This window comes from Paenibacillus sp. MDV22-iso6 (assembly GCF_058408365.1).
On sequence record NZ_JBZVDZ010000004.1, the window covers coordinates 57672 to 288357 of the forward strand.

Annotated in this window: 205 protein-coding genes, 1 other RNA gene and 1 other annotated feature (2 of these 207 only partly in view); of the genes, 31 read left to right on the top strand and 175 right to left on the bottom strand. The window is 46.6% G+C overall.

Annotated elements, in window-relative coordinates; all coding sequences use genetic code 11:
* The 20 genes from murG to AC4PM4_RS12420 all read right to left on the bottom strand — a co-directional run.
* Positions 1-63 carry the 5' end (the start) of an undecaprenyldiphospho-muramoylpentapeptide beta-N-acetylglucosaminyltransferase gene (gene murG / locus AC4PM4_RS12325; protein WP_063566985.1) on the bottom strand. It extends 1047 nt beyond the left edge of the window, so 63 of the gene's 1110 nt are visible here — the first part of the coding sequence; the start codon lies at positions 61-63; the stop codon falls past the left edge of the window.
* Between the two features lie 7 nt (positions 64-70).
* Complete coding sequence (gene spoVE, locus AC4PM4_RS12330) at positions 71-1168, bottom strand: stage V sporulation protein E (RefSeq protein WP_063566986.1); 1098 nt, start codon at positions 1166-1168, stop codon at positions 71-73.
* Between the two features lie 48 nt (positions 1169-1216).
* On the bottom strand, positions 1217-2638 hold the full coding sequence (murD, locus tag AC4PM4_RS12335) for a UDP-N-acetylmuramoyl-L-alanine--D-glutamate ligase (RefSeq protein ID WP_072734483.1): 1422 nt from the start codon (positions 2636-2638) through the stop codon (positions 1217-1219).
* A gap of 3 nt (positions 2639-2641) precedes the next feature.
* The gene (mraY, locus tag AC4PM4_RS12340; RefSeq protein ID WP_063566988.1) at positions 2642-3610 is read right to left on the bottom strand and encodes a phospho-N-acetylmuramoyl-pentapeptide-transferase; all 969 of its coding nucleotides are present in this window, start codon (positions 3608-3610) and stop codon (positions 2642-2644) included.
* A gap of 12 nt (positions 3611-3622) precedes the next feature.
* A complete protein-coding gene (locus AC4PM4_RS12345; RefSeq protein ID WP_491613948.1) occupies positions 3623-5035 on the bottom strand; it encodes a UDP-N-acetylmuramoyl-tripeptide--D-alanyl-D-alanine ligase in 1413 nt (470 codons plus the stop codon).
* Positions 5035-6522 carry a UDP-N-acetylmuramoyl-L-alanyl-D-glutamate--2,6-diaminopimelate ligase gene (locus tag AC4PM4_RS12350; protein ID WP_491613699.1) on the bottom strand — a complete coding sequence of 496 codons (1488 nt, stop codon included), beginning with the start codon at positions 6520-6522 and terminating at the stop codon, positions 5035-5037. The genes AC4PM4_RS12345 and AC4PM4_RS12350 overlap by 1 nt, the downstream gene beginning before the upstream one ends.
* Positions 6523-6652: 130 nt before the next feature.
* The gene (locus AC4PM4_RS12355; protein WP_053781224.1) at positions 6653-8617 is read right to left on the bottom strand and encodes a stage V sporulation protein D; all 1965 of its coding nucleotides are present in this window, start codon (positions 8615-8617) and stop codon (positions 6653-6655) included.
* Positions 8618-8710: 93 nt separating this feature from the next.
* Entirely contained in the window at positions 8711-11041 is a 2331-nt protein-coding gene (locus tag AC4PM4_RS12360; RefSeq protein WP_090809942.1) for a penicillin-binding transpeptidase domain-containing protein, read from the bottom strand.
* Between the two features lie 50 nt (positions 11042-11091).
* A complete protein-coding gene (locus AC4PM4_RS12365; RefSeq protein ID WP_063566991.1) occupies positions 11092-11520 on the bottom strand; it encodes a hypothetical protein in 429 nt (142 codons plus the stop codon).
* A 27-nt stretch (positions 11521-11547) separates the two neighbouring features.
* Positions 11548-12498 (bottom strand): 16S rRNA (cytosine(1402)-N(4))-methyltransferase RsmH, encoded by a 951-nt coding sequence (gene rsmH / locus AC4PM4_RS12370; RefSeq protein WP_063566992.1) that lies wholly within the window; start codon positions 12496-12498, stop codon positions 11548-11550.
* Positions 12499-12516: 18 nt separating this feature from the next.
* Positions 12517-12954, bottom strand: coding sequence for a division/cell wall cluster transcriptional repressor MraZ (gene mraZ / locus AC4PM4_RS12375; RefSeq protein ID WP_017687291.1), 438 nt, complete (start codon positions 12952-12954; stop codon positions 12517-12519).
* Between the two features lie 275 nt (positions 12955-13229).
* Positions 13230-14495 carry an adenosylhomocysteinase gene (locus AC4PM4_RS12380; RefSeq protein ID WP_063566994.1) on the bottom strand — a complete coding sequence of 422 codons (1266 nt, stop codon included), beginning with the start codon at positions 14493-14495 and terminating at the stop codon, positions 13230-13232.
* 45 nt (positions 14496-14540) lie between these two features.
* Entirely contained in the window at positions 14541-16172 is a 1632-nt protein-coding gene (gene bshC, locus AC4PM4_RS12385; RefSeq protein ID WP_491613700.1) for a bacillithiol biosynthesis cysteine-adding enzyme BshC, read from the bottom strand.
* A gap of 155 nt (positions 16173-16327) precedes the next feature.
* Entirely contained in the window at positions 16328-18091 is a 1764-nt protein-coding gene (locus AC4PM4_RS12390; RefSeq protein WP_491613701.1) for an ABC transporter ATP-binding protein, read from the bottom strand.
* A gap of 17 nt (positions 18092-18108) precedes the next feature.
* A complete protein-coding gene (locus tag AC4PM4_RS12395; protein ID WP_491613949.1) occupies positions 18109-18990 on the bottom strand; it encodes an ABC transporter permease in 882 nt (293 codons plus the stop codon).
* Between the two features lie 47 nt (positions 18991-19037).
* Entirely contained in the window at positions 19038-19970 is a 933-nt protein-coding gene (locus AC4PM4_RS12400) for an ABC transporter permease (RefSeq protein ID WP_491613702.1), read from the bottom strand.
* Between the two features lie 189 nt (positions 19971-20159).
* Complete coding sequence (locus AC4PM4_RS12405) at positions 20160-21857, bottom strand: peptide ABC transporter substrate-binding protein (protein WP_491613703.1); 1698 nt, start codon at positions 21855-21857, stop codon at positions 20160-20162.
* A gap of 150 nt (positions 21858-22007) precedes the next feature.
* Positions 22008-22382: a DUF3397 domain-containing protein gene (locus AC4PM4_RS12410; protein ID WP_063567000.1), complete on the bottom strand. Its 375-nt coding sequence runs from the start codon at positions 22380-22382 to the stop codon at positions 22008-22010.
* Positions 22382-23344, bottom strand: coding sequence for a ketopantoate reductase family protein (locus tag AC4PM4_RS12415; RefSeq protein WP_491613704.1), 963 nt, complete (start codon positions 23342-23344; stop codon positions 22382-22384). The genes AC4PM4_RS12410 and AC4PM4_RS12415 overlap by 1 nt, the downstream gene beginning before the upstream one ends.
* A 144-nt stretch (positions 23345-23488) precedes the next feature.
* Positions 23489-24139: an RsfA family transcriptional regulator gene (locus AC4PM4_RS12420; RefSeq protein ID WP_491613705.1), complete on the bottom strand. Its 651-nt coding sequence runs from the start codon at positions 24137-24139 to the stop codon at positions 23489-23491.
* A 314-nt stretch (positions 24140-24453) separates the two neighbouring features.
* Here AC4PM4_RS12420 and AC4PM4_RS12425 point away from each other — a divergent pair, with 314 nt between their 5' ends.
* A complete protein-coding gene (locus tag AC4PM4_RS12425) occupies positions 24454-24690 on the top strand; it encodes a DUF2626 domain-containing protein (RefSeq protein ID WP_053781237.1) in 237 nt (78 codons plus the stop codon).
* Between the two features lie 181 nt (positions 24691-24871).
* Positions 24872-25951: a coiled-coil domain-containing protein gene (locus AC4PM4_RS12430; protein ID WP_491613706.1), complete on the top strand. Its 1080-nt coding sequence runs from the start codon at positions 24872-24874 to the stop codon at positions 25949-25951.
* Here AC4PM4_RS12430 and AC4PM4_RS12435 read toward each other — a convergent pair.
* Positions 25943-27223 (bottom strand): extracellular solute-binding protein, encoded by a 1281-nt coding sequence (locus AC4PM4_RS12435; RefSeq protein WP_491613707.1) that lies wholly within the window; start codon positions 27221-27223, stop codon positions 25943-25945. The two genes, AC4PM4_RS12430 and AC4PM4_RS12435, sit on opposite strands and share 9 nt — an antisense overlap.
* A gap of 222 nt (positions 27224-27445) precedes the next feature.
* Positions 27446-28780, bottom strand: a complete 1335-nt coding sequence (locus tag AC4PM4_RS12440; protein ID WP_024628438.1) for a PhoH family protein — start codon at positions 28778-28780, stop codon at positions 27446-27448.
* A 153-nt stretch (positions 28781-28933) separates the two neighbouring features.
* Here AC4PM4_RS12440 and AC4PM4_RS12445 point away from each other — a divergent pair, with 153 nt between their 5' ends.
* Positions 28934-29629, top strand: a complete 696-nt coding sequence (locus AC4PM4_RS12445; protein ID WP_064636421.1) for a YhcN/YlaJ family sporulation lipoprotein — start codon at positions 28934-28936, stop codon at positions 29627-29629.
* Positions 29630-29636: 7 nt separating this feature from the next.
* Here AC4PM4_RS12445 and AC4PM4_RS12450 read toward each other — a convergent pair whose 3' ends face one another.
* The 6 genes from AC4PM4_RS12450 to AC4PM4_RS12475 all read right to left on the bottom strand — a co-directional run bounded on the left by AC4PM4_RS12450 (position 29637) and on the right by AC4PM4_RS12475 (position 35410).
* Complete coding sequence (locus AC4PM4_RS12450; protein WP_063567005.1) at positions 29637-30089, bottom strand: pyridoxamine 5'-phosphate oxidase family protein; 453 nt, start codon at positions 30087-30089, stop codon at positions 29637-29639.
* Positions 30090-30188: 99 nt separating this feature from the next.
* Positions 30189-31250 (bottom strand): LCP family protein, encoded by a 1062-nt coding sequence (locus tag AC4PM4_RS12455; RefSeq protein WP_063567006.1) that lies wholly within the window; start codon positions 31248-31250, stop codon positions 30189-30191.
* A gap of 90 nt (positions 31251-31340) precedes the next feature.
* Positions 31341-31637 (bottom strand): YlaH-like family protein, encoded by a 297-nt coding sequence (locus AC4PM4_RS12460; protein WP_053781242.1) that lies wholly within the window; start codon positions 31635-31637, stop codon positions 31341-31343.
* 311 nt (positions 31638-31948) lie between these two features.
* Positions 31949-33790 (bottom strand): translational GTPase TypA, encoded by a 1842-nt coding sequence (gene typA / locus AC4PM4_RS12465; RefSeq protein WP_063567007.1) that lies wholly within the window; start codon positions 33788-33790, stop codon positions 31949-31951.
* A gap of 177 nt (positions 33791-33967) precedes the next feature.
* The gene (locus tag AC4PM4_RS12470; RefSeq protein ID WP_491613708.1) at positions 33968-34462 is read right to left on the bottom strand and encodes a hypothetical protein; all 495 of its coding nucleotides are present in this window, start codon (positions 34460-34462) and stop codon (positions 33968-33970) included.
* Positions 34463-34750: 288 nt separating this feature from the next.
* The gene (locus tag AC4PM4_RS12475) at positions 34751-35410 is read right to left on the bottom strand and encodes a TerC family protein (protein WP_063567009.1); all 660 of its coding nucleotides are present in this window, start codon (positions 35408-35410) and stop codon (positions 34751-34753) included.
* Between the two features lie 105 nt (positions 35411-35515).
* Between AC4PM4_RS12475 and AC4PM4_RS12480 the strand changes: the two genes are divergently transcribed.
* On the top strand, positions 35516-36220 hold the full coding sequence (locus AC4PM4_RS12480; protein WP_491613709.1) for a TerC family protein: 705 nt from the start codon (positions 35516-35518) through the stop codon (positions 36218-36220).
* Positions 36221-36342: 122 nt separating this feature from the next.
* Here the strand turns inward: AC4PM4_RS12480 and AC4PM4_RS12485 are convergent, their stop codons facing one another.
* The 12 genes from AC4PM4_RS12485 to AC4PM4_RS12540 form a co-directional block, all read right to left on the bottom strand.
* The gene (locus tag AC4PM4_RS12485; RefSeq protein WP_491613710.1) at positions 36343-37056 is read right to left on the bottom strand and encodes an ATP-binding cassette domain-containing protein; all 714 of its coding nucleotides are present in this window, start codon (positions 37054-37056) and stop codon (positions 36343-36345) included.
* A 13-nt stretch (positions 37057-37069) separates the two neighbouring features.
* Positions 37070-37825 carry a hypothetical protein gene (locus AC4PM4_RS12490; RefSeq protein WP_491613711.1) on the bottom strand — a complete coding sequence of 252 codons (756 nt, stop codon included), beginning with the start codon at positions 37823-37825 and terminating at the stop codon, positions 37070-37072.
* Positions 37826-37845: 20 nt separating this feature from the next.
* Complete coding sequence (locus AC4PM4_RS12495; RefSeq protein ID WP_491613712.1) at positions 37846-38937, bottom strand: YcaO-like family protein; 1092 nt, start codon at positions 38935-38937, stop codon at positions 37846-37848.
* 12 nt (positions 38938-38949) lie between these two features.
* Positions 38950-39996, bottom strand: coding sequence for a YcaO-like family protein (locus AC4PM4_RS12500; protein WP_491613713.1), 1047 nt, complete (start codon positions 39994-39996; stop codon positions 38950-38952).
* A complete protein-coding gene (locus tag AC4PM4_RS12505; protein WP_491613714.1) occupies positions 39993-40802 on the bottom strand; it encodes a nitroreductase family protein in 810 nt (269 codons plus the stop codon). The genes AC4PM4_RS12500 and AC4PM4_RS12505 overlap by 4 nt, the downstream gene beginning before the upstream one ends.
* A complete protein-coding gene (locus AC4PM4_RS12510) occupies positions 40795-41631 on the bottom strand; it encodes an McbB family protein (protein ID WP_491613715.1) in 837 nt (278 codons plus the stop codon). Before AC4PM4_RS12510 ends, AC4PM4_RS12505 begins: the two co-directional genes overlap by 8 nt.
* A gap of 500 nt (positions 41632-42131) precedes the next feature.
* Positions 42132-43373 carry a tRNA uracil 4-sulfurtransferase ThiI gene (gene thiI, locus AC4PM4_RS12515; RefSeq protein WP_491613716.1) on the bottom strand — a complete coding sequence of 414 codons (1242 nt, stop codon included), beginning with the start codon at positions 43371-43373 and terminating at the stop codon, positions 42132-42134.
* A 6-nt stretch (positions 43374-43379) separates the two neighbouring features.
* A complete protein-coding gene (locus AC4PM4_RS12520; protein WP_063567012.1) occupies positions 43380-44528 on the bottom strand; it encodes a cysteine desulfurase family protein in 1149 nt (382 codons plus the stop codon).
* 174 nt (positions 44529-44702) lie between these two features.
* Positions 44703-45464 carry a lytic transglycosylase domain-containing protein gene (locus AC4PM4_RS12525; protein ID WP_491613717.1) on the bottom strand — a complete coding sequence of 254 codons (762 nt, stop codon included), beginning with the start codon at positions 45462-45464 and terminating at the stop codon, positions 44703-44705.
* Positions 45465-45706: 242 nt separating this feature from the next.
* Positions 45707-46126 (bottom strand): hypothetical protein, encoded by a 420-nt coding sequence (locus AC4PM4_RS12530; RefSeq protein WP_491613718.1) that lies wholly within the window; start codon positions 46124-46126, stop codon positions 45707-45709.
* A gap of 34 nt (positions 46127-46160) precedes the next feature.
* Positions 46161-46379, bottom strand: coding sequence for a DUF1540 domain-containing protein (locus AC4PM4_RS12535; protein WP_064636410.1), 219 nt, complete (start codon positions 46377-46379; stop codon positions 46161-46163).
* A 168-nt stretch (positions 46380-46547) separates the two neighbouring features.
* Entirely contained in the window at positions 46548-47054 is a 507-nt protein-coding gene (locus AC4PM4_RS12540; protein ID WP_063567014.1) for a YpuI family protein, read from the bottom strand.
* A 288-nt stretch (positions 47055-47342) separates the two neighbouring features.
* On the opposite strand from AC4PM4_RS12540, the gene AC4PM4_RS12545 reads away from it, so the two are divergent.
* The gene (locus AC4PM4_RS12545; protein WP_491613719.1) at positions 47343-49220 is read left to right on the top strand and encodes a S8 family peptidase; all 1878 of its coding nucleotides are present in this window, start codon (positions 47343-47345) and stop codon (positions 49218-49220) included.
* A 96-nt stretch (positions 49221-49316) separates the two neighbouring features.
* On the opposite strand, the gene AC4PM4_RS12550 is transcribed toward AC4PM4_RS12545, so the two are convergent.
* Positions 49317-49574 (bottom strand): hypothetical protein, encoded by a 258-nt coding sequence (locus AC4PM4_RS12550; RefSeq protein ID WP_064636406.1) that lies wholly within the window; start codon positions 49572-49574, stop codon positions 49317-49319.
* An 84-nt stretch (positions 49575-49658) separates the two neighbouring features.
* Positions 49659-51179, bottom strand: a complete 1521-nt coding sequence (gene pdxR, locus AC4PM4_RS12555; RefSeq protein WP_491613720.1) for a MocR-like pyridoxine biosynthesis transcription factor PdxR — start codon at positions 51177-51179, stop codon at positions 49659-49661.
* A gap of 109 nt (positions 51180-51288) precedes the next feature.
* On the opposite strand from pdxR, the gene AC4PM4_RS12560 reads away from it, so the two are divergent.
* Positions 51289-52518, top strand: a complete 1230-nt coding sequence (locus tag AC4PM4_RS12560; protein ID WP_491613721.1) for an aminotransferase-like domain-containing protein — start codon at positions 51289-51291, stop codon at positions 52516-52518.
* Positions 52519-52755: 237 nt separating this feature from the next.
* Here the strand turns inward: AC4PM4_RS12560 and rnpB are convergent.
* From rnpB to AC4PM4_RS12710, 30 genes are all read right to left on the bottom strand, one after another.
* Positions 52756-53165, bottom strand: an RNA gene (gene rnpB, locus AC4PM4_RS12565) — RNase P RNA component class A.
* 81 nt (positions 53166-53246) lie between these two features.
* On the bottom strand, positions 53247-54362 hold the full coding sequence (locus AC4PM4_RS12570; protein ID WP_072734500.1) for a Nif3-like dinuclear metal center hexameric protein: 1116 nt from the start codon (positions 54360-54362) through the stop codon (positions 53247-53249).
* On the bottom strand, positions 54338-55096 hold the full coding sequence (locus tag AC4PM4_RS12575) for a tRNA (adenine(22)-N(1))-methyltransferase (RefSeq protein WP_063567019.1): 759 nt from the start codon (positions 55094-55096) through the stop codon (positions 54338-54340). Before AC4PM4_RS12575 ends, AC4PM4_RS12570 begins: the two co-directional genes overlap by 25 nt.
* 184 nt (positions 55097-55280) lie before the next feature.
* A complete protein-coding gene (rpoD, locus tag AC4PM4_RS12580; protein WP_053781258.1) occupies positions 55281-56420 on the bottom strand; it encodes an RNA polymerase sigma factor RpoD in 1140 nt (379 codons plus the stop codon).
* Between the two features lie 43 nt (positions 56421-56463).
* Positions 56464-58284, bottom strand: a complete 1821-nt coding sequence (dnaG, locus tag AC4PM4_RS12585) for a DNA primase (RefSeq protein ID WP_488731710.1) — start codon at positions 58282-58284, stop codon at positions 56464-56466.
* A gap of 47 nt (positions 58285-58331) precedes the next feature.
* Positions 58332-58820, bottom strand: coding sequence for a YaiI/YqxD family protein (locus AC4PM4_RS12590; protein ID WP_063567021.1), 489 nt, complete (start codon positions 58818-58820; stop codon positions 58332-58334).
* A gap of 207 nt (positions 58821-59027) precedes the next feature.
* Entirely contained in the window at positions 59028-61103 is a 2076-nt protein-coding gene (glyS, locus tag AC4PM4_RS12595) for a glycine--tRNA ligase subunit beta (protein ID WP_491613722.1), read from the bottom strand.
* Positions 61096-61983, bottom strand: a complete 888-nt coding sequence (gene glyQ, locus AC4PM4_RS12600; RefSeq protein ID WP_063567023.1) for a glycine--tRNA ligase subunit alpha — start codon at positions 61981-61983, stop codon at positions 61096-61098. Before glyQ ends, glyS begins: the two co-directional genes overlap by 8 nt.
* 408 nt (positions 61984-62391) lie before the next feature.
* On the bottom strand, positions 62392-63144 hold the full coding sequence (gene recO / locus AC4PM4_RS12605; RefSeq protein WP_063567024.1) for a DNA repair protein RecO: 753 nt from the start codon (positions 63142-63144) through the stop codon (positions 62392-62394).
* Between the two features lie 33 nt (positions 63145-63177).
* Complete coding sequence (locus AC4PM4_RS12610) at positions 63178-63318, bottom strand: YqzL family protein (protein ID WP_491613723.1); 141 nt, start codon at positions 63316-63318, stop codon at positions 63178-63180.
* 104 nt (positions 63319-63422) lie between these two features.
* Positions 63423-64322: a GTPase Era gene (era, locus tag AC4PM4_RS12615; RefSeq protein ID WP_063567025.1), complete on the bottom strand. Its 900-nt coding sequence runs from the start codon at positions 64320-64322 to the stop codon at positions 63423-63425.
* 41 nt (positions 64323-64363) lie between these two features.
* The gene (locus AC4PM4_RS12620) at positions 64364-64777 is read right to left on the bottom strand and encodes a cytidine deaminase (RefSeq protein ID WP_063567026.1); all 414 of its coding nucleotides are present in this window, start codon (positions 64775-64777) and stop codon (positions 64364-64366) included.
* Between the two features lie 288 nt (positions 64778-65065).
* Entirely contained in the window at positions 65066-65437 is a 372-nt protein-coding gene (locus tag AC4PM4_RS12625; RefSeq protein ID WP_063567027.1) for a diacylglycerol kinase family protein, read from the bottom strand.
* A complete protein-coding gene (ybeY, locus tag AC4PM4_RS12630) occupies positions 65437-65934 on the bottom strand; it encodes an rRNA maturation RNase YbeY (protein ID WP_063567028.1) in 498 nt (165 codons plus the stop codon). The genes AC4PM4_RS12625 and ybeY overlap by 1 nt, the downstream gene beginning before the upstream one ends.
* Positions 65935-65967: 33 nt before the next feature.
* Positions 65968-68217: an HD family phosphohydrolase gene (locus tag AC4PM4_RS12635; protein ID WP_063567029.1), complete on the bottom strand. Its 2250-nt coding sequence runs from the start codon at positions 68215-68217 to the stop codon at positions 65968-65970.
* Between the two features lie 15 nt (positions 68218-68232).
* Positions 68233-69204: a PhoH family protein gene (locus AC4PM4_RS12640; protein ID WP_064636391.1), complete on the bottom strand. Its 972-nt coding sequence runs from the start codon at positions 69202-69204 to the stop codon at positions 68233-68235.
* A gap of 6 nt (positions 69205-69210) precedes the next feature.
* A complete protein-coding gene (gene yqfD / locus AC4PM4_RS12645; RefSeq protein ID WP_064636389.1) occupies positions 69211-70404 on the bottom strand; it encodes a sporulation protein YqfD in 1194 nt (397 codons plus the stop codon).
* Positions 70401-70694: a sporulation protein YqfC gene (gene yqfC, locus AC4PM4_RS12650; protein WP_024628472.1), complete on the bottom strand. Its 294-nt coding sequence runs from the start codon at positions 70692-70694 to the stop codon at positions 70401-70403. The genes yqfD and yqfC overlap by 4 nt, the downstream gene beginning before the upstream one ends.
* Positions 70695-70866: 172 nt before the next feature.
* Positions 70867-71472, bottom strand: coding sequence for a YqfB family membrane protein (locus tag AC4PM4_RS12655; protein ID WP_491613724.1), 606 nt, complete (start codon positions 71470-71472; stop codon positions 70867-70869).
* 13 nt (positions 71473-71485) lie between these two features.
* Positions 71486-72496 carry a flotillin-like protein FloA gene (gene floA / locus AC4PM4_RS12660; protein ID WP_162493573.1) on the bottom strand — a complete coding sequence of 337 codons (1011 nt, stop codon included), beginning with the start codon at positions 72494-72496 and terminating at the stop codon, positions 71486-71488.
* Between the two features lie 162 nt (positions 72497-72658).
* A complete protein-coding gene (locus tag AC4PM4_RS12665) occupies positions 72659-73981 on the bottom strand; it encodes an NfeD family protein (RefSeq protein WP_090810045.1) in 1323 nt (440 codons plus the stop codon).
* 336 nt (positions 73982-74317) lie between these two features.
* A complete protein-coding gene (locus tag AC4PM4_RS12670) occupies positions 74318-74761 on the bottom strand; it encodes a GatB/YqeY domain-containing protein (protein WP_053781272.1) in 444 nt (147 codons plus the stop codon).
* Positions 74762-74776: 15 nt separating this feature from the next.
* Positions 74777-74950: a 30S ribosomal protein S21 gene (rpsU, locus tag AC4PM4_RS12675; protein ID WP_005547957.1), complete on the bottom strand. Its 174-nt coding sequence runs from the start codon at positions 74948-74950 to the stop codon at positions 74777-74779.
* 189 nt (positions 74951-75139) lie between these two features.
* Positions 75140-75499, bottom strand: coding sequence for a histidine triad nucleotide-binding protein (locus AC4PM4_RS12680; RefSeq protein ID WP_024628477.1), 360 nt, complete (start codon positions 75497-75499; stop codon positions 75140-75142).
* 203 nt (positions 75500-75702) lie between these two features.
* Positions 75703-76041 carry a hypothetical protein gene (locus AC4PM4_RS12685; RefSeq protein WP_063567035.1) on the bottom strand — a complete coding sequence of 113 codons (339 nt, stop codon included), beginning with the start codon at positions 76039-76041 and terminating at the stop codon, positions 75703-75705.
* A 423-nt stretch (positions 76042-76464) separates the two neighbouring features.
* Entirely contained in the window at positions 76465-79884 is a 3420-nt protein-coding gene (locus tag AC4PM4_RS12690; protein WP_491613725.1) for an SbcC/MukB-like Walker B domain-containing protein, read from the bottom strand.
* Positions 79881-81065, bottom strand: coding sequence for an exonuclease SbcCD subunit D (locus AC4PM4_RS12695; RefSeq protein ID WP_090998077.1), 1185 nt, complete (start codon positions 81063-81065; stop codon positions 79881-79883). Before AC4PM4_RS12695 ends, AC4PM4_RS12690 begins: the two co-directional genes overlap by 4 nt.
* A 71-nt stretch (positions 81066-81136) precedes the next feature.
* Complete coding sequence (addA, locus tag AC4PM4_RS12700; RefSeq protein ID WP_491613726.1) at positions 81137-85462, bottom strand: helicase-exonuclease AddAB subunit AddA; 4326 nt, start codon at positions 85460-85462, stop codon at positions 81137-81139.
* Positions 85459-88962, bottom strand: a complete 3504-nt coding sequence (gene addB, locus AC4PM4_RS12705; RefSeq protein ID WP_491613727.1) for a helicase-exonuclease AddAB subunit AddB — start codon at positions 88960-88962, stop codon at positions 85459-85461. The genes addA and addB overlap by 4 nt, the downstream gene beginning before the upstream one ends.
* A 194-nt stretch (positions 88963-89156) precedes the next feature.
* On the bottom strand, positions 89157-90533 hold the full coding sequence (locus AC4PM4_RS12710) for a class I SAM-dependent rRNA methyltransferase (protein ID WP_491613728.1): 1377 nt from the start codon (positions 90531-90533) through the stop codon (positions 89157-89159).
* Between the two features lie 367 nt (positions 90534-90900).
* Here AC4PM4_RS12710 and AC4PM4_RS12715 point away from each other — a divergent pair, with 367 nt between their 5' ends.
* The gene (locus AC4PM4_RS12715; RefSeq protein WP_072734509.1) at positions 90901-91902 is read left to right on the top strand and encodes a Na/Pi cotransporter family protein; all 1002 of its coding nucleotides are present in this window, start codon (positions 90901-90903) and stop codon (positions 91900-91902) included.
* Positions 91903-91955: 53 nt separating this feature from the next.
* Here the strand turns inward: AC4PM4_RS12715 and AC4PM4_RS12720 are convergent, their stop codons facing one another.
* The 18 genes from AC4PM4_RS12720 to gpr form a co-directional block, all read right to left on the bottom strand.
* Positions 91956-92390 (bottom strand): NUDIX hydrolase, encoded by a 435-nt coding sequence (locus AC4PM4_RS12720; protein WP_064636374.1) that lies wholly within the window; start codon positions 92388-92390, stop codon positions 91956-91958.
* Between the two features lie 112 nt (positions 92391-92502).
* Complete coding sequence (gene mtaB / locus AC4PM4_RS12725; protein WP_063567295.1) at positions 92503-93849, bottom strand: tRNA (N(6)-L-threonylcarbamoyladenosine(37)-C(2))-methylthiotransferase MtaB; 1347 nt, start codon at positions 93847-93849, stop codon at positions 92503-92505.
* Positions 93850-93851: 2 nt separating this feature from the next.
* Complete coding sequence (locus AC4PM4_RS12730) at positions 93852-94616, bottom strand: 16S rRNA (uracil(1498)-N(3))-methyltransferase (protein ID WP_063567294.1); 765 nt, start codon at positions 94614-94616, stop codon at positions 93852-93854.
* A gap of 138 nt (positions 94617-94754) precedes the next feature.
* Entirely contained in the window at positions 94755-95432 is a 678-nt protein-coding gene (locus AC4PM4_RS12735) for a site-2 protease family protein (protein WP_063567293.1), read from the bottom strand.
* A 3-nt stretch (positions 95433-95435) separates the two neighbouring features.
* Entirely contained in the window at positions 95436-96401 is a 966-nt protein-coding gene (prmA, locus tag AC4PM4_RS12740; protein WP_079696217.1) for a 50S ribosomal protein L11 methyltransferase, read from the bottom strand.
* A gap of 161 nt (positions 96402-96562) precedes the next feature.
* Positions 96563-96955 (bottom strand): hypothetical protein, encoded by a 393-nt coding sequence (locus AC4PM4_RS12745; protein ID WP_072734512.1) that lies wholly within the window; start codon positions 96953-96955, stop codon positions 96563-96565.
* Positions 96948-97127, bottom strand: coding sequence for a YfhD family protein (locus AC4PM4_RS12750; protein WP_024628492.1), 180 nt, complete (start codon positions 97125-97127; stop codon positions 96948-96950). Before AC4PM4_RS12750 ends, AC4PM4_RS12745 begins: the two co-directional genes overlap by 8 nt.
* A gap of 247 nt (positions 97128-97374) precedes the next feature.
* On the bottom strand, positions 97375-97743 hold the full coding sequence (locus AC4PM4_RS12755) for a hypothetical protein (RefSeq protein ID WP_063567301.1): 369 nt from the start codon (positions 97741-97743) through the stop codon (positions 97375-97377).
* 151 nt (positions 97744-97894) lie between these two features.
* A complete protein-coding gene (gene dnaJ / locus AC4PM4_RS12760; RefSeq protein WP_063567290.1) occupies positions 97895-99016 on the bottom strand; it encodes a molecular chaperone DnaJ in 1122 nt (373 codons plus the stop codon).
* A gap of 129 nt (positions 99017-99145) precedes the next feature.
* Positions 99146-100990 (bottom strand): molecular chaperone DnaK, encoded by a 1845-nt coding sequence (gene dnaK / locus AC4PM4_RS12765; RefSeq protein ID WP_063567289.1) that lies wholly within the window; start codon positions 100988-100990, stop codon positions 99146-99148.
* A 157-nt stretch (positions 100991-101147) separates the two neighbouring features.
* A complete protein-coding gene (grpE, locus tag AC4PM4_RS12770) occupies positions 101148-101723 on the bottom strand; it encodes a nucleotide exchange factor GrpE (protein WP_491613729.1) in 576 nt (191 codons plus the stop codon).
* Positions 101724-101762: 39 nt separating this feature from the next.
* Entirely contained in the window at positions 101763-102794 is a 1032-nt protein-coding gene (gene hrcA / locus AC4PM4_RS12775; protein WP_062328691.1) for a heat-inducible transcriptional repressor HrcA, read from the bottom strand.
* A 253-nt stretch (positions 102795-103047) separates the two neighbouring features.
* Positions 103048-103518, bottom strand: a complete 471-nt coding sequence (locus AC4PM4_RS12780) for an N-acetyltransferase (RefSeq protein ID WP_063567287.1) — start codon at positions 103516-103518, stop codon at positions 103048-103050.
* 117 nt (positions 103519-103635) lie between these two features.
* A complete protein-coding gene (hemW, locus tag AC4PM4_RS12785; RefSeq protein WP_024628499.1) occupies positions 103636-104820 on the bottom strand; it encodes a radical SAM family heme chaperone HemW in 1185 nt (394 codons plus the stop codon).
* 323 nt (positions 104821-105143) lie between these two features.
* A complete protein-coding gene (lepA, locus tag AC4PM4_RS12790; protein WP_063567286.1) occupies positions 105144-106958 on the bottom strand; it encodes a translation elongation factor 4 in 1815 nt (604 codons plus the stop codon).
* Positions 106959-107104: 146 nt separating this feature from the next.
* Entirely contained in the window at positions 107105-107464 is a 360-nt protein-coding gene (locus tag AC4PM4_RS12795) for a hypothetical protein (protein WP_491613730.1), read from the bottom strand.
* Positions 107465-107518: 54 nt separating this feature from the next.
* Positions 107519-108814, bottom strand: a complete 1296-nt coding sequence (locus AC4PM4_RS12800) for a stage II sporulation protein P (RefSeq protein ID WP_064636355.1) — start codon at positions 108812-108814, stop codon at positions 107519-107521.
* Positions 108815-108974: 160 nt separating this feature from the next.
* A complete protein-coding gene (gene gpr, locus AC4PM4_RS12805; RefSeq protein WP_063567283.1) occupies positions 108975-109976 on the bottom strand; it encodes a GPR endopeptidase in 1002 nt (333 codons plus the stop codon).
* A 175-nt stretch (positions 109977-110151) separates the two neighbouring features.
* On the opposite strand from gpr, the gene rpsT reads away from it, so the two are divergent.
* Entirely contained in the window at positions 110152-110424 is a 273-nt protein-coding gene (gene rpsT, locus AC4PM4_RS12810; protein ID WP_024628504.1) for a 30S ribosomal protein S20, read from the top strand.
* 166 nt (positions 110425-110590) lie between these two features.
* Here rpsT and holA read toward each other — a convergent pair whose 3' ends face one another.
* The 3 genes from holA to AC4PM4_RS12825 form a co-directional block, all read right to left on the bottom strand.
* Positions 110591-111607 (bottom strand): DNA polymerase III subunit delta, encoded by a 1017-nt coding sequence (gene holA, locus AC4PM4_RS12815; protein ID WP_491613731.1) that lies wholly within the window; start codon positions 111605-111607, stop codon positions 110591-110593.
* 257 nt (positions 111608-111864) lie between these two features.
* Positions 111865-113124: an anti-sigma factor family protein gene (locus tag AC4PM4_RS12820; RefSeq protein ID WP_491613732.1), complete on the bottom strand. Its 1260-nt coding sequence runs from the start codon at positions 113122-113124 to the stop codon at positions 111865-111867.
* The gene (locus AC4PM4_RS12825) at positions 113121-113669 is read right to left on the bottom strand and encodes an RNA polymerase sigma factor (protein ID WP_024628507.1); all 549 of its coding nucleotides are present in this window, start codon (positions 113667-113669) and stop codon (positions 113121-113123) included. Before AC4PM4_RS12825 ends, AC4PM4_RS12820 begins: the two co-directional genes overlap by 4 nt.
* A 349-nt stretch (positions 113670-114018) precedes the next feature.
* Here AC4PM4_RS12825 and AC4PM4_RS12830 point away from each other — a divergent pair, with 349 nt between their 5' ends.
* Positions 114019-114321 (top strand): hypothetical protein, encoded by a 303-nt coding sequence (locus tag AC4PM4_RS12830; RefSeq protein ID WP_053781298.1) that lies wholly within the window; start codon positions 114019-114021, stop codon positions 114319-114321.
* A 618-nt stretch (positions 114322-114939) separates the two neighbouring features.
* Here AC4PM4_RS12830 and AC4PM4_RS12835 read toward each other — a convergent pair.
* From AC4PM4_RS12835 to AC4PM4_RS12845, 3 genes are all read right to left on the bottom strand, one after another.
* Positions 114940-117801, bottom strand: coding sequence for a ComEC/Rec2 family competence protein (locus AC4PM4_RS12835; protein ID WP_491613733.1), 2862 nt, complete (start codon positions 117799-117801; stop codon positions 114940-114942).
* A 104-nt stretch (positions 117802-117905) separates the two neighbouring features.
* Entirely contained in the window at positions 117906-118427 is a 522-nt protein-coding gene (locus AC4PM4_RS12840; RefSeq protein ID WP_063567278.1) for a deoxycytidylate deaminase, read from the bottom strand.
* A gap of 95 nt (positions 118428-118522) precedes the next feature.
* Positions 118523-119110 (bottom strand): ComEA family DNA-binding protein, encoded by a 588-nt coding sequence (locus AC4PM4_RS12845; protein ID WP_256336590.1) that lies wholly within the window; start codon positions 119108-119110, stop codon positions 118523-118525.
* A gap of 187 nt (positions 119111-119297) precedes the next feature.
* Between AC4PM4_RS12845 and comER the strand changes: the two genes are divergently transcribed.
* Positions 119298-120143: a late competence protein ComER gene (comER, locus tag AC4PM4_RS12850; RefSeq protein WP_063567276.1), complete on the top strand. Its 846-nt coding sequence runs from the start codon at positions 119298-119300 to the stop codon at positions 120141-120143.
* Here comER and leuS read toward each other — a convergent pair.
* From leuS to spoVAC, 17 genes are all read right to left on the bottom strand, one after another.
* A complete protein-coding gene (leuS, locus tag AC4PM4_RS12855; RefSeq protein WP_491613734.1) occupies positions 120124-122568 on the bottom strand; it encodes a leucine--tRNA ligase in 2445 nt (814 codons plus the stop codon). The genes comER and leuS overlap by 20 nt on opposite strands.
* A gap of 71 nt (positions 122569-122639) precedes the next feature.
* Positions 122640-122906: a binding site (T-box leader), on the bottom strand.
* A gap of 98 nt (positions 122907-123004) precedes the next feature.
* Positions 123005-123961: a phosphotransferase family protein gene (locus tag AC4PM4_RS12860; RefSeq protein ID WP_491613735.1), complete on the bottom strand. Its 957-nt coding sequence runs from the start codon at positions 123959-123961 to the stop codon at positions 123005-123007.
* 178 nt (positions 123962-124139) lie between these two features.
* Positions 124140-124910, bottom strand: coding sequence for a class I SAM-dependent DNA methyltransferase (locus AC4PM4_RS12865; RefSeq protein WP_491613736.1), 771 nt, complete (start codon positions 124908-124910; stop codon positions 124140-124142).
* Between the two features lie 139 nt (positions 124911-125049).
* Complete coding sequence (locus AC4PM4_RS12870) at positions 125050-125955, bottom strand: CvfB family protein (protein ID WP_491613737.1); 906 nt, start codon at positions 125953-125955, stop codon at positions 125050-125052.
* A complete protein-coding gene (rsfS, locus tag AC4PM4_RS12875; protein ID WP_072734522.1) occupies positions 125952-126299 on the bottom strand; it encodes a ribosome silencing factor in 348 nt (115 codons plus the stop codon). Before rsfS ends, AC4PM4_RS12870 begins: the two co-directional genes overlap by 4 nt.
* Before the next feature lie 22 nt (positions 126300-126321).
* The gene (gene yqeK / locus AC4PM4_RS12880; protein ID WP_090809899.1) at positions 126322-126888 is read right to left on the bottom strand and encodes a bis(5'-nucleosyl)-tetraphosphatase (symmetrical) YqeK; all 567 of its coding nucleotides are present in this window, start codon (positions 126886-126888) and stop codon (positions 126322-126324) included.
* Positions 126872-127462, bottom strand: a complete 591-nt coding sequence (locus AC4PM4_RS12885) for a nicotinate-nucleotide adenylyltransferase (protein WP_491613738.1) — start codon at positions 127460-127462, stop codon at positions 126872-126874. Before AC4PM4_RS12885 ends, yqeK begins: the two co-directional genes overlap by 17 nt.
* Positions 127463-127477: 15 nt before the next feature.
* Complete coding sequence (gene yhbY / locus AC4PM4_RS12890) at positions 127478-127771, bottom strand: ribosome assembly RNA-binding protein YhbY (RefSeq protein ID WP_063567269.1); 294 nt, start codon at positions 127769-127771, stop codon at positions 127478-127480.
* A gap of 89 nt (positions 127772-127860) precedes the next feature.
* Positions 127861-128724, bottom strand: a complete 864-nt coding sequence (gene aroE, locus AC4PM4_RS12895; RefSeq protein ID WP_072734525.1) for a shikimate dehydrogenase — start codon at positions 128722-128724, stop codon at positions 127861-127863.
* Positions 128725-128765: 41 nt separating this feature from the next.
* Positions 128766-129893, bottom strand: a complete 1128-nt coding sequence (yqeH, locus tag AC4PM4_RS12900; protein WP_024628522.1) for a ribosome biogenesis GTPase YqeH — start codon at positions 129891-129893, stop codon at positions 128766-128768.
* The gene (locus tag AC4PM4_RS12905; protein WP_064636329.1) at positions 129890-130417 is read right to left on the bottom strand and encodes a YqeG family HAD IIIA-type phosphatase; all 528 of its coding nucleotides are present in this window, start codon (positions 130415-130417) and stop codon (positions 129890-129892) included. The genes yqeH and AC4PM4_RS12905 overlap by 4 nt, the downstream gene beginning before the upstream one ends.
* A gap of 109 nt (positions 130418-130526) precedes the next feature.
* Positions 130527-132740: a transglutaminase TgpA family protein gene (locus AC4PM4_RS12910; protein WP_274567913.1), complete on the bottom strand. Its 2214-nt coding sequence runs from the start codon at positions 132738-132740 to the stop codon at positions 130527-130529.
* On the bottom strand, positions 132737-133984 hold the full coding sequence (locus AC4PM4_RS12915; protein WP_491613739.1) for a DUF58 domain-containing protein: 1248 nt from the start codon (positions 133982-133984) through the stop codon (positions 132737-132739). Before AC4PM4_RS12915 ends, AC4PM4_RS12910 begins: the two co-directional genes overlap by 4 nt.
* Positions 133985-133987: 3 nt before the next feature.
* A complete protein-coding gene (locus AC4PM4_RS12920) occupies positions 133988-134944 on the bottom strand; it encodes an AAA family ATPase (RefSeq protein ID WP_063567266.1) in 957 nt (318 codons plus the stop codon).
* Positions 134945-135151: 207 nt separating this feature from the next.
* A complete protein-coding gene (spoVAE, locus tag AC4PM4_RS12925; protein WP_053781314.1) occupies positions 135152-135502 on the bottom strand; it encodes a stage V sporulation protein AE in 351 nt (116 codons plus the stop codon).
* A 3-nt stretch (positions 135503-135505) separates the two neighbouring features.
* Positions 135506-136522 (bottom strand): stage V sporulation protein AD, encoded by a 1017-nt coding sequence (gene spoVAD, locus AC4PM4_RS12930; protein WP_063567265.1) that lies wholly within the window; start codon positions 136520-136522, stop codon positions 135506-135508.
* Entirely contained in the window at positions 136519-137022 is a 504-nt protein-coding gene (gene spoVAC, locus AC4PM4_RS12935; RefSeq protein ID WP_063567264.1) for a stage V sporulation protein AC, read from the bottom strand. Before spoVAC ends, spoVAD begins: the two co-directional genes overlap by 4 nt.
* A gap of 616 nt (positions 137023-137638) precedes the next feature.
* Here spoVAC and AC4PM4_RS12940 point away from each other — a divergent pair.
* The gene (locus tag AC4PM4_RS12940; RefSeq protein WP_063567263.1) at positions 137639-138712 is read left to right on the top strand and encodes a M42 family metallopeptidase; all 1074 of its coding nucleotides are present in this window, start codon (positions 137639-137641) and stop codon (positions 138710-138712) included.
* Between the two features lie 150 nt (positions 138713-138862).
* On the opposite strand, the gene AC4PM4_RS12945 is transcribed toward AC4PM4_RS12940, so the two are convergent.
* Entirely contained in the window at positions 138863-139570 is a 708-nt protein-coding gene (locus AC4PM4_RS12945) for a metal-dependent hydrolase (protein ID WP_090997972.1), read from the bottom strand.
* A gap of 251 nt (positions 139571-139821) precedes the next feature.
* On the opposite strand from AC4PM4_RS12945, the gene AC4PM4_RS12950 reads away from it, so the two are divergent.
* Entirely contained in the window at positions 139822-140451 is a 630-nt protein-coding gene (locus AC4PM4_RS12950; RefSeq protein WP_063567261.1) for a YfbR-like 5'-deoxynucleotidase, read from the top strand.
* A gap of 52 nt (positions 140452-140503) precedes the next feature.
* Here the strand turns inward: AC4PM4_RS12950 and AC4PM4_RS12955 are convergent, their stop codons facing one another.
* Together AC4PM4_RS12955 and AC4PM4_RS12960 are read right to left on the bottom strand one after the other, a co-directional pair.
* The gene (locus AC4PM4_RS12955) at positions 140504-141256 is read right to left on the bottom strand and encodes a response regulator transcription factor (RefSeq protein ID WP_256336592.1); all 753 of its coding nucleotides are present in this window, start codon (positions 141254-141256) and stop codon (positions 140504-140506) included.
* Between the two features lie 11 nt (positions 141257-141267).
* Positions 141268-143148 carry a cache domain-containing sensor histidine kinase gene (locus AC4PM4_RS12960; RefSeq protein WP_488731459.1) on the bottom strand — a complete coding sequence of 627 codons (1881 nt, stop codon included), beginning with the start codon at positions 143146-143148 and terminating at the stop codon, positions 141268-141270.
* 176 nt (positions 143149-143324) lie between these two features.
* On the opposite strand from AC4PM4_RS12960, the gene AC4PM4_RS12965 reads away from it, so the two are divergent.
* From AC4PM4_RS12965 to AC4PM4_RS12985, 5 genes are all read left to right on the top strand, one after another.
* Positions 143325-144626 (top strand): ABC transporter substrate-binding protein, encoded by a 1302-nt coding sequence (locus AC4PM4_RS12965; protein WP_491613741.1) that lies wholly within the window; start codon positions 143325-143327, stop codon positions 144624-144626.
* A gap of 113 nt (positions 144627-144739) precedes the next feature.
* Positions 144740-145612 carry a carbohydrate ABC transporter permease gene (locus AC4PM4_RS12970; RefSeq protein ID WP_063567257.1) on the top strand — a complete coding sequence of 291 codons (873 nt, stop codon included), beginning with the start codon at positions 144740-144742 and terminating at the stop codon, positions 145610-145612.
* Positions 145613-146437 (top strand): carbohydrate ABC transporter permease, encoded by an 825-nt coding sequence (locus AC4PM4_RS12975; RefSeq protein WP_491613742.1) that lies wholly within the window; start codon positions 145613-145615, stop codon positions 146435-146437.
* 103 nt (positions 146438-146540) lie between these two features.
* Positions 146541-146966: an Rrf2 family transcriptional regulator gene (locus tag AC4PM4_RS12980; protein ID WP_063567255.1), complete on the top strand. Its 426-nt coding sequence runs from the start codon at positions 146541-146543 to the stop codon at positions 146964-146966.
* A 138-nt stretch (positions 146967-147104) separates the two neighbouring features.
* Positions 147105-147962 carry an SDR family oxidoreductase gene (locus AC4PM4_RS12985; protein WP_491613743.1) on the top strand — a complete coding sequence of 286 codons (858 nt, stop codon included), beginning with the start codon at positions 147105-147107 and terminating at the stop codon, positions 147960-147962.
* A 188-nt stretch (positions 147963-148150) separates the two neighbouring features.
* On the opposite strand, the gene AC4PM4_RS12990 is transcribed toward AC4PM4_RS12985, so the two are convergent.
* The 10 genes from AC4PM4_RS12990 to AC4PM4_RS13035 form a co-directional block, all read right to left on the bottom strand.
* Complete coding sequence (locus AC4PM4_RS12990) at positions 148151-148687, bottom strand: RNA 2'-phosphotransferase (protein WP_491613744.1); 537 nt, start codon at positions 148685-148687, stop codon at positions 148151-148153.
* Positions 148688-148771: 84 nt separating this feature from the next.
* Positions 148772-149215 (bottom strand): Imm48 family immunity protein, encoded by a 444-nt coding sequence (imm48, locus tag AC4PM4_RS12995; RefSeq protein ID WP_064636305.1) that lies wholly within the window; start codon positions 149213-149215, stop codon positions 148772-148774.
* Between the two features lie 141 nt (positions 149216-149356).
* Complete coding sequence (locus AC4PM4_RS13000) at positions 149357-150259, bottom strand: nucleotidyl transferase AbiEii/AbiGii toxin family protein (protein ID WP_231952434.1); 903 nt, start codon at positions 150257-150259, stop codon at positions 149357-149359.
* A 42-nt stretch (positions 150260-150301) separates the two neighbouring features.
* Positions 150302-150883: a hypothetical protein gene (locus tag AC4PM4_RS13005; RefSeq protein WP_491613745.1), complete on the bottom strand. Its 582-nt coding sequence runs from the start codon at positions 150881-150883 to the stop codon at positions 150302-150304.
* A gap of 568 nt (positions 150884-151451) precedes the next feature.
* Positions 151452-151967 (bottom strand): SecY-interacting protein Syd, encoded by a 516-nt coding sequence (locus AC4PM4_RS13010; RefSeq protein WP_491613746.1) that lies wholly within the window; start codon positions 151965-151967, stop codon positions 151452-151454.
* Between the two features lie 29 nt (positions 151968-151996).
* Entirely contained in the window at positions 151997-152521 is a 525-nt protein-coding gene (locus AC4PM4_RS13015) for a hypothetical protein (RefSeq protein WP_491613748.1), read from the bottom strand.
* Complete coding sequence (locus AC4PM4_RS13020) at positions 152478-152816, bottom strand: RHS repeat-associated core domain-containing protein (protein WP_491613749.1); 339 nt, start codon at positions 152814-152816, stop codon at positions 152478-152480. The genes AC4PM4_RS13015 and AC4PM4_RS13020 overlap by 44 nt, the downstream gene beginning before the upstream one ends.
* A gap of 156 nt (positions 152817-152972) precedes the next feature.
* Positions 152973-153116 (bottom strand): hypothetical protein, encoded by a 144-nt coding sequence (locus AC4PM4_RS13025; RefSeq protein WP_491613750.1) that lies wholly within the window; start codon positions 153114-153116, stop codon positions 152973-152975.
* Positions 153117-153305: 189 nt separating this feature from the next.
* Complete coding sequence (locus AC4PM4_RS13030) at positions 153306-153824, bottom strand: SecY-interacting protein Syd (protein ID WP_491613751.1); 519 nt, start codon at positions 153822-153824, stop codon at positions 153306-153308.
* Positions 153825-153915: 91 nt separating this feature from the next.
* Positions 153916-154830: an RHS repeat-associated core domain-containing protein gene (locus AC4PM4_RS13035; protein ID WP_491613950.1), complete on the bottom strand. Its 915-nt coding sequence runs from the start codon at positions 154828-154830 to the stop codon at positions 153916-153918.
* Here AC4PM4_RS13035 and AC4PM4_RS13040 point away from each other — a divergent pair.
* The gene (locus AC4PM4_RS13040; protein WP_491613752.1) at positions 154726-154998 is read left to right on the top strand and encodes a hypothetical protein; all 273 of its coding nucleotides are present in this window, start codon (positions 154726-154728) and stop codon (positions 154996-154998) included. The two genes, AC4PM4_RS13035 and AC4PM4_RS13040, sit on opposite strands and share 105 nt — an antisense overlap.
* Positions 154999-155178: 180 nt before the next feature.
* Here AC4PM4_RS13040 and AC4PM4_RS13045 read toward each other — a convergent pair whose 3' ends face one another.
* The 18 genes from AC4PM4_RS13045 to AC4PM4_RS13130 form a co-directional block, all read right to left on the bottom strand.
* Positions 155179-155775 carry a CbrC family protein gene (locus AC4PM4_RS13045; protein WP_491613753.1) on the bottom strand — a complete coding sequence of 199 codons (597 nt, stop codon included), beginning with the start codon at positions 155773-155775 and terminating at the stop codon, positions 155179-155181.
* 18 nt (positions 155776-155793) lie between these two features.
* Positions 155794-163257 carry a pyocin-S2/colicin E7-DNase domain-containing protein gene (locus tag AC4PM4_RS13050; protein WP_491613951.1) on the bottom strand — a complete coding sequence of 2488 codons (7464 nt, stop codon included), beginning with the start codon at positions 163255-163257 and terminating at the stop codon, positions 155794-155796.
* Between the two features lie 46 nt (positions 163258-163303).
* Positions 163304-163780 carry a DUF4280 domain-containing protein gene (locus AC4PM4_RS13055; protein WP_491613754.1) on the bottom strand — a complete coding sequence of 159 codons (477 nt, stop codon included), beginning with the start codon at positions 163778-163780 and terminating at the stop codon, positions 163304-163306.
* Positions 163777-164313 (bottom strand): hypothetical protein, encoded by a 537-nt coding sequence (locus AC4PM4_RS13060; protein ID WP_452558842.1) that lies wholly within the window; start codon positions 164311-164313, stop codon positions 163777-163779. Before AC4PM4_RS13060 ends, AC4PM4_RS13055 begins: the two co-directional genes overlap by 4 nt.
* Positions 164314-164352: 39 nt before the next feature.
* Positions 164353-165486 carry a pentapeptide repeat-containing protein gene (locus AC4PM4_RS13065; RefSeq protein ID WP_491613756.1) on the bottom strand — a complete coding sequence of 378 codons (1134 nt, stop codon included), beginning with the start codon at positions 165484-165486 and terminating at the stop codon, positions 164353-164355.
* Positions 165487-165534: 48 nt separating this feature from the next.
* Complete coding sequence (locus AC4PM4_RS13070) at positions 165535-167061, bottom strand: contractile injection system protein, VgrG/Pvc8 family (RefSeq protein WP_491613757.1); 1527 nt, start codon at positions 167059-167061, stop codon at positions 165535-165537.
* Positions 167058-167684 carry a hypothetical protein gene (locus AC4PM4_RS13075; RefSeq protein ID WP_491613758.1) on the bottom strand — a complete coding sequence of 209 codons (627 nt, stop codon included), beginning with the start codon at positions 167682-167684 and terminating at the stop codon, positions 167058-167060. The genes AC4PM4_RS13070 and AC4PM4_RS13075 overlap by 4 nt, the downstream gene beginning before the upstream one ends.
* 23 nt (positions 167685-167707) lie before the next feature.
* Entirely contained in the window at positions 167708-168484 is a 777-nt protein-coding gene (locus AC4PM4_RS13080) for a DNA and RNA helicase (protein ID WP_452558835.1), read from the bottom strand.
* A 40-nt stretch (positions 168485-168524) separates the two neighbouring features.
* Complete coding sequence (locus AC4PM4_RS13085; protein WP_491613759.1) at positions 168525-171170, bottom strand: molecular chaperone; 2646 nt, start codon at positions 171168-171170, stop codon at positions 168525-168527.
* Positions 171171-171216: 46 nt separating this feature from the next.
* On the bottom strand, positions 171217-171906 hold the full coding sequence (locus AC4PM4_RS13090) for an iron-dependent peroxidase (protein WP_491613760.1): 690 nt from the start codon (positions 171904-171906) through the stop codon (positions 171217-171219).
* Positions 171903-173216 (bottom strand): normocyte-binding protein, encoded by a 1314-nt coding sequence (locus AC4PM4_RS13095; RefSeq protein ID WP_491613761.1) that lies wholly within the window; start codon positions 173214-173216, stop codon positions 171903-171905. Before AC4PM4_RS13095 ends, AC4PM4_RS13090 begins: the two co-directional genes overlap by 4 nt.
* Positions 173216-175060, bottom strand: coding sequence for a serine/threonine protein phosphatase (locus tag AC4PM4_RS13100; RefSeq protein WP_491613762.1), 1845 nt, complete (start codon positions 175058-175060; stop codon positions 173216-173218). The genes AC4PM4_RS13095 and AC4PM4_RS13100 overlap by 1 nt, the downstream gene beginning before the upstream one ends.
* A 40-nt stretch (positions 175061-175100) precedes the next feature.
* Positions 175101-175958 (bottom strand): protein phosphatase 2C domain-containing protein, encoded by an 858-nt coding sequence (locus tag AC4PM4_RS13105; RefSeq protein WP_063567952.1) that lies wholly within the window; start codon positions 175956-175958, stop codon positions 175101-175103.
* An 8-nt stretch (positions 175959-175966) separates the two neighbouring features.
* Positions 175967-176500, bottom strand: coding sequence for an FHA domain-containing protein (locus tag AC4PM4_RS13110; protein WP_053781358.1), 534 nt, complete (start codon positions 176498-176500; stop codon positions 175967-175969).
* Positions 176501-176542: 42 nt separating this feature from the next.
* A complete protein-coding gene (locus tag AC4PM4_RS13115; protein WP_063567938.1) occupies positions 176543-177094 on the bottom strand; it encodes an FHA domain-containing protein in 552 nt (183 codons plus the stop codon).
* A gap of 42 nt (positions 177095-177136) precedes the next feature.
* Entirely contained in the window at positions 177137-177598 is a 462-nt protein-coding gene (locus AC4PM4_RS13120) for a J domain-containing protein (RefSeq protein WP_063567939.1), read from the bottom strand.
* 126 nt (positions 177599-177724) lie between these two features.
* Positions 177725-178150, bottom strand: coding sequence for a hypothetical protein (locus AC4PM4_RS13125; RefSeq protein ID WP_053781361.1), 426 nt, complete (start codon positions 178148-178150; stop codon positions 177725-177727).
* Positions 178151-178332: 182 nt separating this feature from the next.
* The gene (locus tag AC4PM4_RS13130) at positions 178333-180501 is read right to left on the bottom strand and encodes a hypothetical protein (protein ID WP_064636265.1); all 2169 of its coding nucleotides are present in this window, start codon (positions 180499-180501) and stop codon (positions 178333-178335) included.
* A gap of 578 nt (positions 180502-181079) precedes the next feature.
* On the opposite strand from AC4PM4_RS13130, the gene AC4PM4_RS13135 reads away from it, so the two are divergent.
* The gene (locus tag AC4PM4_RS13135) at positions 181080-183146 is read left to right on the top strand and encodes a VWA domain-containing protein (protein ID WP_491613763.1); all 2067 of its coding nucleotides are present in this window, start codon (positions 181080-181082) and stop codon (positions 183144-183146) included.
* Between the two features lie 182 nt (positions 183147-183328).
* On the opposite strand, the gene AC4PM4_RS13140 is transcribed toward AC4PM4_RS13135, so the two are convergent.
* From AC4PM4_RS13140 to AC4PM4_RS13195, 12 genes are all read right to left on the bottom strand, one after another.
* The gene (locus AC4PM4_RS13140; RefSeq protein ID WP_400346048.1) at positions 183329-184921 is read right to left on the bottom strand and encodes an FAD-dependent oxidoreductase; all 1593 of its coding nucleotides are present in this window, start codon (positions 184919-184921) and stop codon (positions 183329-183331) included.
* Positions 184911-185864: an ROK family protein gene (locus AC4PM4_RS13145; protein WP_491613765.1), complete on the bottom strand. Its 954-nt coding sequence runs from the start codon at positions 185862-185864 to the stop codon at positions 184911-184913. Before AC4PM4_RS13145 ends, AC4PM4_RS13140 begins: the two co-directional genes overlap by 11 nt.
* A 28-nt stretch (positions 185865-185892) precedes the next feature.
* Positions 185893-186720, bottom strand: a complete 828-nt coding sequence (locus AC4PM4_RS13150) for a MurR/RpiR family transcriptional regulator (protein ID WP_491613767.1) — start codon at positions 186718-186720, stop codon at positions 185893-185895.
* Positions 186707-187414 carry an N-acetylmannosamine-6-phosphate 2-epimerase gene (locus AC4PM4_RS13155; RefSeq protein ID WP_274570579.1) on the bottom strand — a complete coding sequence of 236 codons (708 nt, stop codon included), beginning with the start codon at positions 187412-187414 and terminating at the stop codon, positions 186707-186709. The genes AC4PM4_RS13150 and AC4PM4_RS13155 overlap by 14 nt, the downstream gene beginning before the upstream one ends.
* Positions 187415-187431: 17 nt before the next feature.
* Positions 187432-188985, bottom strand: a complete 1554-nt coding sequence (locus AC4PM4_RS13160; protein WP_491613768.1) for a DUF4127 family protein — start codon at positions 188983-188985, stop codon at positions 187432-187434.
* 27 nt (positions 188986-189012) lie between these two features.
* Entirely contained in the window at positions 189013-189831 is an 819-nt protein-coding gene (locus AC4PM4_RS13165; RefSeq protein WP_083584785.1) for a carbohydrate ABC transporter permease, read from the bottom strand.
* 26 nt (positions 189832-189857) lie between these two features.
* Complete coding sequence (locus AC4PM4_RS13170; protein ID WP_063567945.1) at positions 189858-190739, bottom strand: carbohydrate ABC transporter permease; 882 nt, start codon at positions 190737-190739, stop codon at positions 189858-189860.
* 69 nt (positions 190740-190808) lie between these two features.
* Positions 190809-192122 (bottom strand): ABC transporter substrate-binding protein, encoded by a 1314-nt coding sequence (locus AC4PM4_RS13175; RefSeq protein ID WP_491613769.1) that lies wholly within the window; start codon positions 192120-192122, stop codon positions 190809-190811.
* Positions 192123-192374: 252 nt separating this feature from the next.
* Positions 192375-193364, bottom strand: a complete 990-nt coding sequence (locus AC4PM4_RS13180) for a serine/threonine protein kinase (protein WP_400346053.1) — start codon at positions 193362-193364, stop codon at positions 192375-192377.
* Between the two features lie 155 nt (positions 193365-193519).
* Positions 193520-194389 carry an alpha/beta fold hydrolase gene (locus tag AC4PM4_RS13185; RefSeq protein WP_090809839.1) on the bottom strand — a complete coding sequence of 290 codons (870 nt, stop codon included), beginning with the start codon at positions 194387-194389 and terminating at the stop codon, positions 193520-193522.
* Between the two features lie 195 nt (positions 194390-194584).
* Positions 194585-195247: a ribonuclease H gene (rnhA, locus tag AC4PM4_RS13190; RefSeq protein ID WP_090809837.1), complete on the bottom strand. Its 663-nt coding sequence runs from the start codon at positions 195245-195247 to the stop codon at positions 194585-194587.
* An 81-nt stretch (positions 195248-195328) separates the two neighbouring features.
* Entirely contained in the window at positions 195329-195832 is a 504-nt protein-coding gene (locus AC4PM4_RS13195) for a HEAT repeat domain-containing protein (RefSeq protein ID WP_063567949.1), read from the bottom strand.
* A 214-nt stretch (positions 195833-196046) separates the two neighbouring features.
* On the opposite strand from AC4PM4_RS13195, the gene AC4PM4_RS13200 reads away from it, so the two are divergent.
* Positions 196047-196613, top strand: a complete 567-nt coding sequence (locus tag AC4PM4_RS13200) for a DUF421 domain-containing protein (protein ID WP_090809835.1) — start codon at positions 196047-196049, stop codon at positions 196611-196613.
* Between the two features lie 124 nt (positions 196614-196737).
* Here AC4PM4_RS13200 and ssuD read toward each other — a convergent pair whose 3' ends face one another.
* Entirely contained in the window at positions 196738-197898 is a 1161-nt protein-coding gene (gene ssuD, locus AC4PM4_RS13205) for an FMNH2-dependent alkanesulfonate monooxygenase (RefSeq protein WP_090809833.1), read from the bottom strand.
* Between the two features lie 232 nt (positions 197899-198130).
* Between ssuD and AC4PM4_RS13210 the strand changes: the two genes are divergently transcribed.
* Positions 198131-198733 (top strand): TetR/AcrR family transcriptional regulator, encoded by a 603-nt coding sequence (locus AC4PM4_RS13210; protein WP_090809831.1) that lies wholly within the window; start codon positions 198131-198133, stop codon positions 198731-198733.
* 223 nt (positions 198734-198956) lie between these two features.
* Here AC4PM4_RS13210 and AC4PM4_RS13215 read toward each other — a convergent pair whose 3' ends face one another.
* The gene (locus AC4PM4_RS13215) at positions 198957-199724 is read right to left on the bottom strand and encodes an ABC transporter ATP-binding protein (RefSeq protein ID WP_090809829.1); all 768 of its coding nucleotides are present in this window, start codon (positions 199722-199724) and stop codon (positions 198957-198959) included.
* Between the two features lie 2 nt (positions 199725-199726).
* Positions 199727-200803 (bottom strand): FecCD family ABC transporter permease, encoded by a 1077-nt coding sequence (locus AC4PM4_RS13220; RefSeq protein ID WP_177031237.1) that lies wholly within the window; start codon positions 200801-200803, stop codon positions 199727-199729.
* 274 nt (positions 200804-201077) lie between these two features.
* Here AC4PM4_RS13220 and AC4PM4_RS13225 point away from each other — a divergent pair, with 274 nt between their 5' ends.
* Both AC4PM4_RS13225 and AC4PM4_RS13230 read left to right on the top strand, forming a co-directional pair.
* A complete protein-coding gene (locus AC4PM4_RS13225; RefSeq protein ID WP_090810032.1) occupies positions 201078-201500 on the top strand; it encodes a MarR family winged helix-turn-helix transcriptional regulator in 423 nt (140 codons plus the stop codon).
* A 51-nt stretch (positions 201501-201551) separates the two neighbouring features.
* Entirely contained in the window at positions 201552-202385 is an 834-nt protein-coding gene (locus tag AC4PM4_RS13230) for an alpha/beta fold hydrolase (protein WP_491613771.1), read from the top strand.
* A gap of 170 nt (positions 202386-202555) precedes the next feature.
* Here AC4PM4_RS13230 and sigK read toward each other — a convergent pair whose 3' ends face one another.
* From sigK to AC4PM4_RS13255, 5 genes are all read right to left on the bottom strand, one after another.
* Positions 202556-203257 (bottom strand): RNA polymerase sporulation sigma factor SigK, encoded by a 702-nt coding sequence (gene sigK / locus AC4PM4_RS13235; RefSeq protein ID WP_064636235.1) that lies wholly within the window; start codon positions 203255-203257, stop codon positions 202556-202558.
* Between the two features lie 130 nt (positions 203258-203387).
* Positions 203388-203567, bottom strand: coding sequence for a hypothetical protein (locus AC4PM4_RS13240; protein WP_491613772.1), 180 nt, complete (start codon positions 203565-203567; stop codon positions 203388-203390).
* Between the two features lie 407 nt (positions 203568-203974).
* Positions 203975-205141 (bottom strand): DUF3298 and DUF4163 domain-containing protein, encoded by a 1167-nt coding sequence (locus AC4PM4_RS13245; RefSeq protein ID WP_491613773.1) that lies wholly within the window; start codon positions 205139-205141, stop codon positions 203975-203977.
* Positions 205142-205200: 59 nt separating this feature from the next.
* Positions 205201-206451, bottom strand: a complete 1251-nt coding sequence (locus AC4PM4_RS13250; protein ID WP_491613774.1) for an MFS transporter — start codon at positions 206449-206451, stop codon at positions 205201-205203.
* Between the two features lie 25 nt (positions 206452-206476).
* On the bottom strand, positions 206477-207400 hold the full coding sequence (locus tag AC4PM4_RS13255) for an ADP-ribosylglycohydrolase family protein (protein ID WP_491613775.1): 924 nt from the start codon (positions 207398-207400) through the stop codon (positions 206477-206479).
* Between the two features lie 525 nt (positions 207401-207925).
* Here AC4PM4_RS13255 and AC4PM4_RS13260 point away from each other — a divergent pair.
* Positions 207926-208594: an HAD family hydrolase gene (locus AC4PM4_RS13260; protein ID WP_491613776.1), complete on the top strand. Its 669-nt coding sequence runs from the start codon at positions 207926-207928 to the stop codon at positions 208592-208594.
* A gap of 47 nt (positions 208595-208641) precedes the next feature.
* Positions 208642-209814 carry a mannitol-1-phosphate 5-dehydrogenase gene (locus AC4PM4_RS13265; protein ID WP_491613777.1) on the top strand — a complete coding sequence of 391 codons (1173 nt, stop codon included), beginning with the start codon at positions 208642-208644 and terminating at the stop codon, positions 209812-209814.
* Positions 209815-209952: 138 nt separating this feature from the next.
* Here AC4PM4_RS13265 and AC4PM4_RS13270 read toward each other — a convergent pair whose 3' ends face one another.
* The 3 genes from AC4PM4_RS13270 to AC4PM4_RS13280 all read right to left on the bottom strand — a co-directional run bounded on the left by AC4PM4_RS13270 (position 209953) and on the right by AC4PM4_RS13280 (position 212580).
* A complete protein-coding gene (locus AC4PM4_RS13270; protein WP_491613778.1) occupies positions 209953-210840 on the bottom strand; it encodes a DUF8580 domain-containing lipoprotein in 888 nt (295 codons plus the stop codon).
* 142 nt (positions 210841-210982) lie between these two features.
* Positions 210983-211636 carry a YkyA family protein gene (locus AC4PM4_RS13275; RefSeq protein ID WP_063565438.1) on the bottom strand — a complete coding sequence of 218 codons (654 nt, stop codon included), beginning with the start codon at positions 211634-211636 and terminating at the stop codon, positions 210983-210985.
* Between the two features lie 41 nt (positions 211637-211677).
* Positions 211678-212580 (bottom strand): polysaccharide deacetylase family protein, encoded by a 903-nt coding sequence (locus AC4PM4_RS13280; RefSeq protein ID WP_274567954.1) that lies wholly within the window; start codon positions 212578-212580, stop codon positions 211678-211680.
* A gap of 229 nt (positions 212581-212809) precedes the next feature.
* On the opposite strand from AC4PM4_RS13280, the gene AC4PM4_RS13285 reads away from it, so the two are divergent.
* On the top strand, positions 212810-213754 hold the full coding sequence (locus tag AC4PM4_RS13285) for a DMT family transporter (protein WP_491613779.1): 945 nt from the start codon (positions 212810-212812) through the stop codon (positions 213752-213754).
* Positions 213755-213854: 100 nt separating this feature from the next.
* Positions 213855-214691 carry a sulfurtransferase gene (locus AC4PM4_RS13290; protein ID WP_491613780.1) on the top strand — a complete coding sequence of 279 codons (837 nt, stop codon included), beginning with the start codon at positions 213855-213857 and terminating at the stop codon, positions 214689-214691.
* A 56-nt stretch (positions 214692-214747) separates the two neighbouring features.
* On the opposite strand, the gene AC4PM4_RS13295 is transcribed toward AC4PM4_RS13290, so the two are convergent.
* Together AC4PM4_RS13295 and AC4PM4_RS13300 are read right to left on the bottom strand one after the other, a co-directional pair.
* Positions 214748-215335 (bottom strand): imm11 family protein, encoded by a 588-nt coding sequence (locus AC4PM4_RS13295; RefSeq protein WP_491613781.1) that lies wholly within the window; start codon positions 215333-215335, stop codon positions 214748-214750.
* A 229-nt stretch (positions 215336-215564) separates the two neighbouring features.
* Positions 215565-216605 carry an NAD(P)/FAD-dependent oxidoreductase gene (locus AC4PM4_RS13300; RefSeq protein WP_491613783.1) on the bottom strand — a complete coding sequence of 347 codons (1041 nt, stop codon included), beginning with the start codon at positions 216603-216605 and terminating at the stop codon, positions 215565-215567.
* Positions 216606-216907: 302 nt separating this feature from the next.
* On the opposite strand from AC4PM4_RS13300, the gene AC4PM4_RS13305 reads away from it, so the two are divergent.
* Entirely contained in the window at positions 216908-218155 is a 1248-nt protein-coding gene (locus AC4PM4_RS13305) for a hypothetical protein (protein WP_079696267.1), read from the top strand.
* 291 nt (positions 218156-218446) lie between these two features.
* On the opposite strand, the gene AC4PM4_RS13310 is transcribed toward AC4PM4_RS13305, so the two are convergent.
* Entirely contained in the window at positions 218447-219001 is a 555-nt protein-coding gene (locus tag AC4PM4_RS13310) for an NAD(P)H-dependent oxidoreductase (protein ID WP_491613785.1), read from the bottom strand.
* A gap of 199 nt (positions 219002-219200) precedes the next feature.
* Here AC4PM4_RS13310 and AC4PM4_RS13315 point away from each other — a divergent pair, with 199 nt between their 5' ends.
* The 3 genes from AC4PM4_RS13315 (at position 219201) to AC4PM4_RS13325 (ending at position 221481) form a co-directional block, all read left to right on the top strand.
* The gene (locus AC4PM4_RS13315; RefSeq protein ID WP_063565429.1) at positions 219201-219563 is read left to right on the top strand and encodes a winged helix-turn-helix transcriptional regulator; all 363 of its coding nucleotides are present in this window, start codon (positions 219201-219203) and stop codon (positions 219561-219563) included.
* A 44-nt stretch (positions 219564-219607) separates the two neighbouring features.
* A complete protein-coding gene (locus tag AC4PM4_RS13320) occupies positions 219608-220327 on the top strand; it encodes an SDR family NAD(P)-dependent oxidoreductase (protein ID WP_491613788.1) in 720 nt (239 codons plus the stop codon).
* Positions 220328-220623: 296 nt separating this feature from the next.
* A complete protein-coding gene (locus AC4PM4_RS13325; protein WP_491613790.1) occupies positions 220624-221481 on the top strand; it encodes a CPBP family glutamic-type intramembrane protease in 858 nt (285 codons plus the stop codon).
* Between the two features lie 376 nt (positions 221482-221857).
* Here AC4PM4_RS13325 and nagZ read toward each other — a convergent pair whose 3' ends face one another.
* The 5 genes in view from nagZ to AC4PM4_RS13350 are tightly spaced (at most 59 nt apart) and all read right to left on the bottom strand, a layout consistent with a single transcriptional unit that may run on beyond the window.
* Positions 221858-225292 (bottom strand): beta-N-acetylhexosaminidase, encoded by a 3435-nt coding sequence (gene nagZ, locus AC4PM4_RS13330; protein WP_491613792.1) that lies wholly within the window; start codon positions 225290-225292, stop codon positions 221858-221860.
* Positions 225293-225302: 10 nt separating this feature from the next.
* Entirely contained in the window at positions 225303-226466 is a 1164-nt protein-coding gene (locus AC4PM4_RS13335; RefSeq protein ID WP_491613794.1) for an N-acetylglucosamine-6-phosphate deacetylase, read from the bottom strand.
* On the bottom strand, positions 226463-227245 hold the full coding sequence (locus AC4PM4_RS13340) for a glucosamine-6-phosphate deaminase (RefSeq protein WP_090953573.1): 783 nt from the start codon (positions 227243-227245) through the stop codon (positions 226463-226465). The genes AC4PM4_RS13335 and AC4PM4_RS13340 overlap by 4 nt, the downstream gene beginning before the upstream one ends.
* 39 nt (positions 227246-227284) lie before the next feature.
* Positions 227285-229561 carry an Ig-like domain-containing protein gene (locus AC4PM4_RS13345; RefSeq protein ID WP_274567967.1) on the bottom strand — a complete coding sequence of 759 codons (2277 nt, stop codon included), beginning with the start codon at positions 229559-229561 and terminating at the stop codon, positions 227285-227287.
* Positions 229562-229620: 59 nt separating this feature from the next.
* A protein-coding gene (locus tag AC4PM4_RS13350; RefSeq protein WP_491613797.1) for an extracellular solute-binding protein crosses the window boundary here: on the bottom strand, positions 229621-230686 show its 3' portion. The gene runs 494 nt beyond the window's last position; the window shows 1066 of its 1560 coding nt (coding positions 495-1560); the start codon falls outside the window, past its right edge — the gene reads right to left on this strand; it ends in the stop codon at positions 229621-229623.

Consider the following 230686-nt stretch of genomic DNA (forward strand, 5'->3'; position numbering starts at 1 on the left):
TGCTATAGCAACGGCCGGATAGATATGCCCACCGGTACCGCCGCCGCTTAGAACGACTCGCATCGTACATTCACCTCGCATAACGGGATAAGTTCAATAATATGCCTAGCGCTGTCAACATCAAGGTCAGAGATGAACCGCCATAGCTGATGAGCGGGAGCGTAATCCCCGTAACCGGCATAAGCCCGATCACGACACCAATGTTGATAATGACCTGCACAGCCACCATACCCACAATGCCTACACCCAGAAGGCTGCCAAAAGCATCCGGTACCGTCATCGCTACGCGCATCCCTCTCCACACCAGGACCAGAAACAGCAATAATACAATCATTCCACCAATGAAGCCTAGCTCTTCTGCCAAAATGGAAAAAATAAAATCCGTTTGTGGCTCGGGTACGTAGCTGTATTTTTGTCGACTCATACCCAGCCCCAAGCCCGCAAGTCCTCCAGGGCCGATCGCATATAAAGATTGAATAATCTGATATCCGGCACCAAGTGGATCAGACCACGGGTCCAAAAAAGCCGTTATTCGCTGCAATCTGTAGGGAGCTGCCGCAATCAGTCCGGCAAACCCTGCTATACCGCCGAGGGCAAGCAGTGATAGATGTTTCATCCGTGCTCCTGCTGTGAAAATAATCAGCATCGATGCACCCATCATCACGGTGCCTGTCCCCAAATCGGGCTGAAGCATAATAATACCAAAGGCCAAACCAATCAAGCCGAGCGGTGGCAGAAGCCCCGTCGTGAACGTTTTGATTTTGCCAGGTTCCTTGCTTAACCAGTGAGCGAGAAACAGGATCATACCCAGTTTCATGAATTCTGAAGGTTGTATGCCGAACGAGCCAATGCCCAACCAGCTTCGTGCCCCTCCCCGAACCACTCCGATGCCAGGAATCAGCACCGCAATCAGCATTATAAAACAGGCAATCAGTATAGGCTTTGCATACTTTCTCCAGACCCGGTAGTCCACATTTGCCGTAACAAACATGGCAGCAAGTCCAAGTCCGGCGAACAGCAGCTGTCTTTTGACAAAGTAAAATGAATCACCGTAGTCATGAAAAGCAAGCACCGAGCCCGCACTGTATACCATAATAATGCCGATGGCAAGCAATGCCAGAATACAAATTAGGAGCCAGAAATCCGGCGCCGGTCGCGTCTGTTTCATCAGGAGGCCACCCCTTGCATGGAAGTAGGGGCTTTTCCACCCCCCTACTTACAAGTTATGCGCCGCCTCTTTAAAAATGCGTCCCCGCTCTTCATAGGAAGGAAACATGTCCCAGCTTGCACACGCCGGTGATAACAAGACCACATCACCTGGAGCTGCAAACTGTGAAGCTTCCTGCACGGCAGCGGTTAACGTCCGAGCAGCGTCCTCCTCATTATCGACGACCTTAATTTGCTTTAATCCCGCCAGTTCCGCGACCTTGGCAATTTTCTCTCGTGTCTCTCCAAGAGCAACCACAGCTTTCACGCGCTCCTGGAATAATGGCAGCAATTCCATCATGTCTGAACCACGATCCAGTCCTCCGGCAATGAGCACGACCGGTTCCTTGAAGGAGTTCAGCGCCATTACGGTTGCTTTGGAGTTGGTCGCTTTGGAATTGTTGTAATAGCCCGCTCCATTATGTTCAAGTACATATTCAAGACGGTGTTCAACCCCCTTGAAGTCAGCCAGAGGCGCAGCAAGCACAGATGGATCGGCTCCAGCGGATACAGCAATAGCTACTGCTGCCAAGGCATTTCCCACATTAAATCGTCCTGGTATTCCGATGTCTTCCACATCAATAATGACATGATGGTTGCCCTCACCGTCTGCATAGATTACCTGGCGCTTCACATCATCCTCTTCCCCATCCACGTATGGAGGATCGGCATATACCCCTGCTTCAAGCTTCTCTGTCAGCGAGAATGGGAGCAGTCTTGCTTTAATATAAGGAACCAGTCCGCGACATACCGGGTCATCCCAGTTCAGGATAGCTACATCCTCCGGTTGCTGGTTGGAGAACAATTTGGCTTTAGAAGCCACATAATCATCCATGTCCCCATGGTAATCCAAATGAGTCTCCGCCACGTTTAGCAAACTTGCAATGCGTGGACGGAAATCGGATGTGCCTTTCAGTTGGAAACTGCTAAGCTCCACCACCATCCAGTTATCCGCAGAAGCCTGCTCTGCCGCCTCACACAATGGCGTTCCAATATTACCGGCAACGATTGGTTTCAAACCGGCAAGCTCCAACATGTTCCCTACCCACGTTGTTGTGGTTGTTTTCCCGTTAGAGCCCGTGATCCCGATCATAGGCGCAGCGCATAGATGGTAAGCTACCTCCACCTCAGTCACCACTTCTATGCCTAAGGCAAGTGCCTGTTGCACAGGAGGTGCCTGATAAGGAATGCCCGGATTTTTGACTACAAGCTTCACATCACTATGAATCAGATCGTCCGGATGTCCCCCGCATACAACAGAAATTCCCAAAGCCTCCAATTCGGATGCTTCGGGACACTGTTCTCTCTCTTTTTTATCATTAACTGTAACGATTGCGCCGGCACGATCCAGTACTTTGGCGACCTGCACGCCGCTTTTGGCCAGTCCAAGCACGACCACTTGTTGTCCACGATATGATTCAGGATGATTCATTGTTTACAACCCCTTGTTGAGATAAAGTCCGAGAGCGGCCAAAATGGCACCTACCGCCCAAAAAGTAATGACAACTCGCCATTCCGACCAGCCACTCAGTTCAAAGTGATGATGAATCGGGCTCATTTTGAATACACGTTTGCCACGAGTTTTGAAAGATACTACTTGAATGATAACGGACAGGATTTCGATGACGAAAATACCGCCAATGATGACAAAAAGAAGTTCTGTCTTCGTCACAATGGCGACGGCACCAATCGCACCACCAATTCCGAGTGAGCCTGTATCTCCCATAAACACTTTGGCCGGGTGTGCGTTATATACCAGGAATCCAAGTACCGCACCAATCATCGCCGCCGCACATACCGCTGCTGGCATGGATGTTGCCTGCATCGCCACAATGGCAAATGCCCCAAATGCGATGGCGCTCACGCCGGACAGCAAGCCGTCCAGACCATCGGTAAAGTTAACTGCATTCGTGATGGCAAGCATCATGAATACCACAAACGGATAGTAGAACCATCCCGTCCAGTCAAAGGAGACTGATGTACCTGGAATCGATATGGCTGTGCTGTGTCCATTCTGGATAAGCAAATAGCACATCACTGCACTGAAAAACAACTGACCAATCATCTTTTGTCTAGCCGTCAGCCCCAGTGAACGTTTGAATACAATCTTGATGTAGTCATCCAGGAAACCAATCAGACCGAAGCCGAGTGTAGCCACCAGCAGGACGTAAAAGTCCGTATTTTTGACCGCTGAAAATTTCAAAAAGGCCAATGTGAACGCGAGTAAAATAACTACTCCGCCCATTGTAGGTGTTCCGCTTTTTTTCAGATGGCTCTGTGGCCCATCTTCCCGAACCTGCTGTCCGAACTTCATTCGACGCAGCAATGGAATCAAGAGCGGTGCAGCAATCACCGCCAAAATAAATGAAACACCGATTGTTAACAGTAATACCTGAAAATCCATGGGTTCACCCCTCTAGTCTACTCTATTCTGTAATGGAGCTATTTTTAGCGCTTCGACCACATCCTCAAGCTTCATGCCTCGGGAGGCCTTAAACAAGACAACATCTCTGGATTGGAGATTCTCCAGTAGATATCGGGTCAATTCTTCCTTGCTCTCAAAAGTGTGTACGGCTTCTGCTGGCATGTTTTGTCTTGCTCCTTCTGCGATACTCGCAGATAAAGGGCCATAAGCCAGCACCATATTCATTTTGTCGGGTGTAATATATTCACCGATTCCCCGATGGAGCTCATGCTCCTGAGGCCCCAGTTCTAGCATATCACCGAGCACGGCAACTTTGATCCGATACCCCTTAAGGCCCTCCAGCACATCCACAGCGGCTTTCATGGAGGTTGGACTAGCGTTGTAAGCATCATTGAGCATGGTCAAACCACTGACCCCGTTAATAATCTCGATGCGCATGCCGGTTAATTTCAAACGTGACAGTCCTGCTACAATCTGTTCAGCAGCCACTCCAAAATGACGGGCAACCGCTAATGCAGCAAGACAGTTGACCACATTATGTGTCCCCAATAATGGCAGTGTAAGAGCATCCTCTCCAGACTGCTTGGTTGTAAACGCAACCCCACTCTGTGCATTCATAATTCCAGTAGGATAATCATCGTTATCCGTCTGCAAGCCAAATGTATACCGTTGAAGTCCTTCAGGCAGCTTAGTCGCTGGCTCCGCCAGAACCTGCTCAATCAACGGTTCGTCGCCGTTGTATATCAGCAATCCACCTGGTTTCATGCCAGCAGCAATTTCAACTTTTGCCCGAGCAATCTCCAATCGAGATCCCAGTTGAAGTAGATGGGATTCACCAATATTCGTGATGATTGCGACATCCGGCTGGGCAATTAAAGATAATTCTTCAATCTCTCCTCGGCCGCTCATGCCCATCTCCAGAATTACGATCTCAGTGTCTGGTTCCATGCTAAGTACGGTAAGCGGCAAACCAATATGATTATTGAAATTGCCTTGGGTCTTATGCACTTTGAACGTGGTAGACAGAATGGCATCCACAATGTCCTTTGTTGTTGTTTTACCATTGCTGCCTGTAATGCCTACAACGGAGGCCTTGTTTTCTTTTAAATAGGAGGACGCAAGCTCCTGCAATGCAACCAGGGTATCCTCCACAATAATCACAGCACCTTGAGGTGAAGCTCCATGATCCTTTTGCCATAAAGCTCCGGCAGCGCCCTTCTCTACACAGGTTTGCACAAATTCATGTCCGTCAAACCTTTCGCCAACAAGCGGGATAAAGAGACTGCCTTGAACGGGCTTACGCGAATCTGTAAATACACCTTCAACACCAACATCACCATAAGCAGCAATGTCAGTTAGTGTTCCTCCACACATCTCGGCCAATTGTGCCAATGTTCTTTTTATCAATTGGATTTGCCCCTTATCGCTTCTTTCGCTATGATCCGATCGTCAAAGTCCGTCTTGGTTGTGCCGATGATTTGATAGGTCTCATGCCCCTTGCCCGCAATCAATACTACATCGGCAGAGCTTGCCATTTCAATAGCTTCATGAATCGCCTGGCGCCGATCCACAATCATCGTATAACGGTCAGGTTGAATGGCATCTTCAATCAAGCCCTGTTCAATATCCTTGAGAATCAGATCGGGATCTTCTGTCCGCGGATTATCGGAAGTAACAAATACGATATCGCTATACTTCGCTGCAATTTTACCCATTAGAGGCCGCTTCGTACGATCTCGGTCACCACCACATCCAAATACGCAGATCACACGGCCTTCAGCAAATTCCTTCACCGTCCGCAATACGTTCTCCAGGCCATCTGGGGTATGAGCATAGTCAACAATGACTGCAAACGGCTGTCCTTCGTCAACAGCCTCAACACGTCCATCTACGCCAGGTACCGTCTCCAAACTACGTTTGATCTCCTCCAGCGGAATGTCTTCAACCAGAGCAGCAGCGATGGCAGCCATTGCGTTGTACACATTGAATTTGCCTACCATCCGTAAACGAATATCAGTGCTGCCTCTGAATGTGTCTACATGGAAAGAAGTCCCTTGCGAGGTAATTGAAATCTGGGATGCGTGTACATCCGCATTTTCCTCCATGCCGTATGTAATGACTTCAGCTGCCGTTACAGATATAAAGTAAGCTGCAGCGGGATCATCTGCGTTGATTACTGCAAATTTGCGCTTGGAAGCATCCTCGGTATATCCGTTACCCAACCGTGCAAAGAACAGTCCTTTCGCTCCACGATATTCTTCCATGGAATGATGGTAATCCAGATGATCCTGCGTCAAATTGGTAAATACAGCCGTGCGGAATTCCGTCCCCTTCACCCGACCTTGCTCCAAAGCGTGGGATGAAACTTCCATAACACAACAGTCCGTGCCTGCTTGAACCATATCATTCAGACTGCGCTGTAGATCAAGTGCTTCCGGTGTAGTACCTGACATCGGGTATGTGCGCCCGTCATAGCGCATTTGAATGGTCCCGATTAATCCTGTTTTTTGACCAAAGTCACTCATGATTTTTTCAATTAAATAGGTAGTCGTTGTTTTTCCGTTGGTTCCCGTTACACCAATCATATTCATCTTGCGGCTTGGCGAGTCAAAAAAGGAATCTGCCAGTACAGCCATGGCGAAACGGCTGTCTTTTACCAGCAACTGCGGAACAGGCAGATCCAGCTCTCGTTCCACAACCAGAGCGACAGCTCCAGCGTTTACAGCCTTCTCAGCATAGTTATGTCCGTCAACCGTATGTCCTGGAAGACAGATAAACAGATCTCCCGGTTGTACCTGGCGAGAATCTGTCTGTAGGTTTTGACATTCTGTATTTGGTTCGCCAATGACACGGGCGGTTGTTAGCATTGATGAAAGTTGTTTTAAAAGCACATGAATAACCTCACTTTTTCCAAGTTTACTTCAATTTCAACAGTTCTCTGTAATCATTAATATCGTAAACACAGCCAATTAATGAAACGCAACTCAGTGCATTTTGTTGCGGTGGGGATCAAGAGCCCCATCAGGGCTCTTGTCCTTCCTCCTTGGTATGATCATGAATATCATTCAGAACATCACCCATATAGATGCGTATAGTAGAACCCTGATCAACCCGTGCTCCTGGCTTTGGAGCCTGGTTAATGACATATTTCCCACTGCCGGATTTGGCCAGCATAAAGTTCATATTCAGATCCTCATACAGATCTTCGACCGTAGCTCCTGTCAGATCGGGAACCGTCACGATTTTGGTTTCTCCATACTTGTATTCTTTGGCTACCTGATCCTTTCGAACCGGAACATTCATATAATGCAGCGCATCCTCCAGAATGTTCTGTACGATCGGTGCGGCAACCACGCCGCCGAACTGAATCCCTTTCGGGTTATCCACCGCAGTATACACAACAATCTGCGGATCATCCGCTGGAGCAAAACCGATAAAGGATACAATATGCTCGGTAGAGGAGTAACGTCCATTGATTACCTTCTGGGCCGTACCCGTTTTTCCGCCAACCCGGTATCCATCAATAAACGCCGGACGTCCCGTACCCTTGGCGACGACACTCTCAAGTGCTTCACGTACTTGCTTGGACGTATCTTCCGAGATGACTTGACGAACCAGTTCCGGCTTGGCCTCTTCCATCACTTCACCCGTTTCGGGATGAACCCAAGCCTTTGTAACATATGGCTTGTATAGTTTACCACCATTAATAGCTGCTGACACAGCCGCTACTTGCTGAATCGGCGTAACGGATACCCCTTGACCAAAAGCAGTGGTCGCAAGCTCCACAGGACCGACCCGTGACAGTTTGAACAGAATCCCGCTGGCCTCACCACTCAGATCGATGCCTGTTTTGGTGCCAAAACCGAAGTCTTTAATATAGGAGAATAATGATTCTTTGCCCAGCCTCTGACCCAGTGCAACAAATCCAGGGTTGCAGGAGTTCTCCACGACTTGGAGGAAGGTCTGACTTCCATGGCCACCCTTTTTCCAGCAACGCAGGCGAGCGCCTCCAACTTCAACAAATCCGGGATCATAGAACTGATCCTGCGTCAGATTTACTTTTTTCTCTTCAAGTGCTGCTGCGAGCGTAATAATTTTAAACGTTGAACCCGGTTCGTACGTCATCCAGATCGGTAAATTCCGGTTGTATACATCGGCCGGATATTGCTGATAATCGGCTGGTTCGTATCCGGGTCTACTGGCCATGCCAAGGATTTCACCCGTCTTAGGGTTCATGGCAATAGCAAGCGCCGAGTTGGCCTGGAACTTGACCATAGCCTGATCCAGCTCGCGTTCCATGATGGACTGAATCGATTTATCAATAGTCAGCTTCAGGTTCAGACCATCCTTTGGTTCCACATACTTCTCAGATGAGCCCGGCATAAGCCTTCCGGCCGCATCGGACAAGTAGGACACACTGCCATTCAAACCGTTCAGCTTATCATCATACTTTTTCTCTACACCCGTTAAGCCCTGATTATCAATACCCGTAAAACCAAGAATATGAGCCGCCAGATCATCATATGGATAAAAGCGTTTATTATCCTCAGCAACAACGATACCCGGAAGCTTCAAATCACGGATGTGCTGAGCTTTCTCCATCGTAATTTTGCGGCCACCGGGTTGTAGTCGTACAATTAGTTCTCTTTTCTTGATGGTTGCCAGCACTTTCTCTTCGGTCATCCCCAGCAAAGGAGCCAGTGCTCTTGCTGTTGTCTCCGCTTCCTTGACCTGGGCAGGAATCGCCATAATGGTTGGTGTGGTTATATTGTAGGCGAGAGAGGTTCCATTTCGATCCAGGATCTCTCCCCGTTTGGCTGAATAAGGAATATTCCGCCGCCAAGACTCTTCCGCTTTCGCAGAGAGTTCCGGTCCTTTCCCTAACTGTACATAAGCAAGCCTGATTACCAAGGCTGAGAATAACAGAACTAAAATCACTAAACTCCATAACAACCTACGCCGCAGATTTACGCTTGACCCCTTCACGAAAAGATCCCCCCACTCGTCCCAAAATCATGATTGTGTTCAATTCATGAATATTCAGGACAACCGGGGGTTAGAACAAGCTGTCTGTGATCTCTATGGAAGCGAAGCCCCGTCCGAAGTGTTACCAGACGATTTTGTCTCATTTGAAGGTGGATTTGTAGTATCCGTTTTGCCCGTTTCTTCGGTGTTCCCCGTTCCATCAGCTGCTCCCTGATTGTTAGTCTCGTCCCCTAATGCTGGATCAGAAGACTCAGGAGCTTCATCTGCTATACCGGTAACTGCCGCTTTGGCCGTCTGCAGCACAAGCTCAACCGTTCTCTGTTCGCCTGCCACCTGCTCCGTTTGCTTCACCACATATCCTTCACCTTTAACGGTTACGCCCACTTTCATGAGGGAGAGCACTTCAAGTGCATCTCGTAGAGATTCGCCAGTCAGATCAGGGATCTTCATTTTGCTGCTCTCTTCGGTCAAAAGGTAGATTCGTTGGCCAGGATTCATGGCTGCACCCGCCACAGGATACTGGCGAATGACATTTTCACCCTGACCAAGCGTCTCATAGGCAATTCCTGCGTTCAAAAGTTGGCTTCTAGCCTGTTTGGCTGTCTTACCTGACAGATCAGGAGCTTTAGCTTGAACGACCGGCGTTGTTTTTGACTTTTTGTCAGTGGTCTTTACTGTATCTTTGGGAACTCCCATGTATTGAAGGGTCTGGCTCACAATCTTCTTGAATACCGGAGCAGCTGCAGTACCGCCGCCAATATTGGCACCGTCAGGCTGGTCAATCACAATTAACATCGCGATTTTGGGATTATTTACAGGTGCAAATCCGATAAACGAAACGACGTCTTTGGATTTACTGTATGTCCCATTCACAACTTTTCTTGCCGTACCCGTTTTACCAGCCACACGGTATCCTTCGATATAAGCATTGCGCCCTGTACCAATCGTTTGGTCGGCTACAACCTGTTCCAGATACCCACTCACCAGTTTGGAAGATTCCTTGGAAATGACCTGACGAACGACCTTCGGCTTGATTACTTCTGATGTACCGTCATTCGGGTTAATAATTTCCTTTACCAGATGCGGTTCCATAAGTTTGCCACCGTTGGCAATGGCCGAAATGGCTGCTACCTGCTGGATTGGCGTTACCTGTACAAGACCATGACCATATGCTGCTGTGGCAATTTCCGATTTATAAACCAGCGGCTTGATTGGTGAAGCCGATTCACTCGGCAGATCAATGCCCGTCTTTTTACCAAAACCGAATTGGTCTATGTAATGACGCAAACGTTCACCGCCAAGCATGTTATAGCCCAGATTAACGAACGCAATGTTACTTGAACGTTTGACACCTTCCAAGTAGGAAATCCGGCCATAGGCGTGACCGTTATCACTGATTGGGTAGCCACCGATATAGACTCGCTTGGATTCAAACGTAGCATTCGGATCAAACAGCTTCTCTTCAACCGCACCCGCCAGAGTAACAATTTTAAAAGTAGACCCTGGTTCATAGATGGATTGTATCGCATGATTGATAAAATTCTTCTGATCCGGCGTTTCCGCATACGTATTAGGATTAAAGGTCGGCCAATTGGCCATTCCTAAGATTTCCATCGTGTTAGGATCTGCTGCAATGACAGTCATGCTCAGTGGATTGTACTGGGCTACCGCTTCTTTCATTGCATCTTCGATGTAGTACTGAATTGTATCATCAATCGTCAGTTTCAAGTTACTTCCATTCTGCGGTGGAAGGTAGTTGTCCTGGGAATCAGGCAGCTTGTACCCTTTGGCATCCTTCTGATAGTTCAGATAACCATCTGTACCTGTAAGCTGTTCATCATACGAGACCTCAAGTCCGTTAACAGCCTTGCCATCACGGCTCATATAACCCAGCAAATGAGAGGCGAGCGTTTCTTCCGGATAAAATCGCTTCGACTCCTGTGTCATGACAATCGCGTTTTTAGCCTTGTAGTCATCCTGAAGTTTTTCGCGAAATTCGTCTACTTTAGCAGCGAGTTCAGGGCTAATTTTATACCCTTCACTGCGCACTTCACGTTGTTGAAAGAATGTCCCATCTTTCTTTTTGGCTGTTACAAGTGCGCGCATTTCACTCTCGCTTTTACCCAATAAACTAGATAATTTGTTAATAACCACATCTTCAATCCCAAGTTTATTAATCATCTCCGGGTTTACAGATACCGTGTAAGCAGGTGCATCTGTGGCCAGGATGTTACCATTGCGGTCTGTGATTGTCCCGCGACTGGCCTTGATGGTTTGTTCACGTTCGACCAAACCAGCTGCTCGCTCCTGCCAAATACCGCCATTAACAACCTGAATAAAGAATATGCGGGTTATTAATACAAGAAAAAAGAGGGTAATACATCCCCCTATAAGCAGCGTGCGCATCTTTATTCTTTTTACCATCGGTACACCTCTTTTGCTTCAGCACTTTGTATGGATTGATACAAAATGTTCTACTTATTTGCTGTATCCGAGGACGATTCAGTACCTGTCGAGTTCGTTGCACTTGTTGAGCGAGGTACAAAAATGACATCCTTACCGGAAGCCTCAACATAACCAAGTTTGCGAGCATTCTCGATGACCAGATTGTTCAGTTTTTCTTTCTCCACTTGCAGATCTGCAATCGTTTTCTCTGCGTCTCTCACATCAGACAACGTCGTCTGTGCCTGCTTATTCAGATCATAGATGTGAGCGTAACGCGACATCATTACACCACCCACAACAATGACTGCAACCAGAGTAATCAGATACAAAAATTTCTCGCGTGCCGGAAGACCGGTACGACGGGTCACCACTTTGGTAGTTTCCTTGTACCGCTGCTGGGCCACACGTTCTTGGGACGCTTTTTCTTTCACTGCCAGATTACCACGTGTATATGCCATACTCCGACTCTCTCCTCCGCTCTTGATTTACAGTTTCTCGGCTACGCGCAGCTTCGCTGAACGAGCACGGGAGTTTTCGGCCAGTTCCGTTTCCGTTGGAATCAGCGGCTTTCTGTTCACTAAACGCATGGTACCCTTACCGCCGCAAACACACAACGGAAAATCGGGAGGGCATGTACATTTCTCCAGATAACTGCTAAAAATCTGTTTGCAAATTCGGTCCTCAAGTGAGTGAAAAGTAATAACAGATACACGTCCGCCCGGTGCCAAGCACCGAACGGCCTGATGTAACGCTTCTTCGAACGCGCCCAGCTCATCATTAACCGCAATTCGCAATGCCTGGAAGCTGCGTTTTGCAGGATGTCCTCCGGTACGACGAGCCGCCGCCGGAATCCCTTCTTTGATCAATTCCACCAGTTCGCCAGTAGTCTCAATTGTGGATTGCTTCCTCTTTTCAATAATGACACGCGCAATTCGTCTAGAGAATTTCTCTTCACCATAGCGATACAAAATGCGGGCAATCTCCTCTTCCGGCCATTCGTTAACAATCTCTTTGGCGGTAAGGGATGCGTCCTGATCCATACGCATATCCAACGGAGCATCGTGATTGTAGCTAAATCCACGTTCTCCTTCGTCGAATTGCGGCGATGATACCCCCAAATCGTACAAAATGCCATCTACCTGTGGCACGCCATCTTTCATCGGTACATCCAGTTCTTTCAGTACCTGTTCGAGATCACGGAAATTGGTTTTCACCAATGTAATCCGCTCTCCATATGGAGCCAATTTTTCACGCGCGTTATCCAAAGCCCAATCATCCTGATCCAGTGCGATCAGACGTCCCCCTGGACCGAGCTTGGATGCAATCACGGAGCTATGTCCGCCACCGCCTAAAGTGCAGTCCACGTATATACCGTCCTGCTTGATGTTTAATCCCTCTGTTGCCTCTTCTTTGAGTACGGTTATGTGGTGAAACAACCTGCACCCCTCCTGACTTTATAAATCAAAATTAAAATCGACCAGCTTTTCGGCAATGTCGTTGAATGCTTCTTCGGATTGATTGAAATAACTCTCCCATATGCCTTTGCTCCAAATCTCCACCCGGTTCGACACGCCAAGAACAACGCAATCCTTGTCCAGCTTGGCATACTCTCTAAGATTGCCCGGCAAATTTACCCTGCCCTGTTTGTCCAATTCACATTCGGTGGCACCCGAGAAAAAAAACCGGGTAAACGCACGTGCATCGGATTTCATCAACGGCAGTGCTTTGAGCTTCTGTTCCATGACCCCCCACTCCTCCATGGGGTACACGAAAAGACACTGGTCCAAACCCCGTGTGACAACGAAAGACGGTCCCAGAGATTCGCGGAATTTAGCCGGAATAATAACCCGACCCTTGTCATCAATGCTATGTTGGAACTCCCCCATAAACATTGGCCCACTCACTCCTCACCCGTTTCTCCCACTTTGCCCCACTTTCCACCACCTAAGCATAATAGATTCGCACAAAAAAATCAAAACCCTTCTTACGGGCTTTACTTTTTTTTAATTTCCAACCGCAAAAAAACGTCTTTGATCCTGTCACTCAGGATCAAAGACGTTTCCCGTTTACGGGCAATCGCACGTACACCCGCATATGAGCCATATCATTAATAAACCATTTTAAACCCTTTGAAGCACTTAATCAGCTTGTAATTAATGGATGCCTCTTAGAATTTCCAGCTGTCCAGATATTTTTCCTGCTCGGCGGACAAAGAGTCGATGGCAATATTCAAGCTTTCTAGTTTGTAACTGGCAACCTGTTGGTCAATGTCATAAGGTACATTAACAACGGTTTTACCCAGTTCCGCATAGTTCTCGCTCACATAACGCAGACCCAGCGCTTGCAATGCAAACGTTGTATCCATAATCTCAGCAGGGTGTCCATCGGCTGCACCCAGGTTTACGAGGCGTCCTTCAGCCAGCAAATACATCTTACGGCCATCTTTGAAGCGATATTCTTCAATGTTTCGGCGTACGGTACGAATCGAATCGGAACGTTTAGCAAGTTCAGGTTTGTTTACTTCCACGTCAAAGTGACCCGCATTGCTAAGAATTGCTCCATCCTTCATCACATCGTAATGCTCTCCAGTAATCACATCTTTATTGCCGGTAACAGCGATGAAGAAATCACCCAATTTTGCAGCTTCTACCATCGTCATGACACGGAATCCGTCCATATGTGCTTCTACGGCTTTAATAGGATCAATTTCAGTTACGATGACATTTGCTCCGAGCCCTTTGGCACGCATCGCTACACCTTTACCACACCATCCATAACCCACTACAACTACGTTCTTTCCTGCAACGACCAGATTAGTTGTACGGATGATACCATCGAATGCAGACTGACCTGTACCGTAACGGTTATCAAACAAGTATTTGCAATAAGCGTCATTGACTGCAACCATTGGGAAACGCAATTGTCCTTCTTTCGCCAAAGCTTTCAAACGAATGATGCCCGTTGTCGTTTCCTCTGCTCCACCACGAATGGTGGCAGCTAGGTCAGGACGTTCAGATGCAATGATAGTGGCAAAGTCTCCACCGTCATCAATGATCAGATCAGGTTTCACTTCAAGTGCACGAAGTTGCAGTTCTTTGAACTCAACAGGGTCCGGATTATGTTTGGCATACACAGTAACGCCGTCTTCCACCAGAGCAGCACAAACATCGTCCTGTGTTGACAATGGGTTGCTGTGTGTAATCGTCACTTCTGCACCACCAGCTTGAATGACTTTCGCCAGGTAAGCTGTTTTGGCCTCAAGGTGAAGGCAAATGGCTACTTTCAAACCTTTAAACGGAAGATCCTGTTCAAATTGGCGACGAATGCGGTTTAACACCGGCATATGTGCTTCTACCCAATCAATTTTCAGATGACCTTCCGAAGCGAGTCCCATATCCTTAACGATACTGTTTTGCAATGCAGGGGTAGTCATTCCTCATCCTCCTCGATTATCTATTCCTTCTATTATAAAAGGTCACTACAATGTGATCACTTGGTGTTGTCCACGGAATTCGTTCTGACTTTCAATCAGTTGTCCGATCCACTCGGTTCCATAACGGTTCAGGTAAAAGAGTACGTTATGTACTCGTTCCTGTGGTTTGTTCATGGGAAAGAGTGAGTTTTGCATCCCGTTCCAGTGTCTTAGACTCACATTGTGTTTATCTTTGATGGCTTTGTGGGTCTGCTGTTGCAGATATTGCATCTGTTCGCTGATCTTACCTACATTGGTATCTCCAATTCGGTCCAGACCAGGATGGATCTCTGTGATCTGATCAAGTAATGGACGATATAGATCGGCAAATGCTTGCTGAACGCGCTCGAATTGTTCATCGACCTGGAAGGTCTCCTGCTGTGCCAGCCATTGTTCCTTCTTATCTTCCATATGATATTGAACGTCCTGGAAAGAAAGACTGTACTGCTTCATATGCTTGTGATGAACATCTTCCAAAATGGTAAAGGACAGACGTGGAAGCAAGATAGGCATCTGCAGCCCAAACCGGCCAAACGCTTCACGTGTCAATCCCCAGTACGCGATCTCACCTTGACCTAAGATAACAGCCGCTACAGGTAAAATGGAATCTTGCATCAATGGCCGGGTCAATACATTGTTGCTAAACCGCTCGGGATGTTCAGCCAGTTCCTGAAGCAGTCGCTCTTCTGTAAATGAAACCAGACCTTTACGGTCGCTGTACAAGCCGTCTTTCAACATCAGAAGCAACCGTGCCCCTTCATGTATGTAAAACAGATTGGCCCCATCTTCCGCGACTTCAGCTGGCATGGCATATCCGGCTTGTTCCAATGCGGAGGCACCTTGTGCATATGCTTGGCGTAATGTCCCATTTTCACGAATCAAACGCTCAAATACAGGCTGCTCAAGCCTGCGCAAGTCTGGATCTGCAGCATCCATCAGAATAAGTCCACTGCTGCCAAACAATGCTGAGATTAACCGAGCAAACGCATCACTCAGATTCGAACTCGACTGATGAATTTCCGTAACCAGCTTCATCAAACCAGGTTTGTGCACCGTATCTGGTAACAGATGCTCCACCTGCTTCAGCACGGTCATCCATTGTTCTGTTTCCACATGGACATAACTCACAGAATCCCTGCCTGCAAACCGCCCTTGTAACTTGATCTTCGTCATGTCACCGTTGGCGTCAGGCAAGTATGTGTGGTTCACTTCATCCCAGTCATGGTCTTCGCCTGCAATCCAAAAAACGGGAACGACCGGCCGTTGTAGCCTGTTCTCCGCTTCCCGCGCAGCTGCAACTACACTTGCTGCTTTATAAATTACAAACAACGGACCTGTAAGCAGGCCGCTTTGCTGTCCTCCCGTAACAACCAACGCTTCTTGTTCCGCGAGACGTGTGATGGATTCATGGACTGCACCATGATCGTTCACCCGTTTATTATATATACGTAGATACTCTGCCAGATGTTGACGAGGAATACGTGTGTTCTCCGATTGGTCTAGCCACTCGGCACGCGTATGAAGCCCCGATTCCCAGCGAATGTCATATTGGTAAAGGCCACGCGCAGCATCCCTTGAACAGACATAGTCTTCTGCAAGTCGCGTTCCGCTGCGGAGTGCCTCGGTAATACCTTTCATGAGGTCTGCCTCCTATTCTGCTTCAAAGAGCCTTTCTTGATTGTACCGAATGAGAGCCCTCTTCGTCAAAAGAAAGTGCATCAAAAAATAAAAAACCGCCGAACAAAGTCGGCGGTTTGATATTCATGGATAAGTCCAAATGAAAATTGTACTTTTTATACGTAAGGTTCTGCAACCCAGTGACCTTTGGATATCTCAATCAATTGAGCGTTCTGCAGGTTGTATGGATCATTTGCAGGACCACCAGATCCATTCTTAAGTGCTTGTTCTTCCGGCAGCAAAATGCGGCGTTTGCTCGCTTCTACTTCCGGATCAGGTACAGGGATCGCAGACAGCAATGTTTTGGTGTAAGGGTGAATCGGATTAGCATAAAGTTCTTCACTTTCAGCCAACTCCACCACTTTACCCATGTACATTACAGCTACACGGTCACTGATATGTTTAACCATGGACAAGTCATGCGCAATGAACAGGTACGTCAAGCCGAGGCGTTGCTGAAGTTCTTCCAGCAAATTAACAACCTGAGCCTGAATGGACACGTCCAATGCTGACAATGGCTCATCACAGATGATGAATTTAGGGTCTACAGCCAATGCACGGGCAATCCCGATCCGTTGTCTTTGACCACCTGAAAATTCATGTGGATAACGGAGTGCATGGCTGGGATTCAGACCTACAAGATCAAGCAATTCCTCAACGCGTCTCTTCCGCTCTGTCCGACTTGATGCCAGACCATGAATATCAAGAGATTCACCGATGATATCCATAACGTTGAAACGTGGGTTCAAAGATGCATAAGGATCCTGGAAAATCATCTGCATATCTTTACGCATTTCTTTCATCTTGCGCGGAGACAGCTTGTAGATGTCCGTTCCGTTAAAGTTAACATTTCCGCCTGTTGGCTCATAAAGGCGCAGAATTGTGCGGCCAGTTGTGGATTTACCACAGCCCGACTCCCCTACAACTCCAAGTGTTTCGCCTTCAAAAATATCAAAGCTAACATCATTAACCGCTTTGAGAATGTTCCCTTTGCCCAAATTGAAGTATTGTTTCAGGTTCTTCACTTGAACCAGCGGCTTGTTGGCACCTTTGATAATACCAACTGGAGTAGGCTTTTCTTTTTTAGGCTCGTCCAGACGAGGAAGAGCATTCAGCAACTTAATCGTGTATGGATGTTGAGGATTACTGAAGATTTCAGCAGTTGTTCCAGTTTCAACAACTTCGCCTTCCTTCATAACAACAACACGATCACACATTCCTGCGACTACTCCAAGGTCATGCGTGATAAGCATGATCGAAGTTCCAAGCTTTTGCTGCATGTCTTTCATAACATCCAAGATTTGTGCCTGAATCGTTACGTCGAGTGCAGTTGTTGGCTCATCCGCAATCAGAAGGGATGGACGACATGCCAAGGCAATCGCAATCATAGCACGCTGACGCATACCACCGGAAAATTGGTGTGGATAATGGTTCATACGCGATTCTGCATTTTTGATGCCTACAAGTTCGAGCATTTCCAATGCGCTTTTTTCAGCTTCTTTTTTGGACATATTCTGATGCTTGCGCAGTACCTCGGTAATTTGTTTACCAATTTTGATGGTAGGATTCAAAGAAGTCATTGGATCCTGGAAGATCATGCCGATATCTTTACCACGGATGGCTTCCATCTGTTTATCTGTCTTATTCAGCAGGTCCTGCCCGTGAAAAGTAATTTCTCCGCTTTTGACCTTCGAAGGCGGGGAGGGAATCAATTTCATGATGGTTTGGGCAGTAACACTCTTACCACTACCGGATTCACCTACGATCCCCAGCGTCTCTCCTTTGCCAAGTTCAAAACTCACATTTTTAACGGCATCAAACTCACCAGAACGCGTCGTAAATGACACACTCAGGTCTTTGACTGTTAAAATCGGCTCCATAATCCCACCTCCTATTTCTATTTACGTAATTTCGGATCAAGCGCGTCGCGCAAGCCGTCACCAAGCAAGTTAAATGCAAGCATTGTCATAACCATCAAACCTGCAGGGAACCACATCCGCCAAGGATACAGCGTCCAGCCTGTAAGTGCATCATTGATCATAGATCCAAGAGAGGATTTAGGTGCAGATACACCCAATCCGAGGAAGCTCAAAAATGCTTCTGCGAAGATAGCATTTGGGATGGACAACGTCAATGTAACGAGAATTGGTCCGACAGCATTTGGCAACAAATGACGGAAGAGTTGACGCCCAGTGCTTGCGCCCATGGAACGAGCAGCAAGGATAAAGTCTCTGTTTTTGAGTTGCATAATCTCACCACGCACAATCCAGGACATACTGATCCATCCTGTAATGGTGAGTGCAATGATAATCGTTGTCAGACTTGGCTCCAATACAACCAGCAACAGGATAACAACGAGCATGTATGGCAGGGAGTACAAGATCTCGGAGAACTTGTTCATGATGCCGTCAACACGTCCACCGTAGAAGCCCATAATGGCTCCATAAATTACCCCGATGACAAGGTCAATCAAAGCAGCAGCCAAACCTACAGTAAGAGACACACGTGCACCTACCCAGGTTCTTACCCATACATCACGACCTAGTTCATCTGTTCCGAACCAGTGTTCAGCACTCGGTGCAGCATTGGAATTCAACAAATCATTGGAATAATAATTATAGCTTGAGAACAAAGAAGTTGGACCAATCATAGAGAAAATGACAACAAGGACTAGAACAGCCAAACTAATCATAGCGGCCTTGTTGGTTGCAAGTCTGTACATAGCGTCTTTGAATAGCGATACACTCTCTTGCGATTTCAACGCTGCCTGACTATCCAGGCCTGTGTTCGCCGTTTCATTATTGTTGTTATTCGTGCCAGACAACGTTATGCCCCCTTCCGGCTTTCTAGCTTAATTCTAGGATCAATCAACACGTAAGCGATATCCGTCAGGAAACGTGCAAGCATCAAGAGAATACCATAGAAGATTGTAATCCCCATGATCATCGTGTAATCACGATTCGTAATACTCTCTACAAATACTTTACCAATTCCACCAATATTAAAGATTTGCTCAATAACAACGGAACCTGTGATAATATTTGCTGTCATCGGACCAACATAAGTAACGACTGGCAGAATACCGTTCCGTAAAACGTGTTTAAACATGATAGCAGGCCATTTCAAACCTTTGGCTTTGGCTGTTTTGATGTAGTCTGCATGCAACACTTCCAACATGCTTGAACGCGTCAAACGTGCGATAAAGGCAATTGGAGATGCCGACAGTGCGGCAACAGGAAGCACATAATCGAGTGGGCCATCGAAGCCCATAACATTAAACCAGCCTAGTTTGAATGCAAAAACATATTGCACCAGGGATGCGAGCAAGAAACTCGGTACAGCAATCCCGATAACAGCCAGAATCATCGTAATATCATCAATCAACTTGCGGTGGTACACTGCGGCAATAAGCCCCAACAAGACACCCACAACAATCGAGATAATAATCGCAAAAATTCCTAGCTTCAGCGACGCTGTAAACGTTTGAGTGATCATACCAGATACATCTTGGTTCAGGTATTTCATAGAAACCCCGAAATCACCTTTAATGATTCCACCCATATACTTCAGGTATTGTTCATACATCGGCTTGTCCAAACCATACTTCACTTCCAAAAGTGCCCGGATTTCAGGTGATACTTTTTTCTCGGATGTAAAAGGGTCACCCGGAATGGCCTTCATCAGGAAGAAGGTTGCTGATGCGAGTATGAAAAGCGATAGCAGCATAAATAGCAGTTTTTTCAGCACGTACTTAACCAACCCTTGCACACCTCCACAAACAATATTTTGTATACAAATCGATTGTAGAATTAGACAAGAATAATGTCCAATCCATTTATCGGAAATTTCAAGAATTATAAGGAAAATCGGTGCACATACAAAAAAATCGGGATATATATGGAATTCCACATATATATCCCGAAGTAATCATATAGACTTCAGAACAACTTATTTCTCTTCCAGATATGCACGAGTGAAGTCAATCGCTCCACTGAAATCAAGTTGTATGCCTTTCAGGTAAGGCTTAGTCAAAGATACGTTAGTGTAGTAATAGATTGGCAATACTGCCATTTCTTCTTGAATCAGGATTTTCTCTGCATCAGCAAAAGCAGCCATACGTGTAGCAGGATCAGCGGATTTCACAGTTTCTTTAACATCTTTGTCGAACTGTTCGTTGCTGAATTTAGCATCGTTGTTTGTGTTGCCTGTTGTCCACATTTCCAAGAAGTTGTACGGATCGTTATAGTCTGCAGACCAGCCCGCACGAGCAACCTGGAAGTTTTGGTTTTGACGATTCTCAAGGAATACGCCCCATTCTTGGTTTTCCGTTTTCACGTCAACACCAAGGTTTTTCTTCCACATGTCAGCAACAGCAAGAGCAATTTTCGCGTGATTGTCACTAGTATTATAGATCAAAGTTACTGCAGGCAATGTTGTGTAGCCTTCTTCTTTCATTCCTTCAGCAAGCAATTTCTTAGCTTCTTCTACGTTTTCAGTGAAGTAGTCATCTTTGTGCTCATCACGGAATTCGCCGTTTTCACCGCGTATACCTGGAGGTACAAAGCCAAAAGCTGGAATTTGTCCACCTTGTGTTACTTTATCAACAATCAACTGACGCTCAATTGACATTGCAAAAGCCTTACGGATTTTAGCATTGTCGAATGGAGCTTCGTGAACGTTGAATTGGTAGTAGTACGTACTTGCAATACCAGTAGCTTTAAACTCGTCCGGCAATTCTGCTTTAACAGAAGGGATTTGGTCTGTTGGGATCTCACCATTCGGGTGACCAGTGTAGTCCAATTGTCCTGATTTGTAAGCTTGCAGCTCGGAAGCACTGCTGCTTGTGAGAGACATATTGATTTCAGACAATTTGATGTCAGAAGCTGCATGATAGCCTTCGTTTTTCTTCACGACAATTTTTTGACCTTTAGCGTATTGATCCATTGTGAATGCACCGTTAACGATCATGTTTTTGTAGTCTGTGAAGAATTTGTCATTGGTGTCAGCAGATTTGTGTACTGGATAGTACGTGTAGAATGCTGTCAGACCCAAGAAGTAAGGTGTTGGGTTTTCCAACGTTACTTCCAGCGTGTGCTCATCAGTAGCTTTAACACCTACTTGTGAGAAATCTGTGATTTTAGTGCCTTTATATTTTTCGTCTTTGCTCAGGTTATAACCCTCAGCACCTTTAATGTAGTACAATTGGTAAGCATATGGAGAAGCTGTTTCCGGTTTCAAAGCGCGTTCCCAAGAACGTACAAAGTCTTCGGCAGTGATTGCATCACCGTTACTCCATTTAGCATCCGGGTTCAGGTTGAAGACATATTTCAAACCATCTTCGGAGATTGTCCAGTCTTTAGCAACCCCCGGAGCTTCTTTGCCATCAGCATCGATGCGAACAAGACCTTCATACAAGAATTTCAGTACAGTGTTGGTTTGGCTGTCTTTTGCTTGAGCCGGGTCCAACGTAGGAGGTTCAGCTGTCAGGTTAATTTTCAGGACTTGATCTTTAGCAAGACCATTTCCTTCGGTTGCAGAACCAGTATCGGTGTTACCTGTGCCTTCGTTTTTCGATCCGCACGCTGCAAGTACGGTACCGAACGCCAAAATCAGCGTCAAAAGGACTAATAGACTTTTCCTTTTCATCTAACACTTTCCCCCTAAATTGATGTGGTATATGTTTATAGATTATACAACCACCGGTCAAAAAAATCTACATTACTTTTTCAGAAAGTAATGTTTTTTTCAGTTTTCGACAAAATCGACACATTTTTTAGTCTTTTGCGTTATGTATCCTCACATCTGTTTCATGAAGTATCTAAATAATCCAAATATTGTAAACAAAACATACCCAAAACTCATTATGACAAAAGCCATGCGCCAAACGGCCCGGAACATTCTACCCCTATCGACCTTACCTTTGAGCCGATTTTGTGCACCTCCGATGAATCCAAGCGCTATTAGTATGAGTATTAGTGTTAAATAAAATCCAAAATTCGAATCAAATGTTAAGTTGAATAACGCCGATACAGAGAATATAAGGAATAAGGTTGTTACATCCATTGCCGAGCGCAACGCCACACGCTTATCTTTTTTCCATCCATACATGATCCAATACACAAGAAAAAACGGAAAGAACGGCAATATGCTCAGCACAATAAAAAATCCCATTAACTCACTCCTTCCGGTTGCATACCTTCAATTAGATGAAGCAGAACTTCATGCATCGGAGCAGACAGGCCACACCGACACGCCATGCTTACGATTTGCCCGTTAATGGATTGCACCTCCGTTTGTTGTCCATGCAGAACATCCGACAGCATGGAAGATGTATTCGAAGCTGTGGAACGACAGACGGAGAGGATATGTTCCCACACATCCGCATCAAGAAGTATTCCGCTGGCTTTGTATACCGCCAATGCCTCATCGTACAACTGACGCATAAACATGATTCGCTCTTCCTTTGTAATTAACTCCCCGTTAGGAATACGCCATATCGCAGTAAGTGGGTTAATGACAGCATTGATTAACAACTTCCTATAAATCAGCTTATCGATTTCATTCGACACTGTACAGCCAAATCCTGCCTGCTGCAAAAGTCCCTGTAAACGAATGAGTTCATTTTGATCATTTGGCGTTAGAGATGAGATACCCCTATCTGCACTTTTGCCCAACCAAGTCTCTCCAATACCCGCACGAATGACCGCCTCTTGCTGCCGCTTCGCCCCTTCTGTGGTTATAACACTGTATATATTGGAATGCGGCATATTGGATTGCACCTGATCCAGATGCCCAACCCCATTTTGGAAACATGCGATGTTGGGCACTCGCGTCTTCAATGAACCAATTTCACGTATAACATCATGTATCGCTGTCTGTTTCACCATTAATAGTAGCCAATCTCCAGGTGAGTGTTCCCACACTTGGGTTAACTCCGTAATTGGCTTGACCTGGATATGATCAGGTTTAATCTGGATGGTTTTCTCCCGTTCGATGACCTTAAATCCTTCTATACTCAGTTTACTCGCCTGTTCAGCCGTTCTGGTCCAAAATCGAACCTCGTTGCCTGCGTCCTGAAGCTTACCTCCATACAAAAGACCCAGTGACCCTGATCCTACAACGTCAATGATCATGCTGCATCCCTACCTCTGCTCCAATAGTTGCTTTTATCTATAATAGAACAAAAACAGGAAACAAAAAACCCATCATACCCGCCGTTATGTAACGGAGGTGTGACGGGTCTTAATCTAATGCTGATCATCAGACATATTTTGCTTTTATTCAATCCGTTCCAGATTCCCGTTGGCATCCATTTTAAATCTCGTTTTGAGTTCCTCTTCTTCTTCTGTCAGAAATGCGAGTCTGCGAGCACGATCCATAATCTGAATCAGTGCTTTATAATCGTCGTTTACAACACGATAATCAGTCTGTACTTCATTCACTTCCTTAGACAGACGATCATTCTCGCAACGCAGTTCATGAAGTTCATCCTCTTTTTCACGAAGCTCTTTCTCAAGCATCTTGAGCTGGCGACCGTTTTCCTGCACAGTCCCCTTCCATTGCCGCAAGAATCGTATAACTGCATCAATGGATAGAGAGTCTTCCGAAATACCATCCGCCTTGTACAGATTTTCTTCTGTATCCAGGATGGACAAAGCTGCTACTTGTGGTCCAAGCAAAGCCGGTTGTTTGCGAAGATAACTCCGTTTTTGTCGTTGAGCCTTAGCATTGCTAATAGCAGACTCATACTTCTTACGTACACAGCTGTTCCAGCGAAAACCGCAAGCGGCAGAAGTTCTGCCTATTTTTTCGCCAACCTCTTCAAAAGCAGCTAGTTGTGTACTTCCTTCCCGAATATGACGCAAAGTAACCTCAGCCAAAATCAAATCGTCCTCTGTACTCCAAGCATCCTGTCTCACTGCAGTCATGCTATAATACCCTCCTAACAACATCCTAAAATAACCGTCCCCATAACCGATTTCCCGGTATGTGAATTAGGTATAAAAGCTGCTTCATTCATTCTTATGCCTCTCATAGAGTTCATAGAATTGATTTCATACTAAAATGTATTTCCATATTTATGTGTGCTCATACGTTACATATGCAAAACAAACCATACTTTAAATCTTTCAGGCAAAAAAAGAATTCGCTTTCATATCCAATTTTGTTTACACCTTTTTCCTTTCCCGGTATAATGTTGTGTAGACAATCTATGATCGTACATAGGAGAGGAGGACTTACCGTGGCGCGCATGTTTCGGGTACTCGGGTTCTTCACGCTAGCGATTGGCCTGATGGCTTTTGCGGGAGACCTGGTCGAAATGGCTTTGCTTTTTTTCCTGCAGACTGCGTTTTTTGTCATTTTGGGATATCTGAAATTTACCGAACGTACGTACATATTGCTCTTCTGGGGTTATATGATCGTGACATTCACAGGGTTCAGCTACTGGACCGTATTCCAAATGGATTTGCCGCTCTAATCCGCCAGCAGCATCAAAGCGATCCGGCTAATGTCGGATTGCTTTTTTGTCGTTTTCAGATTAAATGACTATTCTTTGTGTTATGTAACCACTACGGATATTTCACGTATCTATTTCATATATTGTCTGGAAGAGATCAGCCTGTTCGCATCATATGTAGATATGGAAAGGAGAATGATGGGTGAAACGTCGATACGGCATTCCTGGCTTAATCGTATGTATTATATTTTTGATCCAGCTACCTTGGACTTATGCCTATGGAGAACCTTCATCTGAGGAAACACGCGAAATACTGCAACAAAGCCTATCCATCGTCGAAATCGATCATGAAATCGAACGTATTGCAGCCAAACTAAAACAGCTGGACGAACAGCGTCAGGCGTTATCCATTCAGCTTCAGGAACAGGAAGACCAGATACATACTCAGCAAGACCGAGCGGGTGCAGTTGTAAGATCCTACTATACCGGAGAGCGTGATAGTCTCTTGATGACGGTACTGGGGGCAAGATCCTTTAAGGACCTGTTCATTTTATACGATTACTATCAGATTATTATCGGCAGGGATCAGGCTGTTCTGGACAAGTATCAGGATCGATATCGCACCATGCAGCAAACGTCTACCCAGATTAATCAGACCTCTGCAGAACTGTCTGAACTCAAAAACAATCTTCAAAATCAACGTGAACGAGTACTAGCATTGCAGAAAGAAGTGGACGGAAAAGTAGCTGCCAGCGGGGATGCTGCAGCCATGCAGAAACTGATGGATGAGTTGACCAGCTATTGGGAGAACATCGGTATATACGAGGTCAAGCGATATTTTAAAGCATTGGCATCAGCTATGCAGAACCTGCCACAGTTTATCCAGGAACAAAACGGAGGAATCTCAACTACCGGAACATCGTACACCATTCGAATCGGACAAGATGAGTTAAATACGTTTCTACGATCACAAAATCCGATCTTTGAGGACTTCGCCTTTCAGTTCGACAAAGATCGAATCACTGCTTCTGGGCAGCGTGATCAGTTGCAATTAAGCATTGAAGGCCATTATACGGTCGAGAATGAACCTCAGAATTCAATTCGATTTCATGTAGATAAACTTGTGTTTAATCAGTTAGAACTGCCCGATACCACACGTCGTATGCTGGAACGAGAATTCGATCTCGGATTTTACCCACAGAAAATTCTGTCGTTTGTCAAAGCCACAGAAGTATCCACAAGTGAAGGCATACTTGAAGTAAAGCTCGCCATTTCATTTTGACGAGCTTTGCAAGGCAATAATGCTTTTGACGTACTGATTAGCCGTGATCTCTCCCGCGAGAAGTTGTTGGATCTTCTTTTGAAAGGCAGAATTTAGTATAGGACTTTCCGTCATAACAGCCTGCGAAGAGTCAGCTGGAAACCAGGATTTTACATCCGTCGTATTATACTTCGTTATTAGTTTCTGTGACTCAAGATCTAGTTCCTGTTGCTTTGCTGGTAAATAGTTAGCCTGTTGGTACCACTCCGATTGCACGGCAGAGGATGTCATCCCTTCAATCCAGCGGCTGGCCTCTTCCGCCTCAAGTGATCCAGCTGCGATAACAAGACTTCTTGATCTCAGCGGTTCTAACGCACTGAGGGCTATCCTCTCCTTTGATCCCTGTTCGCCTGCCACGCCTTGATTTCCACTCATCAAACGAGACAGTAACGTGACCACCATAGAAGCCCCTGTCTGCTCACCAGAAGAAGAGATTGTCGGATTTATGGAATCGACTGTAATATGCGACTGGATCTGATCCAGCAACTGTATGGTCTGTTGGTACGCCTCCGTTTGCGAGGAAGTTTGCGCTTTCTTAATTTTGTCGGGAGCCATGCCTGGTTCAAACTGATTCAACCAAGCACTTACCGCTTGAAGGTCATTTAAGTTTACACTTATCAAATCCGTTTCATCTTGCGTTGCTTGTTGTACAAGTTTGATCCACTGTTCCTTATTTTCGGGTAAACCTGCCAAACCGGCTTCGTCCAGGAATGAAGAGCGAGCTGCGAGTACATAGGCGTCGAGATCAAACGGCATACCCCATTGGTAACCATTCCACTCTGTCATTTCCCGTAAGCCTACCACAGTTTCTCCCAAAGACTTGGACAGTGTTGTACCGTTCAACGGATACAGATGTCCTTTTTTGGCATGATATTGAACTTCCGCGCTATCCAGAAGAATAATATCTCCGCTCTCCCCTACCGAAAATTTATTCTCAAGCACTCGCTTATATGTATCCGGCTCCAAATTCCGAAGACTGATTTCCACATGTTGAGAAGTTGCTACTTCATTAGCCATTCTTTTAAACGATTTAAAGTCTGCCTCTGACATCGAGACTACAATCTCTAGTGGGGCATGTTGGTCCTCGCTGCGCGATGACGTATTGGGAAATGCATCTTTTTCCTGATTTCGTTCCTGATTAAGCTGTGAACCTCTAAAATCAAAGCTGGGAGACAGAATCGTTAACGAAAGCAGCAGCACTGCGAACAAAACAAATTGGTGTCCACGCTTCATTAACTTCCCCTCCTTGCTCCCCTAATTTTTTCCTGCAACACTCATTGTAACAAATAAGTAGTGCTCTTGTCCTATCATGCCAAAAAACAGTTTTCCGATATTTTGCATACTTCGAGCATATCGAGTTCTGTGCAATAACTGATTTTTATTTTTTCAGCAAAAAAACCGGCTCGAAGAGCCGGTTTAATAGAAACATTTTCCGGGAAATAACTTTCCGTTACCTTACAATAAATCTGCTGCAAGCTGAGCCAACTTGGAACGTTCTCCTTTTTCCAGCATAATGTGTCCGCTGATTCCCTCTTGCTTGAATCGCTCCACAATATACGTCAGACCATTACTTGCTGAGTCCAGATAAGGATGATCTATTTGCTCAGGGTCACCCATCAAAATAATTTTACTGCCTTCGCCCACCCTCGAGACAATGGTCTTCACTTCATGTCGAGACAGGTTCTGCGCTTCATCGATAATGATAAACTGTCCTGGTATAGACCTACCACGAATATAAGTGAGTGCCTCAACCTGAATACTGCCAAGACCCATCAAAATTTTATCAATGTCGCCTGCTTTTTTGGTATCAAACAAAAATTCCAAGTTATCATAAATCGGTTGCATCCATGGTCTTAATTTTTCTTCTTTCTCTCCAGGGAGATAACCGATATCTTTCCCCATCGGAACAACCGGACGAGCGATCAGCAGTTTTTTGTACTTATGGTCATCCTCCACTTTAAGCAAACCCGCAGCAAGCGCCAACAAAGTTTTTCCCGTACCCGCCTTTCCTGTAATCGTGACAAGTGGAATATCATCATTCAGGAGCAGTTCTAGGGCCATACGTTGTTGCGCGTTACGTGCACTGATGCCCCATACATTATCATTACTCAGGAACAGTGGTTCCAGCTTCGTTCCCTCTGTATTTACTTTGAGCAAAGCCGATTTATTGGTTCCCATCTCATCCTTAAGAATTACAAATTCATTCGGGTAAAGCGAATAAGACAACTGTAACGGTTTGATCGGTAGAAAGCGATATGTGTAAAACTCATCAATGACCGAAGGATGAACCTTGAGGGCAGTATAGCCTGGATATAATTCACTAAGACCTGCCGTTCGATCTGATAAGTAATCCTGTGTGAAAAGACCGAGTACATCCGCTTTGATACGAACAAGCACATCCTTGCTGACCAGAACCACCTGTCGCTCAACGACCTCTTTCTCATTTTCCTCAATCTGATAATTCAGGGCGACAGCCAAAATCCGATTATCGTTGGACACTTCTCCAAACATTTCCTGTACTTTCACAAAACTACGATGATTCAGTTCCACTTTCAGATTGCCTCCATTAGCTAAAGGGACGCCACTGTGCAGATGTCCCAATTCACGCAACCCATCAAGAAGTCTCGATACATTACGAGCATTACGCCCAATTTCATCGGCATTTCTTTTTTTGGAGTCGATCTCCTCCAGTACAACCGCGGGAATGATTACCTCATGTTCCTCAAAGGCAAATATGGCATTGGGGTCATGCAGAAGCACGTTCGTATCCAATACAAAAATCTTTTTCATTCAATCCCCTCCAAAGCGGCGTCGTTAAAGGCATGGATAAGTTTGATCTTTCAGCAGCGACATGGACAATCATGCTCCCATACATAAATGTATTCGACTAGGACAAAATAATTGTCAACCATTCTGAAAAACTCCAGGAAAGGATGAACATTTATGAAATATTGGGTTTGCACGCTGCTTCTGATCTTTATACTTACAGGCTGCAACAGTTCTACACGTAATGCCTCGCAGCAACAAGGTCAGCATGCCAAAGGTTACGGAGGAAATGTTACAACTCAGCAAGACCAAAGGAAAGGATCTCACATGCTCAATACTCAGGAAGATCGGTTGCACCCTTCAGCTGTGGACCATCTGACCGAAAATACAGGTGAGGTTCATGAAAAAAACGTCATGGACAACACCAAGGCCGATCGGATGCCAAATGAAAAAAGGGTCACCCACCTCAAAACACTTGCCAAGCAAGTGGAAGGTGTCAAAGATGCCAACTGTGTCATTCTTGGAAATACAGCCGTAGTTGGCATTGATGTTGACGGTGAACTGGAACGTGCACGAGTAGGTACAATTAAATACTCAGTAGCCGAAGCCCTCCGCAAAGATCCGGAAGGTGTGGATTCAATTGTTACCGCAGATGCTGATGTCACCGAGCGTATTAAGGAAATCGGTGAACATATTCGTCAAGGTCATCCAATATCCGGTTTCGCTTCAGAACTAGCAGACATGGTGGGCCGGATCATTCCCCAACTACCCAAAGATGTCAAAGTCCGTCAAAATCCGGATGAACATGTTGAACGTGAACAACAAATGCAGCAGCTGCATTCTTCTGACAAAAGACAACAAAAAGCCCAGTGATCTCTCACTAGGCTTTTTTCATTGCAGTAAAAACCTGCTCATCTAATTTCTCAGCAGCACGCTGATCATATATTTTGACAAATTGAGGCACAGAAGATAGCTGGGCTCCATAAAAAAGGGCATTCCTTACCGCTTCAATGGAAATGTCGAAACAGCACATATTAAACGGAACATCCTGTAACGGATTTTGTCGTACGGAAGCACGTCCGTTTACCGCATACACCATCTCTTCTCCAAAAATGGTGACCGTAATAGCCGGATTCTCGATCATATTGTTCACGAGACGTGAACGATGATCAATCGCCACACGAAGGGTAGAAGCATTCTCCGCATAAATCCAGGAGATTGCTGTTGATGTCGGACCTCCAGATTCAATGTCCACGGTGCTCAAGAGCACAAAGGTTTCATTCTTGAATTGCTGTAAAAGAGATTCAGTCAATTGTGTGACGGCTTCGGACATCCAACCAGCCCCCTAATCTTCTTTATGCAATTCTTGATTCGTTGTTGATGATATTATAGCATACCATCAAACTCGCTTCCAATCCCAAAAGAATGAATGTTACTCGGCTGTTGGAGATGCCGTTACTTTACCTGAAAGTGTATCCTGCAACGCCTGTTTGGCATTAGCCAATTCAGTTTCGTTGATATATACATATGGACTTCTCCACTCTCCGGTTACAGGTGTGTAGTGCACATCCGATTTGGAAATATTCCAATAGGTTGAAATGAAGTTCTTCATCTGCTCCGATTCCACGTCTGTTGTCATGTTATCGTCAACAGCGCCTATCACTTTACCAATCTTCGTTACGCCTCCCAGTGATTTCAACTGATCCAACATAGAATTCAACACTTGATTCTGACGTTTATTTCGGTCAAAGTCGTTGGATTCATCTGTCTTCGGCTTACAATTCGATTTACGGTAACGAACAAAATCAAGTGCTTCTTTTCCATCCAAATGCTGTGCACCAGCTACCAGGTTAATATCCGTGCCATCGGCCGTATCTTTGTAACACATGTTTTTATCCACTGTCACATCCACGCCACCTACAGCATTAACCGCATCACGGAACGCTTGAAAATTCAGTACCGTTGTATAATTGATATCCACATTTAGATATTTGCCCATCATTTCTTTCATTTGTTCCTCTGCATTTTTGCCAGAGGTTTTTTCTTGGGCTTTAAATTTAGGATAATAGGAATTTAATTTATTCGCCTTATATCCATCCAACTGAATACGGGTATCCCGAGGTAAAGATACAATGGTTGCCGTCTTGGTCTCCGGATTCAGAGAAGCTACCATAACCACATCCGATAGATACGTACCTGTTTCGGGACGGTTATCCGTACCTAGCAGCAACATCGTAATGGGTTTGGTTTTCGCTGACATTCCAGCCGGTACTGGCTTGTCAATGCCCGTATCAGCTACCTGATTGTATACCCAATAGAGATATCCGCAGCCTACCACAATTGCAATAACCAATAAACTTAAAATCAGTCTGCCAAAGGTTCGCATCTTTTTCTTCTTCTTTGGTTGCTTGCCTTTGCCGTTCTTCGATCCAGAAGCGCCGGATTGAGTCGGTGCCTGTCTCCGTGGAGGCAGTCCGTTCGAATTCGAGTTCATATCTTCAACACCTTTATCACATCTGTTTTGGCCTATATATAAGACAACCGCTTTCCCTAAGGAAAACGGATGGTCTATACTATACAGAATTTATGAGTTTCGAGCGGCAGCTTCCGCTTTTTTCTTTTGACGACCTTCAATAAAATACCGAACTCTCACTAACAGCATCAAACCAACAGCCACCAGCAAACATTGAATAATTGGCAACTTGTCGATTTGAAACACAAGAAGCATGAATGTGCCCATCGCCATCAATATATAGAGAACGATTTCCTTACCAAGTGGCAATTTCTGACGTACCCGAAACACCTTGTTATATACGTAAGTAATCAATACAAAGATGACGATGTAGGCTACGATCGGGTTTGATGCGAACCATGCTTGCATGCACAGCCAGCTCCTTTCGTGTTCATGCTAGATATAAGTTAACTGGTTGATGGAACCCTTCCAACAACATAAATTACAAAACTCTGCATGTGACCGTTTCGGATTCGGATCGTTCTTTCGGTCGCTGTTATCCCCATATTTTTTTGATCCATTTCTCAATGGTAAAATCCGGGGATAAAGGCGAACGCTTCGCTCCTACAGAATCGATTCCGAATCCTCCACTACTTCAGCGGGTTGTAATCGACGTCGATGGTGTATATGTGTTCCATCAAACGTTAACTTATATCATTTATTTTAGTTGTAGTTAGGTGTTATTTTGTAGCCATTTTGCGTTGTTTTTCTGCACGCTCACGCTCGGATTTGTTCAGGATCTTCTTACGGAGACGAATAGATTTTGGTGTAATCTCACAATATTCATCTTCATTCAGATATTCAAGCGCCTGTTCCAACGAGAAGATAATCGGAGTTTTAATTTTAACCGTATCATCTTTACCAGAAGAACGAACGTTAGTCAGTTGTTTTTCTTTGCAGATGTTAACAACGATATCATTGTCACGTGTATGTTCACCAACAATCATACCTTCGTAGATTTCAGTACCCGGCTCCAAGAAGAGCGTACCGCGATCCTCAACGCCCATCATGCCATAGAACGTAGATGTACCAGTTTCAGTTGAGATCAGCACGCCTTGGTGACGTCCACCTACTTGACCGGATACTACTGGAGCGTAGCTGTCAAATGCATGGTTCATTACACCGTAACCACGAGTCAATGTCAGGAAGTTGGTGCTATATCCGATCAAACCACGTGCTGGAATCAGGAACTCCAGACGAACTTGACCACTACCTGTGTTGACCATGTTAACCATCTCTGCTTTACGTGCGCCCAGGCTCTCCATTACGGAACCCATGCTTTCTTCAGGGATATCAATCAACAAGCGCTCTAGAGGTTCCATTTTCTTACCGTCAACTTCTTTAACGATAACTTCTGGTTTGGATACTTGAAGCTCATATCCTTCACGACGCATATTTTCAATCAGGATACCTAAGTGAAGCTCACCACGTCCAGAAACGACAAATGCATCCGGGCTATCCGTTTCGTCAACACGAAGGGATACGTCAGTTTCCAATTCTTTGAACAAACGCTCACGAAGTTTACGGGAAGTTACCCATTTACCTTCACGACCTGCGAATGGACTATTGTTCACGAGGAACGTCATTTGCAGTGTAGGCTCATCAATTTTCAAAACTGGAAGTGCTTCTGGGTTGTTCGGATCAGCGATGGTTTCACCAATGTTGATGTCCTTGATTCCTGCAATCGCAACGATGTCACCTGCTCCTGCTTCTTCCGTCTCAATACGTTTGAGACCCTGGAAACCGAACAGTTTCTCGATACGTGCAGTTTTGCTCTTACCATCACGCATAATAACCGTTACCGATTGTCCTTGACGGATCACACCGCGGTTAACACGACCAATGGCAATACGGCCAAGGTATTCATTGTAGTCCATCAAAGTAACGAGGAATTGAAGTGGTTCTTCAACATTTTCGGTAGGGTGTGGGATATGACTAACGATGGTATTGTAAATCGCCATCATGTTGTCATCCTGTTTTGCAGGATCATTATCCATGCTGGATGTTCCGTTCAATGCGGAAGCATATACAACAGGGAATTCAAGTTGTTGATCGTTGGCACCCAGTTCAATGAACAGGTCCAGTACTTCATCAATAACCTCAGTCGGACGAGCCGCTGGACGGTCAATTTTGTTTACAACAACGATTGGTGTCAGGTTGTGCTCCAAAGCTTTACGAAGTACGAATTTCGTTTGCGGCATACATCCTTCGTAAGCATCAACAACGAGCAAAACGCCGTCAACCATTTTCATGATACGTTCCACTTCACCACCAAAGTCGGCGTGTCCTGGTGTATCCACAATATTGATCAGGTAATCTTTATAGGTAATAGCTGTGTTTTTGGCCAGAATCGTAATACCGCGTTCACGCTCCAAATCGTTGGAGTCCATTGCGCGCTCCTGTACCGTTTCGTGATCACGGAAAGTACCGGATTGCTGGAGCAACTTGTCGACGAGCGTTGTTTTCCCGTGGTCGACGTGGGCAATAATCGCAATATTGCGAATGTGTTCTCTTGAATGCATGGTTTGTATCCATATCCTTTCCAATTTCAATTCTTATCTACTAAACTTCCCGCAAATTCGCAGGTTACTCACCCAAAATAAGCGTCGGTGATATCCCGACGCATGCCTATATCCCTTATATTATAGTTGATCATAGGTAAAAATCAAGATATTTCGCTTGAAAGACCACTGGGAATGTTACCAGCCTCTCCCTTGGCGTCCTCGGCCAAACAGCAACCACATCCCGCCTACAATCAAAATTACCGCCAGCACATAGATAATACCGGTGTGAAGCAGTGTAAATCCGAATAAAATAATTGAAAGGATGCCAACGCCCAATGCCACCGGAAGTACCATTGCGTGTCTTCGATGATCAGCCAGTGCATATTCAAGCAAACCAACGGCAATTCCAAGCAAAAAAGCAGGCCACAGGTTGCTCATCAATCCGCTGCCCCATGTATTCGTGATTCCGAACAACAGACCATAGACGGTTAATGTTCCTGCTGGAACGAGTGACCATGATGGCGTGAGCCTTGCATAATATAATGCATGAAGAGCAAGACCAGGCAACAAGATGAGCAAAGGCCAGAAGTGCCGTCCAATAAAGCCAAACACACCTAGTTTACCGAGTAAAATTATTAAACCTGCAACAAAAATAAATATTCCGATTGCTTTTTCATTTCTCATCCTCATCTACAATCACCTCTTATAACATTTGGCTATGTACCCCGTAAGATAAACTATAAGCACACCATGATGACTGACTGTTCCCAGCCTTCTTCTAGTGTAGCCGATGTGTATGCAAAAAACTACACTTTATGTCGTACTTCGCCTCTCTCCATTATCCTGTATTACCCTAAAATGATCGGTCTATGACTTATTCAAGTTCACCCATTTCTTCTGAACAAATAAATACAGCAAAAAACTGCCCTTTACGGGCAGTTCGCCAGAAAATTCACATTTCCATTTGCTCAAATCAACTTACACGTTTCGACGAACAAACTTGTGCGCTCCTCCAATCGCGATTACAAGACAAGCCATAGCTACAGGCAGCAGTGTATGCGCCTCAGCAGCCAAGCCACCGAGCCACTGTCCCAGCTTCGGATCATTCATCACCATCTCACCTGCTGTGAAGGCCAGAATACCTGAACCGGCAAATACCAGAATCGGAAACCGCTTCAACAAACCGACAATTAATCCGCTGCCCCACACCACAATCGGAATACTTATGGCAATTCCGATGACCGTGAGCGCCAAGTCCCCATCCGCCAGCGCAGCAATCGCGAGAACGTTATCCAGACTCATGACAAAGTCAGCAATCAAAATCGTTTGGATCGCTTTCCAGGTCGTGGACGCCTTACGAATATGTACTTCATCTTCATTCTGAAGCAGCAGCTTGACAGCAATCCAGAGCAACAGCAAACCACCAGCCGCCTGAATAAAAGGAATACCCAACAGCAGCACAGCTGCAAAGGTTAACAAACAACGCAAAACAACAGCGCCGAAAGCCCCCCACCATACCGCCTGCTTGCGCTGTCTCGCCGGCAAATCCTTGCTTGCAAGGGCAATAACAACCGCATTATCTCCACTCAGAACCAGATTAATCATTAATATTTCGGTCAACAGCCATAGCGTATCCATGCTCCTCATCCCCCCACTCTAACTTGTATGTCAAAGTTGTCCATGCTATTCTTAAACGTTGAACAAGCTTTCTCAGGTTTGGATATATAGAAGGAGTGACATCGTATGGAGCTGTTTAGCCCCGCTTTTTGGCTAGCGTTGTTGAACGTTGTATTTATTGATCTAATTCTGGCTGGCGATAATGCCATCGTGATTGGTCTCGCGGCTCGAAATTTGCACCCTTCTGTGCAGAAAAGGGCGATTCTTTACGGAACAGGCGGCGCACTTTTGATTCGCATTGTAGCCACCGTGATTGTGCTCTGGCTGCTTAAAGTGCCATGGCTACTCCTTGTTGGGGGATTACTCCTGATCTGGATTGCGTACAAGCTATTGGCAGATCAAGGGGAAGAGCATTCGGATATCAAGGCTGGCAGTTCTCTCTGGGTAGCCGTGCGAACGATTGTCATCGCAGACGCTGCCATGGGACTGGATAACGTCATCGCCGTTGCTGGTGCAGCACAGCAGCACTTGGTGCTTGTTATACTCGGACTGCTGATCAGTGTACCTATTATCGTGTGGGGCAGTACGTTGTTTATCAAATTAATTAACCATTTCCCTTGGATCATTTATCTTGGAGCTATCGTGCTTGGGTATACGGCTTCCAATATGATTACAGAGGAGCAGCGTCTTGTACCTTTCTTCACTGAGCATCCTGCACTGAGAATCTTATTTATCGTCCTCGTCACTGCTGGTGTCGTGTTTGCAGGATATCGCAAACGTTCAGTTAGCGACAAGGCTGGCCCTCAAGAGCAACAAGGTTCCTATTCATAGACTTAAGACTAAAATTAACCATTCTTATGGCTACTCTTAGTCTGTAGACACCTCATAACTAAATGCCAAAAAAGATGATAACTGTAAGAAACAGTTGCCATCTTTTTTTGGGTTTAACAGTCTCAACTTATAAATAGATCGAATATTTCATCTGGGTTAGTAGTATCAAAACTCGAAATATACTGAGTGTAGTCACCCTGAAATAGAATTTCACCTTTGTGTAAAAATATAATTTTACATTTGATATCCTTAAGTTCATGCAGGTGATGTGTAGAGAAAATAATCGTAGAGTTTTCATGTTCTGTCAATTTTTCTATTCTTTTGTAAATCTTAATCCTTGATGACGGATCTACTCCAGCGGTTGGTTCGTCAAAAATATATAACTTTTTCTTAATTTGCGTCAAAGTTACAATATAGAGCCATTTTCGTTCGCCCACAGACATCTGACCTATCCGTTTGCTCCAAAGCTGACTAAATAAGATAAGTTCTCTTTCATTTTTCAAGTCTATTTCACTTATTATTGCCTCTTTATCATCAACAAATGTTTTTCCGGATATGGAGAATATTAAGCGAACATAGTCTTTACCTGTTACTAAATAAGAAATAAAAGCTCCTTGAAGATGATACAGAATATCTTCGTATTTGGGAAGGTTTACGATCTGACCTTCAGAGGGCTTGTACTGCCCAATTAACAAATCAAAAAGCGTCGTTTTCCCGGCACCATTTAACCCTATAAGTACATTAACAAGGTTCTTTTCAAATTCTATATCCACTCCATTAATGACATTAAATTTAGTTTTAGGATAACTGAAAGAAATATTATTCAAACTGATCATGATTATCTCCGATCTAAGTTCTAACAATTTTAGAGTTAATTTTAAGAAATTTCAATGATAATATACCTATAATTAAATAAACAAAAGTTATCACTAACAAAAGAGATATGTTCTCTTGAGTTTGGCCATAAAAAAAGAAATCTGATATCATGCGACAGATTCGTGATACATATTCAACTGGACTGAGTAAAAATAAGTCGTTCAATTGAGTATAATTATAGTTTCTGAACATAGTCATGAATAGAGCTGGTAACATTACCATGCTTGCAACAGAGTTAAGTGTAGCTGTAGTTACTGGTAGAGCAGCTAACAGTAACATTAGCATTGCCAAAGGAAGACTAACGATTAAGAACGAAACAATTGAAATTTCAACCAGTTCTATCACAGGTAATCTGAATACAAGAGCGGAGATTATGGTAAATACTAAAACAATAATCGAGCCATGAATAATTTGAATCCAGTACAAACTAAAAATAATAGGCTTTTTGTCCCCAGCAACATAAGTAAAAGATCTCAGAAAGCCATTTTCTCGAAAAATTGAAATTCTACTTGCAATACCATAAAGGAAAATACTTACAAAATTATAAGACCAAATCGCACTAAAAGAAGAAATAATTTCATGTATTGGCGGTGTTTTATAGAACCAATTGATATTAATAGATACAAAAATTAGAATAGGCATTAACAATGACCATAAGTAGTTTCCTATTCCTTCTCTTAATATAATTTTATTAAAAAAAATATAAAACTCAAACGTTTTTCTTATCATTAATGCGAACCTCAATTCTTTTAAGCGAATGGTATCATTTTAAATTTATTTGGATAAATATCCGTTGTTAATTTTTTAGATATCTTAAAGTCATTAGGATTGTAGAGCATTGTATTAATATGTGGAAAAGCATCCGGAGAAAATACTTTTGCTATTTTAATTTGATTTTCAGGATAAGGGGATGCCATTTGTGTAACGTATATATCTATATCAAACCTATCTTTAAACATTCTGATCGAATTTAACAGCTTATTGTTATTTGGTGAGACATGTACCTTAGGATAAGAAATCATTACTTTTTTATTATTTAATAAATAACTGATATCATCTAAAAAATCGCTGATATCCATAGAATAAAACATATCAACATACAGATTATTGTATTCATGGCTGGTATCATCCCGATACGCTTTATGACAAACTACACTTTCAAAAATCATTATAAATTCATCCACACTTGATTCCAAAGCTACTTCCAAATTCCAAGATGTTCCTAAACCAACCGAAAACGCCTTATCTCCATAACCTACACACATAATCACATAAATACCCTTTAATATAGAGATGTTATAAAAAGATAAATGTTTTAAAGCTGAGCTAATATGCGTTATTTTAGTTCTTAGTTTTTCATTCTGTATATGATTTAATTCTACCACTTCACCAGGACTCTCACTTAACCAAGAAAAAATCAAAGATTGCCGCTCTATGAATTCCATATACCCTTTCTCAATAACAAAATCACTTCGTACATGCGCAGCATTTCCCGTACTATCTGTAAAATTGATATGTTTCACAGCGGAAAAAATGGGCAGATTATGATTTAATAGTATAGAATCTGCACTTACATTGATTATTTCACCGGAAATGAGATTAAACGCTTCAAAAGTTGGCGATTCATTGCGGGGATTCTTTTTTAAATATTTTGTACCCGCTAACCTTTCTTCGAATTCACCAATTGATGATTTCATTAATTGTTTAACATTATTTTTTCTTGAGAATCCAGTTATTCCAGAATGCAAATATGAATTTATAGTACATCCTTTCGGTCGATGAATAAAAGCAGACTGATAAATATTTATTGATTTTTTAATGAACGGTGCCGCACTATTCATAACTAATCTCCTTTAAATTATCGGACAGTTTGGTAAGGAGTCCAATTCCTCAATTGAAAGCTCTAATGTTCGTTGATTAATCATTACTTTTTGATCTATAAATTTTTTAAAAGGTACATGCGTTAATAATTCTTTAGATGATACCTTGATAGAAATAGAGGGGACATGAATTTTCTGAAGTAAAACCGAAACATACATACCTGTAATCCACTGGGGTAAATTTTCTAGAATCATCATAGTTTTAGATCTACTATTTAAGTTATCATGAATTTCATATATCTCGTTCGAATAAGTAAGATCAAGCAAATCATGGATATGTCCCATTGTTTTGGGGTGATTATATAATTGATCATAAATATTAAGAGTTCGATCTTCGAAGAAATTTTTAAGATCATGGTATCTTCCCAAGAAGTAAGCTTCAGACACCGCTTTATCAACAGCAGAATTCAAATCAATTCCCGAACCGGTCCCAAATTTGTAAGTAATCTTTCCCATTTTATCTTCTAACACACATAGCACAACTAATAAAGGAGAAAAGAAATCTTGTACAAATAAATGAATTCGTAGTCCATCTTTCTCCATTTTATTTGTATAAATTGATTTATACTTCTCAATTTTTAATTTTTTCCCCCATTTTCCATACCAAAATAAAAAAATACAGTTTTTCTCCAACAATTCTACTAAGGCATTATATAACGCATCATGTGGATTATTATGAACAGCTGTCCCAGTAGTATCTACAACAGGATTAAATTCACTATATTTTGTTAACTTTGTGGGGACTTCAACTATTTTCCCACTTAATAAATCATAGGTTTGGCTTGTTTCGCCAACTGATTTTGAACCAAATAACAGAGATCTACGTTCAACTGATTCTGAAAAAGCTTTGATTAATGCATTTCGTTTATCTAAAGATACCGCGCCACACCCTACTGGCCCCATGTATCCTGCTTCATCAACATAATTCCCGATAACGGAGTTAGATGTGTAAACAGGAAAATTAGTAAACGTCTTACTCTTCAGACTAAAATGAATACCTCTACTACGATCAAAAATCATATATATTTACCAAACCATTGAACTAATACAATGGGGGCTAATCGAGGATTTACTCCCAAAATACTGCTAAGAGCATTATCATTGAATCCTGATATTAAACAATCTCCAAAATGATCTTGCTCTTCTACAGCTACTCGGAAACTTTGAGCCATAAGTCCAGCTTCAATTAATGCGTGTCTGTAACCTCTAGTTCGATACTTGGTAATGGCTCTTCTTACATCTAAGGAATAACAAACAAACACATTAGAAGGGCTACCCCCATAGATATTTTTACTAATATTAAATATGTCTTCTTCCGTGAAACTTTTAATCAATAAAAGCTCTGTATTTTGTGAATCAAATGCATATACCCCTGGGAAAAGTTTGTCAACTGCATTTTTTTCTATTATTACTAAAAGAGGTATTATAGGATATAATGCTCCCGCAGAAGGGAAAGGTTTAGTGTGATATCCATCAGCTACTCCGAATGCGGAATGTAATACGTCGCCAATCATACTATAGGCTATCGGAAGTGTTGTATCAAAAACGCGTTTGGAGTTACCCTCGGTTTTTTTTTCTTTTTTTACATCAAATTTATACTTTGCTTGAAAATATTCAGGTAGAATATCATTGTATTGAACTAAATCTAACCATTCGGTTAGACGGGTTTCTATTTCATAATCCCCTACATCCTGCCAAGTAGTACGTTGATGAAATTTCAGAACATTAGACATCACTGTTTTATCTTGTAAATTCTCTTGCAAATATTCCGCTGTAAATGACCGAGCTAGTTCATCTAGTCGGCTTTTTGATTGTTTATCATTCATAGCAATTACACAACTCCCAATGTAGTGAAGTATCCCGAGTTTTTTTAAAATTTTGGAGATCCACAAGCGTACAGGTTGTTATATCCTCTCTGTGTATCTTAGTTACACTAAAGTCACCAATATATTCTCTTATCTTATTTACTAAGTTGCTTGTGATATTCAATTTTTGAACTCCACTTAAAGGAATTTGGATTTCAAAAGCTTCGTTTTCTTTATAAATTAGATCAATCATATTCTGATATGTCATGTCCTGATCCGTGTCCTCTACCAGACCACTAGACTCAATATGACCAATATGGCACAGATGACAAGGAACCTTCCACTCAGGTGAATACAAACAATCCATATAAAAGTTACCATGATAGACATAACTAAAAAACAATTTTGAATTAGATCGTTTATCTTGCCTTAAGACGATTTCCTTCGCTCTTTTTTTGCTATAAGGGCTCATAAAAATTATAGTAAGCTCATTCTGATCAATTGGAGGCAAGGAATCTAAATCATAAACTTCAACAGGGATTTGTGAATGATATTCTTCACTAAGATAGCGATGAATTGTTTGCCCCGTTTCTGTATCATTACTTGCTATTACGATTTTTTCAACTGAAACCGTCTTGTCCTTCCTCGGTATCAAGACATTATAATTCATTAAGAACTCAATGGCTTCTTCCGTAAAGTCTCCAAACAACTCTTCAAGTTCTTCATTATTAACAGTTTCTTTTTGATCAATATCCCACTTAGTTATTACTTGTTTCATTAAATCATCACTAACCGTAAGTATACTTTCTTGATTCTGAATCACAATGTCACCATTTTCAACTTGGAACATGAGATATTTTGAGATTCGATAATCCATTCTTAGCCCTCGATTCAATTAAAATATTGACCCTAATAGCACAATGCTATTAGGGTCACTTTATTTACTGTTGAGATTTTAATTAAGCATTAAACTTAACTTTGTTAGCTGAACCACAACCACATGTAGTACTAGGAGGAGTACACAGTGTTGGGATAGTTGACGCACAGGCCGAACAACCTCCGCAACCATTACCCGGTCCAACTTCGTTTTTGAATCTAATATTATTCATCTTTGCACCTTGTCCAAAACGACTTACGCCTCTGTCATTGTTAAAAATAGTTCTACCTTTAGCTTGATTCCCCATATGATTACCTTCTTTCTAAAATAATTTAAAACCTAAATAAATATATATCCTAAATTTATCCTTGTCAATAATTAACTATACTATAATATTAAAAGTAGACATCACCTATTTATCCCACTTATTTTACATTAAAGGGTATTCGGATATGTTGTATCATAGTTAATCCTCAGAACCACTCTTCTTTCATGTCATTAACTTCATCCTCATTGGTTACCATAAAATTCTCGCCTGCATGAAGCGTAATTGTTTCTGTCTGCTCCACCGCCTGCTCCACCCATTCCGGTAGCTGACTCATGGTCGCTTCAATTTTGTCCACAATGCGAAGATTCGGATTCGTTGTTGGGGATTTCGGTACAAAAAGAGTACAACAATCCTCATATGGCAGTATCGATATATCGTACGTTCCGATCTGTTTGGATAGAGTTATAATTTCCTGTTTGTCCATCATGACAAGTGGTCGCAGCAGCGGCAGATCCGTCGCACGTCCAATGACATTCATGCTTGGCAGGGTCTGGCTTGCTACCTGACCCAGACTATCTCCGGTAATCAGTGCAAGCGCACGTTCACGTTCAGCCAGCTTGGTTGCAATACGTAACATGGAGCGGCGCATCAGTGTGATGATCAAGTTATCCTGTCCCAGTTGGGTAAATGCAGTTTGAATTTCCGTAAAAGGAACCAGATGCAGCTTAATTGTGCCTGCATGATCAGCAAGTGCACGCGCCAAATCAATGACCTTTTCTTTGGCACGCTGGCTTGTGAACGGATAACTGTAAAAGTGTACACATTCCACTTCCAGGCCTCTACGCATCGAAGACCATGCCGCTACAGGGCTGTCTATGCCACCCGATAATAACAGCATCGCTTTTCCATTTGTGCCAAGGGGGAACCCGCCTACGGCCGGAATCACCTCACTGAAGATATACGTACCCTGATCCCGAATTTCCACGCGCAGTTCAATGTCAGGTTGACGCACGTCGACGCTTAACTGCTGGAATTTCCGAAGAATCGGAGAACCTACCAGATGGTTCATTTCATGCGAAGAATTGGGGAACTCTTTCCAAACACGCCGTGCATTAACTTTAAACGTGGTACCGTCTTTGAATTCAGACTCTCTTTCATCCATAAAAGCAACGGCTGTCTCCACGATTTGGTCAGTCTCCGATGGGGTCACTTTAACCGGACTGATCGACATAACGCCGAATACTCGTTTCAGCACAGCGATCAGCTCTGTATGAGATTCGCCACCCAGATCAACATACAACCGTCCAAACTCCTTCCGCAGACTTGCACCTGGATAAGGTTTGAGCAGGGAACGTACCTGGGTGATGATTGTTTTTTCGAACCGGGCACGGTTTTTTCCTTTTAACATAAACTCTCCGAAACGGAGAAGCAGCATATCATATTTCATCTAAAATCACATCCGCCTTTCCAACGGGCGCAGCTGCGCCACCATCTGATGTAAAGCCTGCTCCAGCAGTGCCACATCTTCTTCTGTATGTTCATCTCCAAGACTAATACGCAATCCACCAGCAGCACAAGCATTATCCCTGCCCATGGCAAGCAATACCCTGCTGGGTTCAGCCGATCGCGAAGAGCAGGCAGATTGTGTAGAAACAGTTACTCCAAGTTGTTCAAGGGTATGCAGCGCCACTTCTGCCTTCATTCCAGGATAGGAAAAATGAACAATGTGCGGCGCACCCTCCTTACGACTATTTAACACAAGTCCGGGAATAGTATCTATGACCTCCATGATACGATCTCGCAAAATCGTTGTACGCTGTGCAAAGTCAGCCTGACGTTCCGCAGCGAGACGCATCGCCTTCGCCATACCCACAAGCAAAGGTACATTTTCAGTACCCGCTCTTAGTCCCTGCTCTTGGGAACCCCCTGACAGTAAAGGCGTTAGCTCGACTCCACTTCGTACGTAGAGAAGACCAGCTCCTTTGGGACCACGAATCTTGTGAGCAGACAAGCTGTAAAGATCCGCGCCCCATGCCGCAGGTTTAGCTTCCATCTTGCCAAAACCCTGCACACCATCTACATGAAAAAGCACCTTTGGTGCTTCCTTTTTCAGTCGTACACCGATTTCAGCAATTGGATGTATCGCTCCTGTTTCATTGTTCACATGCATCAGACTCACAAGCACCGTATCCGATCTTATGGCATCCACTACCTGCTGGGCGCTAACCAAACCATCGGAATCGACGGGAAGCCAAGTGACCTCCCATCCCCACTGCTGTAGCTGCACAAAACTCTCGTAAACTGAAGCATGTTCCGTTGCAGTTGTAATGATGTGTTTGCCCCGAGACTGATACTGTAATGCCGCCCCTTTAATGGCAAGATTGTTGCTCTCAGTTGCGCCTGAGGTAAATACGATTTCTTCCGGTTTCACATCAATTGCGGCGGCACAACCAGATCGCGCTCGGCGCAACAATTGATGGGCTCGCTCACCATATCCATGTATCGATGACGGATTCCCATATTGCGCCTCCATAATCTCGGCCATTGTACGAACGACATCCGGATGAGGAGGCGTCGTTGCTGCATAATCAAAATATTTCAAATGAGGTTCCCCTCCTTGTCTCTTCGTTGTGGAATCTACAGTGAGCATTGTAACACGATCCCCGCTCAACACAAAAAGACCAAACAGGAACTAAGCACATTTAAGACTGCTGTTCCCGCGTTTGATCTCTTCCTGGGCGTGCTGTTGTGTTGCCATTTCTTTGGTCTATACCATTTATACCGAATATTTCGACTGTGCTTTCTCCACTTTGGAGATATAAGCCTGTGTTTCCGAAGGGAGGCGGTTAAGTACACTCATTAGTTCAGCGTCACTCGATACACCCAGACTCGAAACCCGTCCCGGTCCGGCATTATAAGCAGCAAGTGCCATCTTCACCTCGCCACCAAAACGCTGGAGCTGGAGAGAAAGGTATTTGGTTCCACCATCTATATTTTGAGCGGGATCGTAAGCGTTGCTTACTCCCAACCCTGCTGCCGTCCCATCCATCAACTGCATCAGTCCTTTGGCACCTGCGGAAGACACTACATTCGGATTGAAACCGGATTCTGTATCAATAACCGCCTTGATCAAAGATTCAGGCACCCCATATTTGGCGCTCGCTGAGGCAATCAAAGATTCAAAATCTGTAGGTACAGATGCACCCGAATCGACTGCTCCAGTATTTAACAGGGAAGATAAAGAAACCTCATTACTGTTCGAGTAAGAAACAGAACTTGCATCCGGGTTATACATGCTGCCCAGTTGCAGCCACAACAGACCGTCACTGGATCGTTTGGAGATCGCAGCAGAATTCACTTCTTCGCCTACGGTACTAGTATTGTTCAAAGTATTTGAATTCGTCCCAAGCAGCCCGTCCATCATACTGGCAAAATCCACTGTTGAAGCGGAGTTTCCATCCGATGCATTTGTTTCGTTGAGACTATTGGACAATTGCAGTTCCAGCAACTGCCGCGACGCGCGCGGATCAATCTGCATGAGTTATATTCACTCCCGTATAATGTAAACGTAGATTATGACTTTATTCTACATTATTTTACAGGCAGGTTCCATTGTTTTCAAAAAAATAGACCGATTTTACAACTTCATTGCGTATATGCGAAAAAACCTTCTGCTATCACCCCTTAAGTAAGGTGGAAGCAGAAGGCTGAAAATAACCAACTCATATCCAGTTCGGTTATCATTTTTTGTACTGATGATCAGATCATGTTTTTGCTTTATTAACGGGCGAATGGAATCATGAAGAAATAGCTAAGTGTTGCCAATGCGCCAAGTCCAATGGACCACGCACCCGCCGTTTTCCGGCCATTCACGTAAGCATAGTAACCAAGTACCGCTGCAGCTGGACCAAGGACAATGGACCACATAAATAAGGATGCGATACCAAAGGCCAGACCCATATATCCGGAGATTCGGCCAGTAGATTTCATGACACCGTCGTCATCTTCACGCTTCACAGGGGTATGATCGGTTCTTTCCGTAGGTTCTGTTCGAATAGAACCTGTTGGGGGCGCTACCTCTGCACCATACTCTTCCCTGTGGCTACGTCTTGGATAGTCTACACGCTGACGCTGCTTTTCATCTAACGGAGTCGTTTTTGGACGTTGCAACGGGTGATCATCTCTACGGTCATTATTCAATGCAAAGCACCTCCATATAAATGGGAATGACTGCTCATTTCGGTTTGAATGTGTGACAGCAAGTTGCAGATGAAGTACGGGCATGATCATGATGATCAGAATCAAAGGTCTCTCCGGCAAATTCCTCATGTAAGCGACGGGTGGCATGTTGGTCAATGTCAATCATGATGGCATCAGCCTGGCAGAAATTGTTTTCTCCCCAAAAGTGGCAGTTAGCAACACTGCATTTGACGATCGGCTTCTCTTGGCTCATTTTTATCACCTCGACATCTATTGTCTCCGCACCGTAAATCGGCTATTCTCCAACGAAATGCCAGATGATGACATGCTCCTTTATACGCGATGCCAGTTGAAAGAACACGCAAAAAAAACCGCCACAAGGGCGGTTTTGTCCAATTCGCATATAAGTTAAAAAATGTATTTACGCGTGATTGCGTTGATTTTGCATCCGACGCTGCGTGAGGTAGTCACTTTCATAAAAGGCCAGATCATCACGCAATTCTTCGTACGTTTTCGATATCTCAAGAATGACATCACGTACTGCACGAATCGGCTTATCACGGAATCGGATCGCATCCTGACCAGTGTAAGCATATCTTCCATCTTCGGAGTAACATTCATTTTTAGGATAAAAAAAGCTGTTTATGCTTTGATGGTATGTGTTATAGAGAGCCTTTTCGGCAAAATCGACATCAAAATTGGCACGACGCAGCACAACGCCAAGTTTTTCGTAAGAAACTTCAGAAAAAACGAGCAAATGACGGAGATCCGAAAGAAATCCTTTGTAGAAGGCTGATGACTCCTCCGTCTGATTCTGATCTAGTTCAGGCAAGGCATTTTCATTCAAAAATTTTTCGATCCGATCGATAGCCGGTTTTAACTTTTCCCTAGTTGACTCACATGTTTTCTGTACATTGGCTGCTGACATAAAGGTAGCTCCCCCTTAAATAAGTCCTTACATATAGATCGGCCAACGAGAGGTTCTCCCCTGACCTTGAATTCTCAGGTACTATCCTACCATAAAAAGATGACGAGCGGTATCCCTTAATCAGGCTTTCCCTTTCTGTCCCTGAACATGCCCATTACACACAGCTCACCTGATGTTCACCTGCATAAAAATAACCGCTTTTCCTAACGATAGATATATCCAGTGACAACGATGAAATCAGAGCACTGTAAGATGATTGTCAAAATAAACGAGGAGGTTCCATCCCCTATGTCCAGACCGAAATGGGTTAACTGGGCCATTGCCGCGGGTGCGGGCGCACTTGCCTTGACGCTTTTGCTTCCGACGTCCAATCGCCCTGTTCCTGCTCCAAGTGCCATGCCCGATTCTCCACACGAAGAGCATGCGAGCAAACAACGTCTTAAAGTTCAGGATGTAAAATCAACCGATCTGCTGACCCGTGCGGATGCCAAACAACATCTTAACATCATGCTTGAGAAGACCTCCAAAATGAACGATGTGCAAATAAGTCAATACGTTAAAGAGCTACAACAAACACATGATCATATACGGTCTATTGATGTAATGAATACCAAGGGATCTCGCAGCCGGCACTTTGACAAAACAGCAGCAAAAGGAAGCAAGATGGAACAGCAAAAGCTGGAACATTCTCTCGCCCTAGCCAAAAAAGCTGTGAGCAAACGTCAAAGCTTCGAATCTTCTTCCTTTCCTCTCGGCAAGGAAAAGTTTTTTGTTATGGCGCAACCTTCCAAGGATGGAGAACGTGCCGTCATCGCTCTGTTTAGCCAAAATGTACTGAATGCCGTGGAACAGCATCAGCGCAAAAATTTGCGCATGATCCCTTATCCGCGTGAAGGTAAATTCAAAATCGAGTCTGTGCACCCCGACACCCTTAAAGAAATCACTGTAAAAACAGGACATGATAATGCCAATGCCAGCCATTTTTACGAAAATGAAATCGTCATCCGTTTTCGTCAGGATCCAGGTGAACGGGATATGCGCATCATTAAATCTGACCTGCGGATGCAATCGGCACGCAAGCTGGGATACACGTATGTTTTTCGGTCGGAGAATATGAATTATCAACAATTACATGCTTATTTCGAACGTAAATGGAATCCGCTGTACATGGAACCCCACTACATGTATTTAACCAATGAAACCGTACCTGAACAAAAAGATGTAACCGTGCCCAATGATATTTTGTTCTCCGACTACCAATGGAACCTGCCCGCCATTGAGACTAACCGTGGCTGGAATATTACGAAGGGCAACAAGGATGTTATCGTTGCCGTGGTAGACACCGGCGTCGATCTGACTCATCCTGATTTGAAGGGCAAGCTGCTGAAAGGTTATAACGTTGTCGATCCAGCGAGCAAACCACTTGATGACGTAGGACATGGTACACATGTAGCAGGCATCATCGGCGCTGTTGTGAATAACAACGAAGGTGTAGCAGGCATGAGCTGGTATAACAAGGTACTACCTGTTAAAGTGCTCGACAATTCGGGGTCAGGCACAACCTATGCTGTGGCAGAAGGCATCATTTGGGCCGCTGATCATGGAGCCAAGGTCATTAACATGAGTCTGGGTAACTACGCCGATGCCCAATTTCTTCATGATGCTATCAAATACGCTTTTGATCGCGACATCGTATTAATTGCAGCGACCGGTAACGATAATACGGAGCGTCCGGGATACCCTGCCGCTTATCCAGAAGTATTTGCGGTATCCGCTACGGATGCCGACATGAACAAAGCTTCCTATTCCAACTACGGGGATTACGTCGATGTGACGGCTCCAGGCTCCAGCATTGCAAGTACGTATCCGAACAACCAATATGCAGCCTTGTCCGGAACGTCGATGGCAAGCCCCCATGTAGCGGCACTTGCAGGCTTGATTCGCTCACTCAATCCTGATCTGACCAACACAGAAGTCATGGATCTCATGCGTCAAAGCGTCATAGATCTCGGAGACCCAGGTCATGACAAGTATTTCGGTTATGGTCAAATCGATGTGTTTAAAGCATTGGAGGCGGCCTCTGGTAACAGTGCCCCACTTCAATTCTGGCCACAACATGTGAGACAGCAAATGGATAATACAATGAAAAAGTACATCAAACAATAACCGTACACTGGATATAAAAAAACAAAAGCAGCTGCGCCCCGGGGCGTATGCTGCTCTTTGGTATGTTTACCTATTTCCCCGGGGCACCCGCTGCGACTAGCGCTTGCGAGAAGTTGTGCGGGATTTGCTTGATTTTTTCACGGATTTTTTCTTACCGTTGTGGCTTGAAACATAACAAGGATCTTCTTCTTTGACCACGACAGGATACATGTGATGATGGATCGGCACACAGTGATGTTTTTTGATGACTTCGATCGGGTGAATTACGGGTACGATTTGTGGGATGTAATAATCTTCAACAACCTGGATTGGATCACAAACAATCGGACAAAGCGGTGGACAGAAATGGTTCATTTCAAACCAACTCCCTTTCAAGTGATACTATAACGTATTGCACTAGGTCCAATGTGGATTGGATGTATGTCCGTGTTCCAAAAATTAAATAAGCGGGAGCCTGTCCGCTTTAGCCCCACCCTGTTGAGGGGTAATGTTCTTAATAACCCTGCATAATACCCGTAGACCTTCACATAACAGCTCCTGATTCGTAACCGTGAAGCAGATCCTCAGAGTCGCCGTATCCGTTTCCCCTACATAACAGGCAGAGCCAGGTAAAAAGGAAACACCTGCGGCAAGCGACTGGCGGTGCAGTTCACGCATATCCAAACCATCAGGCAATTGCAGCCACAAGTTTAGTCCACCATCAGGCAAAGTCCAGTACATCCCGGGAGAACCATGTTCCTCCAGTACCGTTGATGCGGCAAGAAGCCGGGAATATAACTCATCCCTCAATCGCGCTGTATACGCACTGTATTGATGCTGTATGAACGATTGCAAGGCCTTTTGTGTAAGTAGCGGACTCCCGAGATCCGCAGTGGATTTGGCTGCAACAAGTCGGGTGAGCACACTTCCGTCTGCAACCGCACACGCCACACGGCAGCCTGGAGACAGTACTTTGCTGAAGCTTTTGATATATATCACATGCCCCGTCCCATCCATGGATTTAATGGAAGCAGGGGGAGGATCACGGAAATACAGATCGGCGAACGGATCATCCTCCAGGATGAGACAATGATAACTTTGAGCAAGATTAAGCAGTTGCGCACGCCGTTTGGCACTCATCGTAATGCCTGTAGGATTGTGAAACGTAGGAATGGTATATATCAACTTGGGCGGGTATGTATCACATAACCGGGTTAACAGATCTATACGCATACCTTCATCATCCATCGGCACCGTAATAATCTTTGCTCCTCTGCTTGTAAACACATCTATTGCTCCGGTATAGCTTGGTGCTTCCATGTATACGACGTCACCAGGACCAACAAATGTACGCGCGACGAGATCGATTCCCTGCTGAGTACCGCTCGTAATCAGCATCCGTTCGGGCATTACCCGCAAACCTCTTTCCGCAAAATGCCCGGAAAACGTCTGACGCAGTTCGCGATCTCCCTGAAAAGACCCATAGGCAGCCATGCGCTCTGGATGATCCGAGGAAAGCCGGTACGCACTATCGATAATCTCTCGCGTTGGCAACAATTCAGGCTGAATTGCCGACATATGCAGCTCATATCTAACTTGTGGAGATGCATCAAAATGTCTCCAGAGCTGAGCTCGGGGCAAATAATCCACAAGGGCCATCTGCCAGTTCCAAGGTGTGCTGGATTCATTTTTTGCATGAGTGCGGTGAGTCCTCTCCATATCCTCCGTTATCTCCAGCTCATGCTCCCCCCGTACATAACAACCCTTCCCCTGGGAACACGTAATTAGCTGTATGGCTTCAAGCTCGGCATAGGCTTTGGACACAGTGACCAGGCTGACGCCCAGATCATTCGTCATTTTACGAACCGACGGCAGACGGGTTCCAGGCTCGATTAGTCCAGACCTTATTCGGTCAGCAAGTGTAAGGGCAATCTGAACATACAATTTGGTGCTGCTTCCCCGTTTCAATTCAATATGCACACATGCACCCTCCCAACTGTTATGATCAGCATTTTACTGTTATACTGCAGTCCGTCTATTATAGTTTATAATATCAGTATAACAGTGAATAACAGGAGATGAGAATAATATGAATATCCCTTGGTCCAAAATGGCACAAAATACCCCGTCCTCTGTCGTTCGCGACATGTTACAGGCTGCACAGGCGCCTGGAATGATTTCTCTAGCCGGCGGTTTACCTGCCCAGTCATCATTCCCGCTTGAAGCCATCCGTGACGCATACGAAAAGGTATTCATGGGTGGTTCAGCGGCTCTTCAATATGCAGAGACGGAAGGATTCCGACCACTACGTGCCAAAATTGCAGAACGTCTTGAATCCAAGGGCATTCCCGCTTCACCTGATCATATGCTTCTGACTACAGGTTCCCAGCAATCCATTGACCTGGTGTGCCGAATCTTGCTCGATCCAGGCGACAGCGTGCTAGTTGAATCACCAACCTATCTGGCTGCCCTTCAAGTCATTCATTCCTATCAGGCTGAGGCGCACGGTGTTGCCTGTGATGATGACGGAATGTTGCCTGAATCACTGGAGGAACAGCTGCAATTGCATCGTCCAAAGCTCGTTTACATTAACCCTACGTTCTCCAACCCGTCAGGTAAAGTATGGAGTCGCGCCAGACGTCAGCAAGCCGTAGACCTGTGCCGGAAATATGGGGTACTGATCCTGGAAGACGATCCTTATGGTGAAATCCGCTTTAAACCGGAACAACTGGATGCCCCTGCACTGGCGAAACTGGATGCGGAATCCTATGAGGGTCCATCCAATGTCATCTACACCAGCACATTCTCCAAAACAGTTGCTCCTGGCCTCCGCACTGGCTGGATACTGGCTGCTCCGGATGTTATCCAAATAGCTGCCCGCGCCAAACAGGGGGCAGATTTGCATTCCAGCAGCATCGACCAAAGAGCACTTCATGCACTACTGGAATCTTTCGATCTGGACGGCCATATTCGCAATATTTCACAGGATTATGAACAACGGATGAAAAAAATGACCACTCTCATGGCTGCAAAATCGTGGGAAGGTATCTCTTGGAACTCACCGCAAGGCGGAATGTTCCTGTGGCTGCAATTGCCTGAGGGCATGCTGGCCAGCAATCTGTTTACCTATGGAATTCAGGAAAAAGTATGTATTGTACCAGGGGATTCATTCTATGCGGGTACACCGGAACTGAACCGTATGCGGATCAACTTTACTCATACGGATCCAGATCTGCTTCCCGAGGCTGTAGAGCGTATGGATCGTGCCATTCAACGCTGGCATGCATCATTACAGTCAGACATTGTAGTTACACTGTAACGAACTGTCATCCACTGTATCATTAGGAACAATTTCTCATTCCAACGAATAACACAAAAATAAGGCGTCAGACCCGAGAAAGCTCGAAGTCTGACGCCTTATTTATATGACCTGCAAGTGCAGGAATTCTTTTGAAGTTTAATCGCATCCTTCTGATCAGTCAGGCACATCAGGTACAATCGTTCTGTTTGCCCGTGACTGATAGTGGACTGCACTTGTTACTGTTTGTGTTGTAGTTAGGAAAGCTTACCGTAAGCCGGGTTCTGTGCTCTTCGTGGTTCAGACGGGAACTACCCTCCCACCACAAGCGACAATCATCTATCTAGGCCATACATTGCTGCACAGCTCAAGCGACCAACCTAGACACACCTCGGGCTAAGGCTGCCTTCTCCGAAGAGTCGACTGTGTCCCATTAGGTCTTGCTCCAGATGGGGTTTACCAGGAACGAAGTCACCAGCGTTCCTCGGGGTCTCTTACACCTCGGTTCCATCCTTGCCTGTGCCGGAAAATCCGGCCATCGGCGGTCCATTTCTGTGGCACTATCCTTCAACTCGCGCTGACTGGACGTTATCCAGCATCCTGCCCTGTGGAGCCCGGACTTTCCTCTCGTGGCAACGAAGGCCACCAGCGATTGTCTGTCAAGCTTTCCGAACAACATTACATAGTATACAGGCATTTTAGTTTACAAACAAGCTTAATCTTACAGGAAGCATTGAACCCGAGTGCTTTTAGATAAATTGGAATACTTCCGTATTTACCTCCGATGCAGTCACTTGCGTGTCATAACGTTTGTCTTCCAAACGTGAGCGCAGCCAATCCGCAGTTTTCGGTTTCATGATTTTCTCGGCATTATGCCCGGCGTCGATGATACACATACCCGCCATCAGCGCATCGTGAGCCGTATGATAATCAATGTCTCCAGTTACGATGACATCGGCACCTTTGAACCGCGCAGGAAGAGTATAACGGCTACCTGAGCCGCCAAGCACTGCTGCTTTTTTGATCTGCCGATTGAGATCACCTACTACCCGAACGTATGGCACATCCAGTTGGGCCTTAACGACCTCCACCAGCTCACCGAGTGTCTTTGGTTGTTTGAGTGGCCCCAAGCGCCCTAGACCCAGCGTACGGCCTTTTAAATCCATTGCATACAGGTCATAGGCCACTTCCTCATACGGATGCGCCTTAAGCATTGCTTGTACAACCTTGCTGCGCAGACTCTGCGGTACAATGGTCTCAATCCGCATTTCCTCTACACGCTCCATCTGCCCCTCTGTACCGATGAAAGGTTGTGTCCCCTCTCCCGGTACAAAAGTACCTGTGCCCTCCGTATTGAAGCTGCACTTGTTGTACTGCCCAATACTGCCAGCACCCGCTTCGAGAACCGCCTGGAGTACCTGCTCATGATGGGTACGGGGTACAAATACAGCCAGTTTGAACAAATGATCTGTATGTACATCCTCAAGTGATTCCTTGCTCTCAATACCAATGGCCTCGGCCATCCAGTCATTCATGCCGCCTTCAGCCACATCCAGATTGGTATGACTAATGTACACCGCAATATCATGCTTGATTAGCTTCTCATACAGTTTCCCCATGGGTGTATCGGTATTCAATGACTTGACCGGACGGAAAATGATGGCATGGTGCGCAATAATCAGATTGGCTCCAATCCGAATGGCCTCGTCTACAACTTCGTTCGTAACATCAAGTGCGATAAGAACGTGCGTAATTTCCTTTTGCAAACTGCCAAGCTGAAGACCAATCCGATCGTCCGGCACAGCCAGATGTTTGGGAGCAAGCTGCTCCATCAATTGAATTACAGTTTGACCTTTGGCAAACATGAGAGTACCTCCTTCAAGTTCACAATAAGACGCTCCACCTCAGCCGCCTTGTCCCGAGAAGACTCCTGATCAGATTTGGAGATGGACTGCGCGACACTTTGCAGCTTGACGATTTCGCTCTCCCATTTGGCAAAAAACACATCCGTTGGACGGTCTGTTAAATAAGGCCCCATGCGCAGCAGCAAATCTGATGTCAATTCCACTCCGCCTTCAAGCGGACGTGAGCGATACACTTCCTCATTGGCGATCGGACTGAGTTCTTGCGGCATTGCTGTAATAATCTCGTACACTTTGCCATCTTCCTCAAGCAGCTGTTCTGCAACGACCACCCAGTGATGCTCCAACAACCAACGTCTGAGAATATCCTCACCAACATTAGGCTGCAAAATAAGAAGCTTGACCTCATCCAGTTTGGAGAGGCCACGGTCCAGAATGGAGGCAATGAGTGCTCCTCCCATACCGGCAATGGTGATAACGTCCACTTCTCCTGCAGAGATGACATCCAAGCCATCTCCACGACGTACTGTAATTCGTTCCTTCAGGCCTGCATCGCTGACTTGCTTGCGTGCAGCTTCATAAGGGCCTGGGTTGACTTCTCCGGCTACTGCACCTGCTGCTTTCCCGCTGCGTACTGCCGCAACTGGAAGCAAAGCGTGGTCTGAGCCAATGTCAGCCAAGCGGCTGCCTTCGGGAATTTGATCATGTATCCGCTGTAATCGATTCGAAAGTTTCATGAAGCACCTACACCATTCATTTAATTTATTGATTTGCATTGAACAACGAAAAGCGATAAAATGAAATCCAATAAAACATTTCAAGGATGAATTACCAAAACCAAGAAATTTAGATGTTCAATTTAAAAATAAAGGAGACCCCGCCGCCGCTAAAGCGTCTTGCGGAAAGTCTCCCATAGTGATGTTATTCGAGGAAATCTTTAAGCCGTTTACTGCGGCTAGGGTGACGCAATTTGCGAAGAGCTTTGGCTTCAATTTGACGAATACGCTCACGCGTAACACCAAATACCTTGCCCACTTCTTCCAGCGTTCTTGTACGTCCATCGTCCAGACCAAAACGCAGACGAAGCACGTTCTCTTCACGCTCAGTCAATGTATCCAGGACATCTTCGAGCTGTTCTTTTAGCAACTCATAAGCAGCAGCATCCGCCGGAGCCAATGCTTCCTGATCCTCGATGAAATCACCCAGATGGGAATCATCTTCCTCACCAATCGGTGTTTCCAGGGAAACCGGTTCCTGAGCAATCTTCGTAATCTCACGAACTTTTTCCACACTCAGATCCATCTCGGCAGCGATTTCTTCCGGTGTCGGTTCACGCCCAAGTTCCTGCAACAGCTGACGGGATACCCGGATCAGCTTATTAATCGTCTCCACCATGTGCACAGGAATACGAATCGTACGTGCTTGGTCCGCAATCGCACGGGTGATCGCTTGGCGAATCCACCATGTCGCATACGTACTGAATTTATAACCCTTTTTGTGGTCGAATTTCTCAACCGCTTTGATCAGACCCATGTTACCTTCCTGAATCAGATCCAGGAACAACATGCCACGTCCAACATAACGCTTGGCGATACTTACCACGAGACGAAGGTTAGCTTCAGCCAAACGACGTTTCGCTTCTTCATCCCCGTTTTCAATCCGTTTGGCCAACTGCACTTCGTCATCCGCAGACAACAAAGGTACACGACCGATTTCTTTGAGATACATCCGAACAGGGTCGTTGATTTTGATTCCTGGTGGAAGGCTCAGATCATCATCAAAGTGGAATTCATCGTCTCCCTCTCTGGTGTTGTTCTCGGAATCTTCACTAGGGCGAAGGGTTACCTCTTCATCATTTTCGTTCACGACATCAATACCCAGGTCACTCAGTTGTTCATAGAACTCATCCATCTGCTCTGCGTCTTGCTCAAACGGGGAGAGTTTTTCTATAATTTCCTTGTAGTTCAACGAAGCTCTTTTCTTACCTGATTCAATCAATTGATCTTTAACCTGATCCAGCGTCAATTCTGTTTCTAGTTCAGTATGCTGATCATTCGCCATAACTCGACTCCCTCCTCCCTAGAAACATCCAACATTCAGATGTTCACTGTCTCTCTAGGGCAATCATTTCAAGTACAATTTGTGCCGCGCGTACAGAATCACCTGCCCGCTCTGCAGCAATCATTTCTTCTTTTTTCAGATCGTACTCTTTCTTACGCGGATACTTCAGCACTTCCCTGATGCAATCGTCAAGTGCTTGAATACTCCATTCACCTGGACCATCCATCATTGAGATTGAACTGACCGTCTTTTCCAGTCGGTCGTCATGAAGTGAAGACATAAAACGGCTTGTATCCGACGGTTTGCCTTGCGCATAATAGGCATATAGATAAGCAGCAATAGCTGCATGATCATCCAAGTTAAAAGCTTCACCAAGATGCTCATTCACGTAATGGGCAGCCTCATCATCCTGAAGCATCCAGGCGAGAAGTTTGCGTTCAGCAGCGTGATAAGCCGGCAACAGATTGGGTGTAGGCACCTGCCTATTTTGTTGCCTACCATTATTCCACCTTTTCGGGTTATTATCCCCATACTGGAGGTTATTTTTCATGGCCTCCCGTTCTTCATTACACTCCTGCTTCAGTGTTTCATAAGATACGTCCACTTCCGCAGCCAGTTCCCGAAGATATACTTCCCGTTCTGTAGGAGAAGACAATGGAGCAATAAGTTTCACCGCTTCCTTGGAATAAGCGATTTGTCCGCCGCCTTCTAGCAGTATATGGTTTTTTTTAAGGTTTATAAGCTTAAATTTTGTAGTCGTTACGGCGCCATCCACAATTTGGTTTCGGAACCGCTCGCCACCATGCTTTCGGATAAAATCATCCGGGTCGAGTCCATCCGGAATCAGAGCAATTTTGACCTGTAACCCAGCTTCCTCGAGTATAGGGAAGTTTTTGAGCGCCGCAGCCTGTCCAGCTCGATCACCGTCATAACATACAATGACTTCATCACACATGCCTTTAAGCATCAATGCCTGATTCTCAGTGAGCGCGGTACCCATTGCCGCTACACCATTCTGGATATCCTGATCCCAGGCGGAGATAACATCCCCATACCCTTCGAACAATATGGCCTGCCTTTGTTTGCGAATTGCATTTTTGGCATGATGCAGATTGTAGAGAACACGGCTTTTGTTAAATAACCGGGTTTCCGGTGAATTTAGGTACTTCGGTTGCCCGTCTCCCAAAATGCGACCTGCAAATGCAATCGGCTTTCCGCTCCTGCCGTTAATCGGAAACATCACCCTGTCTCGGAAACGGTCCACATAACCCTGACCTTCGTTTCGCTGTGACAGTAAACCACCCTTTTCCATCTCTTCAAGCGGAAATTCGCGCTTTTCCAGAAATTGTACCAAGGTATCCCAGCGATTAGGCGCATAGCCAATCTGGAATTGGTCAATGAGTTTGTCGCTAAACCCACGTGAGCGTAAATATTCCATAGCCACTTTACCGTGCTCTGTATTTTTCAATAAGAAATGATACAGCTTCGCGGTAAGCTCATATGCTTCCAATAAACGTTCGGTTTCTGGATTAACATGAGCCGATTCACGCCCCTGCCAGTCCCCCATTGAAATGTGGCTTTCTTCTGCCATCGTCTTGACGGCCTCGGGAAAGGATAACCCTTCGATTTCCATCCTAAATTTGATGGCATTTCCACCCGTGCCGCAACCGTAGCAATAGAAAATTTGTTTCTCAGGCGTAACTGTAAACGAAGGCGTCTTCTCAGAATGAAAAGGACAGAGGCCTTTCATATATTTCCCCTGTTTGGTCAGATGTACAAATCGGCTCACCGTATCGACGATATCATGCTGCTGTAACACCGATTCAATAATGCTTTCGGGTATACCGCCTTGTCCGGTACTCATCTTGGTCCACCTTCATCTCTTTAACACGTAAATATTATTCGATAAACTTACACATTCTCCTGCAAATCTTTCAAAAGTTTTGTCAGTTTATGTTGAAAAATTTCCCGATCCTGCTCTGTGAAAGGCTTTGGGCCTTTTCCATAATGTCCTCTTTTTCGTGCTTTGGCGGCAGTATGACGGGAATCCAGCATGAAATCAATGTCACGATCATTAAATTCACGACCACGAAATGATAAAACATAACAACGTTTGCCAAGTGCGAGCGCCGCCAGTCCATAATCCTGTGTAATGACCACATCGTATGGCTTGATGTGATTGGCAATGTAAAGGTCTGCACTCTGATCACTTCGATCTACCTGAACGGTGCGCACTCCTTCTCCGCCCTGAAGAAAATGATCAAATGAAGAAACCATCAATACAGGAACTTTGAATTGGAGAGCTGTTTCTGCGATCTCAGCCTTGACCGGGCAAGCATCACCATCCACAACAATGTGGCGTACATTCAACTCACTCAAAGCCAGACCACCCGGTTTCATAAAATAGCTGCATATTGTAATATACGACCCCAGCCAGTCAAAATCCTTCTGACCGGTCTATGGAAATCAAAGGCTAAAATACGGAACGGCTGTAAATATAAATTTTTCACAATCCGTTCCGTATATTTATACCCTCATATATCCTTCTTTAATACTGAATTTATGCTTTGCCGCAGATCTGTCCACTCAGAGCAGAAAAGGACCCGACTACCAGACCAATTTGGAGAAATCAGCAAAAGCTTTCAGATCACGGTCAATGGCTGCAAGCAATGCCAGACGATTCGCACGCACAGCCTCGTCTTCAGCCATAACCATAACCGAATCGAAGAATACGGTGATAGCTTCCTTCCAAGCTGATGCAATCGCGAGCGCTTCAGCAGCAGCATGCTGAGACAATACCTGACGATATTCCTCATTGGTTTTGCTCCATGCTGCATGCAGCTGGCGCTCTCCTTCTTCTGTGAAGAGTTCTGCATGTACCGAAGCATTGGATGCTTTGGCAGCCAGATTACCGACACGGTTGAAGGATTCGACGGTTGTTTTGAAGGCATCTCCCGTTTGGACAGCTGCCATGAGTGCCTCACCTTTTGGAACTACCGCGCTGATATCATCAAATCCGGAAGAAATCACTGCGTCAACAACATCATAACGGACCGTTTCCGACAACAGTTTTTTCACACGAAGACCGAAGAAGTCCTGCAAATCTTTACGCACCTCTTCATCCGCACGTTTCAACAGGTTCATCTGAGCATGCACTTGAAGAGCAACGCCGAATACATCGGACATTGTCAGCGGAAGATTGTGATCCAGCAAAATTTGTACGATCCCTGCTGCCTGACGGCGCAGCGCGTAAGGATCTTGAGATCCTGTAGGAATAATATTGATCGAGAAACAACCTACAATTGTATCCATTTTATCCGCAGCACTTACAATAGCACCAACAAGCGAAGCAGGAGAATGATCTCCAGCGAATCGTGGCTGATAGTGCTCAAATACCGCTTTGGCCACTTCTTCTTTTTCACCAGCTTTACGGGCATAATCCTCACCCATCACACCTTGCAGTTCAGGGAATTCTCCCACCATAAGTGTAACAAGGTCGAATTTGCAGATATCCGCAGAACGATTCACCGCTTCGGCTACATCGGCTGGTACTTGCAGCTTGCTAGCCAGACCATCCGCAATTTTGCGAATACGGCGAACTTTATCTCCAACCGTTCCCAGCTCTTCCTGGAAGACGATACTTTCCAGTTTCGACAATGCATCCTTAATCTCCAGCTTCTGGTCTTCCTCGTAGAAGAACTTGGCATCAGACAGACGTGCACGAAGTACCTTTTCGTTTCCTTTTGCAATGACATCCAGTGAATCGCTACCGCCGTTACGAACCGTAACGAAGTATGGCAGCAATTGTCCATCATTATCAAGCACCGGGAAATAACGTTGATGCTCACGCATCGAAGTAATCAGTACCTCTTGTGGAATATTCAAAAATGAAGATTCGAATGTTCCGAACAGCACTGTTGGTGTCTCAACCAGGAACAGGACCTCTTCCAGCAAATCTTCCTTGATCGCAATATCCCATTTCTTCTCGGCAGCCAGTGCCTGGATCTGGGATACAATCATGTGCTCACGTTCTTTGATATCCGCAATGACATGCTCGGAACGAAGCACTTCCACATACGAAGCGGGATCCGAAATGATCGCCTCTTTTCCGAGGAAACGATGTCCACGTGTTACATTGCCAGACTTTACGCCTGCAACTTCCAATTCAATAACATCGCTGCCCAGCAGAGCAACAATCCAGCGAATCGGACGCACAAATTTGAAATCATACGAAGCCCAACGCATGAATTTCGGGAACGTCATGGCATGCAGTATAGCCAGCAAACCCTGACCAATTACAGATGAGGTTTCAACGCCTTTACTGCTCTTGGTCGCGTAGATATATTCCACGCCGCTCAGTTCCTTGAATGTAAACTGATCCGGTTCAACTCCCTGACTACGGGCAAATCCGAGTGCAGCTTTACTCCAGTTACCACTGTCGTCGAGTGCTATTTTACGGGAAGGTCCTTTAACTTCTTCCTCCACGTCTTCCTGTTTCTCGGCAACATCTTTGATCAAAACAGCCAATCGGCGCGGTGTGGCATAGGCATTCACTTCACCGTAAGAAATGCGGGATGCATCCAGCCATTTCACGACACGATCCTGCAGCTGTTCAATTGCTGCTCGCATGAAGCGTGCAGGCACTTCTTCCAGACCAATTTCAAATAACAGATCCTTAGACATGCTCAGCTCCCCCTTTCTTGATCAGCGGGAAGCCGAGCTTCTCACGCTCTTCCACATATGTTGCAGCCACTTGACGAGCCAGATTACGGACACGGGTAATGTACCCAGTACGCTCCGTTACACTGATTGCTCCGCGCGCATCCAACAGGTTGAACGTATGGGAACATTTCAACACATAGTCATATGCCGGGAAAACCAAATTCTGTGCCATAGCCTTGTTCGCTTCCTCTTCATGCATGTTGAAGAGCGTAAACAACATTTTGACATCAGATACTTCAAACGTATATTTGGAGTGTTCGAATTCAGGCTGACGGAACACATCACCATATGTAATTCCGTCTACCCATTCCAACTCAAACACATTTTCTTTTTCCTGAATGTATGAAGCAAGACGCTCCATACCATACGTAATTTCAACTGCTACCGGATTCGTCTCGATTCCACCGACTTGTTGGAAATACGTAAATTGGGTGATTTCCATACCGTCCAGCCAGACTTCCCAGCCAAGACCAGCACAGCCGAGGGAAGGGTTCTCCCAGTTGTCTTCAACAAACCGAATATCATGTTTGAGCGGATCAATACCCAACTGTTTCAGACTTTCCAGGTAAATCTCCTGAATATTGTCTGGCGAAGGCTTGATAATAACCTGGAATTGATGATGCTGATAGAGACGGTTTGGATTTTCTCCATAACGACCATCCGAAGGACGGCGGGACGGCTCTACATAAGCTACTTTCCAAGGCTCGGGTCCAAGCGAACGCAAAAAGGTCATCGGGTTCATCGTACCTGCCCCTTTTTCCGTATCATATGGTTGAACAATAATACAGTTGTGCGCGGCCCAGAATTGTTGCAGCGTGAGAATCATCTGCTGAAAATTCATAATCATGCTCCTTTTCGATGGTTTGTGATGAACAAGCCTAGAACGGTACAGACAATAAAAAGCCCTCGTCCTACGCCTGTTATACAGACATAGGGACGAGAGCTATTCCCGCGGTTCCACCCTACTTGGCTTAGATATAAACAGAGATCCTGTTCATTCAAGCCCACTTTTCCGTGTCATTCATGCTCCCGAGTGCCGTTTCACAGACCGATTCAACCCGGCTCCCACCATCCCCGGCTCGCTCACACAAGATTAGTAAGGTCAACCGACCTCTTCTGCTCCTGAATGTATAAATCAAGTCTCCTACTTTCTCGTTCAATGCATGTCTCCAAAAGAGAAATTATAGTTCATAATATATAAAAATAAGTACGAAGTCAAGATATATTACTTATTTCACATCAAGACGACTCAAATCCCGTACTTTTCCATTTGATCAAGAAAAGAACGGGATTTTAGATTCAAGCCAAGTTGATGATCCATAAAGGCCCGCATGATCTTTTTGATCTCATCCCGGGTGCCTTCGCTAACAGATATATTACCAAGCCTTTGCAGATCCAGCTGTGCAAACAGACGCAAGAGTTTCAACGCCTTCGGACTCACGGACATCGCCGGAGGATCAAAGTGTTTGCAAGCACGGCATAGAACGCCTCCAAGCCTTGGACTAACAAATAATTGCTCATCCGGACGCTCGTGACCACAAGAAATGCAATCATCAAGCTGAGGTCCGTACCCGGCTGCCTGTAATATTTTCATTTCATACAGGCTTGTGATGACGACCGGATCTTTCTCTTCCTTCAACGCCTGAAGACAGGCTTTCAACTGTTTGAACCAGAACGTACCTGTCTCTTCATCCTGCAACACACGATCCAACAGTTCACAAGCATAAGATGCATAGGAGGCCTTAATCAGATCTTCACGCAGCTCATGATAAGATTCGATGATCTCACCTGCGTTTAGTGTTCCCAGACCGGTGTTACGAAAATATACATATTGACCATACGTAAATGGCTGCACCAGTGCAGCATGTCGGCTTTTGGGTTTTTTGGCACCGCGGACGAGTACCCCTACTTTCCCGCCGCTTTCGGTGCAAAGCGTAATGATTTTGTTTCCCTCGCCGTAGTCCATGCTGCGGATGACAATCCCTTCCACCCTGTATAGCATGCCTCGTCACCTAACCATTCCCGAATTAGCCAATTAACATTCGGCTTCTTCATCTTCAATCACTTCCCTTGCAGGTTCCGACTCCTGTCCCACTGAGCTACATGCCTCGGCATACAACAGATAGGATTCCACATCCCCCGTCATCGCAAAAACCTTCCACGAAAAATCTCGCATCGGAATTTCATCCTCTCTTCGGAAATGACGTCTGCTTCTACCAGATAGGATGGAGTCTTGCAAGGTAAACTATGTGTTGCAATTACTGGATACAATTCCGACGATTAGTCGCGGCCAAAGCCAAGGTCACGCAGAACTCGATCCTGATTTCTCCAGTCTTTTTTCACTTTAACCCACAGATCCATGAAGATTTTGGAACCTAACAGGTTTTGAATATCATGGCGGGCACGTTTCCCCACTTCTTTAAGCAAGGCACCCTGTTTACCGATAATGATCCCTTTTTGCGAATCACGCTCCACAAAAATGACGGCAGAAATATAAACGACGCCGTTGTCCTGTACTTTCATATCCTCAATCGTGACCGCAATGGAGTGCGGCACTTCTTCACGCGTCATTTGCAAAATTTTCTCCCGAATCAACTCAGCACAAACGAACTGCTCCGGATGGTCTGTAACCTGGTCATCTGGATAGTACTGCGGACCTTCCGGCAAATACTTGCCGAGCTGCTCAAGCAAGGTACTTACGTTGCTGCCGAGCATGGCAGAAACAGGTACGATTTCAGCGAAATCATGCAGCTTGCGATATTCCTCAATCAGCGGAAGCAATGCTTCCGGCTCAATTTTATCAATTTTGTTCATGACAAGAATGACAGGCGTCCGTACATTTTTCAATTGTTCTGCAATATAACGGTCACCACCGCCCATGCCTTCCGAGGCATCGATCAGGAACAGAGCAGCTTCGACTTCTCCGAGCGTATTCAAAGCGGTCTGGTTCATGTAATCGCCCAGCTTGGATTGACGTTTGTGAATCCCTGGCGTATCCAGGAAAACGATTTGTTGGTGTTCCGATGTATAAACACCATGAATCTTATTACGAGTCGTTTGTGGCTTGTCCGACATAATCGCAATTTTCTGTCCAATGACTTGGTTCATCAGTGTGGATTTACCTACATTGGGACGTCCAATAATGGCTACAAAGCCGGATTTGAATGCTTGTTTTTTCATATGTTCCTCCTCAGGCGCCTAGGCCTGGAATATATTGGTTTTTACTTTTTAGCAGAGTTCAGATCAGATGGTCCAAAAGCCCATGGCAATAGCTCGGCAACTGTAGTCTCCTGCAGATCACCTTTCATGTTACCCAGAATAACTTTCATATCCGGTTCACACAGTTCATACATCACTTGACGACATACGCCGCATGGAGCAATCGGGCCGTCTGTATCTCCTACAATGGCAATGGCTTTGAAACTGCGTGGTTGCTTACCTCCTGCAATCGCACTGAACATGGCTGTACGCTCAGCACAGTTGCCTGGCGTATAAGCAGCATTCTCAATATTACAACCATGATGCACATGTCCCTCACTGTCAAGCAAAGCTGCACCTACACCAAAATGAGAATAAGGCGTATACGCTTTCGTACGTGCCTTAATTGCTTCTTGCATCAACAAATCATTATCCATAATTAATCTCTCCCTTAGGGTGTATATAAAGTTGCACTCAATGAGTTAAGTTCAACTTAAAAATATTTGCACTGGCCTCTCCGCTGTCAGAACAACCTTACGATCGCTGTTATCCCCGGATTTTATTGATTCCCTTTTCCAAAGTGAAAATCCGGTGATAAAGGCGAACGCTTCGCTTCTACAGGTTATTTCTAACCTCTCCGTTATTGTGCAAACCAGAAGTTCAACTTAAAAATGAGTCCAACTTTATAATTTGTGTGTAATATTAAAATCAAAACAAAAACAAAATCACAGCAAACCCAGCCAGCTCATCACCGGTTTAATGAAAACGATACTCCCGATGATGACGGCGAACACCGCAGCCAGCAAAACTGCACCGGCCGCGGTGTCCTTCGCCGCTTTTGCCAGCGGATGTATATGCGGATGCGCCAGATCTACAGCAGCTTCCACTGCTGTATTCATCAGCTCCGTCACAAGAACCAGAAAAACGGCTGTCAGTACAAACATCCAGTCCGTTCTGGAAATCCCGAAAAAAAAGCCGGCTGCACACATCAAAATGGCGACTCCTGTATGAACTCTTACATTCCGCTGAGTCCGCAGCCCGTATACGATTCCTTCCGCAGCATTGCGGAATACCATCCCCCAGGAGCGCCTTTTCATTATCGTGTCAACCCGGCTTGGGCGAGTACCGCTTCCTGTTTGCCCATCATTTCGGCTTCGCTGGCTTCATCTTGATGATCATATCCAAGCAAGTGCAAGAAGCCATGAACAAACAGGAACCCGAGCTCACGTTCAAATGAATGCCCATATTCTTCACTCTGCAGGATGGTCCGTGGAACAGAAATAATAATATCCCCCAGAACATCCGGCATTTCTTCCATTTCTTCATCTTCGTCCAGTTCGTAGATGATATCCAGTTCCTCATCCACAGTCTCATTCATTGCAAAAGACAATACATCTGTTGGACGATCAATGCCGCGATAGTCACGGTTCAGCTCATGAATCTGCTCATCATCTACGAAAGTCAGGGCCACTTCCCCGTCCGCAACACCCTCTGCTTCCCCTGCAAGGTTCAGCAGCTGCTCCAACATTGCGATCATCGGTTCGGTGATTTCTTTATCCTGTTGTTCATTATTCCATGCTAGGTTAAGACTCATTCTTTCATACTCCTGTCTTCTTATATTAGCGAATCAACCCGCTTCAGGCGAGGTAGGCTTCGGTTTCTTCATTTCTTCCGGATATTCAATCCTGGAGTGGAATATGCCCATGACGGTTTCCTTAAGGGTCTTGGCGACGATATCCAGCTCCCGCATTGTCAGATCACAGTCGTTAAACTGATGATCGTCCAGTCGACCTTTAATAATCTTTTCGATCATGGACTCCACTTGTTCCACAGTAGGCTTCCGCAAGGAACGGACCGCAGCTTCCACACTGTCAGCAATGCCAACAATCGCCGACTCTTTGGACTGAGCCTTGGGACCCGGATAACGGAAATCATCTTCCGTAAAATCAGGTTCTACTCCTGCTTCCTCAGCCTGACGCAGTGCTTTGTGATAGAAGTAATGCAGGAAGGTTGTTCCATGATGCTGCTCAGCAATGTCCCGAATAGGCCTCGGCAGCTTGTAGTCCTTCTGCATTTCCACACCATCGCGTGCGTGAGCCACGATAATGGACTTGCTCAGCTTTGGATCAATCGAATCATGCGGATTTTCCATATTGTTTTGATTTTCAATGAAATAAATCGGTCGCTTGGTCTTGCCAATATCATGGTAATACGAGCCGACCCGACATAACAACCCATTGGCACCGATCGCCTCTGCGGCGGCTTCTGACAGGTTTCCTACCATCACACTGTGGTGATAGGTTCCCGGTGTCTCTGTTAGCAGTTTACGTAGTAGCGGGTGATTGGGATTAGACAGTTCCACCAGCTTCAGCGCAGACAAGATGCCAAATGAGGTTTCGAAAAATGGCATTAGCCCAATAACCAATATGGCGGTCAGTACGCCTCCGGCAAACGCAAATCCAATGCCATAGAGCGTCGTCGTCCGATTCCAGTCACTTGAGTCAATCAGAGCCAGGGTGAAGACTGCGATCGATCCGAACAGACAGACCATAATGGCGCCTTTCAGGATCGTAGACCGCTGACTTGCCCGATGGGTGGCGAAGATCGCAACAAACGATACCAACACCGCGAAGAATCCAAGTTCAAAGTCAAAAATCTGACCCTGATGTGTATTCAAAATAATACTCGACAGCATGCCGATAATAATCGAGCAGACAAAGGCAAGCGATGTATCCAGCAGCAATGCAATTAACATTGCTCCTACGGCAACAGGGGCAAGAAAGCCTACGTATGAATTCTCACTGGTCTGGAGTATCGCCGTAACATGCATAACTACAATCGTAATAATAAATATGAGAACAAGCATCAGCAGTTGAGCATTATTATATTTGAAATGCGTTCCGCTGAATTGCTGAATATACATGAGAATCGCTGCCGACAACAGACAAGACAGCATAAGCAGTCCAAGCTGAGGCCAATAGTTCACTTCGTTTTTCAGCAAATCGTTCTCGCCCAGAAGGGTGTACATCTCCGGGGTAATCATCTCACCCTTGGCAACAAGCGTATCTCCTTGCTTGATAAAGACCGTTTGAGTGTTCTCACGAGCCTGTACTTTAGCTTCTTTTGTACCCTCTTCATCGTAGAAGCGGTTAGACGTTACCACAAGACGAGCAAGCTCCTGTACAACTTCACGCTGCGTACGCTTGCTTAGGGAGCTCACACTCACCATCTCGGCCACTTTGGCACGAGCTGTTGTAGCCTCACTAATCTGGTCGGTCATTAATCTGGAGACGATATCCCGAGCAACGGCCTTCATCTCCTGAATATCATCCGAAGTCAGACGTGAAATTTTGATATATGTCTCTTCCGGGATGCGGTAGCTTTGCTCCTGTACCACATTTCTGATCTCTTCCAACAGAGTTTCGGAGTATGTACCCGCTTTCCGGTTGTTGTTGATGAAATTGGAAACAAAATCTTTCTGACGCTGCGGTATTTCATCACGATAGATGTCAATCTTGTCCTGACTGGAAATCTGATCATCCTGATTCAGTCGATCAATACGATCAAGCAGAGTCGTCATCAGATTTTCGTTCCGCATCTGCACGATCTGAAACATTGGCTGTACACGTTCAGCGGCTTCTTCTTGTGCTTTCAGTGTAGCCTTGGTATTCGGGATCTGCATGGGCGCAGCAATATTCACTTCACTTCGTGTGCCTTCCTGAATATCATACCGCTCTGGGAGTAGCTTGGAAGCAAGACTCACGTAGAAGAGGATCACCAGAAACAAAAACAGAAGATAGCGTGCCCACACGCTATACTTCCATCCTGTAGCTCTATTTTGAAAAGATTTGCCTTTTGACAGTTCCTTCGAGGTCATCGAGACAATCCCTTTCTATTCTTGATTTTCTGCGGCGTGGTTATAGGCGACGATGATTTTCTGGACGAGGGAGTGCCGTACAACATCTTGCTCGGCAAAATAGACAAATCCAATCTCTTCCACTTGGCCCAGTATTGCATTGGCTTCCACAAGCCCTGACTTTTTGCCGCGCGGTAAATCAATTTGTGTCACGTCACCGGTAATAACCATTTTGGAACCAAAACCGAGACGAGTCAGAAACATTTTCATCTGCTCCGGTGTCGTATTCTGAGCTTCATCCAGGATAATAAACGAATCATCCAGTGTACGTCCCCGCATATAGGCAAGAGGTGCAATTTCGATCAAACCGCGCTCCAGTGCCTTCGCAGTCTGCTCTTGTCCCATAACATCGTACAAAGCATCGTACAGCGGCCGTAAATAAGGATCAACTTTTTCCTGAAGATCACCAGGCAAGAAACCAAGACTCTCTCCCGCTTCAACTGCAGGTCTTGTGAGCACGATCCGCTTGACGCTTCCTTCCTTAATTGCTGCCACAGCCAGGACAACAGCAAGATACGTTTTACCTGTACCGGCTGGACCGATACCAAATACAACATCACGTTTTTTTATTGTAGTTACATAGTGTTTCTGTCCAATCGTTTTAACACGGATCGGCTTACCACGGTACGTCGTTGTAATCTCGCCTTTGAACAGATCCAGAAGCTGGTCTGCACGCAGTTCCTTTGCAAGCTCAATAGCATACTTAACGTCCCTTTCGGTTAACACATATCCGTTACGTACCAATTGCAACAACACATCAAATAATTGTTCAAGCGATTCCACATTCTGCATGTTGCCATGGATCACAATCTCCGCTTCACGGGATGCGATCTGGGCGGGAATCTCGGATTCAATCAGTTTCAGAAAAATATCTTGGGGTCCAAAAAGAGATTGACCCTCTCCCGCACTTTGGAGGGAGATTCGTATGCTGCGTGTTTGCTCTGACAAATAGCCTCATTCTCCTTGACTATGGACTAACGGAAGTTCTTCCGCAATGCTTTCTTCCACTTCAAATAATACTTTCATATAAACTTTACCATTCTCTTTCTTCTCATGCAAAATTTTTTCGCTTAAAATTTTCGTTCCTTTGCCGTTTTTGGCGATAATATCGTTTCTTGCTCCTTCCAATCCTTTCGTTCTAGCCCATTCAATCGTGTGCTGCTCCTCTTGTTCCCGAGTTTCCAAATCTTTCTCGGTCAGCCATCCCATGGGAAGTGTGAAGGATCTCCAGGTCAGCGGTTTATGATCACTTTCGGTATCAAATGTGGTAAAAGGCGTATTCCCGTATCCCCAGAGTTGTATCGCCCATTTCCCCAGCACAATGTAAAAACGTTCCTTGCTATCTCCAGTCATCGTATTATGTTTCTGCACAAGAGGGACTTCGACTTGATATTCACGCCACACCAGTCCGCGCACTTCCCCTTTGGCTACAATGGTCTTTGTATTCTCTTCATCTCCCAAAATACCGGATATCAGTACCTGCCCCTTCTTGACACGCATGTCCTTCTGCACGACAGGGCGTCCCTGCTCCGCGTAAATTTGAGTGATTACAGCGTCTGTTTTACTGACCAGATGTCTCGGGTTCAGCAGCGGTTCACGCTTGGGCTGTGCTGACTCCACAACCTGGATGGTGATGGTTGTCCCTTCTTTGCTCACCCCAATCCAGGTTACATCTGGCAGAGCCAGCGCGAGCTGTCTGGAGAGCTTGTCCTGGCTTTGCAGCCGAAATCCCCACTGGAAGGGGTAGATGCCTTCTTTCTTTGCTGCCGCGAGCACTTCATCCGTGGGAATCGTCACATTGCCTTTCACTTCTACATTCCAAACCATTGATGATAACGCAAACAGAGCTGCTACAAAAAATAGCATGCCGCCTAGAAAGAACTTCCTTCTTAACAAACGGGCTGCAAAAAAAGGAAATCCACTCCGGTGTGTCACCTTTACCCGGCAGCCTGTCCGTTTCAGCAAAGGACGCAGCCTGAAAAAATGCGGTAGCAGAATATTCATTTCTGCCTTGCGTCCATCATGGGCACGCAGGTCCCATACTTCCAGTCCCTGCTCTGCCACCGTATTGATTAATGCTTCAATATCCCCCCCAGTGACCGTGATTCGGACTGCTCCGCGCAGTTTGTACAGACTGGGCTGCTTCATCCGTTCCCCTCCGCTCCATTCATATGAATATCCAGAATTGTTCCTTCAACAGCCACTTCATCCGGCAAAATATTGCGAATCATCAGTTCAGTTCCTTTGATCTCCAGCTGACCCTGTGAGAGAGCCAGAACGATGCGATCCGGTGTAAAATGAATGACACCACGATGATTCTCTATATACAATTGCTTTGTGCCGATCAGGGTTAACCGTGGCATATCGTAAAGCACGTCCTGCGGCAGATCCAGAACTTCACTGGTCCATCTGCGCAGCTTGCGGCTGATCCGGGTCATTCGAAGGTCTTCCCCCTTCCTCTACAGTTCAACTTATGCGCAGATTCTTGAAATTATGAAAACTACGGACCGTGTTAGATGTGAAAATAAAAAGAGGCCGAAACAGAAAAAAGCCGTCGTCTGGGATTATGCTCACCAGAGACGGCTTTTCACTTTTTAAAACCATATGAAGTTATAGTTTGCCTCGTGTTCCAAAGGGTTGTTTAGAGCGCGGAGAACCGAGAACCTCTGCCCATAACACACCAGTACGAATGTCTTCCCGGCGAAGCTGGGACGGTCCAGACTCGTTGGATGGAACTTCATCCCAACTGGAGTCAGACACAACCGGTGTATTTGCAGTAGAAATACGATCGAGTCGCTCCCGAATTTCACGTTGTCGTTGCTCCATCACTTTCATTTGTTCTTCGAGGGAGTTTTCCATTCCACCCAGAGAACCCCGTCCTCCAAAGTCGTCATTCACCGGACGGGCAGATGTCGTTGCCGGCTGCGAATAGGTTTGATCATATCGATCATCGTACTGATCGTCATCATACCGCTCGTCGTACTGCTCATCATAGCGTGGATCTGAAGGACCCGATGACTGCTGCGGTGCAGTATTTCCCCGCGAGCGATCATTCCGGTCCGAATCACCACTCCCTCCAAACGTAGGCATCCCGTTATTTGCACGCTTTTTGTTCGGATCAGCCGACTTGGCTGCTTTTCCAAGGAAGGAAAAGAGTGCAAAAGCGATGACTGCTACAATATACAGATTGTTAAAAATCCATTCAAATAGGCCCATATGCACTCACCGCCTATCTTCCGTTTTTGGAATCACCGTGATCGTTGGAGTTTGTATTTTCACCAGGTTTTCCTAATGTGTTGCGCATTTGAGTATCTGCTTCAATGTTTTTCAGGTTCATGTAGTCCATTACACCAATTTTACCGCTACGGAGTGCTTCAGCCATAGCAAGAGGTACTTGGGATTCAGATTCAACTACACGCGCTCTCATTTCCACTACGCGCGCTTTCATCTCTTGTTCTTGGGCTACGGCCATTGCGCGGCGCTCTTCCGCTTTTGCCTGTGCAATACGTTTGTCAGCCTCTGCCTGCTCCGTTTGCAGGAAGGCACCAATGTTTTTACCTACATCCACGTCCGCGATATCAATAGACAGGATTTCAAAAGCGGTACCTGCATCCAGCCCTTTGGACAATACGGTACGGGAGATCAGATCCGGATTTTCCAGGACGTCTTTATGGGAATTCGAGGAACCGTTTGTACTTACGATACCTTCACCGACACGGGCAATAATCGTCTCTTCACCCGCACCACCGACGAGGCGGTCAATATTGGCACGAACCGTAACCCGCGCTCTTACTTTAACTTCGATACCATCTTTGGCTACCGCAGAAACAATCGGCGTTTCAATAACACGTGGGTTTACACTCATCTGTACGGCTTGCAATACGTCACGACCCGCAAGGTCGATCGCAGCAGCACGTTCAAATTCGAGTGGAATGTTCGCACGTTGTGCAGCAATCAGGGCGTTGACCACTCGGTCTACGTTACCACCGGCTAGGAAGTGACTCTCCAGTTGATTCATTGTCAATTGAAGTCCAGCTTTGGTTGCTTTAATCAGTGGATTTACGATCCTGCTAGGTGTTACACGTCTTAGTCTCATCGCTACCAGCGTGATAATCCCCACGCGTACGCCCGATGCAAGGGCTGAGATCCAGAGCATAACCGGGAAAAAGCTGAAGAATACGCTCAATACGATAATCGCAACTACCGCAATAAGCAAAACCGTAATCAAGGTTGGTTCCATAGTCAAAATTCCTCCATTTGCAATTTAATTTTTGTAAGAAACATGATAAAAACAGTGTGGAACTTTGCTGCTGTGCATTGATTTACACCACTCGACTAGCAGCCTCCGTAGAATGGTTATGTACATTGCCGAAGCTTTAATCAACTCCGGCAACAGAGCGGGTTACACCGGTAATGCTTGTTGAACCACAATCCGGGTACCTTCCGCTTTGATCACAATAATTGGTGTATCAATCGGAATGAAATCTCCATCCGACACCACATCGACACGCTCTCCGTTAAGTATCGCTGTTCCCGAGGGACGAAGTGGAGTCAAACTGATGCCCTGCAAACCGATCAACTCTTTGCGTTCTGTCGCCGAAGAGTATCCTTGATCAGCAGACAGCCTGTCACTTAATATGAATCGATTCCATATGCCTCGATCCTTAAACAGAATAACAACGATTGCAATGACTACCAGCGCGGCTCCAAAAGCAATACCTAACGATATAAATGCATCACTTGTATCATAGGCAGCTCGCACGACACCAGCGACAAGCGCAATCGATCCCAAAATCCCCAGAATACCGAAGCTCGGGATAAACATCTCGAGGATCATCATGATGAGTCCGACAGTGAATAACACCCATGTCTCCGCTCCGGCAAAACCGGCAATGTAGTTCCCTGAGAAATAAAGCACAAAGCACACGATACCAACAATACCAGGCACTCCGAACCCAGGTACAATTAACTCAATGATCACACCAGCTATTCCGAGGAATAGCAATACAGTCATGACGACAGGATTGGTGAGAAATGTGGATATGTTCTCTGCAGCTGTTCTCTGAACAGTGAACACATCATCCTGACTGTAACCAAGCCAAGCTGCAGCTTCTTCCGGCGTGTTGCTGATATGGTCCGCATAGCCCACTTTCAGCGCTTCTTCGGCCGAGAGAGCAATAATTTCACCTTTTTGCTTAGTTTTATTAATCTCAGGCATCTCCACGACCATGTTAACATCCGTCATTCCGGCTGCAATTTTGCCGTCACGGCCACTTTTCTCAGCCGCTCCCTGCATCTTGCTCTTCCAGAATGCAACCAGCTTCGGATCATCAACATGTTTACCCGTGCTGTCTACCATCGCTGCCGCACCAATCATACTCCCTGGCGACATTACGATCTTATCTGCATTCAAGGCCAGAAAACTTCCGGCCGAGGCAGCATCTCCACGGACAAATGCAACGGTTTCAACTGGGCTTTCCTTAATTAATGTACCCAGTTCTTCTGCCGTGTCGACACGCCCTCCCGGCGTATTGATATCCAGAACGATCAGGCCAGCATTCATCTCTTCTGCTTCTTTGAACCCGCGTTCCATAAACTTGCCAAGTCCCTGCTCGATTGGTTTATCCACCGGAATGATATATACGGCGCCACTTTTCTCAGCTGCATGCGCTGACGGTGATCCAATCCAGACAGGAAGCAGCAGCGTCAGTAGCATCATGAGCATCAATGGCCCCGTAAGCTTCTTCCGGCGCTTTCCCTTCACAAATAGTCCCCCCTTTTCCATTAATGTTATACTGTCCAGCTTATGGTATTTATTACGTACAATGCAACATTTCGTTTCAAAATCTTAAACTTATATTTGAAACCGGAAGCAATTGCAACATTTTAAATCCATAATCATATATATTATCCATTTAAAAGCAATATTTGTGAATTTCCATGAACAAATGAACGATTACTAATTACGTTTCAAATTTCTTCTGGGAAATGAGTACCGTATCAATGATGTAAAATGGAAAAAACACCCCCTGACAAGTCAGGAGGTGTTTATTGATTTGCTTTATTGCAGAAATTGTTGAACTGCTTGATTTACCAGTTTGCCATCCGCTTTGCCTTTGACTTTCGGCATAAGGGCAGACATGACTTTCCCCATCTCGGCTTTCGAAGAAGCACCGGTTTCCTGGATGGTCTGCTGTACAATAACTTTAATTTCTTCTTCGGTAAGCTGTGCGGGAAGGTACTGACTGAGTAATTCAATTTCCGCTTTTGCATTTGCCGCGAGGTCTTCACGGCCCGCTTTGTCAAATTCTTGGAGGGCATCTTTGCGCTGTTTGATTTCACGACTCAGAATATCAAGCACTTCGTTATCATCCAAATCTCTTTTCAAATCTATTTCAAGATTCTTGATCGTCGAACGAATCAACCGAATGTTGGAGAGCTTGAACTTGTCCTTGCTCTTCATCGCTTGCTTCATATCTTCGTTCAATCGTTCGCTAAGATTCATGTAGTTAAAATCCTCCTAAAACTTTCTCTTACGAGCAGCCTCGGACTTTTTCTTGCGCTTTACGCTTGGCTTCTCATAATGCTTACGTTTCTTCACCTCAGCCAATACGCCATCTTTTGCGATGGAACGTTTAAAGCGACGAAGTGCAGCATCAATAGTCTCGTTTTTGCGAACTTTAGTTTCAGACACCAGTTTTCCCTCCCTCCGACCAGACCGTCCAAGAGCAATAACACGGTTCATCACCTTTCATTATAGGCGAAAGGTAATAAAGGTGTCAACCTTAACGTAATGATCATTTATTTTATGTGAACTTCAGCTCCATATTCATGCCTTTTATGCATATATGAATCAGTCCTGATTTAAAGTAACTTGGATCGTTTATTTGTGTGAGTCTGACAAACTTGTCAACACACCAAGTCGGGTCCCACCAAGCAAATGATAGTGCAGATGATGAACGGTTTGTTCTCCATCCTTGCCGCAGTTATTAATCAGTCGGTAACCTGTTTCTTCCACGCCGAGACGCTTGGCCGCTTCCTGCGCAGCCAAATGAATCTCACCGATCAACGGCAAGTCTTCCGCCGTTACTTCATTCATGGAAGCAATATGTTTCTTGGGAATAACGAGTACATGGGTCGGTGCAGCGGGCTGGATGTCATGAAAGACGATGACATGGTCATTCTCCAGTACCTTATTGGAGGGAATGCTGCCCTCTACAATTTTGCAAAATAAGCAATCCATTGTTCATACCCTCCTTCGAATTAAAAATTATGTATACCCTACTATCATACCGGAACTGAAAACTCACGTCCAATTTAACCTGTTTCAATTCAATAATAATAGCAACAAAAGAACCTCTCACATCTCAGTGAAGTGCAAAGAATACACCGAAGATGTGAAAGGTTCAGTTTTCATTGGTAAAAGATAATGCTTTCAAGGCCCTATTAATAATAAGGTAACAAAGATAATGCAGTCAGGCCGACCAACGGAAGGACCAGCCTGTTAAACCGTCTGCGACCGTAACCATAATAAGGGTATGGGTAGCCATAGCCCGGGAAGAATCCCCGTGCATGAGCGGGATAAGTAACTGGCATCATATTGGGTCCCCAGTTTGCGTTTGCATGATTAACCACAGCTTCATGCCCCACGGGAACAGCCAAATAAATCATGTCATCATCCACATTTTCCACAATGCCATCATAATGGGCACCGTCATGCATCTGTATACATACATAGCGATGCATGTGTTCCTTACACAGTTTCTTCGCTTCTACCTTTTCCACGTTCGATCGCCTCCCGAATCTGTTCTGCTCTTCATCACCCTTTCATCGTATTCAGATCTGGGCGAAATGACACTGTGAATGACAAGAGTTTCAAGATAAGGGCCTATTAAAAAAAGAAGCACCCCGTTGCAGTTTCCATGCGGAAGTCTGCTGTCGCGGACGTCTAACCAGGATTATTCCTGATCAGACGTCCGCCGGGGTGCTTAACATAAGTTTGTCGGCTTAACTGTAGTATAACAACAGGATGAACCTGTATCTGTGAGCTATCTCACTCAACTGTTACAACGAGTATATAAATGAGATTCAAACCAACAAAACTCAATCAATCAGGAGATTTCCCCCTCAGGAACAACCTTGTACGGCCTGTTCCTGAGGGCATCCCAATTGGGGTCATTCATTCGTATGTGTTCTGTGTTCAAGTTCCTATAATGTTTCCAATACTACGCGAGAGCCAGCTCCGGCCTCGCCCGCTGGAATAACTACAAGTTTGCGTGGCAAGCGTGCTCGCAGCTCCGGAACGTGGCTGATAATACCGACGGCAAGACGGTCATCATGCAATTTTTCTAACGATGTAATGACGGTATCCAGCAGTTCAGGGTCCAATGTGCCAAACCCTTCATCCAGGAAGAAGAATTGCAGCGGATACTGACCGCGCAGCTGAATCTGGGCAGACAGAGCCAGGGCCAGTGACAATGAGGTCAGGAACGTCTCTCCACCAGACAAGGTGGACACCGGACGTTTAACTCCACCGTTTGCATCGTCACAGATGACAAAGCCCCCGCCTGAATCCACCTCAAGTGAATAACGTTGTTTGGTCAGGAAGCGCAGACGCTGTGAAGCAGCCTGACTTACCTGCATCAGTTGTTCTTCTGCAATATACTCGACAAATGCATTACCTCTGAAAGCTGCTTGCAGTTTGCTAAGCATCTCACCTTGTCTGCTCACTTCTACCCGTTTGTTCTCCAACTCGGTCCAGCGAACGTGTCGCTGCTGCACATCTTCCAGATCCCGCTCTGCACGCGCCTTGGCTCTAAGAGCTGCTTCATCCTCTGCACGAGACAGTTTCAGTCGCTCTGAGCATGCCAACCATTGTTCCTCGGATACAACGACTCCGCCCAATTTTTGTTCCAGCTCACGCAATTGAGAAATAAGTTCACGATCACGCTCCCGATGCTGCTGAATTTCCGCGGCAAGACGCTCCGCTTCTTGGGAAGGGAGGGCTGCCTCCACAACAGCATTCTCCGAATCAAATGGCGATTGTTCCATCAATTGCTTCCAGCGTTCCTGTGCCTGCTGCAAATGCTCTGCTGCCGAGGCTGCTGCTTGTTGAGCCATGACATCCTTCTTGGCCGATTCCTGTTTCAACACATCCGCTTCCTTGAAACGCTGTGCTGAATCGGCAGCAATTTTCCGTAGTCCATCCAGACGAGTCTGGGCCGCAGCAATCAAATCCTCGACCCGTTGCTCGCCAACCCATTGACGCAGACGTTCTTCCTTCTCGGCAAGCTGTTTGCTATTGCCTTGCCATTCCGTTTGCCATTGAATCAGCTGTTTGTCCAATTCAACCAGCTTCTGCTGAAGGGACTGTACCAACTGTTCCTTTTCTTCAAGGAACGTCACGCTCTTGTTCAGCCGTTCCTTGATGTCTTCTGCGCGCGCGTCTCGCTCCTGCATCGCCTGGTGAAGGGCCATGGCCTGCTCTTGAACGATGCCGGGCAGTTCCGCGGCCCAGCGGCCGTGCAATGCGGCTGCGGCGGCCTCACTCTCGGCCAACCGGCGCTCCGCCTGTGCGAGTCCGGCTTGGCCTGCCTCCTGCGCAGCAGCCGCTTCCATGCGGCGCTGCTGCGCGCCTACAGCCGCCTGCTGCAACGCGGCGGCTTCCGCTTGCAGCGGCGCTGCGTCAGCGGCCAGCGCCCGCGCGGCTTCGCGCAGTGCGGCGGCACGCTCCGCCCAGTCCGCCGGGGAGCGCCCGTGTACGGGCGAACCGGCGGGCTCTGGCTTCGCAGCCGCAGGCGCGGCCTCGGCTGTGGCCTGGGCTTCGCCGGCCGCAGCGCCAAGCTGCGTCAGCAGGCTGCGACGTTCGTGCAGCTGCTGGCGCAGCCCAAAGCGCAGCTCCTGCAGCTCCGCGTGCAGGCTGCGCAGCAGTTCCAGGTCCGCATCGCCTGCGGGCGGACCTTCTCCCGGCGGCGCAGCCGGGAGCGGGTGGTGTGCGGAGCCGCACACCGGGCATGGCTCGCCGTCGCGCAGCTCGGCGCGCAAGGCGGAGGAGAGCCTATGCAGCTCCTGCTCACGCATTGTTCCGCGCAGCTGCTCCTCCGCCCTGGCCAGCAGGCTCTGTTCGCGGCCAATGTCCTGCTCACAGGCAAGCAAGGCCTCAAGGCCCACTGCCGCCTGTTCGATCAGATGCTGACGCTGTTCACTCAGACGGGTCTCTTCCTGGGCAGCCAGCTTCAGCCGATCTGCCCCCTGTTCAGCCGACTGCTTATTGGCTTCCATCTCAGCCTTGTTCTGGCGCAATTGCTCCGTCGCAGTATCCAAACGATGCTTCAATTCCAGTGCAGCCTGCAGCTGTCTGCGTTCTTCGGACTTCACTTCATTCGGCTTCAGACTTTCCTGTAATTCTTCCCGCCGTTTGCGGCCACGCTGCTGTAGTTCTTTTTCCTTCTCCAGCTGCTGTCCGATGACGCTCTGTTCAGCCTGTCCTTTGTCCAAAAGCTGCTTAAGACGGGTACGATCCTCTCGTAGCCCATCCCGTTCCCGTTGCAACTCCTTGGCCTGTTCAAGCTGTTCCAATCGAAGCAGCAGCTTGGGTTCTTCCTCAGCCATCTGTACACGGGCCGTTTCGGCCTTCTCGGCTTCCAGTACAGACAGCCGTTCATGTTCCACCGCTTGCTGGTGAGCAATCCCGGCTGCATCCTCACGTAACTTCTGCTGTGCTGCTGCGTCACGCATCGTCTGCAATGAAGGCAGTATCGCGTCTGCCGCCCCGGCCAGTTTCAGCCGTTGTTCCCCAGCTTCGATCTGTGGTGCACGTGCTTTCAGCTTTTCGTGTTCCTCCATACGAACCTGGCGTTCATGGCTTAACTCACGGACTTTACCGAGTTGCTCGGCTTCCTTCATCGCTTCATCAAGCGTTTTGCGTGACAATTCAGACTGTTTCACAGCAGCTTGAAGAAGAAGCTCCGTTTCTGCCAACGTCTCTTTGCTGGCATTCCCAAGCCCCTGCTGCTCCGCGGCCAATGACTGATGAACCATATCATTGTCCTTCACCCGACGGCTGAGCTTGATGGCAAGCTGATCTCCATACTTCTCCAGATGGAATAAACGTTGCAGCATCTGGCGTCGTTCACTGCCTTTCAGTGACAGAAACTCAGCAAATTTCCCTTGTGGAAGCACAACGGCCCGCGTAAAATCATCCATTTTCAACCCAATGACATCTTCAACGCATCGGTTCACGTCTGCCAGTTTATCAGCCAGCACCTGTTCCTCTCCGTTGACGGTCTCAATGAATTTGCTTATTGTGTTGCTTACCGATACCTCATTGTTTCGTTTGAAGCGTCGTTCCACCCGAAATCTTCTTGTGCCTTCCGCCGATACAAGTTCAAATGTAAAAGCAACGGACAACGAATCCTCAGCGTGGTTCATGATTCCCTGGGTACCATTAACAGCACGTTCCACTTTTCCGTACATGGCCAGCGTAATCGCGTCGAGCAAAGACGATTTCCCACTGCCTGTAGGACCAAAAATACCGAACAGTCCCGTTTCCGTCAATACAGTAAAATCAATCTCCTGAGTCTCCCGATAACTTTGCAGACCTGCGACTTTCAATAAAATCGGCTTCAATTTCCCTCGACCTCCTCACGCACGCCTGGCTCGTCCTCATCTACGAGTTCCAGGAACAGTTGAACCAGACTGTCTTCAGGTAATGCCCCACCTGTCTGACGCTGATAAAATTTGCGGAAAAGCTCATGTACCGGAAGCTCGGATCGTTGCTCCAAAAGCCCTGCGGCTGCCATCTCGGGATACACCGGACGGATATGGATGATCCCGTCATGCGACTTACGGAGCTGCTGAATTTCTTTCAGAGACATGGCGTCATCCAGCCATACTTCCATATCAATAAAAGCCTGAGGATCACGCCCTTCATCCAGCCACCGATAAACCTCAGCCAGACCGCCACGCGCCTTCCAGCGTACAAGTGGACGTCCGGAGGTCAACAGCACTTCTTCCACGTTTGCGGCGCCTCCTGGTGCCACATCAACCATGGTGACGGACTTACTCTGCCCCGCTTCGGAGAAACTGTAGGCCAGTGGAGAGCCACTATAACGAATCACACCTTCTCCTTTAACTGCCTGCGCACGATGGAGATGCCCCAGTGCTGTATATTGCGCACCTGTCGACAATGCAGAAGGGTCAACCGTATAGGCGCCGCCTACCTGAATGGGACGTTCCGAATCACTTTCCACTCCGCCCAGAACATAAATATGACTCATTGCCAAATTCACCGTATCCGGACGAAAAGAAGCAGCCAGACGCTGCATTAACATGCCAACCCGGCGACTGTATGCCTGGCGAAGCACATTCTCATCCCCATCCGTTGTCAGCAGTTCATTCAGTCGCGCTTCCGAGGGGTATGGCAATGCAGCAATCTGCGCTGTCTCCCCAGTTCTCTTCGCATGGATCGTAACTGCTTCTGAAGTAGGCATACCTACAAGTGTAATTCCCTGTCTGTTCACAAGCGGGGTTACCGAAGCCACTCGCTCCGGCTGATCATGGTTTCCCGCGATCACCACAAGAGGTCTCCCTTGTTCCGTCAGACGCGCCGCAGCCTCATAAAAAAGCTGTTCCGCCGATGCAGGCGGATTTACAGAATCATACACGTCACCAGCCATCAATATGGCATCTGCCTGCTGCTCATCCGCGAGTCTAACAAGCTCATCCACAAAATCCTCCTGCTCTCGCAGCCGGCTCCGTCCCTCCAGCGTTTTCCCCAGATGCCAGTCCCCTGTGTGCAAAATACGCATCGTCCGTTCAACCCCTCTCTCATGCAAAATCCAATGATACAAATTCCATCCGGCCATTTTAAAATTTCACTTTATAGTTTCACAGCATGTCCGCCATCAAAAAAGTACAGCCACTTCCGGTCGACTTTCCGACCCAGAATATCTTCAATAGCCCGGCCATACAGCTCCAGCTGGAAACGATAGTTTTCCGTCAGTTTGTCCAGTCCTCCGCGATGTTCCAACACCCGATCTGTCTTATAATCGAGCAAAACAAGCTCGCCATCCACCTCATACAGGCAGTCAATAATCCCCTGTACTAGTACCGTCTCATTTTCTAGTGATGCCTGCATCTTACCGTATTCCTCCAACGTTTGCATACCTGCATCTGGTGACAGACTATGAAGCCATTCGGCAGGAGAATGATGTGCCGGAAGTCCATAAATAAATGGAATCTCCCGTTTCACCCACTCCGCACGCAACACTTCTGTCCCAGGCTCTGTATTGAAGAATTCGGCCAGTTGATCAGACTCAATAACCTCTGCCTGGTGGGGGAGCAAAATCTGGAGCTCAACTAACCGCAAAAGTGTCTGCTCAACGATTTGCGAATCAACGGGTGAACCATCTACAGGAAGATGCTGCATCAACGTATGATACACCGTTCCCCGCTCGGCTCCAGTCAACTGTTTCTCCTCCATGAATTTGGGACGACGCAAATGCAATTTAAAGGACGAGCCTCCATCCTTCATCCCACGGTTCTCAGAATCCACGGACGCCTCAGATTGTTCTTCAACTTCCTCCATTATCTGTAACGACTGGTGGTCCTGCATGGCAAGCAATGTCTTCAGTTCGGTAACCGATGTGCTGGCAGCTACTTGAGTTGCTTCTTGATGAGGATATGTCCATGAAAGCCGTTTATCTACTTCACGAAGCAGCTGTACACCCTCTTGCTCACCTATTGTAAATACACTTTCCTCACTGATGTCTCGTGGTGTTGTATCTTGTGTATCCTCGATCATCTCTTCTTCAGGTGAGGAAGGAAACAGCTCCACAGGCTGAACGGCTTTTAGGGCAGCAATTCGATGTTTCCGCACTTCTGTCATGCCCTCTTCTTCACCAAGCGTCTGATCCACAAATATTTCCCGGGATACTTGATCAGCAGAAATGACGGAAATGCCCCAGCGTGATTCATCATCCACAAGACAGGCAGCATATGAATCAGTGCCTCCCGCAAGTTCACGCAGCAAAGCTGCGTCTGGATGTCTCATCAGGGATGGACCGATCCAGTCCAGATAACTCCGTCCGGCTGCAAGCAGATAGTCAGGCAATACCCGTTCCGGACTGTCCTTAATCTGAGACCAGGCCACTGCCTTTTTAACAACATCTTTTACCGTACCGACCAAAATCATTTTCTCTTTTGGACGGGTTAGAGCCACATAGAGCACCCGCATCTCTTCGGCAAGCAGCTCAAACTGGGCACGACGACGAATCGCCAGATTCGCCAAAGTTGGATAGGCAACCCGATTCTCACGATCTACAAACCTCGGGCCAAACCCCAGCTCCTTATGCATCAGAAACGGCGAGTTCAGATCCTGCTGATTGAACATCTTGGATATACCCCCGACAAAAACAATAGGGAATTCCAAGCCCTTACTCCGGTGAATCGTCATGATGCGTACCGCATTGTCCTGCTCACCAGAACCACTTGCTACGGTGCCAAGATCTCCCCCGTTCTCACGTAGTCTGGATACATAGGTCAGGAAGCGAAACAATCCACGATTGGCCGTTGCCTCCTCATATTGCCGCGCGCGATCATACAAAGCCTTCAAATTACTTTGACGCTGCATGCCTCCCGGTAGGCCGCCAACCCAGTCCAGATAACCCGTTTCCCGGTACATGCGCCAAATGAGTTCACTCAAGCTGCCTTGTCTGGCTTCAAGTCGCCAATGTTCCAACTGACGCATAAATCGAATTAACTTTTGTTGCAACTCTGTGCTAGTACCGTTGTCCCTAACCGCATCGTCGCTTATACGTCCACCCATACTTGCATCTATACCAGCATCCATAATCTCATCTTTACCTGCATGTACAGAGGTTTCATATATACGTTCGATAACGTCTGCTTCGGCGGATACTGCCGACTCCCGCTGCCCCTGTTCCATTTCTGACCAGACTTCGGGCCATTGCAGCTGGATTGCAGATGAATCCGGATTCGAAGCTTTCTCACCATGCTGCCCGAAAACATTCAACGAACTTGAGAATGCTCCTGTAGCTGATATAACAGCATCATAGAAAGACTGTCGCTTGTCCCCAAGGCGAATCTGAGCCAGTTCCTCTTCATCCAGTCCGACAATCGGCGAACGAAGCACGGAAGCAAGCGGTATATCCTGCCTTGGATTATCCACAATCTGCAGCAAGGACAACATCACTTCCACTTCCGTCGCCTGAAAATACCCTTTGCTTTGCTCCCCTCCGGCAGGAATACCCTGCTGTCTGAATTCCTCAATCATGAGTGGAGCCCACATCAGGGCAGAACGCAGCAAAATAACAATGTCTCCATAACGCGCAGGTCGCATGGATTTGAGGGCTTTATCATAAACGTTGAGGGCTGGTTTATCCGTATCTCCGACCATTTCACGAATACGGCGAGCCATGGCCCGAGCCTCCAGCTGAGCGGTTTCAAGCTCGGCACTCTCCAGCTCAGCAGAAGGTAACGCATCCCCATTCTCATCCATGCTTTCCGTCAGATCAGGTCCTCCGCCTTGACGATCGATCAATATGAGTTCAGGTGTGTATGCCTCATCTCCAAGCGTCTCTGCCGGGAAAGTAGCCCCATAAGCGAGCTGAGCTCGTTCATCATAGGCAATCTCGGCTACCCCTTCATTCATGAGCTGCTTGAATAACATGTTGACCGAATGGACTACTTCTGCACGACTACGGAAGTTACGTGCAAGATCAATACGTCTTCCTGCATGCAGTGATTCTCTCTCTCCGTCCATTTCCATATCCATATCCGAATTCGCTGCGTATTGACGGTACTTGTTCAGGAACAGACCGGGTTCAGCCAGACGAAAACGGTAAATACTCTGTTTTACATCACCAACCATGAATCGGTTTCCTGGATTTTCTCTGGAAATCAGTCGGACGATATCTTCCTGCACTGTATTGGTATCCTGATATTCATCCAGCAGAACTTCATCGAAACGTGCCCGGTATTCCATTGCTGCATCCGAAGGCATGGACAGCTCAGGGGTTGAATCTTCATGGCGCAAAATATGAAGACAGTAATGCTCCAGGTCACTAAAATCGACCTGACCGCGCTCCTGCTTGGCCTGTCGGTATCGCTCTCCAAATGCACTGACCAGCTTGGATAGCTCCTGCATTAGTGGTGCCGCCTGCTCCAGCTCCTGCCAGAAAGAAAACGCACTTCTTCCAAACAATGACCCTTTCAGGTCCGTCACGGCTTTTTTCGCAGCCTCACGAAGTTCCTTGACCTGTTCTTGTAACCCCGGGTCTGTCTGGTCCTTTTTGCAAGGCTTCAGCTTGCCAAAAGCTGCTGGCTGAAACACTTCAGGCAATCTTTCCCATGGCATGACCTCAACAGCTGACAGAAGCTCTTCGACCATTGCTAAATCTTCTTTCAATGTATCTGCATAAGGTTTCGGACCTTCCGGCTGCATCGATATGCTGATCCCTTGACGCAGCAGACCAGTCGCACCACTTAGGGCAAGAGCTGCATCACGCAAAATACTCTGAACCCAGGCAGAATGTCCAAGTGCCTCGACACTTTCCACCTGAAAAGCAGATGCCATCTCCGCAAGCCAATGATCCGGCCAAGAATGACTGCGTGAGAAATCATACAAACGCTGCACAAGTCGATGCATGGCATCATCGTTTCGTTCCCCACTGAACCAATCCACCAATTCGCGGAATGTACTGCCTTCGTCTTCTTCCCCATACTTTTCCTCAAACAACTGCTCCAACAATTCCTGCCGCATAATTTCGGCTTCATTTTCATTCAGAATCCGGAAAGCCGGGTTTAGCGGTATTTGCTGATAATAACGACGAATGACTTCCATACAGAATGAATGCAGTGTCGTAATGGATGCTCGCCCGAGCAATGACAGTTGTTTGCGCAGATGTTCTTCGGCAGGTTGCTCTTCAAGTGCACGTTCCAGTGCTTCCCGAATCCGCTGCTTCATCTCAGCAGCAGCAGCTTTCGTAAATGTCGCAACCAGCAAACGATCTACGCTGAATCCACGGGAAGGGTCTGCAATCTTGCGAATAATCCGTTCAACCAATACAGCCGTCTTCCCGGAACCCGCTGCAGCAGCAACCAGAATGTCTTCTCCACTCTGTGAGATGGCACTCCATTGGTCATCACTCCAGAAGCTTCCCTCCGGTTTTGGCATATTCGTCATGATGTTTCCCCTCCTTTGCCATGAGACAGCATGTCCCAGATTTGCTGTTTGCCCGGTTTGGACAACAGATTATATTCATTACCTTCGATATTTTCATCAAATTGACAGACTGGCTTGTACGGACAGAAGGTGCATGCAACCTCCTGCTGGATACGGTAAGGTTCAATCGCGACATCCCCTTCCGTAATCCGGGTGCCAATCTCACGTATATTGCTGCGAACTGAAGCAAGCAATGTATCCCATTGCTCCGGCGTAGCTACAGCAGCGCTACTATAAAAGCTGCCATCCGCCTTAAGCGCAACTGGAATAATAGCTGAGTAGCCTTTGTCAAGGGTATTGTCCATTTGAGCGATCGCATCCCGATCCGCGAGCAGCAAGCCTTTCATTTTGAACCGTTTCAGCAGTTCTTGTCCTGCCTGCTCAGAAGTCATGCCGTTCGCGGATTGAAGCAATGGATTATGCACATGGAAATAGAGTGTTCCTCCAGGCATCGCCGATTCTCCAAGCCAGTCCTCGGCAGCACTAAGCAGCACCTCCAAGTACGTGAGCATCTGTAATGACAGGCCATAATACACCTCATGCAGCTTGAGATCGGTCTGGCTCGATTTGTAATCAATGACCCGCAGCAGTAAGCCGTTCTCTCCCTCAGCCACATCCACGCGGTCGATACGACCCACGATCTCCATCACACAGCCATTTTCCAATTCAAAACGCAGCGGTGGCAGGGGTTTACCTGGTCCAAAATCAAGCTCCAGCCCAATCGGTTCAAAGCTTCCCCGTCTGGACTGTTCACCCAGAATAACCGACGCCCGGCTAACGATATCCTTCAGCTTGCGGAAGATGTAACCATACCGTTTCGTGCTAAGCAAAATCTCTCCCTGCAACTGTGGTGCAATCTGCTCCACGGTGTGCTCCGCTTCCTTCCGACATTCATCCGGTGACAGACTGCCCCAACTGCGATTCTGCTCACGCAAACGCATGGCAAGCTGACTCAAGGCAGCATGGAACAATTGTCCTATATCAGGGGCTTGCAAGCGGTACAACTGGCGCTCTTTCAGCCGCAGTCCATGGGATGCAAAATGGGAGAACGCACACGCCACAAAACGCTCCATTCGAGAGACACTAGTCCTTACCTCTGTACCATATAATCTACGGCTGGTAGCCGTACGCAGAGGTAACGCCCGATTGCGATAAAAGACCGATCCAAGCAATTGTTTCAGCTGAGGTCTGCTTGTCTCCCGAGAGACATGCCAGTTATAGATCGCCCACCACATTTCAGAAATATCTTCTCCACGGCGCCATCTGCGCAACTGTCCGATGAGATAAGAGAGGCTCTGACCAGGATGAATAACATAAGACCAGTGCACCTCTTCAGCATTTGTAACCGGCGGCTGGGCAAGTAATGGCTGCTCATGCAGACCGAACATCTTCCGTACATGTCGTACAATTTCTGAGGGTAGCAATGTTTTCCCTTCATCATCTGCAACGGGATAACTCAGCCATAACTGATTGCTCGCCGCTGTCAGGGCTGTATATATCAGAAAGCGTTCATCCAACATTTGTCTTGTTGCTCCTGGCCCAAGCCCCAAACCTCTCTCCGTCAACAGCAGCCGTTCCTGCTCAGATAATACACCATCATCTTGAGGGACAGCAGGCAGTTCACCCTCTACTGCACCCAGAATAAATACGTACTTGATACCCTGAAGACGTGTACGATCCATCGATCCAATCAACACTTGATCAAGCGCTGGAGGAACAAGTCCCAGCTTCAGTTCGGTTAATCCGGTCTCCATTAGCCCGGCAAATAAATCGATATCCAGCCGTTCGGCCCCCATCATATCAACCATCTGATCTAATAGATCAAGGACGGCACCCCACATTTGACGATGCTCTCTCGAACGTTCCGGATCACCCTGAGCCTTGGCTTCTGCAGACATCTGATCCAGCTTCCAAGGAATCTCGGCATCTTCCAGTAATCTGTAAAGCGCCGCACATTGGTCTTTAGCTGTCTTTGCCTTGCTCATTCGTTTCTCAAAAGCACCCAGTGGATCAACAATCACCGTACGGCATTTTTCCATTAAGGACAGCATTTGTTCCCGGCCCCGGCTGCGGACATCCTGATCGTTGTCTTCCAGGGACAGGCTGGGTACATACTTCCATGGCTTGCCATCTGTCCAGCGGTATCCGTGAATTCCGCAAGCTAATATATAATTTTCGAGCTGGTCCATATCTTCACGTGTAATGGAACCGCCCCGTGGAAGCAGCAGATCCGTTTTCACACAGCGAAATACATCCTCATAACGCCAGCGACGGCGAACGATATCGAGTGCTGAACGAATAAATTCCGATAATGGATGATGTAGTTCATTTCTTCTCCGATCCAGAAAGACAGGCACGCCATAATCCCTGAATAGAGGCTCAGCAATGTCGGCATATGTATCCAACTGACGAACGAGCACTGCCATATCTCGATAACGCGCACCTTCATCTTGCGCCAGACGACGCATCTCACGAAGTGCTCCTTCCATCTCAGCCCGGCGGTTCTCAGCGGCGTAAAGTCGGACACCCGCATCACGCCCCTCACTCTTCCAGCGGACTCTACGATCAAAGCCAGCCTCCAAATGCGCCAGTCCAGGACTGCCTTCATATCTTGGCAAAACTTCCGGTTGAAGCACGGTTGTCTCATTAAGAACACCCAGATCCTCAGCCATGCCTTTGAGACGTGCATATGCACTCGCTGTGGGATGGAACAGCTCCAGTTCTCCTGGAAGTGCGCCGTGGTCGTAAGCACGATCCAACGTCAATGCAATTGTGACGGAAGAAGCTTGCAGCATCAGTCTTCCAATGACACTCATTTCCTGCGGGGTAAATCCCTGAAATCCATCGATCCAGATCTGTGCATCTTGCAGCAACGCGCTCTCCGGCAACCGCTCTGTTAGTTCAGTCAACGTGTCTTCATCATCGATATATAGTTCGGTTAATTCTTTTTCATAATCACGGTATATAAGAAGCAAGTCATGCAGCTTGTCTCCCAGAATCGGTGCAGAAGAGGAAGTATTCCATGCGGAAAGTCCTTCTTCCAGTGAAGTAGGGTCAAGTTCATAACGTTTAAACTCACTGTATAAATCATTTAAGTCTCCTATAAATCCCAGCTGACTGCCTGATGCTCCAAACAGCTTCAATTCTTCCTTACGACGCTGGAGCACTTTGTAGAGCAGCATTTTTTTACCTTCAGCTCCAATGGGAATACGTGCAGAACCACCTGCCTCCTGCATTACCCGATAGGCCAATCGGCGAAAACCAAGCACTTCAGCACGCATGGTACCTTTTATAGCACCTGAAGAAACCAGTGACTGTTCGGTTCGAAACGAACTCTGTTCCGGGACCAGCAGAATCAGTGGTTTACCTTGCGGTTCCTTTTGTAGCAGGGATGTGATTTCCCGGGTAATCAGCGTACTCTTGCCGCTGCCTGCCCGGCCAATAACAAAGCGTACGGACATGTTTAATCCTCCAAACCATCACGAACAGATTTTAATTCCCAGTATAACATATCTGACTTGGTTCGGAACATACGTTTGCCACTATCCGGCAATTCCAGAGATCATATGCACGAGCATAGCAAAAAGCCCGCAGCTTATGAAAACTGTGGACTCTTTGCGTAAATGTATGTGCGACTTAAATGGAAATCGCTCGATTAATTCTTTTTGCTGCGCACTTCGAAGATGGCAAATTTCAGGTAATGACCTTCGTCTACGCCCAGAATTTGCGGGTGATCCTTACCGGCTGCTTTCCAGTCGATCAGACGCAGTACTTTGCCTGCATCTTCGGCTGCATCCGCAATGGTTTCCAGGAAGAGATCCGGACGCATGTGATATGAACAGCTTGCCGTTACCAGATACCCGCCCTCATTCACCAGCTTCATTCCTTGCAGATTGATATCCTTATATCCACGGCATGCGCCTTTGACTGCTGATTTCGTTTTGGCAAAGGCTGGCGGATCGAGGATGACCACATCAAATGTTTTACCACTGGCTGCAAGCGCCTTGGACGTATCCACTTTCTGTTCGCCAGCACGTGCACGTACGTTACGCTCATCGAGGCCTTTCACCTGCTCACGCAAGTATTGGAATGCATCCGCAACGACAAATTCAACCCGGTCAGTGAAACCGTTCAGCTCTACGTTGGTACGTGCACTTTCAATCGCATGCTCTGAGATATCAAGACATGTTACTTTTTTGGCTCCATATTTGCAGGCGTTCAATGTGAAGCTGCCTGTGTGGGAGAAACATTCCAGCACAGTAGCCCCATCCCAATAAGGGAACGTCACAACCTTGCCACTTTTATTCACAGGAAGCAACTGCTGCGTACCATCCTGCTCGATCTGTTGGAGCGTAATGCCACTCTTGTAACCCCAACCCTTCATAAGTGGTTCGATGGCTGCACGATTCTCTCGCTGGTCAAAGAAGTACCCTGTCTTCTGGCCTTCTACGATATCCACCTTAATGAGCAATCCATTCTCCGTTACCGTGACATGACGCGGGCACTCCCCGTACAATGGTCCCTTCGTCTGCTCCAAACCTTCCAGTTCACGAATGGATACATCACTGCGTTCATAGATGCCTTCCGGCTGCATTACTTCAATTAGAGCTTGTACAATTGCTTCGCGGCAACGGTCCATACCCAATGTGAGCAATTGAACTACAAGGATGCTGCCAAAACGGTCAACAATCAGTCCTGGCAGGAAATCAGCTTCCCCATAAACGAGACGGTATGCCTCTCCATCCTGGATAAAACGCTCCCGGTGGCGCAAGCAATCGCGGAAACGCGCTGCAAAAAACGCGGTATCCATCTGTTCAAACTCCAAAGGTTGATAGGCCACGACTCTAACTGTGATTTGAGATGCAGGATTATAGTATCCCGTCGCAAGATAGCGACCTTGATGATTCAATACGTTGACCAGATCTCCCGGCTCGGGTTTTCCTTCAACAGAGGCGATTTCATTGTTATATATCCATGGATGTGCATGTTCAAGCCGCTTTTTGCGGCTGCGTTCCAGTGTAACTGATGGCAAGATAGATCCACTTCTTTCATAGTTAGTTGAAAAGATAGGCTTGGTGCAAGAGAGACCGCTGCGGTGATGGATTGGACTTCGATCGCTGTTATCCCCAGATTTTTCTGATTCCCTTCTCGAAAGGGAAAATCCGGGGATAAAGGCGCACGCTTAGCTTCTACAGTTCCAGTTCCAATTCCATCCCCTTCGCTACGTTTGCAGAGTCTCCGTATCTTTTGAATTGTGGTGGTAATTTGGGTGACCGTTAAGGAAACTTATAGGTCTTTCAAATGCTGTTGACTCCAGAATTCCGTTAGCCTGTCATGGTTGTCCTTATTTACTCATAGGATGAGAATAAGGATATGCACGGAAGGAATGATGTTAACTCATGTTCAGAGATGTTGTGCTGCCCCTGTTATATGGGCTTCTTATCTTTTTTGGTGGGATGAAGCTGATGGAAACAGCCTTACAGCGGATGGCCGGGCCCATGCTGGCTGGATGGCTGGGCCGAGCTACCTCTGCTCCCTGGAAAGGCATGGCTTTTAGCGCAGGCGCTACTGCCCTGCTGCAAAGCAGTACCGCCGTCACCGTACTCACTATTGGACTGGCGAACGCCAGATTAATTACCTACGGACGCACACTTGGCATTATTCTTGGAACCAACATCGGAACGTGCCTGACCACCGAGCTGGTCGGACTGCAGATCGGACGGGTTTCCCTGCCTCTGCTTGCCTTGTCACTGACAGGCTGGGCCGTCTTTGTTGTGCTTGGTGAACGAAATCAGTTCGCTCCTGAACGCACGCGTCGGACGCTGTCTACCATGCAATACAGCTTTCTCGCGTCCGCCGGATTTGCCCTCGTCATGACAGGCATTCAAGTGATGCAATCCATTGCCGTGCCCCTGCGTAGTATGGGCGTATTCCAGTGGTTTCTGGATCGCTCAGCCGACAGCTTGTGGTGGGGCTTTCTGGCAGGCGCCTGTCTGACGGCGCTCATTCATAGCAGCGCAGCCGTAATCAGCATGGCGATTACGCTTGCAGCCACAGGCGTACTGCCTGTGGAGATCGGCATCGCCATTGTGATTGGGTCAAACGTAGGGACCTGTATCACCGCCGTGATTGCAGCCGCTGGAGGAGCATCCGCAGGCAAATTTGTCGCAGCCTCCCATGTCGTATTAAACATTGCGGGGGCGCTGCTATTTATGCCGCTGATCGGCCAGCTGCATGCAGCCTCGGCCTGGCTATCAGCGGATAACGGGGCACAGATTGCGCATGCCCAGACCCTTTTTAACGTCACCAGTTCACTGCTTGCCTTGCCGTTCTGTTACTTGCCAATTTGGCACAAAAAACCACCGGTCTCCACCCCAGTGGCGAAGTCACCCGTGGCCTGATGTTCAAAACGCTCTCAACAAACAGTAGCGTTACGTCATTCAATAGAAAACAGCTATACGTTAATGCCTAATTTGTTCAGCGCCACTCGTAAAATGTCATCGTTATTATCGTATCCACTATGCTGCTGTCTAGACCAAGCTTCTTCCGGAGCGTACCAATCCACACCTTTGATTTCTTCAATCTGAGGCTGCAGGTCACCGCTTTCCGCTTCAACGAGATAATAATGAACTTCCTTGTCCACCGGACCAAACTCTGCATGCTGATACGTATAGGAAATGATATCGACGGGTTCTACTATTCGGCCGACCATGCCTGTCTCTTCCAGAATCTCACGCAGTGCGGTCTGTTCCACCGTTTCTCCATCTTCCATTTTGCCCTTGGCGAGAGTCGTTTTGCCGTAGCGATCTACAATCAGTTGAATTTGAAGCTTTCCGTCTTCTCCCGTGCGGTAGACGACTCCGCCTGCCGAAATTTCTTTTCTGTTCATGTTGCTCTCCCCCATTACGGAATTGTCTTCATCTTTTTTTTGGAAAAAGAAGGACCTCATCTCCACGGGTACGCTCCCCAAGGAAATGAAATCCTTGTTTCTGACGCCTCGATTACATCGCTGCGGACTTGAGATTTTCTTCCAACACACGAACCAGCGTAGCCTGGCTTTCATTCACACCCGCTTCGGTCACTTTGACACGGCATACCTTGCCGACCATATCCATCGAACCATCAAAGACCAGCTGAATGTAGTTGTCACTGTAACCGTGCAGTTTACCACTGCCTTCACGGCCCTTGGCTTCACCTTCAGGAATGACATCCAGTACTTGTCCCACAAACTGCTTGGCGTATGCCAGTTGCATTTGCTCGGATAGATCAATCAGTTCATGCACGCGTGCATTTTTGACTTCTTCATCCACCTGATCTTCCATACGTGCTGCCGGTGTTCCGGTACGCTTGGAATATGGGAATACGTGCATTTCGGAAAAACCAATTTTTTTCATCAACTCGTAGCCATTACGGAACATCTCATCCGTCTCACCCGGGAACCCAACAATAACGTCAGTTGTGATCGCTACATCCGGCATCGCTTCCCGAATGCGAAGCATTTTATTGTAAAACTCTTCGGTCGTATATTTACGGCGCATACGTTTCAGTACGGTATCATCGCCCGCTTGCAGCGGAATGTGGAAGTGGCGTACGAGTTTGTCTGAACGTTTGATCACATCCAGCATCCGATCATCAATCTGACTGGCTTCGATCGAACTGATCCGAATACGCTCCAGGCCTTCCACTTTGTCCAAGTCCCATAGGAGATCCGTCAGATCGTAATTCTCCATGTCATCCCCGTATCCACCAGTATGAATGCCTGTCAGGACAATTTCCTTGTACCCGGCATGCACCAGTTGATGAGCCTGTTGGATGATGCTATTTGCTTCCCGGCTACGGGAAAGTCCACGTGACCACGGAATAATGCAGAACGTACAGAAGTTATTGCAGCCATCCTGAATTTTCAGAAATGCACGGGTACGATCGGCAAAATCCGGTACGTCCATCTCTTCAAATACCCGCGTTTTCATGATGTTGCGCACTGCATTGACGGGCTGACGTGATTCCTGAATTTCATTGACATATGGCAAAATTTTGTCCCGATCCTGTGTACCGATAACAAGATCCACACCAGGGATGTCCAAAATCTCTGCCGGAGAAGTTTGCGCATAACAGCCTGTAACGGCTACAATCGCATCCGGGTTGCGCCGAATGGCACGACGGATAATCTGGCGGCTTTTTTTGTCGCCGGTATTGGTTACTGTACAAGTATTAATCAAGTATACATCCGCTGTCTGTTCGTCAAAGTCTACCTGATCGTATCCTTCGTTTTTGAACAATTGCCAAATCGCCTCTGTATCATAAAAATTAACTTTGCAGCCTAAGGTGTAAAACGCCACGGATGGCATAATTACATTCCCCCCATTTCTCCGGATTCATATAAGACGCAAGTTAGCGCCGCCATTCCAGCTGTCTCGGCCCGCAAGATGCGTTTGCCCAGTCCAACGGATACAGCACCCGCCTGATCGGCTTCAATCGTTTCCCTCTCCGAGAATCCACCCTCAGGTCCAACAACGATCAACACTTCAGCACTCGCACCAGGTGCAAGCTGCTCCACAAACGGCTTCAATGCGTCTCTTAATTGCTTGCCGTTTTCCTTTTCATAACAATAACATACCAGACTGTAGCCCTCAAAAGAAGATAGCAGCCCTTTCCAGGAAAGTGGCTGCTCGACGGATGGAATGCGGTTCCGATGGCTTTGTTCAGCGGCTTCCTTGGCGATTTTCCGCCACCGCTCCAACCGTTTGCCTTCTTTCTTGGCATCATATTGCACAATCGTACGCTCAGACAGGAAAGGAACAAATGAAACTGCTCCGATCTCTGTACATCTTTGGATGACCGTCTCCATCTTATCGCCTTTTGGCAAGCTTTGAGCCACGGTTACACGTATCCGTGCTTCATGGTCCATTTCGAGAGGTTCCACAATATTCGCTGTTACTTGCTGGGCTTCGATGCTTTCAATCTCCACCAAAGCTTCTTTGGAGTTTCCGTCACTGACAATCAGTTTATCTCCAGGTTTACCACGCATCACTTTGCCGATATGGCGCGCATCATCACCCGTGATGACTACGGAATGTTCATTAAACTGTTCTGCAGATACAAAATAACGCTGCATTCGTCTATCCACCCATTCTGTCCTGTTATGACTGGAATTCACCCCGCCTGATGGCAGGCGTGAATCCAATCGCCACAGATGATCATACAACTTTTATGTCTATCTGACCAGTATTTCAGCCCTAGAGGTACGTGTTGCTTATCGATATAATTCAATGATTAGTTTTGCCAGATCCACATACATCGTTTGTGCAAACTCATACAACGGTTGAATCGTCACATTTTGCAGCGGAGGTATAACCAAAATCAGCAGGAAGATAAAAATCGACCATTGCTCCACTCCTTGCAGCTTGCGACTGATAGATGGTGGCAATACGTCTTCAAGAATCCGATAACCATCCAGGGGTGGCAACGGTATAAGGTTAAACAGAAACAAGAAAAAGTTCGTCAGGTTAAAAATAGAGAAAAACATGGATATCGCTGTGAGCAATCGCTCATTTTCTATACTCCCCAGCGCTCCTGAACCAACCAATGAAGCGTAAATAATTGTACCAATAATCGCAAGTAGCAGATTGCTTAGTGGCCCTGCTGCAGAGACGATAACACCCATCAATCTTGGTTTGTCAAAGTTCGCCCGATTAACTGGAACGGGTCGTGCCCAACCGAAGCCAGCAATAACGAGCAATAGCACCCCAAACAAGTCAAAGTGTACGACCGGATTGAGGGTAACCCGGCCTAGCAGCTTGGCTGTTGGATCACCGAATTTGTTGGCAAAATAGGCATGAGAGAATTCATGGACCGTAAAAGCAATCAGGATCGTCAACAGGAAAAACGGCAGTTGATCCAGTGGATAACGAAAAAACGAGTTTAAATCCATCGGTTACCTCTTTCTGGCCACAAACGCGATCCAGTCCTCATCGCGATGAACCGAACTTATTTCGAAGCCGGAAGCAACGAGCGCATCATGGACAAGCTGCTCTTTATTTTTCCAAATGCCTGAAGTAATATAAACACCGCCAGACTCAAGCGCATGATAGACATCATCCACAAATAGCATAATAATTTCGGCCAAAATATTGGCAACAATAACTTTCACCGGAAGCTTCACGCCCAGCGCAGGGTCCTGACTGCCCAGAACAGACAGCAAATCACTCTCTTTCACCGTAATTTGTTGTCCCAGCCCATTCAGTTCCACATTTTCTTTGGCACTTGCTACCGCAACTGGATCGAGGTCCAGCGCCAACACATGTTTTGCACCAAGATGAACAGCTCCAATGGCCAAGATGCCAGAGCCTGTACCTACGTCAATGACTTCCTCGCCACCCTGAATGACCGATTCTAGTGTACGCAGACAAAGCGAAGTGGTTGGATGTGTTCCCGTACCAAACGCCATGCCTGGATCAAGCTCAATAATTTTCTCATTTGGGCTTTCCGGCGTATACTCTTCCCATGTCGGTTTAATGGTTAGACGTTCCGAGACACGTACTGGCTTGAAATATTGTTTCCAGGCGTTCGCCCAGTCATTTTCATCCACTGTTCGAGTCTCAAAACGAACCTCCCCCGTTTGGATATCGAATTCGGAAAGCTGCGCAATGCGTGGACTCACTTCAGATTGCAATGCGTCCATGTCCGTACCTTCGGAGAAGTATCCTTTAATGACCGCAAAGCCTTCAGGAATATCATTCAAAGGAGACTCGTACAATTCGCCATACGTCGTATCCCGTTTTTTATTTAAAGTACCGGACTCTTCAATCGAGACCCCTCCAGCACCCGCTTCATGTAAAAAATTCGAAATCATCTCCACAGCTTCTTCTGTGGTATGTATTGTTAGTTCATGCCATAACATACTTCGTTTTTCCTCCTCATTTTTCAAACATCCCAACTATTGTACTACACAAGCGAGCAGGAGTACAAAACCGCGGCAGTAAAGAAACAACAAAAACAGGATACCCGCAGCCTGACTGCTCGAATACCCTGTTTTAATTATGACTAAACTCGATTAACTTGTTAGCAAAAGCGTCCACCGTTCTGCGTAATCATCTCTGCAGCTTGCGGGAGAGAGTCACTGGATACGGATACGGTCAGCAAGATTTCTTGCTTGGACCTGCCTTCAGAGCCAGCATCCGGATCGTCATACACTTGTCCACCCGACAACACCTCGGTCTCATCGCTAATGAGGGAAAGTACATTCAGCTCACCACTGAATCCCCCAATCACAGCCATAGTCGAATTATCTGTGCTCTCAGGCGCTTCCAGATCCACTGAAGACGATGAGTCATTCAGACTCTCGATACTCAACTGGTTTGGGTGCAGCAATTCCAGAGCTCTGCGTGCAGATTCAGCCTCGGACCAGCTCGTAAACACCGCTTCGATAATCACTGCAGAGCGATCTTCAGTCATGAATCTCCCGACCCTGACGACGATCGGCCGCTTCACTGCGGCGCAAAGCCTCTATATCTTCATGATCCGCAGCTTCGGCACTGAATTCCACATCCTCATTTTTGGCGGACTGCATCCGCTTCATCTTTTCCGTTTTCGTTAAAATCTTTCCTGGACGTTCATGTTCTGCCATCGTTATGTTCCTCCTTCAAATTGTATAAGTTCAACTAAAGAGTATTTACACTGACACTCCGATGACAGAACAACCTTCCGATCGCTGTTATCCCCAGATTTTTTTGATTCCCTTCCTTAAAAGGGAAAATCCAGGGATAAAGGCGAACGCTTCGCTTCTCCAAGTTTTTTCTGTCCTCTCCGTTATCGTGTAAATGTTTAGGTTGAAACTTATATAGATGCTCAGTGAATAGAAATTAATTGAAAAACTAAATCATACCGCCGGCTTGTTCGATAATGGATAGGGCACGGTGATGTACTGCCTCGTCAACGACGACGGTTAGTAGTACATCTCTGCCTGTCGGACCCTCTTGTCCGCCATCGCTCATACCGCTCGCAGAAGGATCTGCTGCAGCCATGATTCCCGCGCTGGCATTTGTGCCTAGAGCACCTGGTACCCAGGAAGAAAAACTGCCGGAAACACCCGGCGTATAGGATGCTCCACTTGGCCCGACACCCGCGTAACGACTGAATCGATTGATAGACAGGTCTTCCACTCGTAATGCCTCCAGTTTTTTGGCTGCCCCTTCCGCTTGCTCCGGGCTATGGAAATAAGCCAAAATATTTTTTTCGGTCATCCGGTTCACCTGCTTCCCTAGTTTCGGCACATCAGTAAACCACTGAATGCTCATGTCTGGTATCTTTCCGCAAGCGTGCCCATATTATGCAAAAAAGGACACCCTGCGGAAAAACCGCTGTGGTGTCCTTTTTTAAATTAATGATTAAGACTCAGTCTCCACGGAAGGCCCGTTTCACCCGGTCAAAGAAGGATTGCTCATGCTCATGAGTTTGTTCTCCATCCAGCGCAGCAATTTGGCGAAGCAGATCTTTCTGCTCGTCATTCAGCTTGCTAGGCGTAACTACAACGACTTTCACATGCTGATCCCCTTGCCCCATACCGCGCAGGCGTGGTACGCCTTTGCCTTTGAGACGGAAATACGTTCCTGTCTGTGTACCGGCAGGTACTTTCAGCTTCACTTTCTCGGACAGCGTCGGAATTTCAATCTCATCTCCCAATGCTGCCTGAGCGAAGGTAAGCGGAATTTCGCAATAGATATCATCGCCTTCACGCTCGAAGAAATCATGTGATTTCACACGGATGACAATATACAGATCTCCTGCTGGTCCTCCGCGCAGACCACCTTCACCTTCACCAGTCATACGCAATTGAGCGCCATCATCTACACCCGCTGGAATGCGAACATGAATTTTGCGTTGTTTACGTACTTTACCGCTGCCGCTGCACGTAGTACATTTTTCCTTGATAATTTGTCCCGAACCATTACAGTTCGAACAAGCACGACGGTTGACCATACGGCCAAACGGTGTATTTTGAACCACTTCCTGTTGACCACTACCTTGGCAGACGGAACAGGTTTCTGGTTTGGTTCCCGGTTTCGCACCTGAGCCATGACAAGTATCACAGCCTTCGGTACGAGGAATGGTAATGTCAGTTTCCTTACCAAATACCGCTTCCTTGAACTCAATCGTCATGGTGTATTGCAGATCGTTTCCCCGTTGCGGAGCATTTGGATCACGTCGTCCACCGCCACCGCCAAAGAACATATCGAAGATGTCGCCAAAGCCGCCGCCGCCAAAATCGCCACCGCCGCCGAATCCGCCCTGATTTGGATCAATATGACCGTATTGATCATACTGCGCCCGCTTCTGGCCGTCACTGACCACATCATAAGCTTCTTTAACTTCCTTAAACTTGGCTTCCGCGTCAGCAGCCTTGTTTACGTCAGGGTGATACTGACGGGCAAGCTTGCGGTATGCCTTTTTGATTTCCTCGTCGCTGGCATTTTTGCCGACGCCGAGTACCTCATAATAATCACGTTTTTCAGCCACTCTTCCACCCCCATATCATTCACCATATCGCACATCGTGACAAAAGGAAAGCCAAAGCACGGGAGCCCCGGCTATGACTTTCCCTTCGATCCGAACGTCACCGATGATTAATTCACTAGAAATCGTGAATTAGTTTTGTTTTTTATCTTCATCCACAACTTCGTAATCAGCGTCTACGACGTTGTCACGTTTTGCAGAACCTTGTTGCTCTTCAGCACCTTGAGCTGCTTGCTCTTGAGCTTGTGCTTGCTCATACAGTTTTACGGACAGTTGTTGAACGATCTCTGTCAATTCTTCTGTAGCGGCTTTGATGTCTTCCAGATTGTCGGAAGCCAGAACGCCTTGCAGTTTTTCTTTTGCAGCATTCGCTTTTTCAACTTCACCAGCGTCCGCTTTTTCGCCAAGATCTTTGATCGTTTTGTCAACAGAGTAGATCAGTTGATCTGCGCTGTTTTTCGCTTCAACGAGTTCTTTGCGTTTTTTGTCTTCTTCAGCATGCAACTCAGCATCTTTCATCATTTGTTCAACTTCAGCATCGCTCAGACCGCTAGAAGAAGTGATGGTGATTTTTTGAGTTTTGTTAGTACCTTTGTCTGTTGCAGATACGTTAACAATACCGTTGGCATCAATATCGAAGCTAACTTCGATTTGTGGAACGCCACGTGGAGCTGGAGGAATATCTCCCAGCATGAAGCGACCGAGGGATTTGTTACCCGCTGCCATCTCACGCTCCCCTTGCAGAACATGAATCTCAACGCTTGGTTGGTTGTCTGCATAAGTGGAGAACACTTGGGATTTGCTTGTAGGGATCGTTGTGTTGCGCTCGATCATTTTAGTGAATACGCCACCCGCAGTTTCAATACCCAGGGACAATGGAGTTACGTCAAGCAATACAACGTCTTTCACGTCACCTGTCAGTACGCCCGCTTGTACAGCAGCACCCAAAGCTACAACTTCATCCGGGTTAACACCTTTGTGAGGGTCTTTACCTGTAAGTTTTTTGATTGCTTCCTGTACTGCAGGAATACGTGTGGAACCACCAACCAAGACGATTTTGTCGATATCGTTAGCTGTCATTCCAGCATCGCTCAGTGCACGACGAGTTGGTTCAAGCGTACGCTCAACCAGACCAGCAGAGATTTCTTCGAATTTAGCGCGGCTAAGGTTCAACTCCAAATGTTGAGGAACGCCATCAGCCACAGTAATGAACGGCAGGGAAATAGTTGTAGTCAATACGCCGGAAAGTTCTTTTTTCGCTTTTTCCGCTGCATCTTTCAAACGTTGAACCGCTGCTTTATCTTTACTCAAGTCAATGCCTTGATCTTTTTTGAACTCACTTACGAGATAATCAATGATCACTTGGTCAAAGTCATCGCCACCCAGTTGGTTATCACCACTAGTTGCTTTAACTTCGAAGAAGCCGTCACCCAGTTCAAGGATGGATACGTCGAATGTACCGCCACCCAAGTCATATACGAGAATCGTTTGGTCTTCGGATTTCTCCATACCGTATGCCAAAGCTGCTGCTGTTGGCTCGTTGACGATACGCAGAACTTCCAGACCTGCGATTTTCCCTGCATCCTTTGTTGCTTGACGCTGGCTGTCATTGAAGTAAGCTGGTACTGTGATAACCGCTTGAGTTACCGTTTGACCCAGATAAGCTTCAGCATCGGATTTCAGTTTTTGCAGGATGATTGCAGAAATCTCTTGTGGTGAGTAGTCTTTGCTATCGATTGTTTCTTTGTGGGATGTACCCATATGACGTTTGATCGAGATGATCGTACGATCCGGATTCGTGATCGCTTGACGTTTAGCCGTTTCACCGACAACGCGTTCTCCATCTTTTTTGAAACCCACTACGGATGGGGTTGTACGTGCGCCTTCCGGATTTGGAATAACGACAGCCTCGCCGCCTTCCATAACCGCTACACATGAGTTTGTTGTTCCTAAGTCAATACCGATTACTTTGCTCATCGGAAAATTTCCTCCCTCGACAATTTAAAATGGATCAGATTGATCCTTATTTGTATTTGTTGTTCCTAATCGTGCTCTATGTGTGTACTAACCTTTATATTAAACTTCGGTGGCATCGTACAATCAAGAGTGAACTCATTTCATTCTTTAATAGAAATTATGAGCTAACTTTAACCATAGCCGGACGAAGTACTTTATCCTTCAGCATATAGCCTTTTTGGACTTCCTCGACAACGGTACCTTCTTCATACTCGTCGCTCTCCACGGACATAATCGCCTGGTGGAATTCGGGATTAAACGGTTGTCCTACCGTATCCATTGACGTCAGACCTTCATTGTTCAGCACAGTTTCCAGCTGACGGAAGATCATTTGGATACCTTTGGAGAAGGACTCGACTTCAGCACCTTCCGGTACAGTAGCCATGGCACGCTCGAAGTTATCAATGACCGGCACCAGTTCTGTGACCAGCTTCATCGAAGCGTATTTCGCCAGTTCTTCTTTTTCTTTTTGTGTACGACGACGGAAGTTATCAAAATCAGCTTGCGCACGGACAAAACGCTGTTGATGTTCCTCAGCTTCCGCCTTCAAACGTGCGATCTCATCTTGCTCCTGATCTGTCATCTCTTCCGCCTGCGCTTCTGCAGCTCCGGCTTCGTTGACAGGCTCCTGCTCCGCTGCTGTAGTTGCTTGCTGTTCCTGTTCTTCTGCTGCGAATGATTGCTCATCTTTCAAGATGTTCACCTCCTTATAAGAATGAAATGGTTCATTCCCTTATTTGAAGCGATGCGTTAGCATGGCCGTCAAATCACGGGATAATGTATTTAAAATATGAATGACACGTGCGTAATCCATTCGCGTAGGTCCCAAAATTCCGATGGAGCCCAAAGCCTCTCCATCCAATGAATAGGATGCCGTTATCAGGCTGCAATTGGCGAAGGCTTCATGATCATTCTCGGTGCCTATTCGCACCTGAATACCAGATCCACCCTGCACGGGCATCATCAATTTCATGAGTGTTGGTGTCTCATCCAGCAGGTCAAGAATATCTTTTACCTTTTCAATATCTTTAAACTCTGGCTGGGTCAACATATTGGTGGCACCACTAAGGAACAGACGATTATCATGCTCGTTGTCAAAGGCACTGTTCAGCACCTGCATGACTTCCTCATAACGTGTAATATGCCGTTCCATCTCTTGCCCAAGCTCGGTGTAGAGACGAGACTTTAATTTGTAAATCGGCACGCCGACCAGCTTGCTGTTTAATAAACGAACTACATTCTCCATCTCCGCTACCGAAATTTCAGGTGGAATCTGAACTGTCTTGTTCTCTACCTGACCCGTGTTCGTTACGATGATGGCTACAGCCTCGCTTTCATTAAGCGGAAGCAGTTGAAAATGACGAAGTGACGTGTGGAAAACTTCCGGTCCAAGCAGGATCGAAGTATAATTCGTCATATGTGACAAAATGACTGAGGCATGCTGAATAACTTGTTCCATCACGTTCAGCTTTTCTGCGAAAAATGATTTCAGGTCGTCCAGCTCTTGCGGCTCCACCTGATTCCAGGGAACCAAATGATCGACATAATATCGATAGCCTTTGTGCGAAGGTATGCGACCAGCCGATGTATGCGGCTGTTCCAGAAAGCCCATATCTTCAAGGTCCGCCATTTCATTACGGATCGTCGCCGGACTGTATCCAACATCTCCCCTTTTGGAAATGCTCCGGGACCCTACGGGCTCAGCTGAACGGATATAGTCATCCACTATAGCGTTCAGAATCATTCGTTGACGCTCTGTTAACATGGTGAGTATTCCCTCCTTCTGACTGTACTGTCCCATGTCGTTAGCACTCCGGTTAGATGAGTGCTAAGCGGTAATACAAAAATACCAAAATGACGTGAGCATTGTCAAGTCAGTTTGATGAGTACGCTCATCTATTTATAGTATAGACCAATGTCTCCAAGACATAACAACTTTACTGTACATCTCATGAATTAAAAAGAACCGCAGGTGAGATAGAGTATACTCGGCTCAATCCATACGGTTCATTCATTTATCAGGCTGAAATATTCAACTCTTTCAATACAGCAATCTCATCACAGCAATCCTGCTTGCTGCAATGAACACAGTCGGTCCATACTTTTTCCGGGAAAATTTCCTTGTTCACAACGGCAAAACCGTTTTTGAGAAAAAAGGACACCTCATATGTCAACGCCATGACCTTGGGAATTTGCTGTTTCTCCGCTTCCTCTACCAGCCGGTCCAGCAGCAGTGAGCCAATGCCCATGCCTTTGTGACCTTCGGAGATGCCGAGCGATCTGACTTCCACCAGATCATTTCCCAAACGGCAGAGAGATCCACAGCCTACAACCTGACCATTCACTTCTGCTACAACAAAGTGCTCCAGCTGCCGTTGCAGTACTTCCCGTGAACGCGGAAGCATGATCCCACGCTCTGCATAGCCCTTAATCATTTCAAATAATGGTTCAACATCTTCCGGTACGGCTTTTCTGCATATGGCCGACATCCAGCTCTCCTCCTATAAGAAGCTTTCCAGAGGAAAGCTGACTTCGTAGTTGTATAAATTACACGCTCTGTAAAATCAATATGAATAAATATACAACAGAGCGTATAGAATTTCAAGCTACGAATTCAGCGATATAGACCCGATAAACTCGGCGAAAACGTCATTTCCGAACAGGATGCCCTGTTCACTAAGCCGGAAGCCGTCTGGCGTCTTCTCCAGCAGTCCTGCATTCAGCATTTTGCCCAAAGGCTTCGCAAACACTTCCTCCATAGGCTCCCCGAACTGATCGCTAAACCGTGAGGATGAAGCACCTTCCAGCATTCTCAATCCAACCATCAGATAATCTTCCATTGCCTCGGCGCGGCTGATCTCAAAATGATCGAGACGCGGCAGACCTCCTTTGGAAGCTTCAACATACGGGTTTATACCTTTTATATTCATATGGCGTTCGCGGCCTACATATCCATGTGCACCTGCACCCAGACCGTAATAGTCCTCATTACGCCAGTACGTGATATTGTGACGGCTCTCGAAGCCGGGTTTGGCAAAGTTACTGATCTCGTATTGTCCGTAACCTGCTTCTTTCATACGCTTCATTAATAGAAGATACATTTGCAACTCGTCGTCTTCATGAGGAAGCGGTAGCTGGTTCTTCTGATACAACGTATGGAAAAGAGTATTCTCTTCCACCTTCAGGCTGTATATGGAGTAATGCGGCAAATCCAGTTCCAGCGCTTTATCAATACTCTCGTTCAGCATCTCGACAGTTTGGTTTGGCAAACCAAACATGAGGTCAATGGACAAGTTATGCAATCCAGCTGCTCGGGCATTTTCCAAACTGCGGTATACATCATCTGTATTATGAATCCGGCCAATACCTGTCAGCAGATCATTTTGAAAAGCCTGTACCCCAAAGCTGACGCGGTTCACTCCGCCTTCTTTCATAACGGCGAGTTTCTCCGCATCGGTCGTGCCCGGATTAGCTTCCATCGAAAACTCAATATCATCTGCCCAATTGGGGAAATAGGTCTTAACGGACTTCAGGAATACGGCCATTTCATCCGGTTTCAGTGCAGTCGGCGTACCGCCGCCCACAAATATGGTTTTGATTTCTCCCGGCGGATTCGCTTTAACCGTATGTTCCATCTCCCGTTCCAGCGCTTCAAGGTACTGCATAACAGGCTGGTCCTTCAATACATAAGAGTTAAAATCGCAGTAGAAACATTTATTTGTGCAAAAGGGAATGTGAAGATACACCGCTTGGGGTGCACCTGTTTTCCGGCTGTGTGCTGCCAATGTCATGGCAAGTCCCCCTCTATTTGAAAAAAGGAAAGCCATCCGGCTTCCCTTTCAGCTTGGTTTATTGGTTATTCTGTGTTGTGCCTAAGTTTGCAAGCAAACGTCTTGCAATTCAATTTTGATACACACACTCAGTGTTGTACCCAAAAATGAATTATTAATCTAATTTGAATACACACATTCTGTGCTGTACCTCAAAAATCCGTTCATCCTTTCATACACAAATTATTGATGTACCGAAAGGGTTCACGTGACGTTTGCAAGCAAACGTCTTTTTAAACGCATTCTCCGATACACAAAATTTGATGTACTCAGAGATTGCGTTCTTAATCATCAATTTTCAGAACCGCCATGAATGCTTCTTGCGGCACCTCTACGTTACCAACCTGCTTCATCCGCTTCTTACCTTCCTTCTGCTTCTCAAGCAGTTTCCGTTTCCGCGAGATGTCACCGCCATAACACTTCGCAAGTACGTTTTTACGCATTGCTTTTACCGTTTCACGAGCTACAACTTTGGTACCTACAGATGCCTGAATTGGCACCTCGAACATTTGCCGTGGAATCAGCTCGCGCAGTTTCTCACAGACAATGCGTCCACGGTTATAGGCACGGTCACGGTGAACGATGAAGGACAGAGCATCCACCTGTTCGCCATTGAGTACAATATCCATTTTCGCCAGATTGGACTGACGGTAACCGGACAGCTCATAATCAAGGGATGCATATCCTTTGGTACCGGATTTCAGCTGGTCGAAGAAGTCATATACAATCTCGGACAACGGAATCTCATAGGTAATGGTAACCCGTGTTGTGTCCAGATATTCCATATTCACATATTCACCACGTTTATTCTGACACAGCTCCATAATGGTACCTACATAATCATTCGGTACGATAATGTCTGCCTTGACATATGGTTCCTCGACGTAATCAATCCGTCCCACCTCAGGATAGTTGGATGGGTTGTCGATTTTCATCACTTCACCATTCGTTAAGGTGACGTGATAGATTACACTTGGTGCCGTTGTGATCAACGGAATATTAAACTCCCGCTCGATCCGCTCCTGGATAACGTCCATGTGAAGCAGTCCAAGGAATCCGCAACGGAATCCAAAACCGAGTGCACTGGATGTTTCCGGTTCAAAGCTCAGAGACGCATCGTTCAACTGCAATTTCTCCAACGCTTCACGCAGATCAACATAGTCCGATGTTTCAATCGGATAGAGACCACAATATACCATTGGGTTAATTTTACGATAACCCGGCAAAGGTTCCGGTGTTGGATTTTTGGCATCCGTTACCGTATCCCCGACTTGTGTATCGCCTACATGCCGAATACCGGCAACAATAAATCCAACATCCCCGACGTTCAGCTCGTCCACGATGGTCATACGAGGTTTGAACGCTCCAACTTCAATGACTTCAAATGATTTACCTGTTGCCATCATTTTGATTTTGGAACCGGATTTGATTTTGCCGTCAACAACACGCACATATACGATTACACCTTTGTACGGGTCGTAGTGCGAGTCAAAAATCAGCGCTTTCAAAGGCTGTTCAGGATCACCAGTTGGTGCCGGAACACTTTTCACCACTTGCTCCAAAATTTCTTTGATTCCGATTCCTGACTTGGCCGAAGCCAAAACCGCATTACTTGTGTCCAAACCAATAACATCTTCCACTTCCTGCTTCACCCGTTCAGGATCAGCGCTCGGAAGGTCAATTTTGTTGATAACCGGTAAAATTTCAAGATTGTTATCCAACGCCAGATACACGTTGGCAAGTGTTTGGGCTTCAATTCCCTGAGCCGCATCCACAACCAGCAGAGCACCTTCACATGCAGCAAGACTGCGTGATACTTCATACGTGAAGTCTACGTGTCCTGGTGTATCAATCAGATTCAATAAATACTCTTCACCGTCATCCGCTTTGTAAGTCAAGGCTACTGCTTGTAGCTTGATCGTTATTCCACGTTCGCGTTCAAGGTCCATTTTATCGAGAACCTGTTCCTGCATTTCACGTGACGTGAGCGCACCTGTGTGCTCCAAGATCCGGTCCGCAAGTGTTGATTTGCCGTGATCTATATGTGCAATAATTGAAAAGTTACGAATTTTACGTTGTCTTGCCCGAATGTCAGTCATTCCTTACCCCCAGAAACAGCCTAGTGTCAATCACATCATTATAACAGTTGATGCAGGGTGCATCAATCCCGCGTTGCCCCAACTTTATAATTATCGTCACAATTGCGAACTCCCAAGGGTATATTTTGCCTATATTTCATAACCTTTTATTCAGCGACTCCGCTAAATAAGGATACTACCCACTTCATTCCGTTATGGGACAGATTTTGAAGAAGACCTGCCGTTTTGTCAGCCAGCACGTCGACCGGTGCTTTGCTCTGCTCTGAGCCAAGCACCTGACTCGGTGACAGAACAGGTACCACTGGGGGTTCTTTGACCTCCTGTTGTACCGCCGAGGTCGGAACAGACTCGGTAGCCGGTGACACCGGCTCAGTTTTCACCACTGCAGGGTTGTCAGTCGAATTATCGCCCCTATTAAAACTGCTGCCTGCCAGCTGCATTCCAAACAGAACACCCAGCAACATTAATACACAGATGGAAAACAATCTTTTGCCGAATCTGGACACGTTCCTCGCCTCCTGTTTTATCTTCGATTCTTCTATTCTTCCATATCAGGAATACTAGCCACCTTGTGATGTCTTTTCCGCACTCGCTTTGTCCACCTTCTGATCATTCCAGTACACCTCTGCAATCATGTCGGCGAGTACTTTGGATGTCCGCTCCAGTTCAGCAGCTGTATTGTCGATGCCGCCAATCTCAATCAATATGCTGTTGGGAGAAAGCGTTTGGTTGTATTCACCATTGTTGGCCCCGCCGCCGTCCTTGCCCCATACGCCCCGAGATACCCCTGGATATTTCGCTTCCAGCTTCTTATGAATTTTGGCCGCAAAGGCCTCATTCTGCTGCCAGTTTGGATTTTCATGTCCTATAATAAAATATACTTTGGCATAACCCAGATTATTAATGGTCGTTGTTGTTTTGTTATGACGTTGTGAGTCACGGTGGATATCGATGAGATACGTAAGATCGTCATTTTGAGCGAGTGCAGTTTTCACCGTCTGACGAGAGTATTTATAGGAATAATTCCAGTTATAATCCTTCACCTTGGTCGGATAATCTTCCTGTGCATGCTCCACCCCAATCCCCAGCTTCTCCAAACTGTCGGATAAGTAGGTTCCCACTTGAAAAACATTGCCCGTCGATTTACCAGAAGAAGGATTGTCACTCTTTGTGCCCAAGAGAGGATTGTATCCTTCACGTGGATGGGAATGGTAGACAAGAATCGCTTTTTTTCCTGTCGTTGGTTTGCTCGGTTCATCTTTACCGCCACTCTTCGGTGGGGGATCACCCTTTACTTCACCATCACCCGGATTCTGCGGATCAGATGGATCGGGGTTATCCTGACCTGGTGGGATATGCTGCTCGCCACCTGATTTCCCTCCGCCTGCCGATGCCGTATCAATGAGTCCAGGACCCGGCTGATAATCTTCTGGAGCTTCAGCTTTTTCATTTCCCGAGCCCGGTCGCAGCAGTACGGGTTGATTGGAACCCATGCCAGGCATTTCTCTAGCGATCAGGCTTTTGGGGTCTTGCGGATTCACATTCGTCAGCAGTTGGAACACAAATGAAGTCAGATTTTCACCAGAAAATGCAGAGGCTTGTTCCTTCTGAGTTAGATGCGGCATTTCCATGCCGAGCATGTCCACAAAAAAGCTGCTTGATACGGCTCCCGCAAACCCTTTCATAGAAGAAACGGGTGAGCTATTCAAACGCTTCTCTGCCATGCCCCCTAGACCGAGTACAACAAAAAACAAAGCAGATATGATCATAAGCAACAACAACGTACGGCCCATGGCCAGCACGTGCAAACATCTCTTTTTCCATTTACCAATATTCCAGGCCAATATTTTGTTCATTGCTTCTGTCTCCTTCCCTGCTGGACAACGCTTATACTTCAACTCTATGAGCCTGCCAGATTTGATAGAACAGGAAAAAGAAGATTGCACAAAAAAAGAAAGTCCGATAGATTCGGACCTTCTTCACAGGAGTCTCAAGCATTTAAATTTCAAATGTTAATTAATGGGTGTAGGCAGCTACATTCTCAGCATTTACCGCATCATGGAGCGCTGCATTTAGACCTGTTGCAATAATATTGGCAATATCTTCGACAAATTCGTCGATTTCTTTGGGGGTAACGATCAGATCATGGCCTAGTGGCTCCAGTACCTCTTTTACCAAACTGAGACGGTCATTTTCGCCAATATCGTCCAGCATGCCCATAATCTGTTTCGTTTGGTCGGTCTCCTGCCGAAAATGAGTACGCATCATTTCGATGACGTTATTCACGATGGTCGACGCATAACATACGGTAGGTACACCGATGGCAATGCAGGGAACACCTAATATTTCACGTGTCAGTCCACGTCGCTTGTTCCCAATTCCTGAGCCAGGATGAATGCCGATGTCTGCCACTTGAATCGTTGTATTAACACGTTCGAGGGAGCGTGAAGCCAGCGCATCAATCGCAATGATTGCATCTGGTTTCGTTCGATCCACGATCGCTTGTACGATGTCACTGGATTCTATACCCGTTGTCCCCAGCACACCTGGCGCAATAGCACTGACTTCTCGATAACCGGGTGCAACCTGATCCGGAACCAGCTCAAAATACTGACGGGTAACCATCAGATTCTCCACTACCAGCGGACCAAGTGAATCAGGCGTGACGTTCAGGTTGCCCAAACCCACAATCAGCACCTTGGAAGTCTTGTTAATTCCCGCTTTGGCCAAAAAATCTTCCATCTCTCGCGTGAATTCTGCCGCCACCCGCTCCTGAAGATCGGTATCCCCGTTACGAAGCGATGGAACCTCCAAAGTGACATAGTGCCCCTTTACACGCCCAATTGCTGTAGCTGCTGCATCATCAAGCACATCAATACGTGTGATTTTGATACCGTCTTTCTCATCCACATCCTCCCGTAGCCCGGGAATCGTCTGTTTCTGCCCCCCCTGAGCCATCTCCTTGGAGTCAATTGCCAAGTCGGTACGAACTGCATAATTTTGCAAATCCAGTGTCATCTGTCCCTGCCTCCCTTACCGCATTTGAGCATATTGTGTGGGAAAATGGTGTGCTTTATGCAGCACCATCGAACATCATAGGAAAATCTGTTGCAATTTGCATGCCAGCGTGCTAGAATATTTTAAGTTGTGAAACGTTTGTATTCATGCAAATGCCTTACAGGAGGTGAATGTAATGCCAAACATCAAATCCGCTGTTAAACGCGTAAAAACGAGCGACAAGCGCCGCGCACTCAACGCTTCCCAGAAATCTGCACTCCGTACAGCTGTTAAAGCTGCTGATGCTGCTCTGGTAAGTAACGAAGTTGATACTGCAAAAGCTGCGATTCAAGCTGCTTCCAAAAAGCTGGACAAGGCTGTAACTAAAGGTCTGGTTCATAAAAATGCTGCAGCCCGCAAAAAGTCTCGCTTGGCGAAAAAACTGAACGCTCTTTCCGCACAAGCGTAAGAAGCGTTACTTATACGATCTAATGGAAAAATCCTGAACAGCACGAGCTTTCAGGATTTTTTAGTATCTGATTCTATAAGCACTCATTCAAACGGGGCGGCCTCTATTCCGATGATCTCACCATCAACGGAATAGAGGCCGCTTTGTGTTACAGTTATATCTAAGTTTAAGCACCGAGCCTTAACAAGAAAAGCTCTAGTCCGAGCACTTTATCCACTGCCCCGGTCTTCATCTGATAATCCAGTTCACTGAGATGACTCAGAATTAGCCTCAAACGTTCTGCCTGAAACTTGCGAGCCTGTTCACCAGCAATTTTGACAGCATACGGATGCAGACCAAGCTGACTGGCAATCTGCTGTTGGGAGTAACTCTGCTGCCCTAACTCCTTTACCTGAATCATAATTCGAAATTGACGGGCAATCAAGGCAGCAATTTTGATTGGTTCTTCACGCTGCTTCAGCAACTCATAAAAAAGACCCAACGCTTTCTCCAGCCTCAAGTTAGCAAGCTCCTCCACCAACGCGAACACATTCTGCTCGGTACTTCGCGCCACCAAAGATTCGATATCTGCGCGTTTAATCGTGCCTCCGTTACCAGCGAACAAACACAACTTGTCCACTTCCGCAGATAACGTCTGCAAGCCTGTTCCTGCATAACTCACAAGCGTGTCAGCTGCTCCAGTCTCAAAAGATACATCCCGTTGCTTCGCCAGCTTTACAATCCAACCCAGCAGCTCTTCACCACTTAGTGGAGCGAACGCAAGGACAACGGCTTGTTTCTTGGCTGCCTTGACTAGTTTTTTACGCTCATCCAGCTTATCCCCTTGGGCCAGAAACACAATAGTACTATAATCTGCCGGATTGTCCATATATGTAAGCAGCCGATCAATCTGGTGATCCATTTTGGAATCCTTGCCTGCTGTAAACAAATTAGCATCGCGAACGATAATGAGTTTACGTGGAACAAGAAAAGGAACCGTCTCCGCTTCTTCAATGACCACCTCCACAGGTGTCTCAGAGAGATCATATGGAATGATCGCAAATTCTCGGTGTTCTTCTTCAATTACCTGTTGTTTTAACATATCCGTAAATTGCTGTATCTGGTACTTCTCCGTTCCGTACAGCACATATACCGGAGCCGTTTCTCCATTACGTATTGCCTTTGTCGCACTCTTTACATCCATCACGGTGCCCCCTTATCCCTCTTATCCTACCAGAAATCGTGACAGACAACAAAGGGGCCTTACATCCGGTTACGGATGAAGGCCCCCTGTCCTACATCTATATAAACGCTGACACCAACAATTCTAGAAAAAGCTGGTGCGCGGTCATACGACGTCAGTTATGCCAACTGAGATAGGACGTTGTTGTTACTTTCAATATATTCTTGATACAACAGAAATGTTCGGCAAGTCTTAAGGCCAAACGTATAATTTACAGCCTATTTACCAGAGGTCCCGCTTGAACCAGTGGACACATTAAACGATTTCTTCACTGTTGTCCCATCTTGATCTGTCTCGTAATTGAATACGGTGCTATCCTTGGACCAGCTCGCAGATTTTAGTGTACCCTCCACACTACGTTGCTCGACCAGATTAAGCACATCCGGGTCAGCGGCAGGTTTAGAGTAAATGCTGATCTGATCGCCGAGCAGCATGACCAGATAGGAGCCATCGGGTGACTTCCATTCTTTTGGAGTCTTCGTGGCAAGTGCACCTGAATCCGTGGCAGCCAATCCCTTATTTCCTCCCGCTGCATCCATGCCTGTCTCGGAATCAGGACTCGTCACGCCCTCCGTCGGCTCTTCTACCTTAACATCAGGCATATCCTGAGAAGTAGTGAATGATTGTGCATCCCCATTTTCAGGCTCCGTTGCTCCACTCTCAGTAGAACCTGCCGAAGATCCGGTAGCAGCTCCTGAATCCTGACTTTTTTGCTGATCTGCACTCTTGGTACTATCAGCAGGATTGGAACTGGAAGGGGCGTTTTTCGTTGCATCACTCTTGTTCAATTCTGACCCAGTATCCGGCTGTTTAGAAGGTTGCTCTTCCTTCAATTCTGGTTCCTGCACCTTTTCTGAACCATTTTCTTCAGGACCAACCTCTTGAGCTTGTTTATCTTCAGCGGATGGCTGACTTTCCGAACTATCGACCCACACACTGTTATCGCTCTGTAGTGAGGTGGAAGAATCTTCATTATCGATCTCTCTGCTCAGTGGATTTTGATCCTCATTCCCACCTTCTTGGGTGCTGCCCGTGCTCATTATCATTTCTGCATTTTCGATCTTCTCTGGCTGATATCCAAAAATGGCAACGCCCAGTACAACAGCGGCTGCTGCTGCGCCCATGGACATCCGGCCCGCCATAGAATTCAACCATTTTTGCTTCGGTTTCCGCTCACTAGAACGCTGTAAATTCTCAAATGCAGCAGGGACAGGACTCATTTCCTGTATTGTACTGCTTTGTTCCCTTTTCGCTTCGTCGATTGCATCCAGTTGCGGCATAATGGCATCAACCAGACTGAATCTCGGGGTTACCTGCGGCAAATCTTCCAGTTCTCTGGAGAGAGCTCTGAGCAAACTAAAATTTTCGGCGCACTCCGCGCATTGGGCCACATGCTGTAGCATCTGCGCAGTTTCCGCCTCGCCCAGATCATGATCCAGATACCGGTGCATCCATTCCACCACCTCTTCGCATTTCATCCTGTCACACCACCTTTCTGATACTCCTGTAGTAGATTCTGTAATTGCTGTCTGGCTCTAAATAAATAAGATTTAACCGTATTCAACGGAAGATCGAGGCAATCCGCAATTTCGTTATAGGATAAGTCCTGCAAATATCTTAGAACAATAACGGTACGATGATGCTCAGGCAGCTTGTTAATGGCATCCTGAATATCCTTTGCCACATACGTGGACATCACTTCGAATTCCACATCCTGATTGTCCTGAAAAACCATATCATGCTCGTCAATGGAGACGGAGGGCTTGGTTCTTCTGAATTTATCAATACAGATATTCGTGACGATGCGCTGAACCCATGTCTTAAACTGGGCCTTTTCCTCATATGAATTAATCTTGGTGTAAATTCGGATCAACGCTTCCTGAGCAGCATCCAAAGCGTCTTGTTCATTATTTAGAATGTAATATGCGGTCCGATAAACATGCTGTTCAATGTCCCGCAATAGGGTAATTAGAGCGTCGCGATCGCCCGATTGAGCGGCTCTGATGAGTTCCGGCTCTACCACAAAGGATCCCCCTCTCCCTGCAACCTTACAGACGTGACCATCAATAAAATTGTTGCAAAGTTAAGTATTTTTTTTATTGCCATAACAAAATAACGGCTTATGTATTGGAGCCGCTGAAATCTTCTCTTAGAATAACAGAAATTGCATAACGAGTCATCAAGCCAGCTCAAAAGTCATTCCAGTACTTACACGACTCAATTTTATTACAATGGCATACATTATAGCTAACAACACTTATAGCATTGAAAATAAAAAAGTTCAAATTTTGTACAAATTTAAGCTCGTTTTAATGTAATTTTCATGAAAACAGTGTATTGTAAATTTACATTCATAACACGAGGTGATGAGCATGCCAGCTCTTGCAAAAATTCAAGCGTTAAAAGAACAAATGCCCAAAGAATATCAAAGCATATCCCATTTTGTGGAACATGCTTTGCAGTCTATTGATACCCTGGTTGAGGAACATCGGAAATACACCGCTGCACAGGCATTATACGGCGATAAAATCGTCGGATCGGAAGAACGCTTGTACAGAGAAACCGTGCTTGATGTACGAGCACAGCTGTTGCTGACGCTTGAGAAAACCGTAGAAGATCTGTTGCACAAAGGCGACAAACATTGGAGTAAACACTTCAAAGATGGCGTTGAATAATTCGTTGTTATAAGTCATTTCAAAATTAGCCCGCTTTCCGGCATTCTCCCCCAGGAGTATACCGGAAAGCGGGCTTTTGGTTTCATTCTTCGAGCAAATGATGTACTTCATACAGAAAATTAATAAATGACAACCAGTTGTAGATTGGGACTGTATAGATTTTATCTTTATTGAGCGAACATGATGAACACAGAAGTATTACGTATCTTTCACGAAATTTTACATTAATTTCACATAACAGCATAATAAATCCCATTTTATAACTTAAAATAGAAAATATAGGCACGTAGAGGAGCGAAATCAGACAACTAACGGAAAACTGGACACTATTTAATAGTAATTCAAGTCGCACAGACGAACTAGAACTCACAACGGCGCAACAAAATTTCTAAGCAGATATGAGGCAGATTAAATGAATTTGAAAATCTTTTTAAAGTACTTCCTGGGATTTTTTCTACTCTGTAGTCTATTATTTATTGTATATAATATGATGATACGCCATAAAACTTGGGATCAAATCGATCACACGATTAACTTATTCAGTGCGACTATAATTAGCTTAATAGTTGGTATTTCAAAAGCAAGAGAGTAATCCATTTTATCCAACTCCCACAAAATTCATGAATCATCCATCGTCAACTTGTAGCGCACATCAATCTTCCCATCTTTGATCTTCATCTGAATCTCCCCCATTTGATCTGTTCGATAGATCTCTGTACCCGAATCTACAAGACGTTCAAGCACCCCAGGATTGGGATGTCCATATGTATTGTTGGCCCCAGCAGATATCACGGATGCAGATGCATTCCAGTACTGTAACCAAGCTTCCGTTGACGATGTTTTGCTACCGTGGTGTGCAACTTTTAATACGTCTATGGTGACAGGAACCTCATGATTCTCCCCCAAATGACGTGTAAACATCTCCTGAATAGTAACATCTACTAACGTAGCATCCGCATCGTACTGTCCAAACGAGGCTGAGAGCGATCCATCTTGAATCATATAGAGCAGATCCTGCTCGGCTGCAGCATCCATATCTCCTGTGAACAATAATGAGGCGCCTGCCATTTCCAGCATAAAGACAACCGAATCATGATTCTGATGTTCCGAGAAGGGCAATCTTTCTTCTGTATCCATCGCTTTCTCCAGATCCGGATATATAAAATGTAGTCTGGTCTCCCCATCCGGAGCGTAGGACATCCCTTGGCGAATGGCATATAACGGAATCTGCTTGTCTATAACGGTATCCAGCAATTTCTCGAAATTGGCTGTACCGCTGGTTGTCCCATTGAACATGAATCGTTCCACTGGAATCTGTTCGAGCACGGCCTGTAATCCACCAGCATGATCCTGATCGGCATGGGTTACGATTACGGCGTCCAGCCGATGAATGCCCCGCTTTTTCAATAAAGGAACGACCACCTTGGCCCCTACTTCGTATGGATCACGCCGTGTCTTCCAGGATTGTTCAGACTTCCCGAACTGGACCGTACCTCCACCATCGACCAAAATATGTTTGCCTTCAGGTGTTGTAATAAGTGTACTGTCCCCTTGTCCGATATCCAAAAACTGCACCACTCCTGTCCCCGCAGGCTGCGGTGTCTGGTATGCCCACCATAATCCCACCACAAAGCTGAGAGCCAGCAGCGCACACATCCATTTGTGGAAGACGTTCATCCGTTCACCAGAGTAAAAACCCGCCCCACGCGCAGCAAATGCACTGGTATATTCCGGCCAGGCAATACTTGCACTTAATGTTGTCATCGAACCCGGGCTAGCCTCACGTCCACCTTTGTTTAATCCTTGTGATGATACATTAGACAACCCAGACAATCCTAGAGCCGCTTTAGGCGTTCCCCCAACAAATCGGCGATCCAGCGGAGCCGTATCCTCTTCTGTGCCCTGAACTACAGGCTGGTCACCTCGACCACGATGAAGGACCCGCAGAAGCGCATAGAGAACGGCATAATATGCTGTTATCCACAGTAGCGATGGGGTAGCCCAGATCAGCACAAATCCAGGCAAACTGTTCATCCACTCCACACTTACAAAGGTCAATTTGTTCAACATAATAGCAATCCACGCCAATGGTTTAGCCAGAGGTATCCAAATGAACGATAAAATCAGGGCAACCGTTCCAAGAGGAAGTACAATGGCACTGATCAAAGATACAAGCAGGAAGTTTGCGATAAATGAAAGCAGTGAAAACTGGTTGAAATACAGAATCGTGACCGGAAAAGAAATGAGCTGTGCTGTTACCGTCACAGAAGCTGTTGCTGCAAGGCCCTTGGGCCAACTGCTAAATATCCGATTAATCAGTGGCATGTAAATCATCAGTCCAGCCGTTACAAGAAAAGATAGCTGAAAGCTCACGCTCAGTAAAAAATACGGGTTCCACCACATCATCAACAACGCTGCTGCACTGATCATCTGCAATCCATCCCTCGCAAGCCCGCGCCGCGCCATATACAAACCAATCATCGACATGATACCCGCACGAATGACTGATGGCGAACCGCCAGACAACAGTACATATGCAGGTATTAGCAGTAACACAATGGTGAGCGAGGTTTCTCGGGTTAACCTAAGCCAGGATAAAAGGAGCAGCAGCGATGCCACATACACCGCGACATGTGTTCCAGAGATCGCCAATATATGAGTTAAACCAAGCTGTGAAAATTGTCCATATGTATCCGGATCGATATCATTAGCCATCCCGATAATCAGGCCTTTCATATACCCCGCATGAGGTTCGGGAAATATCTGTTCTACCGCTGCGCCAAGTTTATGCCTGACGATGTCATTCCACCGGAGGATATTGAGTTCCCCCAGCCCTTCCGGCGGAACGGTGGTTACCGAGCTGGCACCCTTCACTTTAAACAACCAATGGATATGAAGAGTCCTTAAGTAATTTCGATAGTCAAACCCACCAAAATTTCTAGCTTCGCTGGGAAGCGCAAGCGCACCCGTCAACGTGATCGTATCTCCTCGCTTCCACCCTGCTGCTACTTGCTGTTCTTCTTCCTCAGCCAGGCGAACTTGGACCATTAGACGTTCTCTCACGTTAGGCGCAGTTCGCGCTTCCGACGCTGGCGCCGAGGATGCATCGGATAGTGGAAGCATCGACGTGACCTGCATTTCAAAATCGGCCCGATCCCCATCTATGCGTACATCCGACATAAGGGTTCCTTCGAGTGTAGCTGCATAACCGTCCAAATCCTCGGCTGTCGTATGTGTGATATCGGGCAGACTACTCCGATTCCGCGCATCATTCCATTCCCAGTGCACAGCACCGCCAACGAGTGCTCCAATCAGTAACAAGATGGACCAACCGCGTATATCAATCCATCGTAGTAAAAGAGGCAGACAAACGAATGCTCCGATCATTCCCACGATCAAGGACCAACCCGATAATACACATGCCATCCCACTACCGCATAACCAGCAGACGGTAAATACGAGTAAAGGTCTACCTTTCATTTTCTTCCCCTCCTTTGTGTCACCCGTATGAACGCAGAAAAACCCCCGGCAGCTGATACAGCAACCGGAGGTTCTTCCCCGCAAATTTGAATATTATATTGGTTCTAGTCACTTACTGTCATCATCGTCTCCCGCGGAGGCTGGTAATTTTCCAGCTTACGAAACGTAATACCTTTTTGCTTCATCATATTTGTTACCTTGCCTGTGTCCTTGGGATACGGGCGATGAAACACGATTTCTGTAATACCGCTATTCGCGAGCATATTAGAGCAAGTCCAGCAAGGTTCATCCGTGACATATACAGAAGAGCCTTCACGGTCAATTCGATCGGTGAACAAAAGCAAATTCTGCTCCGCATGAATAGTACGAATACAGCGTTGCTTTTTAACCATTTCCTCCTGACCGTCGGTTACCACCAGCTCATATTCTTCTGAGATCATGCATCCTGCTTCAGAGCAGTCCGGAACCCCCATGGGCGCACCATTATAGGCTGTTCCAAGCAGTTTCTTCCCCTGCACAAGTACAGCCCCAACATGACGGCGTGAACAGCGGGAACGGGTAGAGACCATATATGCGATGTCCATGAAATACGTATCCCAGTCTTTGCGTACGTCTGCCGTGCTCATAACCGTTTCCCTCCCATCGGATACAAGTTGAACCCATCCTTCGTTCTTATGTCATTTCCAATTCAACTTATATCCTAATATTTAATATTGCGTGATTACCTGATCTGAACATACGGAGCCATTTTCTCCAGCATCTTCATTCCGATTCCTTTCACTTTGGTCAGATCGCTGACTTTGGTAAACGGACCATGGGAATTACGATAATCAATAATGGCTTGCGCCTTTTTCTCCCCAATTCCAGGAAGGTCCATAAGCTTCGCTGCCGGAGCTGTATTGACATCAATTTTGCCATTGTCGACAGCTTCATTACTAACCAAAGCTTGGTTATTGTCTGGTGAAACAACCGCTGCCTCGGATTTCGTTTGTGTCCCATCAGTAGGAGTATCCGTTTGCTTAACTGCAACTGTCTGATCAGACACTTTCCCTGCTGCGGCATCAACCAGATTAGTCTCTACTGGGGCCTCTGTTGTTGACGATCTCTGTTCTGCATCGGAAGCCTTCGTTTGTTCCTGAACCAAAGTAGCCGACTGTACAGCAGGGGTTTCCTGCTCTATCGTCGGCTTCTCGGTGGCGAGCTGCATAGGTTCCCAGCCCGAAGGCGGCTGTTCACTTTTGCCCGACCATAATATCAGAATACATCCGACCACCGCCGCAGCAATGGTCATCCCCTTGTTCCATCTCATTTTCTTCCACACCTCTCCCTGGATTCAAAATAAATCTATTCTGAACACGGGCGGTGCTTCCGAACCGTTGGATTTGCCTGGTAAACCAAGCTGTACTATTTTCATGTCATGTGAAGCAGGTCCTGACGCATACACTAGAGGGAAAGAACTGCGCCATTACCGTAAAGCATGAAAGGAGGCCTGAACAATGAAGGTTGGATTTATCGGAACCGGCAGCATGGGCAGCCTGCTGATCTATGCCTTGATTCAATCCGGTGCACTTGAGCCACGGCAGATCGCCGCCAGCAATAGAACCCCTTCCAAAGTACGGCAGCTATCCCTCCGTTACCCCGGTCTGCATGAATCACAGAGCAACCGGGAAACCGTCATCCGCAGCAATATCATCTTTTTGTGCGTGAAGCCACTTGAATTCAAACATGTCATTGACGACATCCTGCCTGTCGTGAATCCCAATCATATAATCGTCTCGATCACCAGTCCCGTGCAGCTGCGCCATCTGGAATCTTCACTTCCTTGTAAAGTCTCCAAAGTTATCCCCAGCGTTACGCACCAGGTCGGCAGCGGAGCGTCCCTGTGTATTCACGGTGAGCGAATGACTACCGAAGACCGCGCTGTGCTGGAAGGGCTGCTCAGTCATATCGGCAGACCCTATCAAGTGGATGAAGCCTGCACCCGGATCACATCCGACTTCTCCAGCTGCGGACCTGCATTCATATCGTTCTTTCTGGAGCAATGGATTGAGAGTGCCGTCAAGCTTACAGGCATCAAACGAGCCGACGCCTGCGCTCTTGCCGGCGAGATGCTCCTGGGAACAGGCAAGCTGCTCACCGAAGGAGGATACACCCCGCAAGAACTTCAGGCTCGCGTGGCTGTCCCTGGCGGCATCACCGCACAGGCACTTGCCTTGCTAAAGGTCAGTCTGAATGGGGTTTTTGACAGTCTGATCCAGACGACTCACGACAAATATGATGAAGATTTGTTGAAGCTGGATGAACTATTCAAAGCCGGTGAGATTAACCGGCAACAATATTAACGAGTTTGCCTGGAACGGCAATGACCTTGCGAATGGTCTTGCCTTCCAGTGCCTGTTTCACAGGTGCCAGTTCCATTGTAAAGTCCTGCATACCCTGTGCGTCCAGATCCTTCGCGATCGTAGCACGGGTTACAATTTTGCCATTCACTTGAACAACAATCTCCACTTCGGCGTCCACCGTCATGGACTCATCATACTCAGGCCAAGCTACGTAAGAGATTCCACCTTCATGACCGAGACGGCTCCACAGCTCCTCTGCCATATGCGGTGCCAGCGGTGACAACAGCTGTACAAAGTTCTCCATTGCTTCACGCGGCAGCGTATCTGCTTTGTACGCATCGTTGATGAAGATCATCAACTGGCTGATCGTTGTGTTGAAACGCAGATGTTCCATATCCTCTGTAACCTTTTTGATTGTCTTGTGTGCAGTCCGCTTGAACTCATCGGTTCCACCATCTGCTGTGATCTTGTCATTAATTGCACCTGTATCTTCATTAATGAACAGACGCCATACACGTGACAGGAAGCGGTGCATGCCCTCAACCCCGTTAGCGTTCCACGGTTTTGTCGCCTCCAGAGGCCCCATGAACATTTCGTACAGACGCAATGTATCTGCACCGAATTCATTGACGATCTCATCCGGGTTAATAACATTACCACGGGATTTACTCATCTTCTCATTGTTGGTTCCCAGGATCATACCTTGGTTGACCAGTTTGTGGAACGGCTCTTTGGTATGCACCACACCCAGATCATACAGCACTTTATGCCAGAAACGAGCGTACAGCAAGTGAAGCACCGCGTGCTCTGCTCCCCCGATATACAGATCAACTGGCAGCCATTGCTGCTGTTTCTCCTGAGAGATCAGTTCCTTGTCATTGTGTGGATCAATAAAGCGCAGGTAATACCAGCAGCTACCGGCCCATTGTGGCATTGTGTTCGTCTCGCGACGTGCTTTCATTCCCGTTTCCGGATCTACGGTGTTAACCCATTCCGTAACATTCGCCAGTGGTGACTCTCCAGTGCCCGAGGGTTTAATCTGGTCAATATCCGGCAGCAGCAAAGGCAGTTGATCTTCCGGCACCGTCTTCATCGTTCCGTCTTCCAGATGCAGAATCGGGATTGGTTCACCCCAGTAACGCTGACGGCTGAACAGCCAATCGCGCAGACGATAGGTTACCTTGCCTTGCCCCTTACCATTCTCTTCCAACCAGGCAATCATCTTCGCAATCGCTTCTTCGTTGTTCAATCCGTTCAGGAAATCGGAGTTCACATGCGGTCCGTCTCCGGAATACGCTTCTTGTGTCACGTCGCCACCCTGTACAACCTCGATGATGTCCAGACCAAACTGTTTCGCAAACTCCCAGTCACGAGCGTCATGTCCCGGAACGGCCATGATCGCCCCTGTGCCGTATCCAGCCAGAACATAATCGGCGATCCAGATTGGCACCTTCGCTCCGTTTACCGGATTGATTGCATAAGTTCCTGTGAACACACCCGTTTTGTCTTTAGCCAAATCAGTACGTTCCAGATCACTCTTGCGAGCAGCCTGTTCCTGATATGCCTTGATTGCTTCACGCTGTTCAGCCGTTGTAATGACTTCAACCAGCTCATGCTCAGGTGCCAATACAGCATAACTTGCACCAAACAAAGTATCTGCACGTGTCGTAAACACTTTAATAACTTCTTCATGACCCTCAATGGCAAAAGTAACTTCCGCCCCGGTCGATTTGCCGATCCAGTTGCGCTGCATATCCTTGATACTTTCCGACCAGTCCAGCTCTTCCAAGTCTTCCAGCAAACGCTCTGCATATTCCGTAATTCTCAATACCCATTGGCGCATCGGTTTACGAACGACCGGATGTCCACCACGCTCACTCTTACCGTCGATAACTTCTTCGTTCGCCAGTACCGTTCCCAAAGCTTCGCACCAGTTCACAGGCACTTCATCTACATAAGCCAGGCCTTTATTGTACAACTGGATGAAGATCCATTGCGTCCATTTGTAATAGTCAGGGTCTGTTGTGCTGATCTCCCGATCCCAGTCATATGAGAAACCCAGTGATTTGATCTGACGACGGAAATTGTCAATATTGCGGAATGTAATATCCCGTGGATGCTCACCAGTATCCAATGCATGCTGCTCAGCAGGCAGGCCGAAAGCGTCCCAACCCATTGGATGCAATACATTGAAACCGCGCATACGTTTGAAACGGGATACGATATCCGTTGCCGTATATCCTTCCGGGTGACCTACGTGCAGGCCTGAGCCGGATGGATACGGAAACATATCTAAGGCATAAAACTTCGGTTTAGCGGGGTCTTCACCCGTTTTAAACGTTTTATTGTCATCCCAGTATTGCTGCCAACTTTTCTCCATGTCTTGTGGCTTATAGCCGTGTTTCGGCTGTTGATTCTCACTCATCTATTGTTCCTCCTCTGGTTATTCGCTTTTATTGCAACAAAAAAACCTCAGCATCCCGTAGCGTTTGCAGCGCTAGGGACGAGAGGTTGAATTCCCGTGGTACCACCCTAGTTAGCGGACGATCGTGCTTCGTCATCCACTCCCTTTGGACCTGTAACGGCGGTTAACCGATGCGGATTTCCATTCCTGAACCCGAGTGTTAATCAGTCGGTTACAAGATGGTGTAATCACCGCATTTCTCCAAGGCGAGTTCGTGAAATACTGTCAACCGACTTGCACCAAGCGCCGGCTCTCTGTCATGTACAGGACTCACTACTGATCCTTATCATCGAAATATGTATACGATATGATCGGAAACATTATATAAAAAAGAAGCATTAAAGTCAATATTACACTGTCTGTTGAGTATAAGCAATGCTATGCATCAGTATACACCTTAAGACGACTGGAATCGCTTGATTCCTTCTTCTAGATTATCAATCGACCACTGAATGTGTTCCTTGTTATCGTATTGACGATATGGACACTCGATTCTCAGCGCCAGATCAAAATACAGATCATATAAACTTCTTCTTTTTCGTTCACTGTCTGTTGTAACTGCTCTACCATATCCTTTGAGGAATCCCGGTGTATTATTAAAATGACTGAAATAGTGCTCCATTAAAGGATCTGCCCAAAGGGAACGTTCGAAATCGATAATGGCGGTGATTTTCCCCGCCTCTACAAATACATTCCCATCCCACAAATCCCAATGTACAAGCACAGGCTCTTTGACATCATCCAGCACATCCGATTTCTCTTGAATCAAACGCTCCAGTTCCTCATAACGAATCGAAAATTCCACACCCGCTGCTTTGCTATCTGCAAGCATATCATCCATTAGGCTCATGAAAGCTTCTTTCCACGTTGTATAATGCGATTTCTTTGAAGAAAAGTAACCAAACTTCTCTCCTTTAATTTCATTGATCCGACGATTGTATGCACCCAGCTGCTGCTCTATGGATTCCTGCTCTTCTGCACTGTACTGATCTTTGACTTTGTTATACGGCGTTCCTGGCATGTACTCCATAATAAAATATTCTGCCGGAACCAGGGTGAGCGATGGATCATAGGCCAATACCCGAGGAACGGGTACATCCTGAAGTTCTGCCGCGAGTCGTAGTGCTTCAACCTCAGCAACCATGACATGCTGTTCGCAGCGCATCAGCTTAATGCCATTAGAAGGAGCTATTTTGAGTACAACCTTCTGTCCGTCTTTCTTGGTAATAAAGTAAGCGTGGTTTGCCCACCCGTCAATCATCTCTTTGTATTCTTTGACACCTGTGTTAAAGTGCTGCTGCACAATTCTGTCTAATTGTTCGGAAGTAAGCCTTGTTTTGTATGTACTTTCCATTCTGCATTCCACCCAGAATTTAATTTTTCAGGATTCTACTAATTAGAAAACGTTTTCCATCCAACTATTATGGCTTCCTTTAACCCCACTGGCAATAACTTTTATTACATATAAAAAAACATTCTTATAAACAAAGAACTGCCCTTATACATCATAAGGACAGTTCTTTATCTTAATCCTATTTCACGGCTACATAGAATAGACGCTGTGCGCCTTCTCCTGCCTCTTTCCACTCAAAATCAGCATATACACGTACATCTCTGAAGCCAGCCTTCGTGAGCTCCAGCTTCATCCAGTCCGGATCATACGCACGCTGAACATGAACCTCTTCAAACCGTTGGTACATATCCTTGCCGCTCTCAGCCACACACGAAAAGATACTTAGATGATGCTCAATCTCACACCGTTCATGATCCATATCACAGGTCCAAATATACGATACGGAGCGTTCGTCCAACACAAATGGTTGCTCCTCTTCGTATCGAATAAGGGTATTCGGATGATGTACATCGAACAGGAATGTGCCCTCCGGCTTTAGCATCTCGTAAGTACGCTGAAAGGTACGAACGATATCCTCTTTTTCAAGCAGATAATTCACGCAATCACAGAACGATATCACCGAGTCCACAGGCTCCGGTACTCTCCAGTCCCGCATATCCTGCTGCACCCAGCGGACACTGCCTTCCCGATATAAGCGGTGGCCTTGAGGCGTGGCCTCCATTTTACTGCGTGCAACAGACAGCATGTCCGCTGACAGGTCAATACCTGTAACTTCAAAGCCGGAGTTCACCAGTGGGATCGTAATTGAGCCGGTTCCACAGCCCAGTTCAGCCACACTTTTCGGCATGCCATGCCGTTCCCAAGCCGTTCTCGCAAACCTTATCCAGTCCGGATAAGGCATATCCTCCATTAATTCATCGTACACATAGGCAAATTTCCGGTAAGACATGTCAGGCACCGCACTTTCAATTTCATTTTCGAATCTCTTTTGAACAAAAGAAAAAGCAGGGGCGTCCGGAGTTCACCCAGCCTTGCCCTGCCTTTACTTGTGGATTCAAGCGTATGCTTGATCCATTCTACCCGTTTGTCTACTTGTCCTCGTTCTGATCCTGAGGTACAGACTCTGTCAGATAGGTCCAGTTTTCCTTTTGAGTTACCAGACCGTCCTTCATCAGTTTGCCCAAGGCCCGTTTGAAAGCGGATTTGCTGATACCAAAGCGCTGCTTGATGATGTCCGGCGGGGTTGCATCCGAATACGGCATGCCGCCCGTAGGGCGCTCTTTCATGAAAGCAAGCAGTTTGTCTGCATCTTCGTTGCGACCAACCTCTTTGAGAGGAGACATTGCCAGATTGACACGTCCATCTTCACGGACCATAGTTACCCGGCAGTTTACCTTTTCACCCAGACGCAGCATCCGGTTACGCTCCGAGGAATGGATCATGCCAATGGCTCCAAATCCCAGCACTCCACCTTCAACAAGTACAAACGTACCCATCTGAAGTGTCTTGTACACCGTAGCTTCAACCCATTGATTAACCCATGAGGTTGGCGCATGGAAAGACAATGGTGCAAGCTCACGTTCTCCGGCCAATTTCGCACGCAAACGTCCCTGCTTGTCATGTTCCATAATAACAAAGACTTCATCGCCCACCTGGGGACGCAGCTCTTCCAATTCAGACAGCTCACGAATCGGGAGTAGCAATTGCCGCCCAAGCCCCATCTCGAGGAAACAGCCGAGGCGTGGGTGAATATCAGCCACAACCAGACGTGCCATTTCGCCAAGAGTGAGATATGGTTTTTTCATGGTTGCCGCCAGGCGATCTTCCGTATCAAAGAACACAAAGACCTCCAGCGTTTCTCCAATTTTCACGTCCCGTGTGAGCTCCGTATAGTGAAGCAGTACATCTTCCGATCCTGTCGTCAAAAAGTAGCCAAATGGAGACACTTCACGTGAAACCGGCAAGTTGACGACTGTTCCTGCGATCAAACTCATACCGTTTCCACCACTTTGGCATCAGACCACAGTCGTTCAATGTTGTAATACTCACGCTCGTCACGGTGGAAGATATGAACAACCACATCACCCATATCCATCAATACCCAACGTGCCGAATCCATACCTTCGATGCCTTTGATGTTCACGCCGGCAGCATGCGCCTGTTTACGAATCTCTGTTGCAATCGCCTGTACCTGAGTATCGGAATTCCCGTGACAGATAACAAAATAGTCCGCTACCAGCGAGATACCAATCAGATCCAGTGCTACAATGTTAGATGCTTTTTTATCGTCAGCGGCCGCAACCGCCATATTCATAAGTTCTTTCGATGATACTGTCATGAACCAACCTCCATAATCTAATCTATAAATGTGCAATCAAGTCATTCCGCGACAACATGGTCAAAGGGTAAATGACACGGCGCTGCGAGATCAACAAGCTGATCGTTGAGTCAAAACCGGCAATTAAACCTTCTTCCAGACTGAGCTCAGCCTGTTCGCGAATATGATTTACTCCCGGGAAGTCTCTTCCCGGTTCAATATAATCCGCAAGACATACCACTTTATCCAGCAGGCTCATGCCCACTCGACCCGAGGTATGCCAACGAATAGCATTAATAATTTCGGCATCATCGATGCCGTAGTCACGTTCAGCAACAAAAGCACCCACTTCGGAATGCCAGAGCTGCTTGTCATGCTGCAAAAGTTCTTCGTTCAAACCATTATCACGGATGACCGCTTCCATCTCAGATACGGGCCAATACTTGGCCACATCATGCAAGATTGCTGCCAAATCCGCTTTTACAGGATCAGCACCATATTTTTCAGCCAATAACACTGCCGACTCCATGACACCCAGCGTATGCTTCCAACGCTTCTCCGGCATTTGACCGGAAACTGCGCGGATCAGTTCGTCACGGCTTAGTCCCATATAAACCGCTCCTTACAATGTATTGGTGCACCTCATCAGGAATCATGAAACGTACCGAATGACCTTTGGCAAGACGTCTGCGTACGGCTGTGGATGATATATCCACTAGGGGCATCTCAGCCAACAATACCCGATCCTGCAACGCGTCCGGCAGGTCATCCAGATGTAACTGGAATCCCGGTCTTCCCACACCGATGAAGGTTAAACGTTCGGCGAGTTCTTCGATCTGCTCCCATTTGGGAAGATAGTTCACCATATCCGCTCCAACAATAAAGTAAAATTCATGCTGCGAATAGCGGCGCCAAAGCTCCTTCATGGTATCAATGGTATAGGACACACCGCCAAGTTCCATCTCGATACCCAGCACCTCATATTGCTGCACACCTTTCACAGCCGCTTCCGTCATTTCGAGACGTTGCTGTCCCGAAGCTCCGGCGCCGCGTTTGTGAGGTGGAACATGGGAAGGCATGAACCAGATCTCATCCAGTGCATGCGAATCCCTTGCCGCTTCAGCTGCCAGGAGGTGTCCCATGTGGATCGGATCAAACGTACCACCCATGATACCGATCTTCACCCGCGTCACACTCCCTTATCTAGGTAGTTCGATTTGTTTGTTATCGCGCGATTCTTTGTACAGGATGATTGTGTTACCGATGACTTGTACAAGCTCACTACCCGTTTCACGGGCAACTTCTTCGGCCATCTCTTTTCTGTCCTCGTCATTGTTGTTGAGCACTTGCACTTTCATCAATTCGCGCTTCTCAATCGCATCTTCGATGTGACGGAACAGGTGCTCATTCGTTCCCCCTTTGCCGATTTGAAATACAGGGGTCAGATGATGTGCCTGTGAACGCAAAAAGCGCTTTTGTTTACCGTTTAACATTAATACTCCATACTCCTTATGGTGAGCAAGCCTTAGCAACAGCACAATGTCTGCCCTAGGCCTGACCGTTCAATTATATTTTTACAATATTAAAAACTGTCTAACACTGCGCGCCGCATCGTCTCCACGGGAGCCGGGATGCCGAGCCAGTGCTCGAATGCTACCGCACCTTGGTATATAAACATACCAAGACCACCATGCACAGTACATCCACGCTGCCTTGACTCGCGAAGCAGGCGTGTTTCCAGCGGATTGTAAATAAGGTCGCTTACTGCTGCACCTGCTCGAATGAGTGCAGGGTCAACAGGTACGTCATCTACATGCGGATGCATGCCTGCTGCTGTCGTGTTAATCACGATATCAGCCGAAGCCAGTACCGCAGCAGCCTCTTCCATTCCACTACCTGTGATGTCACCCAGTCCATGAGCGCGCAGATCGGAAGCAAGGGCAACGGCTCTGTCGGCTGTACGGTTAAGAATACTAATCCGTTCAGGCTTCTCCAAAGCAAGAGCGTATATCACACCTCTTGCTGCTCCGCCAGCCCCCAGAACAGCGATACGTTTACCTGCGAGTTCCGGAACAGCTTCTTCCTTCAAGGAACGCACATAACCGATGCCATCCGTATTATACCCTGTCAGCTTGCCTTCTTCATTGACAATGGTGTTCACCGCGCCAATCAGGCGTGCACTTTCATCAATGACATCAAGATACTGCATCACCTGTTCTTTGTGCGGAATGGTTACATTCACACCGCGGTACCCCAGCGCCACAATGCCTCGAATGGCGGATTCCAGCTGCTCGGGACGAACATGCAGCGGCATATACATTCCATTCACTCCTGCAGCCTGCAGAGCCGCATTATGCATAGCAGGCGATTTGGAATGTGCAATGGGATCACCCATAACGCCAAGCAGGACAGGGAGTGAAGGATTTGTTTTTTTCTGTTCCGACATACTTCCGCCTCCGATCTGGTGAAAATGCTGCTGTAATTACATTAGATCAAGGATGGGCGGATCAGTACACGAATACCTTTTGGAGCATGAACAGCTACAAGCGCCCCATTCTCACCGTTAACCTTAATCCAGCCCAGTCCGGAAATGAATACATCCGACTGGCTGCCACGTTTGATACGGAATTCATGTCTGGTCCATTCAGGCATATCCGCTGCATCTTCACGCGTTGGTGGAGACAGCAATTCACCCAGATGGTCACGATACAAGTCGTCTGCACGTTCCAGCTTCGTCCGGTGAATATCAAGCGCAGTGCTGATAAAACAAGTGAAGGACTGACGATCTCCCTCTACAAAGTCAAAACGAGCCATGCCGCCGAAGAACAGCGTCTGACCAGAATTCAATTGATAAACGGCCGGTTTAAGCGGTTTTTCTGGCATAATGGCAGCCAGATCTTTACGGGATACAATCTCACTGAAACGCCAAGGGTATACAATTCCCGGTGTATCAATAATAGCTTTTCCATCGTCGAGTGGAATATTAACCATATCCAGCGTCGTCCCCGGATAACGGGATGTTGTGAGTTCCTGCTCGAGATCACTGTAATCACGAATCAGACGGTTAATCAGTGTGGATTTGCCCACATTAGTACCACCAACCACATATACGTCACGATCTCCGCGATACGTCCCTACAAGCTCAAGCAGTCGGTCGAAGCCCTGATTTTGCTTCGCACTGCACAGAACGACATCTACCGTACGCAAACCTTGTTCTTTGGCCTGTTTTTGCACCCAGTTGCGAACCTTGTTCCAGTTAGTTACTTTTGGAAGCAAGTCCGTTTTGTTCACGGCAAGCAATACAGGATTGTTGCCTACAAAACGCTGCAAACCAGAGATGATACTGCCATCAAAGTCAAACAGATCAACGATATGGATGACAAGTGCATCCTTATCCCCGATTTTGCTGAGCAGGGCCAAGAACTCGTCCTGATCCACTGTAACGGATGATGACTCATTGTAATTTTTAATACGGAAACAACGCTGGCAAATGACGGGTTCACGATCCAACGCTTTTTCGGGGATGAATCCTGGTAATTCCGGGTTTTCCGTTTGCAGATGCACTCCGCATCCGCTGCACCTTACGGCAATATTGCCGTTATGCGGTTCTGTCATTTCTTCTTTTCCTCCTCAAGCCATAAGCCTTTCTTGCGCAAACTCGTTAGAGCAATCCGTTCCACGCGCCGATTGAAGCGGGTCATGAAGCCTTCATCTCCAATGGAGATCGGCAATACCAGAACCGTATAGAGTCCCAGTCGATTCCCTCCATAGACATCTGTAAGCATCTGATCGCCTACCACAATCGTTTTTTCAGGAGTTAACTCCATCATCTTCATTGCTCTACGAAACGGAACATTCGATGGTTTGCGTGCACTATGCACAAACTGGATATCCAGTGGCGTCGCAAACAGGGATACACGATTCAAATTGTTATTGGACACAATCATGAGCTGGAAACCAGCCTCTTTGACACGTGCGAACCACTCAATCAGTTCGGGCGTGGCATCAGGAGCTTTCGCCCCAACGAGTGTATTGTCCAGATCAGTTATAATTCCACGGTAGCCTTGAGCGTATAGCTCTTCCAGATTAATGTCAAAAACCGTGTCTACACGCAGCTTGGGCATTAACATTTCAAACAAAGAAGTCACCTCAGTTTCATACGACACACTATATCACAAATCCGTCTTTCCTGAAAATGCATACAGCGCCTCACGGTATAGGAAAAAAGGAAAAACGGGACGGGAGACATTACGCCCGTTCCGCTTTAAGTTCCTTACGCAGCTTCGAAGCAGTCTGATAGACGGCCTTCCAATCGTCTGCAGTTACAGACGCTGGACTATAGCGAGTCTGTTCAAACTTCGCTAAGAGTTCATGCAATGTCGCTGCTGCAGCTGGTTTCAGCTGGCTCCAGCGGGTTACCGATTCACGAAGTGTCTCATCCCCGCTTCGGGTCAATCCTTTGCGCTTCGCATAACGTATCCAGCGTTCGGTCTCTGCCACTACCTTTTGTTCAGGGGTTAACGGTCCACCTGTCCGCAGACGAAGCACGAAGAATCGAAGCGAGAGGCGATTTCGCCAGAACATATAAGCCACCCACAATACGATGATGGCTCCCGCAACCCAGATTACAAAAGTCGGGATGCTGGATGAAGCCTGCTCAGGCGCAGGAGTCTGCTCTTCCTCTTTTACCGGTTCCTCTTCAGGTTGTTCTTCAGGCTCATCTACCGGCTGTACATCCGGTTGTTCCGTGAGCAACGGCATGTCAAAGCCCGGCGTCGCTTCAACCGGAATCCATCCATACTCGCCAAAATAAACTTCAGCCCAAGAATGCGCGTCTGCATTCGTTACAGTGTAAGTTGTCTCGATCTCAGCTCCAGGTTGGCGGGGAGCCTGCATGTCTGAATTCAGCGAAAGCTGTCCAGGTGCGTACCCTTTCACCCAACGAGCGGGGATTCCTTCGGAGCGCGCCATCATAACCAGTGCAGTCGAGAAATAATCACAATACCCTTCACGAATGTCAAATAAAAACCCTTCAACAAAGTCACTACTTACTTTTCGGGATAAATCCGGATTGTTTGTGTAATCAAAATTTTGTTGTAAATAGTTTTGCAGTAATGCCACTTTTTCATACGGCGTATTTGCCGATGCTGTAATTTCAGTGGCCAGGTCCGTCACCCGATCTGGGAATCTGGATGGCAGCTGCAGGTACATATCATCTGCCGGATTGCTAGTATACAGATCATCAAAAGATTTGGTACGAAGTTCATCTTCCACAATAACTGGCGCTTCCGATACAATCGTATACGTCTTCGGATATTGCGGTTGCTGACGGTCTGTTACGACATGAAGTTCTGCCTGCTCTGGATTCCATAACATCCGGTCCGAATTCGCCTCACCATTGACAGATGTGACTTTCGAGATGGAATAGGCTCCAAAGAGGATCGGATACACGTTATCATTCAACATCGTCACTTTCTGAGTGACTTGCTTGGTGGTTACATTTCCGGGTTCATCATTCTCCAGTGCTTGTCCCGCCTCAACATCCTCTGTTGCACCTCGTCCGCGATCATCCCAGCCTGTTCCCGTATACTCTGCCCGCGTCTCACCACGCCAGTAACTGCGCTCATTGGTAGTGACAGACATGACTGGTGTATAGTCGAAGTTAAACCCTCCGCCAAGCTGGTTGTCTTCCCTGCTGTATCCTGACTCGGTAGCTGTCGGAATGTCCAGTGTGCCGTTGCCTGTCTGACTCCCCGAACTTCCGGTGTAGTTACGCCACGCGGTATAAGGATCCGTCAAGGTAGGAGGAACTTCCGGCATATTCACACTGGCTACGATAATCAAAGAGAATATGATGGCAATGTTGGCCAGAATTTTGTAGGGATGTCGGATAATTCGCTTCCACCCTTGTGGATATTGCAGTTGGAAATTACGGAAGTGCTGACATACCAGCCATCCCATTCCTGCAAACATAACCCAGGCGATTTCAATCCAGAGTGGAAACTGGGTAAAGGAGTCGAGAATTCCCATCGATATAATGTTAATGCCCAGAAAAACGAGAATTCGGCGTGTTGTAGTCACCAGGCGCAGGGCAGCTTCAAGCATCACCCACGCGCACAGGGAGAACCAGATGTAAGGTGCTAGGTGCAGCACAAATTGCTCTGTACGCTCCATTAACGTGCCGTAAGGAATATAAACGGTGTAATCGATTAGTGTCTTATGCAAAATATATACAAGGACAACCGCCTTGATTATAGTTCGAATCATTATTTTGAAAGGCAGAATCACTTCCAGAATACTGACCGCTGCGAGCGTCCACAGCACCAATGAAGTGGTCTCGGTATACCAGGATTCCTGTGTAAATGATATCCACTGCATGCCAATCAGGAAAATCCAGAGCAACGAAGCCGCATGATACCAGGATCTTCTCCCCACTGTCAGCTCTTTGCCTTTAGTACTCATACACTACCTCCCCCCATAACCGTTGGAAGCTCCTGCAAATGGGAAACGGTAAAGGATCTTGTGCCTCTTCCGCGCAGCATCGCATTCCACTCGGAACTCCGGCGGGAATCAGTGGGTTCAATCAGAATATGACAAGGGGTCATCCCCCGTGTGTCAGCCCATCGGAGCAGTTCGAGAACTTTTTCATCTTTCTGGGGAGAAATCACTACAAAATACGCGCCTTGAGGAAACTGACGTGACATCTTCTCGACACCGGGCAGCAGCCGATTCTCTTGGCCGTTATATTGGATATCTACCAGATGATGAATCATCTTCTGCCGCTCCATCGGACTTTCGCTGGGAGCAAAAAATGATGTCTTCTCCGACAGTGTCAGCAGCCCCATACCCATTCGTTCTCTTGTGCCATACTCCAGCAGCGAGGCAGCCGTGGACACAGCCAGTTCAAAGGCCTCACCATGTTCATAGCTGCCTGACAGCGCATCCAGCACCAGAATCGTTTTCGGCACCGACTCATGTTCAAATTCCTTGGACTTCCACGTTCCCGTCTTTGCCGTTGCATTCCAGTGAATGCGGGAAAGTCGGTCGCCATAAACGTAGTCACGCACGCCGTTAATCTGGGTCGTTTCCCTGCGCGAGCGGGTCAAGGCCGTCTGTGGACCGGATAACCGTGATTTGCGATCATATAGCTGCCAGTACGGGATAAATACCGTCCGCGGCAACACCCGGAATTCCCCTTTAGCTTTGAACGTTCCCCGATGTTCGATTAGACCAAAGATGTCCTCGCTGGCACATTCCGTTTCTGAAAAGACATACTTTCCCCGCTCCAGCGGCGGGGTTTGAAAAGACAATTCACCATACCCTCGCATGCTCGGAATGAGGCTTTCTTTGAAAGACCAGGATTCGCCGTTATGCCGATGCAGCATTTCGCGCACAACCACATAAGGAAGTGGCAGAAATCCCGGGATGTTCAGACTTAACTGCACCTGTACCTGGTCACCGGCATGCAGCAGCTCTTCATGATCCTGACCAGAAGAGAGCTTGCGTACGCCGTGAGTACGACGTACACCGCTAAAACCAGCAATCGCAAGGTAAATACAAAGCAGAGTCACCATCGACAGCAGCATCAGGGAGGTCTTCCCGCCCTGGAACAATACATAAGCCAAACAGCACATCCACACCGCCGCGATGCTCCATACGCGGGGGTGGCGTATTCCCCTTCTGACTGTACTCAAAAGCGGCTTCATCAATTATTGCCCCATGGAGACGGGCACTCGAACCTGCTGAAGTACGGATTTTAATACAGCCTCGGAGCTCATGCTGTCCAGTCTCGATTCGGGACGCAGCACGATCCGATGGGAGATGACATAAGGTGCCATCGTTTTCACGTCATCCGGAAGCACGTAGTCACGTTCCTGCAAAAAGGCAAAAGCCTTCACGGCCATCATAAATGAAATGGCTGCCCGCGGGCTGGCGCCCAGCAGTACGGATGGGTGGGAGCGAGTTTTGCGAACCACATCAAGCAGATAATCCATGACCGGATCACCGATGAATACTTCCTTGATTTCCTGTTGAATGGCTGATATCTGATCCATATGGGTTACGGATTCAAGCCGATCAACAGGCTGACCCGACTGATGCTGCTTCAGCAACGTTTTCTCGATATCCTTGTCGGGATAACCCAGACTTATTTTCAACATAAACCGGTCCAATTGCGCTTCCGGCAATGTGTACGTTCCTTCAAAATCGATTGGATTCTGGGTTGCACAGAGCATAAATGGATGAGGCAGATCATACGTATCGCCATCTACCGTTACACTGCGCTCTTCCATGACTTCCAGCAAAGCGGACTGCGTTTTCGTAGTTGCCCGGTTAATCTCATCTGCCAGCAAAATGTTCGTCATGACCGGACCCGGACGGAAGTAAAAGCGCTCGTCACGTGGATGGAACACGGATACCCCCGTGATGTCACTTGGTAAAATATCAGGATTACATTGAATGCGGCGGTACTCTCCGCGCATGGATTTCGATAACGCTTTAACCAACTGCGTCTTGCCTGTTCCTGGTACGTCTTCAATCAGAACGTGTCCGCCTGCAAGCAAAGCTGTGAGCAAAAGTTGAATTTCAAAGGATTTCCCCATTATGCATGATTCCAGATTAGAACGAACTGCTGATATGATTTGGATCGACTCTTTGCGCACAGGCATGTGGTCTAACCTCCTAAAAAAGCATACAGATTTCCTTTTATTGTACATGATCCAAGGGCGCGAGTACACTCGAAGGAACTCATAATTTGTTTCCAGCCGTCAGATTCACCGCAGTTATCGCATGATTACGACAAAAAGAGGCCCGGATAGAAGTTATCCGAAGCCTCTGCTGATTCCATATATAATGGCTAGCTCTGCCATGCTCTGTTACCCTTTCGGCCGAACCACCAATGCCGCGAGAAAAGAAAAGATAATCGCTGAGGAAATACCCGCCGCGGTCAAATCGAATATCCCCGTAATGACACCAATCCATCCCTCTTTCTCCAGTTCCGTCAATGCCCCGTGCACGAGGGAGTTACCAAAACTGGTAATGGGGATGGAAGCTCCTGCCCCTGCAAATTTGACGAGCGGATCATACAGCCCAAACGCATCCGCAACCGCACCAGCCACAACAAGTGTACTCATCGTATGTGCAGGAGTCAGTTTGACACCATCCATCAGAAGTTGTCCCACGACACATATCAACCCGCCAACAATAAATGCCCATAAAAACTGCATCCTTTATCCCTCCTTTTCTATGGCTACGGCATGCGCAATACAAGGAATGCTCTCGCCCTGCTGATATGAAAGTGGAGATAACAATGCACCGGTAGCGACCACTAATACCTTATTGAGTTCACCCTTTTGCATCCGGTTCAAAATGTGACCGTAAGTCACTGTTGCAGAACATCCACAGCCACTGCCTCCAGCGACAACGTAAGGCTGCTTCTCCCGATCATAAATCATCAATCCGCAGTCATTGAAAACCGTCTGTTCCATGGGAATACCCTCTTTTTGCAGCAATTCTTTGGTAATGGGAAGTCCCACGGATGCCAGATCGCCTGTCACAATGAGATCATAATAACCGGGTTCCAACCCTGTATCCCGAAAATGGGAAACGATAGTATCCGCTGCCGCAGGCGCCATCGCGGATCCCATGTTAAACGGATCTTTGATGCCCATATCCATAATTCGGCCAATAGTCGCTTTGGTAACTACAGGACCTTCGCCAGTACGAGAAACCACACCACAGCCAGAACCGGTGACCGTATACTGCGCATATGGAGGCTTCTGGGAACCATATTCCGTTGGATAACGAAATTGCTTTTCCACCGTACAGTTGTGACTCACCGTACCCGCGAGTACATAATCCCCTGCACCCGAGTCCACAATGAGTGAGGCGAGAGCCAACGTTTCCATCGACGTTGAACAGGCACCAAATACCCCTAAATAAGGTACACCCAACTTGCGGGCAGAAAAGGAACTACTAATAATCTGATTCATCAGATCTCCACCAACAAAGAACTGAAGCTCTTCTTTTGTGATATTCGCATTGATTAATGCCATTTGGGAAGCCTGTTCAAGAAGCTTGCGTTCTGCCTTTTCCCAGGTTTTCTCCCCAATTTCCAAATTGTCATATACATAATCAAAATCTGATGTTAGAGGCCCTTTGCCTTCATCCGGTCCTACGACTGCCGATCTGCCGATAATCCGTGGACGGTTCTCAAATTGCCAGGTTTGTTGGCCCAGGCGTTTCATAGATGTCCACCTCCGAAGCCGAGGATGGCATATACAATCCCCACGATGAAGGCAGCAACGACACCAAACACGATAACTGAGCCTGCCAGCTTGAACATGTTGGCACCAACCCCAAGCACCAGTCCCTCGGCGCGATGCTCCAGTGCTGCCGAACACATGGAGTTGGCAAACCCGGTGACAGGGACAGCCGTTCCAGCACCCGCCCATTGTGCCATTTTATCGTAGACACCGAGGCAAGTCAGGATGACTGAAATGAGGATCATGACCGCAACGGTTGGACTGGCAGCTTCTTTCGATGTCATGTCAAACCCGGCCATAAACGCTTCCTGGATAGCCTGTCCAATGACGCAGATGAATCCGCCGACGAAGAATGCCTTAATACAGTTCGTCCAGATTGGACGGGCAGGCTCATGTTTTTTGGCGACTTTTTTATATTCCTGTTCACTGATGGACAGGGATGATGATGATTTTTTACTACTACCCTTAGTTTGAGCTGGCAAGATACAGAACCTCCCTTGAAATGAAAATAAGTCAACAGATGTGACTGCATGTACTGTGTGTAATCCTGTATTCATTGTTTGTTAAGGTTGGGAAAGTTATGTATCCGGCGAAAGACAGCATATGTTTCCAGCACGATTAAGCTGCCGAATGAGATGAGTCGCTCAGCGCCGGATCAGAGGTCTGTGAAATTTATAAATAAAGCAGAATGATCACGAGCAAAATAAAAAGGACGATACAAAGGATGGTTTCATTGCCTTCATCGGGTGGCGTCATCTATTGTCCCAGCTCCTTCCTGTTGTGAGGCAAGTGAAATTAGTGGGTCATTAAATACCTTATGGAATACTGGTTAAGCAAAACGGTTCCTTACTATATGCATATTCAATGCAGCTGCTTGGCGACTGTGCTTGGTGCGGATTTTATGGCCCGATGAAACATTAAACGAGCAACCATTCATGCCTGAGATACGTGACATAACCATGGACAATTACTTGCGCAAGGTTCATACTGTAGTGTGACCAGTGGTTAAATAAAACGTTCTTCTCTTCCGAAGGACAACAGTCCGGCAGCCGTTCTGCTGAGACCTGATCTACATACAAGCAGAGGAGTTGTCGACACATGAATCAAAAAACGTTAGAAATGTTTCGCACGTTAACGGAATTCCCTTCCGTTTCCGGGTTTGAACGCGAGCTTCGCGGATGGATGAAAGAACAAATGTCTCCTTATACGGATGAATTTGTCCAGGATCGCTTGGGTAGCCTTTTTGGCGTATTGCGGGGAGAGGAGTCCGGACCCAAAGTCATGGTTGCAGGTCACTTCGACGAAGTTGGTTTCATGACCACAGGCATTACGGAAACAGGCATGATCAAATTCCGCCCACTCGGTGGATGGTGGAGTCAGGCTGTGCTGTCTCAACGTCTGGAACTCATCACTCCGGATCGCCGGATTACAGGGGTTGTTGGTTCAACACCTACTCATCTACTCGATGAATCCCAGCGTAATAAACCGGTTGATCTTAACCATATGTACTTGGATATTGGTGCGGATAACCGTGCAGAAGCAGAGTCTTGGGGCATTCACCCGGGCATGCAGATCGTGCCGATCTGTGAGTTCACACCGATGGCTAACCCGAAGAAAATCATGGCAAAAGCATGGGATAACCGTTACGGCGTAGGACTTGCACTTGAGCTAGTTGAAGCATTGCATAAAGAAAAATTGCCAAACACCCTCTATTGCGGTGCAACAGTCCAAGAAGAATTGGGACTACGCGGTGCACGCACGGCTGCCAATCTAATTGAACCGGATATTTTCTTTGCACTGGACTGCAGTGCCGCGAATGATATGACAGGAGACAAACAATCATTCGGACATATTGGACAAGGCGCTTTACTGCGTATCTTCGACCCGGGCATGTTTACCCATCGTGGTATTGTTGAATATGTTCAGGACACAGCATCAACAAATCAGATCAAAATGCAATATTTCATCTCTCCTGGCGGTACGGATGCCGGAGCGGTTCATTTGAGCGGTATCGGTGTGCCTTCAACGGTAATTGGCATCTGCGCCCGTTACATTCATACTTCTTCTTCCATCATTCATACGGATGACTATGATGCGGCAAAAGAGTTGCTCGTGAAACTGGTGAAGGGTCTGGATCAGACAACACTGAACACGATTATCGGAAACGCGTAACTTTTTCTATAGAAGATGCCCTGATTTTCAGGGCATCTTTTTTGATGTTCAGAACACGAAATCCGTCCTAAAGATGAAGGGGAGATTAAGATGTAGTGATGAATTGCAAAATGCCAGCCTCTGCATAAGCAGAAGCTGGCATGATTTGGTTTACAGAAATAAAGGGGAGAATGCAATCCAGGCCAAAATAAGAGCCAGCACAATGCACACATTTTCCACAACGGCACCATGTTTCGTGCCCGTACTCATGAGATTGATTCTTATACGCCACTTGAGTGGTGGCAATGGACGAATGCCGCGATTCGTCAACGAATCTGCCAATAGATGCATGACATAGGCTGTGCCTCCAGCTACCCAGATCTCAGGCCCCTGCAAATGAGTTGTACTGTAGAGCAACCCAGTCCATACGGCGGTTCCATATAATGTGTGTGTCAATCCCCTGTGGGTTAAGGTGGTACACAGCATTAACAGACTGCCAGCAATTAGATTCCATGGTGCGAATGCATGCCCATAGAATACAAGTCCCAATCCGATTGCAAACATCAACACTTTGCGCAGGGAACGGGATGGCAGGAAAGATACCATCGCAATCAGAATCGCGAGCAGCAAATTCCATGGTTTCGCCTGAACATAGAAGTACACAAATACGGCGACAGGCAGCAGAATTGTCTGTAACAGCCGAATGAGGCTGTTCGGCAACGCCTTGGATACCAATAGTGAATTGGGCTCATCAATGTCTGGTAGGAGCGAACCGATCAGGGCCACGGTAACCGCCGGTGCAGTCACGGGCATGCCGGCCAATTGCAGAACAGAGAGGGATACAGTGGTCCCGATAATCAGGTGGGATCTTCCCATCATGGTGCAAAAACTTCCTTTCGAAGAAATAGGGAACATAAACTGCCCACTCCAGATTTTACAACGAAAACAATATAAGAACAATAGTTCGCATTTCTTAATTTACTTACTCCACACTGTGTAATTACGATGGGATCTATGGGCAGACTAATATGTGAACTGATTTTACCTTTACCTCATACGGCGTTAATCCTGTGTTAACATCACTGGTGTATAGTCGGTTCATACCCAACCAACAAAGGATGATTACTTATATGGGAATTCATACGTACTTTAGATCACTCAACGATCTCGAACGCATTATTCGTACGCCGGGGAAATTCAAGTTCGAGGAACACAGCGTATCCGCCCACTCCTGGAAAGTCGTGCAGTATGCCAAAACACTGGCCGATATTGAGGAACAGCATGGGGTCGCCATCGATTGGAAGAAGCTTTACGAAATCACCAGCAGTCATGATTATGGTGAAATTTTCATCGGTGATATCAAAACGCCGGTTAAACATTATTCACTGGAGCTTCGTTCGATGCTACAGCAGGTAGAAGAAGGCATGGTTGAGCATTTTATTAACGAAAATATTCCTGAAGAGTTCCAGCCGATTTTCCGTAGACAGCTGCGTGAAGGCAAAGACAATTCTGTCGAAGGACTTATTCTGGAAGTGGCAGACAAAATGGATCAGGTATACGAAGCGTTTGCTGAACTGCAGCGTGGCAATACAGAAAAGGAATTTATCGTGATGTACCGATATGCCCTGATCAAAATCAAAAATATTGACCTCCACTGTGTACACTATTTCCTCGAACATATTCTCCCCGACATCATTGAGGAAGGTAACCGCTCCCCATTTGATATCCGCCAAATCACAGAAGATGCTTTGTTACAATAATCAGCTCCAGTCATCGTGGTTCTTCAAGAGCCATGGACAGGGCTTTTTTTCGTTATTGTAACCTTTGGCGATACTCGCTGGGATACAGTCCTGTCTTGTTTTTAAAGATACGGCTAAAATAATGGGAATCACTATATCCCACCGCTTTACCTACTGTCTTGATATCCATATCTTCAAAGGCCGCGAGCATGCGTTTTGCTTCGTTGATTCGAAGCCCTGTCATGTATTTGAGCGGGGTTTCACCCGTCACCTTTTTGAAACACTTCCCCAGGTAATCTACACTAAAATGCATCTGTCCTGCCATGTCCTGCAACGTAATTTCATGCATATAGTTCTGTTTCAGATACAATTTGACTGCCTCTGCGATGTCCTCCGGCTTCACCTGTTCATCCAAAATTGCACTGACATGTGCCAGCGAATCCTCTGCCTTGCCAAGCTTTAATTCCATCGCATCCAGCAGCGATCGAAGCTGTTCTTCTGCGAGGGGTTTAAGCAGATAATCCTCCACTTTGTAACTGATCGCCTGACGTGCAAACTCAAACTCATGATGGCCGCTCAGGATCACGATCTTGACATGCGGATAGGCAAAATAAAGATGTTTCGCCAGTTCCAGCCCATTCATGACGGGCATCTGAATATCGGTAACGACCAGATCAGGCACCGTATGTTCAATCAGTTCCAATGCTTCCTGTCCATTCCTAGCCTCACCTATAACCTCAAACCGTGTGCCCAGCTCGCTGAATTTCCGGGATACGTTACGGCGAATTAACGCCTCATCCTCCACAATAATAGTTCTATATGTCATCACCATGAGTTTTAACTGTGCTCCTTTCGAATGGAACCTCCAATCGTAATGCTGACGCCGCCAGAAGGTTTATTCGTAATATGCATATGTGCCGCGGAGCCATACCATAATTTGAGTCTGATCCAGATGTTTTTCAATCCCATCCCGTTGATCTCAAGTTCAGGCATACGCTCCCATTCCTGTGATTGTTGTATGTACTGCTGGATGAGCGTAAGCGCCTCGGGTTCCATGCCAGGTCCGTTGTCTTCCACTGTCATTAGCCAGGTTTCCTGCAAGGTGTCCAGCTTTCCAATGATATGCAGCTTCCAGGGTGGAGTATCACGTAGTCCATGTTTCATGACATTTTCCAGCAAAGGCTGAATCAGCAGCATAGGCACCTGAAGGTTTTTCATCGAGTCCGGAACATGGAATTCATAAAGCAGATCATCTTCGAACCGAATTTTCATACACTCCAAATACCGCTCACAGTAGTCGATTTCTTTTTCCAATGCAACACCGCTTTTGTTCGGAGCCGAGATGTAACGCAGCATGGATGCAATGTGACCACAGAACGCAACGATCTGTTCATTCATGCCCTCTTCCGCCATGATGCTGATGTTCGTAATGTTGTTATACAGAAAGTGAGGGTTCATCTGGGACTGCAACGCCAGCAACCTGGCATCCGTTTCCTGAGATTTGATTGCCAGCATGTCCTGAAAAGACTGCACAAGCTGTTGATTCAATTGGATAAAGGTATCATTCAACTCATCCATCTCACGGATGGAACCTGGAACTTCCAACTTGAACAACTGACCAGAGTCCTGACCCGTGGTCAGATCGTGGACGCCAGTTTTCTGAATAATGCGCTGCAAACGATGGAGCGGTAAGGTAACACGTTTGGAGATCAGGTATGAGAGGAGCAGAATAAGCATCAAGGTAGCTAAAGTTGCCCCCATGAACAGAAGAGCCATGCGATTCAAATTCGCAAACAGGGATTGTTTCGACTGCATCACAATAACCGTCCATCCGGTCTCCTGCGAGGTCGTGTAGGTCATCATTTGCTTCGAATTTCCATTGGGATCTACGACTCCTTGCATCGTTCCTGGTGAATATTGATCGTTTCGAATCAAGTTAACCACGTCGGAATGGGTTGCTGTTAACGGATGTTCATTGGACAAAAAAGGATATAAAAGCTCATTACGTTCATTCAATACATAGACGCTCAGATTTTCGTTCCCCGCTTGCACATCGTTTAAATGCTGGAACACGGTTCCTGCATCCTGCAAAATTTCCACTACTCCTTGCGAGACATAATTTCCATCCTTATACACCCGGGTAAGGGAAAGATATGGTTTACCTGACTCCCCCTGCCCTGTTGGCATCGGTAATGCCCCACCATCCAGTAAACTTATGACACGCCAGCCATTGCGCGCCCACGTTTCCTCGTACCACGGTCTTTGGGTCAGATCTACGGACAGCTGGCCATTGAACGCACCGGCACCCAGCATTTTACCGTTCACATCATAAATATTGGCTTGTTTGGCTGTGTTAGAGCTGCTAATGATCGCCAGAATGACATCAATCAGCGTTGTTGTATCCTTGTAAAACGCCGGGTCACTTGTCAGCGTCTGTTCATTGTCCTCCGCTGGAGATAAATAGTGACTGAAGTGCTCCTTGACCAGATTGGAATATACGATGTTCATGGAGAAATTATTCATTTTGACGATTTCCTGATCCAGATTGCCTACCATCGAATTCCCCAACTGTTTCTGCTGTTCGGCACTTCGACTACGAATGTCATTGGCAAGAAAAACATACAAGAGACTGGCCACAATCAATGAAAATACAATAAAGACTGCAGAGTAGTAGGCAAACAGACTTTGCTGAAGCGTTCTGAATCGGTACTTAACCATCTCACACCTCGTTATCGGATGATGTCTTGCAACTTACTCGAAAATGTCCACCCAACAGAACGCTTTTGTCTATTGAGCGCATTCTTCGTTCCGCGTAAAGTTGTTCACATAAGAATACGCTTACATGAAGCGTTTCGGCAAGATCTATTATTCTTTATTCCATGGGAGGTTCATTGATGAGAAAACGATTTCTATTATCCCTCGTAGGTGCGCTGTTGCTGTCCAGCCTGCTTCTTGCCGGGTGCAACTCCGGTGAAAGTTCCGAAGGTTCAGGGAAGGTAACACTAACGTTCGGAACAAGTCAGAGCGGCATTCCACGTACGGGTATCATGCAAACGATGGCTAAAGAATATGAGCAGGAAACGGGTGTGAAAATTGACTTTCAGGTGGTCCCTGATGCCCAGTGGCGTGACCTGATTAAGGTGAAGCTCGCCTCCGGCGAAGCTCCTGATATTTTTAATGTCGATGTGGATCCACTTAGCATGCCTGCCAACGTAAGACCTGAGGAAAATGCAATTGATCTGACCAATGAGGAATTTACAGGACGCATGTCCGAAGAGATTTTACCAACGGTTAGCTATAAAGAGAAGGTGTACGGGGTTTCTTTTGCACCATCGAAAATATGGTATGTGTACTATAACAAACGCATCTTTGAAGAGCTCGGCATCCAGCCGCCAACGTCCTACGCCGAGTTCAAGGCGATCAGCCAGAAAATCAAGGATAAGGACATCATTCCGTTCTATCAGGCTCCTGCCAGCGGATGGTATCAGGTGCTGCCTCTGTTCGAAACCGGTCCAAACTATGAGCAAGCTGCGCCGGGAACGTACGAGAAGCTGAACAACAATGAGATGAAGGTCGCGGATTTGACGCAGCTCAAGATGGTCATTGAACAGTTAAAGGAATTTGCGGAACTGGGTTACTTCGGCAAGGATTTTCTGTCCAACACGGTCGAGGCTGGCATTGAAGCCTTTGGTCAGGAGAAGGCAGCGATGCTGCTTCGAGTTCCGGGCACCGAAAAGGAAGTGTCTGAGGCGTATCCAGACATGAAGGACAATATGGGATTTTTCGTGATGCCATGGGGCGATAATCAGACGATTGGTGTGAATCCGGGTGGTTCGGCTGCGATGTTTGGCAACAAAAACAGCAAGCACCCGGAAGAGGTACTGAAGTTTTTCCGGTGGATTACGGAGCATGATCATCTGCAGCGTGTATTCGATGGGGGTGAAGGCAATCTGACCATCTGCTGGCCTGAAATTGAACCGAAGCTCACACAGGACTATATCGATTATGAGAAAAATCATGAGAAAGGTACGGTCATGCAGGCCGCTGTGAAGTATATTGATCCGCAATGGATGGATATCGGCAAGGATCTTTCCGGCATGTTCGCTGGAGCGATGACCCCGGATCAGATTCTGCAAAATATTGATAAACGCAGGGCTGAACAAGCCAAAGTGCTGAAAGATGATGCGTGGCAATAACAGCGCATATTCTGGGTAAACACATGAGCATGTGGCTAACCACCATTATAATGCAGCGAGGTAAGGCACCATGCACTCATGCATTTTGGCAGGAAGGACAGGTGTAACAGTTTATGAATGTAAATAAGATCTATCCCTGGTATTTCTCATCTGGAGCGATTGTGCTGTATCTGCTGTTCATCGTCGCTCCCGCCCTGCTGGGCATCTATTATTCCTTCACCGATTGGAACAGCTACAGTTCGGAGAAAAACTTTATTGGTCTGGAGCATTTCCGAACCATTCTGGCGGGTGATCCAACGTATTTACTTTTTATTAAGAATACAGTCCTTTTCACTCTGATTACTTCGATCGCCAAGACGGTTCTGGGCCTATTCCTAGCTCTATTGCTGGTCAGCGGTGTGAAGGCCGCCAATCTGCACCGGATGATCATATTTTCACCCCAAGTCCTTTCGTTCCTGATTGTCGGCCTGGTCTTCAAAAGCCTGCTCGATCCCAACAACGGCTTCGTTAACGTGACACTGCGTTCGCTGGGTCTGGACGTTCTGGCCCAGAACTGGCTGGGCTCCCTGACCTGGGCAATGCCATCTATTATGGCGGTGGATACGTGGAAAGGCATGGGGTACATTATGGTGCTGTTCATTGCTGGACTACTCGCCATTCCTCGGGATTATTATGAAGCGGCATCGATTGACGGTGCCGGCTTCTGGCAGAAGCTGTTTCGAATCACGATTCCGATGCTGATGCCCACGATCACCATCGCTACGGTGCTCAATATTACGTATGGGCTGCGGGTATTTGATGCGGTATATGTACTGACCAATGGCGGACCGGGCAACGCGACGGATGTAATTAACACAGCCGTATATTCCTCTTTTGCTAAAGGCTATTGGGGGCTCGGCAGTGCATTATCCACGATTCTGTTTGTCATTATGGCTGTCATCTCCTTCTTCATCATCCGCTTGATGAACCGAAAGGTGGAATACTAGATGCGTGTGAAAAAACGGCTGTTTTCCATCGGATTAAATGTACTCGCTTGGCTTCTTAGCCTGGTGGTCCTGATTCCTTTTGTCGTCATTGTGCTGAATTCATTCAAGTCCGATGCCGAAGCCAAAGTGCTCAAACTGACCCTGCCCGAGAAGTTCATCTTTGAAAATTATAAAATCGTCTATGAGCAGGGACACTTGGGTGGTTCCTTTTTCAACAGTTTGCTGCATTCAACGGCTTCTTCCCTTCTGCTGGTGTTTGTTGTGGCGTTCTCAGCCTTCACCTTATCGCGTAATTATTCGAAGTTAAGCAAGTTCCTATATTTCTTTCTTATTCTGGGCATTACGCTGCCATTGAACTACATTCCACTAATGGAGGTCATGAAGTCGCTGGGCATGATTAATTCGCATGTGGGCATGATTCTGCTCTATACCGCGATGGGTATTCCGATCTCGCTATTCATCACATATGCGTTTGTATCCAATATTCCGAAAGAACTGGATGAAGCAGCGATCATGGACGGATGCAACGGGATCAAGCTGTTTCTCAGAATTATTGTGCCTTTGTTAACCTCTGTCCTGGTTACGGTATTTGTTCTTAATTTCCTGAGTGTCTGGAATGAGTTTACCGCCCCACTGTACATGCTCAATACCGTCGAGATGTGGCCAATGACGCTCGCTGTCTATAACTTCTTCGGACAATTCAGTGCCCAGTGGAATCTGGTTAGTGCGGATATTGTGCTTACTTCCCTGCCAGTGTTGATTGTGTTCCTCATTGGGCAAAAATATATTGTGGGTGGTCTGACTTCCGGGGCGGTTAAGGGTTGAGATGTATCCGAAATGAGAATTCAATACACCGGGCTACTTTGAAATTCATCATTGACATCGTGTTTATTTGTAACTATTATAGTTACAACGGTGGTGATCATGCATGAAACAAATCAGTAGTCGCTTTTCCATTGCGGTTCATACGTTGTCCCTGGTCGCTGTTGTGCCCAATGAGTGCACGGGAGATTTTATCGCCAAAAGCGTGAATACCAATCCCGTCATTATTCGGCGGATTATGTCCAAGCTGAAACAGGCCGGCCTGATCGAGGTCAGACCCGGTGTCGGCGGTGCTTCTTTGTTAAAGGACCCCGCGGACATTACGCTTTTGGATATATATCGTGCACTTGAGGTTGTGGAGGATGGCGAGTTGTTTAACTTCCACAAGCATCCAAACCCAAATTGTCCGGTTGGCAGCATGATCGAACAAACCTTGCGCGCCGAACTTATTGAGGCTCAGTTAGCTATGGAGCAGCGTTTGAAACGTGTAACGATACAACAGATGATGGATCAGGTTCACGTCTCTGAATAAAAAAAGCTCATTACGAGCTTTTTTTAAACCTTTCGTTGTAATCACACCTGTTATAACAAATACGATTACATCCATTCATGTAGATTGACATTTCACATTTGTGTCGACACAAAACATACCTTATAGGAGGAAAATACAATGAAAATTTTAGTTACTGGAGCAACAGGTCACTTGGGTTCACTGGTCGTAGAGGCTCTGTTAAAAACGGTATCTGCTGGGGATTTGGCTGTAAGTGTACGCAACCCGGAGAAAGCGGAAGCATTGCGCGCTCAAGGTGTTGACGTTCGTCACGGTGATTTCGATCAACCGGAAACGCTGGAAAAAGCATTTGCAGGCGTGGATCGGCTGCTGCTGATCTCCACAGACGGTGACAATGAAACGCGTATTCGCCAACATCAAGCTGCCGTGCACGCTGCCAAGAAAGCAGGCGTTGGATTCATCGCTTATACCAGCGTTGTGAATGCGGAGAAAAACACCCTTTCACTTGCTGAAGTACATCGTGCCACAGAACAGGCTATCCGCGAATCCGGCATTGCTTATTCCTTCCTGCGCAACAACTGGTACCTGGAAAATGAAGCAGGTAGCGTTCAAGCAGCTACCCAGGGCGCACCTTGGGTGCATGCAACTAATGCCAGCCAAGTGGGCTGGGCTACTCGCAATGATTATGCGCATGCTGCCGCTGCAGTACTGACAGGTGAGGGACATGAAAATTCAGTATATGAGTTGTCTGGTAAACTTCGTACTCAAGCTGAGCTTGCAGCCATCGTTGGGGAAGTACTTGGACAGGACATCAACGTGCAAAACGTGGACGATGCCGCGTATGCGGACATCATGAAGGGTGCAGGATTGCCTGACTTTGTAGTCTCCATGCTCGTTGATATGCAAAGTGCCATCCGTGAAGGCGCACTGGCTGTAGAGAGTGATACACTGGAGACATTACTTGGCCGTCCGGCTCAACCATTGAGTGAGGGTGTTAAAGCGATTTTGGGCAAGTAAGTTTAAGTAGAAGATAATAGAGTGCGAATCATAAAGGGACACACCAGCGAATGTTGGATGTGTCCCTTTTGGTATAACAGCGATCTATAAAAAGATATAGCAGTTGAACGTACTCTTTATACTAAACTAGTTTAATTGTGACTTGAATTCGATTTAGATATCGGTAATCTCCATCAACGTTACATCGATCATTGCTCGATATATCGTGCCGGAATGTGATCGGCCAGCCAAATATTTTCGTTTCCATGATAGAAGAAAATACCTTCTTTGGCCGCTTGAGCCGCGTTAATTTTCAGTATTATTGGCTGGTCATCACGTCTTCGTCCCACCTGATTGGCGGTGTCCCTATCTGCGGACAGATGAACATACTGCCTCTGCCGAGGCTGCAAACCTTGCTCCATAATGGAAGCAACCGACCGCAGCGGCGTGCCGTGATAGAGTATCTCAGGTGGAGTGGCGGGTGTCTTGAATATCCTTTGCGGAGTCGAATGACCATATAATGCCCGGATGCGGCCAGAACAGATTTCATGTCTCTTTTTCTCAGAAGCTTGAATCATCTGCTCCAGATCCGCTTCCGTGACGTCTTTCCACTGTGGACTTTCATGTAAAGCCACCAGCAATTGCGGAATCTCCACCCAGCCCTCTTCGTCCAGCTCCAGCTCATACTCCCATGGGGCGTGACGCAAGGCGTATGAGAGCTCTTTACTTAACTTCATCAGATCCATTGCGATCATCTCCCAATTAAGTTAACAATTCATTAGACAAATACTGTCTGTACCACTACATGAAAGGGTGAACGCTCTGCTTCTTCAGTTTCTTTCCGGTTGTACTGCCGCCAAAATCTCCTGAATGTTGCGGGCCAACCCTTCATCGTCTTCCTGATTGAATTGGCGGTGTCCATCAATCCCACGTTGGATAATCGTATTCATCACCGGATGAACCTCACGGTCTGAAGCCACCCGGATCAGATCATCGGCAAAATCCACCGCCTGCTGCTCACTATAGTTAAACGGTTTAATCAGCATACGGATGCTCAATGCATGAGCCTGGGGCTCCGCGAGTTGATCCCGATGGGTTATGCCATATACAGCGCCAAACCCAAAAGCAGCAATCACCTGACGCTCCAGCTCTGTTGTCTGTTCCAAAGGCGTGCCGATCAGTTCACATATTTTGTCCACCATCTGCTCCAATTCTGAAGCCGCCGCAGCCAAAATTACGTCATTAATATCGTCAGCATTGATAAATTCAGTCATATTCTATTTCTCCATTTCTGCTCCGTATTTGATCCATTCTCTCAGACTCTATGAGAACATTGTATCGGAGATAGGGTGTTCCTTTCAAATTCATCTACGGTTAGACAAACAATGATTCAGCATACTTGTAAAAGAGAAGCTCTATTTGTGCGTAGTACAACTTGGTAAGTGATCATACGCGTAACCATTAATCCCGGCGTGATTCATTGTTTTGCGGAGCTCCGAAACAAACTCCATAAAGTACACTTCAGGACTGCGACTTCCTGCATAATATTGCAGGTCGTAATCGTAGTTTAACCTCGAATACACATCATGCAGATCGTTAACCAGTACCTTTTTCATATCCTCTCTTGTAATTGCTGGGTCTATATTGCACTCGTTGACCAGGGTCTGTAGTGTCTCCTGCAGAGCCTGTTGATCGTATGACGGGTTAGACAACAGATGCTGCAAATCAAACAAGTCTTTGAATCGGGGCCTCACTATCGTTTGATGCAGCTTCCAAGCGATTTGAATGGAGAGTGGCACGGTGTGAGGAACGACAAAAGCTTCTCCAACCATAGGTTGGTACGATAGAGCAATAGACTTCTCATTCAATTCGAGGTTAAAGGATATATCAAGATGCAGCTCATCCTCATCTTCATACTCATTTTCGCTCCTTGGTTCACTATCAATATAAAAGGCAAGCTCCGTGTTCACCGTAGGAAAATCATCCGCCATCGCGTAGTCTATTCTGCGCCAGAAAGCATTCTCACTAAAGCTTCGGAATACGATACCGTCATTCAGATCCATCTCCGTTACCCGGATCATCCAGTCTGTAAATATTTCATTGGCCTGGTCCTCAGTCTCAATTCGACCTACATACAAAAAGTCGATGTCATCAACATAACGTACATTGGGATTCTCCAAATACTGTCTTGTCAGCAAACTTCCTTTTAATACAAATGGGCTATTCACGAGAGAAGCGCGCTTCAATAGAGCTTCTAATACAACAATGAATCTCTCATCCTCATTCAAGCTATGTAATTTTACATTTTTTCCAGACACCTGTTCTCCTCCTCTATTCATCTCATCGTACTCAACATTCGGTTAGATCCATCCACGATCCAGTTCTTCCCGACTGTCATAGATGCACAGTTCATATTGCTGTTTTAACAGTTCGATTTTGTTCTGCTGTAAGATATTATGTATCTTCTCTACTCTGCTGTAGAATTTTTCAGAACTATTATATTCTCTGACCGTAACAAATCTAATTTTCCCATTCGCATTCAGCGAGTTCCTTGAAATATGCCCACCATCGCCTTCACATAGCTCCTTTAATCTTTCTACATCATCCACCTGTACTTTGCCATGCCATTCAAAATACGGGGTAGAATGCGCAACTATTCGCTGATGAAAATACTTCTCTTCCTTCGCTGGAACCTCTACCTTTGTTCGTACAACTGTAAAGCCGTTACCTTGGAACCTTGTGACCATCTGTTTAATAATGCTGTTCACTTCATCAAAATCAGTACTATGTATTAAGCCTGTAATCATCGGCTGATGGATGTATTCACCCTGATCCAGCACGATCATAACTGGTTTAACTTGCTCCACCTGACACAGTTCAATAAAGCTTTCCTTCTCTTCAAACGTTAAATCATTCACTGTAATATGAAACTCAAATTCCATTTGCTCACTCCCTGTCATTTCTCTATGATGCTATATGTAATCGTTATTGTCATCGAAGTTTCTGAATAACCTTATAAATTATTCATCGGTTTCCTGTTTTATATTGTTCAGCTATTTTCAAAATCTTATTTATATTAAGTTATCACAACATAGAACTTCGTATATTCTTTATTCAAGTGTTGGCACTCCGTAGTATAGAATTTTTGGAGACAAAAACTAACTTGTTAAAATATAAATATATCTTTTTATCATCCCCCTAATCTTAGATTCAGGTAAGCTACTGTACACGGTTATATGATAATAGCCATTATTGACACTGCAGATAGTAATGTCCCGTGAGTCCGTTTTGCATTTCTCCCTTATATTAGAAACGGCTTGCTGTGTTCCTCTCTTACAGACAGCATGTTCCCAAAGGCGTCACACATATACGCGTTCAGAATCTGGCTATATTGTCCCGTCAGGAGGATTATGTCACCATGGATTTACTTTTTCTTATTTGTCCAGAATGGAAAAAGAAAGAACTTAAGAAGTATTATTAATTTACTCCTTAAGTTCATACTAAATATTATTAATTACCAAAACTCAAATTTAAAATTAATTCATCTAATCTTAAACCTAAAGATTCAAACCTTCCTGCTTCAAAGTCCTCTAAACACACTTCTCCTGAGATATTATTCAGCACGACTACTAGACCATTAGATTCTATCCCCATGGGAATATAATTAGTATTACCATTATGTTCCTCTATATAGTTTGAAAGTCTTTGTAAAAAGATTTCCGGTTCACTCTCCGGGATGACAGGATTAAGATTTATATTATACTCCTTAATCCAACCTGCTATTTGAAAGAAATAATACGAGTTATAGTACTGTTCTACTGATTCATTGAATCTTATATTAAACTTTTGTTCAATAGAATGGAAATTTGTAATATCATCTTTTTTGGTTGGCATCCAGCTAATATAACCTTCTTTATCTTTTTCACCAACATACAATCTCTGTCCTTCTTCTCCCCAAGAGGTTTGGGGCAAAGTTCCTTTAAACTCTTTCCAAGTACTGATATACCTATCAAAATAGTTTTCCATTGATCTGATAATCATCTTTTTCAGCCCACCTACTTAATAAATTTTTGTAGTAGTTCAGCATACATAGAATCGTTCCCCCAAATACCAAGTTTCTTCTCCACATTGTGTATCCCCCCTGAACCAGGGTGTATTGGAGTAGGAACAGGTACAGCCTGTCCTCCACCACCTACGTGATGGTGAACTAATCCCTGACCTCTTAATCCTTTCACATCATATTGTGGAAAATATGTTCTAAAAACTTCATCGTTGGTCGGCATTGTAGTAAACGGGTTCTTTCCGTTTATTATTTTTTTGTTGTTGTCACTAAATGCCTCAGGGTATCTGTCCAACAGTTCCTTCCAAAAATACTTATGATCTCTTAAACAACCCTCTGAATTCGTATTAGATCCATCTTTTCCTATAAATGGCATCTCAACCATTAATCTTGGATCAGCCACATATATTGCTTCCACTTTACTAAGATCAGTATTTCTATAAACTCTGATAGGATGGTCCGGATTTGTCTCATAATTAACACCTTGAAGCTGGGGTTCCTCCGCTTGCTGCTTTCGCATACCCACTTGGATCTACGTATCGGATCGGGTTGTTAGCGACATACGCATACAGGTTCAGGCCATCGCCTCGGTACGTGTCTTCCTGCGTGAACCGCGCGATCAGCGGATTATAAAACCTCGAACGCAGATAGTAATGCCCTGTCAGCGCATCTTGCATTTCTCCCGCATAACGGAACGGATTTCCGCGTTGCTCTCTTGCAGACAGCATGTTGCCGAAGGCATCATAGGTGAACGCGTTCAGAATCTGGCCCTGTGATCCGGTCAGATGGGTTACGTCATCGTGGATATTATTCACATAATAAGCCACATCTCCCTAATATTCCAGTTTCCCCAGCCATTCATGACCACGGATATAAGATGACTGCACCCGCTACGTTTCGTCCAGCTCATTGACGACATTCCAGACGTCATGCACGCAATGCCGTACAGTTCCGTTCGTATCCATCCTGCTTCACAAGCCTTCCGGGTCGTAGCCGTGCTGTACCACACCGCCACCTGCATGCTCGACTCGAATCGTACGGTTAAACGCATCATAAGCGTAGTTTGTCTGCAGCACGTTCCAAGTACCGAAGATTAGGTTCAGTTTCTGAACCACAGTTTATAAAAACAGGCCTATCCCCCTAATAGGAATAGACCTTCGAAATAATAAAGTGATTGCTTGAGCAATTAAAATTTTGAGCACATTTTGAGCTTCATACTACAATCCGTCATAAGCAATAAGACAATTATAAACCTTCTCCTATAAAATTTAATCTAAGTATCCGTAATTCCCAAGAAAATCAAACTACATCTCTTTAATTAATGCTGCCAAGTTTTCAGCTATTTTTTCGTGTGTCCCTCTTTCATGATCCTCAATTAATACTTCGCCTGTTTCATTATCTACCAAAATAATAAAGCCATCCGATTCAAATCCAATAGGGATATATTTTGGTTGATTCCCATGACTGTGATAATATTCTTTTAAGTTACGATAAAAATCTCTTAAACCCATTCCTGGTACAACGGGTTCCAGTATGACACTGTAATCTTCATACCTTCCGGTTAATTCAAGAAACCAATACGAATTAAAATATTCTTTGATATCAGGATGTAACTCAATATTATACTCATCCCTAACTTCACTGAATTCATAGATCTCAACTTTTGGAATCGCCTTCCATTGAACATAATTTTCGTTGTTAATTTCTCCTACATACATAAACGAAGGCACTTCCTCATCCCAGCTAATCATAGGGAAAGAATTTTTATACTCCCTCCACCTCGCATATTTTCTTTTGAAATAGTCTTCTAATTCTTGTTTCATATCATATTATCTCCTTTATCATTTAATGAACTGCCCCAAGAGCCTTGCATTTTCAGCATCCGTATCCCATATCCCATATTGTTTTTCAATATTAACCTCCAGACCCAGGATGCAGAGGCTGAGGTAATCCAAATGCTTGACCTCCACCTCCTATATGATGATGAACTAATTTTTTCCCTTTTAAACCTGGGATATCATATTGAGGAAATACATCTCTAAAAGTAACATCATTAACTGGAGCTTTTAAACCATCAGGGTTTCTACCAAAAATAACATCTATATTAAATTCACTGAATGCCTCTGGGTATCTTCCATGTATTTCACGCCAGTAATAGTCACTATTTCTTAACCAGTCTTCGGAATTAGTTTTGGAATGACTTCCTTTGCCTTCAAAAGGCATTTCTACAATTAATCTTGGGTCAGCTAAATATATTTCATCCATCCCACTTAAATTTTTTCCTCTATAACCTCTGATAGGATAGTTTTCTGTAAATACTTTACCTGTCCCCCCAGAAGGAGTAGCATAAGTATCACCCTTTACCTCACACATATGCCCACTCGGGTCTACATATCGGATCGGGTTGTTGGCGACATACGCATACAGATTCAATCCATCGCCACGGTACGTGTCTTCCTGCGTGAACCGAGCAATCAGCGGGTTATAGAACCGGGCGCGCAGATAGTAATGTCCCGTCAGCGCATCCTGCATTTCTCCCGCATAACGGATCGGATTGACACGTTGCTCTCTTGCAGACAATGTGTTCCCGAAGGCATCATAGGTGTACGTGTTTAGAATCTCGCCCTGTTGTCCTGTCAGGTGGATTACGTCACCGTGGATATTATTTGCATAATAAGCCACCTCGCCTTGATCGTCCAGTTCATTAACGACATGCCAGCCGTCATGCACGAAGTGGCGTACGGTTCCGTTCGTGTCCAGCCTACTTCGCAAACCTTCCGGGTCGTAACCGTGCTGTACAATACGCCCGTCTGCTTGCTCAACTCGAATGGTACGGTTGGATGCATCATACGTATAGCTTGCCAGTTGTCCGTTTCAGATGGGGGAAATTCGGTTGCCTACCGCGTCATACGTAAGTTGCTCCGTCCACATCCCGCATACCGGGCTTATACCAGTCGATTAAGCACATATAGCAATATGCAACGCGGATGTAGATAAATTCCCCATCTAAGAGAATAATAATAAGAAAATAAGCCTTGGTATAAAACCAAGGCAAAATAATATTTATGGAAGCATTTAATCTCGCCACGATAAGTAATGTATCATGAATAAAACGTTCATCTTTAACGATTGTGTACAGAGAAATTTAAGCGTAAGATTATAGCCCGACATGTAAACTCAAGTGTTATCCAGATGCAATCTGTACTTCCCTCCCCTTGATAAGGATTCAAACAAATACAGCCCTACATCATCGGTAATTGAATCTGTATTAAAACCATAATTCTCACTGATTTCATCTAACGCTTCCCTAAACAACAATGAGTCATCTTTTATTTCTTCTATTGTTAAGTACTTCACAAAGGCAAGAGGGAAATTGTTTTCTGTTAGCCAGTAGGGTTCTTGCCAAGATACATATCCAGGAGTTCTAAATAATAATTCTTCAATTGCGGGTTCTTCTAATGAGGAAATTTCATCATAACCATGAAAATATAAAAACTTATTTGTAGTATCATCGTACGAAACCGACAGAGATGATCCTCTATATTCCACTCCTCCTTGAAATACTCCATTAAATTCTTTTGAAGCCTTTCCATTGTGGATACAAGCCGGACAGATTCCATTCAAATCTTCAATACTATAAAATGGACCATAGTACATATAGTCGCTGATATTTTTGCAAACAGAACAATGTTTCTTTTCATGATTGACTTCAAAAATACCATTTGTGTATGCATAGGGTTGAAACCTAAAAAATGGTGTTTGTTCTATATTCATGTCTTACTCTCCTAATCGTTATTTTCGTTTGAAACCGTAAAAACCATGGTAATTAACTTCTAAAATTTCTGCATGTGTACGAGGAGCAATAATTAACAAGTTGTCCAAATCAAAAACGGCTCCTCCTTTACTAATAGGAGTTTTGTGGTGAATATTATACACCATTTGAGGCCAAGCCGTTCCGGTTTGCTGAGTTTTATCCGCGAATGGAGCATTTCCGCCCTTCATTCTGGATAAGTTAGCCTTATGGTATGAAGAGAATTCTTGAGCATACTTGGAATTGGATACTGCTTTCCAGAAAGATTTTTGGAAATCACTAAAGTTTTTGTAGGTCTTTCCTTGAATTTGAACAGCGATATCACTTGGTATTCTGCCAACATTACCATGAGTTCCCATAAGAATCTTCTGATAATCTTTTGTGTTGTATCCACCAGTAACCGTCCCTGTAGAATTCCTACGTTGTGTAGCAGTTAGAGGCTTGGATAACGCTCCCCAAACATCCCCCTTCACCTCACACATATACCCACTCGGATCTACGTATCGGATCGGGTTGTTAGCGACATACGCATACAGGTTCAGGCCATCGCCTCGGTACGTGTCTTCCTGCGTGAACCGCGCGATCAGCGGATTATAAAACCTCGAACGCAGATAGTAATGCCCTGTCAGCGCATCTTGCATTTCTCCCGCATAACGGAACGGATTTCCGCGTTGCTCTCTTGCAGACAGCATGTTGCCGAAGGCATCGTAGGTGTACGCGTTCCGAATCTGGCCCTGTGATCCGGTCAGATGGGTCACATCACCGTGGATATTATTTACATAATAAGCCACATCGCCCTGATCGTCTAGTTGTGTTAGCCATTCATGACCACGGATATAGGATGACTGCACTCGCTGCGTTTCGTCCAGTTCATTGACGACATGCCAGCTGTCATGCACGAAGTGGCGTACAGTTCCGTTTGTATCCAGCCTGCTTCGCAAGCCTTCCGGGTCGTAACCGTGCTGTACCACCCCGCCGTCTGCTTGCTCAACTCGAATGGTACGGTTGAATGCATCATAGGCGTAGCTTGTCGTCTGCTCCCCTTGATGCTCTCGAATCAGGTTTCCTTGAGCATCATAAGTGAAGCGAATATTTTTCCCGTTTGCACGCTCAGCGGATACACCTTTCTGCAACGCTTCCTCGATCAAGCTGAGCAGGCGATTTCGGGTATCATACGTATAGCTTGTCTGTTGTCCGTTCCAGATGCGGGAAACTCGGTTTCCTGCGGCGTCATAAGCGAGTTGCTCCGTGCCGTATCCGGCATACTGGGCTTCCACCAGTCGATCTAGTGCATCGTAACGGTATTCCGTGCGATCTTCCGTTCCATAACAGCCAACCGTATTCCCGCTTTGGTCATACGCATATCGGTTGTCGAGCAGTACCGTGCCATCCGCTGTGCGGGTGTGGAGGCGCGATACTTGTCCTTCTGGCGTATACTCATACGCCGTCTGCACACCGTTGCCGTACAGCATGGACGCGATTCGATTGCCTGCTGCATAGGTGTACTGAGCCAGGTCTTTCTCACCTTGTCGGATGGCAACAATCCGCCCCACCGGATCATGCGCGTATTCGACACGCATTCCGCCAGCATCCGTGCGGGCCACCATTTGGCCTTCTGCATCATACTCGTAGCGCAACACTGGACGCGGAGTGGTGTCCTTTGCCTGTTTCGTCAGGTCACCGATTCGGCTCTGATATTTGGCCGTAAGCAGACCGTCTTCATTATAATCGTAGTCATAACGCACTTCGTTATTCGCGGACGAGATCAGCTGGCCGTCTTCGCGGTAGGTGTACGTTTCTTCCTCGCCGCTGGACAGCTCCCGTCTGCGGACGAGTTGGTCATTGAAATTGTAGACCATGTCCAGTACCCGCTGGTTCCGGTCCTGCTTCCTTGCCAGACGGCCTTCCCGGTCATACTGGTACGTCATTGGTAAGCCATCCGGGCCTGTAATCGCGGACACTTCACCCAGGGAATTATACGCATATTGAGTCGCATGTCCCTTCGCATCCGTAGAACGAGTTAGATTACCGGCCACGTCATAGTCATAGTGCTCCGTCGTGCCGTCCGGCCGTGTCAATGCTGTAATGTTACCCCATCCGTCCAGTGTACGGCGCGTCGTCCGCCCTTCGCCATCCCGAATTCCTACGACATGCCCTGCGGCATCGTACTCATATTCCTGTCGCAAGACTGAGATACGATCTGGGCCATTGCCCCACACTTGACTCACTTGGCCAGCCAACGTATAGGCATACCTCGTTTCGACGCCGTATTCCGTCACGGCTTCCTGCTCCCCATAACGGTTAAAGGCATGCCGCTGAATAATCTCGCCCAACGGATTTCGGATTTCGGTTAGACGGTTCTGCACATCATACGTATATTCCGTTCCTGCCCCATCGTCACGGGCTGCATCGTACAGGCCAGGCGTCACCTTTTTGGCGAGTTTCCCTTCGGTATTGTAGAAGAGCCGGGTGATACCACCCCGCTTGCCTACAAAACGGATGGGTCGATTTCGAACATCGTACGCATATTGTATCCCATGCCCCAGCGTATCCGTTTCTTCTGTCACGTTGCCGCTGCGGTCATACTTCAGGTACATGGAACTGGCCTTCGCTCCTGCATGCTCCCGGCGGCTGATCTGTACGATCCGGTCTGTGCTATCATAGCTAATCTCCGTTTCGTACCCTTCGGGCGAACGTATATACGTAATGTTCCCGTTACGATCATACCCATATTTGGTCTCTGCCGAGACCGTTCCCTGGCGTTCATCCCGCAAGTCTTCCCCATCGAGTACGTCTAGCTGGCGCAATAGCCTGCCCGCTTTGTCATATTCGTAACGGATGTATCGCTCCTTGCCTTCACTCAGCTTATAACGTTCGGAGGTCCGCTGATTCAGACAATCGTATGTATATCGAATGTCCGCTCCTGTGTCATCCGTGATGCGAGTTACACGCAAATTACGATCATAGGCATACGTAATACCATGATACGTCGCCGGATATCCCTCCCGTGTAACGAACTCCGACGTTCGCTCTTCCTTCACCAGGTTTCCGGCAAGGTCATATTCGTAACGGGACAAGCGGTACATCACCTGCCCAGATACCGCAGGCTTACTCTCAGAGAATATCTCTTCCTGAACAGGTTCCCGTTTTTCGATCAACCATCCTGCCGTATTGTAACCATACAATGTGCCGAACCGTTCGGCATCTTGGTCACCACTGTCCACTGCCTTGCCGTCCATTTCTTTGACGACCCGCCCTGCGGAATCATAGGCGTACCGCCGTTCGATGTGCCCTTCTGCATTAGTCACCTGAACCAGACGATCCATGGCATCATAAGCATATTCCGTTCCCAGGCCATCATCCGTCGCCGGATCATAATGCTCTGGACCGATGGACTTCACGAGATTCCCGGCGGCATCATATTTAAATCGTTGAATCCCTCCATCGGGCAATATGGTCTGGATGCGGTTTCCACGATGATCATATACATACTCCGTGCCTTGACCATCATCCAATACCGGATCATATTGGTTCGGCTCCACCTCTTTGAGCATATGATCGTACATGTCGTAGTGGTACCTTTGGGTTTGATGAAGCGGATCGGTGATGCGAATGAGATGATCCAACGCATCGTAGCGGTACTCCGTTCCTTTACCGTTATCGATTCGTTCCACGTAATCATTGGGCTGCACCCGCTTGATCATGTTGCCCATCTTGTCATAGAACATCAGCGTAGTATTGCCCTCTGCATCCACAATACGGGTTCTTTTGTTCAGATCGTTGTACTCGAATTCAACGGTTCCATACGCTGTCGTTATGCCGGTGACCCGGCCCGCATCATCCAATGTATATCGATACTCTTGGCCCTCGGCATCCCTAACATAAGATGGTGTATCCGTATGATTGACTTCATAGGCATACGTAGTCACGTGACCCAGCGCATTCTGGCGTGTGAGAGTCCTTCCGTGTGCATCATAGGTATAGGCAGTGACAGCCCGACGCTCCGCATCAATCGCTTGCGTCTCTTCCAGTACGCGTCCGAACGTGTCATAGGCATACGTCTTTTCCACGATATTATTGACTGACACGGAGATACGGTTGAATTGTTCATCATAGACCTGACTATGCTGTGTGCCATCAGCTGCAATCTCCGTCAGTAGCTGCCCATTAATATCATACTCCCACCGAGTAGTCCGGCCACCTGTATCCGTATGTGCACACTTGAATTGATACGCATCATACTCGATAGTTTCGTGTGTCCCATCCTGATAGACGATATCGGTTACAAGGTAATCTGTATTATAGCGATACGTCTCCACGACATTCGTCGCATGGAAAGTAAATGTCGTTTCAGAATCAGCATCATTATAATAGATATCGGTCATTTGATCGTAAGCATCCCTTTGCCGGATTACTCTACCAGCAGCATCATAGATGTTAGTCACATAGGTATTTCCGTTCTGGTCCGTTATGCTCTCAAGATAGTCTTGCTCCGTATACGTATATTGAATGTTCCCCTGATTGGGATAGGTTACCTGCATGAGGAGGTCGCCATCATATTCATAAATCACGGATCTGCCAATATTGTCGGTCATCCGTATTAACAAGCCATCCCGGCACTCCATCAAGACAGTCTTTCCGCCCGGTGCAATCAGACGGCTAATACCGTTATCGTTATACTCCAGTCGCGTCCGATTCCCTGACCGATCCGCAACGCTGCGCAAACGCCCTGTCTCGTCATACTCGTACGTTACCCTGTCCGGTCCGATGAGTGCATACCCCGATGCATCCTCATATTCGATCAGGCGATAGTCCTGCTTACCTCCAATCGCATTGATCCAAGTGCCCTCATGAAACATAAATCTCTCGTAATGGCTATCCGGACAAATGATGTAAATCCGATTCCCCTCTCGCTTGAGGTAGGATTCATATGTAAAAATAAACCCTCGGCCCGTCAGTCCCTTGACTGGATAAAGTGAATTATAGTTCCGTACCATTTCGATCGGAGAACCAATATCAAGCACGATCATGTCTTTGGCAAAATAATGAAAGCCACCTCTCGTGACGTCCACGGGATCACCAGTCTTAACCATAGTAGCAAGGCTGGCAACCGACACTTTCTTTAACGTATCCCATGTCAGAGAATGGTTGACGTTCCCGTTTCGCCATAAATCCTCCGCCATAGCTCCCCCCATGCCGCCTGCTACGGAGGAAACATAATCGGTTAGTCTGTTTTTGCCTGTAAAAGAGAAAAGCCCCCCCACTACATTAGCCGCCAAATTCGACGTGAGGCTTGTGCTTCCCGTGTTCATCATGTCCTGCGTCATGCCGCTGATTGTACCGCCCGCTACCGTTCGGCCATAGATATTGGCAAAATTGCTTAACCCGGTACCGCATTTAATACCAGACATGAATTTACCCATCATGGCACCACTCAAAAATCCGTTCTGAAAGCTCTTCATATAGTGGCCGATTAACGTCTCTCCTGGTTGTAACGCAGGGTCGAAGATTGCAGTGATCGCAACGTTCACTCCTCCACCAATGGATGGAAGAATTAGCGCTGAAGCTCCGCCACCAGTCAATACGGAGAGTCCCCCAACAGAGACAATGACCGATCCATATTTGACCATATCGTATAGTTCGGCATTGCCACCCAACACCGTATCCCGCATAAAATTGTGCGACTGAGACAAGTCGCCTACCCTGGCCTTGGCTATATCCTGGCTGCCTTCTGCCATCTCGCTGGCTGCCACCACCATTGTGGTGGTACCCGCAACCAAAGTTGCTCCCGCGGCAATAACCAGAGGTGTTGCTGCCCCACCCGTAAGAACGACCGCCGCAACGCCTACGGCAGCTGCGCCGATCAGCATGGCGATTTTGCCAAAGCCGATTTTGCTTTTGCCCGCCTCCATTTTGTCAACCAGTGCCTGTCGATATGCAAGAGCATTTCCGTTGATCTCTTTCATCAAATTTTCATCTTGCGCAAGGAGCTCAGAATCGTCAAACGGATCTGCCGGCGGCTTGCCTGGAGTCCCTTCATAATATATGGTAGCTGCCTGTATATCCGTAAGATCAGCGATGTAAATATATTGATCCAGATTGATGCCTTCCATTGGGCTTCTCGAGATGGCCACCATCTCGCCTGCAGTCATTTCAATTTGTTTCGGAGCAGGCATGTCCCCTTTAACGTCGATCAGGAAATCTTCTATAGCAGCAATGGATATATCCGTATTCGCCAAAATTTCGATCGAACCGTCTCCGGCCAGTTTCAATTTGACGGTTTCTGCTGCATCTGCGGCAAATACGATATCTTCGCCCGTCAGCTTCATCTCCTGATCCGAATTGTTCGTTAATGACTTGATGGCAGGATTGGACGACTTTTGGCTGTATTTGCTCTGCTCGACTCCTCGGCGGACCGAACTCGTCGCGATAGCGCTTTTCTCGGATGGGCTGGGAAAATGTAACTTCACTGGCGATCCCGGCTTGGGCATCATGTACGCACTCTGGTTATCCATACCTGTCGAGAATGGGAACCAACAGGCGTTATCCGTTTCGGCTTCCTTATCAATATCCAGATGCAATTGGACCTTATTGCGGGATATTTTCGTGATCTTACCTTCAAGCGATAAACCTTGTATGCCATAAGGCAGGATTTTGGTCAATTTGGCCTCGGCTTCGGATAGTAGCGTGTAGGTATGAATTAGTTCACCGTGGGCCACCGTCGATTCAATCTCATAAACGACAAAAGGCCGTCGCTGAATCTCCATTTGGTTTCCAAGCCGGTACACCTGCCTGCTCTGAATATGATAGCGAATCTCCTGTGTTTCCCGATGCGGAACAAAACGAGACTGCATCGTATACGCCTCAAAGGCCAGCTCGTTCTTCGCCATTTCTTGCGGGATCCCAAGGGCTATGGCAGGCGCATCATCAACTATGGGCACGATTACCGTACCCAAGCGGGAAGCAAGGCGAAGAATGAACTCCCAGTCTGTTTCCTGATATTGCAGCAACATTTGCCCCGTTACCGTAGCCGGTAATGCATTGATTAAGGAAGCACCTGCATATGGATCTATCACCTTATGGATGACCTCGGAGTAAGTCTTTTGCTGATTTTGATACGAACGCTTCCTCCATTCAATATCCATCATGTACGTATGTGATACTGCCACCAATTCCAAATAAAAAATGCCTTGAACATGCTCGACCACCGCCTGTTGAACCATTCCGGCAAACAGGCACGTTTTCTTTTCCCGACCATCTTCAGATGCTATGTATGCCTTCACTTTGTCGTCTGTAGTAAGCTCATGAGCACTGTCGCTTCCCTTCTCATGTAGGACAGCCCTGATCCGCAAGTAAGAATGTTCATTCATTCGATGCATGATCTGTATATCTTCAATTCTGACCAAGTTACAAGGTATTTCAATAATCATACCTGCATGAACCATTTCCACAATTATTTCTCCTCCTTCCTATGACCATCACGGAATCCGACTACTCTCTCTGACCGTTATGAACTATCGTGATATCCCCACGCCCGCAAATACAAAAGTTTTTGCAGGTGTTAAGCAAGGCATCTCCAGTACTCACCTTGACGTCATCTTTGCCGTCCAACCACGGAGCAATAATTTGAGGCGTACACATGGCCACACACTCAGGTGGCGGCAGTTCTTCCAACGGAATATCCTCTTCTTTAGTAAAAAGGGAATTAAACCAACCAATGTCCTGCTTAGGAGGTTGGACCGCATCTACGATTGCCTTCATCTCAGCCTGTACTGCCGGATTGCTAAGGCTTGTACACAAGCCAAACGGTCGGATATTGGTCATCGAAAGGAAATCATTCACGTTTAATTGCGGTTGCTCATGAATGTAATCACCGTGACTGGCAGGGATCACCAATCTCGCCGGTCGTGTCCCGAATGTGCATTGGGCATAAGCCCCATGTACCACATAACTTTTGTCATCACTCATATTTCCTCTTCCTCCTTCGACTCCAGCGGTTCGAGCGATATCCCCCACAAATCTCGCCGCAGTATGCTTTCAGCAATGTCCAAATTAATGACCAGCCGCTGATCGTCAATGCCTGCAATGCGAAACATGGCATGTCCTTTGGCCTTCTTCCGGTCAATGATTATTCGGCTCGGCCTCCCCCAAGGATCATATTCCGTTAGATCAGACAGACATTCCAATCGATCTATCAGCAGCAACCAATAGGTTTGTTGCATTTCTTCCGCAGGATGGGCAAGTACCACACATTTGAAGAGAGCATCGTCATCGTACATTTCAACGACCTTTTTTAAAGGATCGGACATGAGAACAACCGGACGGTCAATCAAATCCGGAATAATCTTGTTCTTTCCTTCGACATACACAACGGTAAAATCTTTGATCTCCTGTGCGCGCTCTTTCGAAACCTCCAACGTTCTAAAGGCAGATCTTAAACCATCAAACATGATCATATGTTCATCGAGCAGTCGATCCTGTGTCATGATAAAATAATCCAATTATATCCTCCTCCCTCATTTTGGTATCCATCCACCGTTTTAGGAGTAAATTTTCAAGCCTTCCCGCTGTTCTGAACTCAATTTTATTGTTTTAAGATCCTTTTCAAGAAAATGAGCCCCATCTAGGCGACACTGCACAAAGCTTGTTCCTTCGAAAACAGCCCCTTTGAAGTCGGCTCCTCTCAGATCAGCATTCACGAATATGGCATTGGTCAGATCCGCTCTTTCAAACCGCGTGGGGCTGAACGCCGGAATATGAAATTCTTCACAGGTTGGTGTGACATAACTTGCCTGAACTTCCTCGAACTGTGCCCCGGACAGGTCAGCCCCACCGAAATCCGCCCCATGAATGAGGCTATGCCCAAAATTAGCGTGGGACAGCTTCGCATTTCGAAAATCGGCTCCAATCAGTGGGCAACCGACGAGTAAACTGCCGCTCAAATTCGTATGAGTAAAGTAGGCATAACAGAGATTCACTAACTTGAAGTACATATCGCTCAAATCGATATTTCTGAAGTTGCCATGCACATACTCATCCAGCTCGTTAGGGATAAGCTTTTGCCTAATATCTTCCGTAACGGGAACGCAAGCATTGTATTTATATATCAATTCATTGAAATCCCTGTGCTCACCTGACCGGATGTACAGTTCTTCTTCCTTATCCAACTGCAGGAATGTCTCTTGCTCTACAGCAACCTTCATGACTTGCCTGAAAAGATTGGTAATATAGTGCATATAGAGCGAAGCTTCCTGTCTCATCAGAAGAAGCAAGTCTGCGTCCAGTATTTTGCCGATGTATTTTTTGCTCTCCTGCAAACTCAACTCATTGAATTTCATTAAGTATCTGAACGCCCAACTTGCATCATATTCGATGAAGCACTCCAATGGATCGGCATAGAGCGCTTGGTCGTACCAATAGATCCTGCACCGAAAATCCTGCCTAATAATACGATTTCTGAAAAATGTGATATGAATGTGTCCGATCTTTCCTTTACGTCCCAACCTTTGCATTTGCAATGCTTTGGAGCAACCCTCTGTAAATACGTGCAAAGCATGCTTGTGCAACTCCTCCAGATGTACTTCCAAGCTCTGATGCAAATCGCCAATACAATTTGCTCTGAATGGCGGAACCCATTGCTGACGAAGTTCATTCAAAGCTTCTGTCCGTTTCATGACATCCATCACCTCCTGCGAACAATAAAAGATGGTCTGATTTTACGCTTAGCTATTGGTGAACACCTCTGTGCCAGCCATTGTTGCGTTACCCGACTCATCCAGTGTGATTTTCCCGCCTTTGTCGCTACTTATTACAATTTGGTCCTGGGCCGTCAAAAGCAGTGTCTTTTCAGCACGGATACGAACATTTTCCTGTGAATGAAGAGAGACTTCCTTTTGTCCCATAATGGTTACTGCACCGTTAGCCTCCAACATTATAATGGATTTACCGTTGTTAGCAGATATTTGAACGTTATCTGGCGTGAGCTTAACTTCCATTCCTGCAGGATTGCGGAAATAACGTACGTTCGGATCGGACATGCGATCACCGGAGGAAGAAGCACTTGATCCGCCACCGCTTCCAGAGGAAAGCATCGTCCCGCCCTGGTTCCCAGTGCTTACAGCAACCGGCTGAGACAGTGCCGTTTCCTCCGAATAGGTATTAACAGAGCTGATGGCATAAGCTTCGGTTTCTCGGGAGCTCGGAAAATGCACCCGGACACTATCCCCCTTCTCTGGCATGCAGTACCATCCACTACCATCTTCTGAAGCGTAAGAAGTAGCATACGGGAAAGAATAGGCCGTACTCTCTTGACCTTGTTCATCAATCTCCAAATGTACTTTGACAGTGTCACGTTGAATGGCAAGAACACGTCCTCCAATGGAAGCGCCGCGCATACTGTCATTGTAGAGAGCAGCTTTATTCATACCTTTGCGGCTCGTTATTGTATAACGGTGCACAAGGAGACCTTTTTCCATGCTAGATGTACATCTTTGAATGCAATAAGGGCGCCCCTTGAACCGGATCACATCACCCAGATTCAAGACGCGATGCGTTGTCACTTCATAATGCACAAAATCGGATTCATGGACGGGGGACTGGCTGTTTCGGGATTGATACAGGTAGGAGGATAGATCTTTTCTGACGACATAGTTATAATTCTCTAGATGCTCATCCGTGTCATCGTCGGGCACACCGAAGTAAATCTTCACGCTGTCCAGATGTGCTGCCGGTAATAGAACCGTATTCATACGGGCAGCCATCCGCTTCAGGAAAGTCCAGTCTGTTTCATAATATTGAAGAACAAACTTGCCGATGCTATCATCACGTCCGACGGCGTATATGACATCATATCCTTTATGGGCTTTTCCGACTTCTTTAGCCAACGCATTATAATTAAGTGAAGGATTCTGAAATGAACGAGTATTGCGTTTGAGATCCAGCATGTACGAATACGTATGGGCTTCTGCTTGTAAATAGTAAACATCCTGTACCTTGCGCATTTCCAACATGGTGATCAATCCACAGAACAACTTTTTGCTGTTACCATTTGACATGACCTGCAACACATTTACCGGAGTAAGAGATTGCACTGACTGCATATACTCATCATGTTGCTCTTTAGTGATCGTTCCGGATAGCGATATCTTGCCATGCTCGTTCACCATTTGTTCGATCGAGAACTGTTCCAACCTCATCTGATCAAACGGAGTAATTTTTATATTTTCGTAAGTCAATGCTTCTGAGCTCATGAACCTGTCACCTCCAGCGAAGATATCATGCCTGTAATCACAGGCTTCCAATGACTCCATCTTTGTAAATTACCATTCACATTAAAAATAAGCTGATGATCGCCTTTTTCAATGAAAGCTTGATAATTGAATACCTGCCCATTGGCCACGGAACTGTTAAACACACAATACCTGGTTTGCAAGGCACACGGAACAACATTCCCGTCCTCCATCCAATTCATGCCCAGTTCCATGGATCGAAACTGTTGCTGCATAATCTCTTTGAATTGCCCCATCGACATGGCTTTTACAGGTTTGACCCATTGCATCATCAAGTTCATTTCAAGTTTCTCGTTACTGTAGACCAGGTGTTCGGACGTTCCCAAGGTCTGCACGAATTCTTGAGGCAACCTCATGCAAATGCCCGTGCGCATAAGGCTTGTTTTTTCAAAAGATACCTCCGCTCCTTCCACTATGAGCGTCCCTTTTAGAATACCTTCCATAATTTCTTGCGGGGATGGAGTTTCCCCCAATTCAGGATGCTCTCTCAAGTTCAGATGAATCGCATTACCTTGTCTTTTCTCCCGCTCTTCCAGTCTTCGCTGCTTTTCAAGCTTGGCTATCTCCTCATCCAGATAAGACAAAACCTCCGCCTCCCTTCCGTAAATTAATCTACAATCATTCTTCCTTTGCGGCCATTGGCCCATGGCACTGCCGTCTTCGTATTACGACCTGACTCATCCAATATCATGGACAGTTGCCTATGCAGCTGAACATTCGAATAATCCTCGCAATTCATTCCGGTTTTGAGATAGATATACTGCTCAACTACTTGTCGGGATACCCTTTCCGAATTCAAGCAGGTGAACGAAAAAACATGATCCTGGACATCTCCTGAACGAAATTGCAACATCTCATAGGCAAAAAAACGCAGGATATCCGGTCTCAGCGTAGGTGTTGAAATTGCGGAGTAAGGAGCATGTAGATCGCACCAAGTATTATATTCGGTATTCATATCCGCAAAATCTTGATAATCAGATCGAAGAATAGCACCCGGCTTTAACTTGAATCTTCCCAATTCCACTTCATCAAGCCCCAATGACTCTTCGCCCTCCAATACAATTTCGGCATGATGTGCCGTAAAATCGGGCCTTCGGGTCGGTTCAAGAAAAATCATTTTCAATACGGCCACCCGGCCAGTAGCCATATATGGAACTAAAAAATCATCTTCAAGCAAGTAAAGGCGCCCGGCATGCTTGAGTATACCTTTACCCACAACAAGAACCTGATCTTCCACGCTCACCTTTAATCCTGTCAATATCCCATCCGAATAATCTTCGAATCGAACATCCAGAAAAGTCCGGGGAAAATCCCTGAGATTCTCTAACATTTCGGTACGTAGAATGCGCCCCTTCTCAAATCGTGGAACGATGTGTACCAGCATAGCCCATCCCCCCTCTCTCTCTTTGCTTCAACCAAGCAAATCACTTTGTGCCATCGAAGAAATCAAGTTCGGATGATTCCAGTTCGAAGGGAAAAAACTTTTTGGGACCTAAGTAGAGCTGCTCTTCATTTCGTGATACGGGGACGACGACAAACCCCCAATGCTGTTCCCCGGCAAAGACAAAAAAACGGGTTTCGCCATTACGAATCGAGTCGGTATCGTCTTGCAGGATAAATCTTCCGAACTTCACTGCGATCTCTTCATAAGACTTGATCTCATATGCGGTTGGTTGATTGTGATATACATAGCGTCCCCGTTGTTTTCCATCGATTGAAGTAAGATAAAATTCGATCTCTGAAGCATGAGAAGGGCGGGATATGAATCCGGAGGTTTTCTTTTCATTCAAGCCCTCAATGAGATTCTTCTCTGATCCCGAATGTGTTAAGGAACTGATCGTATACGGAATTACTGGAGCTTGATGCGTAATCTGTGGATCAATCATCCCCATCTTTTTGGAATTCAGATAGCGAATAGCTCCCTTAAGACATGCCATTTTTAATTCTGGTGTTTTCTGGCTTACTTCAGCCTTTTGCTTAAATTCAATGCTTTTCCCCGGGACGAATTCCTTTAGCGCCTCACGAAACAGATCAATTCGGCAAGACTGTCCTGTAAGCTTGATAATCGAATAATCTTGCAAGCGTCCATTATGATAGAATTCATCCAGAAATTTGCGAACAATATTATAGATATCCGCTTTAAGCAATTGATGAATCTCCCTAATATTGAACACAACTCCTGGAAGATGATGCTCATCCCTGAAACGGCCATTTTCAACAACAGATATCAGCCATCGATCCATTACCTCGATATTTAGATCCGTTTCTGTAGCGGTGCCACGCTCCGCTTCAAATTTGCTGCGCAATATGCCTGTTCGATGAAAAAATTCCTTTTTCATGTTTTCTGCAGCACCCCACAGAAGGTGGAAATTATTCAATACCCTCTGATATTCTTCACGTGTCGCGCTCTCATAGTTCTTATATGCGGTCGGCAGAATTTGTCCAGCCTCTAAATACCGTTTTTCCAATCTTTCGTAAACTGCATCTACTCCGAATTCATCAACATGCCGATACAAATCTCCTCCAGGTATGCTGATTAATGTATCAATATCCGTATCGGAGTAACGTCCCTCCGTTGCATAATAATCTGCAAATACAACTTTCATGAATTGCATGATCCGGTAAGTGAGATTATTACCTCCAAAATTCATATCCCCGTTTTCAAAGTTTGTATGGATATCGAGTTTGTAGGCTATCCTCCCATCCTCAATCCGAAAGCGGCACGAAGATAGATCCGTTGTTCCTCCCCCACAATCCATGACAAGCGCCTGATATTCTTCACCGTCTGCAAAAGCTCCTCGATCCATCTGATCAGCCAGTGTATTATATAGAACAGCCAGACCTTCATCCAAAACCTGATCTTCAACGATTTTGTAATCGGGAAGAACATGTTTGAACATCTCAATGAACTGAACCTGAAGTTTGGCCGGAGCGGTAAAATGAAGATTCTTGAATCGGCATTTGAATTGCTGTTCTGCTGTACCTATCACATAACGGAGGAAGCCTCCGAGAATTTCACTACGATCAACAACGGCTGTATTCCCTACAGAATCAATGATCTCTTCTTTGGCTTCATAGTTATTGATCCATCGCTTTATCCCCCTGAAGACACTCGCCCGCGTTCCTCCAAATTCATGATCTCCTAGTGCTTCTTCACCATAAGAATAGACAACATGTTGCGAACTGGAGCACTCCACAATACGAACTGCCGTTGGTAATACTTCTGCCCATTCCTGTCCCTTTCGCTGCGGAAACGAAACATAGTTGATTGAATTGATTTGGACTGAAGAATGAACGCCTCTCTCCGGCTTCGAAACATATTCATCATCTAAGTATGCTCCAGCTGTTGTATTGGATGTCCCAAAATCAATCGCAAGTACCGCCTCTGTCGTTTCCGTATCCCTTATGACTAATTCGGAGACGGGAATACAGGCAGCCTGAAATTTCAATGGAAGCATGGGCCGATCATTGTAATACGCATGATAGAAATAATCTGAATCCTGTTTTTTCAAAAACAACAAACGATAGTCCCGATTGGATGTTTCCCTTAGATCTGTATCTTCATCGCGCGATAGATAGAAGCATCCTTGGCGATTCTCATCTTTGAGAATATTCATGATGCCGCACAGCTGCCCACTCCCGTTTACCAATAAAACATTGGAATTATTGAGCCACACTTCATCGGATTGGATCAGATAACGATCATTCTGGCCCGTTCGCACGCCCTGATATAAAGTAATTCTGGCGGGAACACGAATCGTCGCTTCCTTCGGCCGTTGGTCCTTCCAATATTGCTGCAGAATGGTTTCGATTCTTTCGAAACCGCCATCGTGATGACGTGTAATTAAAAAGTGTTCCTCGTCACTCCTGAATTTTAAAATTAGGCTAATGAGTGAATTCCGATCCAGACGGTTGGCCAAACCTTCTACAAGACGCTGCTTATGACATATTTCTTTTAACTGGAAAGTTGTCATTTGTTCAAGCTCCACTCTTGCATATCTGGTCGCGAATGGACTGCCTTTATCATCTGTGTCCGGTTGATGCAGCCTATACTTATAAGGTCCGTTCATCATTCACGTTTCCTTTCATTCAACGAGGTACCACTTTTTTTCCCTCTTAGTAGAGCGCTATTCCTTCAATCCTCATGGTGGTTTCCTCTTCTAAAATGCCAAAATGATGACTCCAATAGATCTCGATCGTGAAATCGAGTGGTAAAAATAATCCCATGATCAAATCGACTTTGGAATTGACATCTTCTGTTTTCTTCTGCCCCATATAAATCAGTAATTCATTTTTTTCTTCGCAATTGGCGTAAATAATGGATTTTTTGAAAATCTTGCTCATGGTCTGTTTCAGGAAATGAATTAGTTCTCCTGTCTCGTAAACCATCAACAATCCCTCGCAGATCTTGTCCTGCTCCTCTCTATTCAGATCTTTAAAAGTGGATGCAATTCTGCCTCCATGCACGCCATCACATATATCCCTCTTTAGAAAGCGAATATAATACTCACGCTTGTTCATTCCCTGATGCAAATCAATCGTTCCCAGAAAGTGAAAAAGGATATCAAAAAGATTCTTCCTCAGCTCGTAAACTTCTTCATCATCCGGAAGAAATAGATTCTTGAATATGGAGTAAAATCGATAATAAGGATTCACTTCGATGGTCTGATCGATTTCCCGCATGTTCAGATCTTCCAAACTGAGCTCCATATATGGCGAGTAGTTCTCCGCGGGTACAAACTTTATGCTGCTTGCATCCATGCCCTTCAACTGCGAATTCAACATGACATCCCATATATAGTTCACAGATATGCACCTTCACATCTGTAATCGGGAAAATACCTCTGGATTTCGGCAACAATATAACTTAATACATCCACCTCTAAAAATTTCGGTATTCTTTCCCTGCCGCTTGCCTCCAATCTAAAACCTAGTTTCATGACCGGCTTACCGTGATCGGTTCGTATACCGTCACTCACAAATGAATTTAATGAATAGGTCAAGGAAGATGTATCACCCAACATTTGACCGTTCTTTACTGGATCCAAAATTTGAATTTCGACCAATTCAATTCCTTCAGCTGCTTCAAGAGAACTAACAATTCGCAGAATCTCCGCCTTAGAGCGAATGATTAGTCCCTTGTTTTCGGCTAAACGGACAGTGAACTGTTCCTTACGCCGATTTGAAAATGTGGGATACGGGAAATGAGTCAAATTCGTCAAAGAAGGTTTAATAATTTTCACAAGCCCCCATTCGCCTGATTCATTGCGGGGAGTAACGATAACTAATCGATCCTCGGATCGCAAAATATATCTAACATCCGCTTCGCTGGCATCGACCAAATATCCATGTTCAACGCCTTCTTGCCGTAAAGAAAGTGTATGTTCAAAATTAATTCGATCTATGGCCGGCATCGGGAAACCTGTATTACGTTGACTTATTCGTTCCAAATTCCATAACGGAATAACGCCTGAACGTTTATAGACGTCATACTCCTCCAGTGACACAACAATTTCCTTTACCTCTTCATGTATGGCAGGTTCTCCTTCTCCTCCAACAAGCACACAATCCACAAACTTATAAATATATGGGAGATTAATCGTCCGCCAGTTCATCCCGTTCAACATAAACGATTGATAGAGCTTCTCTATTTCGTTTATGTACGATAGGTTTTGTTTTAACTTAAAAAATAACGGATACTCGCCTGCATTCGTAATCATGGTGCCCTTAAATATCCGTTCACTTGAAAGTAGCTCCCAAATCTGCTGGGTACCCATTTCCAAAAACAAGGAGAATAAAGTGATTTCCCCTCCATTACGTACAAGTTCTGCAACACCACTGATATCTAGAACTTGATTGTTCAAATCGGAACTTAACATCGGTCGGAGAAATTCATGGATGGGATCATAATCTTCCCGGTCAATTAATGTGATGTGGAGTTCATACTTTCCCTCCTGATTCTTCACCTCGTCAAACACCCGTTGCTCGATCTGTTTGTTTAGCGTCTCCTGATACTCGACCAAATTAAGAAAAACGCCTGTCATGAGGTCTTTGAGCATGCGACGTTGTTCCAGATCCTCCATCTTGTTTAGACGGTCACGAATAATATCTTTCATCACGAATCTCCTCCTTCCGTTGCTTCCTGTTCATTCGCTTCAGCCTCGGTGGTGTCGGTGCTTCCTTTAGCCTTTGATGCGGAATTAATGCTAGCATTGCTTGTCGTTTTCCCTGAAGAAGACCCGGAGCCAGAAGCATCCGCAGTCCCACTTCCGGCCGAAGAGGAATTACCCGTGGAAGAAGTGCTTCCCACTGAATTGCCTACACTCATTCCTCCCGCATTCCCGGTCCAATCCGAGTTCAAACCAGACGTATCTGTTGTTCCTAACCCTGCCGCATCCTGAGTAAGATCAACCGCCGGTACAGGTGGATTCAGTTTCTCATCCAGCTTATTTATTTTCCGCTCCATAGCCAGCACCCGTTCCAACATATCGATCTCCTGATAAATTTCCTGTGCCGAAGCATAGGCATCCATGGCGCCACTATAATCTCCGGCTTCATTGAAGCGGTCACCCTTCTGTTCCAGCGTATCGGCCTGAAGTTGTCTGGATTGGCGCTTGATATCCGCTCGTTTCGTTTCGGCCGTCTCCAGTTTGGTGGCAACTTCCTTCAGCGCTTCCTTATATGCTGTTTCCGTAGCCGCTGTTCTGGCCCTTTTATACAAAATGATCGCTCCACTGTAGTCTCCGTTCTGGAGTTTCAGATCCCCCTCGGTGATCCAGTCTTGTACTTGCTGAAAGGTGGTCATCTGTTCCAAACGTTCCTGAATGACTTCACGGTTGAACATATTGTAGGAATCAGACAATTCCAGTGCTTTGGTGTAACTGGCGGTTGCCTTGGGAATATCCCCTTCTTTCAGATGAGCCTCGCCGTCAACCAATGTCTGAGCAGCAGCCATCTTCGAAGTCAGCAACTTTTTGTGCACAGGGTCCTTTATTTTGATCGAATTGTTGCGAGCAAGACTGTAATCTGAGACGGCCTTGGCGTACTCCTGTTCCTTCACGTACTGGTCAGCGTTCTGTTCGTATTGCAGCATATCTACGACCAGCTCGGCTTTTTTGGCTGCGCTTTTCACCGCGTAGAATATGCCGGCTCCGCCAAAAATCAGGAGCATAATCAACATGATGGCAATCCGTTTAATCCACTTCTTACGGTTCTTGGGTTCTTCATGAAAAATCTTGTTCACATAGATGGCTGCCACACTATAATTCTCGATTCGTGAACGTTGCTTGCTGAGCATCACTTCTTCCAACGTGTCGGCCAGCGCCTGCGGGTCATTGGCACCTTCCACCGCATCAATCATCTCGGCATCCTGCACGCCTTCCCATAATCCAGGGGTGCATAGAACAAGCACATCACCATCGGCAAGCTTGACCTTATCGGATACATACGGTTTGATCATGCCAGGTTTGCCCGCGTATTCATTCAGATTGCCGCGTTCATCATGCTGATCCACACGATCCTCTGCAATCTGGCCTTCCGCTGCCAGTTGGGCAGCTACACTATGATCCTTGCTTTTTAGTGCAAGCCTATTTCCCCGGAAATGATACAAGCGGCTATGTCCGGCCGATGCCCACACCATGCGTGTATAATCCGTTACAACAATAACGAATCCCGCTTTGAGTCTGACCCGGCGGCTTTCATACTGCAACCATTCATGTGCGATCTTGATATATTCCGTCAGTCTGCGTTTGGACATGGTTGGCTTTTCCAAAAAGGATTCCAGAATGGTCTGTACTGTGATCTGTGCACTATTCACTTCCGTATCGGTGTCCAGACCATCTGCAATGACATAACAAGCCCAGTCTTCCAGTTCAACGCAGCCGTAGAAATCCCGATTTTTCAGGAAAGACCCCGCCTCTGAGACAAAAGCCGTCTTGAATTCACTGTTCTCCTTCCTCATCCGTCTCCCCATTTCCCGTCCCTGTGCGTTGCCCGATCCGTTACCATCCTTGCTCCAAAATGATAATCGTGGCGTTATCCTGATGCACGAGCTGTTTTTCTTCAATTAAATCAATGATGGCCTGGGCTGCATCAAATGGCGGAATATCTTGCGCCAGAATGGTCTCCAGTTCCATCTCCGTGAGGGAGTTGTATACCCCGTCACTGCATAACACAATCTTGTCCGCCGGCTGCAGTGCAAACGGCTCGTCCGCGATTTCCATTTGTTTAAAATGGTCGTACCCCAAATAGTTGACCAGCCTTTTGCGCTGCGGATTGTCAAGTGCCTCCTGCTCCGAGATCTCTCCAGACATATACTGTTCTTCAAGTTGGCTTTCCAGTGTATGCTTGTGATTGATGGCAAGCAGCTCTCCTTTGCGAAACACGGCCAATATGCTGTCTCCTACCGCACCCCAATACAAATCCCTGCCCTTGATCATGGCAGACACCAATGTTGTCCCTCCGGGAACGCCCAGCAAATTCCGAAGGATGGCCTGATTGGCCGCATGGGAAGAAGCATCCCAAAACTCTTCCGGATCAGGAAACCGCTCCAACTCTTCAAACTCCCGGATAAATGTTTCCACGGCAGTCGTACTCGCCACTTTTCCACCGGACAATCCACTGATTCCATCCGCAAGTACAGCAAGTACACCATGCGGCTGCACGGCACAGGCAAAATAATCGTCCTGTTCATTGCGAGCACCAATGGTCTGTCCATTGCCAATCTGAACTCCAACCGGTCTATCGTCACGCTGCCTTACCGGAATGCGGCTTCGTGCGAATAACAGCAACCAAATCAACAAACAGCCACCCGCAAGAACCCAGTAGGGCGTTAGCTCCTTGTCGTTCCACAAAATCATGAAGGTGTTCACTGTTGCTCCCATTCAAAGTGCACACCGCACAATGGAATGAAAATGAATTTGCTGCGTCCCAATTGAATAACATCGTAGGCAGCCAGTTCCACCGGAGAATAGACTGCTTCATTATTGTGATATGCGAGGCCAGAAGCATCGCCGGGCAGCAAATAGAAATTCCGCTTTTTGGGATCGTACACAATCACCGCGTGATTACGCCGAGAAATGGTGTTATCCCCGAGGATGCGAACATGCATCTCTTCTGAACGTCCAATAAAGTTCTTTTCAGCCATTATTCGATAATCCTGGCCCATCTGCGGACCCTCGATGCACACCATCCATCCCGTTACCGGCTCAATTCCTGTCGTTTCGCCCAGGTATGGCATCGTTCTGTCATCCTCTGCCGTACGAGGTGCGCGTGGGATTGCACCCGCTGCCTCACCATTACTGGTAGCTGGCGATTCAACGGCCAGATTGCAATATGGACACGTATTGCCGTGTCGTCTCGTGCTGAACATATGTCCGTTTCCACATCTAGTCAGACTCATTTCGTTTCATTCCCCCGTAAGCTTGTATGATGTACGCCAACGTTATTTCACCAAAATGCGGGTATTGGCAATATAAATTAAGTCTCCTGCCTCAATCAGGCTGGGTTCTTCGATTTCCAATTTGGATGCTCTGCTTTGATTTCCTTTACGTACACCTACCCCACTGGCCGAGTCGATATCCTCGATAAACCATTGACCCGAGGCTTTGTTCAATACGGCGTGTTGCGAGCTAATGAGAGACGCATAGGGTGTATCGGACAGATCAATGTCAGCCTCGCTGTTCTTCGAACTTTTCCCGATCAAAACACTCGTTTCGCCCTGAATATACCATTCCTTCACACTTGTGCCGTCGTCGTCCAGGAGGACTAGCTTCACGACACGCGAAGACAATTTCTTCTTTTCCACCTTGGTGGCTGGCATGTATTTAAAATACAGGTATGCTCCTCCAGAGAGGACCACGATAATTCCAGTTACCCATTGGGCACTCATATCCCGGTTGATGATAAATATGTAATACAGCACGGCTAACGAAATCATGGCGACGCAAGCGTCAAGCCCCATCGTCAATACCGACCTTCCTCGTTTCACTTCCATAACCTCCGCCTGAACCGGCTTGATCCATAACGAGCTACCGGTCTACTTTTTTCGAATTCCGAAATATCGGTCAAACATGGCGGACATATCCATTCCTTTATTGGGACCGGCTTTGCCACCGTTTGGACTTTCCTTGCCTTTGGGGTGATAGCCAAAAAATTGTTCGAACTGTTCCTGCATCCGCGATGGATCCGACCACACCTTCTCGGCATTTGCACTCCCGGACTTCGCATTGCCTTTACTGGATCTGGCTGTATCGGATGCTGAACCCTTCGCTTGACCTCTATTACGTCCAGTGCGAAGCTGCTGATCATATGCTGCTCTAAGCTCGGAATTTCCGAGTGTACTGTATGCCTCATGTACTTGCTTGAAACGCGCTTCCGCCTGTGCACCTCCCCCATTGACATCCGGGTGAAATTTCTTCGCCAATTGACGATAAGCCTTCTTGATCTGCTCCGGAGAAGCTTCACGTTCTACACCAAGCACGGCATAATAATCTTTCATGGTATTCTTTCCTGCCTCCCTGCCGTATTCGGGCGTAAATAAAGATTAAGGGGCACCAGGGCCCCTTAACATGACAGCGTTGTTCCGGACCAGAACGAACTGGCCCAAGACAACAGTTGTTCCCTTTTATACAGGGAAGCCGCCCTCAATTTTAGTGAATTCAGTTTTGTCTTTTTTCTGTTTGATGAACAGGCTGAATTCACCTACGCCTTCGGTATCACCGAAGCGCTCTGTGTAATCCACAACAAATGCGTTAGGCAAGTAAATTTTGCGTACCACTTGATCTGCTGCAACCACTTCCAGGGTTACTTTGCGGTAGCAATCCGCTTTTTCAGCAGGCACGAGGGACCACAAAGCAAGTTTCATCGTGTCATCTGCATTGTCACCGTCGGTTGCAGTGATAATTTTGCCGCTGATGCGAAGTGTTGCGCCTACATCTGTGGATCTAGCGTTGGAATCATCTGGTGTATCCGTGTCATACACAACTGTACGGATATTATCCATTCCCAATTCGATTGTTTCTGCGCCTTCTACTTTCAATACAAAACCCATTAATAAAAACCTCCTTAAGATTAGGAAAAAATGTGCCCGGTATGCTCCCCATCTCGGGAGAGGTACCGGAATATATGTATAAAGGCAAGACGATGAAGTCTGCCTCTAACACCAAAATAAATGTCTATAATACGTTGTTTGATGAATCATATTTAATAATCAGACTTGTTCCAATGGTATTCTTACACTTTCATCGCACTGGTGCCTTTGGTAATCATGACCTCCAGGTTCTTCACGTTGCCGTTAAATACCAGGTCAATATGGCACATGTTGCTCTTTTCATCGATGATAAAGCTCATGTCGTCGCCTTCCTGAATGATCGAATTGATCGACCCTCGAGTTCCCAACCACCGGCTCTTCTGACTGCTCGGATTGTTGCTGAAGAATTTGACGATATTTTCATGCTTGAAATCACCGGTTTGGAAACGGAGCAAGCGCTCAATGTAAGTACTAACAAGTGTTTTGTACAAGGAATCAAAACCATCTTCGGACATCGCCATGCTTCTCGCTTTATAGACCGTGATCCGTTTGATGTCGCTATCCTGGATTTGGGCATTTTCCGATGAGAAAATAAATCCAAAGTTTTTGCGGTTAATCAAATCCTTGATCGTATTTGTAAATCCGGAAATTTCTTTGGTCATCGTTGTTACAACACGCAAGCTGTTGTCCCCTGCCTCAATGTCAAAACGCACACCTGGATAATCACGGTTGACGTTCTTGAAAGCACCTTTCAGGTATTCCGGACACTGATACGCAGCAACAATCCCTGCAGATACATAGGACGCTCCAACATACACGCCTTCAATCCACAATTTCAGAATGTCTTCCTTCTCCTTGGAAAGTTCCACACCATTCTCCGTCTGAAGCATGCGACTGTCGATAACAACTCCCGATTTCTCCTTGGGAATAATCGTGAAGTTTGGAGCACTCGGAATGGCGAACTCGCTGTATTCCTTACGGGTCAACACTGAACATTTATCGATATACTTATCAATACCTGCGGTAGCCATGCTGCTGAAGGTGGTTTCTTCCCCGGATTCAAAGCTGAAGAACACCTGCACCTTGTAATCCTTAACAACTTGCAGGAGCATTGCCAGAGATTCCATGCTGTTTCCGTCTTGTTTAACCACTTTCTCGTTACCACGGAAACGGGCACGGCTGACTTTAACTTGGCCTGTATTTTCCAGTTCTACGGAAGGAACGATACCGAACCAAATCGTATCGGTAAAATCATTCTTTGCGTTGACAGTGTTGAGATATGTCTCAAGCCGCGGAATATTACTGCTCTTGACGAGCATATCCAGTTTGGCATTGGAGATCAGCATGGAAGGAAGCATACCTTTGTTCTTAATCGCATATTGGTCAAAGAACATTTTGACACCCAATATTTTCTCGACCAGCGGTTTTACCGTTTTCACAAAATCATCCTTGGCGTTTTTGTAAAACTCCAGGTATGTATTGTAATTCTGCACTTCAACAGCAGTATCCACTTCAGACTGTACCGCAGGAAGCGGGCAGAATGTGCGGACCACCAGATCCTGTACGTACGGCGAAGGTGTCTCGGAAAGTGAATCGTAATCTTCGGCAAATACTTGCGTCAAATCAGTGCTTGTCGCTTCATCAAGAAGCATCAGCTCGTTGTTATCACTCTTTGGAGCTTCGATAATTTTCAATTCTCCGCTCTCACCAATCGTAAGTTGCCCTACCTGAATCGCTTCTGAAGAAGTTTCTTCTTGTGCACGGCCCAGCAACAAACGGGTCTTAATATCTTCAATGGCGAGTGGAAGCATGGCCATGACATTGTTATAGTTCCGGCTTGCATCTTCAAACATGACGTTCAGCTTATCTCCGATATCCAGCTTCTTCGGATCGCCGTCATCCAGCTTCTCATGCTGGCCATACATGTAATGGATTTCCTTCCGGACCTGACGAATGTCATCCATTACTTTTTTCGGTGAAATCATATCAAGGAGATTTTCAAACTTGAAATCAACGTTCGTAATACCTTGACTGCGCTTGGTATCAATCAGGGTGAACAGCATTCTCAGAAAGTCGTTACTATGGTCGATCTTGATCTCCGAGATCGCTTCGTCCGGGATACCTTCCGGCTTTTTAAGCGTATACATGACTTTCTGGTTTACCGCATTGAAAAAGGAGTACACGCTAGGTGAGAACTTGTCCAGGAACTCATCGAAGCTGCGAACAAGCAAATGTTCGTTAATCTCCTTGATCTTATCGTCACTCAGACTGTCGATGCCCTTCACATCACCAACAATGGTGATCAAGTCCAACTTCTCGGGATTGATTTCTTCAAAAAGCATCGTTCGGTTCGTTTGATTAATAATGTCCATTCAGGCAACATCCGCCAAGATGATGATCCATTCGGGCGAATGCTTCCCCCCCTCCATCAATTTTTGACACTCCGCACGTCTCTATCAGTCTTCGGTCATGATCCAGGAGAATCACTATTCCCAGCAAACACAAGACCAATAGAACGAGCTGTCAACATACGACTGGAACTTATGTACCAGATTATGCCGTTTGCTTTGGAGATTTATGGAATTCATCTTAATCATCAGCGATATGTTTTGTCAATATTACCCACTATAGGTCTAAAAGCTCATTTTACAACCTTCGATATACCTATAGAACTAATTTTTGGAATTCGCTTCACTTCCTTACGGATCATGCCGATGATATAGAATATCCTATAATTTGGATTAAGTTGAATGATTTAAGACTAGTGGGGTTTTCCCCCTAATCAAGAGTAAAAATACTGAAAGTATGCGGTGTTGCATTATTCTCTATTAATGAAAACTACGCATAACGGCGTTATATCGTGATTAAGAAAAAGTTTTTCAAAAAAATTTAATATTCCCAACAAGTGAACCGAAGTTTTTCAAACCAGAAAGGGGATTCGAAGCCTCACATGATATTAATTAAATGCAAAAAAACACTGCTCTCTCTATTGGTGATTAGCATTTTGATTCCTGGAGGGAACATTGGCAGCATGTACGCGGAATCATCTGTCAAGACCCACGCGTATGAAGGGCTCGATGCCATGTTTGTCCTGGATGTTAGCTACTCTATGAATGAGACCGACAAAGATCGCATCGCCGAAGAAGTTATACATATGTTTATGGATATGAGTAGTGGACCTAAGACCCGATTGGGATTCGTAGCTTATAATGATCAAATCACTTCATCCGTACCTCTAATGGATATATCATCCTCTGGGGCACGAAATAACCTTCGTAGTCGTGTTGATGGCTTAAAACGCTCAGGGTATACAGATCTTGGACTTGGCTTGCGCCGAGGTGCGAGCTTGCTTGAACAGTCCCAGACGGACAAAAGAAAGCCATTTATGATTTTGCTCTCTGATGGGGAAACGGATTTGCGTGGCTCGTCGAGCAGAACACCAGCTGATTCATCCAAAGATGTAGACAAGGTGATTGAGATGGCTCAAAAAGCTAATTATCCAATCTATACCGTCGGACTAAACCGGGATGGTACGGTTAACCCCGCTGAACTGGAGCGGATAGCTCAGGAGACGGGTGGATCTTCCTTTATCACGGGAAGCGCAGACGACTTGCCTGAAATTTTCAACCGGATTTTTGCAGATCAGATTCAATCTGTTCTTGTATCTGTGGCAGCAGTAACAGCAACAGGGGCAATGCAGGAGGTAACTGTGGACATCCCCAATTCAAGCATGGCGGATGCCAACATTATCATGCTCTCTGATCATGCTGTCTCTGAAGCTCAGCTGTATTATCAGTCCAGCAATGTTAGCTTCATCCGATCTGATAAATATGCTCTAATGAAGATCATTCGTCCGGTCAAAGGACAATTCAAGCTGAAATTCAAGGGGCACAGCGGAGATTTAGTGAAGATCAACCTACTTGGTAACTACAACGTGTCTGCGGTTGCACATATGGCAACGAAGCAGCCAGTAAAGGGGAAAAGCATCACATTTGAAGCCTCTCTCTACGATCAGGCTGTGGACCCTAAACCCATTCAGGATTTGAATGTTTACAAGGGACTTGAAGCAGAACTCATTGTCACTCCGTCTGATGGGAAAACAGAGCATATCCCTTTGACCAATACAGGAAGTGGATTTACGGGAAAATACACTTTTCCAAAATCGGATCTATACACATGGGGTCTTCGGATTGATGGTCCTGACTTTTATCGGGAGATCACTCCGGTTGAAGTAGATATTACCAATCAGGCCCCCGTAGCAACTGGGGAGTCCATGGTGTTATCCAAAGACGATAGCAATACAGAGGTTGATCTAAGCAACTATTTTAAGGATGCCAATAATGATCCATTAACGTATGCCTTGGAAGAAGGTGGGAGTGAGCGCAAACTCGGAGACGCTGTCATTGAAGGTAATACACTGCGTTGGTCTTCGCTCCACACCGGTAGTTCATCCATCAAGGTGACCGCAACGGATTCTGAAGGCGCGAGTGTAACCGTAGACATCCAGTTGAAAATTCATTCTTTACGTGAAAAGATACTGCTATATACGGGACTCGGTCTCCTCGCAGCCGGGGGAATCTTCGCCCTGTATTGGTTTGTACTGAAACCAAAACCTGTATTCCGCGGAAGGCTGGAAGGATACTTCTTGGCCACTGCAAACGGAGAAGATATTCCCGTGACGAATTGGCCACTGACTTCATTGGAGCGACGAAAAGTAAGTCTCAGTGAACTATTTGATCGTATGGATATTGGGGTTAAGGTACCGGAGTCAGGACGAATCTGGCTGGAGGCTGGTAAAAAGGAAACGTTATTGGTACGGCATGATACGAACTGCACAGTCGTTCGGGGACGAACACCAGTGAAACCCAGACATACAGAAGCTTTGGAGTATAATGAAAAGTTGTATATTACGTTTGAAGATGGAGTCACGGAGATTGAAATTCGATACAAAGCCATCAAACCAAGTACTAATATCTATGTAGGACAAAAGAAAGACCCACAGCAGACCATGGGATAATCATCGCAGTGTTGATGAGAACGATCATCTGCAATGACACTATTGTAAAAACAGATGCACAAAGAGAGTTAATCGACTTATAGAAAATGATTCCTGTTCAGAACAGGAATCATTTTTTTATCCCTTTGGTATCTCGAGTGCTTATGTGTTCTGAAGATAGCAACGTTCTCTTAAAAGTCTGTCTAACACTCCCCTGCCAGTTCCGCATCTGTCCAATGAAGCTGAACACCCTGGCGAATCAGCTGTGCCTGATAGTCGTGAAGATACTTCGCCGAAGCCCTCACCTCTGAGGGCTCTACTTGCTGTGAAATGGCATAAGCAGCAAGGGTGCCCGCAGCCTCGCCAATATTCCATTCGGTGGGATGCAGACGGTAACAACCGTTCGCAATCTGGGTCATGGAGATATTTTTGCAAGCCGGAAGCAAGTTCTTGACTCGCACCGGGATGAGTGCACCCAGCGGAATCTCATAGGGATGGTTCGGAATATAAAAAGTCCGCTGGCTCACGGTTGTTGGATGGAGATCCAGATGATAACTGCCGACACCCACACTATCCTCGTAACGTTTGGCTCCCTCTGCTCCGCGCAATGCCTTGCTCACATCCTGCTCGGTAATGGTATATACGCCTCGGATTCGCCGTGATTCCCGAATATACGGAGCTTTCGCGAGACCGTCTTCCGTACCGAGCACATCTCCACGCAGCCTTACGCCCGGATAACCCTTTCCGCCGTCCAGGCGGGGAGCTGCTGTCTGAAGCCAGTATACTAAGGAAAGAGTTAGTTGCCTCGCCCCTTCCAGATGCCGCTCTCGTTTCTCCGGCGATACGCCAATGATTGGCCCGGCGTAATAATCGTTCAGTGCCCAGTTGAGCAGCGTGACTTCACCATCATTCAGTGACTCTGTCCATATAGCCGGGTCAACGATCCGCCGATAATCCCACAGGGGGGTTATGCCCTGATCATTCGGGAACATCGTGAACTCTTTCAGCTTGGAAGTATCATTAGCATCCGAAGCGTACCAGCTCAGGATCGGATACAGTGAGAACGAGGGAACATACTGACGCCAGTAATCATAATCCCTCGGACAAGGGATCGTGAAGTCTCCTCCCGGCACATAATCCACTGCCGCCACATGGGTAATCGACTGCATGTCTAGCGGGTTCGCTTCATCCAGGGCATGTGGCTCACCCGTATCCCGCCGGGATTCCGCTCCACTTACATACTCTACTCCCGCAAGGGGAAGCAGATCACCGCATTCTGTAGCATCCAGATAATAGGCACCCTGGAGCTTAATTAATCCCCCATTTCGCTCTTCACGCACAGTCACGCTAGTCACCCGGTCACCTGCTGTATCTACCTGAACTGGCACAGTATGATAGAGCACCTCGATTCGACCGGTGTTGACGTAAGGCGCAAGCATCTCATGCAAAACGGCAAGCGCAACTTTCGGCTCATGCGCCAAGCGACTCACCCAGCCATTACCGGGGTTAAGAACAGGATCGCTCTTGGCGACATCCGTAAGCGGGTAGTTCCGTCTGTAGTAATCTCTGACTCGGCTGCGGAACTCACGATACGATGCTGTACTGCCAGATTGTTCAATCCAGCGGTGCTCATCTGGCGGTACTGCCTGTGAGGTCAATTGACCACCAAGCCAGTCCGTCTCTTCCGTCAAAAGTACCCGTTGCCCTGCCTTGGCTGCAGCCAGTGCAGCTGCAGTCCCGCCAAGACCACCGCCAATAATGACGATATCACTGTGTTTCTCCTGCTCAATCCCCATGCTTTGTCTCCTCCCTGTCACTGCCTTCAGACCAGCCAACGCCGTCCTTACGCAGGTGTTCCAAGGCCAGCTGCGCCGCCCCGAAACAGCCTGCCCAGTTACCGAATTCAGCCACTGCAACCCGGTCTGCCAATCCGACACTGGACAACTTAGCGGTAAGCATCGGCCACCATATAGCCTGATCATGGGTCACACCGCCACCAAGAATAATCAATTCCGGATCTATCGAGGCAGATATATTCGCAATAACCGAGGCCAAATCAGATATGTAACGCTCTAGAATGTACAACGCTATTGCTTCTCCCTGTCTTGCAGCGGTCATAATCTCTCGGCCGTGAGTATACGTGTTGCCCTTCTGTTCCCGCGCCAGCCGCATCAGTGCACTACCGGAAATGTATTGCTCCACGCAGCCGCGTTTGCCACAATTGCAAGGCCGACCGTCAGGCACCAGCACACTGTGCCCCCAGTCCCCACCGCGCCAGTCTACTCCCCGTAACATCCTGCCAATTGCCATATTGGCCCCACCGACCCCAGTTCCGAGTGTCAGCATAACCAGGTTCTGCTTACCGCGGCCGGTACCAAGCCACGCCTCGCCGAGCAGTGCAGCATTGGCATCGTTATCAGCAGTTGAAGGCAGGCCAAATTCCGCTGTTGCCCACTGTGTCAGTGGCATTCCCTGCCAGCCAGGTAAATTGTTCGTTGCGTGGATCACTTCACCCGTTTCCACATTCACCCTTCCTGCCGAGGCAATACCCAGGGCCTTCACTTCTTCACAGCTAGACAACAGTTCACTTACTAACCCGTGCAGCTGGCCAAGTATAGCCTTCCGGCCCAACCGGGCCTCCGTTGCACATGTAGCCTCCACCAGAACGACTCCGGCTTCATTGACTACAAGCCCTTTAATGCCTGTGCCACCTACATCTACGCCAATGACCTGTGGCATTTGCTTTCCCCCTATTCACACAAACCCTTCAATAAATACGGTCGATAACGGCCCTGGCCGTTAATTCCTTCATCTTTTTAGTCTCTTCGCCATGCTCGCGCTCCAGTCCCTGGCAGAGCAAGTCGATAATAAACAGCTGAGAGATTTTAGCTCCTACAGAACCGCCTTCAAGGGGAGACTCCTTCCCCGCGGTCAAGAGCAAGATATCCGCAATAGAAGCAATGGGGGATTTGGCATAGTTCGTCATGGCAATCACCTTAGCCCCGTTTTGTTTGGCCTTCATCAGCATATCGTTGGTATCCAGCGTACTGCCGGACACGCTGATGCCAAAAGCCACGTCACCTTCTCCCATCGTTACCGCCATCATGGACTGAATATGGCTGTCGGAATTCGCTTCCGCACGTCGGCCGATGCGCAGAAAACGGTTCTTGGCATCCATAGCGGTAATGCCTGACGAGCCCACGCCGAAGAATTGCACATGTCGTGCGCTGTCCAGACACTTTACTGCCTGCTCCAACTGATTGCGATCCAGCATACCCAAGCTGGATTGCAGCACACCCACCATCGAGGCATATAAATGGTCGGCGTAATCGTCCTCTCCCTGCTCGCCGTCTGGCTGGTTCTGCCGTTTCGGCAGCCCTTGGGCCAGCATCAGCTTGAAATCCTGATAGCCTTTAAACCCGATTTTACGGCAGAATCTCATCACCGTGGTCTCTCCGGTACCAGCAAAATCAGCCAGCTCAGTCACAGACAAATAGATGATATTATCCGGATTGTCCCGTACGCACCTGGCCACCTTCTGCTCCGACTTGGTCATGGAAGGATAATACGTATTAATTCGGTCATTCATCTCCATTACTCTTCATCCTCGCTTTTCGGGTCACTGCTGCGAACTGTCGGGTAATTAGCTGTGGCCGAGTTATTGCCGAGCCCACCACAACAGCGTATGCCCCCAGATCAAGCGCCTCTTCTACCTGAGAGGGTTTACTAATCCGCCCTTCGGCAATGACCGGAATCTTCAACCGCTGTGCACACATCCCCAGCAGCTCCAAATTTGGACCTTCCTGCTGTCGCGAATACGGTGTATAACCCGATAGTGTAGTCGAAACACAGCTGACTCCAAGTGACTCAGCGTATAAAGCTTCCTCCAGAATGGAGATGTCTGCCATGGAAACCACCCCATTTGCGTTCAGATAGGCGGTGATTTGCTCCAATGTATAATTTTCCGGCCTGGTCTGGCGGGTCGCATCAAATGCAATGATATCTGCTCCGGCCTCCAGCAGCTCGTCAATTTCTCTGAGGGTTGGGGTGATATATACAGCAGAATCCGGGTAATTGCGCTTCACGATGCCAATAACCGGCAATGAGACGGTCTGCTTGATCGCACGTACATCTGCTGCCCCATTCGCACGGATACCCGCGGCCCCTCCTTCCTGAGCAGCAGCTGCCATACGGGCCATCATCGCCGCGCCATGCAGCGGTTCGTTAACCAGCGCCTGGCAGGAAACAATCAGTCCCAAATGCAGTTTCTCCAGCACTACCTTTGTCAGGGTTCTCACCCTCTCTCTTATATTCTGCTTTCCTTACCTGGGTTGGATGGTACGAATCGTACAGACAGGCCCACTTCGAACATCCGGTTCCATGGCATATAACAATCGGTAATCTGGATACTCCCTGCTGCAGTATCGATCCGCACAGCAAGCTCTTGACGCAACCTTTCCTCTACTCGGGCGGCAACAAGGCCACGAGACCCATCCAGCAAGTACTTGCCATAGCCCATCTCCTGCACCGGGCCATTGCTAAGTTCTCCCCGAACGACTGAACAATAGCAGACATCCTCAGCATAGCGGAGAGCGAGGAAATCAAGATGCGATTGTGTACGACCATAGAGCAGGTAGATCATGGCCTGCGAAATGACGGTTCCCAGCGAGTTGGAGCTGGTATTCCAGGCGGCATATCCAGCCAGATCAAATAACATGTCTTTTTGCCGCAGCATCTTGACCAGCTTCTGATCCCCACCATTGGCATATCCCACATCCGCTACAGCCACCGGCTTGTTCTTGCTCCTGAGCAGAAAGTGTCCATATTCCACCAGTTCCATCAGGTTTCGGTATACATCGTAGCTGTAAAAAGAATGCTGCTGCGACACCGCTTCCGCCATCGTCTCTCCGGGTGTGCTAATCAACAGCACCAGATCTGCTTCAGTCGCACTGGATGCAATCAACCCACCTGCAGCCAAAATCTGATATTTGAGCGTCTCATAGAAAAATCGATCCTCGAATAGCGGAGTAACAAACGCCCCCTGAACAGATGATAATCGTGGGTACACCAGCGGCATCCGGCCGCGAGCCTTATTCATCATTCTGGAGAGCAGTACGCAACCAACTTCGTCCGCACCAGGATACATGTAGACTTTAAGTTCCAGATCGAGGGCGGTAATCCGGGCTCGCACTTTCTCCTGATCCTTGGCTGTATGTCCATAAGGCGCCGAATCATCCTGCGGCACAATCATGAAGTCGATAATTCCTTCCTGGACCAGAGCCAGCACTTGCTTGTTAGCTTCAATATTTACGGCCCTGCGTCCCAGGTAATCTTCCAGCACTTCCATTGGTAGACGGTTATCGATATCGGCCAGCTCGCGGATCTCCTCATCCGTCGCAATCCCCAGCTCCATCCGATGGCTGATGAAACCTTTGCGAAAAATCTCTCTTCCCCAGTCGGCGTAATAATCCGGCTCCTCATCGGACAGGGAATATTGCGGGCAGCGCATAATCAGTTGGAATGCATACAGGGTTAGCTGCGGGTACTGCTGCTTGATCCCCCGAAGGCGCTCCAGACGGGCCGTCAGTTCATCCGGCTTCAACTGATGCAGCCGGGAAGGAATAATCCCGCCGTAGAGCAACGTATCCAAGGCAACGATTGCTCCATCTGCCCTTGCACAGCTCTCCTCAAACCAGGTCCATAACTGTTCCACATCGCCCGGACGTTTTTTTAGGCCCATGATTTCAAGTGGGGGACGCTCCACTGTGAATTCCGTTCCCTGTGCCAACAAATAAGGAAACTCATAATTGCAAGGCCGTTCATCTAACGGAACAAAGGTTAACTTATACTGCTTCGGCATGATTGCGTTCACCCTTTCTGTATTTTTTTATCCTTTAATCGCTCCGGCGATGCCTTCCATATAGTATTTTTGGGTGAAAAGGAACACGATGATAATCGGCAGCACCGAGATCATGGTGCCGGCGGCAATCCAGCCGAAGTTATAGGAGAACTGACCGTTCAGATACGTCAGGGCCGCAGCCAATGGATATTTCTGCGGATCATCCAACACCACAATCGGCCACAGGAAATTGTTCCAGAATGCCATGACTTCAAGCAAGCCAATGACGGCAACCCCTGGTTTCACCAATGGCATGACAAGCTGCACGAAGATACGGAACTCGGAGGCTCCATCCATTTTGCCAGAATCCCGAATATCCGTCGGTATGCCCAGAAACGTTTGTCGCATCAGAAAAATGTTAAATACCGACACCGCGGCCGGAAGCACAACCCCAAGAAACGTATTGCCCAAGTGAAAGGCCTGAATCGTTAAATAATGCACAATCATCGCCGTTGCCGAAGGGATAATCATGGTCGAGATTAGCAGCGTGAACACCAGATTACGTCCCCTGAACCGAAAGGTCGCGAGTGGATACGCCGTTAGGCAGGACAAGAAGATGTTAAACACTACCCCAAGGAGCGTAATCACCACCGTATTTATGATGTAGCGTGGAAAATCCATGAACTCCCACACCTGCACGTAGTTATCGAAAGCGATGAAGGTAGGGAGAATTGCTGGTGGATTCGCGAACACATTACGACCAGGCATCAGCGATACGCTGAGCAGCCACAGAAAAGGACCCATCATAAACACGGCAAGCAAAATCAACAGTACATAAATGATCAAATGACGAAGGGCTTTTTTCATTTTTTTAGACGAAAACGTACGCCGAATCAATAGGTATTCACCCCGCCTCTCCGGTTCAGCCGGAACACCAACACACTGAGCGCTGCTACCATCACACTGACGATCAGGCCAAGCGCCGAGGCATACCCGAAATTGAATTGCTCCAGCCCTTTTTGAAAAATATATACGCTCGAGGTCAGCGTGGACGTTCCCGGCCCGCCCTTGGTGAGAATATAGACCTCATCGAATACACGTACGGCCCCCATCACCGAAATTACGGTGCAAAAAAGAATATGCGGCCGCAGCAGCGGAAGCGTCACATGAATAATCAGTCTCAGCGGTCCAGCTCCATCCACTCTGGCGGCTTCATACAGATCTGCCGGAATACTTTGAAGCCCAGCCAGATAGAGCATCATGTAATAGCCGAGACCCTTCCACATGGTGATGAACATCAGCACATACAGCGCAGTACTGCTCGTGGAAAGCCAGGAGACCTGCTCACTGAGAATGCCAACCTTCAGCAGCAGGTAATTGACCACGCCGTTATTGCCCAACAGCCAGCTCCAGATCAGCGCCACTGCGACCATGGAAGTTACAACCGGTATGTAGTAGGCTGCCCTGAACATTTTGACACCTGGAATTCGGCTGTTAACCAGAATGGCCATGAGGATCGAAATGATTTGAATCACCGGTACAACCAGCACATACACCAACGAATTCCACAGCGAAATCAGGAAATTATGATCTTGAAAGGCCCGGGTAAAGTTATCCAAACCAACGAAATGTGTCTCTGTAATGACAGAATAATCGGTTAATGAGAGGGGTATCCCGTAAATAATCGGCCAAAAGGTGAAAACCGCCAGAAACAACAATCCCGGTGCCATAAACGCCCATGCAGCAAAAGATTCGGATCGAATCGCCTTGTACACGGCTACGCCTCCCTCTCTTCTAGGATTGAGGGGGAGTACTCCCCCCTCATCAGACTGTACCGCTTAAGTTCAGGAATCTTGGTTAAGGATTTGGTTAACTTCCTTCTCCACTGCGTTCAAGGTTTCTTTAATATCTGCTCCGTTCATCAAAATTTCCTGCAAGCCCCGTGCCAATGCGGAGTTGATATCTCCTGCATTCGGTACGCCGACCATGTAATCAGTGGCTTTATCTAGACTTTGAGAGGAGGCTACCTTGGCTTCGGCTTCCAGCGATCCGTCGGATTGCGTAAAGAACGGATCTTCAATGGAGGCTTTGCTCGACGGCAGCGTGTTGGCTACCTTGGAGAAGGCAGTCTGGTTCTCTGCATTGGTAATAAAGGCGGCAAATTCCACCGCTTGCTCAGGGTTTTTGGATTTCTGTGGCACGACGAGATCCATGGAATTGGAGAGCCGCAGGTTCGCTTTGCCCGTTGGGAGCGTTACCGCAATCGTATTCTTGTAAACATCCGGTGCAGATTTCTTGATAAAGTTAATAAAGGTTGGACCCGACAATTGAAAAGCGACCTGCTCCCCGGAAAAATACTGGATCTGCTTGCTGAATTCCGCATCCTCCTTCAGCACCACGCCTTCGGCCATCAGATCACGCATTTGAGCGATCATCGCCTCTGCTTCCGGCGTATTGAAAGCGGCGGCCGTTTTGTCCTCATTTAAAATCGGAATGCCGTCGATTGGAAATAGCTTGGAAATAAGCTGCTGCGCATAACCGGCCACTCCGGTCTTTTCATGGACCTGACGGGCCCACTCCACAAGTTCCTCTCGGGTCTGTGGCGGATTTGCCGGATCAAGGCCTGCCTCCTTCACCAGCTTGGTATTCATGAACAGCACTTCGGTACCTGTGTACCAAGGAAGCGCGTAAGCTTTGCCATCCAAAACAGTAGAATTATAAATGCCTTCAAAGTAACTCTTCGCTTCCTCATCTGTCAGGTATTCATTCAGATTCAGCAGCGCTCCCTTACTTCCCAATTGACTGGCAAATTCGGTATTGAGGTTCACCACATCAGGGCTTTTGCCACTGGCCGTACTGGTCAATAAACGCTGTGAAATGGCATCATATGGATAGTCCTTCCACTCGACTTTCACGCCAGGATGACTGCTCTCATACTTGGCAATCAATTCATTGAAGTAATCGTTGAACGTTGGCTGTAAAGCAATCGTCCAAAACTCCAGCGTCACCGACTTTCCAGCTTCCGTACCCGTCTCCCCAGTGCTTCCCGGACTCGGCGTACCAGCCGTATTGTCATTTCCTCCGCAGGCGGCAAGCAGCATAGACATCATAACGACTAGCAGCAAAGATACTGTGAAGCCCTTTCTGTTGGTGGTCACACAACATTCCCCCTCAGTTTGGTATAAGACGGGAGCCGGCGCTTATGTCAGATTTCCTGGCTAATTACTCCATCTTTTCAATGGAGTATATGCAAACCCTGGAGCTAGAATGAAGTATTCTTCCAGAAATAAATTAAAAAAAGAAATAATTTTTCTTTTAGGTTAAAAAAATACACAAAAAAGCCAGTTCGATCCGTGAAAGGACCAAACTGACTTATTTGTTACGACTATATGTATAAGACAAGGCTGCAATCAAGCCGTCTCATGCTGTTTCTTCGGCTCTGCTGCATAGACTTGCGTATGTTCATTCTCAGCTAAAGCCCATTCTACCGTGCCAGGTTTGCGTATTTTCCACATCCAGGCCTGTACTTGAAGTGATCTCTTAACCCATGCGAGGGACGCACAACGTTGCTCGGAACGAACTGATAATCCCCAGTGAATAACGCGTGCGAGCCACCGGTTCACATACTCATTATGAGAACGTACAGATGGCAATTCATCGCGGAACAGCCGCTGTTTTACATCCATAGGGGGCTGCCCGCATGTCCAATAATGAAGCAACGCTGCCAGGCTATATATGTCTGACATCGGTCCCTGACTGGATTTCTCCGAGTAGAACTCAAGCGGCGAATACCCTGCAGAGGTAAAGATCGCCTGTTTTTCCCCGGATTGTACAGGCCAACGAGCTGCTGAACCGAAGTCCAGTAGTTTGGGCGTACCATCTTCCATCACCATAATATTGGATGGCTTCACATCACGATGAAGAATTCCCTGCTTATGAATATAGTCCAGTGTATCTACCAGCGGAAGTAATGTCTCCGTAATAAATGCCGCGTCCAGTGCATGATTTCGCTCAATCAGATATTCGGTTAAGGTTACCCCTGTACAATATTCCATAACAAGATACCCCGTGTCATTTTCTTCGAAATGATCCACATACGACACAATATGAGGATGATTCAACGTCGATAACAGCTCTCCTTCTACCAAAAATGCAGCAAGAAGTTCCTGATACTGACCACTGAACCCTCGTGAAGAACAGAACACACCCCGTTTGTCAGCCTGACGTGCTGCCAGCCTCTGGGGGAAAAACTCCTTGATCGCTACCTTTGCACCTGTATTCCGATCTCTTCCTGCATATACAATAGCCAGCTCACTGCTAGCCATGAGATGTCTTACCTGATATGTATCATTTAAAATTACATTGCGTTGCAATGCCATTTTACAATTATCCTTTTTCATAACAGACCCTCTTTTCAACCTTGTCGATCGGAAGACTTGCCGCATGTTGCATCATTCGGTCCAACCAGACAGGCGTTTCATCGCCAACCATGTATTTAAACCAAATGATGCAATTTGAATCACAACCATGCGGAAATATTGAAAAATTTCTAAATTTAATAATTCTTCTGTAAAAATTGCTGAATTTCTTGGTTCATCTGGATCAACACGTCTTGAGACGGGAAATGACCTGTGTCGTATTTGATTGCTTTGACATTCGGAATAATCTTCTGAGCTCTTTCAATGACCTTAACTGCCGGGAAAAAGACATCCTTTTCTCCCACCAGCAGCAGAGTTGGCGATGTATAATTCACCAATTCGTCCTGCTCCGTAAGCTTGGGCATATCCTGCTCCAGACTGACGTATTTGAAGATTTTCCCGATTATATTTTTATCTATTTCTTTCATACAACTGCATGACATGATATCCGCGATCTTTTGCAAAGAAGTTGGAGAAGAAGTCATTTTGTACGTTACAAGTGGCAACACGATATCCTGAGCCATTTTAATTTTAGATCCTACGGCCAGTCCAGCGGGTGCTACCAGAACAGAACATGCAATTCGGTCCGGAATGTAAGTTGCCAGTCTTAGGATAATTCCGCCTCCAAAGGAAGGACCGATAAACGCACTTTTTTCGATCTTGTAGTGATCCAGCAAATCAGAAATCCACAAAGCCAAACTATCAAACCTTGCCGAAATTCGTGTTTCTTCACTGTAGCCTGGATGACCGATCGTATCCGGCGCGATAATCCGGTAATCTTTGAAAAGAGAAGAGAACCATGACAACGTCATCGGATTCACACAATTTCCGCCCTGGAGAATAAATAGCGGCTTACCGTCTTCTGGACCTGTTAATAAAACATGCGTTTGTCCAAAACGTGTCTCGACGTACTCTCGTGTAAAACCTTCGCCCAATTGCTCAACATACGCTTCGTATTCCTCAAGTATGCTGCTCTTGCCTTCTTCACTTCTATAAATGGAACTCATGTCTGCCTCCTGCAAAGTATACTCTTTCAACATTTTATGGATTTTAAGGTCCATAAATATAAAAGAGCCCGCTGATGACAGGCTCCTTCATATGTGTAACTTATCATAATGAACTGATTATAGAATGGAAACTGGAAATTGTAAACATCGTTTCTCATAGAAAATTAATAATATAGAAATTGTAGAGAAATAGGGCTATTTTCGGCCGTAATCTGCCTTGATTTCGCCCCACTGCTTGGTCTGCCATTTTAGCACTTTATTGCTGTACGTATTCGTCCGCAGCCACTGCTCTGCACGGTCAATCATCAGCCAGATCTCTTCGGTGGAAGCATCCCTTGCGAGCGTGGTGGACACCGCTTTTTGCTTCAACCATTTCATCGCATTGACGGAGTCCGTATAAACCGTCTTACCACTGCCCTCTTTTTTGAGATACGCCAAGGCATGTACGATGGCGAGAAATTCACCCAGATTATTCGTACCTTTGGAGATTGGCCCAACGGAAAAAATAATCTCACCCGTGCGGGTATCTACGCCTTTATATTCCACCGGCCCTGGATTCCCACGCGTACCAACATCAACCGAGATGCTGTCATAGTCAATTTCTGCGGAGGTTTCCATGCCCGCACTTCTTCCGCTACTGCCAGACTTCGTCTTCGAAGAAGCGCCTGAACCACTGGCACCCGTACCCCAGTTTCCTTTCCATCCTGCACGATATGCCTCTTCGGCGGCAGCTTTCGATTCATACGATTTATATTTTGCTCCGGTAAAATGATCCGTTTGTGCTTTGCATTCCGCCCATGTGCTGTATACGCCAGGCTGCTTTCCTGCCCAGACGACATAGTATTTCTGCTTTGCCAATATGACCCGCTCCTTCGTTTGCTGCATTCAATTCCTTATTGTAAACGATAGGGAGGTGAGATTGAAAGAAGCGTGTTTATCTTATTCCTGCACTTGATACCTCCATTTCTTCAACATGTCTAATGCTACTTCCAGAAGCTTGCTTTGGTTATGTGAGATTTGCATTTCAATAATTGTTTGACACCTAAGGTTTTGTAAATCAGATAACTTATCCATCATTTGCTCCAGCAACATGAATGACTGCGCGCTCACTTCCAGACTGGAATCACCGATAAATGGAATAATGTTCTCAATATGTACTATGTAATTCAGGTTTTCAAGAGCGTATAGCAATGTGCCTCTGCTTCCTGATGTCTTGGAGTCTGTGATGACTTCAATTAACGGTTCGACTGCTCGATCATCTCCAATGTCAGATAAAGCGATAGCAATTGTGTTGCGTAGTATGGCGTTGTCCGTAGATTTCAGGAGTTCAATCAAGAAAGCGAATTGAGTTATATCCTTTTTTTCACCAATATATGATATTTGTTTAACAACGCCTTCCATATCTCCTTGGGAAAGATGCTTTTGTATCATGTTTGTATACATTGTACGTTGTATCACTCCTCATTTAGTTAGAAGAAAGCTCTCCATAATAATATCGGTCATTTCCTTATTTTAGGATGTAGTATAATGGTCCTTATCATGCCGGGACTATTTTCCTTATCCACATCTCTTGTCCTAAGCAATTGTATATTTCAACCAGATCAGGAACAGGCTAAGAAATACGACACATGATTTGCTACAGAAAGGAATACAACCAATGGACTGGATATGGAAATCCATCTTGCTTGTACTGATTGGCATGATTCTGCTGCGGATTGCTGGACGTAAATCCATATCGCAAATGAGTGTAGCCACAACGGTCATTATTATCTCAATCGGAACAACGATCGTGCAGCCCATTGCGAATCATGAGTTAGGTAAAGCGATCGGGTCAGCGGCGGTATTTATCATCACACTTCTGATTGTTGAACAATTGCAATTGAAGTTTAATTGGTTTGAAAAACTGATGAGCGGAAAATCGAAGGTTGTTGTGGAAGATGGGAAGTTGAATCTGCCGAATTTGAAACGCATGCGCTTTTCCGTGGACCAATTGGAGATGCAGTTGCGGGAAAAAGGGATTACAAGCATTGCCGATCTGGAAACGGCTACGATGGAACCAAACGGGCAACTCGGTTACGTGCTTAAACGGCACGCACGCCCAGTAACCATAGGCGATTTGGAAGCACTCCTGAAGCAAGGTACGTGGCCCACGGAATCCAAAGAACTTTTCCAAGAGGTCATCCAGGATGGACACTCGCGTCCAATTGACTCCAAGATACAGTAAATGAAATAGTTGAACAGATATAGAGATGGCTGGCCGCAGGTGGCCCCTTTCTACAGCATGTAAAAAAGACACCCGAATGCCTTCAGGTGTCTTTTTTTGCCTTAATCTGCAATCCGTTATGAAATTAGGATTTGGAGGTAACTTCCGTTTTGACCATGTGGTCCGGAATGTTGTTATTGGCAATGATTTCTCCAAATGGACCGACAAAGGAATGATCGCCGCTTTCTCCATGTTGCGAGTACTGAAGCTTTGGAAACAGCAGCTCCGCGGTACGATAACATTCTTCCAGATGCGGATAACCGGATAAAATGAAGGTCTCGATCCCCAGTTCTTTATACTCTCTGATTCTGGCTGCCACCTGATCGGGATCACCGACAAGTGCGGTTCCGGCACCACCTCTGACCAAGCCGATGCCCGCCCACAGATTGGGGCTAATCTCTAGGTTGGAACGATCACCATTATGCAGCTTGGCCATTCTCTGTTGTCCTACGGAATCCATGCGAGCATAGATCTTCTGGGCAGCGGCTATCGTCTCCTCATCCAGGTGGGAGATCAGTTCATTTGCGGCCTTCCATGCTTCATCTGCGGTCGGACGCACAATAACATGCATGCGTATGCCAAAACGAATGCTTCTTCCTTTTTTCGCAGCCAGCTCCCGCATTTGATGAATTTTGGCTTGTACCTGACCCGGAGGCTCACCCCACGTTAAATACACATCGACATGGTCCGCTGCCACTTCCATTGCGGCATCCGAGGAACCTCCAAAATAGAGTGGGGGATGTGGCTTTTGGATGGTCGGATACAGGACGGAGCCACCCTTAACCTTCAGATATTTGCCTTCATAGTCAACCGCCTCTCCCTCCAATTCCTTGCGCCAAATGGTCAGAAATTCATCGGCTAACGCATAGCGCTCATCGTGGTCCAGGAACAGCCCTTCTCCTTCAAGCTCAATTGGATCTCCACCAGCCACCACATTGATCAGCAGTCTTCCTTTGGAGAAACGATCCAGGGTTGCGGCCATACGTGCAGCTGTGGTTGGCATCATGAGACCTGGACGCGCAGCGACAAGAAACTTGAGCCTGTCCGTGGAAGAAATCAGCGATGAAGCAACAATCCAGGCATCTTCACACGACTTTCCCGTAGGTAACAAAACACCGGCATATCCAAGTTCATCCGCGGCTTGTGCCACCTGCTTGCAGTAATGATAACTGACCGCCCGAGCCCCTTCTTTTGTTCCAAGATACCTGCCATCCCCGTGTGTGGGAATAAACCAAAACAGTTCCATAGGTATGACCTCATTCCTATTTTTTTATATTTTATTTTTCCGATTGATTTGGTATGTTTTATTTATTATGATAGCTATTATCCGTTGGATATCAACGATCAATTAGCCAGAATCTGACGGTTAAACAACACAATTGACCGATGTGTTGCGAAATGTCTTGTTATTCTACATTCCCAAACCATTTGAAGGCTCAACAAAGTTGATCAATCCGTTGTTTTCGAGGTGATGAGAAGTGAATGAATCCCGTGGAGTGGATCGAAGAATTTTACGGACCCGTGTGATGATTTCCAAAGCTCTCCTGAAAATTTTGCCACAGAAAGCCTTTACCGAAATTAGTGTCGTAGACATCGCGGAACAAGCGAATATCAATCGCTCTACCTTTTACGCCCACTTTCTAGACAAGGATGATTTATTGGATAGCATGGTGAATGAGAAGTTTCAACTGCTTGAGCAGTTACTAGCGGAAAGGAATTCCCACCTTGGGAGTCTACCTTCATTTAACGAGCCAGATCCCATTTTTGCAGTATTGTTCGAGCATATATTGGAGCATGATGAATTCTATCGGGTGATGGTACTCATTAATCCTGCCGGGAATTTCAACAGCCGGTTGAATGAAGTGATTAGAGAGAGGTTTTTGGATCGGATATCCCAATTAGGTATGGAGCAAAAAGAAGTGCCTCTCGATATTTTGCTGGATCACATCAGCTTCTCCACCATTGGAATTATTCACAAATGGCTTACTGACAATAAGGTAAATTCACCTCATCATATGGCTCTTCAACTAACCCGGATTGCCCTGTTAGGAACATATAAAGCGATGGGAGCATCGGTTTAGAGGGAATAGCCACATCTCCAAAAAGGTGATGCACGACATCTGAATACACGTGACATGTGACACTTGAGACTCTAGAACAAAAAGAACTGTCATTTAAGCATATATTCCGCTTAAAGACAGTTCTTCTTTTGCTACTTAGTCCATAATTGCCTGTGCAACCGGAGTTATAGTGGAAGAGATAATGAGAGAACATGTGTGAGTTTCTGTTAAGACAGTCCTTGTCTCACCGTGTACTCAAATAGGCAATACCCAAGCCACCGGTAACCGGATTTTCATAGATTTCACATTCCACGTCGAATACTTCACCAATCATTTCACGGGTCAAGATATCGGCGGGTTTGCCATGAACCACAATCTGTCCCTGCTTCACAACATAGAGGTAATCACAATACGCTGCAGCGAGTTCGAGATCATGAAGCGCAGCCAATATGCCGATATCCAGACTCCGCACAATGTTGAGGATCTGAAGCTGATATTTGATATCCAGATGATTGGTAGGCTCGTCCAATATCAGAAATTCGGGCTGCTGCGCCAGCACTCGTGCGAGGACCACACGTTGCTTCTCCCCGCCGGACAGGGACACGTAATTGCGGTCCGCATGTCCGGTTAGATGTACCTTTTCCAACGCCTGTTCCACGAGCTCATAATCCCGTTCATTATCCGTCTCCAGCAGCTTCTTGTGAGGAGTGCGACCCATCATAACCATTTCACGCACAGTAAAATCAAAGCTCAATTCGTTAAACTGACCCACAACGCCCATGTGCCTTGAAACGACCTTGGGACTGGATTTCAAAATGTCCGTATCATCGAGAAATACTTTGCCTTGCTGTGGTTTGATCACTTTATAGATGCTCTTGAGCAGCGTTGATTTGCCACAACCATTCGGGCCAATCAGTCCGACGAATTGCTTGCCTTTTACCTGTAAAGAAATGTCCCGGATAATATCCGTGTTCAGCACCGATATGGATACATTTTCTACATTCAGTTTCATGTTTATTTTCCTCCAAAACCGTAGCCTTTTTTGACTAACATATACATAAACATCGGCGCACCAATCATCGCTGTAATAATCCCGATCGGCAATTCAACGCTGGAAATCAGTGATCGTGCAATAACATCCGTCCAGATCAGGAAGATGGCACCGAATAGTACGGATACAGGCATGACTTTACGATGGTCCGATCCAACCAGCCCTCTCACAATATGCGGAATAATCAATCCAACAAAACCGATCATGCCGCAGCTTGCCACCATTACGCCGGTGACGAGAGCCGTTAACAGCATATACAACCTGCGATATACACTGAGATTAATCCCTAGCGTAACCGCGGCTTCGTCACCCAGCAGCATCGTATTAAGGACCCGAGATTGCAATAGGAAGAACAGAATGGCTACGAGCACAACGATGCTAATCAGCGGAAGCTTGTTCCATCCGGATGAGGCAAGACTGCCCATGGTCCAGAATGTTACGGTCTTGATGCCTTCGGCATTGTTAGCAAAATAAATGATAAAGTTCGAAAAGGCACTGCACAGCGCATTAATGACCATTCCGGCAAGCACCAGCTTGACCGATGTCATTTTCCCCCGAATACCTGCCAGAGCCAGGACCAGCAAGGACGCCCCCATGGCACCGGCAAATGCCCAGAAAGCCACCCCGGTCTGACCAAGCCAACCAATTGCGCCGAATCCAATCAGAATGGCAAACGTGGCCCCGAGTGAAGCTCCTGAGGAGATCCCCAGTATATACGGGTCTGCAAGTGGATTCTGCACGGCAGCCTGCATAACTGCACCACATAAAGCTAGCCCGGCACCGATAAACATGGCCATCAGTACACGCGGAAAGCGAATCTGCCAGATAATATCCGTAAAAGACCCCGCCTCAATCGGCGTAGAGCCGAATTGAAATCCGGTTAATTTGTACAACAGAATGCGATAAGACTCAGCGAGTGGAATGCTCACCTGTCCAATGGATACTGCAATTCCAACCGAAATAACCATTACGATGATTAAAGCGGCAATCAATACTGCAAAACCGGATTTGCTGTGAATCAGTGACTCCCTTTTTCCCATACGCTGCTTCTGAATTTGAGCCGTCTGTGCCATCTCTTCCCCCATCAATTCCACTTGAATTTGAATAATAAAAATTTAGCTATTTACAAAGCATTTTCTCGGATTATAATTGAGAATGATTATCTTTGTCAATTTAAAAACATAAAGAAAAGGGACACTCGAATACAACCAAAAGAGCAGGAGATTATTCTAGCTGCTCTTTTTTTATCTCCTTTACACACCAATATTGAAATCCGAGGTTGACATTAGTTTGATAACAAACTATATTACAAATATGAAAACGACAGACGCTATATCACTCATATCCAAAATTAAAGAGAAGGTCAACCGCTTCATTTTATCCGAGATGGCTGAACAGGGAATCCATGATCTGGCCACCTCCCATGGGGATATCATCTACGCCCTGTACAATAATTCCCGAATGACCATGGCTGAAATCGCCAAAAAAATTGGCAAGGATAAATCCACGGTCACAGCGCTTGTCGAAAAATTGGTGCGCAGCGGTTATGTCGCCAAAGAACGTGATGTAACAGATTCACGGATTGTCCATGTGACATTGACTGCAAAAGGAGAACAACTTAAACCAGCCTTTGAAGATATCTCGCAGCGCTTGCTAGACGCGTTTTATGCGGATGTTACTGAAGCGGAGAAAAAGGAACTGCTTCGAATTTTGATGAAAATTCACGGCAACTTCTAATTTTTTTTGGAGTGATAGTTTGATATAAAACTAATTTTGGAGGTTGTCCTAATGATCGATTTTACTCAATTGCTACCTAAACATGAAGTCAAAACGATAGGAAAACATGATTTGTACCTTGAAATATATGAAGGTGATACGGCTCCCCACTCTGTAAATTCAGTAACAAAGCCACCTCTCTTGTTTGTTCATGGCGCATATACAGGCAGCTGGATGTGGAGCAAATATATCCCCCACTTCGTTGAACAAGGCTGGAACTGCTACGTTATGAACCTCAGAAGTCATTACAAAAGCCGGGTAATGGACATGACGAAAATTACGTTTGAGGATTATTTGGAGGATATCCGCGAAGTTCTGGCAGAGTGCACAGCACCTCCTGTTCTCATCGGCTTCAGCATGGGCGGAATACTCAGTCAGAAGATTGCCGAGACGATTGCGTTAGCTGGATTGGTCGTGATTGATTCCAGTTTAAGCCAAGAAGTTCATCAATTGATTCCCTATCCTGAGAATGATCGAATTACACCTGACATTGTCCTCCCTCCCCCGGCCCGTGAAGAACATAGCAGTATCGATGAAACTGCGGAGGACATTGCATTTCAGCGTAAATATCTGCAGATGGAGTCATCGAAGGCATTTCTCACGTTCTCGGCGGCATTTAGGTCAAGCGGCGGTGTATCCATCAACAGCAATTTAATTACATGTCCGAGTCTGGTCATCAAAGCCGTAGAATCCGATGATGAGGAGCGAAGAGGTCAATTGACTGCAGAACAGCTTGGCGCTGAATATGCAGGGCTGTGGGATACAACCCATACCGGATTGCTCGTCGGCCAGCGATATTTGGAAGTTGTGGAGATCATCCTGAAATGGTTAAATCGGAAGAATTAAAATCAATGCAACTGAATATTACGTGCAGAATCCCTGCCACGTCTCCAGTGATAAGCAGTACTCGTACTCGTTGATTTGCGCAGCAACTAAAACAAAAAAGCAACTCATCCGCAGACAAGTCGCTTCCTCTAAACGCTATTGTTATCAGTACTACCTTGTAGCTTATAATCTCACTGCTTCGCCTTATAAAACTCGTGATACAGCTTCATTAGCGCCCTCTTCTCAATCCGTGATACATAGGAGCGTGAGATGCCAAGTTCCTTGGCAATCTCGCGTTGGGTGCGTTCTTCCCCGCCTGCCTCCAAGCCGAATCGGCCAATAACAACTTCCTTCTCCCGATCATCCAAGATGTCGAGATTGCGATAAATCTTACTTTTTTCAATCTTGAGTTGCACCTTATCTACAACGTCGTCGGCTTCTGTTCCGAGAATATCGATTAATGTAATTTCATTGCCCTCTTTGTCCGTTCCGATTGGATCATGTAGAGATACGTCTTTGCGTGTTTTCTTCAGAGAGCGAAGATGCATAAGTATTTCGTTTTCGATACAACGGGCAGCAAACGTAGCGAGTTTGGTCCCTTTGCCTTGTTGAAAACTTTCGATCGCCTTAATCAAACCAATCGTTCCAATTGAAATCAGGTCTTCCTGGTCTTCGCCAGTATTGTCAAATTTCTTGACGATATGCGCGACGAGGCGCAGATTGTGTTCGATAAGCAAATTACGTGAATGTGCGTTGCCTTCAGCCATAAGGCGTAAATGTTTGGCTTCATCATCCTCAGCCAGTGGCTGGGGAAATGCATTATTTTTGACATACGAGACGAGTAACGTTAACTCTTTAATGAACAGGGCAATTGCGGTAAACAATCCGGGCACAGATGACACCTCCTGCAGTTTTACAACGATCTGGCCTGAGCACATGTGGGAACAGGGTCGATTTATTGTATGTAGGCGTGTGCCCAGAAGTGCACGTACACTTGAAAAAGGAAATGTTTCCGCGAAGATTTCATACACTCACTGAAACGATGGAGCCCACCTTTTGAAGGATGAGGAATTCTTTCTCGACACTATCGATAAAATACTTCTTCTCACCAAATATCACGACATCATTCTCGGCTAATTGAAAATCGCTTTTGAAATAAATAAAATTGTCCGTTTCTCTGAACGCACCTTTGTAGTAGTACAAGTTGTCACCTTCTCCTTGGAAAAATGAATGATCTCACCTACTGTAACTACTATTCTTTTCGTTTAAAACACATCTTGTAAAGCATAAGCCCCATACCAGATGAACAAATAAGATATCCAAAGAACAAGAACAGTAAATAAATACCATGAAGATCTTCAGGAATCTGATTTACACCTTCAAACCATGCAGAACGAATAGGATACAGTAGCGCTACCCAAATGATCAGCAAGATCAGAATATAATTAATTATTTTTCTCACAGTAACGATCCTTTCAAGTCCGAGTGGAAACAGGAAATAATATATAGCAACTCCTACAACGAAAGTAAAAAAGCCGCTAGATTAGCGACTTTCTATGGTACAATGTTTCCGCCCCGACACTTGGAGAGTACAAAATCAGCATCTTTTTCTAGTAATGTGAGATTGTTATGCCATGAATGATTCCCTCGGTTGAATTGGAGGCGAAATGGACCCGGGTATCCCCAAAACGATAGGAGAGTAAATATTCTTCTTGAATATCAGGGTTCACACCCTTTTGACCTTTTCCCAATATCTTCTCAATGTCACTGAAGGTTTTCATAGGGAGAGTTTTCCAACTCATATAAACATGGTCAAGACGGTCAGTGTCCCCCTCCCCAAAATTAAAGGAAGCATACTCTACCCCTTCAAATATCCAGAAAAGTCCTCCCATTTCCGGTTCATAATAGGGTTCACGATCTGAACTTTTCAGCGCTTTTGATACTTCTGCTTTCGTTTGTCCAAAACTTATATTTTCAAACCCCGGTATTCTCCCACTCTTCAACTCTTGAATGGAGTTTTTATTTAAATCAAAAAATGGTCTGCTCAGTTCAGACTGAATTTTGGAGAAAGGAACTTTTACCTCTATAAATCCGGCCGCATAAGGCCCAACTTCGTATGGATTAAATACCAAGACAATTCCTGTGTTTTGGTAGTAAAAGCTAGATGTATTCGACAAGGGAAAGTTATAAAAACTTTCCGGGAAAACATTCTCATTACTCTTTAGGTCTGATTCAATACCCTCAGCTAGATTAACAGCTTGTTTATTGGTTTGAACCACCTGGTTCAAGTAGAGGCGTTTTCCTGTTGTTAGATCATAATTATAAGTCGTTACTTCTTCATACCCGTGCGCGCCGCCTCTGAAATTATAATCTGTATATACAATAGATAGTAGGTTGTTTTGATTGTATTTAGTCTGTGCAGTGGTATTCCAGTAAAAGTAATCTTGCTGTTTTTTTAGATATGTATTCTGTATAGCGGCATTTACGGCATGGATTTTGAGTGTTTTATTTATTTTATCAATTACCTTTTGTTCGCCGCCAATAATTTGAACATACTTTTGCCCTTTATACGAGTAAATTTTTGTCGTTACTGTGCTCGACCCGGCTGCATTCGCATCACTTATTGGGATTATAAATAGAAACACTAATAAGAAGCTTATTAACATAGCAAATGTTTTGTTCAAATTGAAATCCTTCCTTCTAATTATTATGATATACCAATAATACTGTAACTTGGCTGGTTTGTCTTTTTCTAGTTGGAACTGTAATTCTTCCATAGAACAGCCTCCATCCCACACGTTAATGCGGAGTGAAGGCTGCATCTACCTGTCTATATTTAATTCACTGGTGCCGGCTCTACAGCATCGGCGATTTCCGGTAACCTCGTTTTGCGTTCCATTGTCACGCTAACGAATAATCCCACAAGTCCAAGTGCTGCAATAACTGCTGCATATAACGGTACCGAGATGAGCCCCGTATGCGTAATTGCAAACCCGCCCAAATAGGCACCACCTGCGTTGCCCAGATTAAAGGCTGAGTGACTCGACGTTGTCGCCAGCAGCGGTGCTTCGCGAGTCATATTCATAATTCGAATTTGTAGGCCTGGCATAATTCCAAAAGCCGCAATGCCCCAGCAGAAGATGGTGATTACCGCGAGATACGGATTATCCAGCGTCAACGTTAAGGCCGCCAACAGAACTGCCAATATACCGAAGTTAACCATCAAGGAAGGCATCAGCTTCCAGTCTGCCAGACGACCACCAAGCATATTACCCAATGTAACGCCGACACCGAACAGCACCAGAATCCAGGTCACGCTCTGCTCAGCAAAACCACTAATATCGACAAGCATTGGTGTTATATAGGTGAACACAGCGAATAGACTTCCACAGCCCAGCGCACCAATCAGCAATATTAATAACACTTGGGGGCGAACCAGATTCCGGAATTGCTGACCCAGGTTTGCTGGTGCTCCCTGCTGAATCACCGGAATGAAACGAATGATACCAATCAATGAGATGATGCCCAGAATGGTAATAGCTCCAAACGATGACCGCCATCCTAGCTGCTGCCCAATGAAGGTACCAAACGGCACACCGATAATATTGGCAATCGTTAATCCAGCCAGGACTACGGATACCGCCCCTGCCCTTCTCTCCGGTGCAACCAATCGTGTTGCCATCAGCGAGCCTACACCCAGAAACGTACCGTGGGCAAATGCCGTTAGAATACGTGCCGAGATGAGCAACCCGTAAGTTGGTGCAATAACAGACAATGCATTACCGATGATAAAAATACACATCAGCAGTACCAGCAGTTTTTTCTGCGGTATCTTGTGCGTGAACACGGTTAGTATAGGCGCACCCACCGCCACACCAAGCGCGTAACCCGTAATTAACTGCCCTGCTTGGGGGATACTCACATTCAGATCCGTCGCTACATTGGGCAGAAGGCCCATAATAATAAACTCTGTCATGCCAATGGCAAAAGCTCCTACCGTCAGGCATAAAATGGATAAAGGAAACGCCCCTCGTTTAGCAGATTTCGTAACTTGCGATTCCGTTTGAGATGACTCTGTCTTACGCATATGATGTTCTCTTCTCCTGTCTCTTCTATCTAGCTTCCGCCTTTGACCACAATGCCTCTGACAATTCGCTCAGCGTATCCTGCATGGCCAGCTTCTCTCGCCAGTGTGCCGGAATGCCGCTTAATCCATAGTACGCCCCGGCAATTTGCCCATATACCGCTCCCGTGGTGTCCGCATCATCACCCAGATTCACTGCCAGCAGCGCCCCCTCTTCGAAGGTCGATGATTGATGGAATGCCCATAACGCTGCTTCAAGTGAACGAACAACATAGCCGCTCCCCTGAATATCAGGCGGTGCTTTATCCCGGTATGATCCCTGGACTATTTCTTCAATCGCTGGTGAAAAAGATTTCTCTTCCCTCCACTGACGGCAGGTAGCAGGCCGTAATATGACATCCTTGTCCGCTCCGCGCAGTCCTGCAACCAATATTGCTGCCAGCACTTCACATGCTTCCACACTTTCAACAGCAGCATGTGTCGTTCTGGAACTCAACCCAGCATACCGCACTGCTTGATCCGGCTGGTTGGCATATGCCATAGCTACAGGTGCGAGCCGCATAATTGATCCATTCCCAGCAGTCATCGGGTTGGTTGAACCACTATACGCTTCACCGGTTGCTGCAAACCGTTCAAGGGCACTGCGAGTAGCCCCGCCAATATCAAAGCAGGTTCCTGTACTGCTCATATAACCCACCTGATACCAATTCGTATATCTGCGCATCTGATCCCCGGGATCAAAGATCTCTTTTCTCACCAAGCTTTCTGCCAGACACAGGGCCATCGACGTATCATCCGTCCACTGTCCAGGCGCCAGATCGAATACCCCGCCGCCCACAATATCGGTAACAGGCTTAAATGTGCCGGGACTGCTGAATTCCACTGTGGTTCCCAGTGCATCTCCCGCGGCAAGCCCAATCAAACAACCTTGGAAACGATCCTTATACAGCATCTTCGATCCCTCCTCCGCGATTTAACTCTCAAATGACTTCTTCCATTCTCCCACATGGCTTGATATGGCGTAAAGAATTTTAATAGGTTAGTTCGATTGCAAATTTATTTTAACCCTATGCTGAGTTGCCTTTCTTCTATTATAAAAGTGTCGAAAGCTGTTGAACGGTTGAATTATCCAAAATTTCTTAAAAAAAGTTTGATACGTTTAAACTGAAAATACAGGTTTTCCAGTACACCGCTTACACGCAAAGGGTATAACGTTTTTCCACTTTTACAATTTTCTGAAAACACATCATCCATGTGCAAATCTTCCATGTGAACAATCATAACGCGCTTGACCCTTTTGTTTGTCCTATGTTACGGTTTTATTAGCTTATACACCTGTTTTTTCCCAAATTAATATTTATAACTTCGCTTTCACGTCAACTAATGTACCGCAAGTTAAAAGATTACGGTGTGTATTTGCAGAGAAATTCATTTAGCTTTATCCCAAAACTAATTCTGAAACAGGAGGAACAAATTTATGATTAAGGCACTGATTTTTGATTTCGATGGAACGATTATTGATACGGAGACAGCATGGTATGTTGCTTTTCGTGATGCCTACAAGGAACACGGCGTAGACTTAACCCTGGAGATGTACTCGCAATGCATCGGTACCAGTCTGAAAACATTTAATCCTTATGAGTACCTCATCACAGATTTGAATCTTCCGATCGATCGGGAAGCGTTCAGGGAATCCGTTCAGTTGCATCATGCAGCATTAATGAACAAAGAACAGGTAAGACCCGGTATCCAGAACTACCTTGAAGCTGCACGCAAAGCTGGATTGAAACTTGCTGTCGCTTCAAGCTCCAAACGAGAGTGGGTTGAACAGCATCTGGAGCAGCTCAAGCTGAAGGATTACTTTGAAGTCATTCGCACCGCAGATGATGTTGCCCATGTGAAGCCTGATCCTGCACTGTACAATCAAACACTTGAAGCCCTTGGAGTAACTGCAGACGAAGCCGTAGCGATTGAGGATTCACCTAACGGCGCGCGTGCAGCTGCTGCGGCTGGTATTCACTGCGTAGTCATCTCGAATACCATTACCGGGACACTTGATTTCGATATGCCTCACCAACGGCTGTCATGCCTGACCGACCTCGAATTTAACGATTTGATTTCGAAACCACTCGTCACTACGGTCTAAAGACTGAACGAATTTCGCATTTCAAACTTTAAAGGGGGAGTTCACACATGAAAGCTGTACATTTTGGTGCGGGCAATATTGGCCGCGGATTTATCGGTCATATGTTGTCCGCTTCCGATTATGAAGTCTGCTTTGTCGCACGTAACCCGAAGAAAATCGCCATGCTTCAAAAGAGGCAGGAGTATCCCATTACCCTCGCAAATGCGGATCAGGATACAACGATTGTAAATAACGTAACCGCCATTAATGTCGGTGAACAGGATCGCGTTGCTGAAGTGATTGCTTCAGCAGATCTGATCACAACAGCCGTCGGTGTATCGGCGCTGGAAGATATCGCTGAACCCATCGCCAAAGGCATCTATCTGCGTATGAAAAATAATAATTCTGCACCACTTCATATTATCGCTTGCGAAAATGCCATCGGAGGCAGCACTCGGCTGAAAAAACGGGTATATCCGTTTCTGGATGTAGAAACCCGTGAAAAAGCAGAACTTTATGTCTCATTCCCCAATGCAGCGGTTGACCGCATCGTCCCCGCTCAGGATCATAAAGACCCGCTGCAAGTTACCGTTGAGCCTTTCTATGAATGGGTGGTTCATCGCCCTGCACTGCTGGAAGGATTTAAGGAAATTGAAGGTGTGCACTACGTGGACTCTCTTGAACCTTATATTGAGCGCAAAATGTTTACGGTAAATACCGGTCACTGCGTTGCCGCATACTTCGGATATCTTGAAGGATTTAAGACGATCCGGCAAGCTATGAGTCATGCACCTCTTCGTGCCAAGGTACGCAAAGTGATGGAAGAAACCGGAGCCATGCTCATCGCCAAGCACGGTTTTAATCCACAGAAACACAGCAAATATATCGATACGATTCTCGAACGTTTTGCCAATCCGAACCTGACGGATCAGGTAACACGGGTCGGACGTTCGCCCCTTCGCAAGTTATCGCCTTACGACCGGCTTGTTCGCCCAGCGATGCAGGCCAGCGAATTCGGAATTGAAATTCCTCATTTAACTTCCGCTATGGCAGCCGCGATGCTGTTCAATCATGAACATGACGAGGAAGCCATAAAGCTCCAACACCTGATTCGCGAAGATGGCGTCTCTGCCTTCATTCGTGAGCGCATGGGAATTCCCGACGAACATCCCGTTCATCAGCATGCCGTTGCCCGTTATGAAGAGCTCAAAGGGCGACAGGAATCAACCATCTTAACCTGATTAACAATAGGTCAATGGGTTTAATCCCGCAAACTGAATAGACATACGAACAAAAAGCCGGGAGGAACCTATGCTTATCGCATCGTTCCTTCCGGCTTTTTCAAATTCACGACATACCTATTTAATATCGAAGCACGCTTACTCGTTCATGATGGAATTGATGGAGGCATAAACCATAGGCAGGAAGCCCTCTGAAGGTTCGCCAACCGGTGCATGGATATGGAAAGCGAAGCCATTGCCATCCAGCTCTTTTACGATGAAATACTCTGTTTTCTTATTGTTTTGAGACATCATGAACAATTTTGCCTCTTTCATCGGGCCGTTGCTAAGCTTTTCCTCACTTAATTGCTTGACCGCTCCGGTTTCTGACAGCTCTTTCTTCGCATCCACTTTCAGTTCCTTCAGGTTATAATCCGAAGGCAGCTTGTCAATCTCTACCTCGTAATCCGGATCAATCTTCATGGTCAATTCATGATCATCCGCATCGTAAACCATTGGTTCAAACACATATAATGAATACCCTTTGCCTTGAGCCAGTGTAACCGGGCGCTTTTCGGTCATGCCTTCCACGGTCACTTCCAGCTCGGATGTTTTGGCACGATCAGATGTAACATTACCACCTGCATTCGTACCGTTACCATCATTGGACTCGACCTTGGCGATTTCCGTAAGCACCAGCTGTTTAATCGTTGTATCGCCTTGAATGGCTTTCTCTACATATTTGAATTGAACGGAATCTTCATCGTCAATGTCATCCAAAGATTTCTGCAGATCTTCACCCACCTGGAAAGACATCGGTTCCTCTTTCACACGAATTTCAACCGTGTGCGGATCTGCCCATCCGGTCAAAATGCCTTCCGCTTCAATCACAGCACTTTCCTCAGGCTGCTTCCCTGGTGCCGGTGTCTGTTCTTCTGTATTATTCGCGGGTGGCTTAGCAGTAGGGCTACTATTGCCGCAGGCCACAAGCGAGAATCCCATAACCAAAACAAGTAATGATGCACTAATATTCATAGTATTTCGCATATGAACACCTCCGTTAGCTTATACGCAATGATGTTTGTCCATGTTGCCTGACTTGTTAACTTGACAGCTTAGTATTACTTACACGGCTGACCCGTCGCTCAATCATCGAAAGTGTTCAATGCTCCTTTGACACCATGAATAGTCAGCCAGCTTGCTCCATTTGCACAAGTTTCGCGTTGGCTCCGTTAAAAGCTTTTGTCTGCTTGTTAAACTGCTGTCTTAACTCGGCAACTTTGGCATATTGGCTGTTCCGTTCCCGAATCGCACGTTTGATTTTGACCAGATTGGGCTCCACACTGCCTCTCATCAATCCATATAACTGCTCGTCCGCATCAAGGCTCTGCCTGTAGGAGGCAACAAACGCTTCAAATGACGCAGCTCTTTGCTCATACTGATCCAATACCGTGTGGGCTTGAGCCAGGTTCTCTTCCTTTTCAAAGGATAATTGATCCAACGAAGTTCGCAGCTCTTCCATCTGTTCTTTAGTCCGGCTCATCACCGCTTCAGCTTGTTCCAGCAGTGTTCTTCGCTCGGCAATATGTCCGTCTGCCTGATCGAGCAAGGCCTCCAGATTACTGTTTTTGTTCTTTCCTTTACTCAGTATCGATCCGTATAATTCCATGTCTTCCCGTTCATGATGAACAAGTTCCTTCAGGCTCTGGTTCATCTCCTGATCGGTAAGAATTAGTTGATTAACTTGATTTGCCGCAGGTTCCTGCGGCTTTCCGCAAGCACTGACAAGCAGAGCCAGCAATATGCTGACCCCGGCCAGAGCTATCTTTTTTCTTCTAAGCACCTCGGGGTGCCTCCTCTCTTGCAACTGCTATGTTGTTATTCTTACAAGCGGGTGTCTGCGCTAAAATTGGATACCCAATGAGCATTCGGATCGTAGACCTCAAACTCATAACCCCGATCTTCAAGCAGCTTCAAAATGCGTGGCAGTGCCTGTACCGTTTGCTCGCGCTCATGCATCAGAATCACTTCCTTATCCCGATGCACACTGCTGCTAACCCGCTCCACGATTTTGTCCGGCTGACCTGGAAGATTCCAGTCGAGGGAGTCGGTGGTCCAATCCCACAGTTTGAATCCGGCCGCAGCAATGTCGCCCCTGAAGTCATCTCCGATCTGTGGGCTACTGCCATACGGAGCACGAATCAGATGCGGCGTAAAACCGATCAGATCCTTGACCATCTTCTGCTCCTTCTTGAACTCCTTCACAAAGTTAGAGGAGCTTCCGCTCTTATACAATTTGTTATAGTTATGTGTCATGCTGTGAAGCCCAGGATAACTGCCCTCTTTGACAAGCCGCTCCACTGCTTCCTTGTGTTGATTCAACTGACGTCCAATCATGAAAAAGGTTGCCTTTGCCTCATGCTGCTTCAAAATATCCAGCAGTTGATCGGTATATACACTTGGTCCATCATCAAACGTTATGTATGCCAGCTTGCGCACCTGACCCTGGAACCGCGCAGGTTCCTCTTTGGACTCCGGTGTCATTTCAATCATGCCAAGCTTGGTTGGCTGTTCAATCGCAGCTACTGGCGGAGGTGCTACATAATCCTTGATCCAGTGCGTCATGCCAATGAATGCATATGTTAAACCGATAATGAGCAGTGCCAGAAGCGCCAGCGCAGCACTCAGTCTCCCATACCGGATTTTTCTTCTTCCATGCGTCTTGGTTCGGCTTGTTCTATGCGGAATGCCGCCACTCTCTCCCGCTCTCTGTTGTTGAACTCTCACTTCCAGGCCACTTCCTTACTTTCATTTTTTCCCGATTATTGGTACATTATATCGTTTCATGTCTCTATATAGAAGATTAATAGAAAAATGGTCCTGGAGAATGACAGAATAGTTACAAGCCCGGTTACAATCTACTTATCTATTTCTTCTCTTATACTTTTCCTGCAGATGCATTCTCCTGTATAATAAATTGATTTACGCCATTTGACTTCAAGAAGGAGCTACATCCATGACTAGCTTGAACCGTGCCGGCAGGTCGATCTATCTGCTATTCTTTGTCGGCATTATTGCCATTTCGTTTTCTTCCATCTTTGTACGTTGGTCCACAGCGGACGTCGCCGTCATTGCGATGTACCGATTGTTCCTCACCAATCTGCTAATGCTGCCTTTTGTCTGGAAATACCGGCATGAGATGATGCGTTTAAACTTCAGACAGTGGGCTTTACTTCTCGCATCCGGCGTGATGCTGGCGCTGCACTTCCTGCTCTGGATGGGATCGCTTAGGCTCACGAGTGTAGCTAGTTCAACGGTCATTCTCGCTTTGGAGCCTATATTAATTCTTGCGGGTTCCGTCTGGCTGTTCAAAGCCAAAATCAACCGTATGATGATCATCGGTATGGGCGTTGCCCTGCTTGGATCGATCGCTATTGGAGCGGGAGATTTCCAGTTGGTAGGCACAGCGCTGCGAGGGGATATTCTTTCTTTACTCGGAACGATCGCTGTGGCGGTACACATGCTGCTAGGACAGTTTTTACGTGCCGGACTGAGTGCATTCTCCTATAACTTCTGGGTATTTTTCGTAGCTGCCTGTACGCTTGCGGTATATAATCTGGTTAATGGTCACCCATTTGGTGGTTATGCGGCTTCCGAGTGGGGAATTTTCCTATTGCTCGCAATCGTGCCAACAATCTTTGGACATTATCTCTTCAACTGGCTGCTTCAGTATATGAATGCTACAACGGTATCGATGGGGGTACTGGGGGAACCTGTATTTTCCTCTCTACTGGCCTGGATGCTACTCGGTGAATCCCTCAATGGGCTTCAGTTGTCTGCCGGGGTTGTCATTATTTTCGGGGTATGGATCTTCATTCGATATGGCAAAACCAAACCACAGCCCATCCCCTCAGATGCTCCTGTAGCTGGAAAAGGACCAGTCGAACCTACAGCGGTGTAACTTGCATTTGTATTCAGATATTTTTAAATAAACAACTGGGACATGCGTCATGCAGATTCCGGTTGAATTCATCCCATTACATATAAGGCGGTGTGTTTTCATGAAAAATATTGTATCCATGCGCTGGCTGCTCGCCAGAATGTATGAACCAGATGTCGTCATTGCTGATTGCCGATTCCTGCTCGGTCAACCGGATGCCGGAAGACAAGCTTACGAGGCTGGACATATTCCAGGTGCCGTTTATCTCGATTTGGAAAAGGATCTGTCCGCTCCTGTATCTACGCACGGAGGGCGTCACCCGCTTCCAGATCCGACTGAACTGGCAAGTCGTCTCTCCAAAGCTGGCATCGGCTCGAATGCACGTATTATTGCCTACGATGACCAAGGTGGTATGAACGCATCGCGGTTGTGGTGGTTACTTCGTTACCTGGGACATGAACAGGTGTATATCATGGACGAAGGCTTCTCTGCCTGGAAGAATGCCAGGTTTCCAGTGACAGCGGATGTGCCGGTTCAGATCCCGGCTTCGTTTGAGGTGAATGTGCAGCCAGAGCTATTGGCGAGTGTTGAGGATGTACAGCAAGCCTCTGCTGACGGCTCAGCTGTACTGATCGACTCCCGCGATGCCCGCCGCTACGCTGGTCTGGAGGAACCCATCGACGCTAAGGCTGGACATATTCCAGGTGCGGTGAATTATTTTTGGAAAGATGTGTTGGATTGGGATGGACGTTGGACAGATACTGGGGTGTTAGAGGAGCGTTTCAGCAAGCTGGACAAGGATGGTGCAATTATCGTGTATTGCGGTTCCGGTGTCTCCGCTTGCCCGAATGTAATTGCGCTGGAAGAAGCGGGATATTCGAATGTGAAGTTGTATTCCGGAAGTTGGTCGGACTGGATTAGTTATGAAGGGAATCCGGTGGCTACCGGGGAAAAATAAAGATTAAGAGCCCACGTCAAACGCGGGCTTCTTTGTGCTTTCATCCATGTAGAATTTTAGATACTTACATTTCCGACTTCTGTAACGTTCAGATTCAGTTTATGTTTTCGGCATACCTCGTAAAAATCTTTTGAAATAATGGGTTTGAAGATATTTATATAATCCAGCATAAAAAATTCATGCTCGCCAATTCGCTCTTCATGAAGGCAGATTCGAGCTACAACTTTGACGATCTTACGTGGAGGCTGTTGTACAGATGCAGCAATGACCGTTTTGCGCCCATATTCCGAACGTTCATAATCGAAAACATCCAAACGATCAAGCTGATGTGCAAGCCATTTTTTTTTTTTAACCGAACGACCGTCGTGGTAACACACACTTGTCGGAATAAACTGTGTGTTTGTTTTAGTTTCCTCCAACAGCGTTTTAAAACGATCTGATACGTGTCTCGTTCCTGTGATCGTCTCAAAATAATCTACATTCAGGTTGCGCACCGTAGACAGTAACTCAACATCTGCCGTTGTCCCCTCTGGCAGCGGATTCTCTATGGCCAAATAATTCATATCTAATTCGGGAGTGAAGGTCGTTCCGCCACTAATAAAACCTCTACGTGGATATTGAGATTCCAGAAAATAATAGTTCATAGAATGATATCTCCTTTCCGAATGAAGTGCTTTTCAATCAACTACAAAGAGGTTAAATGGCAGGGTTTACGAACATGGAGTTGTATTCCGAGAGCTGGAGCGAACGGATTAGTTATGAGGGGGATCCTGTGGCGACGGAGGAGGAATAGCAGAATTAAGCAAATATATAGTATGTAATATAGAGTACATCTGTCATGTGGCGATGTACTCTTTTATTTTTCGTATAGTACTAAAATCGGGAGAGTCGACAAGGGTCTAATTCACTTCTTGATTCCCGATCGATGATTTCACTTGCAGCCAGACGTGCAATCAGTGGCGCCAGCGTAATTGCAGAATGCATCACGGTTAGATAAAGTCCCTTTACGTGATCTTGGAAACCCACAATCGGATAGCCGTCTTCAGGCATTGGTCTCAACCCGACCTTTATGCTTTCCAGTTCCAGTTGATTCCCATCTTTCAGACTGCGACGCAACGTGTCGAACGCTCGCTTACCAACCGCCTCTGGTCCGTTTTCCTCCGACTCGTCGATATAATCTTCCGCAGCCAGCAGCGTATATTCTGTCAGTTGACGCGCTTCAAATTGAGCATTTGAGATTAATGTATGTATCAATTTATTCGTCGATTTCATCCGAATCAGAATGGAAGGCGACGACGTAACCGGCACAGGACAACCTAACGGGTTGCAAAGTTCGGGAACGCCTGCACCTGCGGCCAATACTACGACATCCGACTCCAGAAAACCGTTGGACGTATGCACGCCGACCAAGCGGGAACCTTCTTGCTGAAGCTGTGTAACGTTGGTATCGAACTGAACCTTTGCTCCGTACTCCCTCGCTTTGTTCAACAACAGCTCCGTTATCTCTATGGGGTCTACCGCACCTTCTTCGCTGACATACATCGCTTCGTCCGGATAGTCCAGCAGATTCGGCTCCAATGCCTCAAGCTGCTCCCGGTTTAATTTTTGAAAGTGGGGTTGCTCCCTTAGGGGTGGAGTGTCCCAAGTTAGCGCTCCATGCCAATGAATTTTCAGTTCGGGTAACTCTTGCTGAAGCGTATGATATTCTTCCAAAGATGCATCGTACAAATGCCAGTAATCGGGAGCCACCCTATGAGTAGTATGTATCCAGGCAAACGATTTTTCCGTGACTTCACGCGCCGCTGCAGGATGTCGTTCAATAACGGTTACATCTTGATTTCGTTTGGCCAGATGATAGGCCATGGATGCCCCCACAATCCCTGCGCCAATAATCACAATTTTTTGTTTAATCAATAATGACTCCTCCTTTTTCACCCTATTGTAACATAGGCCTTATGATACTCAGGCGATATAACATGTGAGGGCAACTGGAGTGAATAAATTAGTTATGAGGAGAATCTGGTGTATCTTCTTATAGCTACTGCCTTTCTTTTCAGTTCTCATAATCAGGTTTCCTATTTAAAACTAACTTCACCAGAATCCTTTGATGATTCTTTAGTAATCTACAGAATACACAAAAAATAGTTCATATCCCCCAATAAAATGGTACTATAAGGAAGTTGGAAACAGACTAAAGTCCTAAGGGGAGATAATATTTGTCTATAAACAAATGGTTAAGAAAAATTCTACTAGTTATGTTTTCTGTAGTACTGCTCTCAATACCGATTATTTCGTTATTTCCAGATTATGCAGAAGCCAAATGCACATATGTAAGTGGTTATACAAAGAAGAATGGAACAAGGGTGAGTGGATACTACAGGGGATGCGGAACAGTAGATAGCAATTCAAGTTACAATTCTTACACACCTACATACACTGAAAAAACTGAAACTAAGAATTATTATGGCTTATCAAACACAATCAATTTGTACAAAGGACAGAATTATGCAGGAACTACGGATACAGAAAATTTAGTTTACGTAAACGGATATTATCGAAAAGACGGTACTTATGTCAGACCTCACTACAGAACGCATCCTAACCATTATATCAATGATAACTTCAGTTATCTTGGGATTTCTTCACTGATTCCACATACGAAGTATCCAAGATTCACCTTTAACAGTGATGTAAATATCTCTCTGAAAGAAAACTACTTGCTTTATAGTCTTTCTGACTACAATCTAAATGAAAAACAGCTTAACATGTTAAAAACTTATACATTGAATCTTAAAGAAGCTGAATTGGACAGACAGTTCGAACAGAATGTAGTTACGACTGGTAAGCAACTCTATACTTCTCTCGGGCTTGATGAAATCACTGCTTATAATAAGATTAGGTTTGATCTTACTGGAAATTTATCCTTTGAGGATTACCTATATAACGTAGCCTATAGTTTTAATCCAACTTTCAAAAAATCGTTTGGAGATTTCCCTATTCTCGAGACTTATGCATACCTTTTAAAAGAATCTAAAAGTGATTCAAATATGTTAAAGATCACTAAAAATTATGGTAGCAAGTTTTACAAATTTATTGGTGCAGATGCTTCAAGTATAGAGAGTCAGATAGAGATGGATTTGTTACAAACTTTTGAATCTAACCAATCAGTCCCTTTGATGCCACCCTTTTCTCTATTAAATACGGCTAACGGCGCCTTTACCAAGGGAGCAGTTAGAACCTATTTAATAAATGAAGGAGCACATCTTAACATAACGTTTAATTCACATGTCATTCTCGACGCTACACCTTATCAAGCATCTTTAGAACTTCTTTATAACGGGTCGTATTCATTCTTAAATTCGTCAATCATAGAAGGAATAAAATTTTATACAAAATACGGATTAAGTACGAATGAAGCAACAAATCAAACTATTAAGGACATCAACGTAATTTTAGCAAGTTAAAATATCAGTCCAGAGATTTTCAGATATTATTCAATCACTTCAAACTGGATATAAACTCTGCAAGGCTGTATACCGGAAACTAGAGCGATGGATCACAATCTCATGGCTACTGGAGAAGAATAGCTTTGACCAAAGCCCGCGTACCAAGCGGGCTTTTGGACATACCTATTTATAATATGGCAGTGGTAATCCAAGTAGATATAAAAGCCGTAAATATGCTCATCATCTAGAAGGGGCTAAAAATCTACTTTTCCCCAAATATCAGCAAAGAAGATCCAGGTCATTTGCTGTTTAAATTGATAGATTCCCAACCTCATTCTGATACTCATAGATATATCGGATATAATCTTGTGCACTTTGGTTAATTTCTTCATCGGTTGCTTGGAATGAGGCACCGAAGACTGCAAAATACGGTAAGGCTACGGCGCCAACATGATTTATGCTGGCTTTGAAAGGCGTGACTACCTCATCTACGGTAAAAGATACTGAACCCTCCCTCGTGTAATTTTCCTTCTTATCGCCAATGGACATGGCCAAACCCATCTTTTTCCCATGCAGTTTGTTACCTGTTGATCCATACGCCCATCCATAAGTAAAAACATCATCTAGCCACTTTTTTAGCAAAGGCGGATAGCTGTACCAATATAACGGAAACTGCAAAATAATATGATCATATGCTTCGAGTAACTTCTGTTCTCTGGACACATCGATGTTCCAATCAGGATATGCTTTATAAATCTCATGGATTGTAATCTCGCTCGAGTGTTGCAGCAGCTCCTCTTTCCAGCGTTGATTTACTCTTGAAACCTCTATATTGGGATGCGCCAGAATGACGAGTGTTCTCATATTTACATTCCTTTCTCGGTTCAGTTTCAGACTTCTTTTTCGAATATGGCCATTATCATATAAGCCTGAAAAAAAGAAAATACACACCCGAAAGTAAGATGGTTACTTCAAAGTGTGTATGGACTTCATCAGCCATATTGTGAGAAAATAAATAGTTATAGCACATCAACAAGATGTAACATGAACGAGGTGATATGTCATGAAGCAATATAACCTGGGAATCGAAGCGACACTCGAAATTATTGGCGGCAAATGGAAAGCGCTAATCATATGTTTATTAATGTCTGGCGTGAAAAGGACAGGCGAATTACAGCGCAGTATAGACGGTATCTCGCAAAAGGTCCTGATCCAGCAATTACGTGAGCTTGAGAAGGACGGCCTTGTCAGAAGACATGTTTACCAACAGATGCCGCCCAAAGTCGAATACAGCCTTACAGAGTATGGAGTTACCGCCAACAAGATTGTGGATGTGATGTGCACATGGGGGCGGGAAAATATAGCATTAAGGCAACAACAAGGAGAAGAAATTATACTATTGGAAAATAAAGAGCCTGCTCTTTGAGCTGGTAACCATAGAACTACACTTTGAAAAGAAGGTGACTAGAATTGAAAAACTATCTTGTATTTGGTGCTAGCAAAGGATTAGGAGATGCATTTGTCAGGGGTGTGCCCGAGCAAGGCGATAAAGTCTGGGTCGTGTCTCGCACGAAACCTGACAACTTGAAGCTGGACGATGGCGTAGAACGCATATGGATACAGGCAGATCTGTCTGATCTCCATGCATCCAAACAGATCTGCGATGCGCTTCAGAACGAGACTTTGGATGTTCTCATTTACAATGTGGGCATTTGGGAAAAAGAGGGGTTCGAGGACCACTATACGTTCGATAAGGACACCCCCGCCGACATCAGTAATCTGATTCATGTGAATGTAACATCCACTATTGTGTGCATTCAGGCCTTATTACCCCACCTCAGGAAATCAACAGCAGGCAAAATCATTCTTATTGGCTCGACTGCGGGTCTGAGCAATGCGAACAGTACTCAGGTATCCTTTGTGGCCTCCAAATTTGCCATTCGTGGGGTTACAGAAGCCTTGAGAGAACATACAAGAAAAGACCGAATCGCGGTTACGTGTATCAACCCGGGAGAACTCGCAGCCGAAGTTCCTTATAAAGATGGCATTGACCGCGCTCTTTCCGAATATAATGGTACACGCATCCCTCTTCAGGATATGGTTTCTATCGTAAAATGCATCGTCAGCCTGTCCAATGCAACCTGTGTAAAAGAAATTAATATTCCAGCAATTACGGATTTGAACGCTTAATTAAAATTTCAACGGAATTAAAAAGAATTTCCATGACAACCAGAGAAGAACAAACATAAAGAGCGCGTTGGAAACGTGCTCTTTGTGCTGCCGCAAAGGAAGTTAACATTTTATTAAATGGACTAACAGATGGCTTAAATTCATTTCAATTTTAAAAAAACCTCACTATACTTTAGTCCCGTCCTCCCTGGGCTAGGGTCTTGGACAAAGACTGGGCTTGAGTTTGTTCTGATTAGGATATATCCACTGCTATACTGCAAAGCGATATACATATTTTGATAAAAGGAGCTATCACAATGAGAACAGATTTTAGCACCATGCCCAGCACGAGTTCAGAAGAGGAAAAGGTCCAAAAAGCCAGGCGAGGACTGCTCGTTTTCTTTGCCATGCTCATTCCTCTCTCCATCCTTAGTTATGTACTGATCATGAAAGCACCGATTTTCGGTCTGCTCCTCATGTGGACACCCGGCTTATCCTCCATCTTCGCCCGTATAGTCCTGCATGAAGGCATCTCGGATATTTCCTTGCGGATTGGTGGGAAGCAAACACTGAAATCGTTGCCCTTCATCTTGCTCTTTCCAGTCGTCATTGGTTTATTTGCTTATGGAATCGCATGGATTACGGGGCTGGTTCAGTATGTTACACCAGACTCATTCATTGAAGGCCCATCTGGTGTTGTCCTTGCAGGAACGATACTTTTTCAAATGTTTGCGGGTACAGCAATCGGTATAATCAGCAGTTCAGGAGAGGAGCTCGGCTGGAGGGGCTATATGCTCACTCGACTTATTAACGCACGTGTACCTAGACCCGTGCTAACGAGCGGAATTATTTGGGGGGTATGGCACCTTCCCGTAATGCTTTTTGCAAATTATTATTCCGGTCCATATCCTGCCTTATCGGTTATCCTGTTTATGATTTCAGTGACCTCTTTCAGTTATCTGATCAGCCGCTTGCGCTTAACAACGGGCAGCATATGGCCTGCGATTCTCCTCCATGCATGTTGGAATGCCGTGATTCAGGATGCCTTTGATATATCTTCCAGTGGCAAGAACGTTCTGCTATGGACTGGAGAATCCGGAATATTAGTGGCTCTCGCCTTGCTGATTGCAGCATGGTTGATGTCGAGAAAGCCTCTTGTCATAAGGCAGCTATAAACTATTGCTATAGGTGAGGATATATAAAACTTTTTGAGAAGACGACGTTGTTGTAGTCTAGTTAGCCAACGGGTTATGACCCATTATCCTAATAACGTCTTTGCACAAGAAGCGAGTGACGGAATTCGGAGCTAAGTGAACGTGTTGTCTAGGGAAGAACATCAAAGTCTTAAAATTGACAAAAGCCCGCAAAGTAGCGGGCTTTTCGATTTTACATCCTCTATCTCTGAATTTCAGACTAGATCGCTTGTAAGAATAAAGGTTGGCAAATGCATACGAACTTTTGAACTTTTGAGCTTTTGTGCTTTTGTGCTTTTGTGCTTTTGTGCTTTTGGATATGTTTCATTACCCTATTGAACAGCTCATCATTGAAAAGTCACTTTGATGCTGTCATGCACTCCACCAGTGCCCGCAGTGAGTAATCGGAGGTGGAACACAGCAGAATGCATGCGGCTGTCTGTGGCAGTGCGGTGTCATCATAGGGATTGCGCAGCACCAGATTTAGCAGTGGCTTAACCGCAGCCAAAGCCTCAGCCAGATCCAGCTGGCCTGTGAATAGATGGGCATTAAGGGTGCCCTGGATAACGACATCCGCATCAGCAGCTTGCAGTACCAGGGAGTTTATCTGCTCAGCATCCGGCTTCATTGCGCAGTAGCACGTCTGCACAGCCAAGCCTTCATCCCTCAATAGGGAGGCTAACCTGATCTCCGCAGAACCACTATTATCGGCCTGGGTCAGCTGCTCCTGCAGCGGCAATATAAGCAAATATTTCAGCGAATCCTTGAGTGGCACCAGGCCCTGTGGGTCCCGGCTAACTTTCACGGTCATACGAGCCAGCTTCAGTGCCGCCTCTTCCCACTGCTCTCTAGGAATCGGCTGTGCAGCCGCCTGGTACTGCCGGAATTGGTCATACAGCTGCCGAATACGAAGAACCGACTCGTCGATTTGCTCCTCATTGATTCTCCCATCCCGTACAGCTGACAGAATACCCGCGATGACCTGGCTCTGAAACTCCGGCGTATGGCACATCAGAATCATATCGTTCCCCGCCTGAACGGCCAGAACCCCTACCTCTTCCGGGCTGAAATTTTTGCGAATTGCCCCCATTTCGATATCATCCGTGCAGATCACCCCCGTAAAGCCCAACTGCTTCCGCAGCAGTTCCGTGGCAAAAAAAGGACTGAGTGAGGCCGGAAGTCCGCCCGATTCCGGAATGTTAGGAAACACCAGATGACCCATCATGATTGAATCCACACCGGCTTGAATTGCTTCAACAAAGGGAAGCAACGGACCCTCCATCAACTGTTCAATCGTCAGCTCACACTCGGGCAGGACAATATGCGAGTCTCCGCTCACTTGCCCGTGGCCGGGAAAATGCTTTGCCGTCACGGCTACACCTGCTTCATGCATCCCCTGAATATAGGCGCGGCCGAATTGGGCCACCAGCTGCGGGTCCTCTCCGAAGGAGCGAACACCCACAACCGGATTATCTATATTCGTGTTCACATCTAGCACTGGTGCCCAGTTCATGGGAATACCAAGGGAGTGCAGCTCACTGCCGATGATTTTACCGAGCAAACGGGCGGCTTCCGGATCTTCACTTAACCCCGCTGCCCTGTTGCCAGGGACGTAGGGAAAAAAGGACTTAAACTTGGATAGGGTTCCACCCTCTTCATCTACTGAAACGTAATAAGGCAGAGGACTACCACTCTCTCTAGCTATGTTCTTTACTTCAGCAAGTAGCGCATGTGTCTGCTGCTCGCTCTCAATATTATGGGGGAAGATGCCGATACCCCCAAATCGGTGCTGTGCCATTCTGCCGCGAAACTCCGGCTCGGCCCCAGTCGATGGTGTGCCTACTACGCACATCAGGGCTATTTTGTCTTCCAGACTCAATGCCGTCAGATCAGTTTGTGTATGGATTGCGTTCAGACCCAGTTCTTGATAGAGCGTGCGCTCCAGATAATCATGCAGATAGAACCTCGATTTCACAAAATGCTCCGCCATATCAGAGGGCTGGTAACGCTCCAGCGCAGCCTTCATCCGAGGCAGGACACCCTCACGTCCACGGCGGTTTCTCGTATAATTGTTATGGAGTGAGCGCCACTCCGCATCGTCTCCGGGATACAGCTCCCAGCGGTAGGCATACTTATGGATCGCCCGCGAACGATCTGTCGCCACCTCAAAATTATGCATGATCGCAATCAGTTCCGCTTCTTCCTTGTGCTCGCACACTTCGTCCATCAGCTTCCAGATCACATCATAATAATCCTCCATCCTGTAATTGCCGAGAAGGTTATGTCCGGTAACAGGATCAATGCCATGAAACCGTTCCAGAAATCGGTCGATAAAGGTTGCGGTATCTGCCTTGCGGTTCCAGGCCAAATCCGCATGCAGCAGCATGGGGTACCAGGTGGTTTCGAAAATACCATACGGAACACCAAGGCTGAAAGGCCCCGTCCAGTTGGTAGCAACAACACAGCCAATATCCAGCTTGTCGCCCGTCTCTGCCCACTGAAGCAAGTTGTCTGTCCGGTTCAGCAGTACCGGATAATTCTGATGCTCAGCCCAATCAAAGCTGCGGACTGCTGGCGCCCCCATAACTTCAATGCCGAGCGCCCTGAATTTATTGGCATGCGAAGTAACTTCCGCTTCGATATTGCGCCCGTTGTAGATCCAGATCATGGCGACACTTCGCTGATCCAGCTTAGCCAGTTCCTCTGGCGGGCATTTATCCAGCATGTCATGCCAGAAAATCGGCTGTTTTCCCCGTTCTGCCGTAAATGCAATCAGACGGTTCACAAAGGCGATAAAAGCTCGTTCACGCACGCCTCCAAACTCAATTTTGCAGCGTTCGCACTCGCATAGGCTGTAGACCTCGTCACACCCGAGATGGATATAACGCGAATCTGGATGAGCCTCGATCATCTCCTCAAGTAAGGTGGTTATCAATCCAAAGGTTTCCGGATGCGATGGGCAGATCTCCCCGGTAGACTGCTCTGTCTCACGAAGATGCCGCCAACCTTCGTGGCGTAATACATATTCCAGATGTCCAAAGCTCTGCTGGAGCGGAATAATCTCTATAAAGTGCTCGTGGGCGTTCAGCTTTAGTTCTTCCAGCTGTGAACGACTTAACGCATGCTGTGGATGTGCGAACTCGGGATGCGACTGAAATGGGAACTTATCCTCGTATTCAATCAAAATTGCGTTCGTCTTATAACAGGCGAATTCAGCTAAATAATCCGTCAACAGTTCCGGCTTCGAGAACGTCTGACGCAGGTCAAAGTTCATTGCCCGCATAGGTGTATCCGGCCAGTCGGTTATGGACACCGCCGGGATAACCCCATCGGGTCCATTCAGTTGTACCAATGTCTGCAATCCATAAAATAGACCCGCCGCATCCAGTGCGTAGACTTCAGCCCTTCCGGCCGACACCTCCAGCTTATACCCTTGTGGACGTCCGTCCAACCCAGTCAGATCCGTTCTGTCTTGTTGAGTAAACGAACTGAAACTAGGGATGGTCGGGCTCTTCTGTTGTGTTCCCAGGACTTCATGAATGGCAGGGGCTCCATTTTCCTCATCGACTACCTGCTGCGTTTCCTGCCCTGAGAGACTTTCGATTATTAACAAATAACCCTTTTCTATTCTGGAGCATGTATATTCCATCCCCGGAAATGCCCGGCGACAATGAATTTCCAATCTGGGATCATCCTGTTCCATGAAAAGACCCCATCTTTCCTCGCCATTCAGTCGCAAGGCTTCTCCTTCGCTCGATGCAATTTGCTTCGGTTGTGGTATCAAGCTTGGCATCGCTCTCCTCCTATTCTTGGCTCTGTGGACTGATCCGGCCATTCTTCCAGCACTGCAAGACACTTAACTTTCCACCATCAATGTTGAAGCTAACGATATCCGCAGGTGCTCCGACCTCAAGTCCGGCAGCCTGTTCAAGCCCAAGCAGCCGGGCCGGATGCACCGATGCACAGTCCCAGGCATCGGGAAGCCCGCACAACCCCGCTTCCACAAGATATCCCACCTGATTAGGCAGCATCATCGCCGAGCCAGCCAACAGCTCAGGCTGGCCGGCGAGGTGCAGCCGACCTTCCGCCGTCAATACCACATCACCACCAATATGCAGGTGGTAGGAACCTGGTGGCATACCGCTCAGCGAGACGGCATCACTGACCAGTATGGCGCGGTTCCGTTTCATCCGGAGAATTACTGCTAGCACGGACAGCGGAAGATGATGACCATCCGCTATCATGCACCCATACAGCTCATCGGCCGCCAGCTGTTCCCACAGGTAGTTCGGATGACGCGGAAGCATCAGGTGTGCACCATTACCAAGATGTGTAGACATCACCGCTCCTGCGGAGACCGCTTCCCTGATCTGCTCTGGCGTTGCTGCCGTATGTCCAATCGAGACAAGAATGCCGGATTCGCAGCACCGGGCAATAAATGAAGCTGAACCAGGCCACTCGGGTGAAAGGGTAATAATGCGAATTAATCCATCGGCGGCATCCTGCCAACGGCTGAGCGCCTCCCAATCAGGGTGAACAATATGCTGCTTTGGGTGGGCGCCGCGTGGGCCATCCTCCGGCGAGAGGAATGGACCTTCCAGATGAATGCCCACAATTCCCTCGGCCGCATCCCGGTTCAGCCGAACGGCTTTTGCAATGATGGAAGACGCCTCAGCCAACCTTACGGAACTGTTCGTAATCAACGTCGGGCAAAAGCTTGTAACACCTTGACTTTTCAGCTTCCGGGTCAGCTGCACTACCGTATCTGGACATAGCGGGGCTGTGTTCAGATCCAGCCCCCATCCGCCGTTCACCTGTAAATCCACCAGTCCAGGCGCAAGCCAGGGCAGGCAATCTCCGGGAGGCGACATTTCAAGTTCAGTAACAGCAGTGATACGTCCCTCTCTGATCCCGACCTCAATGGGCAACCCTGTTCTGTAGTGCTTCCCGATCATTGACACGCTCACAGGCCGTAGGCTTCCCGGTCTGTGAACATCGTGATTCCGGGATGGGTACGCAGGATGGTGGCAGGACACGCCGTGCTGATCGGATCATGTAAAGCTGCCGCAAGTGCACGCCGTTTGGATCCCCCTGGCACAATTGCGAACAGATCCCTTCCAGCCATCAACGTTGGCACAGTCAGGGTCAACGCCTCCGCAGGCACATCATCCAGATGGGCAAAGCAGCCATCGTTCACCTGCTGACGGCGACAAGCTTCGTCCAGTTTTACCGCTTTGACGATCCTCGAGTCTTTAAAATCGGCAACAGGCGGATCATTGAAGGCGATATGCCCATTTTCTCCGATCCCGAGGCAGACGATATCAATAGGAGCTGCACGCAGCAGTTCCCCATATCTCTGACACTCCTGCTCCACATCGTGTAGCCCATCCAACAGCTCCACCCGCCCAGGCTGCACCCGATTGAACAGCCGATCCGTTAAATATTGGCCAAACCGCTGGGAAGCCGTATCCGCCAGCCCCATATATTCATCCATATGAAAGGCACAGACCCTTGACCAATCAATACCTTGCTCCCGTACCAGACCTTCATACAATTCGTTTTGCGAAGGAGCAGCAGCGAACACCATGCGTACCTGACGCTCCGAATCCTGAAGCAGCTGTCTTAATCTGGCCCCAACCGCAGCTGCAGCCGCTGCCCCCATCTGATTCCGATCAGCATAAACCTGCACAGACATATGCTCAACGATATGAGTCTTGAGCGGTTCCACCAAGTCATTCACATTCATGTGCTTCCTCCTCCTTCAAGCCATTTCTCGTCTACTTGTTCAGTTGCTGACATTCAACATCAGCAGCGTTGTATGCGGCGAATCATGACCTACTGCGTAGTAATAGCCGTTATAACGGATTCTGCGAGGTTCAAAACCAACCTGTCTGCCCGGTCCCACCGCTTCCGAGACAAGCGTCACGCTCCCATCCACTCCGGTTGTCCCGCTGGTGTAACGCCCCGCAGAATAAGTAAATCTCCCCTCGACTTTCGCCCCCGCAAGTACCGCGCCTGTATCATAATCTCTGACCTTCAGAGTGACAGATACCCCTGATCCCCCATAGACCAGATTCATGTCCGTTACAATCAGTGGCTTCAATGGGGTGCTACCAGTGGTCGCCGACACTTCATCGGTGAGAGGCCCGATATTGCCACGTAGATCACGCGCCGCAATACGATAATAGTATGTCGTATCCGGTAGCAGTCCCTTGTCCTGGTAATTCAGGGCGCGGGCGAGTCCAACGATATCCGCAGCGACAGGCGTGAACCCCTGCACGGTACTTCGGTATATCACATAGCGTTCCACTTCCATGTTATCCGAAGCCATTCCATAATTCAGATGTACAGTCTGATAATCAGTCGCCTCAATGGAAGGAACCCCTGAAAGGGCGGAAGGAGCTTCCTGATCATCCGGCGCTGTCCAAACTACACCGCCCGGCCCCCAATAAGAAGGAAGTGCCCGGTAGGAATCATAGTGATGGACGGCAATACCGCCAAAGGCGCTGCTCTGCCCGTAAGCTGCATATACCTTATCCAGCTCGGCTTCCATGTGGATACGCCCCTCCTCCCAGAAGGTAATGGTCTCCGGGTCTCCGCTATTGGCGATATCCAGCGTTTCCACACCAATCACCACGGAATTCGGCTTGCCGATCTGATCCGCGTAAGCCAGCTCTCCAGCAGCCCCGGCAATAATGCCAGCGGAGCCATCCGCCGTATCCCGGTAATCCATAATGGAGATATAGTCTGATATATCCTGAACATGCTCAGAAAGCCATTTGCTGGAGCCATTCCATGAAATATTCGCTGCTTGATCCGAAGTGTCATACCACTTGGGCACAGCAGGACCGAACGGAAGCCAAATACCTGCGGTATCCCGGCGATCAATCATCTTTTGCAGGCCATCCAGGTATTCCTTCTGCAGGAAATGACTTGGGTCTTTAAAGTCGGGAGAGATATAAGGCTCAATATCCACATTGATGCCGTCAAACTTCTCCGTATCCCCCGCTGCAAGGTTGTAATTGATCACCTGCTCCATTTCCTGCACAGCATGATGGTGATATTTCTCGTAAGCGCCCATATAGGCCGGTGTAGTGCCGCCTGCAATTAACGCATGCACCTGCAAATTTTTGCTGTGCGCCCAACTCACGAAAGAGCGCAACTCCACTTCCTGGGCTTCCAGTGCATCGTATCCGGCATAACCGCCTACTGCAAGATAAAGCGTCTGGACTGGTGTTTGGCCAAATGTCTGCGTATCGGTGATGAATGACTCCAGCACCTGGCGCGATCCAGGGTTCAGCAGCAGCTTATAACTCTCCGGTTCCCAGATCCACATGGCCCGCTCCTGTACAGGAAGAGGAACGGCAGACTCATGCGTCCCGGTTCCAACCTGAGCATACACCGTCGGGCTATAACCGTAACGCTCCGGTGCACTGGCCGCTCTGGCCTCCAGACTGACCGTGCGATCGCCAAGACCCGCCGTGTCCCAGGTGTATACATATGCAGGGCCTTGCTGAACAGCTTCCTCCCATGGCCCGCGGTTCACCCGAACCTCTACCAGCATGATCGGAAGTGGAGAGCTGGTCTCGACAGAGATCTCCACCTGGCCGCTAAGAGAAACGCCCTCAGATGGTCCCGTGATGGTTACTACAGGAACAGCACCTGCCGGGTTATTAACGGTAAGGATGGCAGGCGCTCCCCATACCCCGTAACGGGTGGACGTATCCAGTCCACGAACCACCAGTTCCACAGTCCCGTTATAGGCTGAGGTATCCAGCATATAAGACCATGTGCCGCTGTCATCCCCATCCGGATCATTTAATACCACTTCGAATTGAGCCGTTCCGTCCACAAACAGTCGAATGTCATACAGGTCGGTATAACTGCCCCCAATTTCCACCAGCCCTCCATCCGATACATATCCGCCCGCAGGCGCGTCCAGTGAAATTGAACCCGCCGCTTCTGCCTTGCCAGGGACAGCTATTCCAATCGTCACCATACAGATCAACAGAAACAATCCCAGTTTGAATCCGGAGTACACACGCAGATGCTGCTTTTTCATAAGCGAAGCCTCCTTTTGCCATTCTGTAATGGTCTAGGATTCCTGTGCCGTACATTCGCTCATTTCGCGCTCAGCTGAACATTCTGAACACGGTCATACGCTTCCTTATAGGTGTTCAGCAGCTTATCTACTCCAAGATTGTTGATTTCCTCTACATACTTCTCCCAATCCGCCAGACTCCGGGAACCCGTAACAAATTTGGCAAAGCTCTCGTCACGGTGCTTCTTAATCGCCTGACCGGTAATGGATATGACCTCATTTTCCACTTCTGTAAAAGCAGGTCTTGGCTGCATTGCGGGAGGATCATATTTGACCGCTTCTTCATAGGCATGCTTCAGATCGTCCGAGAACAGCGACAAGTGCGCGTTGAAATCAATCCAGGTATAGGTCCCGCTGGTCTGAAGCCCTGTCTGCTTGCGCATTTCAATGACATCGTTATACTCCGGCTTGAACTTGATCGTATCGCCTTCCTTTATAAAGGTCTCGCCCTCTACCCCCCAGCTGCTGAGTGTACGTCCTTCCTCGGAATAGAAAAAGTCCATGTACTTCATCACATCATCAATGTTCTTGGAGGTCGAGGCCACCGTCAATCCGCCTTCCATATAATGAAAATACGGATTCAGCTGTGTGCCCCCTGAAATGCCTGCCGGAGGGGCCAGAAACTGCATGTTGAATTCCGGATTCTCCTGCTGCATGGCATTATTGAAAAAGTCAATCCGGCTGATATAATCAATGGTCACAAATGATTTTCCAGTCGAGACCATATCCTGCCACTGTTTGGTTTGCAATGATAAGAAATGGGGCGGGACCAACCCTTCATCATAAAAACTTTTCCACATCCCTACCATAGCCTTGTAGTTGTCTTCAGTCGGTCCATAACGCCATTGCTTCTGGTCAAAATCATAATAAGCACCCTCACCCGTTCCGTAGTTCACCGTCATATTGGCATTCATCTCATCCGGGATCTGACCGTAGCGGATCGAGAGCGGATAACTGTCCGGGTATTTCTCCTTCAACGTCTTCAGCGCTGCATGCAACTCTTCATAAGTTGTTGGAGCCTGAATGCCTTCCTTGTCAAAAACATCCTTGCGGTACATCCAGATCATACGATTCGTCTCGCCGAAA

Bases quoted from the DNA above. Each gene is read 5' to 3' on its own strand.
- spoVE (WP_063566986.1), bottom strand. From the start codon at position 1,168: ATGAAACAGACGCGACCGGCGCCGGATTTCTGGCTCCTAATTTGTATT.
- murD (WP_072734483.1), bottom strand. From the start codon at position 2,638: ATGAATCATCCTGAATCATATCGTGGACAACAAGTGGTCGTGCTTGGA.
- mraY (WP_063566988.1), bottom strand. From the start codon at position 3,610: ATGGATTTTCAGGTATTACTGTTAACAATCGGTGTTTCATTTATTTTG.
- AC4PM4_RS12360 (WP_090809942.1), bottom strand. From the start codon at position 11,041: ATGGTAAAAAGAATAAAGATGCGCACGCTGCTTATAGGGGGATGTATT.
- AC4PM4_RS12365 (WP_063566991.1), bottom strand. From the start codon at position 11,520: ATGGCATATACACGTGGTAATCTGGCAGTGAAAGAAAAAGCGTCCCAA.
- mraZ (WP_017687291.1), bottom strand. From the start codon at position 12,954: ATGTTTATGGGGGAGTTCCAACATAGCATTGATGACAAGGGTCGGGTT.
- AC4PM4_RS12380 (WP_063566994.1), bottom strand. From the start codon at position 14,495: ATGACTACCCCTGCATTGCAAAACAGTATCGTTAAGGATATGGGACTC.
- bshC (WP_491613700.1), bottom strand. From the start codon at position 16,172: ATGAAAGGTATTACCGAGGCACTCCGCAGCGGAACGCGACTTGCAGAA.
- AC4PM4_RS12390 (WP_491613701.1), bottom strand. From the start codon at position 18,091: ATGGAGCCGATTTTAACAGTCAAAGACCTGAGTGTGTCATTTACGACG.
- AC4PM4_RS12405 (WP_491613703.1), bottom strand. From the start codon at position 21,857: ATGAAAAGGAAAAGTCTATTAGTCCTTTTGACGCTGATTTTGGCGTTC.
- AC4PM4_RS12410 (WP_063567000.1), bottom strand. From the start codon at position 22,382: ATGGGATTTTTTATTGTGCTGAGCATATTGCCGTTCTTTCCGTTTTTT.
- AC4PM4_RS12415 (WP_491613704.1), bottom strand. From the start codon at position 23,344: ATGATCATTGACGTTGTAGGATCAGGGTCACTGGGTCTTTTGTATGGA.
- AC4PM4_RS12420 (WP_491613705.1), bottom strand. From the start codon at position 24,139: ATGACTGCAGTGAGACAGGATGCTTGGAGTACAGAGGACGATTTGATT.
- AC4PM4_RS12435 (WP_491613707.1), bottom strand. From the start codon at position 27,223: ATGAAGCGTGGACACCAATTTGTTTTGTTCGCAGTGCTGCTGCTTTCG.
- AC4PM4_RS12440 (WP_024628438.1), bottom strand. From the start codon at position 28,780: ATGAAAAAGATTTTTGTATTGGATACGAACGTGCTTCTGCATGACCCC.
- AC4PM4_RS12445 (WP_064636421.1), top strand. From the start codon at position 28,934: ATGAAATATTGGGTTTGCACGCTGCTTCTGATCTTTATACTTACAGGC.
- AC4PM4_RS12450 (WP_063567005.1), bottom strand. From the start codon at position 30,089: ATGTCCGAAGCCGTCACACAATTGACTGAATCTCTTTTACAGCAATTC.
- AC4PM4_RS12455 (WP_063567006.1), bottom strand. From the start codon at position 31,250: ATGAACTCGAATTCGAACGGACTGCCTCCACGGAGACAGGCACCGACT.
- AC4PM4_RS12460 (WP_053781242.1), bottom strand. From the start codon at position 31,637: ATGCAAGCATGGTTCGCATCAAACCCGATCGTAGCCTACATCGTCATC.
- typA (WP_063567007.1), bottom strand. From the start codon at position 33,790: ATGCATTCAAGAGAACACATTCGCAATATTGCGATTATTGCCCACGTC.
- AC4PM4_RS12470 (WP_491613708.1), bottom strand. From the start codon at position 34,462: ATGAGGATGAGAAATGAAAAAGCAATCGGAATATTTATTTTTGTTGCA.
- AC4PM4_RS12475 (WP_063567009.1), bottom strand. From the start codon at position 35,410: ATGGATACGCTATGGCTGTTGACCGAAATATTAATGATTAATCTGGTT.
- AC4PM4_RS12480 (WP_491613709.1), top strand. From the start codon at position 35,516: ATGGAGCTGTTTAGCCCCGCTTTTTGGCTAGCGTTGTTGAACGTTGTA.
- AC4PM4_RS12485 (WP_491613710.1), bottom strand. From the start codon at position 37,056: ATGATCAGTTTGAATAATATTTCTTTCAGTTATCCTAAAACTAAATTT.
- AC4PM4_RS12490 (WP_491613711.1), bottom strand. From the start codon at position 37,825: ATGATAAGAAAAACGTTTGAGTTTTATATTTTTTTTAATAAAATTATA.
- AC4PM4_RS12495 (WP_491613712.1), bottom strand. From the start codon at position 38,937: ATGAATAGTGCGGCACCGTTCATTAAAAAATCAATAAATATTTATCAG.
- AC4PM4_RS12500 (WP_491613713.1), bottom strand. From the start codon at position 39,996: ATGATTTTTGATCGTAGTAGAGGTATTCATTTTAGTCTGAAGAGTAAG.
- AC4PM4_RS12505 (WP_491613714.1), bottom strand. From the start codon at position 40,802: ATGAATGATAAACAATCAAAAAGCCGACTAGATGAACTAGCTCGGTCA.
- AC4PM4_RS12510 (WP_491613715.1), bottom strand. From the start codon at position 41,631: ATGTTCCAAGTTGAAAATGGTGACATTGTGATTCAGAATCAAGAAAGT.
- thiI (WP_491613716.1), bottom strand. From the start codon at position 43,373: ATGAAATATGATATGCTGCTTCTCCGTTTCGGAGAGTTTATGTTAAAA.
- AC4PM4_RS12525 (WP_491613717.1), bottom strand. From the start codon at position 45,464: ATGCAGATTGATCCGCGCGCGTCGCGGCAGTTGCTGGAACTGCAATTG.
- AC4PM4_RS12535 (WP_064636410.1), bottom strand. From the start codon at position 46,379: ATGAGCCAAGAGAAGCCGATCGTCAAATGCAGTGTTGCTAACTGCCAC.
- AC4PM4_RS12540 (WP_063567014.1), bottom strand. From the start codon at position 47,054: ATGTCAGCAGCCAATGTACAGAAAACATGTGAGTCAACTAGGGAAAAG.
- AC4PM4_RS12545 (WP_491613719.1), top strand. From the start codon at position 47,343: ATGTCCAGACCGAAATGGGTTAACTGGGCCATTGCCGCGGGTGCGGGC.
- AC4PM4_RS12550 (WP_064636406.1), bottom strand. From the start codon at position 49,574: ATGAACCATTTCTGTCCACCGCTTTGTCCGATTGTTTGTGATCCAATC.
- AC4PM4_RS12560 (WP_491613721.1), top strand. From the start codon at position 51,289: ATGAATATCCCTTGGTCCAAAATGGCACAAAATACCCCGTCCTCTGTC.
- AC4PM4_RS12570 (WP_072734500.1), bottom strand. From the start codon at position 54,362: ATGTTTGCCAAAGGTCAAACTGTAATTCAATTGATGGAGCAGCTTGCT.
- AC4PM4_RS12575 (WP_063567019.1), bottom strand. From the start codon at position 55,096: ATGAAACTTTCGAATCGATTACAGCGGATACATGATCAAATTCCCGAA.
- rpoD (WP_053781258.1), bottom strand. From the start codon at position 56,420: ATGGCGAATGATCAGCATACTGAACTAGAAACAGAATTGACGCTGGAT.
- dnaG (WP_488731710.1), bottom strand. From the start codon at position 58,284: ATGAGTACCGGACAAGGCGGTATACCCGAAAGCATTATTGAATCGGTG.
- AC4PM4_RS12590 (WP_063567021.1), bottom strand. From the start codon at position 58,820: ATGAAACCGGGTGGTCTGGCTTTGAGTGAGTTGAATGTACGCCACATT.
- glyS (WP_491613722.1), bottom strand. From the start codon at position 61,103: ATGTCTAAGGATCTGTTATTTGAAATTGGTCTGGAAGAAGTGCCTGCA.
- glyQ (WP_063567023.1), bottom strand. From the start codon at position 61,983: ATGAATTTTCAGCAGATGATTCTCACGCTGCAACAATTCTGGGCCGCG.
- recO (WP_063567024.1), bottom strand. From the start codon at position 63,144: ATGCTATACAGGGTGGAAGGGATTGTCATCCGCAGCATGGACTACGGC.
- AC4PM4_RS12610 (WP_491613723.1), bottom strand. From the start codon at position 63,318: ATGCGAGATTTTTCGTGGAAGGTTTTTGCGATGACGGGGGATGTGGAA.
- era (WP_063567025.1), bottom strand. From the start codon at position 64,322: ATGAAAAAACAAGCATTCAAATCCGGCTTTGTAGCCATTATTGGACGT.
- AC4PM4_RS12620 (WP_063567026.1), bottom strand. From the start codon at position 64,777: ATGGATAATGATTTGTTGATGCAAGAAGCAATTAAGGCACGTACGAAA.
- AC4PM4_RS12625 (WP_063567027.1), bottom strand. From the start codon at position 65,437: ATGAAAAGGCGCTCCTGGGGGATGGTATTCCGCAATGCTGCGGAAGGA.
- ybeY (WP_063567028.1), bottom strand. From the start codon at position 65,934: ATGAGTCTTAACCTAGCATGGAATAATGAACAACAGGATAAAGAAATC.
- AC4PM4_RS12635 (WP_063567029.1), bottom strand. From the start codon at position 68,217: ATGACCTCGAAGGAACTGTCAAAAGGCAAATCTTTTCAAAATAGAGCT.
- yqfD (WP_064636389.1), bottom strand. From the start codon at position 70,404: ATGAAGCAGCCCAGTCTGTACAAACTGCGCGGAGCAGTCCGAATCACG.
- yqfC (WP_024628472.1), bottom strand. From the start codon at position 70,694: ATGACCCGGATCAGCCGCAAGCTGCGCAGATGGACCAGTGAAGTTCTG.
- AC4PM4_RS12655 (WP_491613724.1), bottom strand. From the start codon at position 71,472: ATGGGCCTATTTGAATGGATTTTTAACAATCTGTATATTGTAGCAGTC.
- floA (WP_162493573.1), bottom strand. From the start codon at position 72,496: ATGGAACCAACCTTGATTACGGTTTTGCTTATTGCGGTAGTTGCGATT.
- AC4PM4_RS12665 (WP_090810045.1), bottom strand. From the start codon at position 73,981: ATGCTCATGATGCTACTGACGCTGCTGCTTCCTGTCTGGATTGGATCA.
- AC4PM4_RS12670 (WP_053781272.1), bottom strand. From the start codon at position 74,761: ATGAATCTTAGCGAACGATTGAACGAAGATATGAAGCAAGCGATGAAG.
- AC4PM4_RS12680 (WP_024628477.1), bottom strand. From the start codon at position 75,499: ATGGATTGCTTATTTTGCAAAATTGTAGAGGGCAGCATTCCCTCCAAT.
- AC4PM4_RS12695 (WP_090998077.1), bottom strand. From the start codon at position 81,065: ATGCGTATTTTGCACACAGGGGACTGGCATCTGGGGAAAACGCTGGAG.
- addA (WP_491613726.1), bottom strand. From the start codon at position 85,462: ATGACGAATATGCCAAAACCGGAGGGAAGCTTCTGGAGTGATGACCAA.
- addB (WP_491613727.1), bottom strand. From the start codon at position 88,962: ATGTCCGTACGCTTTGTTATTGGCCGGGCAGGCAGCGGCAAGAGTACG.
- AC4PM4_RS12715 (WP_072734509.1), top strand. From the start codon at position 90,901: ATGTTCAGAGATGTTGTGCTGCCCCTGTTATATGGGCTTCTTATCTTT.
- AC4PM4_RS12720 (WP_064636374.1), bottom strand. From the start codon at position 92,390: ATGAACAGAAAAGAAATTTCGGCAGGCGGAGTCGTCTACCGCACGGGA.
- mtaB (WP_063567295.1), bottom strand. From the start codon at position 93,849: ATGCCATCCGTGGCGTTTTACACCTTAGGCTGCAAAGTTAATTTTTAT.
- AC4PM4_RS12730 (WP_063567294.1), bottom strand. From the start codon at position 94,616: ATGCAGCGTTATTTTGTATCTGCAGAACAGTTTAATGAACATTCCGTA.
- AC4PM4_RS12735 (WP_063567293.1), bottom strand. From the start codon at position 95,432: ATGGATTTAAACTCGTTTTTTCGTTATCCACTGGATCAACTGCCGTTT.
- prmA (WP_079696217.1), bottom strand. From the start codon at position 96,401: ATGTTATGGCATGAACTAACAATACATACCACAGAAGAAGCTGTGGAG.
- AC4PM4_RS12745 (WP_072734512.1), bottom strand. From the start codon at position 96,955: ATGACTGAAGATCGCTCTGCAGTGATTATCGAAGCGGTGTTTACGAGC.
- AC4PM4_RS12750 (WP_024628492.1), bottom strand. From the start codon at position 97,127: ATGGCAGAACATGAACGTCCAGGAAAGATTTTAACGAAAACGGAAAAG.
- AC4PM4_RS12755 (WP_063567301.1), bottom strand. From the start codon at position 97,743: ATGACCGAAAAAAATATTTTGGCTTATTTCCATAGCCCGGAGCAAGCG.
- dnaK (WP_063567289.1), bottom strand. From the start codon at position 100,990: ATGAGCAAAGTAATCGGTATTGACTTAGGAACAACAAACTCATGTGTA.
- hrcA (WP_062328691.1), bottom strand. From the start codon at position 102,794: ATGTTAACAGAGCGTCAACGAATGATTCTGAACGCTATAGTGGATGAC.
- AC4PM4_RS12780 (WP_063567287.1), bottom strand. From the start codon at position 103,518: ATGTCGGCCATATGCAGAAAAGCCGTACCGGAAGATGTTGAACCATTA.
- hemW (WP_024628499.1), bottom strand. From the start codon at position 104,820: ATGACATTGGCAGCACACAGCCGGAAAACAGGTGCACCCCAAGCGGTG.
- lepA (WP_063567286.1), bottom strand. From the start codon at position 106,958: ATGACTGACATTCGGGCAAGACAACGTAAAATTCGTAACTTTTCAATT.
- AC4PM4_RS12800 (WP_064636355.1), bottom strand. From the start codon at position 108,814: ATGAACAAAATATTGGCCTGGAATATTGGTAAATGGAAAAAGAGATGT.
- gpr (WP_063567283.1), bottom strand. From the start codon at position 109,976: ATGACACTGGATTTGCAAAATTATGCAGTTCGTACCGACTTGGCAATT.
- rpsT (WP_024628504.1), top strand. From the start codon at position 110,152: ATGCCAAACATCAAATCCGCTGTTAAACGCGTAAAAACGAGCGACAAG.
- holA (WP_491613731.1), bottom strand. From the start codon at position 111,607: ATGGATGTAAAGAGTGCGACAAAGGCAATACGTAATGGAGAAACGGCT.
- AC4PM4_RS12820 (WP_491613732.1), bottom strand. From the start codon at position 113,124: ATGAAATGCGAAGAGGTGGTGGAATGGATGCACCGGTATCTGGATCAT.
- AC4PM4_RS12830 (WP_053781298.1), top strand. From the start codon at position 114,019: ATGCCAGCTCTTGCAAAAATTCAAGCGTTAAAAGAACAAATGCCCAAA.
- AC4PM4_RS12835 (WP_491613733.1), bottom strand. From the start codon at position 117,801: ATGAAAGGTAGACCTTTACTCGTATTTACCGTCTGCTGGTTATGCGGT.
- AC4PM4_RS12840 (WP_063567278.1), bottom strand. From the start codon at position 118,427: ATGAGCACGGCAGACGTACGCAAAGACTGGGATACGTATTTCATGGAC.
- AC4PM4_RS12845 (WP_256336590.1), bottom strand. From the start codon at position 119,110: ATGAGATGGAACAAGGGGATGACCATTGCTGCGGCGGTGGTCGGATGT.
- comER (WP_063567276.1), top strand. From the start codon at position 119,298: ATGAAGGTTGGATTTATCGGAACCGGCAGCATGGGCAGCCTGCTGATC.
- leuS (WP_491613734.1), bottom strand. From the start codon at position 122,568: ATGAGTGAGAATCAACAGCCGAAACACGGCTATAAGCCACAAGACATG.
- AC4PM4_RS12860 (WP_491613735.1), bottom strand. From the start codon at position 123,961: ATGGAAAGTACATACAAAACAAGGCTTACTTCCGAACAATTAGACAGA.
- AC4PM4_RS12865 (WP_491613736.1), bottom strand. From the start codon at position 124,910: ATGTCTTACCGGAAATTTGCCTATGTGTACGATGAATTAATGGAGGAT.
- AC4PM4_RS12870 (WP_491613737.1), bottom strand. From the start codon at position 125,955: ATGAGTTTGATCGCAGGAACAGTCGTCAACTTGCCGGTTTCACGTGAA.
- rsfS (WP_072734522.1), bottom strand. From the start codon at position 126,299: ATGACAGTATCATCGAAAGAACTTATGAATATGGCGGTTGCGGCCGCT.
- yqeK (WP_090809899.1), bottom strand. From the start codon at position 126,888: ATGGGACTAAGCCGTGACGAACTGATCCGCGCAGTTTCCGGTCAAATG.
- yhbY (WP_063567269.1), bottom strand. From the start codon at position 127,771: ATGTTAAACGGTAAACAAAAGCGCTTTTTGCGTTCACAGGCACATCAT.
- aroE (WP_072734525.1), bottom strand. From the start codon at position 128,724: ATGTCGGAACAGAAAAAAACAAATCCTTCACTCCCTGTCCTGCTTGGC.
- yqeH (WP_024628522.1), bottom strand. From the start codon at position 129,893: ATGACAGAACCGCATAACGGCAATATTGCCGTAAGGTGCAGCGGATGC.
- AC4PM4_RS12910 (WP_274567913.1), bottom strand. From the start codon at position 132,740: ATGAGTACTAAAGGCAAAGAGCTGACAGTGGGGAGAAGATCCTGGTAT.
- AC4PM4_RS12915 (WP_491613739.1), bottom strand. From the start codon at position 133,984: ATGAAGCCGCTTTTGAGTACAGTCAGAAGGGGAATACGCCACCCCCGC.
- AC4PM4_RS12920 (WP_063567266.1), bottom strand. From the start codon at position 134,944: ATGCCTGTGCGCAAAGAGTCGATCCAAATCATATCAGCAGTTCGTTCT.
- spoVAE (WP_053781314.1), bottom strand. From the start codon at position 135,502: ATGCAGTTTTTATGGGCATTTATTGTTGGCGGGTTGATATGTGTCGTG.
- spoVAD (WP_063567265.1), bottom strand. From the start codon at position 136,522: ATGAAACGCCTGGGCCAACAAACCTGGCAATTTGAGAACCGTCCACGG.
- AC4PM4_RS12940 (WP_063567263.1), top strand. From the start codon at position 137,639: ATGAATCAAAAAACGTTAGAAATGTTTCGCACGTTAACGGAATTCCCT.
- AC4PM4_RS12945 (WP_090997972.1), bottom strand. From the start codon at position 139,570: ATGATGGGAAGATCCCACCTGATTATCGGGACCACTGTATCCCTCTCT.
- AC4PM4_RS12950 (WP_063567261.1), top strand. From the start codon at position 139,822: ATGGGAATTCATACGTACTTTAGATCACTCAACGATCTCGAACGCATT.
- AC4PM4_RS12955 (WP_256336592.1), bottom strand. From the start codon at position 141,256: ATGACATATAGAACTATTATTGTGGAGGATGAGGCGTTAATTCGCCGT.
- AC4PM4_RS12960 (WP_488731459.1), bottom strand. From the start codon at position 143,148: ATGGTTAAGTACCGATTCAGAACGCTTCAGCAAAGTCTGTTTGCCTAC.
- AC4PM4_RS12965 (WP_491613741.1), top strand. From the start codon at position 143,325: ATGAGAAAACGATTTCTATTATCCCTCGTAGGTGCGCTGTTGCTGTCC.
- AC4PM4_RS12970 (WP_063567257.1), top strand. From the start codon at position 144,740: ATGAATGTAAATAAGATCTATCCCTGGTATTTCTCATCTGGAGCGATT.
- AC4PM4_RS12975 (WP_491613742.1), top strand. From the start codon at position 145,613: ATGCGTGTGAAAAAACGGCTGTTTTCCATCGGATTAAATGTACTCGCT.
- AC4PM4_RS12980 (WP_063567255.1), top strand. From the start codon at position 146,541: ATGAAACAAATCAGTAGTCGCTTTTCCATTGCGGTTCATACGTTGTCC.
- AC4PM4_RS12985 (WP_491613743.1), top strand. From the start codon at position 147,105: ATGAAAATTTTAGTTACTGGAGCAACAGGTCACTTGGGTTCACTGGTC.
- AC4PM4_RS12990 (WP_491613744.1), bottom strand. From the start codon at position 148,687: ATGGATCTGATGAAGTTAAGTAAAGAGCTCTCATACGCCTTGCGTCAC.
- imm48 (WP_064636305.1), bottom strand. From the start codon at position 149,215: ATGACTGAATTTATCAATGCTGACGATATTAATGACGTAATTTTGGCT.
- AC4PM4_RS13005 (WP_491613745.1), bottom strand. From the start codon at position 150,883: ATGGAATTTGAGTTTCATATTACAGTGAATGATTTAACGTTTGAAGAG.
- AC4PM4_RS13010 (WP_491613746.1), bottom strand. From the start codon at position 151,967: ATGGAAAACTATTTTGATAGGTATATCAGTACTTGGAAAGAGTTTAAA.
- AC4PM4_RS13015 (WP_491613748.1), bottom strand. From the start codon at position 152,521: ATGCGAAAGCAGCAAGCGGAGGAACCCCAGCTTCAAGGTGTTAATTAT.
- AC4PM4_RS13030 (WP_491613751.1), bottom strand. From the start codon at position 153,824: ATGAAACAAGAATTAGAAGACTATTTCAAAAGAAAATATGCGAGGTGG.
- AC4PM4_RS13040 (WP_491613752.1), top strand. From the start codon at position 154,726: ATGCACGAAGTGGCGTACGGTTCCGTTCGTGTCCAGCCTACTTCGCAA.
- AC4PM4_RS13045 (WP_491613753.1), bottom strand. From the start codon at position 155,775: ATGAATATAGAACAAACACCATTTTTTAGGTTTCAACCCTATGCATAC.
- AC4PM4_RS13050 (WP_491613951.1), bottom strand. From the start codon at position 163,257: ATGGTTCATGCAGGTATGATTATTGAAATACCTTGTAACTTGGTCAGA.
- AC4PM4_RS13055 (WP_491613754.1), bottom strand. From the start codon at position 163,780: ATGAGTGATGACAAAAGTTATGTGGTACATGGGGCTTATGCCCAATGC.
- AC4PM4_RS13065 (WP_491613756.1), bottom strand. From the start codon at position 165,486: ATGAAACGGACAGAAGCTTTGAATGAACTTCGTCAGCAATGGGTTCCG.
- AC4PM4_RS13070 (WP_491613757.1), bottom strand. From the start codon at position 167,061: ATGAGCTCAGAAGCATTGACTTACGAAAATATAAAAATTACTCCGTTT.
- AC4PM4_RS13080 (WP_452558835.1), bottom strand. From the start codon at position 168,484: ATGCTGGTACACATCGTTCCACGATTTGAGAAGGGGCGCATTCTACGT.
- AC4PM4_RS13085 (WP_491613759.1), bottom strand. From the start codon at position 171,170: ATGAACGGACCTTATAAGTATAGGCTGCATCAACCGGACACAGATGAT.
- AC4PM4_RS13095 (WP_491613761.1), bottom strand. From the start codon at position 173,216: ATGAAAGATATTATTCGTGACCGTCTAAACAAGATGGAGGATCTGGAA.
- AC4PM4_RS13100 (WP_491613762.1), bottom strand. From the start codon at position 175,060: ATGAGGAAGGAGAACAGTGAATTCAAGACGGCTTTTGTCTCAGAGGCG.
- AC4PM4_RS13105 (WP_063567952.1), bottom strand. From the start codon at position 175,958: ATGATTTTGTGGAACGACAAGGAGCTAACGCCCTACTGGGTTCTTGCG.
- AC4PM4_RS13110 (WP_053781358.1), bottom strand. From the start codon at position 176,500: ATGAGTCTGACTAGATGTGGAAACGGACATATGTTCAGCACGAGACGA.
- AC4PM4_RS13115 (WP_063567938.1), bottom strand. From the start codon at position 177,094: ATGGAAGTGAAACGAGGAAGGTCGGTATTGACGATGGGGCTTGACGCT.
- AC4PM4_RS13120 (WP_063567939.1), bottom strand. From the start codon at position 177,598: ATGAAAGATTATTATGCCGTGCTTGGTGTAGAACGTGAAGCTTCTCCG.
- AC4PM4_RS13125 (WP_053781361.1), bottom strand. From the start codon at position 178,150: ATGGGTTTTGTATTGAAAGTAGAAGGCGCAGAAACAATCGAATTGGGA.
- AC4PM4_RS13130 (WP_064636265.1), bottom strand. From the start codon at position 180,501: ATGGACATTATTAATCAAACGAACCGAACGATGCTTTTTGAAGAAATC.
- AC4PM4_RS13135 (WP_491613763.1), top strand. From the start codon at position 181,080: ATGATATTAATTAAATGCAAAAAAACACTGCTCTCTCTATTGGTGATT.
- AC4PM4_RS13140 (WP_400346048.1), bottom strand. From the start codon at position 184,921: ATGGGGATTGAGCAGGAGAAACACAGTGATATCGTCATTATTGGCGGT.
- AC4PM4_RS13145 (WP_491613765.1), bottom strand. From the start codon at position 185,864: ATGCCACAGGTCATTGGCGTAGATGTAGGTGGCACAGGCATTAAAGGG.
- AC4PM4_RS13150 (WP_491613767.1), bottom strand. From the start codon at position 186,720: ATGGAGATGAATGACCGAATTAATACGTATTATCCTTCCATGACCAAG.
- AC4PM4_RS13160 (WP_491613768.1), bottom strand. From the start codon at position 188,985: ATGCCGAAGCAGTATAAGTTAACCTTTGTTCCGTTAGATGAACGGCCT.
- AC4PM4_RS13165 (WP_083584785.1), bottom strand. From the start codon at position 189,831: ATGAAAAAAGCCCTTCGTCATTTGATCATTTATGTACTGTTGATTTTG.
- AC4PM4_RS13180 (WP_400346053.1), bottom strand. From the start codon at position 193,364: ATGAAAAAGGATAATTGTAAAATGGCATTGCAACGCAATGTAATTTTA.
- AC4PM4_RS13185 (WP_090809839.1), bottom strand. From the start codon at position 194,389: ATGAGTTCCATTTATAGAAGTGAAGAAGGCAAGAGCAGCATACTTGAG.
- AC4PM4_RS13195 (WP_063567949.1), bottom strand. From the start codon at position 195,832: ATGTATACAAACATGATACAAAAGCATCTTTCCCAAGGAGATATGGAA.
- AC4PM4_RS13200 (WP_090809835.1), top strand. From the start codon at position 196,047: ATGGACTGGATATGGAAATCCATCTTGCTTGTACTGATTGGCATGATT.
- ssuD (WP_090809833.1), bottom strand. From the start codon at position 197,898: ATGGAACTGTTTTGGTTTATTCCCACACACGGGGATGGCAGGTATCTT.
- AC4PM4_RS13215 (WP_090809829.1), bottom strand. From the start codon at position 199,724: ATGAAACTGAATGTAGAAAATGTATCCATATCGGTGCTGAACACGGAT.
- AC4PM4_RS13220 (WP_177031237.1), bottom strand. From the start codon at position 200,803: ATGGGAAAAAGGGAGTCACTGATTCACAGCAAATCCGGTTTTGCAGTA.
- AC4PM4_RS13225 (WP_090810032.1), top strand. From the start codon at position 201,078: ATGAAAACGACAGACGCTATATCACTCATATCCAAAATTAAAGAGAAG.
- AC4PM4_RS13230 (WP_491613771.1), top strand. From the start codon at position 201,552: ATGATCGATTTTACTCAATTGCTACCTAAACATGAAGTCAAAACGATA.
- AC4PM4_RS13245 (WP_491613773.1), bottom strand. From the start codon at position 205,141: ATGGAAGAATTACAGTTCCAACTAGAAAAAGACAAACCAGCCAAGTTA.
- AC4PM4_RS13250 (WP_491613774.1), bottom strand. From the start codon at position 206,451: ATGCGTAAGACAGAGTCATCTCAAACGGAATCGCAAGTTACGAAATCT.
- AC4PM4_RS13255 (WP_491613775.1), bottom strand. From the start codon at position 207,400: ATGCTGTATAAGGATCGTTTCCAAGGTTGTTTGATTGGGCTTGCCGCG.
- AC4PM4_RS13260 (WP_491613776.1), top strand. From the start codon at position 207,926: ATGATTAAGGCACTGATTTTTGATTTCGATGGAACGATTATTGATACG.
- AC4PM4_RS13265 (WP_491613777.1), top strand. From the start codon at position 208,642: ATGAAAGCTGTACATTTTGGTGCGGGCAATATTGGCCGCGGATTTATC.
- AC4PM4_RS13270 (WP_491613778.1), bottom strand. From the start codon at position 210,840: ATGCGAAATACTATGAATATTAGTGCATCATTACTTGTTTTGGTTATG.
- AC4PM4_RS13285 (WP_491613779.1), top strand. From the start codon at position 212,810: ATGACTAGCTTGAACCGTGCCGGCAGGTCGATCTATCTGCTATTCTTT.
- AC4PM4_RS13290 (WP_491613780.1), top strand. From the start codon at position 213,855: ATGAAAAATATTGTATCCATGCGCTGGCTGCTCGCCAGAATGTATGAA.
- AC4PM4_RS13295 (WP_491613781.1), bottom strand. From the start codon at position 215,335: ATGAACTATTATTTTCTGGAATCTCAATATCCACGTAGAGGTTTTATT.
- AC4PM4_RS13310 (WP_491613785.1), bottom strand. From the start codon at position 219,001: ATGAGAACACTCGTCATTCTGGCGCATCCCAATATAGAGGTTTCAAGA.
- AC4PM4_RS13315 (WP_063565429.1), top strand. From the start codon at position 219,201: ATGAAGCAATATAACCTGGGAATCGAAGCGACACTCGAAATTATTGGC.
- AC4PM4_RS13325 (WP_491613790.1), top strand. From the start codon at position 220,624: ATGAGAACAGATTTTAGCACCATGCCCAGCACGAGTTCAGAAGAGGAA.
- nagZ (WP_491613792.1), bottom strand. From the start codon at position 225,292: ATGCCAAGCTTGATACCACAACCGAAGCAAATTGCATCGAGCGAAGGA.
- AC4PM4_RS13340 (WP_090953573.1), bottom strand. From the start codon at position 227,245: ATGAATGTGAATGACTTGGTGGAACCGCTCAAGACTCATATCGTTGAG.
- AC4PM4_RS13345 (WP_274567967.1), bottom strand. From the start codon at position 229,561: ATGAAAAAGCAGCATCTGCGTGTGTACTCCGGATTCAAACTGGGATTG.